General features: G+C 66.6%; 215 protein-coding genes and 6 pseudogenes (2 of these 221 cut by a window edge). 104 read left to right on the top strand and 117 right to left on the bottom strand.

What is annotated here, in order from left to right:
* The 5 genes from H0B43_RS22930 to H0B43_RS22910 form a co-directional block, all read left to right on the top strand.
* Positions 1-1,157: the 3' portion of a class I SAM-dependent methyltransferase gene (locus tag H0B43_RS22930; RefSeq protein WP_185725853.1), read on the top strand. It extends 232 nt beyond the left edge of the window; only the last 1,157 of its 1,389 coding nucleotides appear in the window; the start codon falls outside the window, past its left edge; the stop codon is at positions 1,155-1,157.
* Positions 1,154-2,458 carry a class I SAM-dependent methyltransferase gene (locus tag H0B43_RS22925; protein ID WP_185725854.1) on the top strand — a complete coding sequence of 435 codons (1,305 nt, stop codon included), beginning with the start codon at positions 1,154-1,156 and terminating at the stop codon, positions 2,456-2,458. The genes H0B43_RS22930 and H0B43_RS22925 overlap by 4 nt, the downstream gene beginning before the upstream one ends.
* Positions 2,455-3,255 carry a DUF1295 domain-containing protein gene (locus H0B43_RS22920; RefSeq protein WP_185725855.1) on the top strand — a complete coding sequence of 267 codons (801 nt, stop codon included), beginning with the start codon at positions 2,455-2,457 and terminating at the stop codon, positions 3,253-3,255. Before H0B43_RS22925 ends, H0B43_RS22920 begins: the two co-directional genes overlap by 4 nt.
* 98 nt (positions 3,256-3,353) lie before the next feature.
* On the top strand, positions 3,354-3,932 hold the full coding sequence (locus tag H0B43_RS22915; RefSeq protein ID WP_185725856.1) for a sigma-70 family RNA polymerase sigma factor: 579 nt from the start codon (positions 3,354-3,356) through the stop codon (positions 3,930-3,932).
* Positions 3,925-4,662, top strand: coding sequence for an anti-sigma factor (locus tag H0B43_RS22910; RefSeq protein WP_185725857.1), 738 nt, complete (start codon positions 3,925-3,927; stop codon positions 4,660-4,662). The genes H0B43_RS22915 and H0B43_RS22910 overlap by 8 nt, the downstream gene beginning before the upstream one ends.
* A gap of 59 nt (positions 4,663-4,721) precedes the next feature.
* On the opposite strand, the gene H0B43_RS22905 is transcribed toward H0B43_RS22910, so the two are convergent.
* The 14 genes and pseudogenes from H0B43_RS22905 to dctA all read right to left on the bottom strand — a co-directional run bounded on the left by H0B43_RS22905 (position 4,722) and on the right by dctA (position 21,600).
* The gene (locus tag H0B43_RS22905; RefSeq protein ID WP_185725858.1) at positions 4,722-6,905 is read right to left on the bottom strand and encodes a malate synthase G; all 2,184 of its coding nucleotides are present in this window, start codon (positions 6,903-6,905) and stop codon (positions 4,722-4,724) included.
* A 133-nt stretch (positions 6,906-7,038) separates the two neighbouring features.
* Positions 7,039-8,511 (bottom strand): pyruvate kinase, encoded by a 1,473-nt coding sequence (pyk, locus tag H0B43_RS22900; protein ID WP_185725859.1) that lies wholly within the window; start codon positions 8,509-8,511, stop codon positions 7,039-7,041.
* An 18-nt stretch (positions 8,512-8,529) separates the two neighbouring features.
* Positions 8,530-8,649 (bottom strand): annotated as a pseudogene (locus H0B43_RS43225) (2-oxo acid dehydrogenase); the annotation flags it as partial.
* 74 nt (positions 8,650-8,723) lie between these two features.
* Positions 8,724-9,449, bottom strand: coding sequence for an aspartate/glutamate racemase family protein (locus H0B43_RS22890; RefSeq protein ID WP_185725860.1), 726 nt, complete (start codon positions 9,447-9,449; stop codon positions 8,724-8,726).
* A 12-nt stretch (positions 9,450-9,461) separates the two neighbouring features.
* A complete protein-coding gene (locus tag H0B43_RS22885; RefSeq protein WP_185725861.1) occupies positions 9,462-10,982 on the bottom strand; it encodes an NCS1 family nucleobase:cation symporter-1 in 1,521 nt (506 codons plus the stop codon).
* 205 nt (positions 10,983-11,187) lie between these two features.
* Entirely contained in the window at positions 11,188-12,531 is a 1,344-nt protein-coding gene (gene allB, locus H0B43_RS22880; protein ID WP_185725862.1) for an allantoinase AllB, read from the bottom strand.
* Entirely contained in the window at positions 12,524-13,921 is a 1,398-nt protein-coding gene (locus H0B43_RS22875; RefSeq protein ID WP_185725863.1) for an NAD-dependent malic enzyme, read from the bottom strand. Before H0B43_RS22875 ends, allB begins: the two co-directional genes overlap by 8 nt.
* Positions 13,922-13,968: 47 nt before the next feature.
* Positions 13,969-15,072: an allantoicase gene (gene alc, locus H0B43_RS22870; RefSeq protein ID WP_185725864.1), complete on the bottom strand. Its 1,104-nt coding sequence runs from the start codon at positions 15,070-15,072 to the stop codon at positions 13,969-13,971.
* A 300-nt stretch (positions 15,073-15,372) separates the two neighbouring features.
* Positions 15,373-17,178 (bottom strand): glyoxylate carboligase, encoded by a 1,806-nt coding sequence (gcl, locus tag H0B43_RS22865; protein WP_185725865.1) that lies wholly within the window; start codon positions 17,176-17,178, stop codon positions 15,373-15,375.
* Between the two features lie 36 nt (positions 17,179-17,214).
* Positions 17,215-18,099: a 2-hydroxy-3-oxopropionate reductase gene (locus tag H0B43_RS22860; protein ID WP_185725866.1), complete on the bottom strand. Its 885-nt coding sequence runs from the start codon at positions 18,097-18,099 to the stop codon at positions 17,215-17,217.
* Between the two features lie 35 nt (positions 18,100-18,134).
* Positions 18,135-18,956, bottom strand: a complete 822-nt coding sequence (locus H0B43_RS22855) for a hydroxypyruvate isomerase family protein (protein ID WP_185725867.1) — start codon at positions 18,954-18,956, stop codon at positions 18,135-18,137.
* A gap of 26 nt (positions 18,957-18,982) precedes the next feature.
* Complete coding sequence (locus tag H0B43_RS22850) at positions 18,983-19,390, bottom strand: gamma-glutamylcyclotransferase (RefSeq protein ID WP_185725868.1); 408 nt, start codon at positions 19,388-19,390, stop codon at positions 18,983-18,985.
* Between the two features lies 1 nt (position 19,391).
* On the bottom strand, positions 19,392-20,174 hold the full coding sequence (locus H0B43_RS22845) for an MTAP family purine nucleoside phosphorylase (protein WP_185725869.1): 783 nt from the start codon (positions 20,172-20,174) through the stop codon (positions 19,392-19,394).
* Positions 20,167-21,600: a C4-dicarboxylate transporter DctA gene (gene dctA, locus H0B43_RS22840; RefSeq protein ID WP_185950101.1), complete on the bottom strand. Its 1,434-nt coding sequence runs from the start codon at positions 21,598-21,600 to the stop codon at positions 20,167-20,169. Before dctA ends, H0B43_RS22845 begins: the two co-directional genes overlap by 8 nt.
* Before the next feature lie 211 nt (positions 21,601-21,811).
* Here dctA and H0B43_RS22835 point away from each other — a divergent pair, with 211 nt between their 5' ends.
* Positions 21,812-22,594, top strand: coding sequence for an IclR family transcriptional regulator (locus tag H0B43_RS22835; RefSeq protein ID WP_185725870.1), 783 nt, complete (start codon positions 21,812-21,814; stop codon positions 22,592-22,594).
* A 12-nt stretch (positions 22,595-22,606) separates the two neighbouring features.
* Here H0B43_RS22835 and H0B43_RS22830 read toward each other — a convergent pair whose 3' ends face one another.
* Positions 22,607-24,214 carry a serine/threonine-protein kinase gene (locus H0B43_RS22830; protein WP_185729830.1) on the bottom strand — a complete coding sequence of 536 codons (1,608 nt, stop codon included), beginning with the start codon at positions 24,212-24,214 and terminating at the stop codon, positions 22,607-22,609.
* 154 nt (positions 24,215-24,368) lie between these two features.
* Here H0B43_RS22830 and H0B43_RS22825 point away from each other — a divergent pair, with 154 nt between their 5' ends.
* The 3 genes from H0B43_RS22825 (at position 24,369) to H0B43_RS22815 (ending at position 26,408) form a co-directional block, all read left to right on the top strand.
* The gene (locus tag H0B43_RS22825) at positions 24,369-24,584 is read left to right on the top strand and encodes a hypothetical protein (protein ID WP_185729831.1); all 216 of its coding nucleotides are present in this window, start codon (positions 24,369-24,371) and stop codon (positions 24,582-24,584) included.
* The gene (locus H0B43_RS22820) at positions 24,581-25,072 is read left to right on the top strand and encodes a Clp protease N-terminal domain-containing protein (protein WP_185725871.1); all 492 of its coding nucleotides are present in this window, start codon (positions 24,581-24,583) and stop codon (positions 25,070-25,072) included. The genes H0B43_RS22825 and H0B43_RS22820 overlap by 4 nt, the downstream gene beginning before the upstream one ends.
* A 100-nt stretch (positions 25,073-25,172) precedes the next feature.
* Positions 25,173-26,408, top strand: coding sequence for a LuxR C-terminal-related transcriptional regulator (locus H0B43_RS22815; protein ID WP_185729832.1), 1,236 nt, complete (start codon positions 25,173-25,175; stop codon positions 26,406-26,408).
* Positions 26,409-26,456: 48 nt separating this feature from the next.
* Here H0B43_RS22815 and fdhD read toward each other — a convergent pair whose 3' ends face one another.
* Genes fdhD through H0B43_RS22795 form a run of 4 tightly spaced genes read right to left on the bottom strand, consistent with a single transcriptional unit; the run spans position 26,457 to position 31,307 of the window.
* Positions 26,457-27,278 (bottom strand): formate dehydrogenase accessory sulfurtransferase FdhD, encoded by an 822-nt coding sequence (fdhD, locus tag H0B43_RS22810; RefSeq protein ID WP_185725872.1) that lies wholly within the window; start codon positions 27,276-27,278, stop codon positions 26,457-26,459.
* 3 nt (positions 27,279-27,281) lie between these two features.
* On the bottom strand, positions 27,282-29,588 hold the full coding sequence (locus H0B43_RS22805; RefSeq protein WP_185725873.1) for an FdhF/YdeP family oxidoreductase: 2,307 nt from the start codon (positions 29,586-29,588) through the stop codon (positions 27,282-27,284).
* A 4-nt stretch (positions 29,589-29,592) separates the two neighbouring features.
* The gene (locus tag H0B43_RS22800; RefSeq protein WP_185725874.1) at positions 29,593-30,225 is read right to left on the bottom strand and encodes an MBL fold metallo-hydrolase; all 633 of its coding nucleotides are present in this window, start codon (positions 30,223-30,225) and stop codon (positions 29,593-29,595) included.
* Positions 30,222-31,307, bottom strand: coding sequence for an S-(hydroxymethyl)mycothiol dehydrogenase (locus H0B43_RS22795; RefSeq protein ID WP_185725875.1), 1,086 nt, complete (start codon positions 31,305-31,307; stop codon positions 30,222-30,224). Before H0B43_RS22795 ends, H0B43_RS22800 begins: the two co-directional genes overlap by 4 nt.
* A gap of 292 nt (positions 31,308-31,599) precedes the next feature.
* Here H0B43_RS22795 and H0B43_RS22790 point away from each other — a divergent pair, with 292 nt between their 5' ends.
* From H0B43_RS22790 to H0B43_RS22770, 5 genes are all read left to right on the top strand, one after another.
* On the top strand, positions 31,600-33,096 hold the full coding sequence (locus H0B43_RS22790; protein WP_185725876.1) for an aromatic amino acid ammonia-lyase: 1,497 nt from the start codon (positions 31,600-31,602) through the stop codon (positions 33,094-33,096).
* A gap of 64 nt (positions 33,097-33,160) precedes the next feature.
* Positions 33,161-34,306, top strand: a complete 1,146-nt coding sequence (locus H0B43_RS22785) for an ABC transporter ATP-binding protein (protein WP_185725877.1) — start codon at positions 33,161-33,163, stop codon at positions 34,304-34,306.
* Positions 34,303-34,953, top strand: a complete 651-nt coding sequence (locus H0B43_RS22780) for an ABC transporter permease (protein WP_185725878.1) — start codon at positions 34,303-34,305, stop codon at positions 34,951-34,953. The genes H0B43_RS22785 and H0B43_RS22780 overlap by 4 nt, the downstream gene beginning before the upstream one ends.
* Positions 34,950-35,702: an ABC transporter permease gene (locus H0B43_RS22775; protein WP_185725879.1), complete on the top strand. Its 753-nt coding sequence runs from the start codon at positions 34,950-34,952 to the stop codon at positions 35,700-35,702. Before H0B43_RS22780 ends, H0B43_RS22775 begins: the two co-directional genes overlap by 4 nt.
* Before the next feature lie 11 nt (positions 35,703-35,713).
* Positions 35,714-36,622 (top strand): ABC transporter substrate-binding protein, encoded by a 909-nt coding sequence (locus H0B43_RS22770; protein WP_185725880.1) that lies wholly within the window; start codon positions 35,714-35,716, stop codon positions 36,620-36,622.
* A gap of 31 nt (positions 36,623-36,653) precedes the next feature.
* Here H0B43_RS22770 and H0B43_RS22765 read toward each other — a convergent pair whose 3' ends face one another.
* Entirely contained in the window at positions 36,654-37,793 is a 1,140-nt protein-coding gene (locus H0B43_RS22765) for a serine hydrolase domain-containing protein (protein WP_185725881.1), read from the bottom strand.
* A gap of 201 nt (positions 37,794-37,994) precedes the next feature.
* Between H0B43_RS22765 and H0B43_RS22760 the strand changes: the two genes are divergently transcribed.
* A complete protein-coding gene (locus tag H0B43_RS22760; RefSeq protein ID WP_185725882.1) occupies positions 37,995-40,349 on the top strand; it encodes an arylsulfatase in 2,355 nt (784 codons plus the stop codon).
* A gap of 8 nt (positions 40,350-40,357) precedes the next feature.
* Here the strand turns inward: H0B43_RS22760 and H0B43_RS22755 are convergent, their stop codons facing one another.
* From H0B43_RS22755 to H0B43_RS22735, 5 genes are all read right to left on the bottom strand, one after another.
* Positions 40,358-42,115, bottom strand: coding sequence for a CocE/NonD family hydrolase (locus H0B43_RS22755; protein WP_185725883.1), 1,758 nt, complete (start codon positions 42,113-42,115; stop codon positions 40,358-40,360).
* A 99-nt stretch (positions 42,116-42,214) separates the two neighbouring features.
* Entirely contained in the window at positions 42,215-42,709 is a 495-nt protein-coding gene (locus tag H0B43_RS22750) for a hypothetical protein (protein WP_185725884.1), read from the bottom strand.
* A 5-nt stretch (positions 42,710-42,714) separates the two neighbouring features.
* Complete coding sequence (locus H0B43_RS22745; protein ID WP_185725885.1) at positions 42,715-44,661, bottom strand: primary-amine oxidase; 1,947 nt, start codon at positions 44,659-44,661, stop codon at positions 42,715-42,717.
* Positions 44,658-46,148, bottom strand: a complete 1,491-nt coding sequence (locus H0B43_RS22740) for an APC family permease (protein WP_185725886.1) — start codon at positions 46,146-46,148, stop codon at positions 44,658-44,660. Before H0B43_RS22740 ends, H0B43_RS22745 begins: the two co-directional genes overlap by 4 nt.
* 49 nt (positions 46,149-46,197) lie before the next feature.
* Complete coding sequence (locus tag H0B43_RS22735; protein ID WP_185950077.1) at positions 46,198-47,703, bottom strand: aldehyde dehydrogenase family protein; 1,506 nt, start codon at positions 47,701-47,703, stop codon at positions 46,198-46,200.
* A 424-nt stretch (positions 47,704-48,127) separates the two neighbouring features.
* Between H0B43_RS22735 and H0B43_RS22730 the strand changes: the two genes are divergently transcribed.
* From H0B43_RS22730 to H0B43_RS22715, 4 genes are all read left to right on the top strand, one after another.
* Positions 48,128-49,582 carry an APC family permease gene (locus tag H0B43_RS22730; protein WP_185725887.1) on the top strand — a complete coding sequence of 485 codons (1,455 nt, stop codon included), beginning with the start codon at positions 48,128-48,130 and terminating at the stop codon, positions 49,580-49,582.
* Positions 49,579-50,334: an IclR family transcriptional regulator C-terminal domain-containing protein gene (locus H0B43_RS22725; protein ID WP_185725888.1), complete on the top strand. Its 756-nt coding sequence runs from the start codon at positions 49,579-49,581 to the stop codon at positions 50,332-50,334. Before H0B43_RS22730 ends, H0B43_RS22725 begins: the two co-directional genes overlap by 4 nt.
* Before the next feature lie 181 nt (positions 50,335-50,515).
* Positions 50,516-50,791, top strand: coding sequence for a helix-turn-helix transcriptional regulator (locus H0B43_RS22720; protein WP_312033667.1), 276 nt, complete (start codon positions 50,516-50,518; stop codon positions 50,789-50,791).
* 84 nt (positions 50,792-50,875) lie between these two features.
* On the top strand, positions 50,876-51,109 hold the full coding sequence (locus tag H0B43_RS22715; protein ID WP_185725890.1) for a hypothetical protein: 234 nt from the start codon (positions 50,876-50,878) through the stop codon (positions 51,107-51,109).
* On the opposite strand, the gene H0B43_RS22710 is transcribed toward H0B43_RS22715, so the two are convergent.
* The 8 genes from H0B43_RS22710 to H0B43_RS22675 form a co-directional block, all read right to left on the bottom strand.
* Positions 51,106-51,705 (bottom strand): hypothetical protein, encoded by a 600-nt coding sequence (locus H0B43_RS22710; protein WP_185725891.1) that lies wholly within the window; start codon positions 51,703-51,705, stop codon positions 51,106-51,108. The genes H0B43_RS22715 and H0B43_RS22710 overlap by 4 nt on opposite strands.
* Positions 51,702-52,364 (bottom strand): TetR/AcrR family transcriptional regulator, encoded by a 663-nt coding sequence (locus H0B43_RS22705; RefSeq protein WP_185725892.1) that lies wholly within the window; start codon positions 52,362-52,364, stop codon positions 51,702-51,704. Before H0B43_RS22705 ends, H0B43_RS22710 begins: the two co-directional genes overlap by 4 nt.
* 88 nt (positions 52,365-52,452) lie before the next feature.
* Positions 52,453-53,595 (bottom strand): acyl-CoA dehydrogenase family protein, encoded by a 1,143-nt coding sequence (locus H0B43_RS22700; RefSeq protein WP_185725893.1) that lies wholly within the window; start codon positions 53,593-53,595, stop codon positions 52,453-52,455.
* A gap of 12 nt (positions 53,596-53,607) precedes the next feature.
* Positions 53,608-54,801 (bottom strand): acyl-CoA dehydrogenase family protein, encoded by a 1,194-nt coding sequence (locus H0B43_RS22695; RefSeq protein ID WP_185725894.1) that lies wholly within the window; start codon positions 54,799-54,801, stop codon positions 53,608-53,610.
* An 11-nt stretch (positions 54,802-54,812) separates the two neighbouring features.
* Positions 54,813-56,492, bottom strand: a complete 1,680-nt coding sequence (locus tag H0B43_RS22690; protein ID WP_185725895.1) for a class I adenylate-forming enzyme family protein — start codon at positions 56,490-56,492, stop codon at positions 54,813-54,815.
* Between the two features lie 25 nt (positions 56,493-56,517).
* Positions 56,518-57,252: an SDR family NAD(P)-dependent oxidoreductase gene (locus tag H0B43_RS22685; RefSeq protein ID WP_185725896.1), complete on the bottom strand. Its 735-nt coding sequence runs from the start codon at positions 57,250-57,252 to the stop codon at positions 56,518-56,520.
* A gap of 28 nt (positions 57,253-57,280) precedes the next feature.
* The gene (locus tag H0B43_RS22680; RefSeq protein ID WP_185725897.1) at positions 57,281-58,075 is read right to left on the bottom strand and encodes an enoyl-CoA hydratase-related protein; all 795 of its coding nucleotides are present in this window, start codon (positions 58,073-58,075) and stop codon (positions 57,281-57,283) included.
* 122 nt (positions 58,076-58,197) lie between these two features.
* Positions 58,198-59,349, bottom strand: a complete 1,152-nt coding sequence (locus H0B43_RS22675; protein ID WP_185725898.1) for an acyl-CoA dehydrogenase family protein — start codon at positions 59,347-59,349, stop codon at positions 58,198-58,200.
* A gap of 151 nt (positions 59,350-59,500) precedes the next feature.
* On the opposite strand from H0B43_RS22675, the gene H0B43_RS22670 reads away from it, so the two are divergent.
* Together H0B43_RS22670 and H0B43_RS22665 are read left to right on the top strand one after the other, a co-directional pair.
* Positions 59,501-60,451, top strand: coding sequence for a hypothetical protein (locus H0B43_RS22670; protein WP_185725899.1), 951 nt, complete (start codon positions 59,501-59,503; stop codon positions 60,449-60,451).
* A 126-nt stretch (positions 60,452-60,577) separates the two neighbouring features.
* Positions 60,578-61,189, top strand: coding sequence for a TetR/AcrR family transcriptional regulator (locus H0B43_RS22665; RefSeq protein WP_005250938.1), 612 nt, complete (start codon positions 60,578-60,580; stop codon positions 61,187-61,189).
* A gap of 14 nt (positions 61,190-61,203) precedes the next feature.
* Here the strand turns inward: H0B43_RS22665 and H0B43_RS22660 are convergent, their stop codons facing one another.
* On the bottom strand, positions 61,204-61,470 hold the full coding sequence (locus tag H0B43_RS22660) for a hypothetical protein (RefSeq protein ID WP_185730160.1): 267 nt from the start codon (positions 61,468-61,470) through the stop codon (positions 61,204-61,206).
* Between the two features lie 551 nt (positions 61,471-62,021).
* The gene (locus H0B43_RS22655; protein ID WP_185725900.1) at positions 62,022-63,083 is read right to left on the bottom strand and encodes a LacI family DNA-binding transcriptional regulator; all 1,062 of its coding nucleotides are present in this window, start codon (positions 63,081-63,083) and stop codon (positions 62,022-62,024) included.
* 174 nt (positions 63,084-63,257) lie between these two features.
* Between H0B43_RS22655 and H0B43_RS22650 the strand changes: the two genes are divergently transcribed.
* From H0B43_RS22650 to H0B43_RS22640, 3 genes are all read left to right on the top strand, one after another.
* Positions 63,258-64,196 carry a dihydrodipicolinate synthase family protein gene (locus H0B43_RS22650; protein ID WP_185725901.1) on the top strand — a complete coding sequence of 313 codons (939 nt, stop codon included), beginning with the start codon at positions 63,258-63,260 and terminating at the stop codon, positions 64,194-64,196.
* Between the two features lie 381 nt (positions 64,197-64,577).
* Positions 64,578-65,753: an Nramp family divalent metal transporter gene (locus H0B43_RS22645; RefSeq protein WP_312034003.1), complete on the top strand. Its 1,176-nt coding sequence runs from the start codon at positions 64,578-64,580 to the stop codon at positions 65,751-65,753.
* A 70-nt stretch (positions 65,754-65,823) separates the two neighbouring features.
* Entirely contained in the window at positions 65,824-66,147 is a 324-nt protein-coding gene (locus H0B43_RS22640) for a YciI family protein (RefSeq protein WP_185725903.1), read from the top strand.
* Positions 66,148-66,154: 7 nt separating this feature from the next.
* On the opposite strand, the gene H0B43_RS22635 is transcribed toward H0B43_RS22640, so the two are convergent.
* The 10 genes from H0B43_RS22635 to H0B43_RS22590 all read right to left on the bottom strand — a co-directional run bounded on the left by H0B43_RS22635 (position 66,155) and on the right by H0B43_RS22590 (position 74,610).
* Positions 66,155-67,297: an RNA polymerase sigma factor gene (locus H0B43_RS22635; protein ID WP_185725904.1), complete on the bottom strand. Its 1,143-nt coding sequence runs from the start codon at positions 67,295-67,297 to the stop codon at positions 66,155-66,157.
* Positions 67,298-67,302: 5 nt separating this feature from the next.
* Positions 67,303-67,740, bottom strand: a complete 438-nt coding sequence (locus tag H0B43_RS22630) for a YciI family protein (RefSeq protein ID WP_185729833.1) — start codon at positions 67,738-67,740, stop codon at positions 67,303-67,305.
* A gap of 138 nt (positions 67,741-67,878) precedes the next feature.
* Positions 67,879-68,454 (bottom strand): dihydrofolate reductase family protein, encoded by a 576-nt coding sequence (locus tag H0B43_RS22625; RefSeq protein ID WP_185725905.1) that lies wholly within the window; start codon positions 68,452-68,454, stop codon positions 67,879-67,881.
* 122 nt (positions 68,455-68,576) lie between these two features.
* A complete protein-coding gene (locus tag H0B43_RS22620) occupies positions 68,577-69,749 on the bottom strand; it encodes a cation:proton antiporter (RefSeq protein ID WP_185725906.1) in 1,173 nt (390 codons plus the stop codon).
* 9 nt (positions 69,750-69,758) lie between these two features.
* A complete protein-coding gene (locus H0B43_RS22615) occupies positions 69,759-70,145 on the bottom strand; it encodes a hypothetical protein (protein ID WP_185725907.1) in 387 nt (128 codons plus the stop codon).
* A 74-nt stretch (positions 70,146-70,219) separates the two neighbouring features.
* Positions 70,220-70,669 carry an SRPBCC domain-containing protein gene (locus H0B43_RS41750; protein ID WP_312033668.1) on the bottom strand — a complete coding sequence of 150 codons (450 nt, stop codon included), beginning with the start codon at positions 70,667-70,669 and terminating at the stop codon, positions 70,220-70,222.
* 101 nt (positions 70,670-70,770) lie between these two features.
* Positions 70,771-71,400, bottom strand: a complete 630-nt coding sequence (locus H0B43_RS41745) for a hypothetical protein (protein ID WP_185725909.1) — start codon at positions 71,398-71,400, stop codon at positions 70,771-70,773.
* A 65-nt stretch (positions 71,401-71,465) separates the two neighbouring features.
* A complete protein-coding gene (locus tag H0B43_RS22600) occupies positions 71,466-72,989 on the bottom strand; it encodes a carboxylesterase/lipase family protein (RefSeq protein WP_185725910.1) in 1,524 nt (507 codons plus the stop codon).
* Positions 72,990-73,026: 37 nt separating this feature from the next.
* Entirely contained in the window at positions 73,027-73,959 is a 933-nt protein-coding gene (locus H0B43_RS22595) for an alpha/beta hydrolase (protein ID WP_185725911.1), read from the bottom strand.
* Between the two features lie 54 nt (positions 73,960-74,013).
* A complete protein-coding gene (locus tag H0B43_RS22590) occupies positions 74,014-74,610 on the bottom strand; it encodes a TetR/AcrR family transcriptional regulator (RefSeq protein WP_252189723.1) in 597 nt (198 codons plus the stop codon).
* 123 nt (positions 74,611-74,733) lie between these two features.
* Between H0B43_RS22590 and H0B43_RS22585 the strand changes: the two genes are divergently transcribed.
* The 5 genes from H0B43_RS22585 to H0B43_RS22565 are packed head-to-tail and all read left to right on the top strand — an operon-like array spanning position 74,734 to position 80,409.
* Positions 74,734-75,609 carry a CoA transferase gene (locus H0B43_RS22585; RefSeq protein WP_185725913.1) on the top strand — a complete coding sequence of 292 codons (876 nt, stop codon included), beginning with the start codon at positions 74,734-74,736 and terminating at the stop codon, positions 75,607-75,609.
* The gene (locus H0B43_RS22580) at positions 75,606-76,781 is read left to right on the top strand and encodes a thiolase family protein (protein WP_185725914.1); all 1,176 of its coding nucleotides are present in this window, start codon (positions 75,606-75,608) and stop codon (positions 76,779-76,781) included. Before H0B43_RS22585 ends, H0B43_RS22580 begins: the two co-directional genes overlap by 4 nt.
* Positions 76,782-76,793: 12 nt before the next feature.
* Positions 76,794-78,461: a long-chain-fatty-acid--CoA ligase gene (locus H0B43_RS22575; RefSeq protein ID WP_185725915.1), complete on the top strand. Its 1,668-nt coding sequence runs from the start codon at positions 76,794-76,796 to the stop codon at positions 78,459-78,461.
* Entirely contained in the window at positions 78,458-79,240 is a 783-nt protein-coding gene (locus H0B43_RS22570; RefSeq protein WP_185725916.1) for an enoyl-CoA hydratase/isomerase family protein, read from the top strand. The genes H0B43_RS22575 and H0B43_RS22570 overlap by 4 nt, the downstream gene beginning before the upstream one ends.
* Before the next feature lie 8 nt (positions 79,241-79,248).
* Positions 79,249-80,409: an acyl-CoA dehydrogenase family protein gene (locus H0B43_RS22565; protein WP_185725917.1), complete on the top strand. Its 1,161-nt coding sequence runs from the start codon at positions 79,249-79,251 to the stop codon at positions 80,407-80,409.
* Positions 80,410-80,422: 13 nt separating this feature from the next.
* Here the strand turns inward: H0B43_RS22565 and H0B43_RS22560 are convergent, their stop codons facing one another.
* The gene (locus tag H0B43_RS22560) at positions 80,423-81,268 is read right to left on the bottom strand and encodes an oxygenase MpaB family protein (RefSeq protein ID WP_185725918.1); all 846 of its coding nucleotides are present in this window, start codon (positions 81,266-81,268) and stop codon (positions 80,423-80,425) included.
* A 128-nt stretch (positions 81,269-81,396) separates the two neighbouring features.
* On the opposite strand from H0B43_RS22560, the gene H0B43_RS22555 reads away from it, so the two are divergent.
* Entirely contained in the window at positions 81,397-82,047 is a 651-nt protein-coding gene (locus H0B43_RS22555) for a TetR/AcrR family transcriptional regulator (protein ID WP_185725919.1), read from the top strand.
* On the opposite strand, the gene H0B43_RS22550 is transcribed toward H0B43_RS22555, so the two are convergent.
* A complete protein-coding gene (locus H0B43_RS22550) occupies positions 82,044-82,502 on the bottom strand; it encodes a DUF6069 family protein (protein ID WP_185725920.1) in 459 nt (152 codons plus the stop codon). The genes H0B43_RS22555 and H0B43_RS22550 overlap by 4 nt on opposite strands.
* A gap of 182 nt (positions 82,503-82,684) precedes the next feature.
* Between H0B43_RS22550 and H0B43_RS22545 the strand changes: the two genes are divergently transcribed.
* From H0B43_RS22545 to H0B43_RS22530, 4 genes are all read left to right on the top strand, one after another.
* On the top strand, positions 82,685-83,224 hold the full coding sequence (locus H0B43_RS22545) for a nitroreductase family deazaflavin-dependent oxidoreductase (RefSeq protein WP_185729834.1): 540 nt from the start codon (positions 82,685-82,687) through the stop codon (positions 83,222-83,224).
* 105 nt (positions 83,225-83,329) lie between these two features.
* Positions 83,330-83,956, top strand: a complete 627-nt coding sequence (locus tag H0B43_RS22540) for a TetR/AcrR family transcriptional regulator (RefSeq protein ID WP_185725921.1) — start codon at positions 83,330-83,332, stop codon at positions 83,954-83,956.
* A gap of 33 nt (positions 83,957-83,989) precedes the next feature.
* Positions 83,990-85,699 (top strand): AMP-binding protein, encoded by a 1,710-nt coding sequence (locus H0B43_RS22535; protein ID WP_185725922.1) that lies wholly within the window; start codon positions 83,990-83,992, stop codon positions 85,697-85,699.
* On the top strand, positions 85,696-88,917 hold the full coding sequence (locus tag H0B43_RS22530; RefSeq protein ID WP_185725923.1) for a carboxyl transferase domain-containing protein: 3,222 nt from the start codon (positions 85,696-85,698) through the stop codon (positions 88,915-88,917). The genes H0B43_RS22535 and H0B43_RS22530 overlap by 4 nt, the downstream gene beginning before the upstream one ends.
* Before the next feature lie 30 nt (positions 88,918-88,947).
* Here H0B43_RS22530 and H0B43_RS22525 read toward each other — a convergent pair whose 3' ends face one another.
* From H0B43_RS22525 to H0B43_RS22510, 4 genes are all read right to left on the bottom strand, one after another.
* The gene (locus H0B43_RS22525) at positions 88,948-89,940 is read right to left on the bottom strand and encodes an MDR family oxidoreductase (protein ID WP_185725924.1); all 993 of its coding nucleotides are present in this window, start codon (positions 89,938-89,940) and stop codon (positions 88,948-88,950) included.
* 175 nt (positions 89,941-90,115) lie between these two features.
* The gene (locus H0B43_RS22520; protein WP_185725925.1) at positions 90,116-90,415 is read right to left on the bottom strand and encodes a hypothetical protein; all 300 of its coding nucleotides are present in this window, start codon (positions 90,413-90,415) and stop codon (positions 90,116-90,118) included.
* Positions 90,416-90,593: 178 nt separating this feature from the next.
* Complete coding sequence (locus H0B43_RS22515; protein WP_185725926.1) at positions 90,594-91,010, bottom strand: hypothetical protein; 417 nt, start codon at positions 91,008-91,010, stop codon at positions 90,594-90,596.
* Positions 91,011-91,104: 94 nt separating this feature from the next.
* Positions 91,105-92,382 carry a sodium:proton antiporter gene (locus H0B43_RS22510; RefSeq protein ID WP_185725927.1) on the bottom strand — a complete coding sequence of 426 codons (1,278 nt, stop codon included), beginning with the start codon at positions 92,380-92,382 and terminating at the stop codon, positions 91,105-91,107.
* Between the two features lie 771 nt (positions 92,383-93,153).
* Between H0B43_RS22510 and H0B43_RS22505 the strand changes: the two genes are divergently transcribed.
* The gene (locus tag H0B43_RS22505) at positions 93,154-93,411 is read left to right on the top strand and encodes a three-helix bundle dimerization domain-containing protein (RefSeq protein WP_213016517.1); all 258 of its coding nucleotides are present in this window, start codon (positions 93,154-93,156) and stop codon (positions 93,409-93,411) included.
* Positions 93,412-93,467: 56 nt separating this feature from the next.
* On the opposite strand, the gene H0B43_RS22500 is transcribed toward H0B43_RS22505, so the two are convergent.
* The 6 genes and pseudogenes from H0B43_RS22500 to H0B43_RS22480 all read right to left on the bottom strand — a co-directional run bounded on the left by H0B43_RS22500 (position 93,468) and on the right by H0B43_RS22480 (position 101,273).
* Positions 93,468-94,532, bottom strand: a complete 1,065-nt coding sequence (locus tag H0B43_RS22500) for a cation diffusion facilitator family transporter (protein ID WP_312033669.1) — start codon at positions 94,530-94,532, stop codon at positions 93,468-93,470.
* 105 nt (positions 94,533-94,637) lie between these two features.
* Positions 94,638-94,736, bottom strand: a pseudogene (locus H0B43_RS43220) (three-helix bundle dimerization domain-containing protein); the annotation flags it as partial.
* An 81-nt stretch (positions 94,737-94,817) separates the two neighbouring features.
* Positions 94,818-96,284, bottom strand: a complete 1,467-nt coding sequence (locus H0B43_RS22495) for a CYTH and CHAD domain-containing protein (protein ID WP_185729835.1) — start codon at positions 96,282-96,284, stop codon at positions 94,818-94,820.
* A gap of 163 nt (positions 96,285-96,447) precedes the next feature.
* Positions 96,448-96,657: a hypothetical protein gene (locus H0B43_RS22490; RefSeq protein ID WP_252189724.1), complete on the bottom strand. Its 210-nt coding sequence runs from the start codon at positions 96,655-96,657 to the stop codon at positions 96,448-96,450.
* Between the two features lie 191 nt (positions 96,658-96,848).
* Positions 96,849-100,707: pseudogene (locus H0B43_RS22485) on the bottom strand (Pls/PosA family non-ribosomal peptide synthetase).
* Positions 100,708-100,808: 101 nt separating this feature from the next.
* A complete protein-coding gene (locus tag H0B43_RS22480; RefSeq protein ID WP_185725931.1) occupies positions 100,809-101,273 on the bottom strand; it encodes a MarR family winged helix-turn-helix transcriptional regulator in 465 nt (154 codons plus the stop codon).
* A 194-nt stretch (positions 101,274-101,467) separates the two neighbouring features.
* On the opposite strand from H0B43_RS22480, the pseudogene H0B43_RS22475 reads away from it, so the two are divergent.
* Positions 101,468-101,656: pseudogene (locus tag H0B43_RS22475) on the top strand (MspA family porin); the annotation flags it as partial.
* Between the two features lie 258 nt (positions 101,657-101,914).
* Positions 101,915-102,574: a GNAT family N-acetyltransferase gene (locus H0B43_RS22470; protein ID WP_312033670.1), complete on the top strand. Its 660-nt coding sequence runs from the start codon at positions 101,915-101,917 to the stop codon at positions 102,572-102,574.
* A gap of 51 nt (positions 102,575-102,625) precedes the next feature.
* On the opposite strand, the gene H0B43_RS22465 is transcribed toward H0B43_RS22470, so the two are convergent.
* Positions 102,626-103,648 carry a LacI family DNA-binding transcriptional regulator gene (locus H0B43_RS22465; protein WP_185729837.1) on the bottom strand — a complete coding sequence of 341 codons (1,023 nt, stop codon included), beginning with the start codon at positions 103,646-103,648 and terminating at the stop codon, positions 102,626-102,628.
* A 356-nt stretch (positions 103,649-104,004) separates the two neighbouring features.
* Between H0B43_RS22465 and H0B43_RS22460 the strand changes: the two genes are divergently transcribed.
* Both H0B43_RS22460 and H0B43_RS22455 read left to right on the top strand, forming a co-directional pair.
* The gene (locus H0B43_RS22460; protein WP_185725932.1) at positions 104,005-104,154 is read left to right on the top strand and encodes a hypothetical protein; all 150 of its coding nucleotides are present in this window, start codon (positions 104,005-104,007) and stop codon (positions 104,152-104,154) included.
* 263 nt (positions 104,155-104,417) lie between these two features.
* The gene (locus H0B43_RS22455) at positions 104,418-105,521 is read left to right on the top strand and encodes a nitric oxide synthase oxygenase (protein WP_252190053.1); all 1,104 of its coding nucleotides are present in this window, start codon (positions 104,418-104,420) and stop codon (positions 105,519-105,521) included.
* On the opposite strand, the gene H0B43_RS22450 is transcribed toward H0B43_RS22455, so the two are convergent.
* On the bottom strand, positions 105,509-105,979 hold the full coding sequence (locus H0B43_RS22450) for a group II truncated hemoglobin (RefSeq protein ID WP_185725934.1): 471 nt from the start codon (positions 105,977-105,979) through the stop codon (positions 105,509-105,511). The two genes, H0B43_RS22455 and H0B43_RS22450, sit on opposite strands and share 13 nt — an antisense overlap.
* Before the next feature lie 70 nt (positions 105,980-106,049).
* On the opposite strand from H0B43_RS22450, the gene H0B43_RS22445 reads away from it, so the two are divergent.
* Positions 106,050-106,628, top strand: coding sequence for a TetR/AcrR family transcriptional regulator (locus H0B43_RS22445; RefSeq protein ID WP_185725935.1), 579 nt, complete (start codon positions 106,050-106,052; stop codon positions 106,626-106,628).
* Between the two features lie 7 nt (positions 106,629-106,635).
* Here H0B43_RS22445 and H0B43_RS22440 read toward each other — a convergent pair whose 3' ends face one another.
* On the bottom strand, positions 106,636-108,060 hold the full coding sequence (locus H0B43_RS22440; RefSeq protein WP_185725936.1) for an MFS transporter: 1,425 nt from the start codon (positions 108,058-108,060) through the stop codon (positions 106,636-106,638).
* Positions 108,057-108,512, bottom strand: coding sequence for a MarR family winged helix-turn-helix transcriptional regulator (locus H0B43_RS22435; protein WP_185725937.1), 456 nt, complete (start codon positions 108,510-108,512; stop codon positions 108,057-108,059). Before H0B43_RS22435 ends, H0B43_RS22440 begins: the two co-directional genes overlap by 4 nt.
* Before the next feature lie 256 nt (positions 108,513-108,768).
* On the opposite strand from H0B43_RS22435, the gene H0B43_RS22430 reads away from it, so the two are divergent.
* From H0B43_RS22430 to H0B43_RS41735, 5 genes and pseudogenes are all read left to right on the top strand, one after another.
* Entirely contained in the window at positions 108,769-109,968 is a 1,200-nt protein-coding gene (locus H0B43_RS22430) for an Ig-like domain-containing protein (RefSeq protein WP_185725938.1), read from the top strand.
* A 9-nt stretch (positions 109,969-109,977) separates the two neighbouring features.
* Positions 109,978-111,387 (top strand): FAD-binding oxidoreductase, encoded by a 1,410-nt coding sequence (locus H0B43_RS22425; protein WP_185725939.1) that lies wholly within the window; start codon positions 109,978-109,980, stop codon positions 111,385-111,387.
* A gap of 153 nt (positions 111,388-111,540) precedes the next feature.
* Entirely contained in the window at positions 111,541-112,089 is a 549-nt protein-coding gene (locus H0B43_RS22420; protein ID WP_185725940.1) for a MarR family winged helix-turn-helix transcriptional regulator, read from the top strand.
* Between the two features lie 71 nt (positions 112,090-112,160).
* Positions 112,161-112,871 (top strand): annotated as a pseudogene (locus H0B43_RS41740) (ATP-binding protein); the annotation flags it as partial.
* A gap of 258 nt (positions 112,872-113,129) precedes the next feature.
* A complete protein-coding gene (locus tag H0B43_RS41735; RefSeq protein ID WP_252190054.1) occupies positions 113,130-114,440 on the top strand; it encodes a LuxR C-terminal-related transcriptional regulator in 1,311 nt (436 codons plus the stop codon).
* A gap of 11 nt (positions 114,441-114,451) precedes the next feature.
* Here H0B43_RS41735 and H0B43_RS22410 read toward each other — a convergent pair whose 3' ends face one another.
* Together H0B43_RS22410 and H0B43_RS22405 are read right to left on the bottom strand one after the other, a co-directional pair.
* Positions 114,452-114,709 carry a hypothetical protein gene (locus tag H0B43_RS22410; RefSeq protein ID WP_185725942.1) on the bottom strand — a complete coding sequence of 86 codons (258 nt, stop codon included), beginning with the start codon at positions 114,707-114,709 and terminating at the stop codon, positions 114,452-114,454.
* A gap of 130 nt (positions 114,710-114,839) precedes the next feature.
* Positions 114,840-115,595 (bottom strand): GntR family transcriptional regulator, encoded by a 756-nt coding sequence (locus H0B43_RS22405; RefSeq protein WP_185725943.1) that lies wholly within the window; start codon positions 115,593-115,595, stop codon positions 114,840-114,842.
* Positions 115,596-115,760: 165 nt separating this feature from the next.
* On the opposite strand from H0B43_RS22405, the gene H0B43_RS22400 reads away from it, so the two are divergent.
* Genes H0B43_RS22400 through H0B43_RS22385 form a run of 4 tightly spaced genes read left to right on the top strand, consistent with a single transcriptional unit; the run spans position 115,761 to position 118,949 of the window.
* Complete coding sequence (locus H0B43_RS22400) at positions 115,761-116,648, top strand: phosphate/phosphite/phosphonate ABC transporter substrate-binding protein (protein ID WP_185725944.1); 888 nt, start codon at positions 115,761-115,763, stop codon at positions 116,646-116,648.
* Positions 116,645-117,433 (top strand): phosphonate ABC transporter ATP-binding protein, encoded by a 789-nt coding sequence (gene phnC / locus H0B43_RS22395; RefSeq protein ID WP_185725945.1) that lies wholly within the window; start codon positions 116,645-116,647, stop codon positions 117,431-117,433. Before H0B43_RS22400 ends, phnC begins: the two co-directional genes overlap by 4 nt.
* Complete coding sequence (phnE, locus tag H0B43_RS22390; protein WP_185725946.1) at positions 117,433-118,242, top strand: phosphonate ABC transporter, permease protein PhnE; 810 nt, start codon at positions 117,433-117,435, stop codon at positions 118,240-118,242. The genes phnC and phnE overlap by 1 nt, the downstream gene beginning before the upstream one ends.
* Positions 118,239-118,949 carry a tyrosine-protein phosphatase gene (locus tag H0B43_RS22385; RefSeq protein ID WP_185725947.1) on the top strand — a complete coding sequence of 237 codons (711 nt, stop codon included), beginning with the start codon at positions 118,239-118,241 and terminating at the stop codon, positions 118,947-118,949. Before phnE ends, H0B43_RS22385 begins: the two co-directional genes overlap by 4 nt.
* A gap of 63 nt (positions 118,950-119,012) precedes the next feature.
* Here H0B43_RS22385 and H0B43_RS22380 read toward each other — a convergent pair whose 3' ends face one another.
* The 3 genes from H0B43_RS22380 to H0B43_RS22370 all read right to left on the bottom strand — a co-directional run bounded on the left by H0B43_RS22380 (position 119,013) and on the right by H0B43_RS22370 (position 123,192).
* Positions 119,013-120,752, bottom strand: coding sequence for a PEP-utilizing enzyme (locus H0B43_RS22380; protein ID WP_185725948.1), 1,740 nt, complete (start codon positions 120,750-120,752; stop codon positions 119,013-119,015).
* A gap of 74 nt (positions 120,753-120,826) precedes the next feature.
* The gene (locus tag H0B43_RS22375) at positions 120,827-121,930 is read right to left on the bottom strand and encodes a hypothetical protein (protein ID WP_185725949.1); all 1,104 of its coding nucleotides are present in this window, start codon (positions 121,928-121,930) and stop codon (positions 120,827-120,829) included.
* Positions 121,924-123,192, bottom strand: a complete 1,269-nt coding sequence (locus H0B43_RS22370; RefSeq protein WP_312033671.1) for a phosphotransferase family protein — start codon at positions 123,190-123,192, stop codon at positions 121,924-121,926. The genes H0B43_RS22375 and H0B43_RS22370 overlap by 7 nt, the downstream gene beginning before the upstream one ends.
* 87 nt (positions 123,193-123,279) lie before the next feature.
* Between H0B43_RS22370 and H0B43_RS22365 the strand changes: the two genes are divergently transcribed.
* Positions 123,280-124,416 (top strand): hypothetical protein, encoded by a 1,137-nt coding sequence (locus H0B43_RS22365; RefSeq protein WP_185725950.1) that lies wholly within the window; start codon positions 123,280-123,282, stop codon positions 124,414-124,416.
* A 57-nt stretch (positions 124,417-124,473) separates the two neighbouring features.
* Here H0B43_RS22365 and H0B43_RS22360 read toward each other — a convergent pair whose 3' ends face one another.
* The 3 genes from H0B43_RS22360 to H0B43_RS22350 all read right to left on the bottom strand — a co-directional run bounded on the left by H0B43_RS22360 (position 124,474) and on the right by H0B43_RS22350 (position 127,426).
* The gene (locus tag H0B43_RS22360; protein ID WP_252189725.1) at positions 124,474-125,409 is read right to left on the bottom strand and encodes an SDR family NAD(P)-dependent oxidoreductase; all 936 of its coding nucleotides are present in this window, start codon (positions 125,407-125,409) and stop codon (positions 124,474-124,476) included.
* Between the two features lie 95 nt (positions 125,410-125,504).
* Positions 125,505-125,945, bottom strand: a complete 441-nt coding sequence (locus tag H0B43_RS22355; RefSeq protein ID WP_185725951.1) for a limonene-1,2-epoxide hydrolase family protein — start codon at positions 125,943-125,945, stop codon at positions 125,505-125,507.
* Between the two features lie 122 nt (positions 125,946-126,067).
* Positions 126,068-127,426 (bottom strand): NAD(P)/FAD-dependent oxidoreductase, encoded by a 1,359-nt coding sequence (locus H0B43_RS22350; protein WP_185725952.1) that lies wholly within the window; start codon positions 127,424-127,426, stop codon positions 126,068-126,070.
* Positions 127,427-127,523: 97 nt separating this feature from the next.
* Here H0B43_RS22350 and H0B43_RS22345 point away from each other — a divergent pair, with 97 nt between their 5' ends.
* From H0B43_RS22345 to H0B43_RS22325, 5 genes are all read left to right on the top strand, one after another.
* Positions 127,524-127,955, top strand: a complete 432-nt coding sequence (locus H0B43_RS22345) for a limonene-1,2-epoxide hydrolase family protein (RefSeq protein WP_185725953.1) — start codon at positions 127,524-127,526, stop codon at positions 127,953-127,955.
* Positions 127,956-127,979: 24 nt separating this feature from the next.
* On the top strand, positions 127,980-128,444 hold the full coding sequence (locus tag H0B43_RS22340; protein WP_185725954.1) for a nuclear transport factor 2 family protein: 465 nt from the start codon (positions 127,980-127,982) through the stop codon (positions 128,442-128,444).
* The gene (locus H0B43_RS22335; protein ID WP_185725955.1) at positions 128,441-129,337 is read left to right on the top strand and encodes a TIGR03619 family F420-dependent LLM class oxidoreductase; all 897 of its coding nucleotides are present in this window, start codon (positions 128,441-128,443) and stop codon (positions 129,335-129,337) included. The genes H0B43_RS22340 and H0B43_RS22335 overlap by 4 nt, the downstream gene beginning before the upstream one ends.
* Positions 129,338-129,342: 5 nt before the next feature.
* A complete protein-coding gene (locus tag H0B43_RS22330; protein ID WP_185725956.1) occupies positions 129,343-130,296 on the top strand; it encodes a PDR/VanB family oxidoreductase in 954 nt (317 codons plus the stop codon).
* A gap of 88 nt (positions 130,297-130,384) precedes the next feature.
* Complete coding sequence (locus tag H0B43_RS22325) at positions 130,385-131,692, top strand: cytochrome P450 (RefSeq protein ID WP_312033672.1); 1,308 nt, start codon at positions 130,385-130,387, stop codon at positions 131,690-131,692.
* Between the two features lie 178 nt (positions 131,693-131,870).
* On the opposite strand, the gene H0B43_RS22320 is transcribed toward H0B43_RS22325, so the two are convergent.
* Positions 131,871-133,397, bottom strand: coding sequence for a PEP-utilizing enzyme (locus H0B43_RS22320; protein WP_252189726.1), 1,527 nt, complete (start codon positions 133,395-133,397; stop codon positions 131,871-131,873).
* Between the two features lie 537 nt (positions 133,398-133,934).
* Here H0B43_RS22320 and H0B43_RS22315 point away from each other — a divergent pair.
* The gene (locus H0B43_RS22315) at positions 133,935-134,951 is read left to right on the top strand and encodes a hypothetical protein (protein ID WP_252189727.1); all 1,017 of its coding nucleotides are present in this window, start codon (positions 133,935-133,937) and stop codon (positions 134,949-134,951) included.
* Between the two features lie 151 nt (positions 134,952-135,102).
* Positions 135,103-136,167, top strand: coding sequence for an IS630 family transposase (locus H0B43_RS22310; RefSeq protein ID WP_185725958.1), 1,065 nt, complete (start codon positions 135,103-135,105; stop codon positions 136,165-136,167).
* Here H0B43_RS22310 and H0B43_RS22305 read toward each other — a convergent pair.
* The 4 genes from H0B43_RS22305 to H0B43_RS22290 form a co-directional block, all read right to left on the bottom strand.
* Positions 136,164-136,532: a hypothetical protein gene (locus H0B43_RS22305; protein ID WP_185725959.1), complete on the bottom strand. Its 369-nt coding sequence runs from the start codon at positions 136,530-136,532 to the stop codon at positions 136,164-136,166. The two genes, H0B43_RS22310 and H0B43_RS22305, sit on opposite strands and share 4 nt — an antisense overlap.
* Positions 136,533-136,754: 222 nt before the next feature.
* Positions 136,755-138,218, bottom strand: coding sequence for a pyruvate, phosphate dikinase (locus H0B43_RS22300; protein ID WP_185725960.1), 1,464 nt, complete (start codon positions 138,216-138,218; stop codon positions 136,755-136,757).
* A 46-nt stretch (positions 138,219-138,264) separates the two neighbouring features.
* A complete protein-coding gene (locus H0B43_RS22295; RefSeq protein ID WP_185725961.1) occupies positions 138,265-138,909 on the bottom strand; it encodes a hypothetical protein in 645 nt (214 codons plus the stop codon).
* 106 nt (positions 138,910-139,015) lie between these two features.
* Positions 139,016-140,134 (bottom strand): Gfo/Idh/MocA family protein, encoded by a 1,119-nt coding sequence (locus H0B43_RS22290; protein WP_185725962.1) that lies wholly within the window; start codon positions 140,132-140,134, stop codon positions 139,016-139,018.
* 235 nt (positions 140,135-140,369) lie between these two features.
* Between H0B43_RS22290 and H0B43_RS22285 the strand changes: the two genes are divergently transcribed.
* Entirely contained in the window at positions 140,370-140,954 is a 585-nt protein-coding gene (locus H0B43_RS22285; RefSeq protein WP_252189728.1) for a nuclear transport factor 2 family protein, read from the top strand.
* Positions 140,955-141,036: 82 nt separating this feature from the next.
* On the top strand, positions 141,037-141,759 hold the full coding sequence (locus tag H0B43_RS22280) for a histidine phosphatase family protein (protein ID WP_185725963.1): 723 nt from the start codon (positions 141,037-141,039) through the stop codon (positions 141,757-141,759).
* Positions 141,760-141,786: 27 nt separating this feature from the next.
* Here H0B43_RS22280 and H0B43_RS22275 read toward each other — a convergent pair whose 3' ends face one another.
* The 5 genes from H0B43_RS22275 to H0B43_RS22255 form a co-directional block, all read right to left on the bottom strand.
* Positions 141,787-142,338 (bottom strand): MarR family transcriptional regulator, encoded by a 552-nt coding sequence (locus tag H0B43_RS22275; RefSeq protein ID WP_185725964.1) that lies wholly within the window; start codon positions 142,336-142,338, stop codon positions 141,787-141,789.
* Positions 142,339-142,386: 48 nt separating this feature from the next.
* Positions 142,387-143,364 (bottom strand): nitronate monooxygenase family protein, encoded by a 978-nt coding sequence (locus H0B43_RS22270; protein ID WP_185725965.1) that lies wholly within the window; start codon positions 143,362-143,364, stop codon positions 142,387-142,389.
* A 43-nt stretch (positions 143,365-143,407) separates the two neighbouring features.
* On the bottom strand, positions 143,408-144,277 hold the full coding sequence (locus tag H0B43_RS22265; protein WP_185725966.1) for a MaoC/PaaZ C-terminal domain-containing protein: 870 nt from the start codon (positions 144,275-144,277) through the stop codon (positions 143,408-143,410).
* Positions 144,278-144,320: 43 nt separating this feature from the next.
* Complete coding sequence (locus tag H0B43_RS22260; protein WP_185725967.1) at positions 144,321-145,505, bottom strand: CaiB/BaiF CoA-transferase family protein; 1,185 nt, start codon at positions 145,503-145,505, stop codon at positions 144,321-144,323.
* Between the two features lie 89 nt (positions 145,506-145,594).
* The gene (locus H0B43_RS22255) at positions 145,595-146,824 is read right to left on the bottom strand and encodes an acetyl-CoA C-acetyltransferase (protein WP_185725968.1); all 1,230 of its coding nucleotides are present in this window, start codon (positions 146,822-146,824) and stop codon (positions 145,595-145,597) included.
* Between the two features lie 153 nt (positions 146,825-146,977).
* Between H0B43_RS22255 and H0B43_RS22250 the strand changes: the two genes are divergently transcribed.
* From H0B43_RS22250 to H0B43_RS22225, 6 genes are all read left to right on the top strand, one after another.
* Positions 146,978-147,379, top strand: a complete 402-nt coding sequence (locus H0B43_RS22250; protein WP_185725969.1) for a Zn-ribbon domain-containing OB-fold protein — start codon at positions 146,978-146,980, stop codon at positions 147,377-147,379.
* Complete coding sequence (locus H0B43_RS22245; RefSeq protein ID WP_185725970.1) at positions 147,376-148,581, top strand: thiolase family protein; 1,206 nt, start codon at positions 147,376-147,378, stop codon at positions 148,579-148,581. Before H0B43_RS22250 ends, H0B43_RS22245 begins: the two co-directional genes overlap by 4 nt.
* Positions 148,581-149,738: an acyl-CoA dehydrogenase family protein gene (locus tag H0B43_RS22240; protein ID WP_185725971.1), complete on the top strand. Its 1,158-nt coding sequence runs from the start codon at positions 148,581-148,583 to the stop codon at positions 149,736-149,738. The genes H0B43_RS22245 and H0B43_RS22240 overlap by 1 nt, the downstream gene beginning before the upstream one ends.
* Positions 149,735-150,745 carry an acyl-CoA dehydrogenase family protein gene (locus H0B43_RS22235; protein WP_252189729.1) on the top strand — a complete coding sequence of 337 codons (1,011 nt, stop codon included), beginning with the start codon at positions 149,735-149,737 and terminating at the stop codon, positions 150,743-150,745. Before H0B43_RS22240 ends, H0B43_RS22235 begins: the two co-directional genes overlap by 4 nt.
* Complete coding sequence (locus H0B43_RS22230; RefSeq protein ID WP_185725972.1) at positions 150,742-151,593, top strand: acyl-CoA thioesterase II; 852 nt, start codon at positions 150,742-150,744, stop codon at positions 151,591-151,593. The genes H0B43_RS22235 and H0B43_RS22230 overlap by 4 nt, the downstream gene beginning before the upstream one ends.
* A gap of 61 nt (positions 151,594-151,654) precedes the next feature.
* Positions 151,655-152,176, top strand: coding sequence for a histidine phosphatase family protein (locus H0B43_RS22225; RefSeq protein WP_397517452.1), 522 nt, complete (start codon positions 151,655-151,657; stop codon positions 152,174-152,176).
* 45 nt (positions 152,177-152,221) lie between these two features.
* On the opposite strand, the gene H0B43_RS22220 is transcribed toward H0B43_RS22225, so the two are convergent.
* Positions 152,222-153,388: an RNA-guided endonuclease TnpB family protein gene (locus tag H0B43_RS22220; protein ID WP_185950076.1), complete on the bottom strand. Its 1,167-nt coding sequence runs from the start codon at positions 153,386-153,388 to the stop codon at positions 152,222-152,224.
* A gap of 162 nt (positions 153,389-153,550) precedes the next feature.
* Complete coding sequence (locus tag H0B43_RS22215) at positions 153,551-154,630, bottom strand: porin PorA family protein (protein ID WP_185725974.1); 1,080 nt, start codon at positions 154,628-154,630, stop codon at positions 153,551-153,553.
* 233 nt (positions 154,631-154,863) lie between these two features.
* On the opposite strand from H0B43_RS22215, the gene H0B43_RS22210 reads away from it, so the two are divergent.
* Positions 154,864-155,946, top strand: coding sequence for an SMP-30/gluconolactonase/LRE family protein (locus tag H0B43_RS22210; RefSeq protein ID WP_185725975.1), 1,083 nt, complete (start codon positions 154,864-154,866; stop codon positions 155,944-155,946).
* A 92-nt stretch (positions 155,947-156,038) separates the two neighbouring features.
* On the opposite strand, the gene H0B43_RS41730 is transcribed toward H0B43_RS22210, so the two are convergent.
* The 3 genes and pseudogenes from H0B43_RS41730 to H0B43_RS22200 form a co-directional block, all read right to left on the bottom strand.
* On the bottom strand, positions 156,039-156,506 hold the full coding sequence (locus tag H0B43_RS41730) for a MurR/RpiR family transcriptional regulator (protein WP_252189730.1): 468 nt from the start codon (positions 156,504-156,506) through the stop codon (positions 156,039-156,041).
* Between the two features lie 93 nt (positions 156,507-156,599).
* Positions 156,600-156,929, bottom strand: a pseudogene (locus H0B43_RS43215) (MurR/RpiR family transcriptional regulator); the annotation flags it as partial.
* On the bottom strand, positions 156,847-157,587 hold the full coding sequence (locus tag H0B43_RS22200) for an SDR family NAD(P)-dependent oxidoreductase (RefSeq protein ID WP_312033673.1): 741 nt from the start codon (positions 157,585-157,587) through the stop codon (positions 156,847-156,849). The pseudogene H0B43_RS43215 and the gene H0B43_RS22200, both read right to left, overlap by 83 nt.
* A gap of 209 nt (positions 157,588-157,796) precedes the next feature.
* Here H0B43_RS22200 and H0B43_RS22195 point away from each other — a divergent pair, with 209 nt between their 5' ends.
* The 4 genes from H0B43_RS22195 (at position 157,797) to H0B43_RS22180 (ending at position 161,250) form a co-directional block, all read left to right on the top strand.
* Positions 157,797-158,357: a nuclear transport factor 2 family protein gene (locus H0B43_RS22195; RefSeq protein WP_252189731.1), complete on the top strand. Its 561-nt coding sequence runs from the start codon at positions 157,797-157,799 to the stop codon at positions 158,355-158,357.
* 189 nt (positions 158,358-158,546) lie between these two features.
* Entirely contained in the window at positions 158,547-159,716 is a 1,170-nt protein-coding gene (locus tag H0B43_RS22190; RefSeq protein ID WP_185725979.1) for a hypothetical protein, read from the top strand.
* On the top strand, positions 159,716-160,789 hold the full coding sequence (locus tag H0B43_RS22185; protein ID WP_185725980.1) for a phosphotransferase: 1,074 nt from the start codon (positions 159,716-159,718) through the stop codon (positions 160,787-160,789). Before H0B43_RS22190 ends, H0B43_RS22185 begins: the two co-directional genes overlap by 1 nt.
* The gene (locus tag H0B43_RS22180; protein ID WP_185725981.1) at positions 160,786-161,250 is read left to right on the top strand and encodes a hypothetical protein; all 465 of its coding nucleotides are present in this window, start codon (positions 160,786-160,788) and stop codon (positions 161,248-161,250) included. The genes H0B43_RS22185 and H0B43_RS22180 overlap by 4 nt, the downstream gene beginning before the upstream one ends.
* 9 nt (positions 161,251-161,259) lie before the next feature.
* Here H0B43_RS22180 and H0B43_RS22175 read toward each other — a convergent pair whose 3' ends face one another.
* From H0B43_RS22175 to H0B43_RS22135, 9 genes are all read right to left on the bottom strand, one after another.
* A complete protein-coding gene (locus H0B43_RS22175; RefSeq protein ID WP_185725982.1) occupies positions 161,260-162,021 on the bottom strand; it encodes a tyrosine-protein phosphatase in 762 nt (253 codons plus the stop codon).
* A 31-nt stretch (positions 162,022-162,052) separates the two neighbouring features.
* The gene (locus H0B43_RS22170) at positions 162,053-162,817 is read right to left on the bottom strand and encodes an enoyl-CoA hydratase/isomerase family protein (protein WP_185725983.1); all 765 of its coding nucleotides are present in this window, start codon (positions 162,815-162,817) and stop codon (positions 162,053-162,055) included.
* A complete protein-coding gene (locus H0B43_RS22165) occupies positions 162,810-163,967 on the bottom strand; it encodes an acyl-CoA dehydrogenase family protein (RefSeq protein ID WP_185725984.1) in 1,158 nt (385 codons plus the stop codon). Before H0B43_RS22165 ends, H0B43_RS22170 begins: the two co-directional genes overlap by 8 nt.
* Positions 163,960-165,216, bottom strand: coding sequence for a MaoC family dehydratase N-terminal domain-containing protein (locus H0B43_RS22160; protein ID WP_312037625.1), 1,257 nt, complete (start codon positions 165,214-165,216; stop codon positions 163,960-163,962). The genes H0B43_RS22165 and H0B43_RS22160 overlap by 8 nt, the downstream gene beginning before the upstream one ends.
* Complete coding sequence (locus tag H0B43_RS22155) at positions 165,183-166,100, bottom strand: SDR family oxidoreductase (RefSeq protein WP_185725986.1); 918 nt, start codon at positions 166,098-166,100, stop codon at positions 165,183-165,185. The genes H0B43_RS22160 and H0B43_RS22155 overlap by 34 nt, the downstream gene beginning before the upstream one ends.
* Before the next feature lie 66 nt (positions 166,101-166,166).
* Positions 166,167-167,435, bottom strand: a complete 1,269-nt coding sequence (locus H0B43_RS22150; RefSeq protein ID WP_213016060.1) for an acyl-CoA dehydrogenase family protein — start codon at positions 167,433-167,435, stop codon at positions 166,167-166,169.
* 5 nt (positions 167,436-167,440) lie between these two features.
* Entirely contained in the window at positions 167,441-168,433 is a 993-nt protein-coding gene (locus H0B43_RS22145; protein ID WP_185725988.1) for an alpha-ketoacid dehydrogenase subunit beta, read from the bottom strand.
* Positions 168,430-169,461, bottom strand: a complete 1,032-nt coding sequence (locus tag H0B43_RS22140) for a thiamine pyrophosphate-dependent dehydrogenase E1 component subunit alpha (RefSeq protein WP_213015218.1) — start codon at positions 169,459-169,461, stop codon at positions 168,430-168,432. The genes H0B43_RS22145 and H0B43_RS22140 overlap by 4 nt, the downstream gene beginning before the upstream one ends.
* Positions 169,462-169,490: 29 nt before the next feature.
* Positions 169,491-170,852: an SRPBCC family protein gene (locus H0B43_RS22135; protein ID WP_213015217.1), complete on the bottom strand. Its 1,362-nt coding sequence runs from the start codon at positions 170,850-170,852 to the stop codon at positions 169,491-169,493.
* 512 nt (positions 170,853-171,364) lie between these two features.
* Here H0B43_RS22135 and H0B43_RS22130 point away from each other — a divergent pair.
* Positions 171,365-171,919 (top strand): MarR family winged helix-turn-helix transcriptional regulator, encoded by a 555-nt coding sequence (locus tag H0B43_RS22130; protein ID WP_185725991.1) that lies wholly within the window; start codon positions 171,365-171,367, stop codon positions 171,917-171,919.
* An 86-nt stretch (positions 171,920-172,005) separates the two neighbouring features.
* Here H0B43_RS22130 and H0B43_RS22125 read toward each other — a convergent pair whose 3' ends face one another.
* Positions 172,006-173,553 carry an AMP-binding protein gene (locus H0B43_RS22125; RefSeq protein ID WP_185725992.1) on the bottom strand — a complete coding sequence of 516 codons (1,548 nt, stop codon included), beginning with the start codon at positions 173,551-173,553 and terminating at the stop codon, positions 172,006-172,008.
* Between the two features lie 246 nt (positions 173,554-173,799).
* Here H0B43_RS22125 and H0B43_RS22120 point away from each other — a divergent pair, with 246 nt between their 5' ends.
* Genes H0B43_RS22120 through H0B43_RS22095 form a run of 6 tightly spaced genes read left to right on the top strand, consistent with a single transcriptional unit; the run spans position 173,800 to position 180,557 of the window.
* Positions 173,800-174,573, top strand: a complete 774-nt coding sequence (locus H0B43_RS22120) for an enoyl-CoA hydratase/isomerase family protein (protein ID WP_312033674.1) — start codon at positions 173,800-173,802, stop codon at positions 174,571-174,573.
* Positions 174,558-176,207 carry a class I adenylate-forming enzyme family protein gene (locus H0B43_RS22115; protein ID WP_252189733.1) on the top strand — a complete coding sequence of 550 codons (1,650 nt, stop codon included), beginning with the start codon at positions 174,558-174,560 and terminating at the stop codon, positions 176,205-176,207. The genes H0B43_RS22120 and H0B43_RS22115 overlap by 16 nt, the downstream gene beginning before the upstream one ends.
* A 6-nt stretch (positions 176,208-176,213) precedes the next feature.
* Positions 176,214-177,359 carry a hypothetical protein gene (locus H0B43_RS22110; protein ID WP_185725994.1) on the top strand — a complete coding sequence of 382 codons (1,146 nt, stop codon included), beginning with the start codon at positions 176,214-176,216 and terminating at the stop codon, positions 177,357-177,359.
* The gene (locus tag H0B43_RS22105; protein ID WP_213015216.1) at positions 177,352-178,398 is read left to right on the top strand and encodes a phosphotransferase family protein; all 1,047 of its coding nucleotides are present in this window, start codon (positions 177,352-177,354) and stop codon (positions 178,396-178,398) included. Before H0B43_RS22110 ends, H0B43_RS22105 begins: the two co-directional genes overlap by 8 nt.
* Positions 178,399-178,863 (top strand): hypothetical protein, encoded by a 465-nt coding sequence (locus H0B43_RS22100; RefSeq protein ID WP_252189734.1) that lies wholly within the window; start codon positions 178,399-178,401, stop codon positions 178,861-178,863.
* Positions 178,863-180,557 (top strand): long-chain fatty acid--CoA ligase, encoded by a 1,695-nt coding sequence (locus tag H0B43_RS22095; RefSeq protein WP_185725995.1) that lies wholly within the window; start codon positions 178,863-178,865, stop codon positions 180,555-180,557. Before H0B43_RS22100 ends, H0B43_RS22095 begins: the two co-directional genes overlap by 1 nt.
* Before the next feature lie 172 nt (positions 180,558-180,729).
* Here H0B43_RS22095 and H0B43_RS22090 read toward each other — a convergent pair whose 3' ends face one another.
* The 3 genes from H0B43_RS22090 to H0B43_RS22080 are packed head-to-tail and all read right to left on the bottom strand — an operon-like array spanning position 180,730 to position 183,175.
* Positions 180,730-181,122 (bottom strand): nuclear transport factor 2 family protein, encoded by a 393-nt coding sequence (locus H0B43_RS22090; protein ID WP_185725996.1) that lies wholly within the window; start codon positions 181,120-181,122, stop codon positions 180,730-180,732.
* Positions 181,119-182,555, bottom strand: coding sequence for an FAD-dependent oxidoreductase (locus tag H0B43_RS22085; RefSeq protein WP_185725997.1), 1,437 nt, complete (start codon positions 182,553-182,555; stop codon positions 181,119-181,121). Before H0B43_RS22085 ends, H0B43_RS22090 begins: the two co-directional genes overlap by 4 nt.
* Before the next feature lie 11 nt (positions 182,556-182,566).
* Positions 182,567-183,175 (bottom strand): histidine phosphatase family protein, encoded by a 609-nt coding sequence (locus H0B43_RS22080; protein WP_185725998.1) that lies wholly within the window; start codon positions 183,173-183,175, stop codon positions 182,567-182,569.
* Between the two features lie 233 nt (positions 183,176-183,408).
* Between H0B43_RS22080 and H0B43_RS41725 the strand changes: the two genes are divergently transcribed.
* Positions 183,409-183,912, top strand: coding sequence for a hypothetical protein (locus H0B43_RS41725; RefSeq protein ID WP_252189735.1), 504 nt, complete (start codon positions 183,409-183,411; stop codon positions 183,910-183,912).
* 225 nt (positions 183,913-184,137) lie between these two features.
* On the top strand, positions 184,138-184,515 hold the full coding sequence (locus H0B43_RS41720; RefSeq protein ID WP_252189736.1) for a hypothetical protein: 378 nt from the start codon (positions 184,138-184,140) through the stop codon (positions 184,513-184,515).
* A 159-nt stretch (positions 184,516-184,674) separates the two neighbouring features.
* On the opposite strand, the gene H0B43_RS41715 is transcribed toward H0B43_RS41720, so the two are convergent.
* On the bottom strand, positions 184,675-185,010 hold the full coding sequence (locus tag H0B43_RS41715; RefSeq protein WP_252190299.1) for a hypothetical protein: 336 nt from the start codon (positions 185,008-185,010) through the stop codon (positions 184,675-184,677).
* Between H0B43_RS41715 and H0B43_RS41710 the strand changes: the two genes are divergently transcribed.
* Together H0B43_RS41710 and H0B43_RS22070 are read left to right on the top strand one after the other, a co-directional pair.
* Positions 184,903-185,139 (top strand): PEP-utilizing enzyme, encoded by a 237-nt coding sequence (locus H0B43_RS41710; RefSeq protein WP_312037647.1) that lies wholly within the window; start codon positions 184,903-184,905, stop codon positions 185,137-185,139. The two genes, H0B43_RS41715 and H0B43_RS41710, sit on opposite strands and share 108 nt — an antisense overlap.
* A 404-nt stretch (positions 185,140-185,543) precedes the next feature.
* Complete coding sequence (locus tag H0B43_RS22070; protein WP_185725999.1) at positions 185,544-185,993, top strand: nuclear transport factor 2 family protein; 450 nt, start codon at positions 185,544-185,546, stop codon at positions 185,991-185,993.
* 70 nt (positions 185,994-186,063) lie between these two features.
* Here the strand turns inward: H0B43_RS22070 and H0B43_RS22065 are convergent, their stop codons facing one another.
* The 3 genes from H0B43_RS22065 to H0B43_RS22055 are packed head-to-tail and all read right to left on the bottom strand — an operon-like array spanning position 186,064 to position 189,044.
* Entirely contained in the window at positions 186,064-187,149 is a 1,086-nt protein-coding gene (locus H0B43_RS22065) for an ABC transporter ATP-binding protein (protein ID WP_185726000.1), read from the bottom strand.
* 51 nt (positions 187,150-187,200) lie between these two features.
* Positions 187,201-188,079, bottom strand: a complete 879-nt coding sequence (locus H0B43_RS22060) for a carbohydrate ABC transporter permease (protein ID WP_185726001.1) — start codon at positions 188,077-188,079, stop codon at positions 187,201-187,203.
* On the bottom strand, positions 188,079-189,044 hold the full coding sequence (locus H0B43_RS22055; protein WP_185726002.1) for a carbohydrate ABC transporter permease: 966 nt from the start codon (positions 189,042-189,044) through the stop codon (positions 188,079-188,081). Before H0B43_RS22055 ends, H0B43_RS22060 begins: the two co-directional genes overlap by 1 nt.
* Positions 189,045-189,151: 107 nt before the next feature.
* On the opposite strand from H0B43_RS22055, the gene H0B43_RS41705 reads away from it, so the two are divergent.
* Together H0B43_RS41705 and H0B43_RS41700 are read left to right on the top strand one after the other, a co-directional pair.
* Positions 189,152-189,967: a transposase gene (locus tag H0B43_RS41705; protein WP_312033675.1), complete on the top strand. Its 816-nt coding sequence runs from the start codon at positions 189,152-189,154 to the stop codon at positions 189,965-189,967.
* Positions 189,968-189,991: 24 nt separating this feature from the next.
* Positions 189,992-190,309: a transposase gene (locus H0B43_RS41700; protein WP_312033676.1), complete on the top strand. Its 318-nt coding sequence runs from the start codon at positions 189,992-189,994 to the stop codon at positions 190,307-190,309.
* A 34-nt stretch (positions 190,310-190,343) separates the two neighbouring features.
* Here the strand turns inward: H0B43_RS41700 and H0B43_RS22045 are convergent, their stop codons facing one another.
* Complete coding sequence (locus tag H0B43_RS22045; protein WP_185729847.1) at positions 190,344-191,669, bottom strand: sugar ABC transporter substrate-binding protein; 1,326 nt, start codon at positions 191,667-191,669, stop codon at positions 190,344-190,346.
* 52 nt (positions 191,670-191,721) lie between these two features.
* Positions 191,722-192,744 (bottom strand): sugar-binding transcriptional regulator, encoded by a 1,023-nt coding sequence (locus tag H0B43_RS22040; protein ID WP_185726003.1) that lies wholly within the window; start codon positions 192,742-192,744, stop codon positions 191,722-191,724.
* Between the two features lie 151 nt (positions 192,745-192,895).
* Between H0B43_RS22040 and H0B43_RS22035 the strand changes: the two genes are divergently transcribed.
* Genes H0B43_RS22035 through H0B43_RS22020 form a run of 4 tightly spaced genes read left to right on the top strand, consistent with a single transcriptional unit; the run spans position 192,896 to position 197,691 of the window.
* Entirely contained in the window at positions 192,896-193,900 is a 1,005-nt protein-coding gene (locus H0B43_RS22035; protein WP_185729848.1) for an NAD(P)-dependent alcohol dehydrogenase, read from the top strand.
* Positions 193,901-193,910: 10 nt separating this feature from the next.
* On the top strand, positions 193,911-195,392 hold the full coding sequence (locus H0B43_RS22030; protein ID WP_185726004.1) for a mannitol dehydrogenase family protein: 1,482 nt from the start codon (positions 193,911-193,913) through the stop codon (positions 195,390-195,392).
* Positions 195,389-196,312 (top strand): carbohydrate kinase, encoded by a 924-nt coding sequence (locus H0B43_RS22025; RefSeq protein ID WP_185726005.1) that lies wholly within the window; start codon positions 195,389-195,391, stop codon positions 196,310-196,312. The genes H0B43_RS22030 and H0B43_RS22025 overlap by 4 nt, the downstream gene beginning before the upstream one ends.
* A complete protein-coding gene (locus tag H0B43_RS22020; protein ID WP_185726006.1) occupies positions 196,309-197,691 on the top strand; it encodes an FGGY-family carbohydrate kinase in 1,383 nt (460 codons plus the stop codon). Before H0B43_RS22025 ends, H0B43_RS22020 begins: the two co-directional genes overlap by 4 nt.
* A gap of 53 nt (positions 197,692-197,744) precedes the next feature.
* Here H0B43_RS22020 and H0B43_RS22015 read toward each other — a convergent pair whose 3' ends face one another.
* Positions 197,745-198,749 (bottom strand): NADP-dependent oxidoreductase, encoded by a 1,005-nt coding sequence (locus tag H0B43_RS22015; RefSeq protein WP_185726007.1) that lies wholly within the window; start codon positions 198,747-198,749, stop codon positions 197,745-197,747.
* Positions 198,750-198,774: 25 nt separating this feature from the next.
* Positions 198,775-199,161, bottom strand: a complete 387-nt coding sequence (locus H0B43_RS22010; protein WP_185726008.1) for a DUF1304 domain-containing protein — start codon at positions 199,159-199,161, stop codon at positions 198,775-198,777.
* An 80-nt stretch (positions 199,162-199,241) separates the two neighbouring features.
* Between H0B43_RS22010 and H0B43_RS22005 the strand changes: the two genes are divergently transcribed.
* On the top strand, positions 199,242-199,835 hold the full coding sequence (locus tag H0B43_RS22005; protein WP_185726009.1) for a TetR/AcrR family transcriptional regulator: 594 nt from the start codon (positions 199,242-199,244) through the stop codon (positions 199,833-199,835).
* Between the two features lie 37 nt (positions 199,836-199,872).
* Here the strand turns inward: H0B43_RS22005 and H0B43_RS22000 are convergent, their stop codons facing one another.
* The 6 genes from H0B43_RS22000 to H0B43_RS21975 all read right to left on the bottom strand — a co-directional run bounded on the left by H0B43_RS22000 (position 199,873) and on the right by H0B43_RS21975 (position 206,740).
* Complete coding sequence (locus H0B43_RS22000) at positions 199,873-201,102, bottom strand: allantoate amidohydrolase (protein WP_185726010.1); 1,230 nt, start codon at positions 201,100-201,102, stop codon at positions 199,873-199,875.
* Positions 201,103-201,205: 103 nt separating this feature from the next.
* Positions 201,206-202,522, bottom strand: coding sequence for an FMN-binding glutamate synthase family protein (locus H0B43_RS21995; RefSeq protein ID WP_185726011.1), 1,317 nt, complete (start codon positions 202,520-202,522; stop codon positions 201,206-201,208).
* Positions 202,523-202,532: 10 nt separating this feature from the next.
* On the bottom strand, positions 202,533-203,231 hold the full coding sequence (locus tag H0B43_RS21990; RefSeq protein WP_185726012.1) for a protein glxC: 699 nt from the start codon (positions 203,229-203,231) through the stop codon (positions 202,533-202,535).
* Positions 203,219-204,115: a glutamine amidotransferase family protein gene (locus tag H0B43_RS21985; protein WP_185726013.1), complete on the bottom strand. Its 897-nt coding sequence runs from the start codon at positions 204,113-204,115 to the stop codon at positions 203,219-203,221. Before H0B43_RS21985 ends, H0B43_RS21990 begins: the two co-directional genes overlap by 13 nt.
* Positions 204,116-204,139: 24 nt before the next feature.
* A complete protein-coding gene (gene glnT / locus H0B43_RS21980) occupies positions 204,140-205,501 on the bottom strand; it encodes a type III glutamate--ammonia ligase (RefSeq protein ID WP_185726014.1) in 1,362 nt (453 codons plus the stop codon).
* A 45-nt stretch (positions 205,502-205,546) separates the two neighbouring features.
* A complete protein-coding gene (locus tag H0B43_RS21975) occupies positions 205,547-206,740 on the bottom strand; it encodes an FAD-binding oxidoreductase (RefSeq protein ID WP_185726015.1) in 1,194 nt (397 codons plus the stop codon).
* A 315-nt stretch (positions 206,741-207,055) separates the two neighbouring features.
* Between H0B43_RS21975 and H0B43_RS21970 the strand changes: the two genes are divergently transcribed.
* The 8 genes from H0B43_RS21970 to H0B43_RS21935 all read left to right on the top strand — a co-directional run bounded on the left by H0B43_RS21970 (position 207,056) and on the right by H0B43_RS21935 (position 214,255).
* Complete coding sequence (locus H0B43_RS21970; protein WP_185726016.1) at positions 207,056-207,439, top strand: ethanolamine utilization protein; 384 nt, start codon at positions 207,056-207,058, stop codon at positions 207,437-207,439.
* An 18-nt stretch (positions 207,440-207,457) separates the two neighbouring features.
* Positions 207,458-207,976 (top strand): dimethylamine monooxygenase subunit DmmA family protein, encoded by a 519-nt coding sequence (locus H0B43_RS21965; protein WP_252189737.1) that lies wholly within the window; start codon positions 207,458-207,460, stop codon positions 207,974-207,976.
* Positions 207,973-208,950 carry a PDR/VanB family oxidoreductase gene (locus H0B43_RS21960; RefSeq protein ID WP_185726018.1) on the top strand — a complete coding sequence of 326 codons (978 nt, stop codon included), beginning with the start codon at positions 207,973-207,975 and terminating at the stop codon, positions 208,948-208,950. The genes H0B43_RS21965 and H0B43_RS21960 overlap by 4 nt, the downstream gene beginning before the upstream one ends.
* On the top strand, positions 208,947-209,945 hold the full coding sequence (locus tag H0B43_RS21955) for a DUF3445 domain-containing protein (protein ID WP_185726019.1): 999 nt from the start codon (positions 208,947-208,949) through the stop codon (positions 209,943-209,945). Before H0B43_RS21960 ends, H0B43_RS21955 begins: the two co-directional genes overlap by 4 nt.
* Entirely contained in the window at positions 209,942-210,517 is a 576-nt protein-coding gene (locus H0B43_RS21950; protein WP_185726020.1) for a TetR family transcriptional regulator, read from the top strand. Before H0B43_RS21955 ends, H0B43_RS21950 begins: the two co-directional genes overlap by 4 nt.
* A 533-nt stretch (positions 210,518-211,050) precedes the next feature.
* The gene (locus H0B43_RS21945) at positions 211,051-212,424 is read left to right on the top strand and encodes a flavin monoamine oxidase family protein (RefSeq protein ID WP_397517547.1); all 1,374 of its coding nucleotides are present in this window, start codon (positions 211,051-211,053) and stop codon (positions 212,422-212,424) included.
* A gap of 35 nt (positions 212,425-212,459) precedes the next feature.
* Complete coding sequence (locus H0B43_RS21940; protein ID WP_185726022.1) at positions 212,460-212,768, top strand: hypothetical protein; 309 nt, start codon at positions 212,460-212,462, stop codon at positions 212,766-212,768.
* A gap of 23 nt (positions 212,769-212,791) precedes the next feature.
* Positions 212,792-214,255, top strand: coding sequence for an APC family permease (locus tag H0B43_RS21935; RefSeq protein WP_185726023.1), 1,464 nt, complete (start codon positions 212,792-212,794; stop codon positions 214,253-214,255).
* Here H0B43_RS21935 and H0B43_RS21930 read toward each other — a convergent pair.
* Both H0B43_RS21930 and H0B43_RS21925 read right to left on the bottom strand, forming a co-directional pair.
* The gene (locus tag H0B43_RS21930) at positions 214,214-214,795 is read right to left on the bottom strand and encodes a TetR/AcrR family transcriptional regulator (RefSeq protein WP_185729849.1); all 582 of its coding nucleotides are present in this window, start codon (positions 214,793-214,795) and stop codon (positions 214,214-214,216) included. The two genes, H0B43_RS21935 and H0B43_RS21930, sit on opposite strands and share 42 nt — an antisense overlap.
* A gap of 75 nt (positions 214,796-214,870) precedes the next feature.
* Positions 214,871-215,422: a HutD family protein gene (locus H0B43_RS21925; RefSeq protein ID WP_185726024.1), complete on the bottom strand. Its 552-nt coding sequence runs from the start codon at positions 215,420-215,422 to the stop codon at positions 214,871-214,873.
* A gap of 201 nt (positions 215,423-215,623) precedes the next feature.
* Between H0B43_RS21925 and H0B43_RS21920 the strand changes: the two genes are divergently transcribed.
* Complete coding sequence (locus H0B43_RS21920) at positions 215,624-216,979, top strand: ammonium transporter (protein WP_185726025.1); 1,356 nt, start codon at positions 215,624-215,626, stop codon at positions 216,977-216,979.
* Between the two features lie 55 nt (positions 216,980-217,034).
* On the opposite strand, the gene H0B43_RS21915 is transcribed toward H0B43_RS21920, so the two are convergent.
* Positions 217,035-217,622 carry a transcriptional regulator gene (locus tag H0B43_RS21915; protein ID WP_185726026.1) on the bottom strand — a complete coding sequence of 196 codons (588 nt, stop codon included), beginning with the start codon at positions 217,620-217,622 and terminating at the stop codon, positions 217,035-217,037.
* Positions 217,623-217,704: 82 nt separating this feature from the next.
* On the bottom strand, positions 217,705-218,370 hold the full coding sequence (locus tag H0B43_RS21910) for an XRE family transcriptional regulator (RefSeq protein ID WP_073362007.1): 666 nt from the start codon (positions 218,368-218,370) through the stop codon (positions 217,705-217,707).
* A gap of 170 nt (positions 218,371-218,540) precedes the next feature.
* On the opposite strand from H0B43_RS21910, the gene styD reads away from it, so the two are divergent.
* The 7 genes from styD (at position 218,541) to H0B43_RS21875 (ending at position 226,890) form a co-directional block, all read left to right on the top strand.
* Complete coding sequence (styD, locus tag H0B43_RS21905; RefSeq protein ID WP_185726027.1) at positions 218,541-220,028, top strand: phenylacetaldehyde dehydrogenase StyD; 1,488 nt, start codon at positions 218,541-218,543, stop codon at positions 220,026-220,028.
* 93 nt (positions 220,029-220,121) lie between these two features.
* Positions 220,122-220,442 carry a multidrug efflux SMR transporter gene (locus H0B43_RS21900; protein ID WP_185726028.1) on the top strand — a complete coding sequence of 107 codons (321 nt, stop codon included), beginning with the start codon at positions 220,122-220,124 and terminating at the stop codon, positions 220,440-220,442.
* A gap of 52 nt (positions 220,443-220,494) precedes the next feature.
* Positions 220,495-221,064 carry a TetR/AcrR family transcriptional regulator gene (locus tag H0B43_RS21895; RefSeq protein ID WP_185729850.1) on the top strand — a complete coding sequence of 190 codons (570 nt, stop codon included), beginning with the start codon at positions 220,495-220,497 and terminating at the stop codon, positions 221,062-221,064.
* 169 nt (positions 221,065-221,233) lie between these two features.
* Positions 221,234-223,192: a primary-amine oxidase gene (locus H0B43_RS21890; protein ID WP_185726029.1), complete on the top strand. Its 1,959-nt coding sequence runs from the start codon at positions 221,234-221,236 to the stop codon at positions 223,190-223,192.
* Positions 223,185-224,621: an APC family permease gene (locus H0B43_RS21885; RefSeq protein ID WP_185726030.1), complete on the top strand. Its 1,437-nt coding sequence runs from the start codon at positions 223,185-223,187 to the stop codon at positions 224,619-224,621. Before H0B43_RS21890 ends, H0B43_RS21885 begins: the two co-directional genes overlap by 8 nt.
* 8 nt (positions 224,622-224,629) lie before the next feature.
* Complete coding sequence (locus tag H0B43_RS21880; protein WP_185726031.1) at positions 224,630-225,148, top strand: DUF5134 domain-containing protein; 519 nt, start codon at positions 224,630-224,632, stop codon at positions 225,146-225,148.
* Between the two features lie 32 nt (positions 225,149-225,180).
* Positions 225,181-226,890 (top strand): amidohydrolase, encoded by a 1,710-nt coding sequence (locus H0B43_RS21875; protein ID WP_185726032.1) that lies wholly within the window; start codon positions 225,181-225,183, stop codon positions 226,888-226,890.
* An 89-nt stretch (positions 226,891-226,979) separates the two neighbouring features.
* Here H0B43_RS21875 and H0B43_RS21870 read toward each other — a convergent pair whose 3' ends face one another.
* Both H0B43_RS21870 and H0B43_RS21865 read right to left on the bottom strand, forming a co-directional pair.
* A complete protein-coding gene (locus tag H0B43_RS21870; RefSeq protein WP_185726033.1) occupies positions 226,980-227,249 on the bottom strand; it encodes a hypothetical protein in 270 nt (89 codons plus the stop codon).
* A 100-nt stretch (positions 227,250-227,349) separates the two neighbouring features.
* On the bottom strand, positions 227,350-228,258 hold the 3' portion of the coding sequence (locus H0B43_RS21865) for a PAS domain-containing sensor histidine kinase (RefSeq protein WP_185726034.1). The gene runs 597 nt beyond the window's last position; only the last 909 of its 1,506 coding nucleotides appear in the window; its start codon lies off the right edge, out of view — the gene reads right to left on this strand; its stop codon occupies positions 227,350-227,352.

Genomic DNA, 228,258 nt, shown 5'->3' with positions numbered 1-228,258 from the left:
CACACCGGGATCAGGAGATACTGCCGCGCATGATCATCCGCAATCCCGACGCGTTCGCCCGGCGGGTCGGGACGGGCGGGCTCATCGGGTTCGGCGAGTCGTACATGGCCGGCGACTGGACGTCGCCGGATCTGGCCGCGGTGCTGAGCGTGTTCGCCTCGCGGATGGCGACTCTGATCCCCCGGCCGCTGCAGCGGTTGCGGGCACTGTACGTGGCGAAACACCCGGCACAGGAACGGAACACCGAGAAGAACACCCGCTCCAACATCTCCCGGCACTACGACCTGTCCAACGAGATGTTCGAGACGTTCCTCGACGAGACGCTGACGTACTCGAGCGCAGTGTTCTCCTCGACACCGACCCGCGTGGGGCAGGTTCGGGACGTGACGGTCCTGCGGGCACCCGTCCCGCAGGTCACCCCGACCTGGTCGGACTTCGCGGAGGCGCAGCACCGCAAGATCGATCGGCTGCTCGACGAGGCCGGCGTCCGGGCGGGCACCAGGCTGCTCGAGGTCGGGACCGGATGGGGCGAACTGTGCATCCGGGCGGCGGAACGCGGCGCCGTGGTCCGCTCGGTGACGTTGTCGAGCGAACAGCAGAGCCTGGCCCGGCGGCGGGTCGCGGAGGCCGGGCACTCGGACTCCGTGCAGATCGATCTGCTCGACTACCGCAACGTGGACGGCGAGTACGACGCGATCGTCTCGGTCGAGATGATCGAAGCCGTCGGGCACCAGTACTGGGCCACCTACTTCCGGGTGCTCGACACGCTCCTCGCACCGGGCGGAAAGATTGCGCTGCAGGCGATCACCATGCCGCACGATCGGATGCTGCAGACCCGCAACACCTACACCTGGGTGCACAAGTACATCTTCCCGGGCGGATTCCTGCCGTCGACCGAGGCCATCGAGTCGATCACCGCCGAGCACACGTCGCTGCGGGTGCGGGAGCGGCTGAGCATGGGGCAGCACTACGCGGAGACGCTCCGGCTGTGGAAGGAGCGGTTCGCCGCGCACAGTACGCAGGCGGAGGCACTCGGATTCGACGAGACGTTCCGTCGCATGTGGCACTTCTACCTCTGCTACTCGGAGGCCGGCTTCCGGTCGGGGTACATCGACGTCCAACAGCTCGTCCTCGACAAGTCGGGAGCCCGACCGTGACCGTTGCCGCCGAACTCGACAAGGCGTTGCGTCCGCTCGTCCGCGGCGAACTGCCGGTGCATCTGACCGCATGGGACGGCAGCACCGCCGGACCGTCGACGGCGCCCCGGGTGGTGCTCCGAAGTCCCGACGCGCTGCGCCGATTGCTGTGGAGCCCGGGTGAACTCGGGGCCGCGCAGGCCTACGTGACGGGTGAGATCGACGTCGAGGGCGACCTCGGCGAGGCCCTGGCACACGTATGGGCGGTGGCGCGCGAACGCGGACTCACCGGAGTCCGGCCGAGCCCCGCGATGATCGCGAAGGTGCTGCGGGTCGCCGCGAAGCTGGGCGTGGTGGGCGGGCCGCTGCCCGCACCCGCCACGCAGGCGAACATCCGCGGCCGGTTGCACAGCCTGCTGCGTGACCGCGCCGCGATCAGCCATCACTACGATCTCTCCAACGATTTCTACGCGCTGGTCCTGGACCCGCAGATGGCCTACTCGTGCGCGTATTTCACCCGGAATGCGCCGGGGGCGCCGGAGGATTCGGACTACGGACTCGAGGACGCCCAGCGGGACAAGCTCGACCTGGTGTGCCGCAAGATCGGACTCGAACCCGGCTTGCGACTGCTCGACGTCGGCTGCGGCTGGGGATCGCTGAGTCTGCACGCGGCAGCCGAATACGGCGCACATGTCGTCGGCGTCACCATCTCCCGTGAGCAGAAGGCGTTCATCGACGCGCGGATCGCCGAGCGCGGGTTGCAGGACCGCGTCGAGATCCGTCTGCAGGATTACCGTGAGGTCCCCGACGGCCCGTTCGACGCCGTCGCCTCCCTCGAAATGGGTGAGCACGTGGGCGAGAAGAACTACGCCCGGTACGCGCAGGCCCTCTACGACAACGCGAAGCCCGGTGCGCGGGTGCTGATTCAGCAGATGTCGCGCACCGGACGCCATCCCGGCGGCGGCCCGTTCATCGAGTCGTTCATCGCTCCCGACATGACCATGCGTCCCGTCGGCGAGAGCGTCGCGTACCTCGAACGAGCCGGGCTCGAGGTACGCGACGTGCATGGGCTTCGCGAACACTACGTCTGGACCGTCGACGCGTGGCGGGAGAAGTTCGAGTCCCGCTGGGACGACGTGGTCGCGATGGTCGGGCTGGAGACGGCCCGGGTGTGGCGGCTGTACCTCGTCGGCGGCGGAATGAGTTTCGCGCAGGGCCGCATGGGAGTCGATCAGATCCTGTCCGTGAAGCCCACTGCGGCGGGACAGTCCCTGATGCCCGCCGTTCGGGTCGGCTCCGCACGATCCGGCGTGCCCCGATGAACGGCTTCGACTGGTCGCACTTCGGCGCCGTCACCGCGGCGAGCGTTCTGGTGCTGGCCGTCGTCCAGGCCGCGACGTTCCTCGTCGGCCGGCGGATCGGTCGCTACAACGTCGTCGACGTCACCTGGGGTCTCGGCTTCGTCCTGGTGGCGCTCGTCGCCGCCCTGATCGGCGACGGCGACGCTTTCCGCCGCTGGCTGATGGTTTTGCTGGTCGCGGTGTGGGGCCTGCGGCTGACCTGGCACATGTACGCCAAATCCGCCGGGAAGGGCGAAGACCCGCGCTACGAGGAGATGCTGGAGAGAGCCGGCGGGAACTCGCCCGGGGTCGTGATCCGGAAGATCTTCCTCACGCAGGGGCTCGCGCAGTGGTTCGTCTCGCTGCCGCTGCAGGTGTCTGCCGTCCTCGGTCCCGCATCCGGTTTCGCCATGGTCGTCGCGGTGCTCGGTGTCGTCCTGTGGGTGGTGGGTGTGGTGTTCGAGGCCGTCGGCGACCACCAGCTGAAGCAGTTCAAGGCGGACCCTGCCAACAAGGGCGAGATCATGGACGTCGGCCTGTGGGCGTGGACGCGGCACCCGAACTATTTCGGTGATTCCTGCGTGTGGTGGGGGTTGTGGCTGATCTCCGCGAGCGTGTGGCCCGGGCCCGTCACCGTGCTCTCTCCCATTGTCATGACCTACTTCCTGGTGTTCGCGACCGGGGCGAGGCTGCTCGAGAAGTCGATGTCGCAGCGTCCCGGCTACCCCGACTACCAGCAGCGAACCAGTTACTTCCTGCCCTTGCCGCCGAAGCGGTGAGCGCCGTGCCGGCGTCGCTCGCACCGCCTCGGGTCCGGTCCTCGTCACACCGTCCACGACCTGCTATTAGGCTGTGGGTCGATGAACGGAATGGGCCGATGACCGGCGTCGACAGGGACACGGAGAACGTGACGCTGACGGCGTTGCTGGCGCGGATCGCGAACGGCGAGCGAGATGCCTTCAGCGACTTCTACGAACGCACCAGCACGCGGGTGTACGGCATGGTGCTGCGGGTCCTGCGCGATCCCGGATACAGCGAGGAAACCACCCAAGAGGTGTACCTGCAGGTCTGGAACAACGCCGCGAAGTTCGATCCCAAGCAGGGGTCGCCGTTGTCGTGGCTGATCACCCTGGCGCACCGCCGCGCCGTCGACCGGGTGCGGTCCGAGCAGTCGGGCTCCGAACGCGAAGCCGCCTACGGCGCCTCGAGTTGGTACGGACCGTTCGACGCCGTGTCGGAGGAAGTCACCCGTCGAGGCGATACCAGCGACGTCGTCGACTGCCTCGGCACGCTCACCGAAGTCCAGCAGAGAACGGTGGTCCTCGCCTATTACGGAGGGCTGACGTACCGCGAGGTGTCGGAGCGGCTGTCCGTGGCGCTTCCCACAGTGAAATCACGAATTCGAGACGGATTGATCCGGCTCAAGCAATGTCTGGGGGTGCAGTTCGATGGATGAGTCCCAGCCCGACATCCTCGACCTCGCTCAGGTGTACGCACTCGACGCCGTCGACGATCAGCAGCGCCTCGACATCGACGCCGCCGTGCGCCAGGCACCACCCCACATGCGCCGCGAATTCGACATCGCGGTACGCGGCGTGCACGAGACGATGGCCGCCCAGTCTGCGTCCACCGCGGTCGATCCGCCCGCGCACCTGCTCGGGCGGATCCTGGACGCCCTGCCCGAGACCACTGCTGCGCCCGCACCGGTATCGCTGGACGCGGCCCGGGCGCGTAAGCGCAAGCGCCTCCTGACCGCCCTGGGTGCGGCGGCCGCGGTGGTCGTCCTCGCCGTCGGCGGCATCACCGTCGCCCAGCAACTGCAGAGCGAGGAGGGCCAGCCCGTGCCGGCGCAGATCCTCGCGGCCGACGACGTCCGCACAGCGGTCGCACCGATCGCCGGTGGCGGTTCGGCCACCGTAGTGTTCTCCAAGGAAGTCGACGCCGGCGTGCTGGTGATGAACGACGTCCCGCCGCCGGCGCCGGGTTCGGCGTACCAAATATGGCTGCTCGGACCGACACACGAGCCGGTATCCGCGGGAGTCATGGAAGCCGACGACGTCGCGCCGTCGACGACGGCGGTCGTGAACGACATCGACCAGTCGACCGCGCTCGGGTTCAGCGTGGAGCCGCCCGGCGGTTCCACCCAGCCCACCGGCGACATCTTCGCGACGGTCAACCTCACCTGATACGTGAGTGGCGAAGCGTCCCGGGGGGACACTTCGCCACTCACATCGGGAACTACCTGTCAGGCGTTGGCGGCTTTGTATTCGCGGCGGCGGCGGTGCAGGATCGGTTCGGTGTAGCCCGACGGTTGGTTGGTGCCGTCGAGGATGAGTTCCTTGGCGGCCTGGAAGGCGATGTTGGTGTCGAAGTCCGGGGCCAGCGGCCGGTAGGTCGGGTCGTCCTGGTTCTGCCGGTCCACGATCGGGGCCATCCGTTGCAGTGAGGCCACGACCTGCTCGGCGGTGACCACACCGTGCCGGATCCAGTTGGCGAGCAGCTGGGAGGAGATGCGGAGGGTGGCGCGGTCCTCCATCAGGGCGACGTCGTGGATGTCGGGGACCTTGGAGCAGCCGACGCCGGCGTCGATCCAGCGGACCACGTAGCCGAGGATGGACTGGCAGTTGTTGTCGAGTTCCTCCTGCTTCTCGGTCTCGGTCCAGTCGGTGTCCGGGGCCAGCGGGATGGTCAGGATCTGGTCGAGGGTGGCCCGCCGGGTGCCCTCGAGCCGGTCTTGGACGGCGAACACGTCGACCTGGTGGTAGTGGGTGGCGTGCAGGGTGGCCCCGGTCGGGGACGGCACCCAGGCGGTGTTCGCGCCGGCCTTGGGGTGGCCGATCTTCTGCTCGAGCATCTCGGCCATCAGTTCGGTCATCGCCCACATGCCCTTGCCGATCTGCGCCTTGCCCTGCAGGCCGCAGGCCAGGCCGACGTCGACGTTCCAGTCCTCGTAGGCGGTGATCCAGGTCTGCTGTTTCATCTCGGCCTTGCGGATCATCGGCCCGGCCTCCATCGAGGTGTGGATCTCGTCGCCGGTGCGGTCGAGGAACCCGGTGTTGATGAACACCACCCGCTCGGCGGCCTCCTTGATGCAGGCGGCGAGGTTGACGGTGGTGCGCCGTTCCTCGTCCATGATGCCGACCTTGAGGGTGTTGGCGGGCAGCCCGAGGACCTGCTCGACGCGGCCGAACAGTTCGGTGGTGAACGCGACCTCGTCGGGGCCGTGCTGTTTGGGTTTGACGATGTAGATCGACCCGGTGCGGGAGTTGTCCCACGGCCCCGTCGCCTCGGACTTGCCGAGTCCGTGGATCGCGCACAGGGAGGTGAGCAGGGCGTCGAGGATGCCCTCGGGGACCTCGGTGCCGTCCGCGTGCAGGATCGCCGGGGTGCTCATCAGATGCCCGACGTTGCGGACGAACAGCAGCGACCGCCCGTGCAGGGTCAGCTCGGACCCGTCCGGGGCGGTGTAGGTGCGGTCCGGGTTGAGGCGGCGGGTGAACGCCTTCCCACCCTTGGTCAGCTCCTCGGTCAGATCCCCGCGGTTGAGACCGAGCCAGTTGCGGTAGCCGACCACCTTGTCGTCGGCGTCGACGGCGGCGACGGAGTCCTCGAAGTCCATGATGGTGGTGACCGCGGACTCGAGCACCACATCCTTGACCCCGGCCGCATCCGTGGATCCGATCGGGGAGGTGGGGTCGATCACGATTTCCGCGTGCAACCCGTGATTGCGCAACAACACACTGGTGGGGGCGGTGGGGTCGCCGAGGTAGCCGACGAACTTGCCCGGCTCCGCCAGCCCGGTGACCGTGCCGTCGGCCAGCTCCACCGCCAGGGTGGTGCCGTCGACGGTGTAGCGGACGGCGTCGGCGTGCGACCCGGCGGTCAGGGGGGCGGCGGTGTCGAGGAACCGCCGGGCCCAGGCGATGACCCGGTCGCCGCGGACCTTGTTGTACGAGCTGCCCGGCTCCGCGCCACCGTCCTCGGGGATGGCGTTGGTGCCGTACAGGGCGTCGTACAGCGACCCCCAGCGGGCGTTGGAGGCGTTGAGGGCGAAGCGGGCGTTGAGGACCGGGACCACCAGCTGCGGGCCGGCGGTGGAAGTGATCTCCGTGTCCACGTTCGCCGTGGACACCGTGAACGGGGCCGGTTCGGGCACCAGGTACCCGATCTCGGTCAGAAACGCCCGGTACTCGGCCGGGTCGATCGGCTGCCCGGCCCGGTCGCGGTGCCAGGTGTCGATCCGCGCCTGCAGGTCGTCGCGGGTGGCGAGCAGCGCCCGGTTCCTCGGCGCCAGGTCGTCGAACACCTTCACCGCACCCGACCAGAACCCGTCGACGTCGATCCCGGTCCCCGGCAACGCCTCCTCGTTCACGAAGTCGTAGAGCACCTTCGCGACCTGCAGACCGCCGACCTCAACACGCTCAGTCATGAATGACTCACCTTCCGCACTTGGCAAAACTTCCACGATGCGAAAACGCAGTTTCGTATCTTGACATAGAGAAAACCGTGTCTCTCGCGTTCTGTCAATAGCGGACGGTCGTACTGTTGCGCGTCACCACCGATCAGTGGTCTTCCTCGCCGATTCGGTGCACGTGAATCAGGTTGGTCGATCCGATCGTGCCCGGCGGTGATCCCGCCACGATGACGACCAGGTCGCCCCGCTGGTACCGGCCCAGGCCGAGCAGCGCGTGGTCGACCTGGTGGATCATCTGGTCGGTCGATTCGACAGGTTCGACCAGGAACGTCTCCGTCCCCCAGGTCAGTGCGAGTTGGGCACGCACCTCCGGGCGCGGGGTGAACGCCAGCAACGGCAGCGGGGTGTGCAGCCGTGCGAGCCGGCGCACCGTGTCCCCGGACTGAGTGAACGCGACGAGTGCCGCGGCACCCAGTCGCTCCCCGATGTCGCGGGCCGCGTAGGACAGGACTCCGCCCTTCGTGCGGGGCACATGTCCCAGTGGCGGAACGTGCGTGGATTTCTCCTCCACCGCACCGATGATGCGGGCCATGGTGCGGACCGTCTCCATCACGTGTTTGCCGACGGACGTCTCGCCCGACAGCATGACGGCGTCGGCGCCGTCGAGGACGGCGTTGGCCACATCGGACGCCTCCGCGCGGGTGGGCCGCGAATTCTCGATCATCGATTCGAGCATCTGCGTCGCGACGATCACCGGTTTCGCGTTCTCGCGGGCGACCTGGATGGCCCGTTTCTGGGCGAGCGGCACCTGTTCGAGGGGAAGTTCGACGCCCAGATCGCCGCGGGCGACCATCACCGCGTCGAACGCGCGCACGATCGCCTCGAGGTTGTCGACGGCCTCCGGTTTCTCGAGTTTCGCGATCACCGGGATCCTGCGGCCGACGCGGTCCATCACGGCATGGACGAGGTCGATGTCGGCCGCGGATCGCACGAACGACAGCGCGATCAGGTCGACGCCGAGGCGCAGGGCGAATTCGAGGTCGGCGATGTCCTTGTCCGACAGGGCCGGAACCGAGACGTTCATCCCGGGCAGCGACACACCCTTGTTGTTGCTGACCGGTCCTCCCTCGGTGACCCGGCACACCACGTCGTTGCCGTCGACCTCGGTGACGATCAGCCCGAGCTTGCCGTCGTCGACGAGCAACCGGTCGCCCGGCCTGGCGTCTTCGGCCAACTGCTTGTAGGTGGTGGACACCCGGTCGGAGGTGCCCTCGCAGTCGTCGACGGTGATCCGCACGATGTCGCCGTCGGCCCAGACGGTGCCGCCTTCGGCGAAGCGCCCCAATCTGATCTTCGGCCCCTGTAGGTCGGCGAGGATGCCCACCGCCCGTCCGGTGTGTTCGGAGGCGCCCCGCACCCGGAGGTAGTTCGCCTCGTGGTCGGAATGGTCGCCGTGGCTGAAGTTGAGCCGGGCGATGTCCATTCCGCTGTCGACGAGTTCGCGGATGCGGTCGCCGCTCGCCGTCGCGGGCCCGAGGGTGCAGACGATCTTCGTGCGTCTCGCCGACGCGGGCGCCTGCGGAACGGGATCGGCAAATGTTTCGGACACTGTTGCAGTCATGAGTTTTTCAGTTCTCCTCTAGGCGCTTCCGGTGTCCGTGTAGGACACGGCGGCGGCGCGGACGTCGTCGATGCGGTACCGGTTGGCGGCGTCGACGCTGAAGTACCGGCGGGCGGCGGGGCGGGTGTCGGAGAATCCGAGGGATACTCCATCGCTGCGAGCGCGGGGTCGGGAGCCGTGGGATCCGCCCGGGGTGGAGGCGGTGGAAATGACTACGGCTTCGCCAGCGGCCATCCGGTGATCCGCTTGGGTCGCGGGGGCGCGTACGTTCGCACCTTCGAAGTCGAGAGCCCCAACCCTACAAGAGATTCCGCCAATTTCACAGCCGCACTGACGCCGTCGACCACCGGAACGCCGGTGCGGTCCCGGATTCGGTCGTCGAGGCCCGCCATTCCGCCGCAGCCGAGGCAGATCACCTCCGCCTTGTCTTCGCGCACAGCGGCTTCGGCCTCGTCGACGATCGCCTCGATCGCGGCCTCGGGATCGGATTCCAGCGCGAGCACGGGCAGGCCGCTCGCGCGGACACTCGCACACTTGGTGTCGAGGCCCGCGAGCCGGAGCCGGTCTTCGATGAGCGGGACGGTGCGGTCGAGGGTGGTGACCACGGAGTACTTGTGTCCCAGCATCATTGCGATGCTCGCCGACGCCTCGGTGATGTCGACGACGGGGACCTCGAGCAGTTCCTGCAGGCCTTCCCGGCCGTGTTCGCCGTAGCCGGCCTGGATCACGGCGTCGTAGGGTTTCGGGTACGACCGCACCCGGTCCATCACCGCGATCGCGGCGAGGTAGCTCTCGAAATTCCCTTCGACCGATTCCGCACCGATCTCCGGTGTGAGCCCGACGATCTCGGTGCCTTGTGCGGCAACGGCCTCGGCCTGCTTGGCGATGGCGTCCGTGATGGAGGTGGTGGTGTTGACGTTGACGACGAGAATGCGCATCGAAATCTCCTGTCAGTGGTCGCCGTGGCCGCTGTCCACGGCGATCGACTCGCCGGACACGTCCACGTACTGCCGGGTGCGGTCGCCGACGACCGCGTAGATGGCTGCCGCCAGGCCCGCTCCGATGAACCAGGAGAAGGGGGCGATGAGATGGAAGGCGGGGACGATCGCGAACAGGGTGCCGACGAAGGCGGCGGGAACGAGAGCATAGATCGCCCGCAGGTTGAACCCCTTGTGGTAGTAGTAGGTTCCGGTCGGGCTGTCCGAGTAGAGCGCGGGTACGTCGACCTTGGTGCGGCGGATGAACCAGTAGTCGACGAAGATGATGCCGAACAGCGGGCCGAGGACGGCGCCGAGGCCACCGAGGAAGTAGTTGATCACCACCGGGCTGTCGTACAGATTCCAGGGCAGCAGGACCACGCCGATGCAGGCGCTGATGATGCCGGCCTTGCGGAAGCCGATCTTCTCGGGAGCGAGGTTCGACAGGACGTAGGACGGTGCGACGAAGTTCGCCATCACGTTGACGGCCATCGTGACGATGACGAGGGCGAGGCAGGCCAGCGACAGGAACAGGGTGCTGGGGATCGCCGCGACGATGTCGGTGGGGCTGTCGATGATCGTCCCGTCGATCCGGAACTGGGCGCCGCACAGGATGAATGCGATAACGACGAACGCGAGAACGTTGACGAACAGGCCCCAGAAGTTGCCGCGCACGACGGCCGACTTCGACGGGGAGCGCCGCGAGAAGTCGCAGAAGTTGAGGATCAGGGTGCCGTAGATCGACATCCACAGGGCCGCGCCCGCGAACACCTGCCGCCACATCTCGCCGCCGGAGGCCGGCTGATCGGACGCCCAGGCGATGGAGAAGTTGGTGCGGAACAGCATCCACAGGGCGAGGGAGCCGACCGTGACGAGGATCAGCGGCCCTGCGAGGCTCTCGAAGCGACGCACCGCCTCCATCCCGTAGATGAGGACGACGATCTGGATCGCCCAGATTCCGATGAAGCAGATCCATCCGAGGCTGGACAGTCCGAGGATCGAATTCTGGTCGAAGCGGTCGAGCGAGGGCGCGACGGCAACGAGGAAGATCCGGAAGACGATCGACGCCAGGTAGGTCTGAATTCCGAACCAGACGATCGCGATGACCGCGCGAACGATCGCGGGGATCTGGGCGCCGCGGATGCCGAAACTGATCCGGCTCATCACAGGGAACGGCACGCCCGTCTTCTGCCCCATGAATCCTGCGTACGTCATCGCGGCACAGACGATGACCGCGCCGATCATGAGCGACAGGATCATGTGGCCGCCGCCGAGCCCGAGCGCGAACAGGCCGATCGCGAACGAGTAGTTGGCGATGTTGTGGACGTCGTTGGTCCACAGCGTGAAGATGCTGTACGAACCCCAGCGACGGCCTGCGGCCTTCGTCGGTGCCAGGTCCGCGTTGTAGAGTTTCGGACTCGTCGTCGTGAGACGACCGGCGGGGGCAGAGTGGTCGACGGTGGTGTGCCGCGAGACTGTGTCGTCTATGAGCATGTGCCTGTCCTTGCGTGGCGACGAACGAACTTCCGTATCACGGAAAGCTTGTTCCATTGGTCTCCTCAAGTGTGAGCCAGGCAACAGTGGCGGTCAATGATTTCCGCAGGATATATCTTGCCGTCACGCCGCCCGAGATACGACAAACCCGCTGTCGCACTGAATCTTTCGAATCCAGCGCGGCAGCGGGCAGGTCGGCGCAGCGTCAGGCCAGTCCGCGACTGAGCAGCCTACCGCGGGGCGCCTCGTCGAGGTCGATCCGCTTGCCGGCCAGCCAGGTACTGCGCACCACGCCGGCGAGAGCCCGCCGGTCGTAGGCGGAGACGGGATTCTTGTGTTGCAGGGCGGCCACGTCGACGACGAACGCTTCCTCCGGCGCGAAGACCGCGAAATCCGCTGCATACCCCAGCGCGATGTGGCCCTTCGTGTTGAGCCCGACCTGCTCGGCGGGGTTCTCCGCCATCCAGCGGACCACGTCGTTCAGGCTGTGCCCGCGCCGTTTGGCCTCCGACCACACCGCGGACAGTGACACCTGCAGCGAGGCGATGCCGCCCCACGCGACACCGAAGTCGCCGATGTCGAACCGCTTGAGGTCGACCGTGCACGGAGAATGGTCGGTGACGACGCAGTCGATCACACCGTCGGCCAGACCCTGCCACAACAGCTCTCGGTTCCCGGCCTCACGGATCGGCGGGCAGCACTTGAATTGTGTTGCTCCCGAGGGTATTTCTTCCGAAACGAACGAGAGATAGTGTGGACACGTCTCCACCGTGAGCTTCACGCCGTCCTTGCGGGCGGACGCGATCATCGGCAACGCATCCGAGCTCGACAGGTGCAGGATGTGCACCCGGCACCCGGTCCACCGGGCCAGCTCGATGACCTCGGCGATGGCGAGATTCTCGGCGCCCCGCGGCCGCGAGTCGAGGAAGTCGGCATATTTCTCGCCGCCCGGTGACGTCGCGCGGTCGATCGCGTGCGCGTCCTCCGCGTGCACGATCATCATCGCGCCGAAACTCGCGATCTCCTTCAACGCCAGTTCGAGCTCGGCCGGATCCAGCGGCGGGAACTCGTCGACGCCGGAGTGCAGCAGGAAGCATTTGAACCCGAACACCCCTGCGTCGTGCAGGGCCCGCAGGTCCGGCACGTTCCCGGGCACGGCGCCGCCCCAGAATCCGACGTCGACGTACGCCTGATCGGATGCGACCCGGCGTTTGACGTCGAGCGCCGCGGCGTCGACGGTCGGCGGGATGCTGTTGAGCGGCATGTCGACGATCGTGGTCACGCCGCCGGCCGCGGCCGCCCGGGTGGCGCTCGCGAACCCCTCCCATTCGGTGCGGCCCGGCTCGTTGACGTGCACGTGCGTGTCGACGAGACCGGGGATCAGCACCTCGTCGTCGCCCAGTTCGACGACGACCTCGGCGTCGAGCGGGGCACCGAACGGTTCGATGACCACGATCCGGCCGTCCCGCACACCCACGCAGCGGGCGACCTCCCCCGCCGCGGTGATCACCCGCGGGGCCCGGAACAGCAGATCGAGTGGGTCAGTCATCGTCGTCACGACCTGTGCCTGCGACGCCGCGCACCGCTGCCGCCACGGCAGGCGCGACCGCTGCGTCGAACACGCTCGGCACGATGTACGTGGCGTTGAGCTCCGACGGAGACACCGAATCGGAGATCGCCCGGGCTGCGGCGATGAGCATGTCGTCGGTGATCTCGACGGCGTGCGCGTCGAGCAGACCCCTGAACACGCCCGGGAACGCGAGGACGTTGTTGATCTGATTGGGGAAGTCGGACCGGCCGGTCGCGACGACGGCGGCGTGCCGCCCGGCGGCGATCGGATCGACCTCGGGCACCGGGTTGGCCAGTGCGAAGACGATCGACCTCTCCGCCATCGTCTCGATGTCGTCGCCCGTCAGGATGTCCGGCGCCGAGACACCGATGAACACGTCGGCGCCGGCCAGGGCGTCCCGCAGCGATCCGGACCGCGAATCCGGGTTGGTGTTGTTCGCGATCCACGAGCGGAACGAGTCGGACGTGTCGTCGGGCGAGAGGATTCCGTTCCGTCCGCACGCCACGATGTTCGCCGCACCCTGCGCGACCAGCAGACCGATGATGGCGTGCCCGGCGGCGCCGACACCGGAGACCACGATCTTCACCGTGTCGAGGGTCTTCTCGACCACGCGCAGGGCGTTGGTCAGCGCGGCGAGGACCACGATGGCCGTGCCGTGCTGATCGTCGTGGAACACCGGGATGTCGAGCATGCCGCGGAGCCGGGCCTCGATCTCGAAGCACCGCGGGGCGGAGATGTCCTCGAGGTTGATTCCCCCGTACACCGGTGCGAGGGCCCGGACGATCTCGACGATCGCGTCCGTGTCCTGGGTATCCAGACAGACCGGCCAGGCGTCGACGTCCGCGAACTGCTTGAACAGCGCCGCCTTGCCCTCCATCACGGGAATCGACGCGGCGGCACCGATGTTGCCAAGCCCCAGCACGGCCGAACCATCGGTGACGACGGCGACGGTGTTGCGTTTGATCGTCAGTCGCCGGACGTCCTCGGGGTTCTCGGCGATCGCGGTGCACACCCGGGCGACGCCGGGCGTGTACGCGCGGGACAGGTCGTCGCGATGCTTGAGCGGAACCTTCGGCACCACTTCGAGTTTCCCGCCGAGATGAAGCAGGAACGTGCGGTCGCTGACCTTGCCCACCACCACCCCGGGCACGTCGGCGATCGCGGACGCGATCTGTTCGGCGTGCTCGACGTCGGACGCGTCGCACGTCACGTCGATGACCATGTGGTCGGGGTGGCTCTCGACCACGTCCAGCGCGGTCATGGCCCCCTTCACGGAGGCCACCGCCCCAGCGAGTGTCGAGGTGGTGCCCGCGCCGACCGGGGCCGTGACGCGAACGGTGATGGAGTAACCGGGACTGGGATTGGGCATTACGTGTTTCCTCGGGGTGGTCGAAGGGATGAAGAGGCGTGTCTCCGTCAGCGGGGCGCCTGGTCGGCGACGAGCGCCTGATGGGTCTGCGGGAGGGCGTCCCACCAGGTGCGGCGCGTCTCCGACAGCGCTGTCGCGTCGAGATCGCCGAACAGCCGCAGCCGGGACAGGCCGCCGTCGGGGTAGACGTCGAGCCGCAGGTGGGTGGCCGCCGTGCCGTCCAGGACGAACCGGTGCCGCGTGTCGGGTTGCACGGCGGTGCGCGGCAGAAGTTCGGTCCACGCGCCCTCGTCGGCGATGTCGGCGGTGCGCGGCAGAAGTTCGGTCCACGCGCCCTCGTCGGCGATGTCGGCGGTGCGCGCGTCGGCGGTGCTCAGCCGCACCCAGCCGGGCGCGTTCCCCACGTAGTAGCTGGTGTCGATCTCGACGTGCCGTGGCCGGCCGGCCGCGGCGAGCGAGAACACGGCGAAGTCGTTGCCGCCGCCGCGACGCCGGGAGTTTTCCCAGCCCTCCCCCATGTTCCGGGCCCGGCCGGGAAGGATGATGTTCGCGGGTGAGGCGTAGAACGCGTCGGAGCAGCCGACGAGGCGGCCACCGTTCTCGGCGGCCAGCAGGTCGACCGTCCCGTCCAGGAACCGGGGGTCGGGGACCACCTCACCGTGCACGCGCAACCGCGCGACACCGCCGTCGGGGTAGATCGAGAGCCGCACGTGGGTCCACCGGTGCCGGTCGGCGACGGCGTAGGTGTTCTCGGCGTGCCCCTCGGCGGGGGACTTCTCCACGATGGTCTGCCAATCCGCCTTCATGACCTCCTCGATGGACGGGTAGCCCTCGATGGAGGCCGCCTCGATGGAGACGAAAGGCGGGTAGTTGCCCTTGAAATGTGCGGTGTCCACCACGATCCCGTGGATGATGCCGGCGGCGCCGAGCCGGACGATCGCGTAGTCGTGGCCGTCGTCCCGGCGGCGGCGGGTCTCCCAGCCGTCGTAGACCTTGCCCTTGTGCCCGAAATCGGACGGGTCGAAGAACGGGGCCTCCGCCTTGATGAGGTTCTCCCGCTGGGCGAACAGTTCGTCGTTGGCCGCGGATACGCTCCCGCCCAGGGCTCGCGAGGCGAGGTCGGGCAGGGCGGTGAAATCGGCAGAAGTCATGATTCTCCTCGTGTGCTGAGTGTTGCCAGTTCGTCAGCTGATCCGGTTCCAGATCCGCGAGCGCGTACGCCGCGGAGATACCGGCGCTGTGTAGTTGGATGTCGCTGAGCCGGTTTCGGCCGCAGACGGCCAGGACGGGGATGCCCGCGGCGCGTGCCTCGGTCGCGACGACGCCCCACCCGCGGCTCCTCCCCCGCGACCCGGCTGTCGTCGCGGCCGCACGCGGCGCGCACGACTGCGCCCAGGCGAGCGATCCCTTGAACTTGTCGGGTGCGACCAGTACACGTGTCGCGGTGTCCCCTAGTCCAACAGCATGAGTGCGGTGGGGGCGTGCTCGCCGATCTCCGCCAGGTCCTCGAACTCGGCGACGTTGTCGAGTTCGGTGCCCATCGCGATGTTGGTGACCCGCTCGAGGAAGACCTCGACCACCACCGGGACCTTGTGCTCACCGGCGAGCTCACGGGCCTTCTCCAGGGCGCCGGCGATGTCGCCCGGCTCGGTGACCCGCAGCGCCTTGCAGCCCAGGCCCTCGGCCACCTTCACATGGTCGACGCCGTACCCCTTCGGCACCGCGGGCAGCGTCTCGTGCTCGCTGCGTTCCTGGGAGTTGATGTTGTCGAAGCCCAGTTGGACGCAGAAGTCCATGTCGAACGCGCGCTGCGCCTGACGGATCAGACCCAGGTACGAGTTGTTCACCACCACGTGGATGTACGGCAGGTTGAACTGCGCGCCCACCGCCAGTTCCTCGATCATGAACTGGAAGTCGTAGTCGCCCGACAGCGCCACCACCGGTGTCTCCGGTTCCGCGGCAACCACTCCGAGAGCGGCGGGAATGGTCCAGCCGAGGGGTCCCGCCTGCCCGCAGTTGATCCAGTTGCGGTCCTTGTACACGTGCAGGAACTGGCCGCCGGCGATCTGGGACAGCCCGATCGTGCTCACGTACCGGGTGTCGCGCCCGAAGACCCGGTTCATCTCCTCGTACACGCGCTGCGGTTTGACGGGCACGTCGTCGAAGTGGGTCTTGCGCTGCATGGTGCGCTTGCGGGTGACGCAGTCCCCGACCCAGGCGCTGCGGTCCGCGAGCGTCCCGGCGGCCTTGCGCTCCTTCGCGACGGCGACGAACAGCTCGAGCGCAGCCTTGGCGTCGGAGACGATCCCGTAGTCCGGCGCGAACACGCGGCCGATCTGGGTGGGCTCGATGTCGACGTGAACGAACTTGCGGCCCTTCCGGTAGGTGTCGAGGCCGCCGGTGTGCCGGTTGGCCCAGCGGTTGCCGATGCCGAGGACGAAATCCGACGCCAGCATGGTGGCGTTGCCGTACCGGTGCGCGGTCTGCAATCCGACCATCCCGGCAGCGAGACGGTGGTCGTCCGGGATGGTGCCCCAGCCCATCAGCGTCGGCACCACCGGGACGTCCAGCAGTTCGGCCAGTTCGACGAGCAGGTCCGCGGCATCCGCGTTGACGATGCCGCCGCCCGCGACGATCAGCGGACGTTCGGCGGCGCCCAGCATGTCGAGGGCCTTCTCCGCCTGCGCGCGCGACGCGGCCGGCTTGTACACGGGCAGCGACTGGTAGGTGTCCGGGTCGAATTCTATTTCCGCCAATTGCACGTCGATCGGTAGGTCGATGAGCACCGGGCCCGGCCTGCCGGACCGCATCAGGTGAAATGCCTGCGCGAACGCTCCCGGAACCTGTGCAGGCTCGAGCACCGTCATCGCCATCTTCGTGACCGGGCCTGCGATCGAGGCGATGTCGACTGCCTGGAAGTCTTCCTTGTGCAGGCGCGCCACGGGTGCCTGGCCGGTGATCGCGAGGATCGGGATCGAGTCCGCCATGGCCGAATACAGACCGGTGATCATGTCGGTTCCGGCCGGGCCGGAGGTTCCGATGCAGACGCCGATGTTGCCGGCCTTGGCGCGGGTGAATCCCTCCGCCATGTGCGAAGCACCCTCGACGTGGCGGGCGAGGACGTGCTTGATCCCTCCGTGATCACGCATGGCCGAGTAGAACGGGTTGATCGCCGCACCGGGGAGGCCGAACGCCTGGGTGGCGCCTTCGAGTTCCAGAATCTTGACCGCTGCGTCAGCGGCGCGCATACGAGGCATATCACTTCTCCATCGAGGATTACGAGTTGAAACGGGTCACCGGGCGGGGCGGCCGGACAGCCGCTCCACTCCACGCAGCAATCCCGAATGGTCCAGGCCGCCATCACCGTTCGCACGGGCGGAGGCCATCAGCTGGGCGACGACTGCGCCGAGGGGGGTCACCACGCCGGCCTCGCGGGCCGCGCTGGTCACGATGCCGAGGTCCTTGTGGTGCAGTTCGATGCGGAACCCGGGTTCGAACGACCGGTCCAGCATCTTCTGTGCCTTCTGGTTCAGGACGGCCGAACCGGCCAGCCCGCCGCCGAGCACCTCCACCGCGGCCGCGGTGTCGACACCGTAGGCCTCGAGGAAGATGATCGCCTCGGCGAGGAGCTGGATGTTGCCGGCGACGATCAACTGGTTGGCGGCCTTCACCGTCTGCCCGGAGCCGTTCGGGCCCACGTGGACCACGGTCTTCCCGACGGTGTCGAGGATCGGCCTGGCCGCCTCGAAATCTTCCGGCGCGCCGCCGACCATGATCGACAGTGCGGCGTTGACCGCACCGGCCTCGCCTCCCGACACCGGGGCGTCGATCAGCCGGAAGCCGCGCTCGGTGGCCTGCGCGGCGAGTGCCGTGGTGACGTCGGGCCGGATGCTGGAGAAGTCGATGATCAGGGCGCCGGCCGGGGCGTGCTCGAAGACTCCGTCCTCACCGGCGAGCACTGCCTGGACGTCGGGCGAGTCGGGAACCATGACGGCCACGACGTCGGCGCCGGCGACTGCCTTGGCGATGGAGTCGGCCGCGGTGCCGCCGGCCTCGACGAGCGCGGCGGTGCGCTCGGGCGAGCGGTTGTACCCGACCACCTGGTGGCCGGCCTTGGCGAGATGAACGGCCATGGGGCTGCCCATGATTCCGAGTCCGATGAATGCGATAGTGCTCACGAGTGTCCTCGATTCCGTCGAAGTGGTGGTGGGTGTCAGCGGGCGCCGCGGGACGCGCGGTGTTCGCGGGGCAGCCAGTCGAAGGTGTCAGGCCGCGTCGCCTTGTATTCGAGCCCGACGTATCCGCGGTAGCCGTGTCCCGCGAGCCGCTGCAGGTGGCCGTCGATGTCGAGCGTCCCGGTGCCGGGTTCGCCGCGGCCCGGTGCATCGGCGATCTGAACGTGCCCGATCCGGTCCGCGTACGCATCGAGGGCGGCGCCGACGTCGTCGCCGTTGACCTCGAGGTGGTAGAGGTCGGCGAGGAGTCGGAGTGCATCGACACCGTGCTCGCCCGTCACCCGGTCGATCGCCGCGATGGCCTGGGCCGCGGTCTTCAGCGGGTACGCCGGTGCGCCACTGACCGGTTCGACGAGCACGACGGCGCCGATGCGATCCGCCGCCTTGCCTGCCTGTGCGAGGTTCTCGGTGGCCACCTCGTCCTGCGCCTTCGGATCCGCGCCGTCGATGCGATTACCATACAGGGCGTTGAATGCTTTGGTGCCCAGCCGTTCTCCGATTCCGACGGTGACGTCGATGTTGTCGCGGAATGCCGAGACCTGCGCCGGGTCGGACAGCAGTCCGCGATCCCCCGCCGGCATGTCCCCTGCAGCGAAGTTCAACCCGGTGAGTTGCACTCCGGCGTTCTCGATCGCCGCCACGAACGCGTCGACGTCGCTGTCCGGCGGTACGGCGGTCTCGAACGGCCACCAGAATTCGACGGCGTCGAATCCGGCGTCCCGGGCAACCTGGGGACGCTGCAGCAGCGGCACGTCGGTGAGCAGGATCGAGCAGTTCAGGGTGTAGGCAAAGGTATCCATCGGATGTTCTTTCGCTCGCGAGATGTTCAGGAGACTGTGGTGTTGTCGGGGTCGGGCAGACCCCGGTAGCGGCGCCAGCCGCCGTAATCGGTGATCTCGGTGAGTTCACCGGCCTTGCTCTCGAGCAGACCCGGTCGCAGCCCTACCGCCAGAACCGAACGGCCGTCGGCCAGTTCGATGACGGTGAGCTCGAGCTCCTCGGGCTCCTCGGGAAGGAAGTCGGTGCGAATGTCGCCGATCGGGACGTCGTAGAGTTCCCCCTCGATCGCGGCGCCGCCCTTCGCCGCCAGCAGCAGGGCGGGGAATTCGTCACGTACGGAGAAGAATCGGTAGTTCGGTGCGGTCCGAACCGTGCCGAGGAACGTGTGCGCGGAGACGTTGTGATGGAGGTTTCCACCTCGCATCGCTCCACCGTTGCAGAACAATTCAGCCATGTCAGCTCCTTCTTCCGTGGGCGGTGGCCGCCGTGTCCGGCGTGCCTGCCAGTTCGATCGCCACCTGCAGCAGCGCTTCGCGTAGTCGTTTGGTGTCGGCATCGAGCCCCTCCCGCACCAGGTCCTGGGTGACAGGCCACGGGGTGTCGCTGATGACGTCGTGGTCGGTGACCAGGGCGATGCACGTGTAGGACATGCCGAGCTCCCGGGCCAGCGCGGCTTCGGGGTACGGGGTCATGCTGATCAGGTCCCAGCCCTGCGCTGCGTACCAACGCGATTCGGCGCGGGTCGAGAAGCGCGGGCCGCGGATCGCGACCATCACACCGCCGTCGTTGACCACCCATCCGTTTCGGCGGAGCGTCGACACCACCGCCCGGCGGCCGTGCGCACAGAACGGGTCCGCGAACGAGATGTGCACGTCGTCGTCGTGGAAGGTGTCGTCGGTGCGGCCCGTGCGGTCGACCAGCTGGTCGGGCACGACGACCGATCCGACGCCGATCGCCGGTCGCAGGGAGCCGGAAGGGGTGGGAGCGAGAATCGTCCGCACGCCCAGGCTGTGCAGCGCCCAGATGTTGGCGCGGGCGTTGATCCGGTGCGGTGGGATGTTGCGGTGGCGCCCGGTACGGGTCAGGTAGGCGAGCCGGCGGCCGCCCGAGAACCCGAGGACGATGCTGTCCGACGTCGGTCCGTACGGGGTGTCGACGTCGACTTGCTCGGCCTCGTCGAGGAGTCCGTGGTAACCCCAGGTGCCGAGCAACCCCACGGTGGGATGGGTGTCAGGCATGGTGCTTCACCGTTCCTTCCGCCGCTGCGTCGGTGGTCAGCATTTCGGGCCTCTCGATCACCGGCTGGGCCGGTGCGTCGGCGAGGTGTTCGTGCCCCGGGTGCGGATGGACGGTGACGTCGTCCGGGTCGTCGGGCGTGATCTTCCCGTCGAGAACAGCCCGCATCTTGTCCTTGTCGAGCAGTCCTTCCCAGTTCGCGACGACGAAGGTGGCCATGCAGTTGCCGAGCAGGTTCGTGAACACCCGCATCGAATCCATGAGCCGGTCGGCGCCGAGCAACAGCGCAACGGCAGCGACCGGGAATGCACCGATCGCGGCGGCGGTCGCGGACAGCGCGACGAAGGCGGAGCCCGGCACACCCGCCATTCCCTTGGAGCTGAGGATCAGGATGCCCATGATCGCGATCTGCTCGCCGAAGCTGAGATCGACGCCGACGGCCTGCGCGAGGAACATCATCGCCAGCGACAGGTAGATCGCGGCGCCGTCGAGGTTGAACGAGTAGCCGGTTGGGATCACCAGACCGACGACGGCGCGGTCGCAGCCCGCGTTGTCCAGCTTCTTGATGATGCGGGGCATGACGGCCTCGGAGGATCCGGTGCCCAGCGCGAGCATGAACTCCTCGCGGCAGTACTTGATGAACTTCCACGCATTCACACCGGTGATCAGCTTGACGACGATCGACAGCATGACGATGAAGACGAGGGCTGCTCCATAGCACGCGAGGATGAGTATTCCGAAGGATTTGAGGGAGCCGGCACCGTAGTTGCCGACGGTGAACGCCATCGCGCCGAACGCCCCGAGAGGGGCCAGGTACATGATGTAGCCGACGATCCGGAAGATGACGTGCAGCGCCTGGTCGATCACGTCCATCAGGACCGGCGGAGCCGACTCGCTGAACGACGCCAGCGCGACTCCGAACAGGATCGAGAACAGCAGCACCTGGAGCAGGTTGTTCTGCGCGAACGCATCGAACACGCTGGTCGGGATGATGTGCATGACGAACTCGACACCGCCGGGCAGGTGTCCGCCCTGTGTCTTCTCGTCGAGGGCGGTGGTGTCCAGCGTTGCCGGGTCGATGTTGAGACCGCTTCCCGGGTGGACGAGATTGCCGACCAGCAGGCCGAGGCCGAGCGCACAGGTCGTGGCGGCGGTGAACCAGAGCAGCGCCTTGCCGCCGATCTTGCCGAGCGCCTTCATGCTGCCGACCTTGGCGATGCCGGTGACGATGACCAGGAAGATCAGTGGGGCGACCACCATTTTGATCAGCTTGATGAAGCCTTCGCCCAGCGGCGCCAGGTGATGGGAAAACTCGGGGAACAGGACGCCGGTGGCGATGCCCAGGGCAATGCCGATGAGCACCTGGACGAAAAGCGATCTGTACCAACGCTGCCTGGGGGGTTTGGCAGCGATTTCGACTTCAGACACGGGGCCCTCCCTTAGGGCTTGGCGTTTTCCATGATGCGGAAGTTGTATTTCGTATCTCGATATAGTGAACGCCGTCACATCCCGTTTTGTCAACCGATGCGGCGGCGGAATCGACGCGATCCACCTCAACCGCGCTATCGTCATCCGGACGGGTTTTTCCGCTTCATGGAAGGTCCCGACGCTCGCGACATCACGACCGGGGAGGCACGACATGGAGCCCACGACGACGAACACGCAGACACCCGCCGGCGGGGTGCAGTCGGTGGAACGCGCCTTCGAACTGCTGGAACTCATGGCGAGCGCAGGCGGGTCGATCGGCGTCAGCGAACTCGCCGAGTTGGCCGGTCTGCCCCTGCCTACGATTCACCGGCTCATCCGCACCCTCATGAACCGCGGATACGTCCGGCAGCTCCCCACCCGGCGGTACGCGCTCGGTCCCAAATTGATCAGGCTCGGCGAGAGCGCCACCCAGCTGATCGGCGAGTGGTCACGTCCCCACCTGTCCGAACTGGTGAAGGGCACCGGCGAGACCGCGAACATGGCCGTGCTCGACGGGACGATGGCGGTCTACGTCGCACAGGTGCCATCGCAGCACTCCATGCGGATGTTCACCGAGGTCGGCCGGCGCGTCTACACCCATTGCACCGGCGTCGGAAAGGCTCTGCTGCTCCAACTGTCCGACGACGCCGTCCGATCCCTCGTGGGCCGCACCGGAATGGCGTCCTATACGGAGAACTCCCTCACCGATCCCGATTCGCTCATCGCCGATCTCGAACTGAGCCGGCAACGCGGCTACGCCATCGACGAGGGCGAGCAGGAGATCGGCGTCCGCTGCTTCTCGGTGCCCGTCCCCAACGCGCCCACACCCACCGCCATTTCGATCTCCGGGCCCGCGGCGCGTGTCACCCTCGAGTCCGCTGACCACATCGTCCCGATGCTGAAACGCGTCGCCAAGGAGCTGGGCACCGAGTTCGACAAGAACGCCGCCCTCTGATCCGAGCCTGACTCAGCGGTACGCGGATTCCAGCATCGGCTCGGTGGCGATGACCTTTCCGTCGCCGCCGACGATGGTGAGCGCGGTCGGGGTGACGCGATATTGGGTGCCGTTGCCGGTGTTGGTGGCGACGAACCCGGACCCGTCCGGGGTGGGGTCGTCGACGGAGATGGCGGCGCCGTCGCTGATGCGCACGCCCTGGTAGTAATAGCGTCCGACGCCGGTCTGACAGACGACGACCAGCGATTTCGCGGTGCGCCCGATGAACGCGGCCGGGTTGGTGTAATTGCACCGCGCGTCCGAGGGCGGCAGGAAGCCCTGCTCGTCGGTGCCCGACACCTGCCCGACCAACGGCGGCGGCGCCGCCGTCGTCCGCGGGGTGGTCGTCCTCGGGGTGGTCGTCCTCGTCGGGGGCGCGACCGCCGGCGGCGGTACGGGTGCCGGGGACTCGATCGACGTCCGCACGGCGGGTGGCTGCACCACGGTGCTCGCCGCGGTCGTCGACGGGTCGTCCGACCTGTTGCGGTCCAGGACCAGCCAGCCCACCACGCCTCCGAGCGCGAGGATCGCCACCACCAATAGGGTCACCATCACCGGAACGGCCGCGGACCGGGACTTCTGCGGAGGCGGACCGGCTGCGTAATAGTTCGAACGCGGCGGTGGTGGGTTGTGCGGTGGCGGCGCGAGCGGGCCTCGTGGAACGCTCGTCGGCGGGTACTCCGGTGGTCGGCCCACACTGTCGATCCGGGTCGGCGCGGGTCCGGCCGCGACCGTCGTCCGGGCGGGCGGTGTTCCCGACAGGGCGGCCCGGGCGGCGGAGGCGAGTGCGCCCGCGGTTCGGTACCGCGCGTCACGGCCCTTGGCCAGTCCGGTCGCGACGACGCCGTCGAACGCGGCGGGGATGTCGGGGCGGATCGCGCTCGGACGCGGAACGGGTGCCGCCAGGTGCGCCCGGATCGCGCTGCTGATGCTGTTCGACGGGAACGGGATCGCCCCGGTCAGGCATTCGTGCAGCACGCACGCCAGCGAGTAGACGTCGGCCCGGCCGTCTACCGGGGCGTTGTCGAATCGCTCCGGCGCCATGTAGGCGTAGGAGCCGACCGCGCTGCCGAGGGTGGTGAGCCGCAGGTCCGAACTCGAGTGGGCGATTCCGAAGTCCACGAGGTACGCGAAATCGTTGGCCGTGACCAGGATGTTCTCGGGCTTCACGTCCCGATGGACCAAACCGTCCGCGTGCGCGGCGTCGAGGGCCGACGCGATCTGCTCCACGATCACGACCGCGCGCGCCGGATCCATCGGGCCCTCGGCACGCAGCAGCGAGCGCAGATCGCGGCCGGGGACGAGGCGCATGTCGATGTAGAGGACGCCGTCGATGTCGCCCCAGTCGTGGATCGGGATGACGTGCGGTTCCTGCAATCTCGCGGCGGCGTGCGATTCTCGACGGAATCGCTGCTGGTACGTATCGTCCTTCGCCAGTTCCACGTCGAGGAGTTTCAGGGCTACAGTGCGTCCCTTGACCGTGTCGAATGCCTCGTAGACCTCGCCCATCCCGCCGCGCCCCAACAGTGCGCGCAGTTGGTACTGCCCGAACTGCGTGCCGACCCGCGACCCTGCCGCCATCTTCTCGTTCCCCTCGACGGCCGCGTTCGCGGCACACAGACCTCCCGACCTGGCCTGATTCTTCCCCATCGCAGGGGGATCCGACACCGTGGAGGGTGCGCCTCGCCATCAACAAAGGTTGACGGACCCCGCCCGTCAACATAAGTTGATGGCTGTGAGTGACGATCCCACCCCGGCCACCGCGTTCGCCGCCGTCGTCGCGCTGCGACGCCAGGCCGATCAACTCGAGCGCGACGCCGTCACCCACGCGCTCGCCGCCGGCTGGACGTGGGCGGACATCGGTCAGGCGCTCGGCGTCTCGGGTCAGGCGGCACACAAACGCCTCGGCCCGAAGCGATCGGGCGGTACGAAGACGAGAGGCGCACGATGAGTGTCACCCGGGCATGGCGCGACATGCGCACGATGAAGACTTTGTTCGCCGAAACCGAGGCGGAGGCCGACCGACTGGGCGACCGCGAACCCGGCCTCGAACACCTCCTCCTCGGGTCGTTCGCACTGCCCGACGGCACGGCCGGACGAGTGTTCGAGCAACTCGGCTCGAGCCGGGACGGCTTGCGCGAGGCCATTGTTCGCGTGCACGGAGACGCGCTCACCGCGGTGGGCATGGGCGACTCCGGCGCGGCGACCAGCGCACTGAGCCGCCCCCGCACGGGCCCACTGCGGCTGACCGAACCGGCCCAGAGCGCGTTCCGCAATGCGGTGGCACTCGCCAGATCGGAACGGCGACCGATCGCCGGAGCCGACGTCGTCGCAGCGGTCGCCACCATCACCCACGGCACCGCGGCACGGGCGCTGGAATCACTCGGACTCACGCGATCCGCCGTCGTCGAGGCGGCGCGGGCGGCGTCGGCGGACTGAGCGGACGGCCCCGCCCCGGAACGACCCGACGCGCGGATAGGCTCGTCATGTGGTTCTCGCAAGCTCTACTTCGGTGTCACCGGCTGACGTGCTCGGTTCCATGCGGGATGTCATCGACGGTCCGCTGCCCGACATCGCGGTGCGCTTCTCCAAGTTCCTCGCCGACATCTGGCCGCACACCGCGCTGGTGATCTTCACCCGGGAGTGCACAGGCCGTCCCCGCAAGGTCAGCGGAGACCCGGCGGTCGTCGAGCGCGTCACCATCGCCGAACTGGACACGCTGCGCACCCGGATGTCGGAGGGGACCCCCTTCGACGATCAGGCGGTGATCGCCGGCTCGAAGCGGAAGGTGTGGGCACTGCTGGACGCGACCGGCACCCTGCTCCTCGCGCTCCCGAAGCCTCGTCAGCGCATTCGGGAGGTCCCGCTGGTGGCGGGCGCGTTCGGTGTCGTGGCCGTATCGATCCGGCATCAGGTGGCGCAGGCGAGCCCGGCGTACCTGGCGGAATCGCGGGCGGCGTCGAGTGAGCGGGCCCGGACCATCGTGGAATTGACGGACCTCCACGCGGCGACGCTCGAATCGATCCTGTCGACGCTCCGGTCCAACGACCTCGACGACCGGCGGTCGCGGATCACCGCGAGCGAGACGGCGTCCGCAGCGCTGGTGACCCTGCGCTCCGCGGGCGAGTCCGATCGCATCCTCACCGAGGAGGCCGTCACCACCGCATTCGCCCGGCTGCAGGGCGAACTCCGGCCGCTGCTCCAGCACCGTCCCGTCCGGGTCGACTACGTCGATCCGCCGGTCGACGGTCGCGCGCTGCCCGGCGAGGTGGCGCACGCCGCGCGGGCCGTCGTGCGCAGCGCCGTCCTCGCGTTCGCCGCGCAGACCGCCCTCGAGCGGATCCGCATCGCCTGGGATTGCGACGGGGCGAATCTCCTCGTCGAAGTCCGCGACGACGGCGACGGCGGCCTCGACACCGACGCCCTCGTGCGGCAACTCTCCGGCCGGGTGCACACGCTCGGTGGCCGCATCGACGTCGAGTCCGTAGACGGGTGGGGGTCCCGGGTCGCGGTCGCGATCCCCCTCGACCTGCCGGCCGCGCGACCCGACGAGCAGCAACTCGGCGACCTCAACCCCCGCGAGCTGGAGGTGCTGGGACATCTGGCAACGGGCAAGCGGAACAAGGCGATCGCCGACAGCCTCGGCATCAGCGAGAGCACCGTCAAGTTCCACGTCGCGGGTGTGCTGAAGAAGCTCGGTGTGGCGTCCCGCGGCGAAGCGGGGGCGATCGCACTCGAGGCGGGCATCCGCGCGGACGCCACCGGAAGGCACTGACCCCCAGGTGAGTGGCAAAGTGTGCGGGAGCACGCTTTGCCACTCACGTCAGGTGATGCGGTCGGGGTGGGTGTAGAGGTTCATGGTGGTGCCGCGGAGGAATCCGATGAGGGTCAGTCCGGTGTCGTGGGCGAGGTCGATCGCCAGCGACGACGGCGCGGACACCGCGGCAAGGATCGGGATGCCGGCCATCACCGCCTTCTGCGCCAACTCGAACGACGCCCTGCCGCTGACGAGCAGGACGGTCCCGCGCAGCGGGATGCGATCCTGCTCGGTGGCCCACCCGATCAGCTTGTCGACCGCATTGTGCCGGCCGACGTCCTCTTTGATGGTGAGCAACTCCCCGGTGCGAGTGAACAGGCCGGCGGCGTGCAGTCCGCCGGTCGTGTCGAACACCTTCTGCGCCGCCCGCAACCGGTCCGGTAACTCCGCGATCGTCGCGGCCGGCACCCGCACCGTGTCGGCGGCCGGCGAATACTGGGTGCGTTGCCGGATCGCATCCAACGACGCCTTCCCACACACCCCGCACGAGGACGTGGTGTAGAAATTGCGTTGAATACCGGTGTCGGGCAGGAACACCCCCGGCGCCAGATCCACATCCAGGACGTTGTAGGTGTTCACCCCGTGCTCGTCGACGCTGTTGCAGTACCGGATCGACGCGATGTCGCCGCGGTCGGCGATGATGCCCTCGGTCAGCAAAAACCCCTGCGCCAACTCCACATCCGAGCCCGGGGTCCGCATCGTCACCGCCAACGGCGTGCCGTTCACCCGGATCTCCAGGGGTTCCTCCACCACCACGGTGTCCGGCCGGGTGGAGTGCCTCGTGTCGGTGATCCGGGTGACCGGGGTCCGGGTCGTCACCCGCCCCACCGGTCAGCCCCGCTTCTCGAGGCGGATGCGGACCGCCTTCGACACCGGGGTGTTCGACTTCTTCGCGACGTGGTCGAGCGGGATCAGCGGGTTCGTCTCCGGATAGTAGGCGGCCACATTCCCGACCGGGGTCGGATACGGCACCAACCGGAAATCCTCCGCGCGGCGCTCCTCCACGCTGCCGTCGGCGGTCTCCCATTCGGAGATCAGGTCCACCCGGTCCCCCGCCGCGTACCCGAACGACTCCAGGTCCTCGGCACTGATGAACAGGACCCGGCGGCCGCCCTTGACGCCGCGGTAGCGGTCGTCGAGACCGTAGATGGTGGTGTTGTACTGATCGTGCGACCGCATGGTCTGCAGGATCAGTTTCCCGTCCGGGACCGGCAGCCAGGACAGGTCGTTGACGGTGAAATTGGCCTTCCCGGTGTTCGTCACGAACCGGCGCTCGTCCCGCGGGGGGTGCGGCAACCCGAACCCGTCCGGCTGACGCACCTTGGTGTTGAAGTCCTCGAACCCGGGGATCACCCGGGCGATGGAGTCCCGGATCCGGTCGTAATCGACCGAGAACTGCGCCCACGGCACCGGGTGGTCCGGCCCGAACAACGCCTGCGCGATGCCGCAGACGATCGCGACCTCACTGCGCAACTGGTCACTGGCCGGGGGCAGGCTGCCCCGGGACAGGTGCACCATCGACATCGAATCCTCCACCGACACCTGCTGCTTTTTCCCGTTCTGCAGGTCCTTGTCGGTGCGGCCGAGCGACGGCAGGATCAGTGCGGTCTGCCCGGTCACCAGGTGGGAGCGGTTCAGTTTCGTCGACACCTGCACCGTCAGCGCACAGTTGCGCAGGGCGGTTTCGGTGGTGTCGGTGTCGGGGGTGGCGGAGACGAAGTTGCCGCCCATCCCCAGAAACACCGACGCCTTTCCGTCGCGCATCGCCCGGATGGAATCGACGGCGTCGAATCCGTGCTTACGCGGGGACCGGATGCCGAACTCGGTGTCCAATGCGGTCAGGAACGCTTCGGGCATTTTCTCCCAGATGCCCATCGTCCGGTCGCCCTGCACGTTGGAATGCCCGCGGACCGGGCACACCCCGGCCCCGGGTTTGCCGATCATCCCCTGCAGCAGCAGCAGGTTCACCGCGTCCTGGATGGTCGCGACGCCGTGGGTCTGCTGGGTCAGCCCCATCGCCCAGCAGATGATGGTCTTCTTCGAGGCGATCAACGCGGCGGCGGTGTCCCGGATCTGCTCGAGCGTCAACCCGGTGGCCGCCGCCACCGTGCCCAGATCGACCTGACGCAGATGCGCCGCGCACTCGGCGAATCCCGCGGTGTGCCGGTCGATGAACTCCCGGTCGAGCACGGTGCCCGGTGCCGCGTCTTCGACCTCGAGCAGCAACCGGCCCAGGCCCTGGAACAGGGCCTGGTCGCCGCCGATCCGGATCTGCAGGAACTCGTCCGCAATGGCCACGCCGTCGCCGACGACGCCGTGCACCTTTTGGGGGTCCTTGAACCGCAGCAGTCCGGCCTCGGGCAGCGGGTTGATCGCGATGACCTTCGCCCCGTTGGCTTTCGCCTTTTCCAGGGTGGAGAGCATGCGGGGGTGGTTGGTGCCCGGGTTCTGGCCGGCGATCAGGATCAGGTCGGCATTCTCGATGTCCGGGACGGAGACGGAACCCTTGCCGATGCCGATCGTTTCCGTCAACGCGGACCCGGAGGATTCGTGGCACATGTTGGAGCAGTCCGGCAGGTTGTTGGTCCCGAACGCCCGGATCATCAACTGGTACACGAACGCCGCCTCATTGCTGGTGCGGCCGGAGGTGTAGAACACCGCCTCGTCCGGCGACGCCAGACCACGCAGCTCCCCGGCGATCAACGCGAACGCCGCGTCCCACCCGATCGGTTCGTAATGGGTGGCGCCGGGCAGCAGCACCATCGGATGCGTCAGCCGGCCCTGCTGACCGAGCCAGAATTCGGTGCGCCGCAGCAACTCGGCCACCGAATGCTCGGCGAAGAACTCCGGGGTCACGGTGCGGGTGGTGGCCTCCTCCGCGACCGCCTTCGCCCCGTTCTCGCAGAACTCCGCATGCTTGCGGTGCCCGGGGGTTTCCGGCCACGCACACCCCGGGCAGTCGAACCCGTCCCGCTGATTCAGCTTCATCAACGTGCGGGCCGTGCGCACCGGACCCATCTGCTCGATCCCACGACGCAACGACACCAACACCGCAGGAACACCTGCCGCATAGGACTTCTCGTGCGTGACAACGACGTCTTCCTCGTCGAAGGTGTACCTGTCGGTGATGTCGGTCATGGAATCAGTTTCCTCGTGCAATCCATTCGGCGAGGTGCGGGGCCTCGGTGCCGATCGTGGTTCCGTCACCGTGACCGGTGTGGACGAGCGTCTCTTCGGGAAGGGCGAACAACCGGTCGCGGATCGACCCGATGATGGTCGGGAAGTCCGAGTACGAGCGACCGGTGGCCCCGGGACCGCCGGAGAACAGGGTGTCTCCGGAGAACAGCGCCCCGGCCTCGGGCAGGTAGAGGCACACCGACCCCGGCGAGTGACCCGGGGTGGAGATCACCTGGATCTCGGTGCCGGCGATGGCGATCCGCTGCTCGTCCTCGACGTTCCAGTACTTCGCCTCCGGATGCGTCATCTTCCACAGCACGTCGTCGCCGGGGTGCAGCAGCACCGGGGCGTGCAGTCGCTCGGCGAGTTCAGGTGCGACGGTGACGTGGTCGTTGTGACCGTGTGTGCAGATCACCGCGTTCACGTGCCGGTCCCCGACCGCGTCGATGATCGGCTCCGCATCGTGCGCGGCGTCCACGATGACGACGTCGGTGTCGTCACCGATCAGCCAGATGTTGTTGTCGACGTTCCACTCGCCACCGTCGAGGGCGAACGTGCCTTCGGTGACGACCCGGTCGATCCGGAACTGCCCGCTCACAGGACGACGACCGAACGCAGCACCTCACCGGCGTGCATCTTGTGGAAGGCCTCTTCGACCTCGTCGATCTTGATCCGCTCGGACACGAACTTCTCCAGGGGCAACCGGCCCTGCTGGTACAGGTCCACGAGCGTCGGGAAGTCGCGCTCGGGGAGGCAGTCGCCGTACCACGACGACTTCAACGATCCGCCGCGGGAGAAGAAGTCGATCAGCGGCATCTCGAGCTTCATGTCGGGGGTCGGGACACCGACCAGCACGACGGTGCCGGCGAGATCGCGGGCGTAGAACGCCTGCTTCCACGTCTCCGGGCGGCCGACCGCGTCGATCACGACGTCGGCACCGAATCCGCCGGTGAGCTCCTGCACGGCCTCGACCGCATCCACGTCGGCGCCGTTGACGGTATGCGTCGCACCGAGGTCCTTCGCCCACTCGAGCTTCTTCTCGTCCCGGTCGATCGCAATGATCTTCACGGCGCCGGCCAGGCGGGCGCCCATGATCGCGGCGTCGCCGACGCCACCGCAGCCGATGACGGCGACGGTGTCACCGCGACCGACGTTGCCGGTGTTCACGGCGGCACCGAGACCGGCCATCACGCCGCAGCCGAGCAGCCCGACCACGGCGGGGTCCGCGGACTGGTCGACCTTGGTGCACTGTCCGGCGTGGACGAGGGTCTTGTCGGCGAAGGCGCCGATGCCCAGTGCCGGGCTCAGCTCGGTGCCGTCCTCGAGCGTCATCTTCTGCTCGGCGTTGTGGGTGTCGAAGCAGTACTGCGGGCGTCCGCGCTTACAGGCCCGGCACTGCCCACAGACGGCACGCCAGTTGAGGACGACGAAGTCGCCGACGGCCACGGAGGTGACGCCCTCGCCGACGCTCTCGACCACTCCGGAGGCCTCGTGGCCCAGCAGGAACGGGAACTCGTCGTTGATCCCACCGTCGCGGTAGGTGAGGTCGGTGTGGCACACACCGCAGGCCGCGATGTCGACGACCACTTCGCCTGGACCGGGATCCGGAATGTTGATGGTCGCGATCTCGACGGGGGCACCCTTTGATCGGGCGATGACGCCTCGTACCTGCTGCGGCATGGGATTCATTCCTTACGGTCGATCAGTCGGAGCGGGATCGATGCATGGCTACCTATGCACCTCTCCCGAGACCCTACGTCCCGAACGGGCACCGGGGGACTGATCGAAGTGAGAGGCCGACCTAGCCGGAATGCCAGCCCGAACCGACGTGCCACCGACAGGTCGGGAGCCCGGTCACCCGGGCGAACCGACGGTTGACAGAGGGCGGTATATACAGGACTATACATTTCGAACGAGTGAGGCACGACACACCTCGTGAGTACCCGTACACCGCATCGATCACGGAGTTCCGATGACCCGGAAAGATCCCCGCTCGACCGAGGAACCGCAGCCGCCCGTTCCGGTGCTGCTCGACGGCGCCCAGCTGACCGTCGATCAGCTCACGACCCTCGCCCGGGAACCCGTCGCGGTCGAGCCTGCCCCCGCCACGCTCGAGCATGCACGCCGTTCCTGGGAGACCGCGGTGCGGATCGCCGCACGACAGCCCATCTACGGACGCACCACAGGAGTCGGGGGAAATCGGGACACGTCCGTCTCCGACGGCGTCGAACAGGACCTCCGGCTTCTCCGCAGCCACGCCACGGGGTCGGGTCCCTCGTTGCCGGATCACGTGGTCCGGGCCGCCATGATCATTCGCGTCAACCAGATCCTCAACGGCGGATCCGGTCTGCACCCCGACATCGTGACGGCGTTGATCGACGCCGTCGCTGCCGACGAACTGCCCATCGTGCACGCCCGCGGCGCGATCGGCACCGGAGACCTCAGCGCGTTCTCGGAGATCGCGCTCGGGCTGATGGGTGAGACACCGCTGCGGGACGGCCGGTCGGTGAGCCGATGGACGGCGCACCAGGGTGACGCCCTCCCCCTGATCTCGACCAACGCGATGACCGTCGCACTCGCGGCCACCGCCACCGACAGCGTGGCGAACTGGCTCGAGCACTCGCTGATCGTCGGCGTGCTGTCGCTGCTGGCGACGCGCAGTTCCGTCGAGCCGTTCGCAGCGCGGGTGCAGGCCGCCCGCAGGCACCTCGGCCAGGAAGAGGTGGCCGGCCGGGTCCGCGAGCTTCTCACCGGCCACCCCGTGACGGCCGCCCGGGTGCAGGATTCCTACGGGTTCCGCGCCCTCCCCCAGATCCTCGGAGCCACCTGGCAGGCGCTGCAACGGCTGCGGGCCACCCTCGCGATCGAAATGAATTCGTCCTCCGAGAACCCCCTCATCTCCGTCGAGGACGACGCCGTATTCCACAACGGGAACTTCCACGGGATGCCGATCGCCCTCGCCGTGGACGAGGCCAAACTCGCGCTGTCGAGCGCGGCACTGCTGTCGCAGTGCAGGCTGGCCAACCTGTCGGATCCGGCGGTCACCGGTCTGCGACCGTTCCTGGCCGACGGTCCGGCCGGCAGCAGCGGCACCATGCTGCTGGAATACACGACGTCCGCGGCGATCGCGGAGATCCGGATGGCCGCCGCACCGGGCTCCCTCGGGCACACGGTCATCTCCCGCGGCACCGAGGACCACGCGAGCTTCGCGTCCCAGGCCGCCACCCAGCTCACCGACATCCTCGCCCAGGCGCGGATCGTCCTCGCGTGCGAATTGATCTCGGCGGTGCGGGCCCTCGGCCAGCAACACCGCGACCTCGACACCGGCACCGAACTCGGCGCCTACCTGCACCGCGCGCGCACGTGCCTGGACCCCCGGACAACCGACCGTCCCCTGAGCGACGACCTGAAAGCAGCGGTGAAGTTTCTGGAAACGATGCCGAACCCGGAGAAAGACACAGCTCGGTAGAGCAGTCCCACGACACCGAACTTCCGGGTTCCCACCACCCGGACCACACGAAAGTAGCACGCGGATGATCACATTCGACAAAGTCACCAAGGCGTACCCGGACGGCACGACAGCGGTGAACGAGCTGGACCTCGAGTGCCCGAGCGGCAAGATCACGGCCCTCGTCGGTCCGTCGGGTTGCGGCAAGACGACGTCGCTTCGCATGATCAACAGGTTGATCGAACCCACCTCCGGCACCATCTCGCTCGACGGAGAATCCACCGCGGACATGGACCCGGCGCTGTTGCGGCGGCGGATCGGGTACGTCATCCAGCACGCCGGACTGTTCCCGCACCGCACCATCGTGGACAACGTCGCGACGATGCCGAAACTGCTGGGGAAGACGAAGAAGGAGGCCCGGAGCAGGGCGATGGAGCTGCTCGAAACGGTCGGTCTCGCCTCGCATTTCGCGGACCGGTATCCGTGGCAGCTCTCGGGCGGGCAGCAGCAGCGAGTGGGTGTGGCACGCGCCCTGGCCGCCGACCCGGCATTCATGTTGATGGACGAACCGTTCAGCGCCGTCGACCCGGTGGTCCGCAGCCAACTGCAGGACGAGTTCCTCCGACTGCAGAAGGAGATCGGCAAGACGATCATCATCGTCACGCACGACATCGACGAAGCCCTCAAGCTCGGCGACCAGGTGGTCGTGTTGCGGACCGGCGGAGTCCTGGCGCAGGCGGCGACCCCGCTGGAGTTGCTGACCGAGCCCGCCGACGAGTTCGTCGCCGACTTCGTCGGACGTGATCGCGGCTACCGTTCGCTGGGTTTCGCCACCCTCGACGGCCGCGTGGAGACCGTCACCGAACCCGTTGCCCGTCTCGGTGATTCGGCGGTCGACGCCCTCGCGCGGACGTTCGACGACTGGCTGCTCGTCGTCGACGCGGCGAACAAGCCGATCGGCTGGGTGCAGCCGGCGAAGGTCGTCGGCAGCATTCGCCCGGACGACGTGAATCTCAGCGGCACCGTCGCCGATGCACACGGGACGATGCGGGCACTGCTCGACGCCGCGCTGTCCGCACCCAGCAAGCGGGGTGTGGTCGTCGACGGCGACGGAGCGCTCGTCGGCACCGTGACGGCGCACGCGGCCGTGGCGGCGATCGAGTCGGCGGATCTCGCGGCCGGCGATCGCGGGGCCGGCCACCGATTCGGTTCGGAGGCGATGGCCCGATGAACCTCGAGTGGCTGGGCCGCCAGTCCGACCGCATCGCCGAACTCGTCGGCTGGCACATCCTGCTCTCGCTCGTGCCGCTCGTCGTCGGCGTGATCGTCGCGCTGCCCATCGGCTGGCTCGCGCATCGCAGTCGCCGGATCAACCCCTATGTGGTGGGGACCGCGGGTCTGCTCTACACGATCCCGTCGCTCGCCCTGTTCGTCCTGCTCCCGCCCGTCCTCGGAACGAAGATCCTCGATCCGATGAACATCGTCGTGGCCCTGACGATCTACACCGTCGCCCTCCTGGTGCGCGTCATCGCCGACGCCCTCGATTCGGTGCCCCAGGAGACCGTGCTCGCCGCGACTGCGATGGGCTACCGACCCTATCAAACGCTGCTGAAAGTGCAGCTCCCCGTGGGTGTTCCCGTCATCTGCGCGGGACTGCGGGTGGCTGTCGTGTCGAACGTCAGCCTGGTCTCGCTCGCCGCCCTGCTCGGCATCCCGCAGATCGGTTCCCTGTTCACCCAGGGCTTCCAGTTGCGCTTCTACACACCCATCATCGCCGGTATCGCACTCTGCCTGCTGCTGGCCCTGGTTCTCGACCTGCTCATCGTGCTCGCCAATCGGTTACTCACACCGTGGACCCCCAAGGTGGTCGCATCATGATCGACTTTCTGTTGGACGGTGCTCATTGGACAGGGCCCGAAGGCATTCCGGCCCTCCTGCTCCAGCACCTGCTGTACACGTTCCTCGCCCTGTTCGCCGCGGCCCTGATCGCCGTTCCGCTCGGCCTGTACATCGGGCACACCGGCCGCGGCGCCGTGGTCGTCGCCGGCCTGGCCAACTCGCTGCGCGCCCTGCCCACCATCGGCCTGCTGATCCTGCTGGTGCTCGTCATCGCACCGTCGTTCTCGACCAAGCTGGCCTACCTCGTTCCGAGCCTGATCGTGCTGGTGCTGTTGGCCATCCCGCCGATCCTCACCAACACGTACGCCGGCATCCGCGCGGTCGACCCGGCAGCCGTCGACGCCGCACGCGGAATGGGGTTCCGGTCGATGCGCATCCTCACCGAGGTGGAGATGCCGTGCGCGCTGCCGTTGATGCTGTCCGGCATCCGGAGTGCGGTGTTGCAGATCGTGTCGACGGCGACCGTTGCCGCGTACATCTCACTGGGCGGCCTGGGACGACTCCTCATCGACGGCAAGGCGCAGAGCGACTACGCGCAGATGGCGGCGGGGGCCGTCCTCGTGTCCCTCCTCGCCCTCGCATTCGATCTCGCGATCGGGTTCCTCACCGTGCGGGTGGTGTCACCCGGACTCACCCGGCGCGTGCGCAGCAACGGCACGCGATCCGCTTCCGAGAAGACCCCGGTCGCGGCCCGCGCGTCCTCCGTACCCGAACCCTCGCTGACCTGAAGGACATCACCATGAAGAAGGCATTGATCGTCGCGCTGGCAGGCGCCACCCTGGTGTCGTTGACGGCATGCGGGATCGGCAAGGACCCCCTGGCGGCCGACGGCGGCGGAAGCAGCGACGGCGCCATCGTCGTCGGCTCCGCGGACTTCCCCGAAAGCCAGCTGATCGCCACCATCTACGCGGAGGCGTTGCGTGCCAACGGCATCGACGTGACCGAGAAGCTGAACATCGGAAGCCGCGAGGTGTACGTTCCGGCCATCCGGGACGGCTCCATCGACCTGCTGCCCGAATACTCGGGTGCGCTGCTGCAGTATCTCGACAGCGCCACCACCGCGACCGCGTCGAACGAGGTGACCGAGGAGATCAAGGCCAAGCTCCCCGCCGGGCTCGTCGCACTGGAGCCCTCCCCCGCCGAGGACAAGGACGTTCTCGCGGTGCGGCAGGAGACCGCCGACGAATACTCACTGAAGACGATCGAGGACCTCGTCCCGCACGCCGGCGAACTGACCCTCGGCGGCCCACCCGAATGGAAGACCCGTGAGAACGGTGTCGCAGGCCTGAAGGACCGGTACGGTCTGACGTTCAAGGAGTTCCTGGCACTGGACGCCGGCGGTCCCCTCACACTCAACGCTCTGCTCAGCGGTCAGATCGAGGTCGCCGACGTGTTCAGCACCGACCCGGCGATGCGCTCGGAGAACCTCGTGGCCCTCGAGGACACCAAGCACCTGTTCCTGGCCGAGAACATCACGCCGATCATCAACGAGAACAAGGCCCGCGACGACGTCCGCGCCGTGCTCGCGGACGTGTCGGCAGCCCTGACGACCGACGATCTCATCGAGATGAACAAGCGGGTGGCCGACCTCGAGGACATGAGCGACATCGCCCGGGAATGGCTGCAGGACAAAGGCCTCGCGTCCTGAGCGTCCGGTCAGGTCAGTGTCCCGGGTCGCATCAGCTCAGCGCATCGAACGTCGCCGTCGCGTACTGGGCGGTGCGGTCGGAGCCGAGCAGTCCCGGTCCCATCTTGTTCATCACGTAGGTCATCGTCATCCGGCGTTCGGTGTCGACGACCACCTGCGAACCGCCCCAGCCACCCCAGAAGCAGATGCGCCCTTCGGGGACGAACGGCACCGACACGGGTGTCGGCAGTCCGTACCCGATGCCGAACCGGATCGGCTGCCCCAGCGCGAGATCCACGCCGTTCGACTGCTCCTCGAAGATCAGCGCGATGGTGTCCGGAGACAGCAGCCGGATTCCGTCGAGTTCGCCGCCGCAGGCCACCACCGACTGGATCCGGGCGAGTGACCGGGCGTTGCCCTGACCGCCGGCCGCACCGTTCTCCGCCGTGCGCCACTCGTCGGACCACGATGCGGTGGCGTCCGGTCCGGGCCCGGTGAACGTCTTGACGATGACGCTGGCGGGGTCGAGGGACGCCAGGTCGATCGGCAGCGGAGGCGGCGGGACCACGTTCGACACGCGGCCGAACTGCGACGGGTCCAGCCCGATGTGGAAGTCGGCGCCCAGCGGTCCGGCGATCTCCTCGGCCACGAAATGTCCGAGCGTGCGTCCGTCGACCCGTCGGACCACCTCGCCGATCAGGTGACCGTAGTTCAGTGCGTGATATCCCGACGCCGTTCCCGGTTCCCACCACGGCGCCTGCGCGGCGAGCCGCTTCGTCGACTCGGCGAGGTCGAAGGTGTCCTCGACGGTGATCGGCTGATCCCAACCCGACACACCCGAGGTGTGCGAGAGGAGATGCCGGACCTCGACGCGCTCCTTGCCCGCGGCCGCAAACTCGGGCCAGTACTTCGCGACGGGCGTGTACACGTCCAGCAGCCCGCGGTCGACGAGCATCAGCGCGGCCAGAGCGGTCACCGTCTTGGTGCACGACCACACGTTGGTGATGGTGTCGCGCTCCCAGGACTTGGTGTGTTCGGGATTCGACCATCCGCCCCACACGTCGACCACCGGTTGTCCGTCGAGGGTCACGACGATCGACGCGCCGAGCTCCTCACCGGAGTCGAGATTGTCCTTCAGTGCGTCCTGCAACGCCGCGAAGCGCGGATCGCACACTCCTCCGAGCTGGGTCACCTGCGGTTCCTCTCCACCAGCCGACGCAATTGATCTTGACATCGGATTCAGTTGAGGTTTCAGTGTGAGCCTGCACCGATGTGGTGTCAATCACTTCTCTCCCCCGGTTGGACGCTCCTCGGCTTCACCCGTGTCGGGTGAGGTTCCCGGCGGCGCGGTGGTCGACGCTGAAACCAGGACCACAGGTGAGGAGCCGAAACCATGGGAAAGCCATTTCGGGGTGTCGTCAACGTCGACGTTCGTGACTCGAGTCCGGACTGGTCGCCCTTCGAGCCACCGAAGGCACCCGCCGAGGCGCCCAACGTCGTCTATGTCGTCCTCGACGACGTCGGATTCTCCGCGATGCGCTGTTACGGCGGACCGATCGAAACGCCGAACATCGATCGGATCGCCGCCAACGGTGTCCGGTACACCCAGTGGCACACCACCGCGCTGTGCTCGCCCACGCGCTCGTGCCTGCTGACGGGACGCAACCACACGCGCAACAGCATGGCCTGCATCACCGAGGCCGCGATCGGATTCCCCAATGCGAGTGGCACCATCCCGCCGGAGAACGGCATGCTGTCGGAAATCCTCGCCGAGCAAGGCTGGAACACCTACATGGTGGGCAAATGGCACCTGTGCCCGACCGACGAGATGAACCTGGCCGCCACCCGCCGGAACTGGCCCAGCGGGCGCGGCTTCGAGCGGTGGTACGGATTCCTCGGCGCGGAGACCAACCAGTGGTATCCGGATCTGGTCTACGACAACCACCCGGTCGACCAGCCCCGGTCGCCGGAGGCGGGCTACCACCTCAGCGAGGACATCACCGACAAGGCACTGGAGTTCATCAAGGACGCCCGGGTGATCGCACCCGACAAGCCGTTCTTCCTCTACTACGCGCCCGGCGCGTGCCATGCGCCGCACCATGCCCCGAAGGAATGGATCGAGAAGTTCGCAGGCAAGTTCGACATGGGCTATGACGCGATACGCGAACAGACCCTCGCCCGCCAGAAGGAACTGGGCATCGTCGCCGCCGACACCGAACTTCCGCCGATCAACCCGATCGGCACCCCCGACACCCGGTCGGGACCCGACGGCGCACCGTTCCCCGAACTCGACTACACCCGGCCGTGGGACACGCTCGGCGACGACGAAAAGCGTCTCTTCGCGCGGATGGCCGAGGTGTACGCCGGGTTCCTGGCGCACGCCGACCATCAGATCGGGCGTCTGCTCGACTATCTCGAGCAGAACGATCAGATGGAGAACACGGTCATCGTGGTCGTCTCCGACAACGGTGCGAGCGGGGAGGGTGGCCCGAACGGCTCCGTCAACGAGATGAAGTTCGCCAACGGCGTCCCGGACGACCTCGCCGAGAACCTCGCAAAACTCGACGACCTCGGCGGGCCCAAAACGTACAACCACTACCCCAACGGCTGGGCGATGGCGTTCAACACCCCGTTCAAGATGTGGAAACGCTATGAGTTCAACGGCGGAACCGCCGACCCGTGCATCATCTCGTGGCCGGCGGGAACCACGGCTCGGAACGAGATCCGCGATCAGTACCACCACGCGATCGACCTCGTTCCGACGATCCTGGACATGCTCGGGGTCGACGCCCCCGAGACCATCAAGGGTCACGTCCAGACCCCGTTCGACGGCGTCAGCATGCGCAGCAGCATCGACGACAAGTCCGCGCCGTCGGAGCGGAAGTCGCAGTTCTATTCGATGCTCGGCTCGCGGTCGATCTGGCACGAGGGCTGGAAGGCCGTCACGACACATCCGACCATTGCGGGCTGGGGCCACTTCAACGACGACGAATGGGAGCTCTACCACACCGACGTCGACCGCGCCGAAGTGAACAACCTGGCAGCGGAGCATCCCGACAAGCTGCGGGAGATGGTGAACATCTGGTTCGCGGAAGCCGGTGCGAACGGCGCATTTCCACTGGACGATCGATCGGCCGTCGAGATCATGAGCACACCCCGCCCGCAGCTGACGGCCGCCCGGAACCGGTACGTCTACTACCCGGATGTCGCCGCCGTGTCCGAATGGCAATCGGTCAATACCCGCGGACGCTCGTTCGTGATCGGAGCGCTCGTCGACATCCCGGAGCCGGGAGCCGAGGGCGTGCTCTTCGCGATCGGTTCCCGTTTCGGAGGTCACGCGCTGTACGTGAAGGACAACCGTCTGCACTACGTCAACAACTTCGTGGGCAGCGAGGAACAGATGATCGTCGGCTCCGAGGACATCCCCACCGGTACCGACCTGATTCTGTCCGCCTCGTTCGACAAGGACGAGCAGAAGCCCGCGGCCACCGAGGGAATCCTGTCCCTGTTCCACGGGGACCGGAAGGTCGGCGAGGGCCGGATCAAAACCCAGATGGGCGCGTTCGCGATCGCCGGCGCGGGGCTGTACGTCGGCAGGCATCCGGGCGAGCCGATCACCGAGGACTACCCCGGCGAATCGCCGCACCGCTTCACCGGCGGCACGATCAACCGGGTCGCGGTCGACGTCAGCGGCGAACCGTACATCGATCTCGAGCGGGAGGCCGCCCTGATGCTCATGCGGGAGTAGGCGAGACCTCAGCCGGTGACCGGCAGCACCAGCACCTGGCCCGCGTCACCCGCGGCGACGGTGACCTGGTGCGCCACCAGCCCGCCCCGGTACCCCGGATCGCCGCCGGACACCACGAGCCGAACGCGGTGTCCCTCGTCGAAGCGATGGACGATGGCCGGCATCGTGACCTGCACGGGCTCACCGGGGGTCACGATGCGCGCCGGAGCGACCTGTCCGTTGATCAATGTGGCGGTGCCGTCCGGAGCCACGTCGTAGAGCTTGGCGAAGATCACGACCGCGTCGTCGACACCTGTGACCGCGGGTACGGCGTCGACGTGGACGTCGAGCGTCGGTGCGCCCACCACGTCCAGTGGCGCATCGAGGGATCCGGACGACCACTCGATCTGGGTTCCGGGGAGTTCCGGACGAGTGTCCGGCGCGTCCCGGTCGGCAGGAAGTCCGCCCGGCAGTGTGTTCAGCGTCCGGACGCCGGGAACGATGCCGTCGCGGCGATCGGTCAGCGCGCCGTCACCGGAGAGGTAGAGCGAATAGTCTTGCCCCACCGTGATATCGGAGGACTCGGCGTATGCGGGTGCGGCGTTGCCGGTGTAATCGACCCAGTTGCGGAAGTAGCTGAACACCGGCCCGGTGCCGACCCCGCTGTCCTTCAGGTAGTGATCGAACCAGTCGACCATCCGGCCCGTCTCGTACTGCGTGTCGGGGTTCGGAGCCTTCATGTCGATCTCCCCCGCGGCGGGAGTGAGATGGGAATGCCCCCAGCTGTGCCAGATCATCTTCACGTCGTTGCCCTGCGCCCGCAGCGTCTCGAACGTGGCCGTCGATTCGTTGAGGTCGAACAGAGTGTCCTGCTGCCCTTGCATGAGCAGGGCCGGAATCTTCACCCGGTCCGCGTACGACACCACCGACGATTGGCGCAGGAACTCGACGGATGCCGGGTCCGGATAGCCGAGCACCGCGGCCTGGGTCAGCGCGGGGCACGCGGCGTTCGCGAAGTTGGGGCATCCCAACGCCCGCGCGGGGTCCGACACATAGCCCTCGGTCCGGGGGTTGGTGGCGCCGACGGCGCCGAACGTCAGTGTCCACAGCACCTTCGACGCACCGGGCACCGACGTACTGACCCCGGCCGTCTGGGCGGTGCCGTTCGGCGCGAGCGAGTAGCTGAGGTCGTTCCAGGTGATCATCGGAATGATCGTGTCGATCCGTGGGTCTACCGAGGCCGCGGCGAACTGCACGGCGCCGCCGTAGGAGCCGCCGACCATCCCGACCCGCGGATCGTTCGCCTCGGGGCTGCCGTGGTGGGCGGTTGCATCCTGCACGACGTAGTCGAGACCCGGGACGGGAACGGTGTGCGCGGGATCGACGAAGGCCATCCCGTCGCGTCCGCCGAGAAAGCTCACCAGTTCGCTCGCCGTGCGTCCGTCGTAGTCGGGGTTGTCCAGGTGGATCTTGCAGCCCGAGCCGCCGAAGCCGAGACCGGAGTACGCGAGTACCGCGTAGCCGCGGGACGCGAGGAACGACGCGATCCCGGCCTGGTCGTTCTTGGACCCGCCGAAGCCGTTGGTCGTGAGGACCGCGGGTACCCGATTCGACGGGGACGCCGAGTCGGGTTTGTACACATCGCCGATCACGTCGCACGGTTCGTCGCGGTTCGCGCCGACGAGAACCTGGAAGTGGAGCGTGGTCTTGGAGAAGCCGGCCGGGTCGGCCGCAGCCGGCGTGGCCACCGCGATCGGCGTCAGTACCGCCGCCGCGGCTGTCACCATCGCCGCCAGTATCGATTCGCCTGCCCTGCGTTTCACAGTCCACCCACCGTCCGGCCGCACCACCCCGAGCACCACCGACGAGCCTAAACGCTCTGGACGCTAGCCCAACTCAAGCTGTCGGTGTGTCCCGGAACTCCCCCGCACGTGAGTGGGGGGTAGGTCGGACCGAGTGGTGTAGAACAGCACCGTCACGGCGATCACCGCTTCGATCGCGGCGGTGGCGAGTGCCGCCGACATGGCGGGTGCCATCGCGTGGGTCACCGGAGCCGACGCCGCCGCATGCATCGCGTGGCCGTGGTGGCCGCCGCCACCGGAACCGGGACTCATCACGGTGAGGTGCAGCGCGATCATCCCGACGTTCATCAACGCGACGAGTCCCCAGTCTCGCTGCGAACCGCGCATCCACAGGTGCCGCGCGCAGTACAGGCACCCGAAGATCATCGCGACGGTCACCACTCCGACCGTCGGCGACGACGTCGCATGCTCACCGAGCGTCGCGGCGTGGAGCCCGGCCGTGGCGACCGCGAGGGCCGCGGCCGCCCGCCGCCACCAGTGGCTGGTGCGGCGGGCGGCCGTGGAAATGACGGTGGTCACGACGTCTAGCCTTCGCAGCAGTGCTTCGCGGTGCTCGCCGGCAGGTCGAGCGCGGGATTGCGGTCGAAGAACCCGACGGGCTTGAGCTTGAACCCGGCGTAGTCGACGGGCATGACCGGCCAGTCCTCGGGCCGCGGGAAGTGCGTCAGCCCGAATGTGTGCCACAGCACCAGGTCTTCGCCTTCGATGTCCCGGTTGCCCGCCACGAACGTCGGCAGACCGGCCTGGCCCGGGTGCTGGTTGACGAAGTCGCCCGCGGGATAGCGCTCGGACTCGTCGTACTGCGTCACCCACAGGTGCTTCGTCGCGAACGCGGCGCGGGCGGCGATCGAACTCGACGGGTCGGCCAGCAGCACCGGCTGACCCTCGGGGTGCAGCGCGTACCCGACGTCCTGCCCGAGACGGTTCTGCTTGGTCGGATTGGTGATGTGCCAGACACGGGCCTTGAGGTTGTCGGCGGTGCGCTGCCCCTCGGATTCGGTGGTCAGCGTGGTCTTCTGGCAGCGGAAGGCGTTGCCCCACGGGTTCTCCGGGCCCATCGGGACGGGCACGGCATCCACTTCCTCGACGGTGTTCACGTTGCCGTCGACGGCCATGTCGAGGCGGGCCGAGAACAGGTGCTGATGGAAGGGGGCACCGAGCCCGGGCGCCATCTGGGTGGAGAACCCCTCCGGACCGCGGTAGGCGGAGGTGAAGACGATTCCGGTGGCCTTCGCCTCGAGTTCGATGGTGCCGTCGAGGTAGAGGTACCAGTAGAACCCGTAGTCGTAGTTGCCGATGGTGAGGAAGAACGAGATGACGAGGCGACGCGAGCGGCGGGTCTCGGTCATGCCGTTGAACATGTCGGTGTGCTTCCACAGCACGCCGTAGTCCTCCTCGTGGAGGCAGATCGCGTTCTTCATCACCCGCGGGTCGCCCGACTCGTCTGCGATGGTGACGTCGAAGTACTTGATCTCACCGAGGCAGTCGCAACCGAGTTCGAGGGAGTTGGTGTACCGGCCGAACAGGTACTCACCCTGGTCGAAGTAGTTCTGCCAGTACCGAACCGGCGACGGGTCGGCGTACGGGACCACCATCTCGGCGATCGACGCCCGGTAGATCACGGGGCGTTCCACTCCCCCGTCGTCGAACGAGAGCTGGTGCAGCGTCAGGCCTTCGCGCACATCGAACCCGAAGCGGAACTTCCAGTCGGCCCAGGTGATCTCGTTGCCGTCGACGGTGAAGCTGGCGCCCTCGGGCTGGGTGATCTCGATCGGTTTGAGGTCGGTGCGGGTGGGCGTCGCGTGGGGTTCGGCGTCCCATTCGCCGCGCTCGGCCGGCACCGGCAGGTCGATCTCGTCGACCACCCTGACGACGCGGCGCTCGGTGAGGTCGACGTAGGCCACGACTCCGTCGATGGGGTGCGCCCACGGCAGATCCGCCTTGTCCTCCTGATGGAACGCGAGCACCCGGACGATGCGGTGCCCGACCTCGTCCTCGTGACCGAACACCCCGGCCGACAGAGGAACCGCACGGACCTTCGACGGTTCGATGTCGCGCTTTGCCATCGCGGCCATCCAGTCGGAGCTGCCGAGCAGGAACGCCTCGATGTCCTCGAATTCCTCGTCGAGGATCGGCACGTGCCCGTCGGCGGCGGAATCGACCGTGGTGGAGCTGATCACACGATTCTCCGTCACCGACACGACGAGGTCGGTGCCGACGCCGGTGGAGCGATCCAGCAGCAGGATCCGGGCGCGTCGCTCGATGGCGTCGCCCGGGGTGAACGCGAGGACCGTCGACTTGTGCGGCTCGGCAAGTGCGACGAAGACGAAGCGCACGTTCTCGCCGATCAGGCCCTCGTCGGTGAGGAGCGCCTTCGCCGAACGGATTTCGTCGGCAGACAACGGCGCGAGCGGGTGATCCGGAGCGGCAGAACCGACGCGGGCCGGGGTCTCGGTGGTGGCGGTGCTCATCGTGCGATCTCCTTGTCGAGGACGGTGTGGTTCGGGTCGTGTTGCGGTAGAGCGGTGTCGTGTCGTGCGGCGTGGGGTCGGAGGACGGCGACGGCCGCACCTCCGGCGAAGGTCCCGACGAGCAGGACCCCGATGACGGCGGCGAGTGTGCTCGACCCGCCGACGAGAAGGGGAAGGTTGGCGACGGTCATGATCAGGAGCCCGGCCAGGCCGACGAGTCCGAGCAGTGGTGCGATCACGGTGTTCCACAGCCGCCGGTCCACCCGGGTCCGGCCGAAGTAGACGAGGACGGCCACGGACGTCAGGGTCATCAGTGCGACGATGCCGACCGAGGACACCCCGGCGAACCAGGCGAACACCTCGGTCACCGGGTCGAGTCCGGCGACGGCCGACGCGACGATCAGGACGAGAGCGGACACCGTCTGGACGACCGACGCGATGTACGGCGACGCGTGTTTGGTGTGCGAGCGGCCGCATCCCGCCGGCAGGGCCGCACTGTTCCCGAGGGAGAAGATGTACCGGGAGAGCACGTTGTGGAAGGACAGCAGGGCGGCGAACAGGCTGGTGATCAGGAAGATCTGGACGAGGTCGCCGGCGATCGCGCCGACGTAGCGGGTGGCGGTCTCGGTGATCATGCCTTCCGGGTTCTCCGTCGCGATCGCGACGGCGCCCTCGTCGCCCCACGCACTGACCATGGCCCAGCTCGACAGCGCGTAGAAGCCGCCGATGACGAGCAATGCCAGGTAGGTGGCCCTCGGGATGGTGCGGCCCGGGTCGCGGGCCTCGTCGCGGAAGACGGCGGTGGCCTCGAATCCGATGTATCCGGCGATGGCGAAGATCAGGGCGATGCCGGGCGCCCCCGAGAAGAACTCGCCGGGGTGGAACGCCGCCGTCGAGAATCCCTCGTCGCCGCCGCCCCGGACGATGACGGCGGCGTCGATGACGAGGACGATCCCGACCTCGCAGACCAGGAGGACGCCGAGCACCTTGCCGGACAGGTCGATGTGCCGGTATCCGAGGATCGCGACCACCGCCGTCACGGCCAGGGCCCACACGTACCAGGGAAGTTCGGGGCCGCCGTGAGCGGTGACGAAATCGTTGACGGCGGCCCCGATGTACCCGTATACCGCGCCCTGGACGGCGGTGTAGGACAGCAGCGCGAGGAAGGCGGAGCCCAATCCCGCGTGCCTGCCCAGCCCCCGGGTGATGTACGTGTAGAATGCGCCCGCCCCCGGAAGGTGCTTGGCCATCGCGGTGAATCCGACGGCGAAGAACAGCAACACCACCGTGCAGACGAGGTACGACGCGGGATAGGCGGCGCCGTTGCCGGCCGAGATCCCCAGGGGGACCGTTCCGGCGATCACCGTCAACGGGGCCGCCGCTGCGACGACCATGAACACGATGGCACCCGGACCGAGGGTGCCCGCCAGTCTGCGCGGCGCACCGTCACCGACTGCACTGCTGTGCGTGGGGGCATTGGTTGTCATGGCTTCCTTCGACTTTCACGGGGGGAGGATCTGCGGGGCGGCCGGGAATCTAGAGTGCGATGTTGACGGATTTGCTCTGGGTGTATTCGCCGATGGCGCCTTCACCGAGTTCACGGCCCCACCCGGACTGCTTGTAGCCGCCGAACGGAAGCGCGGTGTCGAATGCGTTGTGGCAGTTCACCCACACCGTGCCCGCCTTGATTTCGGACGCCACCTCGTGGGCGCGGGAGACGTCCCGGGTCCAGACGCTGGCGGCGAGACCGTAGGGGGTGTCGTTGGCCGCGGCGCGGACACCTTCGTCACGGTTGAACGGCACCGCGACGGCAACGGGACCGAAGATCTCCTCTTGATACACGCTGAAGTCGCGGTTCACGTCGACCAGCAGGGTCGGCTCGACGTAGAAGCCGGTGTCGCCGTGCCGCCCGCCGCCGGAGAGTGCGCGGGCACCGGCGGCGAGTCCGGCGTCGATGTAGCCGGTGACCTTGCCCAACTGCTCCTGCGAGATCAGCGGGCCGATGTCGTTGGTGGGGTCGAGGCCCGGTCCGATCTTCTGCGTCTTCGCGAAATCGGCTACCCCGGATGTGAATTCGTCGAAGATCCGATCCTCGACGAGCAGACGCGTTCCGGCCGTGCAGGCCTGGCCGTGGTTGAAGAGGAACCCGCTGGCGACGCCCGGGATCGCGGCCTCGAGGTCGGCGTCGGAGAAGATCACCTGCGGGCTCTTGCCGCCGAGTTCGAGGGATACCTTCTTCAGGTTTCCCGACGCGGCGTTCACGATCTTCTTTCCCACCTCGGTGGATCCGGTGAACGCCACCTTGTCGACGTCGTCGTGGCTCGACAGCGCCGCGCCGATGTCGCCGAAACCGGTGAGCACGTTGAACACGCCGTCGGGGACGCCGGCCTCGGCGATCACCTCGGCGAGGAGCAGCGCGGTGAGCGGGGTCTGCTCCGCGGGCTTGAGGATCATGGTGTTCGCGCAGGTCAGCGCCGGGGCGACCTTGAACGCGGCCATCACCAGCGGGAAGTTCCAGGGGATGATCTGCGCGCAGACGCCGACCGGTTCGCGGGTGGTGAACGCGTGGAATCGGGCCCCGGGCGCCCACGGCACGGACACGGGGATGGTGCGGCCCTCGATCTTGGTGGCCCACCCGGCGTAGTAGAAGAAGATCTCCGCCGCCCAGGTGACGTCGACGGCCTTCGCGACCGCCACGGACTTGCCGTTGTCGATCGATTCGAGCTGCGCGAACTGATCGGCCCGGGCGAGGATTCCCTCACCGATCTTCCAGAGGATCCGCTGACGTTCGGCCGGGGTGATCGAGCGCCACGGCCCCGACTCGAAGGCCCGCCGGGCCACGGCCACCGCGCGGTCCACGTCCTCGACGCCGGCGTGCGGGACCGTCGTGATCACCTGTCCGGTGGCGGGATCGACCGTCTCGAACGTCCGGCCCGACGCCGAGTCCACCCATTGACCGTCGACGAACATGCGCTTCGGCGACGACACGAAGTCGACGACTCGGGGGTCGAGGGCTGCTGGGGAGTGAACGACTGCAGTCATCATGTCCTCTTCGATGGGAGTGAATGAATCTGTGATTGAATCAGGCTTCTGCAGAACACTTTTGGCGACAATTTTCGCTTCGTCGTGCTGCGGCCCGAACCCACGATAAACCCCGGATGTGTCGCCGGTCACTACTAAATCCGGATGGGAATCCGCGGTTGCGCCATTCTCATTCGACATTTCCGGCCGCGGTGGCGTCGATTCTCATTCGACGTTTCCGGGTCGGCCCAGTTGATCTGCCCTGCGCGCCGAACCCGGGTGCGAGATGGGGAACGCATTCTCCGGCCATTCTCATTCGAGGTGATCGAAAATTAATTCCGATCGGCGCATCCGACTGGGCTCCTGCGCTAGCGTGCAACTCATGCGACCCCCGCGGTGATCGAGCGGGAGAGGCCGCCCGGAAAGTGTGGAGAGCAGGTGCGTGGTGTCCGGTACACCGAGAATCAGAAGCAGATCACCGGTCGCCGGTCTCGAGCGGGCGCGCCTGAGTTTCGTCCAGGTGCTCGGGCAGTCCGTCTCGGCGGTCGCACCGTCGGCGGTGATGGTGACGCTGCCGGCACTCGTCATCCCCGACGCGGGCCGGGCCACCATCGCAGTGTTCGTCGCCGCGGCGATTCTGATGACGGCGGTCGGCTACTGCGTCGGACAGTTCGCCACCCGGATGGTGGCGGTCAGCGGCCTCTACAGCTACATCGTGAAGGGACTCGGGCCGATGCCCGGTTTCGGCGGCGGATGGTCGTTGCTCATCGGCTACGCCGCCGCGGCCATGGCGAGCACACTCGGCGCCGCGAGTTACCTCGCCGCCCTCCTCGGCCGGGTCGGTCTCCCCACCGGGACGCCGCTCATCGCCGTCCTCGCGGCGATCGTCGGCCTGCTGGCGCTGCTGCTGATGGTGCGCGGCGTGAAGTTGTCGGCGCGGATCATGCTCGCCATCGAGGTGTTCGCAATCGTGGCCGCGTCCACCGCACTGGTGGTCGCGTTCGTCCAATCGGTGCGTGAGGGCGCGACGTCGTCGGCGGGCGGCGCGAAATCGGGTTCCGCGGTCGGGTTCGCGGTGCTGCTCGCGATCACGTCGTTCGTCGGTTTCGAGAGTGCGGGCACGGTGGCACGCGAGGCCCGCAACCCGTTCGTCGCGGTCCCGCGCGCCATCCGGTGGACCCCCATCGCCTTGGGGGTTCTGTACGTGTTCGCGGCCGCCCTGCAATTGCCGGAACCGGTGCGGCAGGGAGTCGATTCGCTGCCGATCGTCCTCACCCTGCCCGACACGTCCGGTGCGGGATCGTCGACGCTGTCGATCGTGATGGAACTCGGCATCACCGCCTCCTGGTTCGCGTGCGTCCTGGGTTCGACCACCGCGCTGTCGCGGACCCTGTTCGCGATGGGCCGCGAAGGGGTGGTGCCGAGCGTGTTCGGCCGGACGCACCGCAGGTTCCACACTCCGCACGTGGCGTTGGTGGCCGCGATGCCGGTGATCGTCGCCGTGCCCGTCCTCTACCTGATCGCCCGCGGTTCGAGCCGCGACGTCCTCATCGGACTGCTCGCCGTCTCCGCGCACGGCTACGTTCTCGCGTACGTCCTGCTGTGCGTCGCGACGCCGGCGTTTCTCCGGCGGATCGGCGAACTGACCCGGCTTCCGTCGGTCGTCGGCGTGCTGACGGCGACGGCGATGGTCGCGCTGGTCGGGTGGGCGGCGTTCTCGCGCACGTACGTCGCGGGCGCGGCCACCGCGGTCTATGTGCTGCTGATGTTGCTGGGCGCCGCGGTCTTCGCGATCCGCGCCCGACGATCCCCCGGAATCGGAGAACGGATGGGTGTGTACGACGAGGCGGTGGCCGAGGACGTGCTGGGCAGGTACCGGCCGTGGGAGGTGCGCCGGTGAGCCCCGACGACAGAGCCCTCTCGGGGCGGCAGCCGAAGGCCGTCACCAGCGCCCTGCGGGTGCTGGAGGAGGTGGCCCGCGCCGGTGTGGGTGTCACCGCGAAGGACATCGTGGCCCGCCTGTCGATGCCGTCCGCGACCACGTACCGGCTGCTCAACATCCTGGTGGGCGAGGGCTACGTGGTGCGGCTCCCCGACCTGTCCGGGTTCGCGCTGGGCCAGAAGATCGGGATCCTCGTCGACGCCGCGGTCGTGCCCACCGTGTGCGCCGCCGCGCGCGACGTCCTCGCCGAACTGCGACTGTCGGTGCGGTTCGGGGTCCATCTCTTCTACTACACCAACGTCGCGGTCCGCACCGCCGACGCCGACCCCGAATACCCTCCGCCGGAGGACGAGGCCTTCCTCAATCAGCACCTGTACGCCTGCGCCGTCGGCAAGCTCCTGCTCGCGGAGAAGTCGGAACTCGAATCCGTGATTCCGCGTTGGGAACCGAGGGCAGTGACGGCCCGCACGATCGTCGGCCGGGCCGAATTTCTCGCGCACCTGGACCAGATCCGCACTCAGGGTTTCGCGACCCAACTCGCGGAACTCCGGGACGGGTCGGCCTGCGTCGCCGTCCCCGTCCGATCCGGTACCGGGGCCCTCATCGGAACCCTGGCGCTGTCGGGACACGTCGATCACGAACATCTCATGCTGCGGCACGTGCCGTCGCTCCGCGAGCACGCGGAGCGGCTGGCGCCGTTCCTCGCGTAGTACATCGGGACACAGGTGGTTTCGGGTTACCGACGGTAACGGCTGATGCGGCGGGCAACCCATCCAGGCCGACGGCGGCGCCGAATATTCGATGGCAGGGTTGCGGACTCTGCACCACCGTCACGTGCCGAAAGACTGGAGTCTTCGATGTTCCTCCGACACTCGACCGGGAACTGACGCCGTGACGTCCCACCCCGAGCCGACCGACAGCCCCGACGAGGAGCAGCGGAGCCAACCGTCGCTCACCCCCCGAGAGCGCGAAGTTCTCCGGCTGTGGGTGCTCGGTGAATCGAAGCAGGCAACGGCGACCGACCTCGGCATCAGCCTCGGCACGATCAACACCCACCTGATCCGGATCCGGGCCAAGTACGCGCAGCTCGGCCGTCCGGTGGCCAACAAGACGGAACTGCTGATCCGCGCCCTCCAGGACGAAATCGTCACCCTCGAAGAGTTGTGAACGAGGAGCCCCGTCACTCGGCTGCCACCCGCCGATGTCGCTACGCTGGGCACAGGCCGATGCAGTAAACCTTGGGAGGAAGCGGTGGTAGCCGTACAGATACAGGTGGGTGATCTGGTGCAGGCATCCGGTCACGCCGGTCCGTGGCTGGTGGTCGAGATCAGCAAGGGCATGGCGTCGCTGCAGCATCCGGACGGACATCGACTCTCGGTCCGGACGACGACGCTGTCCGTGGTGCACAAGGCGACGAGTCCGGCGGGTGAGGTCCAGCCCCATCCCGACGAACAACCGGGAGACGCGCCCACGCTCTTCGACTAGTCGAGGATCGTGGTGACCACGGCCGTGGTGGCGGGTGTCCGCGGGGTCGAACCGAACCCGAATCGGACGGGCGGATCTATCGGCCGCAGGGCACCGAGGTCGTCGCCCTGCCAGGATGCGGACATACCGGACAGTCGCCGCTGATCGACGGCGCCGTAGAACTCGCGGCGACCGTTGCCTGCGGTGCCGCGGGTGCGCACACCCCGGAGCGCGACGCGGGCGATGGGGTCGCTGACCGCACAGAACCACGGAGCGCCCGCGACGGCCCGCGGCAGCAGATTCAGCAGACGCCCGAGCCCCGTGCGGGCGCCGACGTCGAACCGGACGTGCAGATCGCCGGCGTCGACCGTCCGACCGTCGCCGGACCGCACGTAGTGGACGGGCGTGATCACCGAGCGGTCGAAGGTGTACGTCGAGGTGACGAAATCGCGGACGGCGCCCGACGGCGCGAGGAGCACGCGGTGACCGTCGGCGAATTCGACCATCACGTCGGTGAACTCCCCGAGCGGCGACCGCGGCCAGTGACCGACGACGATGCGGACCCCGGACCCGGTGCCGATGCCCGTGATCTCCCCCTCGAAACGCCGGCGGGTCATCCGGTCAGGTGTCGGTACGCCGCGGCGCTCGGGTCGGCCAGCACGGTGCGGAGAACGAATCGTGTTTGCGCCGTGGCGTATTGGTCCACGGTGTAGCGGGACGCGAAGTGCCAGTGCTTGAGGGCCCACCCGTGCGCGAGCATCATCAGGTCGAACGTGGTGAGGTCGACGTCGAGGTCGCTCGCGACGCCCGACGCGATCGCCGCCTCGAGTGCGTCGTGGAGCGGTTTGGACGTCGCCACCTCGAGTTCCTTGATCTTCTCGCGCCCGTCCGGGTCGAGTGTCCGGCTCTCGCGGTAGGTCAGGACGACGGCATCCAGGTTCTCGTCGACGATCTCGACGTACCGCCGGAACCCGGCCACCAGTCGCTCGATGGGGTCGGTTCCCGCCGCGTCCATCGCCGGCTCGAGCTGGTCACGGAAGGCGTCGAGGATGTCGACGATCGTGGCGAGGAGGATCTCCTCCTTGCCGCCGAAGTACTTGTAGATCAGCCCGACGCTCACCTCGGCCTCGTCGGCGAGTGCCTGCATGGACATCTGGTGGAAACCCGTCCGCTGCATCACGGTGACGGCGGCGTCGAGCACCTGGCGTCGCCGCGAGCTGACGCGGACGGCGCGGACCGCTTCGTCGAGTGGAACGGCGGACGTGTCCTTCGCCATGACAGATGACCTTTCCTTGCCGGCAAATCTGCGGTGAATGGGTATTCACAGTAGCTCGGACCGCCCCGGGTCGGCAGTCCGGCCCGGATCAGATACCGAGATCCTTCGCGACGATCGTCTTCATGATCTCGGTGGTGCCGCCGTAGATGGTCTGGATCCGCGCGTCGACGAACGCGCGTGCCACCGCGTACTCACGCATGTACCCGTACCCGCCGTGCAGTTGCAGGCACCGGTCGGCGACGCGGACCTGCAGTTCGGTGGTCCACCACTTGAGTCGCGCGGCCCGGGCCGGGGTCAGCTCGCCGCGGACGTGCTGCCGGATGCAGTCGTCGAGGTACGTCCTGGCCAGGTCGAGTTCCGTGGCGAGTTCGGCGAGAACGAACTGGGTGTTCTGGAAACCGGCGATCGGCTGCCCGAAGGCGCTGCGCTCCTTCACGTACTCCAGCGTCGTCTCGAGCACACCCTCGGCGGCCGAGACGGCGCCGACGGACAGCGAGAGGCGTTCCTGCGGCAGATTGTGGACGAGCTGATAGAAGCCCCGGCCCTCCTCACCGAGGAGGTTCGCCACCGGCACGCGCATGTCGGTGAACGTCAGTTCGCTCGTGTCCTGGGCGTGTAGTCCGATCTTCTCCAGGTTGCGCCCGCGGGAGAAACCTGGCGTGTCCGATTCGACGACCAGCAGCGACAATCCCTTGTGCTTGTCGGCCGACGTGCGGACGGCGACGACGAAGAGCGTGCCGTTCTGACCGTTGGAGATGAACGTCTTGCTGCCGTTCACCACGTAGTGGTCGCCGTCGCGCACCCCGGTGGTGCGGATGCCGGTGAGGTCGCTGCCGGTGCCCGGCTCCGTCATCGCGATGCCGAGGATCGTCTCCCCGGTGACGGTCCCGGGAAGCCACCGCGCCTTCTGCTCGGGCGTCGTCATGTCCGTCAGGTACGGCAGCACCACGTCGTTCTGGAGTGAGAACGCGATGCCCGCGGCGGCGGCGCCCGCCCGGTTGACCTCGTCGATGACGATCGCGTTGTACCGGAAGTCCTCGACTCCGGGGCCGCCGTACTCTTCGGGAACCGAGAAGCCGAGCAGCCCCTGCTTCCCCGCTTCGGTGAACATCGCGGAGTCGAGACAGCTGTCGTTCTCCCACTGCTCGTGGTGCGGAACGATCCGCTCGCGCACGAAGCTGCGGACACTGTCCCGAAACTGATGGTGCTCGGACTCGTAGTCGATGGTCATGGTGTTCGTCTCCTATCCGCGGAACGCGTTCTCACCGGTGAAGGCCTGGCCGAGCACCAGCTGATGCATCTCGGGGGTCCCCTCGTAGGTGAGAACCGATTCGAGATTGACCATGTGGCGAATGACGGGGAACTCCAGTGAGATTCCGTTGCCGCCCAGGATCGTTCGTGCTGTGCGGCAGATCTCGATGGCCTCACGCGTGTTGTTCAGTTTGCCGAAGCTGACCTGATCCGGCCGCAGCCCGACCGTGTCCTTGAGCCGGCCCAGGTGCAGCGACAGCAGCTGCCCCTTGTGGAGTTCCACCGCCATGTCGGCCAACTTGGCCTGCGTGAGCTGGAATCCGCCGATGGGCCGCCCGAACTGGGCCCGGTCCTTCGAGTACTGCAGCGCCGCCTGCCACGCGGACCGCGCCGCCCCCATCGCGCCCCACACGATGCCGTACCGCGCCTCGGACAGACTGCTCAGTGGGGCACGCACACCGCGTGCGCCGGGAAGCATCGCCGATTCGGGCAGCCGCACGTTGTCGAGCACCAGTTCGCTGGTGACCGAGGCACGCAGCGACATCTTGTGCTTGATCAGGGGGGCGCTGAATCCGGGCGTATCGGTCGGGACGACGAATCCGCGGATCCCGTCGTCGGTGCCCGCCCACACCACGGCGACGTCGGCGATGCTGCCGTTGGTGATCCACATCTTACGGCCGTTGAGGATCCAGTCCGAGCCGTCCCGCTTGGCGCGGGTCGACATCGACGCGGGATCGGAACCCGCGTCCGGTTCGGTGAGTCCGAAACAGCCGATGATCTCACCCGCCGCCATGCCGGGCAGCCACTGGTTCTTCTGTTCCTCGGATCCGTTGTTCCAGATCGAGAACATCGCGAGGGAGCCCTGGACGGACACCAGGGAACGGATCCCGGAGTCGCAGGCCTCGAGTTCGAGGCACGCCAATCCGTAGTGGACGGCCGAGGAACCGCCGCACCCGTAGCCCTCGAGGTGCATGCCGAGGACACCGAGCTTCCCGAATTCCTTCGCCAGTTCCCGGGCCCCCGGCAGTTCCCCGGCCTCGAACCAGTCGGCGACGTGCGGGGTGACATATTCGGCGCAGAACTTCCGGACGGTGTCGCGCACGGCGAGTTCGTCGTCCGAGTACAGCGAATCGATGTCGAGCGGGTCGACCGCACTGAACGGCCGGGGTTGTGCGTGCGTGGTCATGACGATGTCCTTTACGAGCCGATGGTCTGGGATCCGCGGGCACGCGGGACGACGAAGGCCCCGCTCTCGAATTCCCTGCGCGCGGTGTCGGTGGCCTTGTAGTGCAGCTTCTTTCCCGTCGCCGACACCGGGAGCGATTCGACGAAGCGGTAGGCGCGGGGCCGCTTGAACTGCGACAGCATCGGGTGGCTGCGGCAGAAGTCGTCCAGTTCGTCCGCGGACGGCGCCGGTGCGGTGGTGACGACGTAGGCGACGACGACCTGACCCCACTTGTCGTCCGGAACACCGACCACCAGCGAATCGGTGACCGACGGGTGCCCGCCCAGTGCTTCTTCGATCTGCACCGGGTGAACGTTCTCGCCGCCGGACAGCAGCATGTCGTCCTTGCGGCCGACGATGGTGACGAACTCCTTCTCGTCCCAGGTGGCGAGGTCCCCGATGTGCAGCCAGCCGTCGCGGAACTTCTGCTTCTCCTGTTGCGGCGCATCGAAGTACGCGTTGGCGCCCTTCGGGGAGCGCACGATGACCTCCCCGATCTCGGAGCCGTCCTTGGCGACGGTCTCGTGGGCGGCAGCGAGGCGGTCGTCGAACAGTTTGACCACGGCGACGTCGTCGTCGATGCACGCCCGCCCCGCTGTTCCGGCGTACTCCGGCAGATCGGTGGGCCGCAGGAAGGTGTTCCAGAATCCTTCGGTGCTTCCGTAGCCGTTGAAGATGCGGGGATTGAGGACCCTCTGGAAGTGCAGTGCGGCCTCCCGCTCGAGGGGAGCGCCCATGGTGACGATGCCCTCGAGACTGGACAGGTCTCGGGGCTTCTCCTCCTGAGCGCGCGCGAGCATGGCCAGGTTGGTCGGCGCGCCGATCAGGAACGTCAGCCCGTGCTCCTCCACGTAGTCGAGGGTGGTCCGGGCGTCGAAGTTCCGCAGCGGAACCAGCGACGCCCCGAGGTAGAACGTCGGATTCGGTCCGGCGCAGTACAATCCGCCGCGGTGGAACCACGGGGTCATGTTCAGCGTCTTGTCTTCGGCGGACAGCGGGAAGTGCATGATCACGTCGTGCGCGCTGAAGATCTCGATCATGCTGTTGAGCGGAACACCCTTGGGCATGCCGGTGGTTCCCGACGTGAACAGCCGCGTCGTCTCGTCCCACACGGTGCGCGTCACCTTGGGCGGCGACGCCGACTCGGCCACGAGTTCGTCGAACCGGATCACCTCGAACCCGCTTCCCTGCACGGGTTCTCCCGGACCGACGGCGACGACGAGGGCGGGCTTGTGCGTCGACCGCGCCAACGCGTCCTGCACCATGGGCCCGATCTCCGTGTCGTAGACGAACACCGTGGGACGGTTGGCGTCGAGGATGAACGCCGTCTCTCCGGAGGCGAGCCGGAAGTTCATCGGGGATCCGACTGCGCCGCAGGCCTGCCCGGCCAGGTAGAGCTGGGCGAACTCGGGGCCGTTGAACAACTGGTAGGCCACCACGGCGCCCGGTGTGACGCCGGCGCGGGCGAGCCCGGTGGCGAGCCGGTCCACGCGATCGCCGAGTGCGGCATAGGTCCAGCTCTCGCCGGTCGACGGGGACTGCATCGCGAGTCGATCGGCATACCGGTGAGTGTTGCGCCGGAAGCCGTTCAGATAGGTGAAGTCGTGCTCGAAGTACTGACGATAGGCGTGGGCATCGTACGTGTACGTCATGATGAGTCTCCCGTCCCGATTCCGGTCAGCCGGCCATGGTGAGGCCACCGCTGACGCTGATCACCTGGCCCGTGATGAACGATGCGGATTCGGACGCGAAGAACAGGACCGGCGCCGCGACCTCCTCCGGCCGGGCCAGCCTGCGGAACGGAATAGCCTTGACCAGAGCCTCTTTGAGCTTCTCCGCCTGCGCCTGGAACAGCGGGGTGTCGGTGGGTCCGGGGCAGACACAGTTGACGTTGATCCGGTACCGGGCCATCTCGCGCGCCAGCGACTTCGACAGCGCGATCACACCGCCCTTCGCACCGGCGTAGATGCTCTCGCCCGCACTGCCGACACGGCCGGCGTCGCTCGCGAGGTTGACGACGCGGCCACCGGTACCCGCCTCCACCATGCCGGGGAGGAATGCACTGCACATGTGCACGGGTCCGAGGTAGTTGATCGCGACGACCTTCTCCGCGAATTCGGTGGTGGCGTTGAGGAACTGATCGGTGCGATCCCATCCCGCCGCGTTGACGAGGACGTTCGGGACCCCCACCTCGGCCGTCACCCGGTCGCGCAGGGCGTCGACCTGACCGCGGTCGGCGACGTCGACCGTCATCGGGAAGAGCCGGTCGGGCCGGTCGGCTGCGGTCTTCTCCGCGGCCTGGAGATCGAGATCGGCGACGACCACTCGGTCGCCCTGCTCGGCGAGCGCGAGCGCGATGGCCCGGCCGATGCCGGATCCTGCGCCGGTGACCACTGCGATGTTGTTGCTCATGGTGTTTCCTCTTCCCGTGCGTTCGGACTCAGGCGTTCACGTACTTGTTGAACTCGGGCTTGCGCTTCTCCGCGAACGCCGCCGCGCCCTCGAGGCCCTCGGGTGAGTGCGTGAACAGGTCGAGCGCGGACATCGCGAGATTGCTCAGTCCGGCCTGGTGATCGGTGTCGGCGTTGAACGACTGCTTCAGGAAGCGCAGCGCGGTGGGGCTCTTCTCCGCGATCTCGGCGGCGACGCCCTTCGCCTCGTCGAGCAGGCGGTCGGCGGGGACCACCCAGTTGACCAGGCCCCAGCGTTCGGCGGTGACGGCGTCGTACTGACGGCAGAGGTACCAGATCTCGCGGGCGCGCTTCTCGCCGACGACGCGCGCCAGGAACGCGGAGCCGAATCCGGCGTCGAAGGAGCCCACCCGGGGACCGGCCTGGCCGAACTTTGCCGTCTCGGACGCGATGGTGAGGTCGCAGAGAACGTGGAGCACGTGGCCGCCGCCGACGGCGATGCCGTTCACCGCCGCGATGACGGGCTTGGGGACGTCGCGGATCAGCTTGTGCAGGTTGCCGATCTCGAACATTCCGCTTTCGGTGGGCCCGTAGTCACCGGTCTCCGCGCGCTGCTTCACGTCGCCGCCGGTGCAGAAGGCCTTCTCCCCCGCCCCGGTGAGGATGATCGCTTGCACCGCGTCGTCGGCCCACGCCGAGCGGAAGGCCTTGATCAACTCCTCGACCGTCTTGCCGCGGAAGGCGTTGTAGCGCGCCGGGCGGTTGATCGTGACGACCGCTGCCGGGCCGTCGACCTCGTAGGTGATGTCTTCGTAAACGGTCACGGTGATTCCTTTCTCGAAAGCCGGAAATGAGAGTCAGTTCAAAATTTGTGAACTTCTATTCGGTAAGAATGAACGTACATTCATTCACTGCGGTGTGTCAAGGGTCACCCCGCCCGCGGCGGCTACAGGAAGGCGCTGATCCCGGTCTCGGCGCGGCCGATCAACAGCTTCTGGATCTGGCTCGTGCCCTCGTACAGCGTCATGACACGCGCGTCGCGCATGTACTTGGCAACGGGGTACTCGTCCACGTAGCCGTATCCGCCGAACAGCTGAATCGCATTGTTGGCCGCGCGGACCGCGGCCTCGCTGCAGAAGTACTTCGCCTTCGACGCGGCCGTGCCGAAGGGCTCACCGCGCTCGATCAGGTCGGCCGCCCGCCAGGTGAGGAGCCGGCCGGCGTCGGCGTCGACCGACATGTCGGCGATCATGTCCTGCACGAGCTGGAACGATGCGAGTGGACGGTCGAACTGCGTGCGTTCGCGGGCGTAGTCGACGGCCGCTTCGAGGCAGCCCTGGATGATCCCCACACATCCGGCACCCACCGAGACGCGACCCTTGTCCAGCGAGTGCATCGCGATCGAGAAGCCCTGACCCTCGGATCCGAGAAGACAACTCGCCGGCACGCGCACGTCGGTGAACGACAACTCGGCGGTCGCCTGACCGCGGAGCCCCAGCTTCCCGTGGATCTCCCGCGATTCGAAGCCGGGCGTATCCGTCGGCACCAGGAACGCCGAAACCCCCTTGGGCCCCGGACCTCCGGTGCGCGCGAACACCAGGCACACCTTCGCCCACGTGCCGTTGGTGATGAAGATCTTGGACCCGTTGATGACGTAGTCGTCGCCGCTGCGCACCGCCTTGGTCTTCAGGTTGCCGGGGTCGGACCCGTTGTCCGGTTCGGTGAGCCCGAAGCAGGCGAGCGCCTCCCCGGACGCGATACGCGGGAGCCATTCGTGTTTCTGGTCCTCGGTGCCGTGCGAGAGGATCACCTTGCCCACGAGACCCATCGATACCGACACGATGCCCCGGACGGCGGAGTCGGCCCGGCCGAGTTCCTCCATTCCGAGGCAGTACGTGATGTAGTCGCCGCCGAGTCCGCCGTACTCCTCGGGGATGGTCATTCCGAAGAACCCGATGTCGGCGAGCTTCGGGACGATCGCCGTGTCCACCGATTCGGCGCGGTCCCACTCGGCGCGATGCGGGACGACCTCCTTGTTCAGGAAGTCGCGGGCCAGCTGCCGGAACTCCTTCTGCTCCTCGGTCAGTGCCAGGTCCATGGTTGCTCCTCGATGCCGTGATGAATATTCAATCACCGTCCGTGAGCGATGGCTCACTAAGAGTGAAGCTATATTCACTCCTGTGCGGGCGTCAACCCCTCGATTCGCTCGGGCACTCGCCCGGCGCGTCGTCCCTGAGTACGCTCGACACATGCCGGTCACCTGGTCGGACGAGGTCGATGAGGTCCTCCGCGACGATCTGACCTGTGGGTTCGCGTACATCACGCCCGCAGGCGGCGCCGTGGTGACAGCGGTCGCCCCGCTCGGGCTGCGCGACCGCGAACGGGGAACGGTCGGCTTCACCACCTCGCTCGGCTTCGGCCACCAGCTCGAACGGATCAAGGACGAACCCCGGGTGGCGCTGGCCTATCACGCGCGCGAGCACGGCATCGGCGACGGCACCAACCGGCACTACGTGCTCGTACAGGGAGACGCGACGTTCGACCCCACCCCCGACCGGGAAGTCCTCGACGCCATCGGCGAGCGCTTGGTCCCGTACATGGGACAGCCGCGGCGGGGCCCATTCTGGGACCGCTGGCTCAGCGCCTACTACACCGACCGGGTACCGGTGACGGTCGCGGTGACACGGATCGTCGCCTGGCCCGATCTGCGCATGAAAGGCAGGCCCGAGGTCTTCGGCGCACCGCTCCCCAGCATCGAGGCGCCTCCCCAGGAGCCGCCGAAGAAGGGCACCGGCCCACGGGTGGATGCGACGAACGCCGGGGAGCGTGCCGGAAAGCTCCCGCATCGGCTGCTCGCCTACCGTCAGGCGGACGGCTATCCGGCGATCGCGCCGGTCGAGGTGAAGTCGGCGGGCAGCGACGGGGTGCGTCTGACCGTTCCCGTCGGAGTGCCCCAGGGCGGCCGCCGCGCCGGCCTGCTCGCCCATTCCTACCGCGCCAAGCTCATCGGACTCGAGTCGCGGCAGAACACCGGCTGGATCGAGGTCACGGGCACCGAGGCCCTGTACGCACCACACACCGAGTCCGGTTTCGCGGCGCCGCCGAACAAGACGATCATGCTTCTGGCCAACGGCTTCATGGCGAGGCGAGGGCTGGCGAAGGCCCGTAAAGAGGGCCGGACCCAGGCCCTGGGCGGTTGATCCGGACGACGCCCCCGGCGGCGTAGCCTTGTCGCGGTATTCTCACCTCAACCGAACCTTCGGTCGGCTTTCGTGGACGACGGCGCACCGATGCGGTGAAGTTCTGCACCTGGAAGGATTGCGCGCATGACTACGGCACGCCCCGCACGGAAGACCGGATCACCCGGACGTCCCGGATACGACCTCGACTCGCTGCTCGCGGTCGCCGTCAAGGTCTTCAACGACAAGGGCTACGACGGCACCAGCATGGAGGTGCTGGCCCAGCGCCTGGGGATCACGAAGTCGTCGATCTACCACCACGTGTCCGGGAAGTCGGAGCTGCTGGAACTGGCGCTGTCGCGCGCACTCAACGCCCTGTTCGCGGTCACCACCGAGGAGAAGGCGACGAGCGGGCGGTACATCGACCGTCTGGAATACCTCGTCCGTCGCAGTGTCGAGGTGCTCGCCGCCGAACTCCCCTACGTCACACTGCTGCTGCGCGTGCGAGGCAACACCGCCGTGGAGCGTCGAGCCCTCGCCCGCCGCCGCGAGTTCGACGCGTTCGTCAGCGACCTCGTGGTCGCGGCGGCGGAGGAGGGCGACCTGCGGCCCGGAATCGATCCCGCGCTCACCAGCCGACTCGTGTTCGGCACCGTCAACTCGCTGATCGAGTGGTATCGACCCCGCACCGGCGGGACGGTCGCCGACCTCGCGGACGCCGTCGTCGAGCTGACGTTCGACGGACTGCGCCGCACCTGACCGGTCAGTCCGACTCATCGGGGGCGCCGGTAGCGCTCGTAGAGCAGCATCGTCCCGTAAAGCTCACGGCCGCACAGATAGCCACCGAGCTCGCGTATCTGCGCGACGTGGAAACGACACTGCTCGTCTCCCAGGACCGTCCACCCGAACCCGCCCACACGATCGGTGATGAAGCCGTCCACCGAGCGGGTGAATGCGGGATCGCCGCTGTGCGTGAGCAGGTGCTCGAGGAGCCGGCCGGTCGAGCGTCGTGCGATCCTGGCGGGCAATGCCGTCCACAAGTTGGCTGACGGTGGCAATGACGTGTTGACGTCGTGGATCGGCGAGTCAGCATTCCCTCGGGCACGATCAGTCCGTGCCGGGTGCCCGAGAAGTACCCGCTCACAGTCTCGATGTGCGCCTGGTCGGGTTGGGCCAGTAAGCCTCGATCGCGCCGGCGGTGATGCGGTGGGTATGCGGACTCCAGCGGGCGCCGTCGGGCAGCGGTGTCCCACGTTCGGATGCCGACTCGGTGAAGGTCAACGTCCACCTGGTGTCATGACCGACGCCGGAGGGATACCGCAGCATTCGATCTCCCAGTTCTCGACGAACACGGAGATGATGTCAGCGCGTGTGGGAATGGAGTCGGTTCTGTGAACCTGTGCACGTCAGGCCCCGAGTACTCGGGAAACCGCGGCACGAGGGCAGCGGACTCGGGGTCGCCTCCGACCACTATCACCGACCAGCCGGTATACGGTCAAGGATGGGTCGGAGGCGACCGATGACGCGGCGATATCCGAAACCTGAACTATTCGGATACCGAACACTTCTCAGCGCCCGGGACGGCGTCCAGTCAGCGTGGAGAGTCCATTGAGGTCTTGTGCGGTCCTGACGAGCGTCTCGGGATCAGCGTGGGCAGGGCACGCCGGATCGGATCACCGGGCGGAGCGGAGGCGAACATCAAATCGAGTGCGGTGGCAGCGATCTGGTCGAACGGGGTCCTGACCGAGGTCAGCGGAACCGGCAGTCGCTGCGACAGCGGGATGTCGTTGTAGCCGACCAAGGCCAGATCCTCACCGACCGAGAGCGATCGCTGGTGCGCCGCGGCCATCACACCGAGCGCCAGGTTGTCATTCGCGGCGAAGACGGCCGACGGACGGGTCGAGGACGCGAGCAGGCGGCGTCCGGCCTCCTCCCCGCTTTCGATCCCGAAGCCCGACTCGAGGATCCAGCCAGGGTTCACGGTCAATCCCGCCTCACGGAGGGCCCTCGTGGCGCCGGCGAGACGGCCGGTGGCGGTGGAGGTGAACAACGGGCCGGACAGCACCGCAATGTCGGTGTGCCCGAGGTCGATCAGGTGCCGGGTGGCGAGGTAGCCGCCGGCTTCGTCGTCACCGACCGACGACGGGCTGATGCCGTCGGTGCGCAGAACAAGGGCGTGCGGCACACACTGATCCCGCAACTGACGTGGGAGGGGGTCCTCGCGTCGACTGGAGGCGATGACCAGACCGTCGACATTGCGGGCGAGGAGCGTGCGCGCGGCTTCGCCCTCGTCGGTGGGGTCGTCGCCGGTCGTCGCGACCACCGTGAAGTAACCGAGCCGGTGCGCGGCTCGGCCGATCGCCTCGAACATCAGGGCCATGACTGTGTCGCTGAGTCGCGGGACGAGGACACCGATGGTGGCGGTCTGCCCACGGCGGAGGCTCGAGGCGAAGGTGTTGCGCCGGTAGCCGAGCTGGTCGGCGACCGCCCGTACCCGCTCCGCGGTCGCCGACCGGGACGGCGGAACCCGGTCGTCGAGCACGCGGCTTACCGTCGAGGTGCTGACCCCGGCGGCCTCCGCGACCTCTCGGAGTGTGACCACCCGACTCTTGCTGTCCCGCAGTTGCTGCTGCGCGCTCGTGTTCGATTCCATCGTTTTCCTTCGCTACCGTCCCGGCGCCCCCGAAGACTCGCCGCGAGGCCCTGATCACACCCGATTTACCACGTGACGCTTGACACAGTGGTCGATTCTACTGCACGATGAAATCGTTCACGGGAACGTTCCCGGGAACGTTTGCAAAGTCTTCTTCGAGGGAAAGAGCACCCCATGAGCACACTCGACCTCCGCGGCCTCAACCCGGCGCCGGTCACCCCGTTCACCCGGGACGGTGCCGTCGACTACGACGCCATTCAGCGCCTCGGCTCGTGGCTCGGCAGTGTCGACGGCGTCAAGAGCCTGGTCGTGCTCGGACACGCGGGCGAGGGCACCTTCCTCACCCAGGACGAGCAGGCCCGCGTCATCGCCGCATTCAAGGACTCCGTCGACGGCCGGCTGCCGATCATCGCCGGCATCACCGGGGAAGGCACAGCCGTGTCGGTTGACGAAGCCCAGCGCGCCGTCGACGCCGGCGCCTCGGCCGGTCTGGTCTACCCGTCGCACGGATGGCTGCGGTTCGGCTACCAGGACGGCGCCCCGCAGGATCGCTACAAGGCCATTTACGAAGGCTCCGGCCTGCCGCTGATCCTGTTCCAGTACCCCGATGCCACCAAGGCCACGTACAACCTGGACACCCAGCTCGAGATCGCCGCCCAGCCCGGCGTGTTCGCCACCAAGAACGGTGTGCGGAACATGCGTCGCTGGGATCGTGAGATCCCGGTCCTGCGCCGCGAAAACCCCGACCTGCAGATCCTGAGCTGCCACGACGAATACCTGCTGCACACGATGTTTGACGTCGACGGTCTGCTGGTCGGCTACGGCGGACTCGCTCCCGAGCCGCTGGTCGAGCTCATCGCAGCGGGCAAGGCCAAGGACTACCCCGCAGCCCGCGCCATCCACGACCGCCTGCTGCCGGTAACGGCCAACGTCTACCACCGCGGCTCGCACATGGAGGGCACCGTCGCGCTCAAGGAAGGCCTGGTCGCCCGCGGAATCCTCGAGCACGCCACCGTCCGCCCGCCGCTGCTGCCGCTCGCCGAGGGCGCAGGCGCCGAGATCGCCGCCGCACTGCAGTCGGCCGGGCTGTCCTCGGTCACCGTCCCCGCCTGATCCAGCTCACCCCGGCTGGATCAGTACCGACGGATTCGACACACGAGTCCGCCGCACGCAGGGCTCCGGCCCTGCGCACCGGTTCCGCCGCCCGGCCCGGACACCTTCGAGGCCGGGCGGCACCACCCCCAGTAGTCCTGGGCCACTTCCGGCCCGCCGCGGCCGTGGCCGCCGTACTTCCCCCTTCGAGCCGGCGGCGCCGCATCATCTCGGCGCCCCTGTCCGCATCGGCGGCTCGAACACCAGAAAGTAGGCTCATCGATGAGTCAGCAATCGCGTACAGCAGCCGAATCGGCCGGAGGCGAATCAGTGGTCTCAGGCGCGCCCCGGCCACCGGCGGAACCACGCCGGTCGCAGCGAACCTGGATGCGCACCCTGGCGATGGCAGGACCGGCGTTCATCGCCGGTGCGTGGCAGTTCGGCCCCGGCAACCTCGCCAGCGCCGTCCAAGCCGGCAGCGAATACAGCTACGCCCTCATCTGGGTGATCGCCCTGTCGACCATCTTCATGCTGGTCTACGCCGACATGAGCGTGCGACTGGGCATCCGCACCCCGGTGTCGATGATCAGCTCGGTTAAAGACATCCTCGGCCGCCGCGTCGGAACCGCCGCCGGAATCGGCGTCTTCGTCATCACGTTGTGCTTCTCGGTCGGTAACGCCGTCGGCTCCGGCCTGGGCCTTTCCATGGTCTTCGGTGGCACCCCGCTCATATGGTCCGCGGTCTGCACCATCTTCGTCGGCCTGATCCTGCTGTTCCGCAACGTATACCGCACCGTCGAACGCATCCTTCTGGTGATCGTCGCGCTCCTCGCCGCCACCTTCATCTTCAGCGCCGTCATCGCCCAACCCGACTGGTTCCAGGCCGTGAACGGACTCGTCCCCTCCATCCCGCCCGGTGGACAACTACTCGTCGTCGCCCTCGTCGGCACGAACTTCTCCCTCAACGCCGCGTTCTTCACCTCCTACGGCACCCACGAACGCAACCGCACCGAGGCCGAATATCGGCAGACGACCATCGCCGACACCATCCCCGGGATCGTGGCACCGGGCATCATGACCTCACTGGTCATCATCGTCGCGGCCGCCGTTCTCGGCCGCGCCGACACCGAAGCCACCACCCTCGCCGGCCTCGCCAAGATCTTCGAACCCATCGCCGGACCCATCGGATCCACGATCTTCGCGCTCGGGTTGTCCGGCGCCGCATTCTCCGCGATGGTCGCCAACGCCACCGCCGGCGGCACCATGCTCTCCGACGGTCTCGGCAAAGGCGCCTCCCCGAGCACCCTGACCGCCAAGCGCACCAGCGCCGTCATCCTCGGCTTCGGCTTGGCGATCACCCTCCTGTTCACGAAATCCCCGGTCCAGCTGATCATCTTCGCTCAAGCCCTCACCGTGCTCATCGCCCCGTTCCTCGGGTTACTGCTCTTCGTGATGAGCAACAACACCGCACTGATGGGCAACCTGCGCAACACCTGGTGGAAGAACGTCATCGGTGTCCTCGGCTTCGTGTCCATCCTGTCCCTGTCCGGCCTGTTGATCTACGAACTGCTCGGCTGAGCAACCACGACGTTCCACACCGGGCACGATCGGACTCCTGAAATACCCTGTCCCCCCAGGAAGTGAGAACATGCCCTACTTCGTCGTCGATTACACCTACACCGCCGAGACCGCCGCCGGCCGCGACACTCACCGAGCCGCGCACCGGGCCTGGCTCGCCGACCTCGTCGACACCGGCACCGTCCTCACTTGCGGACCTTACGGCGACGACGCAGGCGCGTTCATCCTCGTCAACGCAGACACCACCGCAACGGTGCGAGCACTCTTCGCCGACGACCCTTTCGCCGTCCACGGACTCGTACCCGACCAACGAATTCTGAATTGGACACCCGTCCTCGGAAACCTTTCACGTCAGAACCATCAGCCGATGAGCCGATACGGGCACGACGGGTAACGGTTGACTACGTCCGGTGGGTGTTGAGCCGGGCGGCTTGGCGGGTGAGGTGGTCACGTTCGGGGAGGTTGGGTGCCTTGCGAGCCGCCTCGGTGTACAGCCTTGCCGCCGTTGCGAAGTCGCCGTCGCGTTCGTGGAGGTACGCCGCGACGGCGGCGTGGCGGGGCAGGGAGGGGTCGAGCCCCGCGAGTTCGGCGAGACCGGCCCGAGGACCGTCGGCCTCGCCGATCGCGACGGCGCGGTTGAGGCGGGCCACCGGGCTGTCGGTGAGACGCACCAACTCGTCGTACCACTCGACGATCTGCACCCAGTCGGTCTCCTCCGCCTTCTGGGCGTCGGCGTGGAGCGCGGCGATGGCCGCCTGGGCTTGGAACTCCCCCAGCCGGTCCCGGGCGAGGGTTGCCTGGAGCACGTCGATTCCCTCGGCGATCAGGCGGGTGTCCCACAGGCCGCGGTCCTGCTCGGCGAGTGGCACGAGCGTGCCGTCGGAGCCGGTCCGCGCGGGTCGCCGGGCGTGGTGGAGCAGCATCAGCGCGAGCAGACCGGCCACCTCCTCGTGCTCGGTCTTGGCCGCCAACTGGCGGGTGAGGCGGATCGCCTCGACGGCCAGATCGACGTCACCGGAGTAGCCCTCGTTGAAGACGAGGTAGAGCACGCGCAGCACGGTGGCGACGTCGCCGTGCTGGTCGAACCGGACGCTCGAGACGGTCCGCTTGGCCCGGCTGATCCGCTGCGCCATCGTCGCCTCCGGCACGAGGTAGGCCTGCGCGATCTGTCGCGTGGTCAGGCCGCCGACGGCGCGCAGTGTCAGCGCGACCGCCGAGGCCGGTGTCAGGGACGGGTGCGCGCACAGGAAGTACAGCTGGAGTGTGTCGTCCGCCGCCTCGCCCGGGCCGGGCAGGGGCTCTGCGTCGACGAGCACCTCGCGGTTTCGGCGGGAGGTATCGGCGCGGGTGGCGTCGAGGAACCTGCGCCAGGCCACCGTGACCAGCCAGCCCTTGGGGTCCCTCGGCGGGTCGTCCGGCCACACTCGCACCGCCTCGACCAGGGCGTCCTGAACGGCATCCTCGGCCGCCGCGAAATCGGCTCCGCGGCGGACGAGAATCCCGATCACGGTCGGGGTGAGGGACCGCAGCAGGACATCGTCCATGTCCGTCACTCCGTGACGGTCGCGGTATCGCTTCTGTGGTCGTCGTGGCACCGGTCTGCGGCCAGGAACGGGCGCACCTCCAGCCACTCGTGGATGGGTTTGCCGCCCGCCCCCGGCGCGGCCGAGAGGTCGCCGGCCAGTTCGAGCGCCCGCTCGTAACTGTCGACGTCGATCACCATCCAGCCGGCGATCAGGTCCTTGGTCTCCGCGAACGGACCGTCGGTGACCGGCGGGCGTCCCTCGCCGTCGGACCGGACGAACGTCCCCTCCGGGGAGAGTGCCTGTCCGTCGACGAACTCGCCGGTCCCCTCGAGCCGGGTGGCGAAGTCCTGCATGTACTGCACGTGCGCCGAGATCTCCTCCGGCGTCCACTGGTCCATCGGCACGTCGTTGACCGCCGCCGGAGCGCCGCGGTAGTGCTTGAGCAGCAAGTACTTGGCCATCGTGTTCTCCTCGGTGCTGGTGCGAACCATTGTGGTCGCATTCACCTCGGGGACGGAGCCGGACACGGGTTCTCGACATCGCCGCCGAAAATTTCCTCGGACCCGTGGTCTCGGCTCGTTCACTCGTCGAATTCTTGGTCAATGGAGGGTGGGCCGGTAGATCAGCTCCTGGATGTGGTGGTCGAGCGTCCGGGTCTCCACCAGTTCCAGGTCGAAGTCGGCCGCACCACGGAAGATCGGGTCCAGACCGGTCTGACCGGTGATGACCGGGAAGAGCGTCACCTGCACACGATCGACGAGGCCGGCGGCCATCAGCGCCCGGTTCATCGACAGGCTGCCGTGCGAGCGCAACGGCACCTCGGACTCCTCCTCGAGCCGGGCGACGACGTCGACGGCGTCACCGCTCACGACGGTCGCGTCGGGCCAGTCGAGGGGGCCTTCCAGCGTCGACGACACCACCGTCGCCGGCAGACTCCTCATCCGAGTGACCCATGGGTCCCGCACCTCGGACTCCTCGGTGCTCGCGGCCAGCATCTCCGCAAACAGCCGATATGTGTTGGCCCCGAACACCATCCGCTGGTCCGGGCCGTACAGGGCGAGGCGGTGGTCGAGCAACTCGGGGCCCTGCTTACCCCAGTAGCCGGTCCAGTTGGCACTGGCGGCGCCGTACCCGTCGAGGCTGGAAAAGACGTCGAAGGTGTAGGTCGCGGTCATGTCGCTCTCCTCGAGTGCAGTTTCGATCCGTACGAGTACAGACTGGGAACCGTTCCAAGACTCATCGCCGAGAGACGGCGGCCGGCCTCCCCTCGCTCCTGACCAGCGATCCGCCACGCTGATCACCGGTGATCCGGTCCGTCGACCGGTCCTGCAGCGGAGGGCGCGGCGAAGCCCTGGCGTGCCGCCATCGCGCCCGCGAATGTGGTGCTGCCGATGGTGACGAGGGCACCGAGGATCAGCGCCGAGGGCTCACCGGGCTGGAGGATGTGCGACTGCTCGCCGATGGTCGCCGCTGCCACCGGGACGCCCAGCTGAGCCGACGCCAATGCGGCGAGGGCCAGCGGCTGCCCGAGCAGGCGGATCGCGCAGTGAACGGCCACGGCGGCGAGTCCGAGCGCGACGCCGAGCAGGATCAGCGAAGGATGCGCACGGAGGTCACGCAGGTTCAGCGAGGCGCCCAGCCACACGAAGAACAGCGGACCGAGGAACCCTTCGGTAATCGAGAACAGCTGTTTGGCCAGGCGCCGCGGCTCCCCCACACCCGCGACGGCCAGCCCGAGCGCGAAACCGGCAAGCATGATCGACACATGAGTGTGCACGGCCAACGCCGCGAGCGCGAACAACACGCTGAGGTTGATCCGCAGCTCCAGCGCGAAGCGGCGGTCCTTCGATTCCTGGTGCAGACTGAGCAGCCAGCCGCGGCCGTCTGCATACTTCAGAAACGCGTAGAACAGTGCCGCCGACGCCGCCACCGCGACAGCACCTATCGCCGCGCGTGGGGCCTGGGCAGGGTTGATCACGAGCGGAAGAGCGATGATGCATGCGGTGTCCGCGACCGCGACCTGAGCCATCGTCTGGACCACGGGTGTGCCCTCGAGCCGCAACGAGTCGATCAGCGGTAGCACCAGCGCTGCCGACGACGACGCGATGAGCACCGCGTACAGCGCCGCATGGCCGGTGCCGAATGCCCGGGCGATCCCGAACCCGGTTGCAGCCGCGAGGACCCCGACGATTGCCGCCCGCGCGGCGCCCTTCGCGAGCGCCGGCCGGATGGTCGCATCGCGAACGGGCACATGGGTGCCGGCGACGAACATGATCAGCGCGAATCCGATATCCGCAAGAAAGGTGAAGGTGGGATCTTCCGGGTGGATCACGCGGATACCCGTCGTGCCCAGGAGGATCCCGACGAGCAACTCGCCGAGCATCACCGGCAGGTGCCACTCCCGCCGAAGCGCGAGCAAGGGACCGGCCAGGGCGGCTGCCGAGATCAGGGCGAGAGTCTCGAACGACATCCGTGGATCTCAGCTCGCCGGCGGCAAGCTCGTCAGCCGACACGGGATCTGTGTGTTCTCATCGGTGTGATAGCTCGCGCACACGCGGTGATAACCATCTGCCACTTCGAGTGCCGTGCCCGCCTCCAGATCGCCACGCACGAGCAGGATGGGCGAAAGAGGTGTGCCGTCTTCGATCTTCCGCAGGTCGGCGGCCACATGCGCGTTGTCCGGAGGCAGCAACCGCAGCCGCGACGCGCGCAGGATGTCCTTGGCCTTGTGCAGCGTGACCGGAGCCGTCCTCAATCCCGCGACGATACGTTCGACGGTATCCCGGGACGTGAGTAGATCCAGGTACGCTGCGGCGGCCGGGTAATCATGTTCCTCGGGCGCCTCGCGCCACCGCACTTTCGGCATGCGCATATTGTCCCCTCGCCGAGGCGTCGATCTCGGCGTTACGGCCTACGTCGATGGTTGCCCTTCCCATCAGATCAGGACGGCTGCTCGACGTACGCAGCCAGGTTGGCCAGCGAGGACGAGATCCCGGCCTCGTGCGCGGACTGCTCGATGCCCGGTGGCACGTTGCTCGCGCTCACAACGACCTCGGTGCCACTAGGGACCGGGGTGAGCTCCCATGTCATCGTCATCGTGCCGGCGAATGCGGCGTCGTCGGCCACGAACACGGCTCGTTGAACGACACGCTCGTCGGGCGTCAGTTCGGCGAACTCGCCCTCGACCACATCCTCGACATCGGAGGTCTTGCCTGGTGAGTCGGTCGGATCGAGGTAGGTCAGCACCATCCGGAAGCCGCCGCCCGGCCGTGGGTCGAAGCGTTCGAGCCGCCCCCTCATGCCATCCGGTGGCAACCATTGCTCGAGCGCCTCGGCGTCGACGAGCGCGGCGTAGACAGCGGCGGGCGGCGCGGCGATGGTCCTGCTCACGCGGTCGATCCGTTCCACTCCATGAGCGTAGCGACAACCACGAATGTCGTGGGTGATGCGCAGCGCGCCGCCTGCAATGGTCCAATCCGAGGAGGATTTGCCTACCGGTGTGCGGTTCCGGGCGTCGTCCTCCGAGCGTCGCCTTTCCGGACGGGTCGGCGTCCACGCCCGAGCACCCAGCCGGCGTAACCGATGAACACGACCCCGCCACCGGCACCGGCCGCCGCGCTGGGCGCCAAATCGGTGACAAGCCCGAGACCGGCGGCAGCAACCGCGGCAACCGCGACCACGACACCGGCAAGAGCAAGGGCCCGAGCGTGAAATACCTTGCCCAGCGGGACGAAGTGGACACCGACGACGAACAGCGTCCATGCCGCGTCGTAGGCCTGATGTCCGACCGCGGCGAGGAGCAGGTTGCCGCCCACGATCAGCGCGACCTCCACCGCCACCGTAACCCAGTAGCGGCGGCGGACCCGAGGGTCCGCCATCGCCGAGCCGGATGTCGTGAGCCCGCGCACCAGCAGCACCAGCAGCACGACCAGAAGGACAGCCGAGATCACCTGCCCGGCAACCAGATACGGGGTCCACGATGCCGGCGGGTCCTCCTGGGCCCAGCCGAACCAGGCGATCCCCGCGAACGCCAGCACCGCCGCGCCGATCACCTCGCCGCGATCCCAGAGCGGCGCCATCGGCGGCGAAGCGCCGGCTATTCCTGTCGAGGCGGAAGCCATGACCCTCCCAGCAGTGTGTGTCGCGGTGTCGCCGCCACCGTAACGTCACAGCTCCACGATCGGTCCTATATTCGTCGAGCGCCGGAAGGCGGATTCGGTTGCGAGGCGTCCGCGGAAGATCCGGTGTTCGCGAGGTTCTCCGCGCCGACGTCGATGGGGGCGGTGTCCTCACGAAGGTGCGGATCGGCATCGAACATCATGGCTTCTCTGGTGTCGCCGTAGCTGGGCCAGCCCGGAGTGCCGTGGGTTGCGAAGTCGATCCAGGATCTGTGCATCGCGTCGGCGAGGGCGTCTGGTGCAGCGTCGCCGATGAGGCCGCGGCAGGCGTCGGTGGTGTCGAAGACGAACGGGACGTCGAGACCGTGTGCGGCGCCGTGGTGGGGTGCTTGCCACGTGAATTCGTAGACGTAGCTGCGGCCCGGGTGGCGCAGCGCGGTGCGCCGGCTCGGCGATCGGAACAGCAGGTCCGTGTAGGCGGAGGTGAGGGCGTCCGCGGCGGTGACCGCCAGGTCGTGGAGGCCGTGACGGTCGAGGAGCGCCTCGGCGCCGGGATAGGTGGCGGCGAGCTCGGCGACGGCACGGTGAGCGTCGAATCCAGCGAACTCCTCGGCACCGAGACCGAGGTTCGCTTCCTCGCGTGTGGTGCCGATCAGCAGAGCGACGTCCTGGGAGAGCGTGCTCGGGACTCCGATCGGGGCGGGCAGGACGTCGTCGCCGGTGGTGGGGAGGAACAGCGCCCGGCGGTGCCCCTGGTCGACACCGTTGTCGTCGCGCAGGTCTGGGCGGGGCTCGGTTCTGAGCAGAGCTGCCTGGGCACGGAACACCGCGGATTCCGGCATCGTCTGAAACGCCTCTGCCGTGGCGGGAATCGCGAGCCGCAGGGCGAGTGCCTGCGTCAGCTTCTCGGTGAGCGCGAGCGGGCGGGCCATCTCGTCGTGTCCGCTCTGGACGATCGCTCGTCGGAACAGGCCGGAGGCTTTCGGGGAGTGCAGCAGGAACGCGACCGAGGTGCCACCGGCGGATTCTCCGAAGACGGTGACGTTGTCGGGGTCCCCGCCGAATCCCGCGATGTTGTCATGGATCCAGTGAAGTGCTGCGATCTGGTCGCGTAGCCCGATGTTCGTGCTTCCACCGGACAGGGCGAGAAAGCCCTCCGCGCCGAGTCGGTAGTTGAGGGTGACCAGAACGACGCCGTCGCGCGCGAACGCGGCTCCGTCGAAGGCAGGGGCACTACCCGAGCCGATCATGAACCCACCACCGTGGATGTAGACCATCACCGGCAGCCCACTGGTGCCGGGGTCGGGCGTCCAGACGTTGAGGTTGAGGTAGTGGCCGTCGCCGACGACCCATCCGAGCCCGGTCAGTGGCGCCAGATGCGTCTGGGCGGGGTGCAATCCCGGTTGCGGTGCGGTGGCACCGTACTCGGTGGCGTCCCGGATGCCTTCCCACCGCTCGGCGGGGTGCGGGGGTGCGAAGCGGAGGTCACCCGCAGGAGCCGCGGCGTACGGCACTCCGAGGAAGCGGGCGCCCCCGTCGGTGCGGGCACCCGAGATTTTCCCGGCGCCGGTACTGACGGTGAGAACGGTCATGAGTAGTTAGCCTCTCGCGGGCCGGGGTTCGGTGGAGTCACGCCTGTTCTCGCGGAGCACGCGGGCCCGGACGGCCGTTCAGCCACGCCTCGATGTCGTCGAGCGCCGCCCGTGCCATCGAGGTCGGGTGGGCGGTGAATCCGTGGGGCGAATCCGGGTAGATGCGGAGATCGACGTCGACGCCGGATGCCGACAGCCGTGCGGCCATGGCGAGGTTGTCCTGCAGCAGGATGTCGGCGTCTCCGACAACCATCAGGACCGGAGGCAGGTCGGCGAGGTCGGCATAGACCGGGGAGAGATCAGGATGAGTGCGGTCTGACGCCGTGCCCGCGTAAGCCTCGAGAAAGTACTCGTCGGCGATCAGGCGTCCGGCCGGTGTCCGAGCACTGAGGTCGTACGTTCCGAACTGCAGCACAGCGGAATCGACGGCGAAGATCCCCTGAGTGCGCAGCCGCAGAAGCGTGGTCATGGCGAGCGTGGCGCCGGCCGAGAAGCCGGCAATGGACAGCTTCGGCGTCCCGAACCGGTCCTCGGCGTGCTCGGCGAGCCAGAGCGCCGCGGTTTCGCAGTCGTCGGGTGCGGCCGGCCACGGGTGTTCGGGGGCGAGCCGGTAGTCCACACTCACGACTGCAACGCCGAGTGCGTCCGCGAGTCGGCGGTTGCGGACGTCGCTGCCGGCGGCCGATCCCATGTAGAAACCGCCGCCGTGGATCTCCATGACGACACCCGTCGCCGCTCTGCCCGTGGGCGTGTGAATTCGCAGCGGGACTCGACGACCCTCGATGACGACGACCTCTTCGACAGCCGGCGGTTGCGACTGGGCGGGGCCGACGGCGTCGGCTCGGACAGCGCGCAATTCCTCCCAGCCGCCTGGACCCCGACCGGCCACGCGCTGGGCGTAGAACGCGCGGGACTCGTCGACGAGAGGCAGTAGACGCGGGTCGATCAGGTCGGTCAGTCCGAATTTCATCGAGACTCACAGTACGGGCCGGCCCGGAGCGAGGAACTGCCCCGCCGTCGCCGATCAGGACCGGTGCCGGTCGCCTTCCCGGATGCCGACGGCGAGCACGGGCTTGTCTTTGTCCTCGGCGTCCGGCCCGTTGAAGTGTTCCCACATCGCATCGACCATCGGCTGCAGGAACAGCTGCCCCACCTGCCGGACCATCAGCTCGATGACCTGACTGGATTCCTGCCGGCCCTTGGACGCGACACCTGCGTCGCGCAATGCCGCGATCTCATGGTGAGTGAGGGTGGTGAGTTTCTCGAGCAGCGGGCTTCGGTGGCCACCGGGTTCGAGGAGTGCCCGGCGCATGTAATTCACGACCTCGGGGTGCGTCGCGAGCATCTCGCTCACTGCCGCATCGCGGGCCACCGCGATCGCCTGGGGCGTGCCCTGGTGGGGAACCTGCGCGATCGCTTGCGCGAAGTAGTCGACGACGAGGTCGTCGACGGCGTCGCGAATGCCGTCCTTCGTCCCGAAGTGGTGGACCAGGAGGCCGACGGTGACGCCCGCCGCCTTCGCGATTGCCCGCATCGACGTGCCGTCTTCACCGTGGGCTGCGTAGAGGTCGAGTGCGGTGTTGCGAATGCGCGCCTTACCGGTCAGATCGTTCGGATTCATCGGCGGTGTGTGTCCTGGCTCCATCTGTTTCCTCGTCTCTCGCGGAATCATATCCATCCAACCCTTGCTATACGACCATACAATCCGCTATACAGTCGTATAGCAATTTTCGAAAGGGATCGAATGACTCGCCCCCTCGACGGCATCCACGTCGTCTCCCTCGCCATCAACCTCCCCGGCCCCCTGGCCGCCGCACGCCTCCATCACCAGGGGGCGCGCGTCACCAAGGTCGAATCCCCCAGCGGAGATCCGCTGGAAGCGGTCGCTCCCGCGTGGTATTCGCACCTCACCGCCGACCAGGAGGTCACCGTGCTGGATCTGAAGGATCCGGCCGGCCGGTCCCGGCTCGACGTCCTGCTGGACGCGGCGGATTTCCTGATCACCGCGATGCGTCCGTCCGCGCTGCATCGCCTGGGTCTCGCCGAGGTCACCACCACGTTCCCGCGGCTCGGGCACATCGAGATCGTCGGTTACGACGGAGCGCAGGAGGAGTCGCCCGGCCACGACCTGAACTACCAGGCCGTGCACGGAACCCTGACGCCTCCGGCGATGCCGACCGTCCCGGTCGCCGACATGCTGGGCGCCGAACGGGTGGTGACCGCGGCGGCGCTGGCCCTGCTCGACCGCGCACGAACCGGCTCCGCAGGGCACCGCCGTGTGGTCCTCGACGATGCCGCCGCCGACGCGGGCGCCGCCGTGCGGCACGGGCTCATGGGACCGGGTGCCCCGCTCGGCGGCGCCGTCGCCACCTATGGGATCTACGCCTCCGCCGACGGCTACGTCGCCCTCGGGGCACTCGAACCGCACTTCGCCGCACGTGTGAAGGAAAGCCTGGATATCGAACCGACGCACGAGCACCTCTCGCGCGTCTTCGCCGAGCGCCCCACCTCGCACTGGGAAGCCCTCGCAGAAGAGGCCGATATTCCCCTCAACGCGGTCCTGGCCCCGAAACCCCTTGTCGGGGCCGGCCCCAACACATCTCGAGAGAGGCAATCATGACCGGTCGTGAAGCAGTCATCGTCGGTGCGGTGCGCACCCCCGTCGGGAAACGCGGCGGCGTCCTCAGCGCATGGCACCCGGCCGACCTACTCGGCCACACGCTGCGTCACCTCGTCGATCGCACCGGCATCGATCCGATGTTGATCGACGACGTCATCGCCGGATGCGTGCTGCAGCACGATCAGCAGTCGTCGAACATCGGACGCCACGCCGTGCTGTCCGCCGGCCTCCCCGAGTCGGTACCCGCGGTCACTGTCGACCGGCAGTGCGGCTCCGGTCAGCAGGCCGTCACCTTCGCGGCCCAAGGCGTCGTCGCCGGCACCTACGATCTGGCCATCGCGTGCGGAGTCGAATCGATGTCGCAGGTCAGTATGCCGCCGGCGTTCCAGCCGGGTGCCCCGCTGGGCCCCCAGTACGGGCCCCTCGAACTCGCCCGCTACGACGGCGGACTCATGGCCCAGGGACCGTCGTCCGAGCTGATGAACGAGAAGTTCGGCCTCAGCCGCGAAGCACTCGACGCGTACGGCATCCGCAGCCACGAGCGCGCCCTGGCCGCCACCCGCGACGGCCGGTTCCACGACCAACTGGTCCCGATCACGGCCGATCCACACTCCCCCTCGGGCGAGACGATCACGACGGACGAGGGCATCCGCGAGCATCTCGACCCGGCGAAGATCGCCTCGCTGAAGGCGGCGTTCGCGGCCGACGGTTGCACCACAGCCGCGAATTCTTCGCAGCTCAGCGACGGCGCCGCGGCACTGCTCATCGCCGACCGCGACTTCGCCGAGCAACACGGTCTGATCCCGCGGGCCCGGTTCCGGGCGCTGTCCGTCGCGGCGGCCGACCCGATCATCCAGTTCACCGCGGTGCTCGACGCGACCCGTAAGGCACTGCAGCGCACCGGCTTGTCCGTCGACGATGTCGACCGCTTCGAGGTCAACGAGGCGTTCGCCGGCGTGCCGCTGATGTTCGCACAGGAATTCGGCATCGCCGACAGCAAGCTCAATGTCAACGGCGGATCCATCGCCATCGGGCACCCGCTCGGGTCCACCGGGGCCCGGATGCTCACCGACCTGCTGTGCGAGCTCGAACGTTCCGACACCCGCGTGGGGTTGCAGACCATCTGCGAGGCCCACGGCACCGCCAACACCACCATCATCGAACGACTCTGAAAGGCAGCCATCGTGACCACCGAGATCGTTCAGGGCCTGCCGTCCACTCACGGCGATCATTACCAGCTCAACACCACCACTCTGATCAGGCACTCCGCCCGCACCTACCCCGAGCAGGAGATTGTCTACCGCACCGCCGACGGCGGCTGGGACCGCTACACCTACGCCGACGCGTACGTGCGGATCATCCGCAGCGCCAACGCCTTGCGCTCGATCGGTATCGGGCCGGCCGATGTGGTCGGCATCCTCGACTGGAACAGCAAGCGCCACTTCGAGCTGTACTGGGCCATTCCCGGTCTCGCCGCGGCGATGTTGCAGATGAACCTGCGACTGGCCCCCGAGGACCTCGGTTACGTCACCGGTCACAGCGACGCCTCCGTGGTGCTGGTCGACGAATCGTTGCTGCCCGTCGCCGAGGCCCTGGCACCGCACGCGCCGGGTGTGAAGACGTGGATCGTGATGACCGACAAACCGCTGTCGGAGATCGTCACCACACTGCGCGGCGTCGTGCACTGGGAGGACCTCCTGGCGACGGCCGACGCGACGATCGACTGGCCGGTGATCGACGAAACATCGACGTACAGTGCGTGTTACACGACTGGCACCACTGGGCGCCCGAAGGGAATCTACTACTCGCACCGCGGCATCTATCTGCACACCCTCGCCCAGGCCGCCGGGCTGGGGATGCGCAGCGACGACGCCGTCATGCTCATTACCCCCATGTTCCACGGGCAGAGCTGGGGTCTGCCCCAGGCCGCGGTCTACAGCGCCGCGAAGGTCATCCTGCCCGGCCGCTACGTCGCGCAGGACACGTCGGTACTGGTGGACGCCATGATCACCGAGCAGGTCACCGTCGCCAACGGGGCGCCCGCGATCTTCCAGCCGATGATGGACTACATCAAGACGCTGGACGTCGCCCCCGACTTCTCCCGGGCCCGCCTCCTGTCCGGCGCGACCGAACCGGCACTGTCGCTGATGCGCGACTTCTACGAGATCACCGGCGGCGACATCATCCACGCCTACGGCGCCACCGAAACCACCCCGCTCGTCGCGATCAACGGACCACTCAAGCCCTCGCTGCGCGGCAGAATCACCGACGAGCAGAAGTGGGACCTCAAACGCCCGCAGGGGATGCCGGTCAACGGCATCGACATTCGCATCGTCGACGCCGAGGGCAACGACCTGCCGCACGACGGCACGAGCCAGGGCGAAGTCCTGCTGCGGGGCCCGTGGATCATCGAGCGCTACCACAAGCTCGACGACGACGTCGACAAGTTCTCCGGCGGCTACTGGCGCAGCGGCGATGTCGGTCGCATCGATACCAACGGGTACCTCAAGCTCACCGACCGACTCAAGGACGTCGTCAAGAGCGGCGGGGAATGGATCTCCTCGATCGACATGGAAAACGCGCTCGTCGGGCACCCGAAGATCAAGGAGGCCGCCGTCGTCGGGGTACCCCACCCGAAATGGCAGGAACGCCCCCTTGCGCTCGTTGTCACCGTCGACGGAACCGAACTCGACCTCACCGAAATCCACGGCGTGCTCGACGGCACGTTCGCCAAGTGGCAGTTCCCCGACACGGTGCTCTTCGTCGACGCCCTGCCGCGCACCAGCGTCGGCAAGCTCGACAAGAAGGTCCTGCGATCCCGGCACGCCGACCTCTACACGGAGAAACGATGAATCCCCCAGTCCTGCAGACATCCCGCCAGGGTGCAGTGGCGGTCCTCGAATTGTGCCGGCCGGCCGCGAAGAACAGCCTGAACGAGGAACTCCTCACTGCGCTGAACATCGAACTCGCACAGCTGCGCGGCGACGACACCGTGCGCGCCGTCGTCCTCACCGGCGCCGAGGGAGTGTTCTGCGCCGGCGCCGACATCACGGCCTTCGGCGCGCTGCGTGCACAGCCCCTACTGGGTGCCCGGCCGGCACTGGGCGGCACCCTCTGGGCAGATCTGGGCACCTACCCCAAGCCCGTTCTCGCGGCCGTGGAGGGTCTGGCGCTCGGCGGTGGTTGCGAACTCGCGTTGGCATGCGACATCGTGATCGCCGGAGAATCCGCGAGATTCGGAGTCCCTGAGGTGAAACTCGGGGTGATCCCCGGCGGTGGCGGCACCCAACGACTCATCCGCGCAGTCGGCAAGTCCACGGCCCTGGCGATGCTGCTGACCGGCGATGTCGTGTCCGCCCAGCGGGCCTCTGTCGCGGGCATCGTCGCCGACGTCGTCCCCGACGGTGATGCACTCGCCCACGCGGTCGCCATGGCCGAGCGCATCGCGAACAATTCTCCGCTCGCCGTGGCGCTGGCCAAGGACGCCGCACTGCGTGTGTTCGAAACGACCCTGTCGCAGGGTCTCGACCACGAGAAACGCAACTTCGACGTGTCCATCCGATCCGCCGACAGTCACGAGGGCCAGGCGGCATTCCTCGCCAAACGTGCGCCCGAATTCACCGGAAAGTAGACCCGATCATGAGCGAACTGTTTCCCGATTACCGCTCCCCTTGGGAGACCGACGACCAGGCGCTTCTGCGCAAGCACGCCGCCGAGTTCTTCCACCGGGAGGCCACACCCCACCAGGAGAGGTGGGCCGAGCAACACCACGTCGACCGCGAATTCTGGACCAAGGCGGGCAGCGCGGGCCTGCTGTGCCTCGGCCTGCCCGAAGAATACGGCGGCGGCGGAGGCAATTTCGGCCACGAAGCCGTCGTTCAGCAGGAACTCGTCCTCGCCCACGACACCGCGTTCGGTTTCAACGTGCACTCCACGATCGTCGCTCACTACATCTCGGCCTACGCCACCGAAGAGCAGAAGAAGCGATGGATCCCGAAGATGGCGAGCGGTGAAATGGTCGTCGGCATCGCCATGACCGAACCCGGCACCGGCTCCGACCTGCAGGCTGTGCGCACCACCGCCGTCCGGGACGGTGACCACTACGTCGTCAACGGCTCGAAGACGTTCATCTCCAACGCAACCCACTGCGACCTGCTCGTGATCGTCGCCAAGACCGATCCCTCCCTCGGCGCCAAGGGCATCTCCCTGATCGCCACCGAAACCCGAGGGCTCGACGGCTTCGAGCGCGGCCGGGTGCTGCACAAGATCGGCCAGCACGGGCAGGACACCCGCGAACTGTCCTTCACCGACATGCGGGTTCCGGCGGAGAATCTCCTCGGCGGGGTGGAGGGCCACGGCTTCTATCAGCTGATGGACCAACTGGCCCGCGAGCGCCTCATCATCGGCATCGCGGGTGTCGCGATGGCCGAGGCGGCAGTCATCGAAACGATCAAGTTCGCCAAACAGCGGCAGGTGTTCGGCAAACCGGTCCTCGACTTCCAGAACACGCAGTTCGTTCTCGCCGAATGCAAGACCGACGTGCTCGCCGGCAAGACGCTGATGGACCACTGCATCCAGCAGTATCTCGACGGCAAGCTCGACGCGGCCACCGCGTCGATGGCGAAACTGTGGGGAACCGACAAGCAGGTGGAGATCATCGACCGCTGCCTGCAGATCTTCGGTGGCTACGGCTACATGATGGAATACCCCATCGCCCAGATGTACGCGGCGGCGCGGGTGCAGAAGATCTACGGCGGCACCAACGAGATCATGAAAGTGCTCATCGGGCGCTCGCTGTAACCGCGGCGAAGCCCTACAGCGTTCCTTCGCAGGCTTTTCGGGCGATCGGCGTGAGCCGCCACCGCTCGGGAAGCAGCCGGAAGCCGATCCTCACGACCGCACCGAATCGGCGGAGCCTGCGCTCGTCGGCCGCGGACCACTCCCAGCCGAGCGTGTCGCGGGCGGCGGGCGGCAGCGTTCCGCGGGCGATCCACACGAGCAGCCGCCCGAGCCCGGGGCCGACGACCCGCCACACCACCGCGGGAATGCGGTCGTCGGGTGACGGCGTCGGCAGCCCGCGCAGCAACCGCGACCGGCGCACCGTCTCGGTCTTCTCGAGGACGGTGCCGACCATGCCGTTCCAGTAGTCGACGAAATCGGCGTACGTCTCGGGCAGGTTGCCGGCCGACACCCCGTAGAGCGCGTACCACTGCTTCGACTCCTGATACAGCTGCTCCTTCTCGGCCGGGCTCAGCGGTTCACCGAAGTACTCGGCGACCACGTACTGGGTGGCCAGGAACGTGGCGTGTGCCCAGAAGTACGGGCCCGGGTTCAGCGCGTGGTACCGGCGGCCTTCGTCCGTGGTGCCCTTGATGTCCTTGTGCATGTCCCGGATCATCTGGGCCTCGGCGCCGGTCGGGTCGTAGAGCGCCCGGATGATGGGCCCCGCAGAACGAGCCAGCCGGGCGACCTCGTTGTCGAAGACGGCCGAGTGCTGCACGAGGGCGGTGTCGATGACGGGATGCATCACCTGCAGCGTGCCCGACCACGAGATGAGCAGCGCGGTGCGCCAGTCGCCGAAGCGGTGCCACGTCAGCGAGTCCGGCCCGAGTGGCGGCAGAGCCGAACGGCGTTGGGACGGAATCTCGGTGGTGGTCATGGCGATCTCCTGATGCGGTTCGATCGGGAACGTGTTGCATTCAGAATGACTGTTGACATCGCCTGATGTCAACAGTGGGACCGAGACGGCTCCCCGAGCTGTGCTGGATTCAGTGCGACGATGGTCGGATGACCGACAGCGAGAAGACTCGTGGTGCGCCCCGCACCTGGCGTGGCCGGCAACCGGACGACCGCCGCGCGGCGAGGCGTGCGGCACTGATCGAGGCCGGCCTGCAGATCATGGGGACCGAGGGGACGGCAGCGACGACGATGCGGGCGACCTGCCGTCAGGCAGGCCTCACCGAGCGCTACTTCTACGAGAGTTTCGACAACCGGGAGGCGCTGCTCGTCGCACTCCTCGACCACGTCGTCCTGGGTGCGCGGGACACCCTGCTCGGCGCGCTGGACACGGCGCCGGCAGATCCCGGCGAACTCGTCCGTCACGTCGTGAAAGCGTTCACCGGCTACATCGCGCAGGACCGGCGGCGTGGACGCATCATGTTCGTCGAATCGCAGTCCGTGCCGGAACTGGCTCAGCGCGGCGAACAGCTGGTATCCGAATTCACCACCCCGATGTCCGCGGCATTGAAAATGCTGGGCGCCGACGACGCACCCCGCGACGCCGTCAACACCCAGCTCAATGCGATCGCCCTGTTCGGGGCCATCGCCTTTCTCTATCAGCGTTGGCTCACCGGCAGCCCGAAGATCTCACAGAAGCGGATCGTCGAGCACATCGCACTCACCATCGAGGCCCATGCGCCGGTGAACAGCACTCCTTAGGCGCGGATCAGCGGCCGCCGCATCGCTTCGAGGCCGACGACGATCACCACGGCGATCACCACGTGCATGGCAGCCAGGGCAATGGTGCTGGCGGCGTCGAAGTCCGCTTGCACGGTGAGCGCGATCGTCGCCAGCGGCAGCAGCGCGCCGATCACTTCGGCAGGCCGGATGACGGCCACCCATTTGAGTGAGATGAGCGCGGCCAGTGTCATCCCGATCAACGTCGGAACCACCGTCAGGATGACGACGCCTCCGGGGGCGACACTGCTGGTCGTGCCGGCATCCGTCATCTCGAACGACCCGCCGGCGGCGAGCCCGAGCAGCCAGATGACCAGATTCGGGACGAGCGCCCCGATGACGGTCGCGGCGATCGCCCAGGGCCGGCTCAGTTCGAGTGTCGCCGGGTTGAAGCGGGAGGTCGTGGTTGCAGAGGTCGTGATTTCGGTGCTGGACATGTTCGTTGCTCCCTGTCTAGTGGACTTCGCAGTGCTACTGACCGATCCTGCAACCTCAACCATTATTTGGGTCAAGGCGTGAAATCGAGGTCTTTTCGGCGAGACCTGAACAGGTAGACCCGAGGGGAGCAGAAAACTCATCGCAGTCGGCCCCGATCGGTGACTGAGGAAAGATGACCACCATGAACGCTGCGCCCATGACACCTCCCCGATCGCGGCGGCTCCGCAACCCCCTCCGTCTTCTCGCGCGCTGGCTCGGCACCCGCGAATGGGTGATGCGGATGGCGCCGCTCATCATCTGGCTGGAATCGCACCTGCGATCGTGGACCGGGAACCGGGTCAGCCTCATCGGCATCGCCGGCCTGCAGTCCGTGCAGGTGACGGTCCCGGGCCGCAAGAGCGGCACCCCGCGGACGACGGCCCTGCTGTGCATCCCGTACGGCGACGGATACATCGTGACCGGTTCCAACTGGGGGCGCCCCGAGCACCCGGCCTGGTCGGCGAATCTGCGCGCCATAGACGAGGCCCTCGTCAAGACAGGGGCCCACGAGTCCCGGATGAGCGTCCGGATGGTCACCGGGGAGGAGCGCGACGACCTCTGGAAGTTCGTTGTCGACTACTGGCCCGGGTACGTCATGGAGCACCGACGGTCCGGCGGACGCGAATTCCGGCTCTTCGTGCTCGCGCCCATCCGATCGGCCACCGCTACCCGCGACTCCTGAACACCGGCTAGCGCTCGACGGCCGCTTCCGCCACCGCGCGCTCCCGCTTCGCGTCGGGCAGGCGAACACCACTCATTGACATTGACGTCAATATCAACACATACTGTGATCGTGACCACAAGCGAGGCGCAGGAACGGGCGCGGTCGGCGCGCAAGAGCAACGACGGCCCCCGCCGCCGCGAACTGCTCCGCGCCGCGAGTACCTGTTTCGCCGAACTCGGATACGACCGGACGACGGTCGAGGTGATCACCACCGAGGCCGAGGTGTCGCGGGCGACGTTCTACGCCTACTTCTCGTCGAAGGAGGAGGTGTTCCATGCCGTCGCCGCCGACGTCTGCGAGGAATTCCTCGCGTCCCAGCACGTGGAGGGACCGGCGAGCGAAGACCTGCGAGAGGTGCTGCGCACCACCACGAAAGCGTTCGTCGAGGCGGTGTACGCCAACGGGCGCGTCCTCGAATTGATCCGGCACCGTGCCCGGCTCGACCCCGAGGTCGGCCGAAGCTGGACCACCGTGCAGACCCGGCTCACCCGCCGCTACACCCGGTTCATCGAGCGCATCAACGACACCTGCGACGTCACGCCGTGCGCGCCGCCGGCCCGGATCGCGCAGACCCTCGCCGACGCCCAACTCGCGGGCGCGGCCCGGCTGGTCGACGCGACCGCCCGGGAACAGCGCCGCTACACCGCCGACCTCATGGCTATCTCCGAAAGACTCATCGGCTTCGCCTAGCAAGGACAATCCGCACAGAATCGGGAGTTCGGTATGCCCATTTCGCCTTCGAGCGTGCCCACGGTACTGGACTCGGCCCTCGCCGAGATACGACGACTGCAGGACGCCGCATGGCCACCGCAGGTCCCGCGGACCGTCGAGTACCCGATCGAAGGCCGCACCGTCGTCGACTATCTGCGGCACTGGGCGACGGAACGACCGTGCACGGTCGCGATCGACTTCTACGGCCGCGACATCACCTACGCCGAACTCGACGAGTTGTCGGATCGCTTCGCCGGCTGGCTCGGGCAGCGGGGCGCGACGGCCGGCGACCGCATCGGCGTGCACCTGGCGAACTGTCCGCAGTTCCACATCGCCATGCTGGGGATCCTCAAGATCGGCGCGGTGCACGTCCCGATCAACCCGTTGTTCCGGGAGCACGAACTCGTGTACGAACTCGGCGACGCCGGCGTCGAGATCCTATTGACCCAGGACTCCTTCGCGGCCATGGTCGACTCCGTGCGCGACCAGACAGCGTTGCGGCACGTCGCGGTCACCGCCCTGTCGGACCTGCTGCCGGCCGACCCCAGCGTCCCGCCGCCGTTTCCCCTCGCGGCCATGACCACCGACTGGGCACAGATCATGGATTCTCCTCGTGCCGAGCCGATTCCGATGGATCCCGACGCGCTGGCGGCGTTGAACTACACCGGCGGCACCACCGGGATGCCGAAGGGCTGCGCACACACGCAGGCGCACATGGTCTACACCGCCGCCACCGCGACACTGGCCGGCGGCCGCCAGGTGGGCGAGGCTCCCCCGGTCGTCCTCGGGTTCCTGCCCATCTTCTGGATCGCCGGCGAGGACTTCGGCATCCTGTACCCGCTGATCAACGGCGGCACCGTCGTACTCCTCACCCGCTGGGACCCGGAGGCCGCGGCGGCGCTCGTCGAAAGTCGTGGTGTGACATCGATGGTGGGGACGGTCGACAACTATGTGGAACTGATGGATCTGCCCGGTTTCACCCGCCGCGACTTCTCCACCCTCGACAACGCGATGGCCGTGTCGTTCGTGCTCAAACTCGACCCGGCGATTCGCCGCCGCTGGCGCGACGCCACCGGACACGTACTGCGCGAGGCCAGCTACGGGATGACAGAGACGCACACCGCCGACACCATCACGCTCGGTTTCCAGAACGACGACGAAGACCTGCTCAGCGAACCCGTGTTCTGCGGACTTCCGGTTCCGGGGACCGACGTACTGATCGTCGACGAGGCCGGGGCGCCCGTGCCGGTGGGGCAACCCGGGCAGATCATCGTCCGCAGTCCGTCGCTGCTCACCGGCTACTACGGCAAGCCCGACGCCACCGCCGACGCACTCCGCGACGGCTGGCTCCAGACCGGCGACGTCGGCAAGCTCAACAGCAAAGGCGCACTGCACTATCTGGCCCGCAACAAGGAGATGATCAAGACCAACGGGATGAGCGTGTTCCCGTCCGAGGTCGAGGCGCTGCTCCTGCTGCATCCCGACATTTCGGCGGCGGCGGTGGTCCCGAAGCCCGATCCGGACAGGGGCCAGGTGCCGTTCGCCTTCGTCCAACTCCTGCCCGACCGTCAGGTGTCGGGCGACGAACTGCGGAATTGGGCGGCCCAGAACATGGCCACCTACAAGGTTCCCACCGTCGAGGTGCTCGACGCCCTACCCATGACGGCGACGGGGAAGGTCCGCAAGGCCGACCTGTTCGCCCTGGCCGAGGAGTACAAGTGACCCTGCTGGTCGCCAATCGCGGCGAGATCGCGCTCCGCATCATCCGCACCGCCGAGGAGATGTCGGTCGACACCATCGCCGTCTATGCGGAGGACGACGCGGACAGTCCGCACGTGCGCGCGGCGACCGAGGCGGTCGCGCTCATCGGTTCGGGCCCGTCCGCATACCTGGATCCTCGCGCCATGCTCGCCGCGGCCGCCGAATTCGGGGCCACCGCGGTGCATCCCGGATACGGATTCCTCAGCGAGAACGCCGATTTCGCCCGAGCGTGTGCGGAGGCCGGGCTGGCCTTCGTGGGTCCGAGCCCCGAGGTGCTCGACATCTTCGGCGACAAGTCGTCGGCCCGCGAGGCCGCCGTCGCCGCAAAGGTGCCGGTGCTCGCGGCCACGAACGGACCCACCGACGTCGACGGTGTCCGCGCGTTCTTCGCGGACCACCCGGCCGGCATCATGATCAAGGCCCTCGCGGGCGGCGGCGGCCGCGGCATCCGAGCCGTCCGCAGCGCGGATCAGGTGGACGAGGCATACCGGCTGTGCGCGTCCGAGGCCACGCTCGGGTTCGGCAACCCGGCGCTGTTCGCCGAGGAACTCCTCGACGGTGCCCGCCACATCGAGGTGCAGGTGGTGGCGGCGCCGCAGTCGGGCACGACGCGGGCCCTGGCCGTCGGCGACCGCGACTGCAGCGTGCAGCGCCGCCACCAGAAACTGGTCGAGATCGCACCCGCGCAGCGGCTCGACCCCGGCCTGCGCAGCGAACTGCACGAGGCCGCCGCCCGACTGTGCGCCGGTGTCGGATATCGGGGGCTCGCCACCGTCGAATTCCTGGTCTCCGCCGACGGTTTCGTCTTTCTGGAGGTGAATCCGCGAATTCAGGTGGAACACACGGTCACCGAGGAGGTGACGGGAGTGGACCTCGTCGCCGTACAGATCGGCATCGCCCGGGGAGCGGACTTCGACGACCTGTCGCTGCCGGACGGGGTGGGCGCCACCGGACTCGAGACGTCCGGCACTCCCGCTGCCGCCCGCGGGATCGCCATCCAGGCCAGGGTCAACATGGAGACGATGCGCCCCGACGGTCAGGCAGTCCCGGCCGCGGGCACCCTGTCCGTGTTCTCCCCGCCGACGGGTCCGGGGGTGCGGGTGGACACCTACGGCCGGCCGGGGCTGTCGCCGAGCCCGCGGTACGACTCGCTGCTCGCGAAGGTGATCGTCCATTCGCGCGGCGCATCGTTCCCGGCCGCCGCGCGTAAGGCGGAGGCGGCGCTCGCCGAGTTCGTCGTCGAGGGCGTCCCCACCAACATCGGTTTCCTGCGGGCGATTCTGACCGATCCCGGCTTCGCCGACGGCGTCGTCGGCACCGACTATCTCGCCGAGCGGATGGGCTCGCTCGTCGACGCTGTGCACGCGCACCAGCCGGCGGAGGTGGCGTCGGAGGCACTCGAGTTGCGGGCCGGCGAGGACGTGCTGCGCGCGCATCTGGCGGGGACCGTGGTCGAGACGGCCACCGAGGGCACCGGTGTGGAGTCCGGTGCTCAGCTCGTGGTGCTCGAGGCCATGAAAATGCAGCACGTGATCGCGGCCCCGGCGGGCGCGGTGGTCGAGCGGAATCTGGTGTCGCCCGGGCAGACAGTCAACGCCGGCGATCCGCTGGTCGTGATTCGCCGCTCCGGGTCGGAGGCCGGCGACGTCGCCGACAGCGCGATCGATCTGGATCGTGAGCGCGCGGATCTGGCAGAGATCCGGCAGCGGCACGAGGTCACCCTCGACGCCGCCCGGCCCGCCGCGATCGCGAAGCGGGCGACGCTCGGCCGGCGAAGCGCGCGCGCGAACATCGAGGATCTGGTCGACCCCGGCAGCTTCGTCGAGTACGGACCCCTCGTTCTCGCCGCGCAGCGCAGTCGCCGCTCCGAGCAGGACCTGATCGAGAACACCCCGGCCGACGGTCTCGTCGCCGGCCTCGCCGCAATCAACGGCGACGTGTTCGGCCCGCAGGATTCCCAGGCCGTGGTGCTGTCGTACGACTACACGGTGCTCGCCGGAACCCAGGGCATGCGCAACCACGCCAAGACGGACCGGGTGATCGAACTCGCCGGCCGCAAACAGGTTCCGGTCGTCCTGTTCGCCGAGGGCGGCGGCGGACGCCCCGGCGACACCGACGCCGGTCCCGCTGCAGGCCTGGACCTGAACACCTTCCGGTCGCTGGCGGCGCTCAACGGCAAGGTCCCGCTGGTGTCAATCGTCTCGGGCCGCTGCTTCGCCGGCAACGCCGCCCTGGCCGGGGTCTGCGACGTCCTCATCGCCACCCCCGACGCGAACATCGGCATGGGCGGTCCGGCGATGGTGGAGGGCGGCGGGTTGGGCGTGTACCGGCCGGAGGACATCGGTCCGGTCGACGTGCAGCGGCGCAACGGCGTGATCGATCTGCTCGCCCGCGACGAGGCGCATGCCGTCGAACTGGCGAAGACATACCTGTCGTACTTCCAAGGGGTGCTCCCCGACTGGGAAGCCCCCGACGAACGGCTGGCCCGGCACGTCGTCCCGGAGAACCGGTTGCGCGCCTACGACGTTCGCAGTGCGGTGGAGTCCATCGCCGACGTCGGCTCGGTCCTCGAACTACGCCGCGACCACGGCGTCGGCATCGTCACCGCGCTGATCCGGGTCGAGGGGGCGCCGTACGGTCTCGTCGCGAACAGCAGCCACCACCTCGGCGGCGCGATCGACGCGGTCGCGGCCGACAAGATGGCGCACTTCCTGGAGCTGTGCGAATCGTTCGGCCTGCCGGTGGTCTCGCTGTGCGACACACCGGGATTCATGGTCGGTCCCGACTCGGAGAAGGAGGCCACGGTCCGCCGGTTCGGCAGGTTGTTCGTCGCGGGCGCACGGATGACGGTGCCCTACGGAACCGTCATCCTGCGCAAGGGGTACGGCCTCGGTGCGATGGCCATGGCGGGTGGGTCCTTCCACGCCTCCGAGTTCACGGTCGCGTGGCCGACCGGGGAGATCGGGGCCATGGGACTCGAAGGCGCGGTGCGCCTCGGGTTCCGGAAGGAACTCGAGGCGGTCGACGACCCGGTCGAACGCGATGCGGCGTTCGCCGAGCTCGTCGACGCCGCCTACCAGCACGGGAAGGCGCTCAACGCGGCGACGATCTTCGAACTCGACGACGTGATCGATCCTGCGGATACCCGTGCCTGGGTTGTGCGCCTTCGCCGCCCGTGAGTACTTGTAACCGCGGGAGGTTACAAGCACTCACGGGCGCGGCAGCGCACAGACCGCACGGCCCGAGTAGGTCCCGGCCCGCACCTGGTCGATCACGGACACGACGTCGGTGATCGGAACCTCGTGGGTGATCGACTCGAGGCGGGTGGGCGCGAGGTCGGACGCGAGCCGGCCCCACAGGCGGCGCCGCTGCGCAATGGGGTACTGGACGGAGTCGATCCCGAGCAGGCTGACCCCGCGCAGGATGAACGGCAGGACCGTGGTCTCCAACTTCGGCCCGCCGGTCAGTCCGCTCGCCGCCACGGCACCGCCGTATTCGATGGTGCTCAGCACGTGCGCGAGGGTGGCGCCGCCGACGCAGTCCACCGCGGCGGCCCACTGCGCTTTGCCGAGCGGCCGCGGTTTCGTGTCGGGCTCGGGGAGGCGTCCGATGACCGTGCTCGCGCCCAGCTGGGTGAGCAGGTCCGCCTTTTCCGGCTTTCCGCTGGACGCGACCACCTCGAACCCGGCCGCGGACAGCAGGTCGACGGCGACGGTGCCGACCCCGCCGCTCGCACCGGTCACGAGCACCGGACCGTCGCCCGGCGCGACTCCGCGGGACAGCAGCGCCTCCACGCTCATCGCGGCCGTGAAACCGGCGGTCCCGATCGCGGCGGCGGTGCGGGTGGACATGCCGTCGAGTTTCACCACCCAGTCGGCCGGGACGCGGGCGAACTGCGCGTACCCGCCGTGGCGGGCGGTTCCGATGTCGTAACCGTGGGCGACGACCGCGTCGCCGACCGCGAATTCCGGCGACTGCGACTCGACGACGGTGCCCGCGACGTCGATCCCGGGGACGATGGGGTACTCGCGCACCACCCCGCCCTTCGGCGTGAGCGCGAGCGCGTCCTTGTAGTTCACGCTCGAGTACTCGACCTGGATCGTGACCTCACCCTGAGGCAGGAACGATTCGTCGACCGTCTCCTGAGAGAGGCCGATGGCTCCCTCGCTCTCACGTGCGATCCAGGCGGTGAAGTTTTTCATCAGCGTGCTCTCCTGACCTCGGGGTGGGGCAATTCACTCACGGTACAGAAGCGACCCTCGGGCGCCTGAGCGAGCCGAGCCGCGACGATTTACATGCAACTCTGAGTACACCTGCTGGTACTCGTCGCCACACCAAGCCACTCCGGACGCGGACGACCGTCCGATCAAGCCGGCCCTACTCGCGTGCGTTTCTCGTCCGCGCGTCCGCCAGCGCGATCATGACCCGCTCGGTCATCTCCGGCCACGGCGGCCGCCGCAGAACCGCGACGGTGCCGATCACCGCCGCCGCGAACCCTGTACACACCCCGATCAGCGCATGCCGACTGGTATCGATCGCCGGCGTCCACGTCGCACACTCGGTAGTGACGGTGAAAATGCCGACCGCACACTCCGGACGACGGCCCCAGCCACTCCGCGACACAGTGATGATCACCGTGCCGTTACCCGCCTCGTACGGCTCGCCGAAGACCAGCAATGGAATCCTCCTCGTGGAAGCGCCTGGCCCGCCATCGCAGCAGTCACGTCAGCACGACCGTCAACGTGACCAACGGCAAGACCGTCGCGCAGAAAACACCGTGATCGACCAGATCCTGATCGGTATGAACAGCACCCAGAGCCAGAGGGGCTGGCAGGTGAAACCCGCCGACCGGCTGTCAGGGCGCCGACGAAGCCGACCGCTTCGCCGACGCGCGGCGCGTCACCACCTTCGCCTCGGGAGCGGGCGCGATCGCCTTGGCCTCGGAAGCAGTCGCCGACGCGTCGTTCTCGGTGCCGGATGTCCCGGGCTTCGGCGTACCCGGCTTCAGCTGGTCGAGTACCAGCGCTGTTCCACCGACAGCGGCCACGACCGGCCACTGCACCACACCGCTCAACGCGACCGCGCCCATGGTCATCACCGCTGCGGGTGTCGAGTGACTTCCGCGGCGGGCTCCCTCCTGAGCCCCCACCGCCGCGCCTTTCACGCTGCCGAGCAGACCGCCGACCGCAGCCCCGCCGATCGCGCCGAGGGTCGCGGTCGCGGCCCCACCCGCCCCAGCCGCCACCCGTGCCGTACCGCTGACCAGATTCATCACTCTTTCGCCCCGCTCCACAGTTGCCGGAGATCGACGATGCGCCGATCCTGTCCGACCCGGGAGTACCCACAGACCGCCAGCCTGAACAGGATCAGGGTCTTTCGTCGCGAGAATCAACCTCGCGCGGTCCCCCCTCGGACGCTTCGAGGTGAAGGGACTCCGGCCGGGGATGCCCCCGGAACCACGCCGCGTAACGATCGGCGAGCGGCGCGGCGGTCAGTCCGTGAGCGAGAACCGAGGCCCCGATGGTGACCAGCGCGGTCGTCAGCAGCACGTCTTCGTGCGGGAGTTCGCCGGATTCCTCGACGATCAGGACCACGAACACGATGGTCGCGAGGCCGCGGGGTCCGAACCAGCCGAGAAATGCAACCGTCGGCCACCGTGCGTGCAGACCGATGAGGGACAACGCCACCGGCACCATCCGCACGACGGTCAGACTGAGCGCCGCGTAGACGAGCACCCGCCATGACAGATGGCCGAGTGCGGGACCGAGCAGCACGGCGCCGAAGACGATGAACGTCACCGCGTTGAAGAGATCACCGGACTCCTCGATCAGGTGCGAGATCTCACCCTCTGCCCGCCGGCGAATGGCGCCGAACGCGAGGCCACCGACGAATGCCGCGATGAAACCCGACCCGCCGAGCGGAACGGCGGCGGTGTACGCGAGCACGGCGGCGGCGACCGGAACGATCTGCACCCACAGCGGGTCGACCGCACCGCGCCGGCCGGCGACGACCACGATCACCGCCGCGACCGACCCGGCTCCCACCCCGGCAAGGATCCCGTAGCCGATCTGCTCGGCGACCAGGCGCGCGGCGGCGCCACCACCGATCGCCCCCGATTCGGCGCCCGCGATCGCGAGGACGACGAGGAACAATGGCACGCAGATGCCGTCGTTGAGCCCGCTCTCGACATTGAGGCCCTGCCGCACCCGCGTCGGTAGAGCGGGCAGCGTCACGACCGCCTGCCCGAGCGCCGCATCCGTCGGAGCCAGGATCACCGCGAGCAGCAACGCCTCCGGCCACCCGAAGTCGCCGAACAGCAGCACCGCGGTACCGAAGCCCGCAGCTATGGTCAGCGGCAAGCCGAACCCGAGAAGTCGGGCGGGAACCGCGATCTCGGGACGAAGCGCGGACAGGTCGACGCTCGACGCATCGGCGAAGAGCACCAGCGCGAGCGTCACCTCGGCGAGCAGTTTGATCGTCTCGCTCGTCACGTCCACGTCGATCAGGCCCAGCCCCTCCGCTCCCAGCGCGAGCCCGCCGACCGTGAAGACGATCGGCGCGGTGAGTGGGGTGCCCGCGACCTTCCGGGAGATCCCGGCGAAGGCGAGCAGCATCGCTGCGATCGCCGGTAACGCCCAGGTCATCGCGTCCTCGACCCGGCGCGACCGGACGAATCCCGCACGCCCCGTAGTGCTTCTACAAGCTCGTGACGAACCCGGTCCGGGATCGAGCGGCGAATATCTCGGTCGACGACACCGGTGAACGGCTCGGTCATCATCTCGGCTCCTCACGGGCGTCCCGGTATCCAGCCAAGCACGACGAACCCGCGGTCACAATCATGACGCGCGGAGTGACGGCGCTCGACCACCCGGCTGGTCACCGATGCCCGAGCGCACACAGTGAAGGTCTTGACCGCACGGCACCGGAGCCGGTGGTGACCTTGTGCCCTACTCGGGAGGTCGACGCGGTTGGAACAGTGGAAGTGCCGGAAGGGTGCGCCTCCGTAGCCGACCTGCCTGGCCAATCGCCCATGACCGGGAGGTGACGCGTGAAGCGACCTCGAGCTCGTTGTGTGACCGCACCCCGCCACGTGGTTCCCACCCCGCGAGTGCTGAGTACTCCGGAGATCCTGAGCCGGATCACGGCGATGTTCGCCGATCCCGGGGATGGCAGTCGGGGGACGGATGCACCCCCGAACCCGTCTCCCGGTTGACAGGAGCCCGGCCCCAGCTGTCACCCCGCAATACCGGGTCGACGGCACGACTGGGAAACCCTGGGGCGTAACGGATTCGGAGTAATGCTGATGGCCTCACCGGATCCTCGGGATTGGAACCCTTCGTCGACCACCACACCGACATTCCGCCGGACCCGGGAAAGGGCTTCCGCGCCGCAGCCCACGAGACGACAATCCGTGTGTGGACGTCACCGAAGAGCAGCACCTCGATGCGGTGCGCGCACATCTGAGTCAGCGCTATCAGGTACTCGACGAGCATCGTGTCGGCGAGGCGATCGACACCGCGCACCATCGGTTCGACGGATGTGCGATCCGTGACTTCGTGCCGCTGCTCGTCGAACGCGCCGCGATCCGCGCGCTCGAGGAGTCTTTGGCCATCACGCCGTCGGACGCGTCCCCTCCCGGTCTCGGAGATCCCGGCTGCACACACCGATCCTGAATACGGCGAGGTCCCGCCGCCAGTAATGCCGGGCTTGCCCGGCGTGGGGCGGTCACTTACGGATCGACACTGTCGGTCGGGGTCGCCCGTGAGCGCTCAGCAGCATTTCCGGGCTCTTCCCCGGAGCGCCGTTCGCGAGCGTCGACCAGGCCGGAGAGATCCTCCTCGTCGGGATCTGCGACCGTCAGTACGGCATCGACAACATGCGGATTTTTTTCCAGTTCACCTTCGAGTTTGCGAAGTGTGCGGGCCACCCGCGATTCCGCGGCGTCGCCCACCAGGTCGACGCTCGCGACGAGAAAGAGCTGCCTCGGCCCGGCGTACTCGAGTCGCACGAAACGCACCGTCGCCACCTCCGGAAACTCCTCGATACGGGCAATAACCGCCTCCCGCAGCGCCCCCGACGCCGGCACCCCTGTCAAGAATCGACGGTTGCGGTCGATGAGCAGCACCGCGACCGCACCGAGCAGCACCCCCACCAGAATCGAACCGAGCGCATCCCAGGCCGCAGTGCCGGTGAGCTGGTGAAGTCCGACCCCCGCGGCGGCGATGACGATACCGAGGATCGCAGCGCTGTCCTCGGCGAAGACCGCCCGCAACATCGGATCGGACGTCTCGAGGGCGTAATCGAGCACGTCGCGGTCCGAGTCCTCGGCCTCACCGCGCAGCTGTCGGATCGCCCGCAGCAGGGAGGTTCCTTCCAGAACGAATGCGACAGCCAGCACAAGGTAGGCAACCAGGTAATCGGCGCCGGCGGTGGGCGCGTGAAGCAGCTCCGACACGCCGTGCCACACCGACACCGACCCACCGGCAACGAAAAGGCCGACGGCCGCCAGCAAAGACCAGACGTACGCCTCACGCCCGTATCCGAGTGGACGATCGGCATCGGCGACTCGGGCGCTTCGACGATTCGCGATGAGAAGGAAGACCTGATTGCCGGTATCGGCCCAGGAATGAGCGGCCTCCGCCACCATGGATGCGGAACCGGTCAATACCGCTGCCACCGACTTCGCAATCGCCACCCCGAGATTGGCGCCGAACGCGATGATCACCGTACGCGTGCTATCGCCGCCGACGTTCTCGTCGGCGCTCCGGTATCCGAGATCAGATGCCCGCGTCACCTCACCAGTCTCACATCGGAACCCTGCTTGTGGTGCCATTGACAGGACTTGGAACGATGCCGTTCGGAGATCGCATCGAAACCCGGCCACAACTCGAACCCGCCGACCGCCGAAGCGGCGATGCGCCGTATCGATCGCGTCGTCGATCAGATCCGGATCCAGATCGGGGAACCGTTGGCCGAGGCGCCGGCGGACGGCGACGATGTGCTGTTACTCAGCGGTGGTCGTATCCGCACATTCAGTCGACCGACCAGAGCGGGGCTTGCCCCGCGACGCGTTGCGGTATCAGGTCGACAGGTGGGAGGCCCGGATGCGCGCGTTCTCCGCGGCTTGTTGTTCGAGGCCGTAGAGCAGGCCGAAGGTGAAACCGTTCTCCCCCGGCGTGCTACCGGCGCGGGCACCGAGAGTGCGGAGGATCCCCGCGGCGACGACACTGTCCTGGTGCTCGCCGAGCACTTCCTGCAGTTTCTTGTACTTCTTCACTCTCTTCTTCGACTTCTTCTTCCCCAGGACCGGGGCGCCGAGTTCGGCCGCATAGCGGGCACGTTTGCAGGCCTTGCGGGCACGGTGCAGCGCCTCGTCCTCGGTACCCACCGCGGCGACCGCCGCCACCGCCACCCGCTTGTCCGCCTTCTTTCCCGCCCGGCGCACTCCCCGCTTGACGGCCTTCGGTTCCTCCGCCGCCTCGGTCAGCGGCGGATCGGACCGCCACGAGGTCAGGACGGTCAGCAACGTCCGGTACCGGTCCCCGCTCAGTGCCTCCATCACCGCGCCGCGATGGTGGAGTTGCTCGGACAGCAGATCGTTCTCGATCCGGGCGGCCACCGGTCCCAGCACCAACTCCGTCGGCAGGCCGGCGACCGCGGTCGCGAACCTCTCCCGTTGCACCTGCCGGTCCCGCACCTCACCGAGCAGTCCTGCATACCAAGACAATTCGGTGTCCATCCAGTCCCGTGACGCGGAATCGAACAACGGTCCGTAGACGCGCAGGATACTGCGCAGCCGCCGGATACCGACACGGGTGGGATGGACCGGATCGTGTCCACGCCGTAACGCCACGTCGCCGCCGACGATCGCCTGGATCTGCGCATCGACATACGCGAGAACCACCGCCCGCGCGGTCCCGTCCTCGCCCGCGGTGAGCACTTGGTCGGAGTCGGCCGACAGCGCCCGCGCGAGTTTCGACGCCCGCCCCGAGGGGTGCGCGTCGCCACGGGTGAGGCGTTTGCCGATCCGCTTCAGCAGTTTCTCGTCGCCGCCCTCACCGAGTTCGACCTCGACCTCGCGCCATTCGCTGGCCCGGGCACTCTCCCCCACCGCCGTCGCCCGAACCCGGTCGTCGTCCACCTCGGCGAGTAGGGTGTTCTGCTTGTCGTAGAGGCGATGCGCGCTCCGCACGGTCGAGATCATCGCCACCGGGTGCAGGGGTTTGCCGAGCGACACCCCCGCGACCAGATCCGCCAACTCCGCCGGGACGCTGTCCCCGTCATCGAGGGGAAGCCTGATCTCGGTGCGAGCCTTGTCCGCGGGCACCTTCAGATGCCAACCCGCGTCGACACCTCCCGTCCGCCGGCGCAGCGTCACGTGGTGGCGGAACAGGTCGTTGTCGGCGGTGTCGTAATAGACGCTGTCCAGGTCGACCGTGGCCCGCTCGATGCGGCCGTCGGCGGGCAGCGCTTCCGCGAGATCCGGAACGGCGAAATCGGGATCGACCTCGTACTTGTCTTCCCTCTCACGCTGCTCCTCGAGCATTGTTGCCATGACACCTCACCACATTCCGACGTTCCATGCCGACGGTCGAAATCGATCCGACGAACGTCGAGTACCCCTACCGCGCCGAAGTGAACAATTCGGACGCGGCGGGCCTGCGGCGGCCGAGCGCCGCCGAAGATCGGTACATCAGAGCGGTGCGCCGTCACCACTCGTCGTCGAGATCTTCGCTGTCGCGAAAGATCAGGTTGCCGTCGTCGAGGGCGATCGCCCACCGCCGCGTCAGCGCCCAATCGCGTCCGAAGGACTCTGGGCTGAGGCCGCCCGATTCGGCGAAGTCCTCGATGATCACCCCGGATGCGAGGGGCCAGCGGTCGGCCGGGAGTTGTGCGTCGAGGGAATGCGGGGTTCTCACCCGTGTTCCGACCGCAAACCGTCGTCGTCGCCCGCTCTTCGGGTCAGGGTTCATCGACATGGGTCTCCCCGTTCCGCTCAGTGATGTCGCAGGAGGTCAACACCTTCCGATTTCGCAGCCTCCGACGGGGCAGAGCATACGGCCTGATCCGTGCTGACGCGCGAGTAAGGAATGAGGCGCGGGGCGCTGGGCTATCGCCCGTTTCCCGGTTCGGGTGCGATGGGGTTGCCCTGCCAGCGGGTCGAGTCGGGAACACGGTCGCCGCGCATCACCAGAGACGCCGGTCCGACGGTGGCGTTCGGCCCGATGGCCGAGGCCGGCAACGCCACGCTGTGCGGACCGAGGGTGGCTCCGGCGCCGAGGGTGACGGTGTCCATGCTCATGATGCGGTCGTGGAACAGGTGGGTCTGCACGACGCAGCCGCGGCTGACGGCCGCCCCGTCGCCGAGGGAGACCAGGTCTGCCTCGGGCAGCCAGTACGTTTCGCACCAGACACCACGTCCGATGGAGGCGCCCATTGCGCGCAGCCACAGGTTCAATACGGCGGTGCCCGTCGCGGCGCGGGCGAACCAGGGTGCGGCGACCGTCTCGACGAAGGCGTCGGACACCTCGTTGCGCCAGACGAACGAACTCCACAGCGGGTGTTCGACGACGCCGATGCGGCCGATGACGATCCATTTGGCGGCCGCCGCAATGCCACCTGCGACGGCACCGGCCACGAGGAGGACGAGCCCGGACAGCACTGCCGCCCACACGAATCCGATGCCGCCCGCGAGCGCCTCGAGGGCGGCGAGCACCCCGAGCCCGATCCCGAACGTGATGATCATCGGGATCAACCTGCACGTTTCGATCAGGGCCCGGGCGACCCGCAGTCGGGTCGGGGGATCGAAGGTCCGCGAAGACGCGGCCTCGGTCGCCGAACGCCGCAGCCGGACCGGGGGGCTGCCGAGCCAGGACGAACCGGATTTGCCCTTCCTGTCCGGGGTGGCCGAGAGCACCGCGACCAGACCGTTCTTCGGCACGGTCCGTCCGGGTCCGGTCATGCCGGAGTTGCCGAGGAATGCGCGTTTGCCGACCTTGGCGGGCTCGATGCGCAGCCATCCGCCGCCGAGTTCGTAGCCGCCGACCATGGTGTCGTCGGCGAGGAACGCGCCGTCCGCGACGGTGGTGAACTTCGGAAGAACCAGGGCCGTCGAGATTTCGGTGTTCTTGCCGACCTTGGCGCCGAGCAGCCGCAACCAGAGCGGGGTCAGCAGGCTGGCGTACAGAGGGAACAGGAAGGTGCGGGCGGAGTCCATCAGCCGTTCGGTGGACCATGCCTGCCACCCGATCCGGCTGCGCACCGGGTGATAGCCCTCGCGCAGGCCGAGCCCGAGCAACCGCACCGACACCACGGTCATGCCCGCGAACAGGGCGAGGGTGAGGAGGGTCGCGGCCGGGAGCATCGGCAGTGCCCGAGTCACGGCCGCGCCGAGGTCGTCGGCGTCGCGGATCCACCATCCGAGCAGGACGAGACCGCCGGCCAGCGCGAGCAGGGGCATCCCCGCAACGGCGAGAGACGTCAGGCCGTAGACGGGGACCCACCGTGAGGAACGCGGCGGCCGGCTCTCCGGCCAGGGGCGCACCGCCTTGCCGACCTTTACCGCGGGCGAGCCCGCCCACCGCTGACCTGCCGTGACCTTCCCGGTGACCGCGGACCCCGGTGCCACCTCCGCGTGCGCCCCGATGCGGGTGCCGGGAAACAGGGTCGAGCGGGCGCCGACCGAGGCCCCGGCTCCGATGCGGATCGATCCGACGTGGACGACGTCGCCGTCGATCCAGTATCCGGACAGATCCGTCTCGGGTTCGATCGAGCAGCCCTCGCCGAGTTCGAGCAACCCGGTGACCGGGGGCAGGGTGTGCAGGTCCACCCGGGGCCCGATGTTCGCGCCGAGCGCCCGCGCGAAGTACACCATCCAGGTGGCGCCGGACAGGTTCGCCGCCCCACTCGCCTCGACCAGTCGCTCGGCCACCCAGATCCGCAGATGTTCGGACCCGCCGCGGCGGTAGCTGCCCGGTTCGATCTTCCGGAGAAGCAGTCGGGAACCGGTCGCGGCGACCGCCATCCTGCCGACCGGGGTGATGAAGACGAGGAACATCGCAAGTACCGGCCACCACGACAGCGCCGGCGCCCACGGTGCCGGTGAAGCCCAGGCCAGGACGTTGTTCGCCACTGCCAGCCAGGTAATCCACTGCAGGCCGGTCAGGGTGGTCAGCGGGACGGTTGCCGCGATCTGTGCCCATTGGGATGCCCGCGGCGTCGGAGAGACGGTGCGTGCCTCGACGGCCGCGGTGGGTGCGAGTTCGTCGAGGAACTGGGCCAGTGAGCCGAGACGGGGGTGGTCGTAGAGTTGCGCGACGGTCACCTCGGGGAAGCGTTCACGCAGAGCGCTGACCAGCTGGGCGGCGCTCAACGAGCCGCCGCCGATGGCGAAGAAGTCGTCGTCCGCGCCGGCGACCTCGGCGCCGAGGATCCGTGTCCAGAGGCCGGCGATCCACGCCGTGGTTCCGTCCAGATGCTGCGCCTGCGCGTTGGGAACCCGCGCCCCGGGCAGTGGCCACGGTAACGCACCTCGATCCACCTTTCCCGAGGTGCGGGTGGGTAGTTCGTCTACCCTTGCCAGTCGGGGGACGAGGGCAGCCGGAAGCTGCTGCGCCAGGTGCGCGCGGGCACGGGTGAGGTCGAAACCGTCCGGTGCGGCGAGGTATCCGATGAGCACCCCGGTGCCGGCTTCGGAAGTGCGCACCGCGGCGGCGGCAGCGGTAACTCCCGGTAACGCTTGGAGGGCCGCGTCGATCTCACCGAGTTCGATGCGTCGCCCGCCGAGTTTGATCTGGTCGTCGGCGCGACCCTGGAACACCAACCCTTCGCTGTCGAGTCGCACCAGGTCGCCGCTGCGGTAGGCGCGGTCCCAGCCGAGCGAGGGCATCGGCGCGTACTTTTCGGCGTCCTTGGCCGGGTCCAGATAGCGGGCCAGTCCGACGCCGCCGATCACGAGTTCCCCGACCTCGCCGTCGGCTACCCGGCGGCCACCCTCGTCGACGACGGCGAGATCCCATCCGTCGAGTGGGAGCCCGATCCGGACCGGACCGCTCCCGGACATCCGTGCGGCGCAGGCAACCACGGTGGCCTCGGTGGGACCGTAGGTGTTCCACACCTCACGCCCGTCAACCGCGAGCCGCCGAGCAAGCTCGGGCGGGCAGGCCTCGCCGCCGAAGATCAGGAGCCGGACGGAGTCGAGCGCCTCCGCGGGCCACAGCGCGGCGAGCGTCGGGACCGTGGAGACGACGGTGATCGACCGTGCGATCAGCCAGGGTCCGAGATCCATCCCGGTGCGCACCAGCGAACGGGGCGCCGGGACGAGGCAGGCGCCGTGCCGCCACGCCAACCACATCTCCCTCGCACGAGGCGTCGAACGCCACCGACAGTCCGGCCAGTACCCGATCGCCGGGACCGAGTGGGGCGTCGCGCACGAACAGTCTCGCCTCGGCGTCGACGAACGCGGCGGCATTTCGGTGCGTGACCGCCACCCCTTTAGGGGTTCCGGTGGACCCGGAGGTGAAGATGATCCACGCATCGTCCGACGGCTCCGGGGCCCGGACGGCGACATGACTCCCCGCGGCGTCGATTCCGTCGGCGGTGACGACCGCCTTGACCGCGGACTCGCCGAATACCAGCTCGGCCCGCTCGGGCGGGTCGTCCGCGTCGACCGGGACGTATGCGGCGCCGGCGGCGAGGACGGACAGGATCGCGAGATACAGCTCCCGGGAACCCGACGGCATTCGGATACCGACCCGATCGCCGGGTCCGACACCACGGGCAGCCAGCTCGCGAGCATCGGCGGCGATCCGGTCGACCAGTTCGGCGTAGCTCAGAGCCACCTCGCCGTCGTCGATCGCGGGAGCGTCGGGGTGACGCTCGGCGGTGTCGGTGAGGATGTCGATCAGGGTCCGCGGGGCGGGAGCGAGATCACCGGCGGTGAACGGGTCGAGATGCGTGGGGGCAGTCAATGTGCAAACTCCTTGTGGCACAGCACGGCCCGCACGGGTGTGAATCCGCGAGCGGGTGGGACAGCGGCGCAATGGACACCATGAGAACAGGGCTGACCCGGCTAGGTGGGTGGGTCGGCGTACTTCTTGGGTAGGCCCAGCGCCTTCAGAACGAGGCGCTGCAAGCTGCGGCGTTCCTTTGCCGAGAGGTTGCCGTACAGCTGATCGGATGCCTTGTCGACCAACTCGTCGCTACGCTCGCGGACCTGCCGGCCTGCCGGCGTCAATGACAGCACGTGCTTGCGCCTGTCCTTGGCATTCTTGGTGCGGGCCACGAACCCGCGTTCCTCGAGGTCGTCGAGCAGTCGGACCATGTCGCTGCGATCGAGGCCCAGAACATCGGCGAGCTGCTTCTGGGACAGCTCCCCCGGCTCCTCGAGACAGCTGAGGATCCAGTGCGTCCGAAGGTTCAGACCCTCGGCCGCCAACACGGCCCCGAGGTCCTCTCGGCCCACCCGATACAGCTGCGCGACCACGAAGGTGGGGCTTCGTAGCAAACGCTCCGGAGGTGTCGTGGATGCGGGCATGAACCCCACGATATCAGTAGTGGGTATTTGAGATGATAGAGATTCCCCACTAACCACGCATTTGCCTTGCAGGTCAGACCGATGGGAGGTCTCGAAAAACGACCACACCCTCTCGGATCACGACGGCGCCCTGGAGACAACCACCCCTTACCCGCATCGCGGCGATTGCAGGTATCGCCGCACTTCGAGGGCACGGCATCACCACCGTCCCACTGCTCGAGAGACAGGAATTCGACGGACCCGAGGCGCTGGTTCGCATGCAGGGCGTGCACGGGTCCATCTCCGGAGCGATCGGACCGGTCACCATCCGGCCGTACGCGATGGCCGTGACGGAAAACGGTGACACCGTCATGCCCTACGGTGTGCCGCAGAAGCTCAACTGAGCAAGGACCCGAACAGGTCTCGGTTGAAACATCGCCGGAGGAACAGGCTGATGAGGGGGTTTCCGAACCCGGTGGGCCGCCCGCGGCGTGTGAACTCACCGGGCAGGCAAGCGGTCACCGGCGAGGAACGGATGCGACGATGTACGTGGCCTCGACGCCTCTCGTCGACATTTCGAAGCTGAGTTCGGCCCTGGAACCCGGTCACCTGAAAGGGGCAGTGCAATAGACCTCCGCGACGCCACGGCGCTCGACGACCCGGTGGGCGAATCACTGCGATCCCGGCACGCACACCTCGCACGCCGACACGGCCGGGCCGTCACCTACCTGCCGGAAGTGGCGACGTTCTCCGCGGTCGCCGACTCCGAACGGCAGGCGTGGGACGACCTCGCTCGGTTGCTCGGGCCGAGCGAGTTCGCCGACATGTTCAGCAGTGACGCGACGCCGCCGGCGGACTGGGAGCCGGTGTTCACCCTGGAAGGTCGCCAGATGATCTGGGCCGGTGACGGGCCGGACGATCGTGATCGGGCCGGATCGGATGTGGTCGAACTCGGCGCGGAAACTGTGTCCGAGATGCGCGCCCTGGTCGCGTCGACTCGGCCCGGACCGTTCTGGCCGCGTACCCATGAGCTCGGCGGCTATCTCGGTATCCGCGAGCACAGCACGCTGGTGGCAATGGCGGGCGAACGGCTCCGGCCGCCGGGATGGACCGAGATCAGCGCCGTGTGCACCGCGCCCGAGGCACGCGGGCGCGGTCATGCCGGCCGTCTGGTCCTCACGCTCGTCGCGCAGATCGTCGCTCGCGGCGAACGTCCCTTTCTACATGTGGCCGAGACGAACACCGGCGCGATCGCGCTCTACGAGCGGCTCGGCTTCCGCACACGCAAACACGTCACCTTCCGCGGATTCCGCACGCCCTGATCACCACCGGCGTACCACCGTGTACGGGGCGACGTGGCACTCCCCCGCAGCTCAGCGAGAGAAAACGCGTCGCCGCATCGAGCGCTCACGCTGAACGGACCGGGCGGGTCCGGTGCTCCCCCGCACGATCAACCGCGGTTCGACGATGACCTCGGCAGCAACCGCGTCGTCGTCCTCGAGGCGCTTCACCGCGAAGGTGACCGCGTTCTCGGCGAGCTGATCGACGTCCTGCCGGACCGTGGTCAGATCGATGCGCGACAGATGCGCGATCTCGCTGTCGTCATACCCCACGACCGACACGTCCCGAGGGACATCGACGCCCGCTCGGTCCAGCGAGTCCATCAGCCCCAGCGCACACCGATCGTTGCCTGCCAGTACCGCGGTGGGCAGCGCGCCCTCCTCGAGCATCAGCCGTCCCGCCGCCACTCCCGCAGCCTCGTCGTGAGAGCCGGGGATCACGCGGATGAACTCGTCCAGGCCGTGATCGCGCATCGCCGCGACGTAGGCGTCGCGTCGAGCGTCCGCACCCGGTGCCGAACCTCCACCGATGTGATGGATGGCGCGGTGCCCGAGGTCGGCGAGGTGGTCGACCGACTGCCGGATTCCGCTGTCGTCCGCGCTGCGCACCGCGTCGAACGCACTCGGTGGCATCGGTTTTCCCACTACGACCACGACTGCGCGATCTTCCAGCTCTTCCAGGTACCCCCGGCCCGAGTTCGGGCCGAGGAGAATCAGGCCCTCACAGCGGTGACTGAGCATGGACTCGATCGCCTCGAACTCGTCGCGCCCCGGCGCGCTCACCGACAACAACACGTCGTACCCGGCCGCTTTCGCGACCGGGTAGATCCGCGTGACCAGGTCGGCCTGGAACGGCTGCTGGACGTCGAGCAGCACCCCCAGCGTTCGGCTCCGGCCGCGGGCCAGCAGTCGAGCCGCGCTGTCGGGCTTGTATCCGAGTTCCGCGGCGACTTCCAGCACACGCAGGCGCGTCTGCTCCCCAGCCCCGGGCTTGCCGCGCAGCACGAACGAGACCAGCGTGCGGGAAACTCCGGCACGGGCAGCAACGTCGTCCATGGTGGGTTTGCGTGCGCGCGCCGTACCCGTTGCACGGGTGGAACCAGCACTGTTCACGGCAACCCCTTCCACTGTTCAGCGGCATGCTGCCACCCCACCCGCGACCCCTGGTGCACCGACCGTATCGACGTGACTGTGACAACAGCGGTCGATCCGCGTCGTCGTACTAGTTAAGCGCTTAAGTAGCGTTCTGCCACGTCGAATCCAGCTCGTACAGCCGAGGTCGACGGCTGTCGCTGTCGGACGGAGTGGCACGAGACCGAACGTGTGGTGTACAACATAGTCGGCCACAATGTGAACCAGATCACAAGCGTGACCGTGCGGCACACATACCAACATCGACGAAAGCAGGACGCGTGGCGACAACCTCGATCACCCCGACGACCCTCACCGGAACGCAGACGTCCCGGCGCGGCGGCACCATGAGCACCGCGGAGATCAAGTCGAGGATCGAGGCGATGTTCGCCGACGACCGCAGGCCCACCCGCCGCACCGCTGCCGGCTGACAGCAGAACCGAACTGACGCTCAGCCGTCTTCGGACTCGCGCCACCTCCTGAATACCCCCGAACCGACCGTGCGACGCGTCGGCGCAGGCCCGTGACCGACTCGGTGCGAGGCCGGTGAGTGACCGCTGCCATACTGTCGCGCACGAGATCAATGATCGTCGGGAGGTCACGGGTGGGCAGCACAGAGGCGGTTCCGGACGCGCCGGATGTCGAGGCCGAATGGAACGACTTCGACTCCGCGGAGGCCGGGCACGCGGCCCGGATGGAGGAGTGTTCCGACTTCTTCCGTCAGCCCGAACTCGCGCATCTCCCCGATTCCCGGTTGGACGAGGCGCTTCGGTCACTGGCCGCGACGGGACGCTACGAGCAGACCCGGGAAGAGATCGAGATCGGCGCCCAGTTGGCCTGGCGTAACCACGCCCGATGTGTGGGGCGCAAGCATTGGCGCACTCTCAAACTCCTCGACGCCCGGCACGCCACGACGGCCGACGAGATCGCGGAGGCGTGCTGGGAGCATCTGCGGGTCGCGACCAACGGCGGCGCGCTGCGGTCGGTCATCACCGTCGGTCCGCTGCCGCTCCCCGACGGTCGCGAGTACAAGATCCTCAGCCCGCAGCTCATCCGATACGCGGGATACCGCCATGCGGACGGGACCGTGACCGGCGATCCGGCGCACCTGGGCATCACCGAGACCGTCACGAGGATGGGGTGGCGCGGCGCGGGAACGCGATTCGACGTGCTGCCCCTGCTGATCAGCACTCCGGACGAGCCGCTGCGCTGGTACGACGTTCCCCCGGACCTGGTTCTCGAGGTCGAGATCGAGCACCCCGACCACCGCTGGTTCGCCGACCTCGGTCTCCGGTGGCATGCCGTCCCCGCAGTGTCGAACATGAGCTTCTCGGTCGGCGGTCTCATCTACCCGCTCGCCCCGTTCAGCGGGTGGTACGTGAGCACGGAGGTCGGGGCCCGCAACTTCAGCGACGAAGACCGGTACGACATGTTGCCCGCCATCGCCGAAAAGCTGTGTCTCGACACGTCATCGGAGCGGACACTGTGGCGCGACCGCGCCCTCGTCGAACTGAACCGGGCCGTGATCCACAGTTACCGGCAGGCGGGTGTGCACATGGTCGATCATCACACCGTCGCGAAGCAGTTCATCAGCCACGTCGAGCGCGAAGAGTCGCTCGGCCGGACGTGCCCGACGGATTGGTCGTGGATCAATCCGCCGATGTCGGCGGCGCTCACGCCCACCTTCCACCGGCTCTACGACGCGCCCGACATGGACATCCGGCCGAACTTTCTCGCGGCCCCTGCGGCGTCGGGATGCCCGATCTCCGGTGCGGGACATTCCGCTCAGCCGCGATAGGGCGGGGCGACGCCCCACCCCCATCGTGGGACGGGAGCGTGCTCGACGACCTCGGCGCCGGGACTCGAATTCTGGAGGGCCAGTCTGGTCCCCCATTCGACGTAGGCCATGAAGGCGGAACGGAACTCGGGATCGGACGGCAGGTCGGCGTCGTCGGCGGCGAGGCTCATCGTCGCCGCGAAACGGTGCCGCTGCTCCGGGCTGATGCCGAGTCCGATGTGGTGCCGCAACATTCGTTCATAGCCACCGAGTAGATCGGTGTAGCCGGGCGGGCCACCGAACACCTCGCACCACCACAGGGTCACGTTGCGGCGATGCTCCTCGTGCACTCCGCCGGGGAACATCGGCGACAATAGGTCGTCGCGCTCCACCCGGTCGTAGAAGGCGTCGATCAGCCGCCGGAACGACTGCTCACCGCCCGCCCACTCGTACAGGGACGGTGTGTCCTGATCACTCATGTGAGCTCCCGATGTCCGTCGTCTCTCCATTACAATACACATCAGTATTGGATTGAAAAGAGGATCGAGCATGAGTGTGGCCGGGCGCAGTCGCGACACCGATATCGACACCAGGGTGCTGAAAGTGGCGAGCCGGCAACTGTCCCGGGCCGGATACGACGCGATGTCGCTCGCCGCGATCGCCGCGGAGGCCGGCACCACCCGTCAGGCGCTGTACCGGCGGTGGGCGACGAAGGCGGATTTGGCCGCGGCAGTCGTCGCGCTGTTGGCCGACGAAGCCGCGGACCCGTCGTCGACGGACCCGTTCGGTGATCTGGTGCGCGAGCTGACCGACTTCCAGCGCGGGGTGTCGCGCAACGGCCGGCTGTCGCTGGTCGGGACGATGCTGCAGGACACGACGGATGACGATGTCCGCGCGCAGTACCGTGCGCGGGTGGTGGCGCCGCGCCGCCGCCGCATCCGCGCGATCCTGGATCGTGCCGCGGCGCTGAACCTGATCGACGCCGACGCCGATCTCGATGTCGCCGTCACCATGACCACCGGCAGTTGGTACGGCCGGGCCCTCGCCGGCGACCGTCCCCCGGCCGATTGGCCGGCCCGGACCGCGGCGCTGATCTGGCGGGCCGTCGGGGGAACTGCCCCCTCGTGAGTGCCGGCTACGCCGCGGGCACGGCCGGGGCGCGGCGGTCGCCCATGTTCCGCGACGTCAGCACACCGACGAGCAGGAGAACACCCGCGACGGCGATGAACCAGCCCGTGCGGTGCAGGCCGTCGTCGCCGATGACGTGACCGGCGGTGGTCTGCAGCACGACGGCAGACAGGTTCGCGCCGACGTACTGCACGGTGCGGTACATCCCGATCGCCGTGCCCACTTCCTCGACGGACGTGACGGAGCTGATCAGATTCTGATTGCCGATGTTGTTGAATCCATTGGGGATTCCGAGTACGGCGGCCACCAGGAGCAGGACGACGATCGGGGCGGTGCTGCTTTCCACCGAGGCCAGGAGCAACCCGCCCACCAGTAGTGCGCACGTGCCGACGGTGAGCGTCCGACGCACCCCGTGCCGCCGGTACGTCCGCGACGCGAGCAGCGTGGAGCCGATACCGACGGCGGCGACGGGCAGCATCGTCAGCCCCGCCTCGGTGGCGCTCATCCCCCGGGAATACTGCAACCACTGTGGGATTCCGAAGAAGACGCAGTAGAACGCCGTGTAGGTGAGGAGGGTGCGGGCGAGGGTGGCGCTGAGCGCACGGTTTCGCGCCAGCGCTCGGACGTCGATGAACGGTTCGTCCGCCCGCCGTTCCCACTGGACGAACAGGGCCAGCACCACCGCCCAGACCGGGAGGAGCCACCACACCGGGGCCGTAGTGAGCGAGAGCAGGAACAGCATCGTCGACGAGATGAGCGCGAGGAACAGCAGGACGCCTACTACGTCGAGCGAGTGCACCAGTTGCCGCCGGCTGACCGACATGCCGCCGACGAAGCCGACGTTCGCGAACTTCGTGACCGCCACGGCACTGAACGCGGCGATCGGAAGGTTGATCCACATGATCGACTGCCAGCCGAACGCACCAACCAGCAGTCCGCCGAGTGTCGGGCCGAGTGCCACGACCGCCTGGCTGCAGATCGCGAGGGTCGTGATCGCGGTGCGCGGCTGCGCGCCGTGGCGTTCCGCGTAGCCGCGAATCATCGTCATCGCATTGGGATACTGCGTGGCGGTTCCGATTCCGACCAGAACTCGCGAGAAGATCAGCCAGCCGACGGTGGGTGCCAGCAGGCCGGCGACAGAGCCCAGCGCCACGAGGGCGAGGCCCCCGAGATACACCTTCCGGGCACCGAGCAGGGCACCGAGTTTCCCTGCCATCGGGGCGGTGACGGCCGTCGCGATGTAGAGCGCCGAGATCACCCAGGTGATCCCGGACGAGGAGCCGAACTGGGCGGCGATACCGACGATCGCCACCGCGATCATCGACGAGTTCAGGGGTTGGAGGATGCTTCCGGTCGCGACTGATCCGCTGACCCGGAACGGTACGGATCGAGCCTGCTGCGCGACCCCGGTGTCCGCGACGGTCGCGCTCACGAGTGCATCAGTGACTCCCGCTGCGGCGCCGGCTCGGGGGTCGCGGCGAGTCGGCGGAGTAGCCGTCCGGCGATGAAGAGCAGGTCGCGCTCGGCGTCGGTGCATTCGGCGGCAAGCGCGGCCGTCAGCCACTCGCTCCGCCGTGACCGGTCGTCCACGAGGGTCTGCAACCCCAGCGCGGTGATCGCGACGATGCTCGCTCGCGCATCCTGGGGGTCCACCGTCCGCGAGACCATTCCGGACTCCTCGAGTATCGCGACGGTCCGCGCGATCGACTGCGGCGCCACCTGCTCGAAGCCTGCGAGAGCCCGTGCACTCATCGGACCTTCCCGGTCGAGATGGGCGAGGGCCTGGAGCTGCGAGGGCGTGAGCAGGTGCCCGGCGCGCTGAGTCCGGATGCGCCGCGTGAACAGATTGACGTCCTCACGGAGCTGTTCGACCTTCTCGTCCATGGTGGCCTCCCTCTCACAGTCGTTTCATTAGCCAGTCTAGCTGTTTTATTTCCATCTCACAATGAGGCCACATCAGCGTAAACAGGAAATTCGCCCGGAGATATTCATCAGCAGTGCTGTCTAATGTGTCGGAGCGAGGTTCAGGGCGTTCGAATTCCTCCAGGTACGGCGGGCGCGCCGGGCGTCCCACAGGAAACTCGGAGGCGATCGCTGGCACTATTGAGGACGGCGAACGCTGATCGAGATCGGAAAGAAGGTGGTCGTGACTCTCCGCACGCGCACAACCGGCATCATCGCGGTCGTGGCCATGACGTTCCTGGCCACGGCATGCACCATCGGCGATACCGGCACGTCCTCAGAATCCGCGACCACCACCCAGACCGCGCCTGCATCGATCGCCGTTCCCGCGGCCGAGGGTGCGCCGATCAACCCGACCACCCCGATCGTGGTGACCGCGACGGGCGGCAAGCTCACCACCGTGACCGTCACGAATCCCGCGGAAGCCGGCGCACCGGTCGCAGGAGCACTCGCCCCCGACAGCATGAGCTGGACCACCAGCGTGCCGCTCGGCTACGGGTCCACGTACACAGTCGTCGCCGACGCGGTCAACCCGGACGGTGCGCCCGTCGAGAAGACCTTCTCCGTGACGACGATGACGCCCGGTGCCACGGCGTACGCGAACGTCGTCCCAGCACCCGATGTCGTCGCCGATACCGGCATCGGCGTCGGCCAGCCGATGGTGTTCCAGTTCACGGAACCGGTCGTGAACAAGGCCGAGGTGCAGCAGCGACTGCACGTGACGACGACGCCGCCGCAGCCGGGGGCCTGGTACTGGACCGACGACCAGAACGCGCACTACCGAGCCGCGAACTATTGGGCGCCGGGAACCAGGATCCACGTCGAGGCCGACGTGTACGGCGTCGACCTCGGTGACGGCGTCTTCGGTGCGGAGGACAATTCGGCCGACTACACCGTGCACGACGCGTGGGTGGCCAAGGCTGACGGGGCGAGCGAGGTGCTCACCGTGTTCCACAACGGTGTGCAGGAAACCTCCATGCCGATGAGTCTGGGCTCGCCCGATCACCCGTCGCACGAGGGTCCGCACGTGATCTCCGACAGGCAGCAGAGCATCATCATGGACTCGTGCACCTACGGGGTTTGCGCCGGCGACCCGGACTACTACCGCGAGAAGGTCGACCTGAACCTCCGCATCTCGAACGACGGAGAGTTCGTCCACTCGGCTCCGTGGTCGGTGGGCGATCAGGGCAGCAGCAACGTCTCCCACGGTTGCGTGAACCTGGCCCCCGCCAACGCCCAGTGGATGTTCGACCACTTCGGGATCGGCGACGTCGTCGAGATCACCAACTCCGGCGGCCCGCTGCTTCCGGTGTGGGACACGTACGGGGACTGGGAGGTCCCGTGGGATCAGTGGCAGGCAGGTAACGCAACGGCGTAGGAGGCGCTCGTGAGTTCACCATCCGCGGGATGTGTCGAACAGTTGAAGGCGGTTCTGCCGCACCGGGTGCACCTACCGGAGACGGACGACTATCACGCTGCCCTGGGCCGGGTGTTCTTTCCCGAAGCCTCGAGACGCCGTCCGTCCTGCGTCGTCGAACCGGTGTCGGTGGACGAGGTCTCGACCGTCATGAGAGTGGCACACCGGACGGGTGGCACCGTCACCGTCCGCGGCGGCGGCCTGAGTTCCAACTGCGTCGCCGACGACGCCGTCATGCTCGACCTGTCGGCGGCTCTGAACACGGCTCGCCCCGAGGGTGATCGGGTGGTCGTGGCCGGCGGCGCCACCGTGGGAACCATGCTGGACGCCCTCGCCCCCACCGGCCGGGTGGTGCCGGTCGGGATCGTCGGACACGCCGGTTTCGGACTCGTCACCCGCGGCGGCGTCGGGTACCTCACGCGCAGTCTCGGGTTGACACTCGATCAGCTGGTCGAGGTCGAACTCGTCCTGCCCTCCGGGGAGGTCGTCCACCTGTCCGATGCGAGCACCGGCGACGAGGCCGATCTGTGGTGGGCGGTCCGGGGCTGCGCGCCGTGCTTCGGCGTCGTCACGTCGGCGGTGCTGCGCACGCATCCGCAGGGCCCGGTGTGGGTGGATCGGATGGTGCTCGGAATCGACTCGCTCGCCACCTATTTCCGTGTCGCACCGACGCTTCCGCGGAACACCACGATGGGCGCGGTGCTCGGCTACAGCGCACTCTCCGCCGACGAACCCATCCTCTTCGTCTACACCGCGTGCGCGAGCAGCGACGCCGCCGACATCGACCGGGCCCGCGCCGCCGCCGATGCGGTCGCCGGCGGGTCGGGCAACGTCCTGTACCGGTCCGAGACGTCGGGCACCTACCTCGGTGGGCTGCCCGAATTCGCACCACCCGGACTCGACGGCGAAGAACCCGAGCCGATCCGGCTACCCGAGCCGGGCGAACCGCGGGGATCCTTCTTCGGGAAGGCCGTCTTCACGGGCGCCACCCTCGACTCCCACCTCGCGGAGGCCCTCGCCACCCAGATCCGCGGGGCCCCGACGCGGGAATGTCGTATCGACTTCCAGCACACCGGCGGTGCACTCGCCGACGTGGGCGACGAGGACACCGCCTTCTGGGGCCGGAGCGGCGAGTGGAACATCCCGCTGAACGCGATCTGGTCCGACCCGTACTACGGTGCCGCCTGCCTGTCATGGGCGGGCGGCACCCTCGACGCGCTCGCTCCCCACACCACCGGCGTCTACAGCGTCGAGGTGCGGCCCGGCTTCCCCGAAACCGGCGCCGAAATCAACGCGGCCTACGGCGGAAACCTCCGCCGACTGCGGGAATTACGGCAGCGACACGACCCGATGGGCGTCCTCACGCACTATCCGCTGTAGGTTCGGTGCCGGCGTCGACAGGGGGCCTGCGGCTCCGACGTCCTGGTTTCTCTTGCCGTTGCGCTGCTCTCGGCGAGAGCCTCACCCAGATAGACTCGGTCAACGGGCGCAGGGGTGCGTTCGGCAGCGCAAGAATTACAAGGAGGAATCGCCGTGCCACCACGGAAGAACGCCGCGACAGCCACGAACAAGAAGGCTGTGAAGCGGAGCGATCCAGTGGACTGGGCGAGCTACTTCTGGGAGAAGAACGACCTCGGCGCGGACCGCGAAGCCTTCCTCGCCATGAGTTCGATGCTCCGGTTCCATCGGATCGTGACCGACGCGCTCGAAGTCGAACTGAAGAGCCACGGGCTCAATCTGACGGACTACCTGCTGCTGATGACGCTCGAGCTGAGCGAAAACGGCACCCGGCTGCTGTCGAGGCTGGCCAAGAGTTTGCTCGTGCACGCCACGACGATCACCCTTTCGACCGACCGTCTGGAAAACAAGGGTCTCGTATCGCGGGACGCGCACCCGACGGACCGGCGCGCAACGTACGCGACGATCACCGACGAAGGACGCGAGTTCATCCTGGCGGTGACCAACACCCTGAAGGAGATCAACTTCGGTCTGGTGGGCAGTACGCCTGTGCAGCAGCGCAAGCTCCTGGCCGCGCTCACGGCACTGCGCTCCGCTGCGGGCGACGTCGACCCGGCAGACTGAGCGGGCATGATCGCACTTCACCTCGGTGAGTCGGCCTGGTACTCCACCGGCCGAGGTGAGATCTTTACCGGATGAGTGTGCGTGCGGTCGGCAACCTGCCGGTGGAGATGACCAGTTTCGTCGGCCGGCGAGAGGATCTCACGCAAGCGAAGAATCTTCTCGCCTCCACGCGGCTGCTGACCCTGACCGGCATGGGTGGAGTCGGAAAGACGCGATTCGCCGTCAGGCTCGCCGGCGAAATCCGGCGCAACTTCACCGATGGTGCCTGGCTGGTCGAACTGGCGGATCTCCGGCAGGGCGGCTTGCTGGCCCCGACGATCAGCAGCGTCCTGGGCATTCGGGACGAGTCGAAAGACCCTGTCGGCTTCTTGACCGAGCACCTCCGGGATCGGCGGCTCCTCCTGGTTCTCGATAATTGCGAACACCTCACCGACGCGTGCGCAGAGTTGATCTCCGGGCTCCTTCGCTCTGCACCGACCCTCAAGATTCTTGCCACGAGCAGACACATCCTGGGGGTCGAGGGCGAGCAAGTCTTTCCCGTGCCACCTCTCGCGCACGAGTCCGCAACCGGCCTCAGTGAAGCGATGTTGCTGTTCGAGGAGCGAGCATCGGCAGCGGACCCACGGTTCCGCATCACCGACGACAATCGCGAAGCCGTCGCAACAATCTCCCGAGCGTTGGAAGGCCTTCCCCTGGCTGTCGAACTGGCTGCAGCAAACGTCCGCACGTTCAGCCCGGTGGAGATTGCAGAGCGACTCCAGGACAGCGAGGTCCTGACGGCCACCGAACAGACGCGCCCCTCACGCCATCGCACGTTGGACGCCGCCGTGGACTGGAGCTACCGCCTGTGCACTCCACATGAACGGCATGTGTGGGAGCAACTCGCAGTCTTCTCCGGAGGATTTACGGTCGAGACTGCGGTCGGGGTGTGCGTACCCTCCGAACCCGGATCCAGTGTCCTCGGTGCATTGATAGGGCTCGTCGACAAATCGATCATCGTCCGCATCAACGGCCCTCACGGAACACAGGGCCGGTATCGAATGCTCGAGCCGGTGCGTCAATACGCCATGGAGAGGTTGGCGTCGTCCCCGGACGCGTCAGCTGTACGCCATCGTCACCGGGATTACTTCTTCCGTCTCGCCCAGCGTGGGATTTCCGACTATTGCAGCATCAGGGACGTCGAGTGGTACGCGACGACACAAACAGAACAAGCCAATATCCGCGAAGCGCTCGCCTTCAGTTTGTCCGACCCCGGCGAGCCGCTGGTCGCGCTTGCGATGGCGACGGCTCTGCGTCCCTTCTGGGAGCAATCCGGATCCGTTCTCGAGGGATATCAGTGGCTTCGTCGCATCCTCGATCGAGTCACCGACCCGTCGCCCGAGCGGGCAACGGGTCTCGTCGCCGCGAGCATCCTCGCGTTCCTCGTCGAGCAGACGGAAGACGCCCGCACACTGCTTCGCGAATACCGTGAACTGGTCACACAACCGCCGTCACACGAGTTGGCCGTGACCGCCCTGTTTGCGTCGGCTCTGGAAGCGTCCGCGGCCGATGACATTCAGAAGGCTTTCGAAGAGGCAGAGAGGGCTGTGGAGCTTGGAATCGACCGGGAGAATCCAGGTCTCGTAGCCGAAGCGATGGCCCTTTCCGCCCTCTACGCATTCATCACGGAGCATGAGGACGCGGAACACATCGCGGGGCGCTTCGTGCACTTCACGGAGCGCCACGAGGCACACCTGCTCAAAGCCATCGCCCTGTATCCGCTCGGAGCAGTGCGGTGGCGGAAGGGAGACGTTGCCTCCGCCACAGCACTCATGTCCGAGGCGATACGCCTGTATCAGATGTTCGAGCATCCGGGCATGGTCGCAGTCTGCATCGAGGGGCTCGCGTGGTCGGCTGCCGCGAGCCAACCTGATCGCGCCGCCGTGCTCTTGGGCGCGGCAAAATCGATCTGGCAGTACAGCCAGATGAGACTGGCGCAGGCCGCCGTGCAGCAAGTCACGAGCATTGTCGAACGGGAACTCCGTCAGGAACTCGGGAACCTCACCTTCGAGCAGATGTATGCCAAGGGTGAGGAGCTTTCCTTCGACGAATCAGTGGCACTTGCCCTCGGTTCGGAGACGGATCGAAAACCGAAGGGTAAAGGATCTGCTACTCGCGCCGGCCTGACCCGCCGTGAGCAGCAGATCGCCGCCCTGGTCGCCGACGGTCTCACGAACAGAGAGATCGCCACCAAGCTCGTGATCTCCCAGCGGACCGTCGACGCCCACGTCGAGCACATCCTCACCAAGCTGGGTTTCCGCTCACGAACCCAGATCGTGCGATGGTTGGATACAGCCGAGCAACCCGACTGATCGCCCTCGGCTCAGCTTGTCGCGGTGATGTAGGAGAGCGCTTCGATGCCGGCCGGGGTGATCTTGACGTGTCCGCCGCTTCGCGAGTGCGCCCCGCACGCGATGAGGCCCAACTTCTCCAGTCGCCCGAGCGCCTGGCGGTCGCATGCAGGTTCACCGGCGCGGCCGATCGATGTCGCCGTCGGCCCGGATTCGTCCCACCGGTGCGAGTACGCCACCAATTCACTCACTGCCACCTGCTCGAGTACGCCCAACTCCGCTGTGTTCATTCTCTGACCTCCTTGTCTTCTCCAGCTTGGAGGACCACACGGTGGGAGACCATTCGTCGAACTACCTACGTAGGTACCTATGTCGTACGTCACACCGGGAACGCATCGGGTGATCATCGAGCGTGGCGACTCAGTCCGCCTCCAGATAGTTCGCGACGAATCGCACGCGGTCGCTGCGGCACGACCGGTTGATGTAAATGGTGGGAGCGCCGTCCTCGTCGACGTTCAGCCCGTCGCGCAGCAGCACCGGTGCTCCCGCGGGCACACCGAGCATCTCCGCCACGCGCGGCGAGGCCGCGGCCGCGGCGAACGACCGCCATGCCGCCTTCAAGCGCACGCCGTAGACGTCGCGCCACACGGTGTACAGCGGCACCCCGTCCTGCAGGTGCCGATCGATGCCGGCGAACCGGTGGTCGTCCATCCACACCGAGTTCGCAAACCAGGGTTCACCGTCGACCGCGAGCACGGAATCGATGCGACGCAGTCGTCGACCTGGCAAGTACTCCTCCGCCTGCGGTGCACTACCGCCGAGCACGATCGCACTGCTGACGGGCGTCTCGCTCAACGTGCGGCCGACGGATGCGAATGCCCCGCTGAGACCATCGGGTCCGTTGATGTAGCTGGCGGCGAGTTCGATGGGGAAGTGTCGGGGCGGCGGGGCCACGAACGTGCCCGAACCCTGCCGGGCGACGAGCCGGCCCGCCCGGGTCAATTCACCGATGGCTTGGCGGACCGTCAGCCGGTTCACCTTGAGTTCGGCGGCCAGGTCGGTCTCGGGCGGTAGGCGGTCGCCGGGTCGGAGGGCACCGCTGTCGAGTCGCTGCAGGAGGACGTCCTGCACCTGTCGGTAGAGCGGTATGCGACCCGCGGACCTTGTGCTCGGCATGCGACAAGTCTAGAGGACTTTCGGAGTTGACCGCCGTGCCAGTTGAGCGCATCAGACCTGTTCGACGGGCATTCACTTGCGCGACACGTTCGAGCGTGGTTTACGCTACTTGTCTAGATGAATATTCGGGCATCACTTCGGACACATCTCGGAAAGGCCCCGCCCGTGAGCATCCACCCGACCCTGCGCCGCACTTTGGCCGCCACCGCCTGCGCGGTCACCCTGTGCGGTGCCGCCGCCTGCGGCGACTCCTCCGACCAGAACGGCGCGCCCGACGTTCTGCGGGTGGGACTGCCACCGGCGGAGGCCAATGCAGACCTGCAAGCGAAGTTCGCGCCGGTCACCTCTTTGATCGCGGACGGGACGGGCAAGTCGGTGGAGGTGAAGCCGACGAGCGACTACCTGTCGATCGTGGAGGCCATGCGGTCGGGCCTCATCGACGTCGCCGCGTTCAGCCCCTTCCCGACCCCTCTTGCCGAGGCCGTCGCCGGTGTCGAGCCACTCGTCGTGGCCAAGGGCGCCGCCTACAGTTCGGTGTTCGTGTGCCGCACCGACACCGGCATCGACTCGATCGACGACCTCCGTGGCCGCAAGGTCGCATTCGTCGACGCCGGCTCCACCAGTGGCAATTACATTCCCAAGCTTCTGCTGAAGCGTGCGGGCATCGACCCGGACACCGACATCGAGGGCACCTACGCGGGCGGCCACGACACCGCCGAACTCGCGGTGAAGCAAGGCTCCGTCGACTGCGCCGCGGACGCACGCTCCTCCTACCAAACGATGGTCGACAAGGGTGTAATCGACAGCGGTGCGCAGAAGATCGTCGCCGAGTCCGAACCCATCCCCGTTTCCCTGGTGATCATCGCCCGCAAGGGCCTCGACCCCGCACTCGAGCAGGGCATCGTCGACGCGTTCGTAAGCAGCGACAACACCGCCGCGCTCGGTGTCGTGGGGGCGACCAGCTTCGAGCAGGCCAGCGAGGACGACTTCGCCATTTTCCGGGACGCCGCAGCAGAACTCGGCGTGAACCTCGAGGAGCTGTCGCGGAAATGACGTCCACCCAGAACGGCATGCCCCGCGTGGAGGCCGACGCGGTGAGCTACAAGTATCCGGACGGTACGGCGGCGCTGCGCGAGGTGTCGGTGCGGGTGGCGCCCGGCGAGATCGTCGCGGTGCTCGGCCGAAGTGGCGCCGGAAAATCCACGCTCATGCGATGCCTCGCGGGCCTCGCGGAACCGACATCGGGGTGCGTGCTGCACGACGGGAGCGATCGCGGCGGATTGCGCGGCCGCGCCAGGCGGCGTGCGCAGGCCCGGGTGGGGTTGGTGTTCCAGGAGTTCCAGCTCGTCGAGCGGGCGACGGTGCTCTCGAACGCGCTCATCGGCAGGCTCGCCTACCAGCCGCTGCTACCCAGCCTCGTGCACTTCGTCCGGCGCCGCGATCGGGAGATCGCCGTCGACGCCGTCCGCCGCCTCGGGCTCGAGGACCAGTTGCGCAAGCGTGCCGACGCCCTGTCCGGTGGGCAACGTCAACGCGTGGCCATCGCCCGAGCGCTCGTGCAGCAACCCGACATGCTCCTCGCCGACGAACCCGTCGCCAATCTCGATCCGGTCGTCGCCCGCGGCGTCGTCGACGACATCGTACGGCTCGCTCGCGTCGAAGGGCTCACGGCGGTGTTGAATCTGCACGACGTGGAACTGGCCCGACAGGTCGCGGACCGGCTGGTGGGTTTGCGCGCGGGAGAACTCGTCTTCGATCTCCCCACCGCGTCCGTCACGGACGCAGACCTCGAACTGCTGTACGCCGATCCGGCGCGTGCGCTGGCGGGAGTGCAGTGATGAAGACGGACCTCCCCTCGGCCCCGACGACGGCCGAACTCGCCACGCTGCGACGCCCGTCCTGGCAGACCGGCGTCGGTCTACTCGCCGCCGCCGCGATCATTCTCTGGTCGGCGCAGGCCACCGAGTTCTCCGTCGCCGCACTGCTCGACGGGATCCCGAACATCACCGACTTCATCGGCCGCATGTTCCCCCCGGACCTTTCCATCCTCCCCACCGCGATCTCGTTGATGGGCGAGACCCTCGCGATCGCGGTCATCGGCACCGCGATCGGCGTGGTCCTCGCGCTGCCGTGGGCGCTGCTCGGCGCGCGTTCGGTCTTCGAGCAGGCGTGGTTGCACCACGCCGCCCGAACATCGATCAACGTCACCAGGGCCATCCCGGAACTGATGTGGGCGTTGCTGTTCGTCTCCGCGGTCGGGTTGGGTCCGCTCGCCGGCACCCTCGCCATCGTCGTCGGATCGGCGGCAGGCATGGCCCGCCTGTTCGCCGACATCTTCGAGACGATGGACATGCGGGCGTGGGAAGCGGCCGCCGCGGCAGGTGCCACCCGATCGCAGCGCATCAGCTGGGTCCTGCTGCCGCAGAGTGTGCCGACCGTCGCCAGTTACACCCTCCTCGTCCTCGACGGAAACGTGCGCGCCGCATCGCTACTCGGCATCGTCGGCGCCGGTGGCATCGGCATGGAACTCACCCAGCAACTCCGGCTCTTCGAGTACGGAAATGTCCTCACGATCGTCCTGGTCGTGCTGGTGGTCGTGGTGACCCTCGACCGCGTCGCCTCCTATCTCAGAAAGAAGCTCCTATGACAGTGACCGACATCGACGTTCTTCCCAACCTCCGCGACCTTGGAGGGCTCCCGACCACCGACGGCCGGCGAACGCGAACCGGAGTGCTGTACCGCAGTGCACTCCCCGCGCCCGGCGACGCCCGTCCCACGGCCGTCGCCGAATGGCCTGCCCGCACCGTGATCGACCTCCGCAGCCCGCGCGAGTTCGCTACCCGCGCACACCCACTGCAGTCCGACGACACCACCGTGCACCAGGTCTCTCTGCTGACCGATGCCGAAGTCACCGCACCCAGCCAGGGCACGCGCCTCGCCGACGTCTACCAGGGCATTCTCACCAACGCGGGCAACAAGCTCGTAGACCTCCTGCAGATCGCCGCGACCACCCCCGGACCGATACTGCTGCACTGCGCGGCGGGGAAGGATCGCACCGGCGTCGCCGTCGCACTCCTGCTGCGCATCTCCGGCGTCGACCCCGCTGACATCCTCGCCGACTACGTGTCGACCAACGAGCACATGCCTGCCGTCCTGGCGCGCATCACCCGGTTTGCTCCCGAACTCGGCCGCACGCATCCCCACGACCGCGACCTGCGGGGGGCCGTCCCCGACGCCCTCGAAGGCGTTCTGTCACAGTGGGACTCACACTCCGGCGGAGTCCATGGATGGATGCGGTCGCGCGGCGCCACCGACGAGTCGATTCAGCTCTGGAAAGAGCGATTCACCGAATGACGGTGTTCGGCCGGGCGGACGAGAGTTCCTCGTCCGCCCGCCATCACACCGCTCCCCCCTCGGTCAGTGGACCGTGACCGTGCCGGCCCCACCGTCCACCGTCAACATCATGCCGTCCTCGATTCGCTTGGTCGCCTGCCGAACGCCGAGCACACAGGGAATGCCGAGTTCACGACTGACAATGGCCGCGTGACTCATGGAGGAGCCCACATTCACGACAACTGCGGCAGCCGATGTGAAGATCGGCGTCCAGCCCGGATCGGTGAGCGGCGCAACGAGGATCTCGCCCGGTTCCAGATCAGGGGCGTCTTCGGGATCGGTGATGACGCGAGCGACACCGGTCGCGACACCCGTACAGGCCGGCAGCCCCGTCAACACGTCCCCCGACACGGCGGTCTCCGCACCCGGGTCCGATTTCTTCGGCCACTCGGTGACCGGCGGGATCTTTCCGGCCTCGACGATGAACGGCGGCTCGAGTTCGGAGAGCTGATCGAACCACGCCCACCGTTCGACGATGAGGCTGTGGAAGGATCGCGGATCAGCGACCAACTCGTCCAGTTCGTCCTCGCGCACCATGACGATGTCGTCGGGACGGTCGAAGATTCCCAAATCGGCGTACCGTCGCCCGAGTTCGGCCATGGGCAGCCTGGCTTCGTGCAGAACCCTGATCGTATTGGTCTTACTTTGTTCGCGTGCCGGTGAGTACACGGATACCGACTGAAGCGCGGCCTCGAGCTTTGCCAGTTGTTCGGGCTGGTCGGCGAGTGTGTCGCGCATCTGGGCAACACAGAGCTCTCGCTCCTCCCGCAGCCTCTTGCTCTGCTCGACCGGGTTCTTGTCCTCGTCCTGAAGGCGCATCCGGTCGATCATGCCCAGCGGAATGGACGGGAATGCTTCCCAGGTTCGCGCATTGGCCTCCCATTCCTGCGTGGAACGGGAACCGAACTCATAGAGGAACTCGTCAAACGCGGCAACGAAATCGGTGATCTCGGGAACGGCTGAGGCTCGGAGACGCTCGTCGAGCGAGACCACTCCCTGTTCGAAGAGGGCGGTGAGGTCCGGACTCTGCCTGACCGTCCGGCCGAGTGTCCACATCGCGTGATTCGGAGCGGCCGAGGCGATGTTGCCAAGACCCGCGGTGAGACGGACAGCCAGCCCCGGGTCGGCGAACGGGGCCACTGCGTCTTCCAATGCCCCGGTGACGATGGAACCCTCGTAGACCATGCGCAGGTGGGTGCGCGTGAACATCGGATAGTACTCGCGCATCACCATGCGTTGGTACGCGACGAGGTCGGCCTCGCTCATCGACGAGTAGTCGGGACGGGCGCTGCGCAGCTTCTCCGCTGTCTTCCGATGTTCCTCGATATCGGGCCGACCGGTTTCACTCATGACGCGCTGGACCGTCGCCAGAATCCGGTCGGTGTACTCAGGCCTCTGGTCGTCGGGATGCGGCACGTAGGCGGGTGCTTCGCGGTCTCCGAGGTAAGTGCGGTCCATCAGATCAGGTGTGGCTCCAGGCATCCGGGCGCCGAACGTCCGCATGTTCGACAGATTCAGGTACACGTACCCATGTACCAGCCCTTGGATGTCGATCACGCCGTCGCGGAACTCATCGGTGTCGAATGCACCGAACTCCGCGAGTGCCTGCTGCCACTCACGCTCAGAAGGCGGACCACCGATCATGCTCCAGAAGAGCGGTGTTGCAACGGTAGAAGAAACTTCACCGACGTTTCCGCGGGTGTAGACCGGCCACCGCGTGCTCAACTCGTTGTCAACTACCCAGGGACGTGTGATGTCGCCCATGATTCTCCTTCCGGCGACTCCGAGTGGCGTCGCTCACACAAGATAGTAGTCCACTCGACTATCGGAACCTAGACTTATTTTGCCGAGTTCTGGCGCTGCATGTTCCCGCTGCGCCACATGATCGGCAAGTGCGCGAACCCGGCTTCACCGTCCACGGTGACCGCCGCCAAATTCTCCCGATGACCCGGTTCGACCGGCAGTCCATCGCAGTACACCTCACCCGAGTCCGCGAGGTCGAAGACGTCGTACTCGACTACATCACCACGACGGGCACCGAAGCCGAGTCCGTCGCTGAATCCCCGGTTGTAGCCACCACCGCGACTCGCCCATGCCTTGTCCGGGTGCGGAGTCGCCTCGATGACGAGCTCGGCTCCGTCCTCCAGCGTGATCTGCAGCCGGGCCTTGCGCCAACCGCCGGGCGATCTCTCGACATCGTGACCGATTGCCGTAACGCTCAGCGAAGAACCGTCATTCGCGTACACCTGCCCATCGATGTAGGGCGGTCTACCGTCGGCATACTTGCGAAGCTGGACGAGTCCGCACCGGGTGGGGGTCGAGAAGTTGCACCAGATCGTCAGACTGCTGACACGCCGCGACAGTGGTGGCGGCTCCAGGCCGCCGACGTCGACACGGACACCCCAGGAGTGGTCGCGATCCCCCCACCAGTCATTGACGTCGAATCGTCGCCCCTCGACCTCAACCCACCCATTCCAGGATCCGACCTGGTCGTATCGAGTTTGCTCCTGAATCAGTCGGTGCCCGGCCATTTCACGATGCTTGACCTCCAGGTGGGCAGGACGCTCGGTGACGAATGCGAGTTCCGCCCGAACACGATGCGACGGTTCGTCCACCGTGAACCTGATCAGTCGGAACGGATCCTCGACATCGATCGCGAAGCCACCGACCTGAGCCCTGTTAACGGCGGCGGCATCGGCGAGCACATCGATCTCGGTCGACACCCGCAGGTTGTGCTGACGCGACCCGACGAGCACGTTGAGGAAGGCGTCGCGCGTCGCCATGTTGGGGTACCTGCCAGTTCCGGCGAAGAAGGCAACCGTTCCATCGGGGGCGAGACCCGAGAACCAATAGCGATCGAAGAAGCGATGATCCGGCGTCGCCACCACGGCGAACGGGTCCGAAGTCTGGTGAAACAAGCTCTCGTCGAGGCGCGTCAACATGGGCGTGCCCCCGTGACCGCGTGCGCCGAAGACACCGAACGCACCGCGCTCGTGAGGAAACCTGGCGCGAGAAGAAGACCGGAGATTCCGTAGAGGACCTGGTCGGGGCTCCGCAGGAAGAGGCTGCGCATCCGATAGGCGGACACCGCACGCCAGAAGTCCTGCCAGACGATGTACCAGACCAAGGCGTCGTCCGATGGTTCCCGGCCGCCCGCTGCAACGTACTCGCGCATGAATGCGTTCCACGACTCGTCGTCGAGGGTGGGCCTGAGGTAGGCGAGATCTTCCACGGCAAGTCCCGCGTGACTACGTTCCCAGTCCAGGATGCCCGAGAGCTCGTCACCCTCGATCAGGAAGTTGTGGGGCCCGAAGTCGCCGTGCACCAGCACCGGCGGATCGGCCGACTCGGGGATCGCGGACTCGAGCCAGTCCAGCACCAGATGGAATGCCGGCGCCCAGGCATCGTCGCCGTCCGCCCACAGACCGTCGAGTACCGCTCTTCGCTCGGCGAGCGCCTCCCGCCGGTCCTCAGCGGAGATCAACGGGGGCAATGGATTCGCATCGAACGCCTCCAGCTCGACCTGATGCTGCTGCGCGGCCGCTCGCGCCACCGTCGCGAGCAAAGCCGAGGAAGGAGGGGCAAGCCAGCCGTTCGGGTCGCCGGCGGGGGTACCGGACAGTGCCGAGGTTGCGATCGCCGGTGTTCCGAGAGCCTCGCTGTCATACCACCACGGCTCCGGCACAGGGCAGCCACTGCGGAACGCCGACGACAGGACGTCGTATTCGGCACGAAGGCCATCTGCCCGTCGCCCCGGCGCCACCTTGCGGACGACGAATCGTTCGCCGGAGCCGTCGGAGTAGGTAGCTCGCGCCATCAGCATTTCCTTCGAGAAGCCGCCGGACAGCCGCCGGACATCCTCCACGGACACCACGATGCGTCCCGCTTTCTGCTGACGGCGCAGAGCCGCAACGAGATCCGCGGCAGTGACAGTCAATTCTGTGGACGTGCCGTAGTCGATCGGGACGACTGCGCCGCCGAGTTCTTCACCTACGGCCGGGAGTTCGACCGCGAGGAGTTCTTCGATGCCCTGGGGGGCAGGCGTTGCCGCGCGCCTGCAGGCGAGGTCGTCGTCGAGTTCTGCTCGTCGTAGCAATGCGCGCCCCACCGTCAGCAGGTCGAACACCCTGCTCGGATCGGAGTCGACGAGAGCCAACTCGGCTTGAAGGACGCGGGCTACCTTGGACGTTACCGAATGTCGCACTCTCGCACGGTAGCATCGTCAACGACAAACATCTAGAGTTAGACTATCGGTAATTCGAATATCTAACCCGGATCCCAGAGGTGACCAGTGATCGACGAACGCACTCTCCATCCCGCGGACGAGACCTTGCTCCACCAGGCGCCATGGCCTTTCCTGTACACCGCGACCAGCGACCACCGATTCTTCGACCGGTACTGGTTCGCGGGCGTCAACCCCTCCGGGGAGTTCGGATTCGTCGCCGGACTGGCCATGTACAAGAACATGGGAGTGTGCGACGGCTTCCTCTGCATTCTCGAAGGCGATCGACAGCACAACGCGCGGTTCTCCCGGGCACTCGGTGACGATGTCGTCACTACGGGCGTAGGCGGTTTGACCGTGGACGTTGTGGAGCCATTTCGACAACTCCACGTTCGACTGGCCGACTCCGACACCCCGCTCACTGCAGACCTCACGTTCACCAGCGCGCACGAGCCGGCTTGCGAGGCACACTATGTCGACTCACGCGGCGGACGTGTCGGACAGGAAATCACTCGGTACCACCAGCCCGGCCGCTGGACGGGGTCGATACAGTACCCCGGCGAAACGGTAGACGTCGACACCTGGTGGGGTACGCGTGACCACTCGTGGGGTGTGCGGCCCGGCGTGGGAGGGTTCGACCGGTCGGTCGCAGATCCGCAATCGGCGAAGTCCGCCTCGCCGACATCGCCCGCCTCGTCGATGCTGCACATCGCGCTGGTCGTCGAGCACGACGACTTCTGGGTATCGCTTCAACAGCGCGAGGACGGTGAAGGGCGGATCACGTTCAGCGACGTCGTTGCCATGACCCGGGACGGGGTTCGTCTTCCAGTGGGCATTGCGGCCTTCGACGTGGACTTTCACCCGGGAACCCGACTGTACGACGAGGTGACGCTACGACTGGTTGTCGGCGACGGGACGGAGTTGCTGGTCAGCGCTACGCCGTTGATCCATGCGTGGGCGTACGCGGGGACCGGGTACGACGGCGGATACCGGGACGGGCGCGGCCTCGGCGCGTGGCGAGGTGCGGTCGCCGAATACGACGTCTACGTGCATGCGGATCGGGAGCAGGTGCTGCTCGACGGTCAGCCGACCCCGACCGGACATCGCGAGCAGCTCGCCCGGATGACGGTGAACGGTGTCAAGTCGACGGGCTACTGTGCCGTGATGACGCGTGGGACGCTCCCTCGGCGCGGCCTGTACGCGTAAGCTCCCTGGTTGCCGGCGCCCTGGCGGCACCGGCAACCCCCTCGTGGCGGAGCGGAATCAGTCTCCGCCGCGTGATGCGCCCGCGTGTTCGTCGAGCATCTCCGGCCGCGGTGTCTGCCACGGCATGAGCGAGCGACTTCCGACGCCGCCGTCCACCGGGAGAACTACCCCGTTGACGTAGCGGCCGGCAGCGGAGCTGAGATACAGCACCGCATGCGCAATATCCTCGGGCGCACCCGCTTTCGGAAGTGCGGGTCCACGCCAGGCATCCGGATCCTCCTCGACCGGATCGGCGGCGGCACGCAGGCCCCCGCCGTGATCCACCGCGATCCGGCCGACGCGAATTGCATTGCAGCGTATGTCGAGATGCCCATAGCTACCCGCGATCGCACGCGTCATCGACTCGATTGCCCCCTTGCCGGTGGCATAGGAATCAAAGCCCGGCATCGCCTGTGCTGCGGCCATCGAAGAGATCATGACGATGCTGCCGGCGCGGGCACCGAGCATGTCGGTCAGCGCTTCGCGCGTCGGCAGGTAACTCGACGTGACCGTTCTTTCCATCAAGGCCGCAAACGCAGTCGGCCGTACCGCACCCAGCGGACCATCGACATCGCGCGAGTGCAACAGGTCGGTTGGGCCGGCGTTGTTGACGAGGACGCTCACCGGTCCGTAGCGAGACCTGACATCGGCGAACAGATCGGAAACCGAATTCTCGTCACTTACGTCAGCGGGGGTGAAGTGCACGTCGCCCACCGCCCTCAGCTGCTCGACCGCGTGGCGCCCACGCTCAGCATTGCGGCCGCAGACGACCACCCTGGCCCCGGCGCTCAGTAGCACCCTGGCCGTTTCGAAACCGATCCCCGCAGTGCCACCGGTTACGACTGCGACCTCACCGTCGAGCCGAAACGGATCCATTGTCATGAAGTCGCCAGCCTGCATTTGTTCCGGCCGACGCCGGTGTCGACCGAGGCCGGCCGTGGCGTGCGAATCCATCGCGATCTCATGTGAGTTCCTCCTCGACCGAACGTGCAATCTGTGAGCTACCGATGCCGGTGTAGGCCCGCCCCGACCCCGCACCGGCAGGCAGATCAGGCCGTGGCGGCTCCGTGACCCATCGCTTGAGCCAGCGACTGCAGCTGGGTCGCGGTGCCGAGACTGTCCAGGTAGTCGGTGTAGCGATGAATCTTGCCGTCCCGGACCTCCAGAACACCCGCAACACGGAAGTCCATGATCTTCGATCCGTCGCTCCGGTACATCGTGTCGACGCGCTCGGTGAAGACCAGGTCCCCCGCCGAACCGATGTTGATCACATTGATGTCGCAGTACGCCATCCCCGTCTGCTCGGCGAGCGTGTCGAGGTACTTCAGGGAGTCCTCGAGGTTGGGGTGGTGGTCGAACCCCACGCTCTCCCATTCGACATCTTCGGCGAGACTTTCACGATAGGTCTTCTTGAACGACTCCAGGTCAGGTCCCATCCCCGTGAAGAAGTCGAGAACGAATTGTTCCTTGTCGTTGCTGGGTGACACCATGTCAGTCCTCCAACTATCGTGTAATAGATATTCCATGGAAAGACTATCAGGCGAGTGACGTGGGTAACAGATCGAATTTCAGACTCGGCCGCCAAACATGTTGCGCGACAGACACCAGGCGGTCAACCGATGATGCCGGGAATGACCAGTGGGTTGTTGTGGACGACTTCGCGGCGACCAGCCTGCCAGGTCCGTAGCGCTTCAGCGATCGAGGGCTTGTGCAGATCGGCACGATCGAAGTGATGGGCATACCGCTTGACAGCAAGGGCCACCTCCGGATCCTCGGTCGCGACCTGCGACAGCAGGGCACCCGCATTCATGTCGTCCGGGGTCGGCCTCGGCACGCCGACGAGTTCGGCACCCTCGTACGCTCCGTCGGTGGAGACCGCCATGGCGAAGACGGTGTCGATGACGTCCTTCATCGCCGCCTGCGCCCGATGCGACAGGCCGGAGGCCGACGAGTTCGCCGACACGCTGCGCGACAGAGCAACTGCCTCACATGCGGCTACCGACATGCCCTGGCCGTACAGCGGGTTGAACGCCATCACGGCGTCGCCGATCAGCAGGTACCCGTCCGGCGACCGCCGGAGGTCCTCCCACATCCTGCGCCGGCTACCGCGGACTCGATACGTCACGATGTCGGTGAGAAACTCCGCCTTCCGAGCTATCCCCCCCACTATCGGACTCGGAGCGGCGTCGAGGTGTGCCATGAAGCCATCGAGGTCTCGTGGTGGATCCTGATTCATCATTCCGAGGCCGGCGATCAGATAGATCCCGTTGTCGGCGGGTACCACGGCCGCACCACGACAGTTCCCGGGGTGCGGATGCGCCAGCACCCCCACCACCCCGTCGTCGAAGGCATCATCCGGCAGGCGCACCTCGACGGTGGCATAGCCAATGCGCGAACGCATTTCCTTCTCTTCCGGGGCTTCGTATCCGAAATCGGCGAGCCAGTCGATCGACTTCGATACCCGCCCGGTGGCATCGATGACGAGATCACCTTCTGCGGTCGTGCCATCGAGCAGCCGAAATCCGACTACTCGCGTCCGGTCAGCGGTCATCGACAGCCCCGTCGCCGCCGACTTGTGCACAGTGACATTCAGGAGAGACAGAACCCTCGCGCGCACCACGTGCTCGAGGACCGGCCGACGCATCATCACCGTCCGGGTGCCACTGCGCACTCGTCCGGCCCAGCCGAATCGACCGAAGACCGCAAGATCCGCCGGGGAGTCGACCATGCGGGCGCCTGCGGCCTCGAAATCATCCACAATGCCGGGCAGCAGTTCCGACATCGCGTCTTGACCCGCACCCAGCAGGGCGTGGACCTGCCTTCCCTGCGGCACCCCGCGTCGGTGCACTGGTTCGGCAGGGAAATCGTCCTTTTCGACGATCGTGACCCGCTGCGCGTGGGGGCTGACGGCCGCGGCGGACAGCAGGCCCGCGATGCCTCCCCCAGCAATGACAACCGAATCCAGACTCACTGTGCCTCCCGCGCGACCGACGATAGTTACATTGACGATCAATAGTTTGTCATGCGAGTATCTGGTGTGACAAGGACCATAAAGCAAGGAGGATCGAGTGATCATCCACCCGGGCGCAGAACCGCAAAACGATGCCGAGAAGGCCGTCGTCGGCTTCCTCGATGACTGGGGGCCGGGCGGGTGGCCTCACATGCGTGATTGCTACGACCGATGGATGACCGATGAAGTCTCGTGGGAGAACACCGGGTCACCCGCCACCAAGGGCAAGCAGGCTGCCATGGACTTCCTGACAACCCTGCACGACACCCTCGACATGGAGTACTGCACCGCCGAACTCCTCAACATCGCATCCCGGGGCAACACCGTGCTGACGGAGCGGATCGACCGCGTGCACACCGCCGACGGCGGCGTGGCGATCGAAATCCCGATCATGGGCACGTTCGTGGTCGCGGACGGAAAGATCGCTCGCTACGCCGACTACAACGCGGACTCCCCCATCCGCGAGCGATTCCCGCTGCACCACCACTGAACACCGTCGCACAGGAGCGGAACAATGACCGTTGACCCCCTCGAGCAGGCCGTTCGCCGGCTCGTAGCCATCGAAGACATCCGCCGACTCAAGGCCCGATACTTCCGCTGCGTCGATTTTCGACTCTGGGACGAGTTCGCCGACCTGTTCACCGAGGACCTACAGGTCGATTTCGCGGAGTCGACGTCCTCACCCCGAGGAAAGCAAGAGTTTCTCGCCAGCGTTGCCCGGCACTTCGAAACGGGATACTCGGTGCATCACGGACACGTTCCCGAGATCGACGTCACCGACGACTCGACGGCCACTGCCATCTGGCCGATGTACGACCGAGTCGAATCTCCCACCGACAGCGGATATGTGTCCCACGAAGGGTGGGGGCACTACACCGAGACCTACCGCCGGTGCGACGACGGGCGCTGGCGCATCTGCCGCAGCCGATTGACTCGGATCGAGCGCCACGAACTCCCGAAGCAGGAAGTCCCCTCGTGACGACAATCGGCCTCACCCTGCCTCAACTCGGACCGGTCGTGTCGGCATCGCTGGTTCGCGACTTCGTGCAACAAGCCGATGAGATGGGCTTCGACAGTCTCTGGGTACAGGATCACTTCCTGTACGCGCTGGATCAGTCGGGCGACTACGGCGGTAGCGCCGCCAATCAACCCGATGTCTATCGCTCGGTGTGGGCTCCCACCGAGATGCTCGCCGCCGTCGCCACCTGGACGGAACGGATGCAGTTGGGAAGCAGCATCCTCGTCGGCGGAAATCACTGGCCCGCACAGCTCGCCAACCGCTTGGCCACCATCGACCGAATCAGCAACGGTCGCCTGTCTGTCGTCGGCCTGAGCGTCGGGTGGTCCGAGGAGGAACACCGCGCGGTCGGGGTCGACCCTCGAACACGCGGCAAGCGCATGGACGACTTCGTTCCTGCACTTCGCGCATTCTGGGGTGACGACCCGGTGGAGTATCACGGCACCTTCTTCGACATCGGCCCGGCAATCATGCAGCCGAAGCCCACGCGGATTCCGCAATTCATGTCGGGTATGTACTCGGCGGCCGGCCTCGCTCGAACCGCGCGTGATTTCGATCTGTGGAATCCCGGTTCGATTCCGATCAGCAAGGTCGTAACCATCCTCGACGACATCAACAGTGTGCGCCCAGCCGGCAAGGCACCGGTGGGGGCGATCTATCGACTCGCCCAGCAGTCCACCGCGGGCAAGAGGATGTCCGTCGAGGAGATGACCACCCGAGTCGCGGAGTGTGCCGCCGCCGACCTCGACGGAGTCATCGTCGAGACAAATTTCTGTTCCGAAATCACCACATCAGCAGCCTGGCTCGACGTTCTCAGCAAGCTCGAGCCGCTTGTTGACGCAGCGAAGGGATGATCGCAATGATCACCACAATCGAACGCCTGACCCTCCGCGTGATCAGCGTGGCGGTCGCCGCCGACGACGTCATCGAAGTATCGTTCGCGCATCCGGACGGAGATCCCTTACCCGTCTGGGAGCCGGGAGCACACATCGAAGTGCATCTACCTTCCGGCCTGTCACGCCAGTATTCCCTCTGCGGCGACACGGATGACCGGTCGAAGTACACGATCGCCGTGCTGCGTGAGGAGAACGGCCGTGGCGGATCGAAGGAACTCCACGAGGGCGCCCAGACCGGCGTCGAGCTGAGCATCCGCCTCCCGAGAAACAACTTTCATCTGGTCGAGGCGGAGTCGTACGTCTTCATCGGCGGGGGGATCGGCATCACGCCGCTCATTCCCATGATCGAACAGGCCCGCAAAGCCGGCGCCACGTGGTCGCTCGTCTACGGTGGGCGCCGCGCGAGTTCGATGGCGTATCGCGACAACCTCATCTCTTTCGGAGACCAGGTAGACCTGTGGATCGAGGAAGAGCGCGGATACCCCGACCTGCCGGCCATTCTCGCTGATGCACCCGCTGGAACTGTTGTCTACACATGTGGCCCCAGCCCGATGATCGACGCCGTCGCGAAGGAGTACACCACCCACAACCATTTGGGCGACCTGCACTTCGAACGGTTCTCCTCGAGTGGCCCGGTCGACACCAGCGGAGACTCGTTCGAAGTGGAGTTACGCCGGACCGGGGTCACCTTCACCGTTCCGGAGGGTGTCAACATCCTCGACGAGGTACGCAACGTGCTCCCCGATCAACCCTTCTCGTGCGAGGAAGGCTACTGCGGGGAATGCGAGACCAAGGTACTCGAGGGTGAACCCGACCATCGCGACGACTACCTGACGCCCGACGAGCAGGAAGCCAGCGACGTGATGATGATTTGCGTGAGCCGCTGCAAGGGACGAAAGCTCGTCCTCGATCTCTGACGTGGGATGTCCGTGTGGTAGACAGGTCGGCACATCGTCAGATACTCTAATGATCAACATTCTATCAATCGTGCATGAGGAGTTTGCGGTGACAGAACGAGTGGAGACCCCAACCTGCCCAGTCGCCACACTTGACGACCTGCTGGCACTACGCCCCGACGTCGTACGGTGTCCTTACGGCGCGTACGCCGCGCAGCGGGACAGTGAACCGGTCACCCACAACGAGCAGCTCGGCGCCTGGGTCGTGACGCGACACGAGGATGTCCTGGATGTGCTGCGCGATGTCACCCGATTCTCGAATCGAATGGCCAGCGGTCCGAGCTCGGTGTCCAGCATCGCCCAGCAGATCCTGCACAACGACGACATTCCGGAGCGCACCCGTCAACAGGCGGCCCGTAGGATGGAACTCAGCAAATCACGTGTTCTGCTGTTTTCCGACCCGCCCCTGCACAAGCGTCAACGCTCACTGGTGAACGCCGCATTCACTCCTCGCCGGGTGGCGGAACTCGATGGTGCGGTGAAGGAGTTGACGAACAGCCTCGTCGACAACTTCGCCTCGGACGGGACCGACATCGTCGAAGCCTTCAGCATGCCGATTCCGATGACGGTGATTGCCACGCTCCTCGGTGTCCCGCCGTCACACATGAAGACCTTCAAGGATTGGTCGAACGCCTTTACACGTGGGGTTGGTGCACTCTCCCACGACGTTGATGCCATCATCGAGATCTTCGACCAGGTGGATGCCTTTTACGACTATTTCACCGCGGAACTCGACCGTCGACGCGAGCACCCGGTCGACGATCTCTTGAGCGACCTGCTCGCCGCACGACTCGACGGTGAAGCACCGCTGACTCTGCCCGAACTGCTCCAGATGCTGGTCCAGTTTCTGGTCGCCGGAAACGAGACGACCACGAACCTGCTGACCAGTGCCGTGTGGACCCTGGCCAAGGATCCCCATCTGCAGGACGTTCTGCGTGAGGATCCCTCCAAGATCACGAACTTCCTCGACGAGGTACTTCGTCTCGAACCGCCCGTCCAGGGCATCTGGAGGGTTGCGGTCGATGACGTAGAGGTCGGAGGCACACATATTCCCGCCGACAGCCTCATCTACCTCGTCACTGGCTCCGCGAACCGTGACCCCGCGGTCTACAGCGAGCCCGACGATCTCGACCTGGACCAGACGAGGGCACGGCACCTGACATTCGGGCGCGGCGAACATTCGTGCCTGGGCATGAATCTGGCCAAGATGGAATCCAAGGCCGCACTGGCCGTGCTACTGGAACGGTGCCACAACATCGCCCTGGCCGACCCCGACCAGGACGTGACCTTCCACCGCAGCTTCGTGTTACACGGCATCGAATCTCTGCCGGTCACCTTTACGCCCACCTCGGCCTGACGGATCGTCGCGCGGGTCTGCAACGACCCAAAAATGCGATAGTACGAACTCCATCGCGGAGTTCGTACTATCGCATTTTTGATGATCGACAGCAGTCCGCTCGGTCACGTGATCGAGCACGTGACCGAGCGGATCGGCTTTCACCGAGGAGCGTCAGGCGCCGGCGGTGGTCGTCTGTTCATGCCGGCGCGGCTTCGGGGCGGTTCGCCGTCGCGAGCACGCTCACCAGGTTGGCCGTCCCATCGACTCGAATCCGGTCACCGTCCCGGATCACTCGTGTTCCGTTCTCCGTTCCGATCACGAACGGAATTCCGAGTTCTCGTGCGACGACCGCACCGTGGCTTGCCGAACCACCGATATCGATCACGAGCGCGTCTGCCAGTGCCATCAGGGGAGCCCAACTGGGGTCGGTGAACCGACAGACCAAGACATCGCCCGCGTCCAGTTCGACCTCCTGGTCCGGGTCGACCACCACCCGCGCTCGGCCTTCCACGCATCCGCCGCCACTGGCGGCGCCGGACAGCTCGGTGAGAGTGGCACTGTCGATCTGGTCATCGGCTTCGAGAGGCTCCGGCATGCCCCGGAAGGCGACCGGAAGCACCATCGCTTTGTAGTCGGCCCGCGTGGCGCGTCGAACATCGACGATCTCTCGCGGATTCGGCAACCGTCCGGCGGCGAGTTCCTGGCATTCTTCAACCGTGAAGAAGAAGACGTCATCGATCTGGTCCAGTACGCCGCGCTCCACTTGCTGAGCGCCAAACGTCCGAGCGGCCGACCGGGCCGCGTCAATCGCCATGAGATACGCAGCCTTGCCGATCTGCAGGGTGCGGATGATGTTTCGCATCCGACGCAGCAACCAGCGCGTCGCCGGACGTCGTACCGACGGCGTGGCAGCAAGAAGGCGGCGTTCGGCCTCGGCCCCGGACGCCTGTGCGCGTGCAGCTCGCTCGGCAGGCCGCTCCGCACGCTGAGCGTAGGACGCCGCGAGTGCGCGGACCGGGCCGGGATTCTCGCGCCACACCGATGTGTACGGATTTCCCTCGTTCGGTCCGTGGTAGCCCCACGTCGAGAGAAACTCGGCCTCCGTGAGGTCGCCCTGGCCCAGCCGCCACAGATCGTCCGCCATCTTCGTCTCGTTGACGTCACCGACGCCCGACAGAAGTTGATCCGCAAGTGCGGCATCACCCGCCTTCGCAGCAGCCTGTGCCACCGCGCTCTGTGCACCCTGGAACATGAATCGCAGTACACAGTGGACCGAAAAGATGCGCTGGAACCGCTCGCGCGCGTTCACGAGGTCCTCGATCGGCTCGCACTTCGATTCCGCCGGAGAGAAGACTGCCGAGGTCCAATAGTCGTACATTTCGTCGTGCAAGGACCTCAACCGGGGGCCGGTTCGCAGCAGCGCATAGGGCGCCTTGAACATGAGTACGGGAACGCGCGCGTAGGTCGTGTTGAAGCGTGGCGCATCCGGTCGCACACTGCCCATCAGGTCGCGCTCGAAGTCGTCGGCGTCGACTCCCGGTAGTGCCGACATGATCTCCTTGATCGCGTCGACATTGAGTGCCTGCCTACCGAAGAAGCATGACAATCCGCGATCGTTCACGTCGGGAGAGACGACGACCTTCTTCTTCGGCAGCACACCGAAGGCGTACATCGAGTAGAGCCAGCCCAGCTCCGCCGATCGCTCCCAAATGCTCCAGCACATCGGTGACATCACCTCAGGGCATGCTTCGCCCAGATTGGTGCTGGTCCAATACCGATCAGGTTCGGATGTTCCGCGAATCGGGTCGGTGACGGTGGTGTACAAGAATTTCTCCTCATCGTGAGCGCAGTCTGGCGACCCTTACGTGGGCCGGAATGGTCGTCGACCCGGGGTCTTCCGGCACCGTGACGCTGCGCGATCTGCTACGCAAAGTGACGGACACCACAATTAAACTCTATCAATTGACTATGTGACAATAGACAGTCACGCAAAATTGGAGACCCCGAGCGAAGCGCCTCGCGAGTAGTCGGGCCGCCGGGATGGCCCTACCGCTACGAGACGGCGGCTGTGAAGCCTCCGGTATCGACGCATCCCGCTCCGCCCGACCATCGGATCTGCAACAGTCTATCTATAGACTTTAATGTGTTCTGTGTCATAGGGTTGGTCTTGCAACAACGACTCACCCAGCCGTTGCCACGCATCAGTTGCCACGTCAAGGCAGATGCCCACAGTTCGCTGTCGTCATAGAGAGGCGCAGACATGGTTTCCACGCCGTCCAAGGAGGGCTCCCAGCGAGTCGCTCCGCAGATCAACCCCGATCAATCCTCGCTGGAAGGCATCACGCCAAGAAGCAAAATCATCATTGCCGTTACGGTTGTGTTCGCAATCGCCGCGGCTCTCATCATCACCGCGCTCCGGCAGGGCCCTGTTCTCGGAAGCGCAGACTTCACGATGGATCCCGTCTTCAAGATCCCGGTTCCGCCGCAAGATACCCCGTACATGTCGATGAACAACATCATTGCGACGTCCTTCATGACCTTGGCTGGGCTCATCGGGGTCGGACTCGGCATCCGCGAACTCAGGAAGACCGGTTCCTTCCTGCCCTTGATGCTCGCGCTCAGTGGGGCGATGATCTGCATCCCCGAGGTCTTCTACGACGTCATCGGCGCGGTCTATTTCCCGTGGAGTGAGACGAACCATGCTTTCACCATCCTCGGCCGGGAGATGCCGTGGTGGATCGTTGCCGGCTGGTTCGGCTACGGCGCCTTCATGATCTTCATCTACAAACTTCTCGAGAGCAATCCGCGTACGAAGACAATCTGGTTGATGTGGGCGGGCGCAGCGGCGAGTTCGGTGATATTCGAAGAGATCTTGCTGAATATGGGGGTCTACCACTACTACGGGAATCAGCCGCTCATCATCCTCACGCAACTGCCGTGGTGGTGGATCCCGTGCAACTCGGTCGGTGTATTCCTGGCCGCCGCAATTGCCTACCGGTACCGCGAGCGCCTGCGTGGCTGGAAGTCGGTGTCGATGCTTTTGATCACTCCGCTGTCCGTGACCGCCGTATACGGTTTCATAGCAATGCCCTCCTGGATCGCAGTCAACGGCAACTATCCCTGGCTGCCGACACAGCTGCTCGGAATGTTGACCATCGCGTTGGGGGTTGCGGTGTTTGCGTTCATCCTCGAGACGGTGCTCGGTCGCCATCCGTTCCGACCCAATTACGTTCCTGCAACTGCTCCTTCACCACGGGAGAACAGCCAGCCGCGGTAGGCGGCTCCGCCGCCCGTGCGCCTTTCTGGTCGTTCCAGCTACCAGAAAGGCGCACGAGGCGCGAAGCGCCCTCGGGGACTGCACGCTACGTAGGTCCCTCTAGTGCGGCGTGGGGTAAGTAATTTGACGGTCTTGTTTGCGACAATAAGGCATGCGAGCTGCTCCTTTGATGTTGCGTGACGGAGATCGGGACGAGTTGACCGCGTTGGCACGGTCGAAGTCAGTGCGCGCGGATTTGGCGCAGCGGGCGCGGATGATGGTGCTGGCCGCCGACGGAGAGTCGAACGCACGGATCGCGCGGACAGTGGGGGTATCGCGACCGACGGTGATCTTGTGGCGCTCGCGTTACGAGCGATTCGGAATCGCGGGCCTCGAGGACGAACAGCGTTCCGGGCGTCCCCGAGAGATCGACCACGCCGCCATCGTGACGGCGACGCTGGCTCCGCCGCCAAAGAATCTCGGCGTGACACATTGGAGCAGCCGGTTGCTCGCCGACCGGTTGAAAATCAGTAACACCACGGTCGCGTCGGCGTGGCGCGAATACGGCGTCAAGCCTTGGCGCAGTGAGACGTTCAAATTCTCGACGGACCCAGAGTTGGTCGCCAAGGTCACCGACATCGTCGGGCTGTACTTGGACCCACCGGACAACGCGATCGTGCTCTGTGTGGACGAAAAGTCGCAGATCCAGGCCCTGGACCGGACCGCGCCGATGCTTCCGATGCGCGTCGGCTCGGTCGAGAAGCGCACCCACGACTATGTCCGGCACGGCACCTCGACCTTGTTCGCCGCCCTCGACATCGCCACCGGAAAGGTCACCGGCCTGTGCAAACCGCGGCACCGTCATCAGGAGTTCCTCGTCTTCCTCAAACACCTCGCCCGCGCCTACCCGGAACGGGAGTTGCATCTGGTCATGGACAACTACGCCACTCACAAGAAGGCCGAAGTCCGCACGTGGTTGGCCGAACATCCCCGTATCCATGTGCATTTCACACCCACCTCGGCATCGTGGATGAACCTGGTGGAGGTGTGGTTCGGGATCATCGAACGTCAAGCCATTCACCGCGGAACCTTCGGTTCCGTTAGGGATCTGACCACCAAGATCCGTGCCTTCATCAACGGATGGAACACCCGCTGTGCGCCGTTCGTCTGGACCAAGACCGCCGACCAAGTACTAACCAAAGCGAACCGTCAAGACACTTCAATCACGAGCCACTAGCGGTCGCAAAGACCGCCACCGGCAGATCTTAAGATCGCGCTGGTGCGGACGCGGTCGCCGATGATCTCATCGATCGCGGCCTCGATGGTGAGTTCCTGCTCAGCATCGGGGAAATGGTCGCAATCGATCGAAAGGTGCTCGACATTCATCGATGTCGACACCAGCCCACCCAGCAATCCCATGGCCTCCTCCAGAATCGCTGAGATGATCCCGAACGGTACGGGGCCGATGCATCGTAGATTCGTCGCTGCCGGTACGACCGACGCGCGCAGCGACAACCCCGGACCGGCGGTACACCGGAGGCCGAGCCCGATCGGGTTGTCGCTGCCACAACCGAAGCAACCGTCGCTGTGACCTGTGGTCACCTCAGATGCCTCTGCCATGGACGGCCGGGCAACTGCAACGGGGATGACAAAGATGAGTAGGACAATTCGCGCATCCTTTCGTATAGATGTGTGAAGGTTCGGCGGTCCGCCGAGGTAGCCCGAACGTCGCGTGAATCACGAATAGGGTGTGGCCCCTCAGCGAACTCGCTGAGGGGCCACACGCGGCACATCTCTCACCAATTACGTTGCGCTGAATGGTGACTAATGGGCAGCCGCGAGGATCTTGTTGAGCGGGTTGTCGCATCCCGTTGCACTTGTCGCGAGCCACTCGGTGACGACGCGGAGATCGGGGTGCGTGTCCTTCGAGGGAATCTCCACTTCGAGGACGCCGTCGAGAATTTCACCCGACGTGGCGTCGACGGTGACGTTCTTGCCGACCAGATCCATGAGCGAACCCTCGCCACAGCCGACGACGCATGCCCGGTTGAATTCGCGACTGACCACCGCCGCGTGGGAGGTGGCCCCTCCGATCTCGGTAATGATCGCCTTGGCGGCGAGAATTCCGTGGACGTCGTCCGGATCGGTCGTCGGGCGAGCGAGGATGACGTCGATGCCTTGTTCGGCCATCTCCTCCGCCTCGTCTGCCGTTCCGACCACCAGGCCGCTGACCACGCCGGGACACGCGACTTCTCCCCGCGCCAGTAGCTTGGCACCGATGCGTGCCGTCGGCGCGAGATGAGGGCGGAGGAACGCGCTCAACTGCTCGGGGCTGATCATCGACAGTGCGCCCTCTGGAGTGACGATGCCTTCCTTTTCGAACGTGACGGCATGGTGCACTGCGGCGCTCGCCGAGCGTTTCGCGGAACGAGTTTGGAGCAACCACAGATGCCCGGACTCAACGGTGAACTCGATATCCTGAACGTCACAGAATGTGCGTTCGAGAAGGGCCGCGGACTCCATCAGTTGCTTGTGGACCTCAGGCATGAACCCGGCGAGGTGGCCGAGAGTGAGCGGCGTGCAGCGTCCGGAGACGACATCCTCACCCTGCCCCTTGGGGAGCCATTCACCGAAAGGTGCGGACTGAGCAGTGACGGGGTCGCGGGTGAACAGCACACCCGTCCCTGAATGATCGTCCAGGTTTCCGAAGACCATGGCCTGCACGGTGACCGCGGTGCCCCCGTCGTCGGAGATGCCGTGGTGGCGGCGGTAGGCCACCGCGCGAGGCGAGTGCCAGGAGTTGAATACGGCCGCGACGGCGGCTTCGAGCTGTTCCCAGGGCTCCGGCGACGGGTCACTCCCGACAACCTTTCGGAACTGCTCCTTGAAGCGACGATGGGTGTCCGCCGCATATTCCGAGTCGGCGGTTTCGTCGCGAAGAGCCGCCTCGACGGCGTCGTTGATGCCGAGGTTCAGAACGGTGTCCATCATCCCCGGCATGCTGCGGGGCGCGCCGGATCGAACGGAGACGAGCAGCGGCTTCTGCGCAGCTCCGAACGTACGCCCGAGTGTGCTCTCGAGAGATTCGATTCCCCGTCTCAGTTCCGTCAGCACATCATCGGCGAGCTTCCGGTCGGAAGCGTAATACCGTGCGCATTCATCGGTTCCCAGAACAAACGCGGGGGGCACTGGGAGTCCGAGGTTGAGCATCGAATTGATGCTGAACGCTTTTCCTCCGATGAGCTCGCGCTCCGCATCCGGGCACTGCCCCAGGCGCAAGACCGTCATCTTTTGTCCTTCCTAACCAATTTCAGTCCATGAATGGTGACGGTGATCAGACCGCTCGGCCGGCTGCGGCCTCGGATGCGCGATCCCTGCCGAGCAGGCCGATCAGTTCTTCGTGCAGCTCGAACCACACGGTGTGGTAGCTGTCGGCAATCGGTCGCGCGATGAAGCTGTGGTCGCCGCCTCTGACTTTGTCGAGCGCGTAGTCGAATCGGGCCGTGTAATGAGCCAGGCGCTTGTTCAGCGCCGCAAGCTTTCCCAGCCACGGCAGGAAGGACTCGTGCAGTTCGGACAGCCGACGCACGATCTCCTCGTCGTATGCCGCATCTGCGTGATCGTTGGGCGTGTTCCCATCCTTCATCTGCCAGTCGGTGACGAGGGTCTTGAGGTCGTTGTTGTAGAAGTCGAACTCCTCGTACAGGCCTTCCAGGCCTGCGTGATCGACCGATGCGCGCTCAGCGGCGGTCAGTTCCGCAAGTCGCTCCTTTCCCGATGCCGAGAGCTTCACGAACTGACCAGTTCGAGTGCATCGTTCGGCGTCGACAGCGCTGTCGACGAGACGTTCGACCGTTGCGTTGTCGATCCCAGCAGCGGACGCGAGCGCATCCGATGTCGCGCGTCCCTTCAGGCGAAGGGTCTGCAGCAGGCTCAGTTCCTGCGAAGTGTCCTCGTGGCGCGAACTTCCGGTGCTCATCGATTCTGCCTTCGTGCTCGGTGTGCGTTCTTACTCGACAGATTAATTGTCGATCCTTAGAGTAAAACCGATCGTACAGCAGTGTGCAACAGATCACTACCACTCGTCATCGCGACCCGCACCGCCTCGAAGCGCTCGCACCGATACGCTCGAGCAGACGATGGCGATGCACGGCGTGTGCGAACGTGGGCGCGAATGTGGTTCCAGAAGCGAGGTCGTCCCGGATCTGCGCGTAGGCGTTCGCAACGTTGTAGGCCCGCGGAACCTCGGCGAACGCGTCCCGCGGTGCGAGTTCGTAGCGCCGCGGCGGCGACATCACTGCCATGTCGCTGCCGGCGCGGGAGCCGCGCAGCTCGATGTTCGCCAACTGGAGATGCCCGAAGTTTCCCGTCAGCACGAGGTCGCCGGCGGTGCCGTTGATCTCCCAGAGGAGGTTCGTGCCGGCGGACATTCCCCCTCGGAAGTGCACGGACGCGATCGCACCGCCTGCGAGAACGCCGCTCACCGCGATTTGGTCTTCGGCGGTCATCGGGATCTCCCTGTTCGACTCCCCGTCGAAGACCTGCCGTCGTCGTGTCGCCGTGGTGGCGGCGATGTCATCGAACTCTCCCAGCACCATGGTAAGAGCGTCGATGGTGTGACCGAACGGAATGGTCAGCATCGTCGCGCCGTTCGCACGGTCGAGGGTGTACGCGTTCCGAGCGTCTACGGTCGCCCCCCAGGTACCGCCCGATCCGATGAGGCTGGTCGACAGGACATCTCCGATGAAACCGTCGGCGATCAGATCGCGCATGTATCGGATGGTCGGAGCCGATCGCGCCTGTAGTCCGACGAATCCCGGCAGACCCCGCGTCTGCGCCGCCGCCGCGAGTTGCTCGGTCTCCTCGAGCCCGTTGCCGAGCGGCCATTCGCAGAGAACTGCCTTTCCGCAGTCGAGAGCCGTCATGACGAGCTCGCGGTGTTCGGGCACTTTGACCGTGATGACGATGAGGTCGATCTCATCCCTGCCTGCGAGTTCTCGCACGTTGTCGTATGCCAAGTCGACATCGAATTTGTCGCCCGCCGCCTTTGCCGTAGCTCTGCTGCTGGCGACCAATCCACGCAACTCGAAGCCGGCAAGCCTCGCCAGGGCGGGCACATGGGCACCGGCGGCCCAACCACCCGACGCGCTGAGCCCCACGATTCCGACGCCGACCGAACTGTAATCACTGATGGGGACCGTCATGTGCTACCACTCCTATTCGAGACCATCGCTGAGGGGCGCGCAATCGTCTCTGCCGATCGATCCTCGCCGCACAGGCCGAGAACTGTGGCGATCGAGCATCGACGCCCCACTTCCCCATACTATCTAGCTGTTGATTATTGATGACAAGAGTGATTTGCTGACATCGAGCGGCCGAGCACAGCCAGCCGACCGCGGCTACACGGGCACTACTTCGACCACCAGTTTGGAGACACCGTTGTCTGACATCACAGCAACAATGGAACTTCTCGCGGCGGAACGTGACATCGATCGGGCGTTGAAGTTGTACTGCCGCGGAATCGACCGGCGGGATGGCGAACTCGTGCGATCCGTCTATCACGACGACGCGATCGACGACCACGGCGGAGCGTTCCGGGGTGGACCGGATGCGTATGTGGAGTGGGTGATGGAGCACCTCCTTCATTTCGAGAGCACGATGCATACGCTGCAGAACACCCTGATCGACGTCAAGGGCGACATTGCGCGCGCCGAGAGCTACTGCGTGGCCCACCACGTGCGGCCCACCGACAGCGACGAGTTGATCATGGATGTCTTCGGGTGCCGTTACATCGACCGCTTCGAGAACCGGCCGGGGGCGGGGTGGAGGATTGTGCATCGCATCGTGGTCCGCGAATGGCGCCTCCGTCAGCCGATGCTCTCGGAGGCAGAGCAGCCACGTGGATTCGCGCGGTCACGCCGTGATCGCTCCGACCTCAGCTACCTGGGTCGTCTTCCCGCCCGGGACGACGATTCTGTCGTCGGAATGTTGTCACGATGGTGGCCGGCGTCCGATCTCGCATGAGTTCGTCGTCGCGTGACCATGCGGGTGCCGTGAAACCCGCAAGACAGCTCATCCTGAGCGCAACTCGAGGAGTAACTCGCCCATGAACGAGACAGCACGCTCTATCCTGGCACCCGATTCGGCGCCGTCGACGCGGGATCGGATCCACCGCGCACTGCTCATCGAGGGACCCCGCACAGAGGTTGTTCTCATTCGGCACGCTCAACAGGTGTCGCCCTCCAGGACTGAGCCTCGCTCAGCGCATTTGGATCCGCCGCTCTCCGATGTCGGCCTCGAGCAGGCCGACGCGGTAGCGGCGCACCTGGCGGGCGAACAGTTCTCTGCGATCTACTGTAGCGACCTGGAGCGTGCTCGCGAGACCGCCATGCGCGTCGCGCGAGCGCAACCGTCCTCGCTGGACCCTGTGGTGCTCGCCGGGTTACGCGAGATCGATGTCTTCGGTTTCGGCGACGATTCTCTCCCGGATCCCACCGCGGACGAGCTCACGGCCGCCGGCGACGAGTTCCTCCGGACCCGACGCTGGGAGGCATTTCCTCACAGCGAACGCAGCGACGACTTCCGGGCACGCGTGTATCGCGAGATCGAAAAACTGGCACTCAACCATGACGGCGAGCGATTCGCTGTCGTCGCTCATGGCGGCGTGATCAGCGCGTTCCTGGCTGCAGCATTCGAGATCCGGGAAGACATGTTCTTCTACGCAGCGCACACCTCGGTCACCCGCGCCTTTCATGGGGACGGACGGTGGGCCATGCACACTGTGAACGAGATCGACCATGTGTGCTCCCACAACCTCCTCAGCTACTGATTCGTGCGGCAGCAGCACCCACAGCTGTCAGTGAGACCGATCGAGATCGCCTGCCGTACGCCGCACAGGTGCCAGTAGCTCGACGAGCGTCCGGGCAGTCCCGGCATCGAGGCCGGGCATACCGAAACCACAGCCACCGAGCTTCTCGGTCGCCGAATCGACTACTGCACGCCCCTCTTCCGTAATGGTGACGCACCTGGCTCGGCGATCACGCGGGTGCGCGTGGCGGTACAGCAACCCTCGGACCTCCAGACGGTCCGTCGCGATCGTCACGGTCGTTGCGTGCACGAGCAGGTGCCACGCGACGCGGCTCAACAATCGGGTTCCGTCATCGCTCATCTGGAGTGTCTTGAGCATGAGGAAGTCGGTCAGATTCATCTCGAAGTGCTCTTTCAACTCACGTTCGAGAACCGAGGTCATGTGTTGCTGCAATCGCATGACGGACCGCATCGCCATGAACATGGTTGTGTTTCCGTCGTCGCGACGGTCTCTCGCGAAGGTCAACCAGTCGACGGACTCGGGTTGCGCCGGGACAGCAGACACCGCTTCCTTCATCGCAACCTCGAGTTTGTCGTCCACTATTGCCGCCTCCTGATGACGATCCGGTCCGGATCGCGCACGCAATTTCTACATCGCCATCGATTGGAGACGGTGCGCCAGCACCTCGGTGGCATCGGCGATGATCTGGTCGATTACCTCCGCGCAGGGCGCGACCTCGTGGATCAGCCCCTGGGCTTGCCCTGCCCACCACATACCGTCGTCGACGAGGCCGTGCTCGAGAACCTGGGTTCGACCCCGCTTACCCGAGGCGAGGTGTGCGACGTCCTCGAAAGTTGCGCCGGGCTTGCCCGATATCTCCACGATCTGTTCGGAGATCGCGTTGCGCGCGACGCGTGCGGTGTTCCTGAATTCTCGGAATACGACCACTGTCGATCGCTCGTCGTTGGCTACGATCTGCTGTTTCACATTCTCGTGCACAGGCGCCTCGTCGGTCGCGACGAACCGCGTGCCCATGTTGACAGCTGAAGCGCCCAGCGCGAGGGCCGCAACGAGCCCGGCACCGGTCGCGAACCCACCGCTGGCGATGATGGGAATGGACAGAGCGCGTGCTGCCGCCGGAATCAACACGAGCCCCGGAATATCGTCGTCGCCCGGATGGCCCGCGCACTCGAAACCGTCGATACTCACCGCGTCGACGCCGAGAGCCTGCGCTTTCACCGCGTGCCGCACCGCCACCGCCTTGTGGATGACCTTCACACCCGCGGCCTTGAACGCCGGAAGGTGCGGCGCGGGATTACTGCCGGCGGTCTCGACGATCTTGATTCCACTGTCGATGATGACGTCACGATAGTCGTCGTACGGAACCGGATCGATGGTCGGCAGAATCGTCAGATTGACCCCGAACGGGCGATCGGTCATCTCCTTGCAGCGCGCGATTTCCTTCGCCAGGTCCTCCGGCGTCGGCTGCGTCAACGCCGTGAGGAATCCGAGCGCGCCGGCATTCGCGACGGCCGAGATCAACTCGGCTCGACCTACTGCCGTCATCCCACCGCAGACGATCGGGTGCTCGATCCCGAAGGTGGTGGTGAAATCGGTGGTGAACATGCTTCCTCCTGGGATTGTCTCGGGCAACCGGGGTAACCGGTGGTCAGCCGACGTACTCGGCGCGGCCGTCGTCGAGGACCACGCGTGCGTTCGTTCCGTCGGGTGCAACTGCCTCGGTGCGAAACACCGCGACCCCCGGTTCAGTGGTCCACACCGACGTCGTCAACGTCTCACCGGGGAAGACGGGCGAGGTGAATCTCGCGGCGATCGCCGTGATGCTCTGCGCCTTTCCGTGACCCAGCTCGGCGACAAGCGCGCGCCCGGCGACACCGTACGTGCACAGTCCGTGCAGAATCGGGCGCGGAAAACCCGCCTTCTCCGTGGCGAACCAGGGGTCGCTGTGCAGGGGATTGCGGTCTCCGGAGAGCCGATAGAGCAAGGCCTGATCTTCGCGGGTCGGAAGGCTGATTTGTGCATCCGGCAGACGGTCGGGAATCACGACGGCATCAGCACGGGTCCCCGGCCGGCCGCCGAACCCACCGGCGCCACGGATGATCAGGGTGGTGCGGGTTTCCACGAGCGCCGAACCGGTCTCCGGGTCGGTTCCCCGGGCCAGCAGGACGATGACAGCGTTCTTCCCTTCCCCCTTGTCCTGGATGTCGGCCACCTCCGACACCACGTCGAGACTCCCCGCGGCAGGAAGTGGTGCGAACAACCGGATCTCCTGAGATCCGTGAAGGAGTTTTCCCCAGTTGATCTTTCCCACCTTCGACAATGCGCCGAATCCGGCGCACGCGATGACGGCGTAGGTGGGCAACACCTGCTGCTCCACACCGTTGCTGTTCTCGGTGGTGAACGACAGGTCCTGCGTTCCCGCCCCCACACCGAGCGCATAGAGAAGGGTGTCGCGGTCGGTCCACGAGATGCGTTTCGGTTCCGTCACTGCACCGATAGCTGCTGGGGTGATCGACATGAGTTGATTCCTGTCTGTGCCGTACGCCCGGGGGCGGAGAAGGTTACGAGGTCGTTGCAGGCTGATACGTGTTCCCGGCGATGCCGTCGGCGATCAATGCCTCTGCGCTCGCCAACCCCCAGTCGGTCAGTACCTCGAGAGTGTGCTCACCCAGCCTGGCCGGGGGACGTTGGACCGCGCTGGGAGTCCGATCGAAGCGCGGAGCGGGCGCCGGTTGCCGGACGCCTGCAATATCGACAAACGTCTGCCGATCGCGCAGCTGCGGGTGATCAGCGGCTTCACCGAGAGTCAGTACCGGAGCAACACACGCGTCGGTGTGCTCGAACACCGCAGACCATTCCGCGCGGGTCCTGCTCAGGAATCGATCGGCGATATGTTTGCGGAGTTCCGCCCACCCCTCCGCTTTCGGACGGCGGGTGAACTGCGCGGGGAGTTCGAGGAGGTCGACGAATTGTGCATAGAACTTCGATTCGAGGGCCCCCACCGTCATCCATCCACCGTCGGACGTCTCGTACACGTCGTACCAGGGGCGACCGGTGTCGAGAAGGTTCACACCGCGCTCGTCTTTCCAGCTTCCGGCGTGGAGCATGCCGTGCAGCATGGTCGTGAGTGATGCCGCGCCGTCGACGATCGCCGCGTCCACGACCTGCCCGCGCCCGGAGTGTCTCGACTCCCACAGTGCAGCGAGCACGCCCATGACGAGGTAGGTCGACCCAGCACCGAAATCTCCCAGCAGGTTGACCGGGACCGCGGGCGGTTCACCGGCACGGCCCACAGCGTGCAGGGCACCCGTCAGGGCTACATAGTTGATGTCGTGGCCGGCCATCTGCGCCCAGGGTCCCGACTGGCCCCACCCGGTCATCCTGCCGTAGACGATCCGCGGGTTTCGAGCAAGGCAATCCTCGGGCCCGACGCCGAGGCGTTCAGCGACGCCCGGCCGATAACCCTCGAGGACGATATCCGCCTGCTCGACCAGGTCCAGGAGCACCGCGACCGATTCCTCCCGACGCAGGTCGAGCACGACCGAACGGCGGCCCCGCTGGAGCACGTCGGTCGCCCCCAGGTTGCTGTCCGGTCCCGGACGATCCACCCGGACCACATCTGCACCCATGTCGGACAACAACATCGCCGCGAAGGGTCCCGGCCCGATCCCGCCGAGTTCCAGGACTTTCAGCCCTGTCAGCGGCCCGGTGGCGGACTGGTCCGACGTCTGCTCTTGCTGGGGCACTCGTGATCAACTCCGTCGAATCGGTGTGGCTGCATGATTAATACTTGCGTGTCAGATTATCTAAGAATAGAGCTTTAGGTCAACGGCGGTCAGATTCGCTCGATGATCGTGGCGGTTGCCATGCCACCCCCGGTGCACATGGTGACGAGGCCGGTGGCGAGGTCGCGGCGTTCCAACTCGTCGAGGACGGTCTGGAACAGCATCGGCCCGGTCCCTCCGATGGGGTGGCCCAGTGCGATGGCTCCGCCGTTGACGTTGACGCGACCCGGGTCGATCTTCAGGTCTCGCATCACCTTGAGTGGCACGGCTCCGAACGCTTCGTTGATCTCCCACAGATCGATGTCCTGCACGGACATGCCGGCCTGCTCGAGACAACGCTCGGACGCCGGGCCCGGGGCGGTCAACATGATGATCGGGTCGGCCGCGGCGACTGCCGCTGCCCGGATCGATGCCCGCGCCGTCAGACCATGAGCCCGCGCATAATCGGGAGCAGCGAGCAGGAGAACGCCGGCACCGTCGACGACACCCGACGAATTGCCAGCATGATGCACATGGTTGACCGCATCGATCTGCGGGTAGGCATTGACGGCCATCTGATCGAAGGAGATACCTTCCGGCTCACGCACCTTGGAACCGCTACGCGCGAACGAGGGCTCTAGCGCGGCCAGCGATTCTGCAGTGGTCTGCGGCCGCGGGTGCTCGTCGGTATCGAGGAGAATCGTCCCCGCGTCATCACGCACCGCAACGAGACTCCGTGCGAAGCGTCCGTCGGCGATTGCTTCGGCGGCCTTCTGCTGGCTCTGCAGCGCAAACTGGTCGACCTCCTCGCGCGTGAACCCCTCCACCGAGGCGATCAGGTCGGCGGAGATTCCCTGCGGGACCAGAGCATGTTGTGCGAGGATCGCGGCATTCCCCCCGTCCAGCCGGCCACTGGTGCGCCGAGGCTGGTACCGGGACATCGATTCGACGCCGCCTGCGACGACGAGCTTCTGCCAGCCGGCCGCGATTCCCGCGGCACCGAACATCACCGCCTGCTGTCCCGAACCGCAGAACCTGTTCAGCGTCACGCCGGGAACGGTCACCGGCCAGCCCGCCGCCAGCACGGCAAGACGCCCGATGTCGTCGCCGTGGTCGTCTCGTTGATCGCCGTTTCCGATGATGACGTCGTCGACCTCGGCCGCCGCAATACTGTTCCGCTCAGCCAACACCGCGAGGAGCTGGGCGAGCAACTCCTGCGGGTGGACACGGTGCAGTGCGCCGGTCGGCTTTCCCTTGCCACGCGGCGTTCTGACGCCGTCGACTATCCATGCCTGAGTCATCTTGTCGTGTCCTTGCTGCGAGAGACCTGTGATTCGGCAACCGGATTCCGAACACGGTTGCTTGCCGGGAAACTCTACTCATATACTATTTTCATGTCGAGCTTTGTGTAGTTGCTCGGCCCTCACCGCTATACGCAGATCGGACGGATCACCATGCCGGGACAGATTCCGGTCGTCGACTACCTGGTGCTCGGCGACCCACCCCACCTCCAAGCGCGGATGTGCGCGCAATGCGATGCGCTCTACTTCGACCGGCGCAATGCCTGCGCACACTGCGGTAGGCGAGACTTCACCTGGAAGGCTCTCGCCAGTACAGGACAGGTGCGCGGCTACACCCAGGTCCACCGGGCGGCTCCCTCCGTTCCGGTGCCCTACATCTCCGCGATCGTCGAACTCGATGGAGGTGGCGTCGTCAAGGCGAACCTTCTCGATGCCCAACTCGACGACATCACCCCGGGCCTGACCGTCACCATGACGACGTTCGTCGCCGGTGTCGACGACGACGGCACCGAGGCGATCGCCTTCGGATACAAGCCTGTGAAGGAGCAAGGATGAGTAGCGGCGACATCTGGATCATCGGCGCGTCCATGACGCCGTTCGGCCGCCACGACGACAAGGACCTCATCGACCTCGCCGCCGAGTCGGCGCTCGATGCCCTCGGCGACGCCGACGTCACAATCAACGACATCGACATTCTCACCATGGGCAACGTGTACGAGGCCAACTCGCACAACGGCCAGCGACTGCAGAAGCAGATCGGGCAGACGGGCATCCCCGTCTACAACGTCGTGAATGCCTGTGCGACCGGCGCCACGGCGCTGCGGGTCGCCCTCCTGTCGATCAAGGCAGGTGAGTCCGACATCGGCCTTGCCGTCGGCGTCGAGAAGATGGGCAAGGGCGGACTGATCGGCGGCGCAGCCAAGAAGCGCGACGCTCGGAAGGTCTACAATCCGAGCGGTCGGTACGGCTCCGTGCTCAAGACCGAGGGAATCCTCGGGACCGGAATCATGCCGGGCGTCTTCGCCCAGGCCGGGACCGAGTACGCCCTCGCTCACGGCGTCACCGCGACTCACTTCGCGAAGGTTGCCCAGAAGAACCATGCACATTCGGTGCTCAACCCCCTGGCGCACTACCGCAAGGAATTCAGCCTCGACGACATCCTGAACGCCGATGTCATCGCATTCCCCAACACACTGCCGATGTGCTGCCCCAATACCGACGGCGCCGCCAGCGTCGTCGTGGTCTCCGATGCGAAGTTGAAGACCATGGATCCAGATGTGCGTCGTCGCGCTGTCAAGATCTCCGCGTCTGTTCTGACTTCCGATCCCTGGGTGGAGGGCGGTCAGGTCCAGCCCGACGTAAGCACCCTCACCCGGAACGCGGCCGCCGCGGCCTACGAGCAGGCAGGTGTCGGCCCGGAGGATCTCGACCTGGTCGAACTGCACGACTGCTTCGCGACCGCCGAGCTGATTCACTACGACAACCTCGGGCTGTGCGAACCGGGCGGCGCCGGGGACTTCCTCGACTCCGGCGCGCCGTGGCGCGACGGGAAGACCCCCGTGAATGTGTCGGGCGGCTTGCTCTCGAAGGGCCATCCCCTGGGTGCCACGGGCATCGCGAACATCTACGAGGTGGCGACTCACCTGCGCGGCGAGGCGGGCGAACGCCAGATCGCGGGGGCAAAGATCGGACTCACACACGTGATCGGACTGGCGTCGGCATGCGCCGTTCACATCCTCGAGGCAGGGGTGAGCTGATGACCACGGTCCAGTCGGCTCTTCGCAGTGACATGTCGATCGACGAGCTTCGGACCGCTTTCCGCAGCTGGCTTACCGAGCGGGCCGACGCGCTCGAGCAGTTCCGCGAGCTTCCGACCGACGTCGACGGCATCTTCTCGACCCTGTCGAAGATGCAGCGTGAGCTCTACGAGGCCGGCTGGATCAGATTGGGCTGGCCCGTCGAACTCGGCGGCCTCGGCGGCGTGACCGCGTTACGCGCGGTCGTCAGCGAAGAACTCGCCGCCGCCGGCTACCCCCCACCATTCTCGTTCGCGACCCAGGAAGTCCTGGGACCCGCCATCGCGCGTTACGCCCGCACCGACCTCGCAAACGAGGTTCTTCCTCGACTACTCCGAGGCGACGAGAGCTGGTGCCAGGGTTTCTCCGAGCCCGGCGCCGGAAGCGATCTCGCCTCGCTGCGCACCAAGGCCGTCGACGCCGGCGACCACTGGGTGGTCAACGGCGAAAAGGTCTGGACCAGCTGGGCGCAATTCGCCGACCGCTGCATCGTCCTGACCCGAACCGGCGCCCCCGACTCCGCACATCGGGGCATCACGGCGCTGTTCGTCGACATGGACACTCCGGGCATCACCGTCAGCCCGCTCGTCGCCATCACGGGTGAGGCAGACTTCTCCAGCCTCCACTTCGACGACGTGAAGGTGCCGAAAACACGCACGCTCGGCGACGTCGACGGCGGCTGGGCAATCGCCATGTTCATCCTCAGTTGTGAACGAGGTGCTGCCGCATGGCAGCGGCAAGCGTGGATGCGGTGGCGACTGGACCGTCTGGTTGCGGACGCGCCGGGACTCACCGACGCCCGCGCCGGCGATGCGTTCGAACTGATCTCGGCGCTACGTCTTCTCTCGCGCCGCACTCTGCGCTCGCTGTCGGCCGGGAAGGATCTCGGTGTACTCCCCTCGTTCGACAAGTACCTGATGTCGACCGCCGAGAAGTTCCTCTTCGACTCCGCACTGGAAGCGATGCCGGAGACGGTCCTCTTCGACAACGATCGCGAGTCGAAGGACTGGCGAACCGACTATCTCTACTCACGCGCATCTTCGATCTACGGCGGCGCGAAAGAGATCCAGCGCAGCGTCATCGCCGAACGAATCCTCGGCCTTCCACGGGAGAAATGATGGACACAGACGAGAAAGATCTCTTTCGTACGAGCCTCGAGCAGGTGACCGCCGGAGCGGGCTCGGATGCTTGGCCCGACGCCGTCGCGGAGTTCGGCTGGCACGAGTTGCTCGACGAAGACGCCGAAACAGCCGTCAGCATCCTGTCGGACCTCCAGGGGCGCCTCCTTCCGCACGCCTCTTTCGTCGACGACGTGGCGCTCGCCGCTACGGGCCGGAGCGAATGGCAACGCGAGCCGAACGCACCAGTCACACGCATCGTCTTCCCCCCACTCGGATCGGCCCGTGTCGGCAGCATTGTCGAGGACTCTGCAACCCCCGGCTCCGACCGCTGCACCGTCGCTGTCTCCGGAATCGTCTCGCTGGACCCCCGTGCTACCGCGTCGCTCCTCGTTCCCGCACGCCTCGGGGAAGATCTGGTCGTTGTTCAGACTCCACTGGACGAACAGAACCTGACGCGCGAGCCCGCGGGAATCGAACCGGAATCGGGGTGGACGCGTGTCACGGGCACCGTCGAGGGAACGGTGCTGTCGACTGGTGGCGAGGCCGCGGACCTCTGGCGGCACATCCGAGCGGCGGCGAACCGCGCCCTGTCGTACGAGTTGAACGCGATCGGGCGCGAAATGCTCACCGCCACTGTCGACCACGTCACGTCGCGTAAGCAGTTCGGTCGTGAGCTCGGTAGCTTCCAGGCTGTGAAACATGCGCTCGCAGACACCCGGGTGTGGCAGGAATGCGCAGACCTTGCCGCAGATGCCACCTGGGAAAGCAGCGCGGTCGAGGCACCGATCCTGGCGAAATCCCTGTCAGGCAGATTCTTCCGCAGCGCCGCCGAAAACTGTCAGCAACTCCTCGGCGGCATGGGATTCACCTGGGAGCACAGCTTCCATCGGTATCTCCGACGCGGCTTGATACTGGAACAACTGCTGGGAACATCCGCCGGCCTGCGCACCGAACTCGGCGCGGGGGTCAAGAGCGGTGACATGCCGGTGCTTGCCTCGCTGTGACGTCGACCGTAGCCGAGGTTCTCGACCTTCTCTCGCTCGACGAGATCAGCCCACGGACCTTCCGGGGAGCACAACCTGTCGAGGACCGACAACGCGTCTTCGGCGGCCAGGTTGCCGCGCAGGCTCTGATGGCGGCCGGCCGGACTACACCGGGGCGACTGCCGCACAGCCTCCACGGCTACTTTCTCCGCCCTGGTGACCCGGCCGTTCCTCTCATCTACACCGTGGACTCCGTACGGGACGGCGGATCGTTCTCCACCCGGAATGTGACTGCCGCACAGGACGGGATCGTCATCTTCGAGGCGATGATCTCCTTCAGCGCGCGGATTTCCGGCATCGAATATCAACAGCAGATGCCCGCGGTTCCGCTGCCGGACAGTCTCATTCGAATCGAGGACCAGCTCGCTCCGTACGCCGACGAATACGACGGATGGTGGGTCCGCCGACGCCCGTTCGACATGCGCTACGTCAATGCACCGCCCCGCGTCGCGCTGGACCGTGACTTCGCGCCACCACCGCGGAGCCGGCTCTGGCTGCGACCCGACGGCGACATCCCGAACGACCCGATGCTCAGCAGCTGCCTGATCACGTTTGTCAGCGATCTGACGCTCCTCGACTCCGTGATGCTTCAGGCGCGAAAGACGTCGCGTGGCCCCGGTATCGTCGCCTCTCTCGACCACGCGATCTGGTTCCACCGGCCCGCGAACTTTGCGGACTGGCTGCTCTACGACCAGCACTCCCCGAACGGAACGGGAGGTCGCGGACTCGCATCGGGCCGCATCTACAACCGCTCGGGTGCGTTGGTGGCGAGCATCATGCAAGAGGGCTACCTCGGACGGGACACCTGACGCCACTCGGTCGACGAGCCCCGCTGGTCGACGTGCCCGCACAACCTCTGGAAGGACCTCCATGAATCGGCGATGTTCCATCCTCGCCACCGTAAGTACCGCCGTCGTCTCCTTGACTGCGTGCACCGGGACCCCGACCGCGTCGGCGCCGACCTCGGCGCAGCCCACGCGGGGGGACGCAGAGCCGATCACCATCACCCTGATGCGCCACGCCGAGTCCGCGGGCAATGCATCCGGGCTCATCGACACGTCCACACCCGGCCCGGACATCACGGACAAGGGCAGACAGGAGGCGCGCGCTGCGGCCGACAGGTTCGCCGGCCAGGACTTCGACGGCGTGTACGCCTCCACGATGGTCCGCACGCAGGAAACGGCCGAATTCATGGCCCGCGCTGTGGACGAGCCGGTCGAGGTGCTGCCCGGCTACGGGAAATCGAGGCGGGACAGTACGAAGGTCAACCGGAGGCCACGGCGCAGAGCACGTACCTGGCGGCGCCCATCAGCTGGCTCCAGGGGCAGCGTGACGAGCGTATCCCCGGCTCCATCGACGGCAACGAATTCGTTGACATCCTCTCGGCCGTGAACGACTGAGATTCCCCCTCGAGACTCGCGTCCCGAGGTTCCTGTTTCACCGACAGTTGCCACCCCACACCTTAGGTGCGGGCCGTCTCACACCATCTCCGCAGGCTGCCACCGTCAGTCCGACGGCCAAAATGTTCCTCGCCGCGTTCACATCCCGATCGTGGACGGCGCCGCACCCGCATGTCCACTCCCGCACATTCAACGGCATCGCCGAGACGATCACCCCACACACCGAGCAGGTCTGCGACGACGGATAGAACCGGTCGACCGCCACCACCCGCCGCCCGTACCAGTCGGCCTTGTACTCGAGCATCGACCGGAACTCGGACCAACCCGCATCCGAGATCGCCCGAGACAACTTTCGATTCCTGACCATGGTCCGCACACTCAGATCCTCGATGGCGATCACTTGATTTTCGCGCACCAGCCGAGTGGAAAGTTTGTGCAGATAATCGCGCCGCCGATCGGCGATCCGGCCATGAATCTTCGCGACCTTCAGTCGGGCCTTGGCCCGGTTACGGGATCCTTTCTGCTTCTTGGCCAGCACCCGCTGCGCCTTCGCCAACCGCGCACGGTCCCTGCGCTCATGACGCGGGTTGGTGATCTTCTCCCCCGTCGACAGCGTGTACAGGCTCGTGATCCCGGCATCGAGCCCGACCACCCGATCGACCGGTTCGAGTTCGGGAATCGTGTCCTCGACGAGAATCGAGATGTGGTACTGCCCGCGAGCGTTACGCGACACCGTCACCTGCGACGGCGTCGCCCCGTCCGGGAGCGGCCGCGACCACCGAATATCCAGCGGTTCGGACTGCTTGGCCAACCGGATCTGCCCGCCGCGGTAGGTGAAGCAGTTCGAGAAGTAGGTCGCCGAATCCTTCGACTGTCCCTTCCTCTTGAATTGTGGGTAGCGGGACTGCTTGCGCCAGAACCTGTCGTAGGCGCCCTGCAACTGCCGCAGCGACTCCTGCAACGGCCCCTTCGACGGCTCCGACAACCACGCGGTCTCCGCATCCCGCTTCCATCCGGTGAGCATCTTCGAGGTATCCGCATAGCTCACCCGCCGCCCCTCCTGCGACCAGGCCCGCGTACGCTCCGCCGACGCCCGGTTGTAGACATACCGGGTGCACCCGAACGTCCGAGCTAGCTGTTCCGCCTGCACCGCAGTCGGATAGAAACGGTACTTGAACGCCCGCCTCACCACTCTCCCCGCCATAACGCAGACACTAGCCCCACGGTCCGACAAGACCAGATCGGCTATCCCGGATCTGAAGGACCGGGTCTGCGCCGAAAGACTCACGGATCAATTCGAAGACACCTGAACGGGGTGGGCTCGCACTGCACTCGTGCGAGCCCACCCCGTTCCGTTCGTCGAGTATCAGACGTGCGCCGCTTCGGCCTTCCGCTCCGGTGCGACCGAGACGGGTTTACGCCACCGCGCCGCTGCGATCGCAACGAAGAGCAGCCCCACGACCACCAACCCGAGCGGCACCCACATACCCGCGATCGACAGCAGCATGCCGTTCTTCGACAGGTCCCCCGCAAGGCCGGTGATCTCGCTCGGCGCGGTGTGCAGCTTGACGGTCGAGAGCGGAAGCACGGGCACATCCTCACCGTTCACTGGGACGGTGACGTACATGCTCTGCGTCTGGTCGACATTCAGAGGTGCGCCGAATTGCTTGTCCACCGCCAGTTTTGCCACGTTGGTACTGCCGAACCCGAGATCCAGAACGTCGGGGAGCGTCGCGAGTTCGGCCTGCAGAGTCGCACGCGAAGCCTCGGGGACGATGCCCGCCTGCAGAAGGCCCGCTACGACGGCCTTGGGAAGCTGCGACGGGAAGTCCTTGAACTGCGCCAACACGGTCGGGCTCTCGATGGGACCGGACGCGTTGACCTCGTAGTTGTTCACCTCTCGCCCCTCGCGGGTTCCCGAATCGACATAAGTCGCTGCCTGCCCGGTCCGGGTCACTGCGTCGTACAGGGCATTGCCGTCCTCGGCGGGTCCCATCGGGAAGCTGAACGCGATTCCCTCGTGATCCTCGAACGTGGCCTTGTCCGCAGCGGGTATCAGCGTCTGCTTCTGCTCATCGGCGAGCGGTACGGGTGCGTAGTCCACACGGCTGACCGCGTAGCTGTGCACGTCCTTCTGCGTTGATCCGTCCGGCAGAGTGATTGCGGTGTTGCTGGTGACGATCGCGGTGTCACCATCAGTTGCGTCGACGGTCAGTGATCGGTCGGCCGTGATCGGCATCTCCGGCGTGATGAGGTTCGCAAGGTCGTTCGCCGCAAACGCCTGAGGGTTCAGAGCACTCATCGTTCCCTCGTACTTCTGGCCCTGACTCAGGTCGGCGGGAAGCTTCGTCAACGAGGGCAAAGCAACGAATCTGATCACACCGGCCGATACGATCAGCGCTAGTCCGACCACCAACAGCACTATCGATGACCTGCGAATTGACATGCAGAACTCCTCATTGTGGGTGTAACGAGCGATCGAGACCGCACCGCAGGCACCTGAGTGGAATCCGGCTCCGGGCGGGTCATGTTCGGCGCGGATGCGCTGCATCCGTCGGCCGCCGATCGACAGGCGTCCCATGTGACGCCAGTCACCACCATAGTCGCTACATCGACTATTTGTAAGTAGACTTCGACGCTGCACACACCCGCACCTCATCACCCAGAAGGGGATCGACAGTGTCATCACGCCACAACCCGTATTCGAGGACCCGCGCCTCGATCGCCGTCCTCGCCGCCACTGCAGCTGCATGGGCCCTCTCGATGACTGCTTCTGCCGCAGACCCATTGGGCGGATTCGCCGAGTACCCCGATCCACTGCGTGCACCGTGCGAAGGGATCTACCACGCCCCGAGCGGCCAGATCTACATCGAGGAAATCGTCAATCCAGGATCGAACGGAAACATCGGAAGTCTCGGCGTCCTCGATCCCGTGACCGGCGAGATCGCGCGCTATCCCCTTCCCGTTCCGGGAACGACCGCCGGCGGGGCTGCTTTCGGTCCGGACGGAAAGCTCTGGTTCACATATTTCGGCGCTTCCAGTGGTGTGGCGTTCCTCGATCCCGACACCAGACTGTTCAGGTCATTCCCCACCCCGAGCCCGAACTCGACTCCGACGGACATCTGGCCCGGGCCGGACAATGCCATGTACTTCACCGAATCGATCGCCCAGAATCTGGGACGAATCGACCTGACGACACACCAGATCACCGAGGTGCCGATCCCAGGCGGTGGGCTGAATGTTCCCACCACGATCATCATGCCGGGTGCCGGCACCAAGATGATGTTCTCCGCCGCTCTTGCCAACAGGATCGTCGAATACGACACCGCGACCGGAGAGTTTACGAACCATGACGTGCCGACACCCGGCGCGGTACCGCAGGGACTGACGCTTGGTGCCGATGGCGCCATCTGGTTCAGCGAGACGCTGGGTGCGAAGATCGGCCGGATCGACCCAGCGTCCGGCGACATCACCGAATACCCGATTGCAACCCCAGAGGTGCCCGTTCCCTCCATGGGCCCGCTCGTTCTGGGTTCGGACGGCAACCTGTGGTCCGCGAACGGCGGCTTCACCGGAGGAAGCACGATCGGACGCTTCGACACCACAACTCACCACATCGACTATTTTCCTCTTCCACGGCCGGCATCCGGACCGTGTGACATCGATTCGGTCGCTGCAGCAGCCGGAAAACTCGTCATCGGCCAGACGACAGGCGGCGCCGTTGCGGTCGCCGAGATCGAGGATTTGAACGCAATCAAATAGGCCGTCCACCGGAGAAGGCGCGCAACTCCGGAGGCGTCGCGAAGTCGCCGGGGCGTGGTGCTTGCTCCACCCCCGCCCCGGTGGCTGATTCGCTACCCGTCGAACGATTCGGTAGTCAGCGAGAAGGATGCGATCTGCAGACTCATCAGCGTTGCAAGCACACTCACCGGTTCGCCGCCGGGAACCACAATCCCGATATCCGACGATTCGATCAGCGCTGATTCCGCACGACACGACAACCCCACAACCGATGCCCTACCGGTGGCACGGGCGGCCTCCACCGCGTCGAGGGTACTGGGATTCTGTCCACTACAGCTCACGGCGAGGACGACGTTCGGGCGCAGGAGACGACTCGCCGTCAATTTCTGAACGAATGCATCTGCGGGCGCCTGAGTCCGTCGACCCGCCTGCACGAACAGTGCTGCGGACGCCATGGCCAAAGGTGCCGATCGACCGTTGCCGAGGACGAGGACCACGTCGGCTGCGGCGAGCAGTCGCACTGCCCGGTCGACTGCGACCGGATCCAACGCACCGAGCGTTTTCCGGAGTCCTTCCGACATGTCGGCAAAGGTGGAGCGCAAAACGTCGGCAGCAGATGCCGGACCAACCTGGCGGCGTGGCGGGGACTCGCGTGCCGAAGCGCCGAGTTCTTCCAAGAGCGCACCACGGAGATGCCGAAAACCGGCGTAGCCGAGACTTCGGCAGGCGCGAACAACGGTCGCGGACGACGTGCGTGACCGTGCGGCCAGATCCGCCACCGAGCCCCAGGCAACGTCCCCCGACCGCTCCAGACAGACTTCGGCTACTCGCCTCTCGCTGGGCGTCAAACTTGGTACCGCGGCCCGGATCGCCGTCGATGTGGCGCCGGACGCCGCGGTCCATGGTGTAGCTGGGTTTTCGTCAGCCACGCTGCGCGGCTTGGAGAAAGCGCACCGTCGCTTCCGACAGACCGCCGTCCACGTACAGCACCTGCCCCGTGACATAGCGTGCGTCGTTCGACGCGAAGAACGACACCACATCCGCGATGTCTTCGGGCGCGGCCCTGCGGCCCAGCGGGACCAGCGAGTTGAACCGCTCCTCGCGGGTGGGGTCAGCCATCGCGGCGGCCGTGCCTTCGGTGGCCACTCCGCCGGGAGCGACCGCGTTGAACCGGACACCGGACTGCGCAAACTCCACGGCACAGAGTTTCGTCAGCGACACCACTGCCGCCTTCGAGGGTGAGTACGCGCCGGTTCCCGGTGTCGGCACCTTCGCCGCCATCGAGGCGATGTTGACGACCGAACCGCCAGAGGCTGTCAACTGCGGAAGCAGTTGCTGGGTGAGCAACAGCGGCCCGACCACGTTGACGTCCATCACACGGCGGAACTGCATGACGTCGACGTCGGCCAACGATGCCGCTGGGAAGATCCCGGCATTGTTCACCAGCACCTCGAGGTCGTCCACGGATTGCGAGAGTTCGCGTACCGCATCCACGTCCGAGATATCGCAGACCACCGCCCGACCACCGTCTTCCTCTGCCGCCGCTTTCGCCTTCTCTGCGTCCAGATCGACGGCGACGACGGAGAATCCGTCCTTCGCCAGTCGTCGCGCGATCGCACGTCCGATGCCTTGTCCCGCGCCCGTGACCAACGCTGTACTCACTCGCCACACCTCTCCACAGAAAATACTCGGATCGCCGGGGCGCTCGCCCGCGACAACAGTCTATTATTAGATAATGCATTGCGCGACTATCACGCTTCTGTCAGTCTGACACTCCGTCACCCTCGAGGCAATGGCTGCGGGGACACGGCCGACGGCTTACAACATCGATGGGCGCCGGCAGACCCTACCTACACAAGCGAGGCCACCCCATGATCACCCCGTTGAGCCCAGAGGCCGCCAAGACGTGGCGGCTCCTCGCTGATCGTGCTGCAGCAGAGCAGAATCCCCGGCTTCGCGCGAACATGGAGGTCGTCGCGCGACATGTCGAGGCAGAAGTGCGCGGCGACATCCCCGCCTTGATGGCGACCCTTGTCGCAGAACCGCGATATCAGGTGTGGGGCGCCTCGACGAGCGCGGGACCGCAGGGCTACGCCGAAGTGGCGGAGTTCTATCGGGCCGCGGTCCGGATCGGCAAGAATCGACTCGAGTTCGAGATCGGTCGCGTCATGGTGGACCATGACACCGTCCTCACCGAAGGGGTCTTCCGCCACGCCTATTCCGGCGCCATGCTGACAGCCCGCGGCTACGACGGGCTGCAGGACGAGTCGTCGGCATGGTTCCTGGTGGAGTATCAGGCGCTGATCGTCTGGCCGATCAGCGCGGAGGGATTGATTCTCGGGGAAGACATGTACGCAGGCGAAGCTCCTCGCATCGTGCGGCGACTCGACGCCGGCGAACTCGACCATCTCGGCCCCGTCGACCGCACCTGAGCATCGTCGTCCACCGAGCCGGCACACTGGTGACCGAGCTCACACTAAGATACGATAGTCGATGATTAGATATTTATGTGAGCAAGTGTTTGGGTCGCGTAGCCCGCGAAACGGAACCACCGGCGGCGCAACGTCCGCGTCGGCGCTGCACATGGCGGTGAAGTCCACCAGTCGCCCGAAAGGAACTCCATGCTGAGCCCGTACGACGAGCTTCCCGTCCATCAAACTTCCTACCCCCTGTCGGTCGTGACGAACACCGACCCCGGGTTCGACGACGGCTACTTCTTCAGTGTCTTCTCCGCAGACCACCGGACCGTCTGCTTCCAGGGGCTGCGGATCAACCCCAACACCGACATCGTCGGTGGATACGTCGGCTTCATTCGCGACGGCGTCCAAAGGACGGTCCGGTTCAGCCGGACCTGGCGTGAACTGTGCGACACCGTCGTAGGTCCCTATCGCATCCAGGTCGTCGAGCCGTATCGCGACATCCGTCTCACGCTCGACGACAACCCTTCGGGTCTCCAATTCGACCTGAACTGGATGGGCTCCTCGCCTGCGTACGAGGAAGCCCACCACCTTGCAACGAATCGCGGTCGCCCGACCACCGACCAGACGAGGTACTCCCAGGCCGGAACAGCGCGGGGGTGGATCGACATCGACGGTGAGCGCATCGACGTCGACCCCACACAGTGGTACGGCAGCCGAGATCACTCGTGGGGGCTGTACCACGAGCGGCCGCCGCTCGCGCCTAACTCACGGTTCCTACCCCCGCGAGCAGCGGAAGGGTTACCTCGTGCCCTGCGATTCTGGACGCTGTTCGGTTCCGGTGAACTGTCGGGGTTCTATGCCATCCACGAATCCCCCGACGGCAAACAGGTACCGATGAACGACACATTCGGTACCCCCTTCGAAGGCAGGCTCCATCTGGGCTGGGACACGGAAACCATCGACCTGGTGGGCGGGACGCACGAGCTCGAACTCGTGCCGGGCACACGCTTGCTGCGCGCGGCGACCGTCACCCTCCTCGATGCCGATGGGGGGAAGTGGGTGCAGCACGTCGAACCGGTCGCGCCGCCGTGGGTCACCGCCACCATCGGTTACCAGGCCGGGAGCTGGAAGGACGGCGGTTCGATGCGGACCTATCACGGACCGGGTGTAAGCATCGAATGGGACGAGTTCGATTTCGCCGAGCAACCGTTCGACCACACGATGTACGACGGCACGGTGCACCGCAATCTGCACGGCAAGGAGTATCTCTCCCGGGTCACCACATTGGCACCCGACGGCCGACGCTGGGACGGCGCCGGCCATACCGAACTCTTCCTCGACGGCCCCTTCTCTCCCTACGGTCTGCAGTGATGGCAGTACTCGGAGACGTCGCGTTCGTCGAGCGGTGGTTCCGCGAGCGGCTCGGCCACATCGACCCGCACGCTACCGACGTTCGGATCGCCGCAGCCGAGCGTCTCTCGCGAGGAGTTTCGCGGGAGACGTGGTCTGTGACCGCGACCGTCCAGGTCCACGGGACGTGGTCGCCGCAGCAATTCGTCGTCCGCCGCGACCACGCCAGTGGGAGCATCATTCCGACCTCGCTGCAGACCGAGTACGACGTCTATCGGCTCCTGCGCGACTCCGCGATTCCCACCTCGAAGGCCCTGTGGTTCGAGGCCGACGCCGACTGGTGCCCCGACTCGCGGCCCGCATACGTTCGCACCCATGTCGCCGGCGACTGGAAGCTTCCCTTCATCAGCAGCACCGACGAAGCGCACGACGAGATGCGCATTGCAGCGTCGAAGGAACACCTCGACAAGCTCGCACTGGTGCACACCGCGGACTGGAAAGGCCTCGGGTTCGCCGACATCTTCGCGGTACCGGATTCCCCGGCGGACTGCGCCGCCAATCTGATTCGCGCGAATGTGGCACAGCTCGAACGGTTTCAGTTCGAACCGAGTCCGATACTCCGCGAGGGTGTGTCGCGCCTACTGCAATCGGCTCCCCGGGACTGCCCGCAGATCACGCTGTGCAAGGGGACCAACGGACACGGCGAGGAAGTCTGGTCCGGTGGGCGCATCGTTGCGATGTCCGACTGGGAGCTCGCCGCACTCGGTGATCCGGCCTACGACTTCGCACAAATTCAGGAAATGATTCCCGAAATCGAGCGCGGCGGACGGCGCCTCTGGGGTCTTCCCGAGGCGCTCTCCTACTACTACGACCACACCGGCATCGAGGTCACGGTCGAGCGGATCGACTACTACCGAGCGCTCTACGGCCTGTTGCAATTCCTGTACACCCATCACGCGGCGGCGCAGGTTCGCCATCAGGACCATCCATCATTGCGGTTCGTGTGGAACGCCGCCGAAATCGGATTCCACAGCGAGGTGCGACTGGCGGGCCTCTTCGGCGCCGCACCCGGAGAAGTGAGGTCCTCACAATGATCTATCCCACGACAAATGTCGTTCTCACGTCGATCATCGATGCGGTCGAGACCGACATCGCTCCCCACGTCCAGGACGACCACGCAGCGAGTTTGTGTAAGACCGTCGCGCAGATGCTGCGCTCGGTCCGGGCACGCACGGCGGACGAAATCTCGGCGCTGCATGCCGGCAACGATGAACTACGCGACATCCTCACGACGGCCCTCCAGTGTGCGGACCACCCCACCGAGGTCCGCGCATCCATCGTCGCGGCTATAGACGACGCACCGGCGCCGCGGTACCCGGACCTGGCAGAACTTCACTGTGACGCGATTCGCCTCCGTGCTGCGCTGGTCTCGATCATCGACGCGACACCCGATGAATCGCACCCCAGTCGGCAAGCCGCACGGGAGTACATGCGTCACCAGCTCGAGCGCGAACAACGCTGGCAGCAGGACGCCTTCACCGGCCCGCGGCGGTAGACGCAGAGGTCAGCCGCCTACCGTCAGTAACCGGCGGAGGCGGCCGGCCTCGGCGCGCTGGTCGATCGAGTCGACGTAGCGCTCGAAGGACCCGTACTGCCGACGGAAGGCATCGAGGAACCCGAGCATCACCTCCGGCGGTGTATAGACCATCGAGGCCTCATCCTTGACGATGGTGGCCATCGCTACCGGATCGTGTGCGCGCATCCATGCGAGACTGCGCGCCATGCCCGCGGCACTGAGCGCGTAGTCCTCGGCGATCTGCTGGTCGGGAACCCCGAGAATCCCCAAGAGGACCGCGACGACGATAGCTGTCCGGTCCCGTCCGGACGTGCAGTGAACTACAGCGGGTAACGCACTGTCGTCCGCGAGTGTGGACAGCACGTTCGCGATCGCGTCTCGGCCCTCCGCCAGCATCTGATGGTAGGCGTCGATCATCGGCGCGGGCGTGCACCAATCCTCGGACTGAGACTTTGTCGGCAGCGATTCCCACGCCACAAGTGGTGTCGCATGCGTGGCGGGCGGTTGGTCGTACCACGCACAGAGCCCGTGCTGCTCGACCTCTTTCGGTGTCCGCAGATCGATGACGGTTCTCAGCCCGATGCGGGCGAGGACGCGCTGATCACTTCGATCGAGCCGCCCGAGCGCGTCCGACCTGAACAGCATTCGCCTACGGATCGAGGTCCCCGACCAGGCGGGAAGACCACCGAGATCTCGAAAGTTGAAGCATCCATTCAGCTGAATTGCCCTGGGGCTTGTGGCACCCGACATGGTCGCTACGGCTCCTGGTTCTGGTCCGGGATCACGGATTCCGGAAATTGGGGATTTGCTTCTTCATCCGCGCGCGGCCGGCCACCCTGGCCTCGGCACCCTTGAAGCTGACCGACTGTCCGAGAGCCTCCCGCTCGATCGCCTGCTGAAAAGAAGACTCCGTGGACACGTTGACGAGGCTCTTCATCATCGCCAACGCCGACGTCGGCCCATCCGCCAGAGTCTGGGCCCACTCCGCGACGAACCGGTCGAGTTCGCCGGCGGGAACCGCACGATTGGCGATCCCCATCTCCGCGGCCTCCGTGCCGGTCAGTTGCCGGCCGAAGAACAGGATCTCTTTCGTCTTCGCGACGCCGATGAGTCGAGGGAGGGACCAGGATGCGCCGCCGTCGACCGAAATGCCCAAGTTGGCGAACGTCTCTCCGAATACGGCATCGTCGGCAGCGACCACGAGGTCGCAGCACAGCGCGAAGTTGCACCCGAACCCGACGGCGGGCCCCGCGACCTTCGCGATGGTGGGCCGTGGCAGGTCGTGAAGAAGCGTGCACAACTGGCCCACTCGGCGCATGAACGTCAACTCGTCCGGTTCCAATGGGGCGCCGAGATCCATACCCGAGCAGAATGCGCCGCCCGCTCCGGTGATCACGACAGCACGGTCGTCGGGAGTGCGGGCGATCTCCTCCAATGCAGAGATCGCCGCCTCCACAAGTTCACCGGTCAGCGCGTTCTTGCGTTGCGGCCGGTTGAGCGTGACCGTCACGACACCGTCCGAGCGGGTGGTCAGGACCTCAGACACGCCTTTCCCCCAGCCCGGACAGCTGCGCCACGCGTTCGCGGTGCTCGCTGGCGGTTCCGAGGTACAGTTCGCCGAATTTCGCTCGGCGATAGTACAGATGCGCGTCGTGCTCCCAGGTGAACCCGATCCCGCCGAAAACATGCAGTGTTTCCTCGGCGATGTGCATGAAGGCGTCGGCGCACACCGATTTGGAAACGCTCGCGGCGATCGCCAGTGCGGTCGCGGTCCCCGAATCGGGGTTACGCAGCCACTTCTCCGCCGCCGCCGCCGCGGCGTCAGCGGCCGACCGCGCCATTTCCAGGTCGAGCAGCACGTCCACGAGAGTGTGCTTGATCGCCTGGAAGCTGCCGATCTTGCGGTCGAACTGCACCCTCTGCTTCGCGTAGGCGACAGCCTGGTCGAGGCACCGCTGTCCCGCTCCCACCAACTCGGCCGATAGCAGCGTGACGGCCAGATCGAGACCACTGGCCACGGCCGCCGACGCGGCCTCCCCCGTCGCCAGCAGCGTTGCCGGGGTGGCCGCGAATTCGACGGTACCGAGTGGGCGGACGAGGTCGAGGGAGTCCAGCATCCGAGTCTGGAGTCCCGCTGCGTCGGCTTCCACGGCAAACAGTCCCGTGCCGTGGGGAGTGGACGCGGTGACGAGCACGATGTCGGCGGCGGCGGCATCGACGACGAAGCCCTTCGCCCCGCTGACATGCCATAGTCCGTCGGTCTCGGTGGCAGCGGTCGACGCCGGAGGAAGAAACCAGCCGGTCTCGACTTCGTGGAACGCCGCCGTCGCGACAACCGCGCCCTCCGCGATCTTCTGCAGCAGGCGCCGGGCCTCGGGTGCGTCACCGCACCCCAGGAGAATCGCCGACGCCAGACCCACGGTCGAGAAGAGCGGTACCGGCGACAGTGCGCGTCCGGTCTCTTCGAACACTGCGGCAGCATCGGCCACCTGTGCGCCGGCGCCCCCGAGGTCCTCGGCGACGAGCAGTCCGGCGACACCCACCTCCTCCGCGAGTGTCCGCCACAAGCTCAGGTCGCACTCGTCACTGGTGTCGACCGTGGACTCCAGCCACGCACGAACGTCACCGTGCCGTGTGATGACGCTCCGGACTGCCGATCGCAGTTGCTCACGCTCCTCGACCATGACGTCAGACATGGGAGCGGATGCTTTCGGCTGCGCGGGCACGGATCGCCACGGGCGACTGCGGCGCCCCACAGCTTGGCAATGCCACGACGGCCGTTCCGGGCATCACGTTGTCGCCGCGTTGGTTTCGCGCGTACGTTTCGAGCTCCACGACGTGCTCGCCGTCCTCGTCGACCCGCTTGCCGGTCACGGTTCCGCCGAGCTCGATGACGTCTCCGAGATACACGAACCCCCGGTATTCCGCTGTCACGTGCTTGACCCAGGCGTTGTCCCCGCACCAGTGGGTCAACGCGAGGATCTGCCAGCACTGGCGCTGGAATCCGACGTCGTACTGGTAGGCGACGCCCATCGCGTTCGCCGCCGCCTGGTTGTAGTGCACCGAATAGATCGGCTCACGCGCTTTGGTGACGGGGTCACGGAACGCCCACGCGGGGTGGGCGGCATAGTCGAGCGCGGCGGACGCGTTCGCCTTGAGCCGGGGAATGGGGGCACCACCGCCGGCCACGAAGGCCACCTCGTCGGTCAGCCCGATCGGGCCCTTCGTCAGGGTCGAGGCTGCATCGCCGACGGCAACGTCTTCCCACCACAGGGGAGTCTCGCCGCGCGGCTTCTCGGCCAAAACCTTCCGCTCGACGTCCTCGATCTCCTCGACGGTCCACCGATGCGGAACCTGGATCTCCCGCTTCTTGCTCTTGCTCTTCGCGGCACCGCGCTCGTAGTTGACGACCTGCCAACGGATTTCGGCGATATCCTGCCCCAACTGGTTCACGTAGGTGTTGGTGAACGTGTCGGTGACCATCTTGCCGGCGAAATTGCTGGGCCGAGGGCCGGTGAATCCGTCGTAGCGGCATGCCGAGGTGATCTTGTCGTTCCAGTAGATCGGCGCGAGGAGATCCATCTGGGTTGCACAGTGGAATGCGCCGAGTCCGGGCCAACCGAACTGGATTCCGGAGAAGCAGCCGATCGAGAACGAGGGCGGCGCGACGGGGGCGGCGTAGTCGGAACGCCTGCCGTGGTCGGCGTCGGTCCACAGCGGGTTGATGTCACCGATTCCGCCCGCGAACTTGGCCACCGCGATCCTGGTGGCTTCTTCGTTGTTGACCGAGTGATCGATCCGCAACTGCGCGCCGATCTTCGACTCCATCGAGGCGATCATCGCGTCGTCGATGACCGCTTCGGGCATCCGAGCCTCGTCCGTTTCCGGTGCGGACTGGATGGCGTCGGCGGTCACTTCTTGCCTGCGTTCGGGTTCGCGGTCCACTTCTGGCCTGCCGGGATACCGGCGTCCTGGACTGCCTTCGCCAGATCGGACACTGTCCAGCGTCCCTCGGTCTGCAGCTTCCACTCGGGATCTTTCTCCCACGGCTTGATCCGCTGCACCCGACTGCCACCGACGAGGAACACCTCTCCGGTGAGTTCGGATTCGGGCGAGGCCAGGAAGACGACGAACGGGGACACGTTAGCCGGGTCCCACCGATCGAACTTGCCTTCGTCGGACGACAGGGCGTCGCCGAAAGCGCTGACGGTCAGGCGCGTACGCGCCTGCGGGAGAATGGCATTGACTCGCACGCCGTATCGTTCGAGTTCCTTCGCGCTGACCTGCGTCAGTGATGCGATCGCCGCCTTGGCCGCGGCGTAGTTCGCCTGGCCGGGGTTGCCGAAGACTCCAGATTCGCTCGAGGTGTTCACGACCGAGGCGTTGACCGGCCGCCCCGCCTTGCTCTCCTCGCGCCAGTATCGCGCCGCCGCACGCGTGACCAGGAAGGTCCCCCGCATGTTGACGCGGACCACGAGGTCCCAATCCTCGTCCTCGATATTGACGAGAACGCGGTCGCGCAGAATGCCTGCGTTGTTGATGACGACGTCGAGACGTCCGAACGTGTCGAGGGCGGTGTCGACGATGCGCTGGGCGCCGGCCGAATCCGCGACATCGTCACCGTTCGCCACGGCCTCTCCACCGTTCGCGCGGATCTCGGCGGCGACATCCTCGGCGGGACTCGACGCGGCACCGGTGCCGTCCTGACCACCACCGAGGTCGTTGACGACGACCTTGGCGCCCTCCGCTGCCAGCAGCAGAGCGTGTTCACGGCCGATTCCCCGGCCTGCGCCTGTCACGATTGCGACAGCGTTATCCAAGCTTCCCATGCGAAACTCCTACTCAGGTGTTGGACGCTGCAGTCCGCCAGAGCGAACCACGCGTCGATCGGGCTCTCAGCCCTTGGTCGATGTGCGAGAAGATGAGATGACCGGGTCCTTCGGCAACCCCAGGACTCTCTCGGAAATGATGTTGCGCTGGATCTCGTCGGTCCCGCCTCCGAGCCGGAATCCCGGTACCCCGAGCACGAACTCGGACCAGGAGTAGGTACCCCACTCCCCGGTGTCCGCGAGCAACTTGGGACCCAGCGTCTGACTCACCAGGTGTGAAAGGGCGGCCAGGTTTCGAGTCAGCGCCAACTTCGACAGCGACATCTCCGGTCCGGGTAGGTGGCCCGCTTTGGCAGCTGCCTCGGCGCGCGCTCGCATCGCCTTCGCTGCGGCAACGCCCGCATACACCTTGGCAAATTCCTGGCGAATCGACGGATCCAACTGCGCGCCCAAGTGGACGAGCATCCCCGCCAGCCGATTCATGTCGAACAGGCCGCTTCCGCCACCTGCCGATCCGCCGATCGCACCACGTTCGTGCATGAGCGTCGCGAGTGCGACCTGCCAGCCTCCGTCGACTTCACCGAGCCGGTATTCGTCCTCGACGCGAACATCCTCGAGGAAAACCTCGTTGAAGTCGGCGCCGCCGGTCATCTGCCGGAGGGGACGCACCTCGACGCCGGGTGCATGCATGTCGATCACGAATGCGGTGAGGTTCTTGTGGCGGGGAGAGGCAGACGTCCGCGCGAGAAGAAGTCCCACGTCGGAGTAGTGCGCACCGGAGGTCCACACCTTCTGTCCGCTGATCACCCAGTGGTCCTCGACGCGGGTCGCCTTGGTCTTGACGGCGGCTAGGTCCGAACCCGCGGCAGGTTCGCTGAACAGCTGGCATCCCACGAGGTCGCCACGGTAGAGCGCCTTGAGCCACCGCTTCTTCGCGATGTCGGATCCGAACTGGTCGAGGGTCGGCCCCACCATTCCGAGACTGACTCCGAGCGGCGAACGCGACGGGGTCTCGTAGTTTCGCTCGATTTGAAGGTAGGCCTTCTCGTATTTCGAAGGCAGTCCGCGGCCACCCCATTCGCGGGGACCCCGGATCCATCCGAAGCCGGCGTCGAATACCGTCCGCCGCCAATCGCATGCGACCTTCGCGTCCTCCGCGGTGGCACCGCGGAAGAGGCTGAAAGTGTCGTCGCCCTCCCCCCACGATTCTGCGGTTCGCGGTCGCCGCGGCTCCGCGGTGCGGTCGAGAAACTCCTTCGCTGCCGCACGGAACTCGACGAGGGTGGGGATCCCGGTGTCGGCGTCCGCGGGGCCGTTCGGCTCGATCGTCTGCATCGCGCTCACATCAATTCCTCGACGCTGTGGACGATCTTGGCCACCGTCGGGTAGCCGGAGAGCGCGGACGAGAAGGGTACGGGAGAGTAGTCGCTACCGACCCGTTGCACCGGCGCGATCAGTTCGTTGAAGAGTTCCTCGTGGATGTGGGAGCTGATTTCGGCGCCCGGCCCACAGAACTGGGTGGCCTCGTGGACGATGACCGCACGTCGCGTCCGTTCCACCGAAGAAAGGACGGTGTCGAAGTCGAGGGGGACGAGGGTGCGGAGGTCGATCACCTCCGCCTCGATTCCCTTCGCGGCCAGTTCCTCCGCTGCCTGCTCGACGACGGGAACCTGGGGGCCGTACGTAATGAGTGTCACGTCTCGCCCGGGACGCAGTACGTTCGCCTGTCCCAGTGGGATGCTGTAGTGCCCCGTCGGCACTTCTTCCTTCTTGCTGTAGGCAAGCGAGATGTGCTCGATGTACAGGCAGGGATCCTCCGACTCGAGACAGGCGGCGAGTAGGCCTTTCGCGTCGGCGGGCGACGACGGCATCACCACGTTGATACCGGGTGTGTGCATGAACCACGCCTCGAGCGATTGGGCGTGCTGAGCACCGAATCGGCTGCTGCCCACAACGGTCCGGACGGTGATCGGTGTGGGGGTGGCGCCGCCGGTCATGTACCGGAACTTCGCGGCATGGTTGACCACTTGGTCCATGCACACCGCGATGAAGTCGAAGAACATGATCTCAGCGACGGCCCGGTAACCGCCGAGTGCGAGTCCGACCGCGGTTCCCACGATCGCCTGCTCCGCGATGGGGGTCGATCGCACCCGTTCGACGCCGTACTTCGTCGAGAGCCCCTTGCTGACCTTGAACACTCCGCCGGTGGGTTCGGCGATGTCCTCGCCGAGAAGGATGATCTTGTCGTCGGCGGCCATCGCCACGTCGAGGGCGGAGTTCATCGCCGCCGCCGACGTCACGGCGGTATCTGTGCTGCGTTCGGTGGTAGTCACTTCACACTCCGTACCCAGGTGTCGTTTGCGAATACATCGGAGAACAGCTCGTCCTCGTGGGGCAGCGGGCTGTTCTCCGCGAACTGGAACGCGTCGAGGACGTAGGCTTCCGCCTCGCGGTCCAGGGCCTCGATTCGCTCGGAGGTCGTGAGCCCTCGGTCGATCAGCAGGGTTCGGAAGGTCGGCGCGGGATCGCGCTGCATGGCAGCCTCCAGTTCGTCACGAGGAACGTACGAGAAGTCGGCCGTACCACTGTGACCTGTCAGTCGGTAGGTCACGCACTCGAGGAAGGTAGGGCCCTCGTTGCGTCGGGCTCGTTCCACTGCGGTCTCGATGACGTGCAGTGTCGCGAGTGCGTCGAATCCGTCGACCCGTTCGGCGTGCATCGAATACGCCGATGCACGTTTCGCCAGCTCGACGGACGGCGCATACTCGGCGATCGGGGTGTGCTCGCCCCATTGGTTGTTCTGGCAGATGAACACGATCGGGAGCTTCCACAGCGCGGCGAAGTTCATGGCCTCGTGGTAGGCGCCGATGGACGTGGCGGCATCGCCGAATGTGACGACGGTGGCCGCGCCACCTCCGTCGAGCTGGTTCGCGAGGGCCAGACCTACTGCGATCGGTAGTCCGGAACCGACGATGCCTGTGGTCGCCATGAAGCCGACCGCCGTGTCGTGGAGGTGCATCGGCCCTCCCTTGCCCTTCGACGTGCCGTCGATCCGGCCGTACAGCTCAGCCATGATCGACCGCAACGTGACGCCCTTGGCGAGTGCGTCACCGAGATTTCGGTACGTCGATACCATGCGGTCCTGGGGAGTGAGCACTGCTCCGAGCGCCGCGCACACCGCCTCCATACCCCGCACGGGGTAAAAGGCTGCCTGAAGCCTGCCCGCCTTCGCCTCCTGCGTCGAACGATTGTCGGCCAGGGTCGTGGTGACCATCAACCGATACATCTGTTCGAGCACATCGGTGCCCGGGATCGATCCAGCGTCTGTGGTCGTCGTGTGCGACAGCGTCTGTTCTGACATGTCGACCTCTCCGTCGTATGTGATCACGCCTACCTACCGATTCGCTTGCGATACAGGTCGTAGAAGTGTCGGATCTTGGTTTCCTGATACGCGCCGAACGTCACTCCCGGTTTGTTCTCCACGAGAGTGTGCAGGCCCTTCTGGACCCATCCGACGTTGTATTCGTCCTGGAAGAAGACCCTCGCCAGCGTCCCCAACTCGTCTGCGTCGACGAAGGTCTCGTCCAATCCCATCCGGCGGACCTTGGCCGGCGCCGGACGCTCTCCCTGGAATGGCGACAGAACCAGGCACTCCATGATGCAGGTCTCGGGGTCGTCACCATTGGGTTTGAAGCGGTAGCACGTCCGGTTGTACGCACCCCACGGATGGAAGTTCGGGAACACCGTGTAGAAGAACGTATCGACGCATTCGGTGTCCGACAGCCTCTGCGCCTGGTCGCCGAGCATGTCACCCATGGCCTTGCGGGTGGCGTCGGCGATGACGGTGCGGGCGCGGACGTCATCAGGGAGGGTCTTGATCGGTGCGTCCTCGAGGCCGAGGCCCATCATCGAGTCGAAGATTTCCTGCTCCGTTGGTTGCACGGTGAGGTGCGGACTCGGCGTGCCTCGGGGCGTGATCGCGCGACTGACGTTGTCCCAGTAGTCGTATTGGGAGTTCGCGTCGCCGATGCCCTGCAGCAGCTGCGGGTGGGTGGTGACGACGTGAAACGACTCCATGAAAGCTTCCTGCGCCACCTTCCAGTTGCACGGGAGAACCTTCTCCACGTGCGCCTGCGTGTAACGATTCTCGAAGTCCCAGCGCTCGAACTGCGCCGGTAGCTCACCGAGGTAGTCCAGAAGCGGTTCGGCGTCCGGATCCATGTTGATGAATACGAATCCGCCCCACGTGTCCACCCGGACCTCGGGGAGCCCGAATTTCTCCGGCTCGATCTGCGGAAAGTCCCACTGCGCGGGGACGTGCGCGAGCGAGCCGTCCAGTGCCCAGCAGAACCCGTGGAACTGGCAGCGGAGTTCGCGGACGGTGCCGGGCTCCTCGCGAAGTTGCCGTCCCCGATGGAGGCAGGCGTTGTAGTATCCCTTGATCTCGTGGGGACCGGTGCGCACCAGAAGAATCGAGATGCCTGCAATATCGTAGATCTCGGTGTCTCCGACGTGAGGAATGAGCTCCTCACGGCAGGCGAACTGCCACGTCTTGCGCCAGATCTTCTCCTTCTCCAGTTCGTGAATCTCCGGTGAGAAGTAGAAGTACGCTGGAATGTCCGCGGTCCCCAGATCGTGCGGGGACTCCATCTTCAGGAAGCCGGGAACACACTGGGTGTCCGCGGCGAGGAGGTCGTGGTAGCTCACGCCGGGCGAGCGGTCTGTGCGGGTGCGCGGTTCGAGATCGGTCATTGTCTGGATCACACCTTTTCTGCAGGCGGGGTCGGGGTGGATGCATGGCTTCTCCCGAAACCCGAAGCGTGTCGGGACACCACTGCCTTCTCATGTGTGCCGACCCATCGGCACATCTCCGGATCCGCGGTTCGGATCTCGCCGGAGATCCAGACGCCGTAGCGGTCGAAAACACCTGTCTTACCGCCCTTGTCCACCTCGACTCGTGCGTCGGGCAGTGCGGAGTAAACGTGACCGTTGAGCGGGTGCCGAAGCTTGAAAACCATGGTTACACCACCTTGCGGAAGATCAGCGGAAGGGCCTTCAATCCATGAGTACGACTTACGGCCCGAGATTACTCTAACGATAGAACATTGACAAGAAGAGTGTTTTGGCGGAGCGCTGCGTACATCCTGGCGCCGTTTTCCGCCACCCGGGCCACAACTGTTACCCTAGATACTCTAGGGCTCGATCTTCATTGATTTGAGCATTGGTGCGTGCCCTGGGACAGATGCGACGAATGGAGTACGACGGTGGCACAGAAAGTTGCGAGGAAGAGTGCACGCAATGCCGAACTGACGGAAGCCGAGAAGCTCGATCCCATGCAGTGGATCAAGTTCTACTGGCAGCAGCAGGTCGACGACGACCCGTATCCGTTCTTGGCGATGAGTTCAGTCCTACGCCTCCACCAGCTCATGACGTCGGTACTGGAGCAAGAGCTGAAGAAGGGTTTCGAGATGAGCCTGACGGACTACCTCATGCTCAAGACCCTCCAGCTCAGCGACACCGGCACCCGCCTACTCAGTCGGGTGGCGTGGCACCTCTTGGTTCACGCGACGACCGTGACGATTGCGACGGACCGCCTGGAGGCCCGCGGGCTCCTGACCCGGCAGCCGCACCCCAAGGACCGCCGCGCCACCCTCGTCACCATCACGAGCGAGGGCCGCGCACTGGTGGACGAGGCCACCGCTGCGCTGGGCAAGGCGGATTTCGGTCTTCCCGGACTCACTCCAGACCAGGCGGAGGCACTGGTGGGGATCGTGGCTCCGATCCGGAAGGCCGCCGGAGACCTCGACCGCGCCCACTGACCCAGAGTTTCTTCGGAGCGGACGCGGGGCCGACCCGCTCCGGCCGAGCCCTGGCGGCTCGAGCGGACCCGGCCGGCCCGAGGATGTCAGCGCCTGGCGGGTGCGGATTCGTTGTCTCGGTCCCAGTACGGTGCGCGTAGCGCACGCTTGTTGATCTTTCCCACCGCGCTGCGGTGCAGCGTCTCGACGAACTCGACGGATCGAGGACATTTGTAGTGGGAGAGCCGCTCGCGGCAGTAGGCGAGGATGTCGGTCTCGGTGACGGAGGGATCGCGTCGTACGACGAGCGCGAGAAGTTGCTCCCCCATCTGCTCGTCCGGGATTCCGATGCACGCTACTTCGACGACCCCGGGTTGTGTTGCCAGCACTTGCTCGGATTCCGCGGGATAGATGTTCACACCACCCGAGACCACCATGTCCGAGAAGCGGTCCGTGATGTAGACGTACCCGTCCGCGTCCTGATGGCCGATCTCTCCCAGCGTGAACAGACCCGGCTCGAGATGCGCGTCCGCATTCGATGCGTTGTGGTAGACGACCCCGCGACCTGTGGCATCGCGAAAGTACAGCCGGCCGGTAACCCCTGCGGGCACCGGCTTTCCGTCGGCGTCGACGACAACCGCTTCGAACGGTGAGACGGGCCTTCCGACGGACCCCCGGTGCTCCAGCCATTCGCCGGCACTGATGCGGCACACGGTTCCGACCTCGCTGGCGCCGTAGCTTTCCCACACGACCGGCCCCCACCAGTCGATGATCGCCGCCTTGACGTCGGTAGGGCATTTCGCCCCGACCTGCTGGACGAAGCGCAGTGAATCCAGGTCGTATTTGCTCCGCACGTCCTCCGGAAGCGCGAGAATTCGCTGGAAGTGCGTCGGCACCATGATCGAGGAACCGATCCGGTCCCTCTCGATCGCCTCGAGCACGCTCTCCGGGTCGAATTTGGGCAGTACCGTCACCGGCACGCCGGCAAGGAACAATCTGGTCCCGACCAAAGGGCCGCTGTGATAGAGCGGACCGACAACCAGGTGGCGCCCCTGCTCGACCAGTGAGTTCTTGCGGAGACGGTCGAGGTGTTCGGTGATATCGGCACCACCGGCGAAGGCCGTCGGCGGCAGTTCGGTCCCCTTGGGCCGGCCGGTCGTGCCCGAGGTGTATACGAGGGACGGCAGGGGCGCCAGGTCGGTCCTGGGCTGGACGTCCGATGCGGCGTCGAGCCAGTCGTCCCATCGATGGACGCCTGGGTCGGCCGATTCCCCGACGTCGCCCCACACGATGATGGTCGATACTCCGGATACCGCGGCTGCGGCACGACCACGATCGAGTGTGCTCGCGTCGACGAATGCAACAGAGGCACCCGAGTCCTCGAAGATGTAGGCCGCTTCGTCGGCGGTCAGATGGAAATTGACCGGCACGGCCGAGGCGCCGGCGAGGGTAATTCCTCCGTACGCGAGGACCGCTTCGGTGGAATTCCCGCCGAAGACCGCCACCCGCCGCAGCGTGCCGAGATCGAGTGCGTTCAGACCGTTCGCGATCCGTCGCAGAACCGCACCGGCCTCCTCCCACGTCACCTCGGTGCCCTCGCAGCGCAGAGCCGCCTGTGCCCCACCATCCTCCGCATCGCGCGAAGCAATCGTCATCAGCGCACTCCTTTTGCAAACCGTTGGGAACGGCGCCACGCCGGGAACAGACACCGGCGCGGGGCCAGCACTTACTCTAATAAACAACTATCGAGGAAGCAACGTAGTAGGCTACGATCAAGTCGCACCGAGTCCGAGTGCACACGACACGTCATCGACGTCACGGCTCGCGCACTTCCCGCGTGAGAGGTCCCGATGGCCGAATCCTCGTCGAGTCGAAAGGCTGAAATGACGGACTACAAAACTGTGAAACTGTCGAGAGACGGTCACGTGGGCGAACTGCAACTGTGCCGTCCCGACGTACTCAATCGCTTCGACGGCGCCCTGCTCGACGAACTGGGCGAGGCGCTGAGCGAACTCGGCCGGGATCGCGACGTTCGCGCCGTAGTTCTCACGTCGACCGGACGACACTTCTCCGCCGGGGGCGACACCGAGGCGATGCTCGCCGCCAACGACGATCTGCGGGTTCTGATGGAGCAGGTCGACGACGGCCGCCAACTCTTCCGGACTTTCGCCGACTTCCCGAAGCCGCTGGTCGTCGCCCTGCACGGGCACGTGTTCGGTGTGGCGACCAGCTTGGTCCTGACCGCCGACGCCATCGTCTCCACCCCGTCGGTGCAGCTGTCGGATCCCCACGTCCACCTCGGGCTCGTACCGGGAGACGGGGGCTGCGTGACCTGGCCGGCCAACCTGCCCATGGTCCGCGCGAAGCGGCATCTGCTCTGGGGCGAACCGCTCCTCGCCGAGGACGCGTACAAGCTGGGCATGGTCACCGAACTCGTCGACGATCCCGAGGAGGTGGCCCCGCTGGCGCGATCGCTCGCCGCAAAGGTCGCCGAACTTCCCCCGGCTGCAGTTCAACTCACGAAACGGGCTCTCAACAAGGGTATGCACGCGCGCATCGACGAGGTCTTCGACACCGCCTTCTACCTCGAAGCCATCAGCGCGTCCACCGAGGATCTACGTGAAGCAGTGAGCGCCTTCAAGGAAAAGAGGCCAGGATCATGGCAGGGACGATGACGGGAATCGACAGCGCGGAGCGCACGTCGCTCGAGGAGGTGTGGGGCACCGAAGTGCGCCCCTCCGAGTATGCGGGCCACCCCGGACTGCTCTACGAGCCGCATCCGCGGTCCTTCGCCGAACTTCTACTCAGCACAGAGCGGTGGAACGACCGGACGTATCTGGTGCAGGGCGAACGCCGCATCACCTTCGAACGGTTCTCTCGATCGATACCGCTCGCCTGTAAGTACTTCCACAATCGCGGAATCCGCGAAGGCGATCGCGTCATGCTGCTCGCCTACAACAGCCCTGACTGGGTCCTCGCATTGTGGTCGCTGTGGATGATCGGCGCGGTTCCGGTGCTCGGCAACCGGTGGTGGAGCCCCCATGAGATCGAGAACGCCGTCGACGTCGCGGCCCCGAGGTGTGTCGTCACCGACATGCCACGGTTGCCGGACTCGGTCACCATTCCTACGGTGTCCGTGGACGATCTGCGCCGATTCTTCGACACCGACCTTCCGGAACCGGCCGCCCGTCCTCGGGACGATTCGGCGCCGCGGGGAGACGAGGATGCAGCGGCTCTCATCCTCTTCACGTCCGGCAGTTCGGGTATGCCCAAGGCCGTCGAACTGTCACTGCGCTCCGTCGTCGCCAATCAGCACAACCTGCTGCTGCGCTCGCGGCGACTGCCCCAGCAGGTTTCCATCGACGCACCGCAGGCATCCACTCTGGTCTGCACTCCCCTGTTTCACATCGGCGGGATATCCAACCTCGTCACACAGTTGATCAACGGCGGAAAGATCGTCCTCAACGAGGGCAAATTCGACCCACAGCAGGTGCTCACACTGATCGAACAGGAGCAGGTCCAGAGCTGGGGCGGTGTTCCCACGATGGCGAGCCGCGTCCTCGAGCACCCCGACTTCGACTCGTTCGATCTGTCGAGCTTGCGGTCCTGGCCGCTCGGCGGCGCCCCGGTCACCCCCGGACTCCTCGAGCGGATGCAGCGAAAGCTCCCCCAGCTTCGCGAGCGCGGGCTCGGAAACACCTGGGGCATGACCGAATCGGGCGGATTCCTCACCGTCGCAGGGAACCGCGATCTCGAACGGTACCCCGGAACCGTAGGTCGCCCCTATTCCGTTGTGGAACTGCAGATTCTCGGGCCCGACGAGCGGGGAATCGGCGAGATTCTCGTCCGCTCGCCCACGGTGATGCTCGGTTACATCGGGATCGACGACGACACAGTCGACTCCGAGGGCTGGCTCCATACCGGCGATCTCGGGCACATCAACGAGAAGGGCTACCTCTTCCTCGACGGCCGCAGCAAGGACATCGTCATCCGCGGCGGCGAGAACATCGCCTGCGCCCATGTCGAGGCCGCACTCGCCGCCCACCCCGATGTCACCGAAGTCGCGGCGATCGGTCTCCCGCACGCCGATCTCGGAGAAGAGCTGGCCGCCGTTGTCGTCTTCCGGGCGGGTAGTACCCCGCCCACCCCCGGCGAACTGCGCGAATTCCTCACGGGCACCCTGGCGTACTTCGCGATTCCGACGAGGTGGCAGTTCCGAGACGCACCCCTTCCCACGCTGGCCGGCGAGAAAGTCGACAAGAAGACCCTCGTCGCCCAGTTCCCGACCGACAACGACGAGCGAGGCTGAATTACCGTGGTCCGTCTGACACCGCCCGACGAATACTTCAACCATCAGGTCTCCTACCCCCATGCGATGGTGGGCTCCAGCGACCCGAGCTGGCGCGAACGGTACTGGATCAGCATCCAGGATGTCGAGAACAAGGAGGTCGTTCTCAGCATCGGAATCGGGCAGTACCCGAACCAGGATGTCCAAGAGGCATTCGTGGCGCTGTCCTGCAAGGGCAAGCAGCACAATCTCCGGCTTTCGAGGGCGCTTGCACCCGACAGTCACATCATGAAGGTGGGTCCGCTGACCATCGAGGTAGTCGAGCCGCTCGCGGAGTTGCGCCTCACGCTGGAGCCGAATCCGTCCGGCATCGAGTTCGACATCACGTGGTCCGGACGTATGGAACCCACGCTCGAGGGGCGGCATTTTCAGGTCAGTCGATCGAAGGTCACGTACGATGCGGTCCGCTATGTGCAGGTGGGGCGTGCCGCCGGCACCCTGACCGCACCGGACTACGCGGCCACCCTGACACCGGAAACGTGGTGGGGTGAGCGCGATCATTCGTGGGGAACTCGGCCGCTTCCCCGTGCGCAGGGTGCGCCTCCCGGGGAACGCCCCGAGTGGAAGATGCTGATGTTCTGCCCACTCCAGCTACCCGACTTCGGTCTCCACTTCTACTACTACGAGGCGGAACCGGGACGGCCCGTTCACCTTTCGGCCGCATTCTCCAAGCCGATCGGCGCGCCGGAAGGCGAGCCGGAGGTCTTGATCGTCGGTGTCGACCACGATCTGCAATGGGTGGACGGGGCACCGGCTGCCACCCTCGCCGGCGGTCGCATCACCCTCACACTGGACAGCGGTGAGAAGCTCGACTTCGATCTGACGGCACATCCCGGCCGGGCACATCTGCGCGGCGGCGGCTATGAAGGCTGGAACGGTTGGTACCAGGGCCACTGGAAGGGTGAGAACAGCCTCGAACACGACGTCTGGGACCTGAACGACAGAGACAATTTCTACCGCTACGCGAAGGCGGGCAGCGACCATCTCGTGGAGGTCCGGCACAACGGCCAGGTCGGATACGGGGTCATGGAGTACATGGTGCTCCCCGGCTATGCGCGCTATCCGGAGGCCATCCCCCCGAAGCCCGAGAATGCGAAGGCACGCGATGAGTAGCGCAGTGTCCAGCCGGGAGCTGACGACAACCGAGCTGACCGAGGCGTTGCGCGCGTTCCTCGGCCGGAATCTTCCTCCCGGTGCGGATCCCGAGATCGAAGCACTGTACCGGGCCGGGACCGGCAGCTCACGCGAAAACTGGCCGTTCGATGCGACGTGGCTCGAATCCGGTGAAAGATCAACGCACCGGCTCTTGATGCGGCGTGATCCGCAGAGCGCGGTAGTCGACACGGCCAGAAGCGCGGAGTTCCACCTCCTCGAAGCCCTGGAAGCGACGTCGATTCCGGCACCGCGGGTTCGCTGGCTCGACGACGAGGGCGTCGACCTGGCGCGACCGACCATGATCGGCGACCGCTACGACGGCAGCGCACACCGCGGAGTCCTGCGTGACAAGAACCCCCTGCGACTGTCGTCCGAGCAGCGGCTCGCGCTCGCCCACGACATGTGCGACGTGCTGGGGCGACTCCACTCGGTCGATATCGACGCGCTGGGGTTGCGGGACATCCTGGACGTACCGGATTGCTCCCCGGCGGAGCACGAAGTCGAACGATGGATCGGTGAACTCACCGGCAACGAACTCGAACCGCAGCCGGGTCTGCGCCTGTGTGCCGAATGGCTGAGGGACCACATTCCCGCGTCGCCGGACCGGCTCGTTCTCGTACACGGCGACTTCCGGCCGGCGAACGTTCTGGTGGACGACGGCAAGTTCGGAGTTCTCCTCGACTGGGAGCTCGCCCGTCTCGGTGATCCCTTGGACGATCTCGGGTGGTACACGACGCCGTTGTACCGAGGCGAGCACTTCGTGCCCGGGCAGTGGACCCAGGAGGACTTCCTCGCTCGATATGCCGCTGCCACCGGTCGCGACGTCGCACCGGGGGCCCTCACGTTCTGGCAGGTGCTGTCCACGTTCCGACTCGCGGTCATAGCCCTCAACGGAGTCCGCAATTTCTGCGAGCTGGGATCGGACCGACCGTCGGCACCCGTCGATTCACTGATTGCGAAAGTCGTCGACCAGGTACTCGCCGCGGAGAAAGGCTGAATGATGCGCCCCGCACCACAGGAGATCATTTCCGGGATCTCACGGATCCTGAAGGACACGATCGAACCCCAGCTGACCGACGAGCACGCGCTCAATCGACTTCGCGAAATCAGATCGGTTCTTGCACAGGTCGATTGGAACGACGCGTCGATCAAGCTGGGTCGAGACACCGACGCAGTGGCTGCGTTGCTCCACGACTGGAGCGCGTGGGCCGATGCCGACGAGACACGCTCGGCCGCCTTCGCCCCGCAGCGGACGCAGATCGCCGAGCTCCTCGCGTCGTCGGATGAAACGTTGCGCTACGAGGACTTCGCCGAACTCGAGGCCCGGCACGCACAGTACGAACGAGTGGTGGTCGACGTGTCGAGTGCCACGTCGCAGTGGTCCCGCGACGTTAACCACACGGACGCGGCCGCGCCCATCCTGCAGCGCCTGCGCGAGCACTACTCCAGTCAGCGCGGCTGATGTCGCCGATCGATGTAAGTCAGCCCCAGCACGCGGTGCAGGACGCCGCCACTCTCGCCGAGGTGTTCCGCCACACCGTGGAGACGTGCTCGCAGGACGTCGCGTTGAAGTGCGCCGCCAGCGGGCGGTCCTTGACGTGGGCGGAGTACGGGCACGAGGCCGCCGCCCTCGCTGATGGATTCACGTCGATGGGTATGCGCGCCGGCGATCACGTCGTACTGATGCTGAGCAACCGGGCCGACTTCTACCTGGTCGACACGGCGCTGATGCTGATACGGGGCATCCCGGTGTCGGTATACAACTCCCCATCGATCGAGCGGCTCAGCTATATCTGGAGGCATTGCAGTCCAGTAGCGGTCATCGTCGAGGACGACGTACAGCTCGAACGTGCGCGGGCGGCCGCAGCGGAAAGTGGTCACCACCCGCGTCTGGTCGCGGTCGAGGAGGTACCGCCCGGCGACGACCTCGTCATGCTCGCCGACCTGGCGGCGACGTCCCCCACCGACCTCGCCGAATTGGCCGGGCACGCTCGCCCGGGCGACACCGCCACCATGCTCTATACCTCCGGTACGACCGGCGACCCGAAGGGCGTACCGCTGACGCACCGGAGTCTGCTGTTCGCCGCCCGCACGCTGACCGAGCGGATGGGCATCAGCCTGCGCGGCCGCCGCCAGCTCTCGTACCTGCCGATGGCGCATATCGGAGAGCGACTGGCTACGCACTACGTGCACATGCTCGAAGGGAGCGAGGTCACGTGCTGTGCACGACTCGAATCCTTCCCCGATGTGCTGGCAGAAACCCAGCCCCACATGCTGTTCGGCGCACCGCGGATGTGGGAGAAGCTGTACACCCGGGTTCAGGACCTTGCGGTAACTGGGCCCGATGAATCCCTGCACCGTCACCTGGAAACGATCGGCCTCGGGCACATCGACATCGCGATCGTGGGTTCGGCGCCACTCCCACGACACATCCAGGAGTTCTGGCATTCCGCCGGGATACCCCTGGCCGATTGCTACGGTCAGAGCGAAACATGCGGCGTCGGTACGTGGGATCCGCACGACCTCGTCCTCGGGACCTGCGGCAAGCCCTTCGACGGCGTGGAGGTCGCGATCTCCGATCTCGGCGAGATCCTGGTTCGGAGCGACGCCGTGTTCTCCGGCTACTACCGCGATTCGGCCCGGACCCGGATGGTCCTCGACTCCGATGGCTGGTTTCACACGAGCGACCTGGGATCACTCGACCCGAACGACAATCTCACGGTGCGGGGCCGCGTGGACGATCTGCTGGTGCCGACGTCCGGCCACAATGTCAGTCCCGCTCCGATCGAGGCCCGGTTGCTGCAGATCCCGCTGGTGAGCCACGCCGTGCTCTGCGGCAGCGGCAAACCCTTCATCACCGCTCTGCTCGTCCTCGATTCGGAGGCCGTCGCGAAGTGGGCGGCCGACCGGGGGTGGGCGGAGCGCTCTCCGGCGACCCTGGCGACGGATCCGGAATTGCGATCGGCTGTCAGCCGTCACATCGACGACATCAACACCAGTCTTCCCGGGGCGGAGAGGATCAAGTCCTTCGCGTTACTTCCCGGCGGGGAGACCGAATGGACGCCTGATACTCCTCTGATGACCGCGACCGGAAAGATCCGTCGCGCCCAAGTCCTGCAGCGGTATGCCGAGATCATCGAATCGATGTATCCATAGCGGTATTGCGCAGCTTCTCCCCTACGGCATTCCGCGCGTAGGGGAGAAGCTTTGCGCCACCCGGCCAATGGTCGAAACCGGGCCCCACCCAGAGGGTGGGTATCGTGGAGGATCGCCCCACGACTTCTCAGGAGCGGCGTCGACGGCTTCCGCCCGCCGGCGCCGCTATCTTCTAGCCGACGAGTTCAGCCGCCGCTTCGCGGCGTGCCCGCCACACCGACATGTCGCAGTAGTCGCGAACCACGGCGATGGAACCGTCGACGTCCAACTCGACGACACCGACACACTCGATGGGCACCTCACGTCCCGAGAACCAGAACCGGTCCACTCGCTCGAGCCACACGCGGCGACCATCGACGGTGGCAGTCACGATGTCCCACTGCACCTTGTCGGAGGCACCGAGGATCTTCATGAAGGTATCCGCGATGGCCGCACGACCGCGCGCGGGTTCCTGGGGAACCGCGAAATAGTATTCGCCGTCCCGCGTAAAGCACTCGGCGGCAGCGGTGGCATCTCGTTGATGCACTGCGTCGAGGAAGGCCTGCACCGCAATCGGCAGTGTCATGATGCGGCTACCGACCGGGCCGCGTGCGCGGCCTCTTCGCCGGCGATTCGGCCGAAACCGCACGCATTCGCCAGCGAATTGCCACTGCCCATATATGTTTCGCCGAGAATTCCGCCCGTGCATTCACCGGCCGCAAACACCCCGTCGATGACGGCACCATCGTGTCGCAGTACCCGAGCCTTCTCATCGATCCGGAGGCCGCACGACGTCACGTTGACGGTAGCCGGACGCACCTCGACGGCGTAGAAGGGCGGCGTACTCAGTGACAGCAGGAACTTTCCTGCCTTGCCGAAGTCGGTGTCCTCCCCGTGCGCGGCAAGGGTGTTGTACCGCTGCACTTCGCCTTCGAGGGTTTCGGCGGGCACCCCGATTGCCTCCGCGAGGGCGGGCAGGTCGCGAGCCGACTTCGCCTTACCTGTTGCGACGTTCTCGTCGACAAGGTCTGCCGTGTAGTTCTTGGGACGGAACGGCGGGTGGTTCGGCCACACCTGCTTGTAACAATCCCGGTACCGGTCCGCCGACTCTGCCGGCGGGCGCAGGGCTGCGTCGTCGAAAACGACGAACGCGCGGTTGCCCCTCGCACGAACCAACGTATCGAGAATTCCGTACGGCGCGGTCTCGTCGCAGAACCGGCGGCCCGACGGATCCAGAAGGACCGTCCATCCGGGCAGAAATGCCTCGTTGAGCTTGGCGAAGTGGGGGTCGAGTGTGCGGAGCCCCCGGTCGAATCCGGTGAGCTGGGCGCCGAGTTGGTCGGCGAAGTCGATCGCATCACCACGTGACCCGTCGGCACCGATGTACCACGTCCAGTCGGCCGTCCAGGACGACGGAAAATACTTCTGCAGCAATTCCGGGTTGGCACCGAAACCGCCCGTCGCGATGACGACGGCGTCCGCGGTGATCGTCTCACCTTCGGCGATCACTCCGGTCACCGTGTCGCCGTCCGTGAGCAGTTGGTCGACCCGGTGCCCCAGCGCGATATCGACTCCCGCGCCCCGGCATGCCGCTGCTAGTGCATTGACGAGCGATTGCCCTCCTCCGTCGACGCAGTGCGAACGCGGTTTGCGTTCGTCGCCGCCGAAGATCAGGCGATCGAAGAACGTCACACCCCTCTCTGCCAACCAGTCGATCGTCTCGCCGCTCCGCGCGGTCAGTCGCTTGACCGGGCCTGCTGCCACATCCCAGTGGTTGAGTGACATGTACTCCTTGAACAGATCCGACGGGTCGTCGTCGATGCCCGCCTTCTGTTGGAGTTGACTGCCACTTCCCATGACGACGCCGCCAGCCAGCCGTGACGAGCCGCCGACGACCCCTGTCGCCTCGCTGATCAACACCCGTGTGCATCCCTGCTCGACCGCTGAAAGCGCTGCGGCGAGACCCGCCGCGCCGGCGCCGATGACGACGACGTCGAAATCCGATTCGGACACTGTCATGCTCCTTGCGCTCAAACTGCACGTATACCGAGGTCGAGACCCCGCAGGTGCGGGGTTTCGTTCAAACTGACGAGGGTGCGACGAGTACGGCCGGCTCGAATGCGGGCGAACCCGGTGTATCCCGGTTCGTGGATCGTCAGTCTGCTTGCTCCGATGAGCCCGCCGACGAAGGCGTTTGCGACGCCGCCGTGCGACACGACGAGAACCTGCTCGCCTGGGTGGGCCTCGATGATCCGATCGAACTCCGCGGTGACCCGTTTCCTGAAGCTGGGGACATCGGTTCCCCAGGCGGTGAGATCGTCGCGGAGAAACGCCTCGTAGCGGGGGTCGTTGTTGACACGAAGATCCTCGAAATGCAGATACTCGGTGGCGTCGCGATCGAACTCGGCGAGATCCGACCTCACAACCGGCGTCAGGCCCGCCGCCCTTCCGATGACGGCCGCCGTTTCGGCCGCACGGATGAGCGGGGACGTATAGATCGCGGCGACATCTTCTGTGGCGAGATAGTCGGCGACTCGGGTGGCCTGCTCACGCCCTCGATCGCTCAGACCCGGGTTCGCCCGCGCCGGCCCCTCCGCGTTCCGATCCGGTTCGGCGTGGCGGACGAGTACCAACTCCACCGCATTCTCCCTCTCAACGTTGTGTAGACGTGTGACCGCACTCTTGCCCAGCAACTTCAGAGTAGCGATTATCCATCCATAGATGTTCTATCATTAGAGTAATGGATGCACTCTGGGGTGTCCACCGCCCCATGGTTGTGTTCTCAATAGTCTATTGGCAGATTATCTTTGTGACGTGGTCCATACCCGGAAGCGCGGCGTGGACGTCACTTCCCTTACGCAACAGGAGCATCATGAGCACCCTCGACGGGCAGTGGTTGGCCGATACACCTCCGAGCAAGCGGTTCCCGATCTATACGAGGTCCAACATCTCCGAGGTATTCCCGGACGTGGTCACACCGCTGGCCGCCACCGGCGAGGTGTGGCGCGGCGCCGAACACGGATGGCGCAACGGGCTTATTCGCTTCGGAGCGTTCGACAAGGACGAGTTCGACAGCGAGCACGACGAGATGATCGGCATCTTCGGCGGCTACGGCTACCTCAACGTGTCGGTTTCCCGGGTCATGGGCGTCCGCATGCCCGGCAGCAACCCCGACCTCGTCGACCAGTCCTACTTCGGCAGCCAGCCCGGCGTCCCGCCGTACGATCCGCGTCCCGAGGACGTCAATACGGAGCTGACCGCACGGATGGGCGAGGTCATCACGTGGGCGATGACAGCCGACGGACTTCCCGAACTCGAGGAGTACCGCACCCGTGCCGCCGACCTGCGCCGCGATCGACCCGACCTCGGCGATTGACCAACGAACAGCTTGCCGAGCGCGCGCTGGGCATTCAGGAATCCCTGTTCCTGCCGTGGGTGAGCGATCACTTCTTCCTCATCTACGTCGCGTCCATCCCGGTGGGCGGGCTCGCGGCGCTGACCGCCGAATTGGGCGTACCGGAGCTACTGACACCCCTGATCAGTGGATTCGGTGACGTCGACTCCGCTGCACCCTCGATCGCAATGTGGGACCTAGGTCGAGTTGCGCGCGCGTCCGACTCAGTGCGAGCCCTCTTCGTCGGCGGCGTCAAAGGGCTGGACAGCCGCCTCCGACCCCGAGGTAGAAACCTTCGTCAAGCAGTTCGACGAGTTCCTCTACGAGTTCGGGTCGCGTGGGGTCAACGAGTGGGAGATGAACACCCCCACGTGGCAGACGCACCCGGACATTGCCCTGGGGGCGATCGACCGAATGCGAATCGCCGACGAGAGTAAAGCACCACGAGCGAACCTCGCTCGCATGGCCGAAGACCGCAGGAAAGCCATCGACACGGTCCAGAGCAAGATCGCCCGCAACGATGCGGCGACGGCCGCAGTTTCAGGCCCTGTTGCATACCGCCGAGATTTTCCTTCCCGCGCGTGAACGGAGCAAGACCTCCCTGGTGAGCATGATCGGCGAGGTGAAGGTGCCTTTCCGCGAACTCGGACTGCGCCTCGCGAAGGATGGGCACCTCGACCGCCCCGAAGACTTCGCACTCGTCACCCGGCAAGAATTCGAAGACTTCGTCGCGAACCCGGGGTCCTACACACAGACCATCCGAGACCGTCGAGCACGGATGGACGCGATGACCGCGCTGGTTCCCCCGTTCATCGTCATCGGGGAACCGCCGCCACCAGTACGTGGGAACGGCGCGATTCGCAGGGGCAGACAGTTGCCACCGATGGCACCGTGCTGCAGGGCGTCGCTGCCTGCGCAGGCACAGCAACCGGACCGGCCCGCGTCATCCATGATCCGAGCCAGGCCGATGAGCTGGAACCGGGCGAGATCCTCGTCGCCCCCGGCACCGATCCGTCGTGGACCCCGCTGTTCGTTTCGTCGGCAGCAGTCGTCGTGGATGTCGGCGCGCCGATGAGTCACGCAGCTATCGTCAGTCGGGAACTAGGGATTCCGTGCCTCGTGTCCTGCACTGACGCCACCTGGCGAATCACCAACGGAACGATCATCACGGTAGACGGTGCGGCAGGGACCGTGACGATCGGACACTGACCGGCCGTGGCAGAACCGGCGGTCCGTGCAGCAGGCATTGCCGATGATGCACGGACCACTTCGGCTCGAGATCAGTACATTCCGAGGCAGACGGTCATGGTTCGGCGAGCCCAGTCACGCTCGGCGCACTGGTCGGAACAGTACAGACTGCCGATTCGTCTCGAACAGAACAAGTCTCGACCACAGTAGCCGCAGAACAGTCTGCGAACAGCGCGCCTCGCACGTACCGTGAACAGAAAATCCGCGACGAGGCGACGAACTCCGACACAAAACGTGAGGCGCATCCCGACTCTCCCGTGGCGACAACAACCGAACATAGCTCTGATGTTTCATCTTCCGATACTCGAATGCAAGAGTACTTTGATGAACAATCGGTGCCCGCATCCAGAGAAGAGGACATACTCGTGACCGAGGAATTGACGATGTTAGAGCGTCTCACCGCTATCGAGGACATCAAACAATTGAAAGCCCGCTACTTCAGGTTGCTGGATCAGCACAAGTGGGACGACTTCGCCGAACTGTTCAGCAGCACATTGGTCGTCGAAATCGCAGAGTCGACCAGTGGCCCCAAGGACCGCGACTCGTTCGTCGCATCGGTCCGAGCACATCTCGACAATGCGGTGACCGTGCACCAGGGCCACACACCAGAGATCACGATCATCGATGCCGATCGCGCGTCGGGGATCTGGGCGATGTTCGATCTCGTCGAACCACCAGCAGGCAGCAAATTTCCGATGCTGACCGGGTACGGTCACTATCTCGAAGACTATGTCCGGGTGAACGGAGAGTGGCGGATATCCCGCCTGGAACTCACCCGGATCAAGCGCACTACCGCGCCAGGGTCGTCCTCGTAGAAGCGCCACTCCCCGGGAGCAAATTCAGCATCGGCGCGGACATGCCCTCGGAACAGCCCGCGCCCATGCTCTAATCGCCGATCCGCATCCCCGTTTCCGGATGGAACAGGTGCACCGCCCCGTCGCGCTTGCGCAGTGACACGGTGTCGGCGAGTCTCGCCGGGGTGCGGGTCAGCGACCGGGCGACGAGTTGGGTGCCGTCACCGGCGATGTGGGTGTGCACGTAGGATTCGCTGCCGAGTTCCTCGACCAGGTCGACGATCACCTCGATGCCGCCCTCCCCTGTCGACAACTCCAGTTGCTCGGGGCGCACGCCGACCGTCACGGTCTGCAGACCGGCGGAGCTCAGCGCCGACAGCTGGCCGCGTTCGAGTGGGAGCGTCGAGTTCCCGAGGCGCACGCCGTCGCTGACGATCGGCATGGTCAGCAGATTCATCGCGGGCGAACCGATGAACCCGGCCACGAACGCGTTGGTCGGCTTGTCGTACAGCTCGGTGGGTGCCGAGAACTGCTGCAGCTTCCCGTGCTTGAGGACGGCCACCCGGTCGCCCATGGTCATGGCCTCGACCTGGTCGTGGGTGACGTAGACGGTGGTGGTACCGAGTCGGCGCTGCAGCGCCGCGATCTGGGTGCGGGTCTGGACGCGCAGTTTCGCGTCGAGGTTCGACAGCGGCTCGTCCATGCAGAACACCTGCGGCTCGCGCACGATCGCGCGGCCCATCGCGACGCGCTGACGCTGACCGCCGGACAGCTTGCCGGGTTTGCGGTCGAGGTAGTCGGTGAGGTCGAGCAGCTTTGCCGCCTCGGCGACCTTCCGTTTACGTTCCTCCACACCGACTCCCCGCATCTTCAGCGCGAATCCCATGTTCTCGCCCACCGTCTTGTTGGGGTAGAGGGCGTAGTTCTGGAACACCATCGCGATGTCGCGGTCCTTCGACGGCACTCCCACCATGTCCTTGCCGTTGATGGTGATGGTGCCCTCGTCGATGTCCTCGAGGCCGGCGAGCATCCGCAGGGCGGTGCTCTTGCCGGAACCGGAGGGGCCGACGAGGACGATGAACTCGCCGTCCTCGATCTGCAGGTCGAGCGAATCGACCGCCAGCGTATCGGCGTTCTCGTAGATGCAGGATGCGCCCTTGTACGCGATGTCAGCCATGATTGCTCCTCTGATGGGTGCCGAAGTCGGGGGAAGTGATTGCCGGGGTGATCATTTGATCGCGCCGAAGGACAGGCCGCGGACGAGTTTGTTCTGCGCGACCCAACCGGCCAGGATGACCGGGAGCGCCGCCAGCGTGGCGGCGGCGGAAAGCCGGGCCCAGTACAGACCCTCACCGGTGATGAAGCCGACGAGGAACACCGGAACCGTCTGCGCCTGCACGGCGGTGAGGTTGACCGCGAAGAAGAATTCGTTCCACGAGAAGATCACGCAGATCAGCGCGGTGGCCGCGATGCCGGGTGAGACGAGCGGGAGAATCACCTCACGCACCGACGTCCACAGGCTCGCGCCGTCCATACTCGCGGCCTCGAGCAGTTCACCCGGCACCTCGAGGAAGAACGAGCGCATCATCCACACCGCGATGGGGACGTTCATCGCCGTGTACAGGATGACCAGCGCCCAGATGTTGTCGAGCAGACCGATGTCGTTGACGATCACGTACAGCGGGATGATCGCGGCCACGATCGGGAGCATCTTGGTGCTGATGAAGAAGAACAGGGCGTCCTTCGTCTTCCGTACCGGACGCAGCGACAGCGCGAACGCCGCCGGCACACCGAGCACCAACACGAGGATGGTCGACATGGCGGTCGCGAACGCCGAATTCAGCAGCGCCGTGCCGACTCCGCTGTCGAGAACGGCCTTGAACTGGTCGAGCGTCGGGGTGAAGAACAGCTTCGGCGGACTCGTGTAGGCGTCGCCCTCCTGCTTGAACGCGGTGAGCACCATCCAGGCCACCGGGAAGAAGAACCCGAGCGCCACGATCCAGGCCACCACACTCCACGGGCTGAACTTGCGGTGCTTGCGTGCCCGCTTCGTCTCCGGGACGGCGGGGGTGGACTCCACCGGGGCCGCCGCAGTGTCGGTAGTCATCACGCTGCCTCCTCGTTACCGGTAAAGCTCTTGAAGATCAGGCGCAACGCCAGGGTAGCGACGATCATCGTCGCGATCACGACGATGACGCCCATCGCGGCGGCCTGCCCGATGTCGAAACCGAGGAATGCGCGCTGGTAGATGTAGAAGGGAAGGTTCGCACTGGCGGTGCCGGGCCCACCCTGGGTCATCATGTAGATGGCGTCGAACGTGTTGATCAGGTAGATCGCGCCCAGCACCGCACCGAGTTCGATGAACCGGCGCAGATGCGGGAGCGTCAGTTCCCGGAACATCGCGAACGGCTTGGCGCCGTCCACCCGCGCCGCCTCGAGGATGTCGCGCGGCATCGACTGCAGGCCGGCCAGGATCAGCAGCATCATGAACGGCGTCCACTGCCACACCAGGTTCACCATGACCGCGGGGAGCGGAAACTTGCTGACCCAGTCGACCTGTCCCACCCCGAACGGGGAGAGCACGAAGTTGACGATGCCGAACACCGGGTCGAACATCGTCGTCTTCCACAGCAGCGCACCGGCGACGGGCGTCACGAGGAACGGGGTGATGAGGAGGGTGCGGACGATGCCGCGGCCCAGGAAGGCGCGGTCGAGCAACAGCGCGAGCAGCAGACCCAGCACCACCGAGATCAGCACGGTTCCGACGATCAGGATCACCGTGTTGACCGCGACCTCACGGAACTGGCTGTCCTTGAACACGTCCACGTAGTTCTGCAGGCCGACGAAGGCCTGCGAACCCGGCCGCACCAGGTTCCAGGACTGCGTCGAGTAGTACAGCGTGAACAGGAACGGGATCTGGGTCACCACGATCATGAAGATCAGCGCGGGCAGCAACGGCCCCCGTCGACGCCATCCCTCGGCCCGGGAAACGCTGTCGTCCTTGGCCTCCCGCAGTTGCCGCACCCGGTCGGCAGTGCCGTCCGCGGTGGGTTTCTCGGCGATGGTTGTCATCGGGACTCACGGGCGGATACCCAATCCTCCGAGGCAGGAAGGCCGCTCGTGCACATGCGGGGTGTGCGGCGTAGGTACATGTCGGTGCTCCTGATTACTGTTGTGCTGTGGAAGAAATCGTGCGATACAGCTACCGGCTCCGGCCCGGCGCGCAGGCACAGCGTGCGCTCGAGTCCGAGTGGCACCGGTGCCGGTACTTGTGGAACGAGGCGGTGCAGCAACAGAAATCCGGCCGCAGGCCAACGTTCGCCAGGCTCGGAAAGCTGCTTACCGATGCCCGCAGCCGCAATGGATGGTTGTGTGAGGGCGCGCAAGTCCCTCAACAGCAGACGCTGCGGACATACGCGCAATCGCTGGAGCATTCGTTCACGGTGAAGGGTCGCGGGCGACCGACGTTCAAGGCGCGCCGAAACTCGCTCCCAACACTCGAGTACACGTCCCGAGGATTCACACTTCGTGACGGTCGACTGTGCCTGGCCAAGGGTATCGTTGTACCGATTGTCTGGTCTCGGGAACTGCCTTCCGAGCCTACAAGCGTCCGCGTGCACCGAAATTCGCTCGGTCATTGGTACGCCTCGTTCGTAGTGCGGCGCGACACCACCCCCGTCCCCGCCATTGTTGAGGATAGTGGCATCGGAATCGACTGGGGTGTATCCGTTACCGCCACGACCACGAACTCGGCGTTCGACTTGCCATATCTCGGACATCGCAAGCGTTGTTCCGCAGAGCTTGGCAGGGCCCAGCGGACGATGGCGCGGCGCCACAGCGGCACGCGTGGTCCTCAGTCCAACGGGTACCAACGCGCCCGCAGGAAAGCCGCCAAGTTGCAGAAGAAGGCCGCCAGGCAAGCTCGGCACGATTCGAGGGTTTGGGCCAAGGGAGTCGTCGACAGCCATCACCTGATCGCCGTCGAGGACTTCTGACCCAAATTTTTTACAAGGTCCAACGTGGCCCGTAAGGCCGCGGATGCGGCGATCGGTGCCGCGAAGCGGGAACTGATCGAACGTGCTGTGCGGACCGGCCGGAGTGTGGTGTTGGTACAGCCCGCGTACACGACGATGACGTGTTCGAGTTGTTTCGCGAGAGCCAAGCAACGACTCGGGCTCGCGGAACGAGTCTTTTTGTGCCAGCAGTGTGGATTCAGCGACTGCCGGGACAGGAACGCTGCCAGGGTGATTCTGGCTGTGGCAGAGCGGGGCCACACTCGTGTTGACGACGTCAGACATGTGCATTCCTCCTTCGGGTCGGATGTGTGTGCTCTCTGAGCGTGAAATCCCATGCCGTCAGGCAAGGGAACCGCTAACGTTCCTCCCGGTAGGTCGCGCCGACCACCTCTGCGTATTGCTGTGCCTGGGCGAGCGCCTCGGGCACGGTCTGCTGTCCGGCGATCGCCGCGCTGATCTGCTGGCTGACGCGGGTTCCGAGGTCCTGGAACTCCGGGATCGCCAGGAACTGCACGCCGGTGTACGGAACCGGTTGCACGGTGGGTGCATCCGGGGTCGCGTTCTCGATCGCCTCGAGCGTGAGCGGTCCGTAGGCGGCCGAGGCTTCCTTGTACTCGGGAATCTCGTACGTCGACAACCGGCTTCCCGGAGGCACCCGCTCCCAGCCCAGGTCCTCGCCGACCGTGCGTATGTATTGCTTGTCGGTCATCCACGAGATGAACTTCCACGCCGCATCGGGATTCTCGCTGCTCTCGGGGATTCCCAGCGACCAGCTGTACAGCCAGCCGGAGTTGTCCTTCACCTCGATCGGGGCGGGCGCGTAGCCGATCTTGCCGACCACGGCGCTCGACGTCGGATCCTCCAGCGTGGACACGGCGGACGTCGAGTCGTACCACATGGCGACATGGCCCTGCGACAACTGTGTGGCGCATTCACCGAATCCGCTCGTCGCGGCGCCGGGCTCACCGTGCTCGCGCACGAGGTCGACGTAGAACTGCACGGCCCGTTCGACCTCGGGACTGGTGAGCTGGGCGTTCCAGTTCTCGTCGTACCACCGGCCGCCGAACGTGTTGATGACGGTGTCCAGCGGGGCGAGCAGCTCACCCCAGCCCGGCTTGCCGCGCAGGCAGATTCCCGCCATGTCGTCGCTGTCGAGCTGCTTCGCAGCGGCGGCGACCTCGGCCCAGGTCGGCTTCTCCGACAGGGTGATTCCGGCCTGCTCGAACAGGTCCTTGCGGTACATCAGGAACGAAGACTCACCGTAGAACGGCACCGAGTACATGTTCCCCTCGTACGACAGGGACTCCCGCAGGCTCGGAATGAAGTCGGCCTCGTCGTACCCCTCGGTGGCCTGCGCGTACTGCGACAGATTCTTCAGCCAGCCGTACTTGGCCCACTGCGGGGTCTCGTAGTTGCTGATCATCACGACGTCGAATTCGCCGCCGCCCGTCGCGGTCGACGCGGTGATCTTCGCGCGAGCCTCGTTCTCGGACAACGTGACGAACTTCAGGTCGATGTCCGGGTTCTCCTCCTCGAACTGCGAGGCGAGCTTGCGGGCGTCCTGCATCTGCGAATTGGAGACCATCGCGATGGTGATGGTCTGATCCGACGCTCCCAGCGATCCGGCGCCCGCGCATCCGCTGAGCGTGAGGCACAGCGCTCCCGCGCCTGCCACCAGCATCGTTGCCGGTTTTCTGTGTTTCTTCACCGATCTTCACCTCTCTTGCGTGGTGCTACTGATCGAGCAGCCAACGCGCGCATTCGATGTCGCAGACCAGCATCTTGGCCAGTCCGCCGTGGAGGGCACCCAGTGCCGCGTGGTGTTTGGCGACGCCACCCGTGACGAGGATCGATCCCTCGCACGCGCGGATGTCGTCGAGCGGAACGGACATGGCCCGTTCATCGAGCGGGCCGGCGACCTCGGTGCCGTCGAGCCGATAGAAGCGGCCACCGACCTCGCCAACCGCGCCGAGGCCGGTGAGCACGGACAGCATGTCCGTGTCGATGAAGCTGCCCTCGAACAGGGTGGTCGACGTGGAGACGGCGCCCGTGCCGAACATCATCATCTCCGCGGTGCGGCCGGCCTCGAGGGCCTTCGAGATGACCGAGTCGCCCCGCATGGATACCACGGTCGACGCGTCGGCGTACAGCGGAACGGGGAGACGAACAGTGTTGGCCTGCAGTTGTTCTGCGCATCTCCCGAGGACGTACTCGGTTCCGGTCTGGTAGTTGATGGCACTCACCGAGCCGTCGAGTTGCACGACGGACGCGCACGTGGCTGCCCCGGACGGCAACCCCTGCGCGACGGCGACCGTTTCGGGCCCCCATGTGAAGCCGAGGGTGTCGCCCTCACGGATCCGGCGGACCAGCAGGGACGCGGCGGCACGTCCGACCCCGGCGAAGCTGTTGTGGTCGTCGATCGATCCCGCGGCGTCGACGGAGTCGGCGACCACCACCGCCTCGACGAGTCCGTACTTCTCCTCGAGCGCACGCTCCTCGTCCGAGCGCAGCGCGTCGCGCAAATGCGCGGGGGCCTGCACCTCGATGCGCACCAGGCCCTGGGCGCGGGCGCGGGCCACCAGCCTGCCCGCCGTCGGGCGGGAGACACCGAGGCGCGTGGCGACCTCGGCCTGAGTCATTCCGTCCAGGTAATACAGCGTTGCCGCGCGCAACGCCAGGCGCAGATCCTCCGTGGTGGACGGCGGTGGCGCCGCGATGAGGGACGGCGTCGGGGCCGTCGGATTGGGGGACGTCACTGGTTCTCCTCGCCATGATCCCGAGCCCGTCGAGCGTGTCTTCCGGAGCCTCGGGAAACCGTGAGCAAATGATCACTATGCGTTCATCTGCTCAATACGCTAGCATCGAAGTGTGACCCACACAACACTCCCGTCGGATATCCCCAGGACGATGCGCGCCAGCGTGCTCGTCGAACCGGGCGCGATCGAGATCCGGGAACGCCCCGTGCCCACCCCCGGGCCCGGGGACGTTCTGATCCGGGTGGCGTCGGTGGGCGTCTGCGGATCGGACACGCACTACTACCGCGAGGGCCGGATCGGGGACTTCGTGGTCGATCAGCCGATCGTGCTGGGCCACGAGGCGTCGGGCACCGTCGTCGGCGTCGGCCCCGGAATCGATGCGCAGCGGATCGGGCAGCGCGTCTCCATCGAACCGCAGCGGCCCGACCCGGACTCCGACGAATCGCGTCGCGGCCTCTACAACCTGTGCCCGCACATGCAGTTCTATGCCACCCCGCCGATCGACGGGGCGCTCGCCGAGTACGTGACCATCGGCTCGGCGTTCGCCCACCCGATTCCGGACGAGATGTCCGAGGACGCGGCCGCGCTGTGCGAACCGCTGTCCGTCGCGATAGCCACCACCCGCAAGGCCGGCGTGACGGCCGGTTCCCGCGTCCTGATCGCCGGCGCGGGACCGATCGGGATCGCGACGGTGCAGACCGCGCTCGCGTTCGGTGCCACCGAGGTCTTCGTTTCGGATCTCGATCCGCGGCGGCGCGACGTCGCAACGAAATTCGGGGCCACCGCGGTGCTCGACCCGCGTGAGCAGGACGTCGCGGGACTTCACGTGGACGCGTTCGTCGACGCGTCCGGCGCTCCCGCCGCCGTCCTGGCCGGGATCCGGGCCGTCCGGCCCGCGGGATCCGTGGTGCTCGTGGGCATGGGCGCCGCCGAGATGACCCTGCCCGTCCAGACCATCCAGAACCGAGAGTTGTTGCTGACCGGGGTGTTCCGCTACGCCAACACCTGGCCGACGGCCATCGCGCTCGCACGGTCGGGGCGGGTCGACCTCGATGCGATGGTCACCGGAAGATTTCCGCTCTCCGAGGCGGAGCACGCACTGAACGCAGACCGGACGCCGGGCAGCCTCAAGGCCGTCGTGCGCGTCCAGGAATGAGGAAAGACCGATGCAACTGAGCGCGCACGCACTGCAGCAGTTGGACGACACCGTGCAGGTGCCGAATTACGATCGACGCGACATCACCGTCGGGGTAGTGCATTTCGGTGTAGGCGGCTTCCACCGCGCGCATCAGGCGATGTACGTCGACCGGCTGCTGCGACGCGGGGAGGCCCGAGAATGGGGGATCTGCGGTGTCGGGGTGCTGCCCGGGGACCGGCGCATGAAGGACGTCCTGGACGCGCAGGACGGCTTGTATACCCTTGCGCTGCGGCATTCCGACGGCACCTGGGACGTCAGCGTCATCGGGTCGATCGTCGACTATCTCTTCGCCCCCGACGACCCCGAAGCGGTCATCGAGAAGATCGCCGCGGAGACCACGAAGATCGTCTCGCTGACGATCACTGAGGGCGGCTACAACTTCACCCACGACACGGGCGAGTTCGACGCCGAGAACCCGGACGTCGTGCACGATCTCGCCGACGGCGCCGCTCCGCGGACCACGTTCGGACTCGTCGTCGAGGCACTGGCCCGGCGCCGGGCACGCGGGTTGCCGTCGCCGACCGTCATGTCCTGCGACAACATTCAGGGCAACGGCGACGTGGCGCGACGGATGTTCCTGGCGTACGCGGAGTTGAAGGACCCGGACCTCGCCGAGTGGATGCGCGCCGAGACGTCGTTCCCCAACTCGATGGTCGACCGCATCACTCCCGTCACCACACCCGAGGTGACGGACGCGCTGTCGTCGCGGTTCGGCATCGACGACCGGTGGCCGGTCGCCGCCGAACCGTTCACCTCGTGGGTGCTCGAGGATGCCTTCCCGCTCGGCCGTCCGGCGTTCGAGGAGGTGGGCGTGCAGGTGGTCGACGACGTCGCACCGTACGAGCTGATGAAACTGCGCCTGCTCAACGCGAGCCACCAGGGCCTCTGCTACTTCGGCTACCTGTCGGGATACCGTCTCGTGCACGACGTCGCGCAGGACCCACTGTTCGCCGACTTCCTGCTGGCGTATATGGACGACGAGGCCACCCCCACGTTGCGGCCGGTGCCGGGCGTCGACCTCGACGACTACAAGCGCACCCTCATCGAACGCTTCTCCAACCCCGAGATCCGCGATACCGTCGCCCGCCTGTGCGCCGAATCGTCCGACCGCATCCCGAAATGGCTGCTGCCGGTGATCCGCGAGAACCTGATCGCCGACCGGCCCATCCGGCTGTCGGCCGCGATCGTGGCCAGCTGGGCCCGGTATGCCGAGGGAGTCGACGAGGACGGCGAGCCCATCGACGTCGTCGACCAGTTGAAGGATTCGCTCGTGCCGATCGCACGCAGCCAGCACGAGAACCGCACCGCGTTCATCGAGAACCGATCGGTCTTCGGTGATCTGGCCGAGAACCCCCGCTTCGTCACCGCGTATCTCTGGGCGCTCGACTCGCTGCACGGCGTCGGCGCACGGAAGACACTCGAGGCTCTGCGTGAGAAGGTGCAGTCATGAGTCTGGTCATCGGTGAAGCCCTCATCGACATCGTCACGGCAAGCGCCGGCGCCACCACCGAATACGTCGGCGGCAGTCCCCTCAACGTCGCGGTCGGTCTCGGCCGCCTCGGCCGCCCGGTCGAGTTCGTCACCCGGATCGGCGACGACACGCGGGGCTGGTCGATCGTCCGGCACCTCGAGGAGTCGGGAGTGAGCCTCGCACCCGGCAGCGTCACCGCCGAGCGGACGGCGACGGCGCACGCCACCCTCGATTCCGCGGGCGCGGCCACCTACGAGTTCGACATCGAATGGGATCTCCCCTCCCCCAGCGGCGCGTCGGCCCCGACGCTGGTCCACACCGGTTCCATTGCCGCCGTGATGGAACCGGGATGCGACGTGGTCGCCGACATGCTCGATCGCCGCCGATCCTCCGCGACCCTCAGCTACGACCCCAACGTACGACCCGTCCTGATCACCGACAGGGAACGAGCCCTGCGGCGGATCGAACACCTGGTGACGATGTCGGACATCGTCAAGGTCAGCGACGAGGACCTCCGCTGGTACGACGGCGACCGGGATCCCGTCGACATCGCCCGCGACTGGCTGTCCCGCGGACCGGCGATGGTCGCGGTGACGCGGGGCGCCGAGGGCGCGTTCGCGGTCTGCGCTGCCGGACTCGTCGAGGTCGCGGCCCGGCCGGTCGAGGTGGTCGACACCGTCGGCGCGGGTGACGCATTCATGGCCGGACTCCTCGACGGGTTCTGGGCGCACGGGTTCCTCGGCGCCGAGAGCCGGGCGGCGCTGCACGCGATCGAACCGGACGAGTTACGCAACGTACTCGACAACGCCGTGCTCACGTCGGGACTCACGGTCGCGCGGGCCGGCGCCGACCTCCCCACCCGCGACACACTCGACCGCGCCGCCGGGGTCCGGCAATGACTCTCGTCGCCGGAATCGACTCGTCTACCCAGGCGTGCAAGGTGATCGTCTGTGACGCCGACACCGGTGAACTCGTCCGCGAGGGCCGGGCGTCGCACCCGGACGGCACCGAAGTCGACCCGCAGGCGTGGGCAACCGCACTCGACGGCGCCATCGCCGCGGCCGGCGGCCTCGACGACGTCGCGGCGGTGTCGGTGGGGGCGCAGCAGCACGGCATGGTCTGCCTCGACGACACCGGCACCGTGGTGCGTCCCGCCTTGCTGTGGAACGACACTCGCTCCGCCGAGGCCGCCGCGCAGTTGGTGGACGACCTCGGCGGGCCGGACGCGTGGGCGGACGCCGTGGGTGTGGTACCCCTGGCCGCGATCACCGTCAGCAAGCTGCGCTGGCTGGCCGATGCCGAACCGGCGAACGCCGACCGGACCTCCGCGGTGTGCCTGCCCCACGACTGGCTCGGCCGGCAGCTCACCGGCAGAACCGATCTCGACGCACTGGCCACCGACCGCGGCGACGCCAGCGGCACCGGATACTATTCCGCCGCAACCGATTCCTACCGTCCCGACCTGCTGTCGCTGGCGTTGCGCGGGCGCACCCCCACCGTGCCGCGGGTCGCCGCACCGGCCGAGCGGATCGGCGAAACCGAGTGGGGTGCAGTCGTCGGTCCCGGCACCGGCGACAATGCTGCTGCCGCACTGGCACTCGACGCGCGGGAAGGCGACGTCGTCGTCTCCGTGGGAACCTCGGGGGTGGTGTCCGCGGTGTCCGTGACACCCGCGAACGACCCGGGCGGATTCGTCGCCGGTTTCGCCGACGCCACCGGCCGCCAACTGCCCCTCGTGTGCACGCTCAACGCGGCCCGGGTACTCGACGCGACCGCCTCCCTGCTGGGCGTCGATCACGACGAGTTGTCGAGGCTGGCGCTGTCCGCACCGTCCGGCAGCGACGGCCTGGTGATGGTGCCGTATCTGGAGGGCGAGCGCACCCCGAACCGCCCGAACGCCACCGGCACCATCGCCGGACTGCGGCTGGCCAATTCGACCCCCGCCCACCTCGCCCGGGCTGCGGTCGAGGGACTGCTGTGCGGCCTGGCCGACGGCATCGACCACCTCACCGCCCAGGGCGTGTCGGTGCGGCGCATCCTCCTCGTCGGCGGCGGCGCCCGCTCCCGGGCACTGTGCGAACTCGCGCCGGCAATCTTCGGCGCCCCGGTCCTCGTGCCGCAACCGGCGGAGTACGTCGCGATCGGCGCCTGCAGGCAGGCAGCCTGGACCCTGGCCGGAACCCCCGAACCGCCCCGGTGGAGTCAGACGTCCACCCGGCGTTTCGAGGCCGATCCCGCACCCGGCGTCCGGGAGCGGTATGCGTCCGTGAGGCGCTGACGCGCCTGTGCGCCTTTCTGGTTGCTCCAGCTACCAAAAAGGCGCACGGGTGGTTACACCTTCACCAGCATCTTCCCGACGTTCGCACCCCGCATGAGCTGCAGAAACGCGTCGACCGAGTTTTCGATGCCGTCGACAACGGTCTCGTCGTGCACCACGTCGCCGGATGCGAGCCACGGTCCCATCTTGGCGGCGAATTCGGGAAACAGGTGTGTGTAGTTGCCGAGGGTGAAGCCCTGAAGGGTGAGCCCGCGGCTGATGATGTTCACCATGTTGTCCGGGCCCGGCGTGCGCTCGGTGGCGTTGTACGCGGAGATCGCGCCGCACAGTGCGGCCCGCCCGCCGGGACGCATGACGTCGAGAGCCGCCTCGAGGTGGTCGCCGCCGACGTTCTCGAAGTAGACGTCGATGCCGTCACCGGCGATCTCGCGCAACTGCTCGCGCACGGGTGCCTGCTTGTAGTCGAACGCGGCGCTGTACCCGTACTTCTCGGTGAGCAGCGCGACCTTTTCCGCGGACCCGGCGGAGCCGATGACGCGGGAGGCGCCCTCGAGTCGTGCGATCTGCCCAGCGGCGGTCCCCACCGCGCCCGCGGCTCCGGAGATGAAGACCGAGTCACCGGGCTTCAGGTGGGCGATGTGCACGAGGCCGACGTAGGCGGTGAGTCCGGTCAGGCCGAGAATCCCCAGGTAGGCCGAGATCGGCACTCCCGGAATCTCGTCGACCACGCGGAACGCCGAGGCGTCGCCCTGCGCGACGTCGCGCCACCCGAGGTCGTGAACGACGACCGAGCCGACCGGGTGGGTGGCTGCGGTGGATTCGACGACCCGGCCGACTGCACCACCGGTCATGGTCTCGCCCAGCGCGAACGGCGGGATGTACGACTTCACGTCGTTCATCCGACCGCGCATGTAGGGGTCGACGGACGTGAACTCGTTGGCCACGCGCACCTGATCGGGCCCGAGGTCGGGCAATTCGACGGTGACGGTGCGGAAATCGTCCTGGGTGGGCCAGCCCACCGGGCGGGTGATCAGCTGGATCTGGGTGCTGGAGGTCACGGTGTTCCTTTCGTTGCTTCTGCGGTCACAGCGCCAGTCCGAGCGCGAGGAGGACGATGGCGAGCAGCGGCAGCATTCCCTGGGTGATCGCCGCCCGGGCCTTGTCGGGCGAGGACAGCAGCAGGACGAGCGCGGCAAGCAGCATGGACCCCGCGCCGGCGAAGATCAGTGCCGCACCGACGGCGGTCGCGCCGATGATCACGGCCACGATGCCGACCGCCGTCACGATCGCCAGGAAGAGGTTGTAGAAGCCCTGGTTGAAGGCAAGTTCCTTGGTGGCGCCGGCCTCTTCGACGCTGGTCCCGAACGTCGCGCGAGTGCGCGGAGCGGTCCAGAGGACGGACTCGAGCACGAAGATGTAGACGTGGAGCGCACTGGCGAGTGCGGCAAGAACAAGACCTGCGGCAACCATACGAAACTCCTCCTCGTTCTGAACTGACCATTTCAATATATACTGAAATGGTCGTTTCACAACCATGAGTGAGGACCGTCATGCCGCGCACGCAGGATTTCGACACGGCCGAGGTGATCGGCCACGCCCGCGACCTGTTCTGGGACAAGGGCTTCGAAGCCACGTCGATACCCGAACTCGAACGCGTCACGGGATTGAATCGGTCGAGTCTGTACCACGCGTTCACCAGCAAACGCGGACTGTTCGACGCCGCCGTGCACGACTACCTCGACCGCGTGGTGCGCCCCCGCCTCCGCGTCCTGACCGACGAACCCACCCGTCCCGACGCGGCCGAGCGCTATTACCGCGGCCTCGCCGCCGCCCTCGCCGCCCTCCCCGACGACGCCCCCGGCCGCGGCTGCCTCCTCCTCAACAGCGCCGCCGGCTTCGCGGCACACGACGACACGCAACGGTCCGTCGTCGACGCGTACCAAAGTGAACTGTCCGCGGCACTCGCCCATGCACTCCGGGCCCAGGACCCGGACGCCTCCGCCGCCACCCTCCAGCACCGAACCCGGCTCCTGACATCCTTGTCCGTCAGCGCGCTCCTGCTGTCGCGGGTCAACCGCGACGAGGCCGTCGCCGTCGCGAACACAGCCATCGAGCAACTGCAGGAATGGCGGCGCTCCCCCTGACGTGAGCGGCAAACGTGTGCCCGGGACACATTGCCACTCACATGGCGGTGACCCAGTCGGCCATGACGTCGGCCAACGCTTCGGCGCCGCGGTTGCAGTCGTCCGCTTCGGCAAACTCGTCGGGCGAGTGGGACACACCGGTGGGGTTGCGGACGAACATCATCGCGGTGGGGACTTTCGCCGACAGGATGCCGGCGTCGTGTCCGGCGGCGGTGGGGAGGACGGGGATGTCCCCGAGGTGGGCGAGGGAGCGGCGCAACCGTTCCCGGGCGGAGTGCGGGAACTCGACGATCGGCGTCACCGATTCGGCGTCGACCTCGAGACCGACGCCGTCGGCCGCCGCGTAGGCCTGCGCCTCCGCGGTGATCTGCTGCACCAGCCTGGTCAGCGTGTCCTCGTCGGCGGCGCGAGCGTCGAGCCAGGCGCGCACCTCCGACGGAATCGCGTTGGCGCCGTTCGGAAGTACCCGAACCTTGCCGAACGTCGCGACCGCCTCGTGGAGCGTCGCCGCGGTTCGGGCGGTGTGCACGGACGACGCGAACGCGAGCATCGGGTCGCGACGATCGACGAGCCGGGTCGCGCCGGCATGGTTCGCCTCCCCGGAGAACACGAACTGCCACCGGCCGTGCGGCCAGATCGAGGAGGCGACAGCGATGGGACTGTCGATCAGGTCGAGGGCCCGCCCCTGCTCGACGTGCAGTTCGACGTACACCCCGACGCGATCGACGAGGTCGGGGTCCTCGCCGAGATGGTGCGGGTCGCGGCCGGCGCCGATCAGGGCCTCGCCCAGGCTGATGCCGTCGTTGTCCCGCAGCGCGAGTGCCCGTGCGGGTGTCACCGCACCGGTGGACAGTTGCGAGCCGACGCAGGCGACGCCGAACCGGGCGCCCTCCTCGTCGGAGAACGCGGCGACCGCCACCGGTCGCGTCGGCACGATCCCCCGCTCGCGGACCAGGTCGATGGCGGCGAACGCGGACACCACCCCGAGGGGTCCGTCGTAGGCGCCGCCGTCGGGTACCGAATCGAGGTGCGATCCGGTGACGAACGCGTCGCGGGGATCACCCGACCACCCCTCGGGCATCCACCACGCCCACAGGTTGCCGTTGCGGTCTTCCTCGACGCTCATCCCCCGCTGCCGGGCGCAGTCGCCGAACCATTCGCGCAGTGTCAGGTCGGCGTCGTTCCACGCGAATCGGCGGTATCCCCGTGTCGACTTGTGCTGTCCCACATCGAGGATGCTGGCCCACAGCGAATCGAAGGATGTCATGTTCTCGGTCCTCTATTCATAGTTCGGGCTGACAGGCGCTTCGCGCCCGTGCGCCTTTCTGGTTGTTCCAGCTACCAAAAAGGCGCACGGGCGGCGGAGCCGCCTACAGGGCGCCCGGAATCCAGGTGGTGCCGGCGAGGGGCACACGGGCCATGGCGGACGCCTCGACGGTGAGGGCGACGAGGTCCTCGGGTTCGAGGTTGCGCAGGTGCGACTTACCGCAGGCGCGGGCGAGGGTCTGCGCCTCCATGGTGAGCACCCGCAGGTAGTTGGCGAGGCGGCGGCCGGCCTCGACGGGGTCGAGGTTCTTCGACAGCTCCGGGTCCTGCGTGGTGATGCCGGCGGGGTCCTTGCCGGCCTGGAAGTCGTCGTAGAACCCGGCCGCGGAGCCGAGTGCCTCGTACTGCTTCGCGTAGCGGGGACTGTTGTCGCCCAACGCGATCAGGGCGGCGGTGCCGATCGCGACGGCATCCGCCCCGAGGGCCATTGCCTTGGCGACGTCCGCGCCGCTGCGGATGCCGCCCGACACGATGAGCTGCACCTTCCTGTGCACGCCCAGTTCCTGCAGCGCCTGGACCGCCTGCGGGATCGCGGCGAGGGTGGGGATGCCGACGTGCTCGATGAACACGTCCTGGGTGGCGGCGGTACCACCCTGCATTCCGTCGACCACCACGACGTCGGCACCTGCCTTCACGGCGAGCTTGACGTCATAGTAGGTACGGGTGGCGCCGACCTTGATGTAGATCGGCTTCTCCCAGTTGGTGATCTCGCGCAGTTCGATGATCTTGATGGCGAGGTCGTCGGGTCCGGTCCAGTCGGGGTGCCTGCACGCGGACCGCTGGTCGACGCCCATGGGCAGGGTGCGCATCCCGGCGACGCGTTCGGTGATCTTCTGTCCGAGCAGCATTCCGCCGCCGCCGGGCTTGGCGCCCTGGCCGAGGACGATCTCGATGGCGTCGGCCTTGCGCAGATCGTCCGGGTTCATCCCGTACCGCGACGGAAGGTATTGGTAGACCAGGTTCTTCGACTGCCCACGCTCCTCCGGGGTCATGCCGCCGTCACCGGTGGTGGTGGACGTACCGACCTCGCTGGCGCCGCGGCCGAGGGCCTCCTTCGCCTGCCCGGACAGCGCCCCGAAACTCATGCCTGCGATGGTGATCGGGATGTCGAGGTGCAGCGGGAACTTCGCGTTGCGGTCACCGAGCACGACGTCGGTGTCGCACCTCTCGCGATAGCCCTCGAGCGGGTACCGCGACATCGACGCCCCGAGGAACAGCAGGTCGTCGAAGTGGGGCAGCTTCCGCTTGGCACCCCACCCGCGGATGTCGTAGATGCCGGTCTCGGCGGCCCGCTGGATCTCGGAGATGACGCCGCGGTCGAACGTCGCCGATTCGCGCAGGGCCGGGTTCGGGGTGTTCATGATGGTTCTCCTAGTACGCGCTGGCGTTGTCGACGTGGAAGTTGTAGAGCTGGCGGGCGGAGCCGTAGCGGGTGAACTCGGACGGGTCGGCGTCGAAACCGGCGGCGTCGAGCAGTTCCCGCAGTTCGGTCAGGTGCTCCTCACGCATGTCCTTCTTGATGCAGTCGGCGCCGAGGGACGCGACGGTGCCGCGGACGTAGATCCGGGCCTCGTACAGCGAGTCGCCGAGCGCCTCGCCGGCGTCGCCGAGGACGACGAGTCGGCCGGCCTGACCCATGAACGCGGACATGTGCCCGATGTTGCCGCCGACGACGATGTCGACGCCCTTCATCGAGATCCCGCACCGGGCGGCGGCGTTGCCGTCGATGACGAGGAGTCCGCCGTGGGCGGTGGCACCCGCGGACTGGGACGCATCGCCCTTGACGTGCACCGTGCCCGACATCATGTTCTCGGCGACACCGACGCCGGCGTTGCCGGTGACGGTCACCGTGGCCTGCTGGTTCATGCCGGCGCAGTAGTAGCCGACGTGCCCCGCGATGGTGACGTCGATGTCCGAATCGAGGCCGCAGGCGAGCGCGTGCGCCCCCTGGGGTCCGGTGACCGTGACCGCCTTCGGCGCCTCGGGCGAGGAGAGACGCTCGTTGACGGCCCGGGTGCTCGACGTCGCGAAATCGAGGACGGTTGCTTCTGTGGTGGCTACCGGTGCCATACGTACACCTCTTCCGGTTCGGGCTCGAAGATTCGGGCGTTGTCGACGCCGGGCAGGTTCGCCAGGGCGCGGTATTCGGAGGCCATCGCGACCCACTGGTCGGTCTCGGCGATGACGGCGGGCTTGCAGGAGATGGCGTCCCGGACCACGGCGAACGAGTCGGCGGTCGACACGAGGAGGGTGTAGAAGCCGTCGAACGTCTCGTTGAGCATCAGCAGCGCCTTTTCCAGGTCGACGCCCTCGGCGAGCTGTTTGGCGACGAAACGTGCCCCGACCTCGGTGTCGTTGGCGCTGTCGAACACGACGCCGTCGCGTTCGAGCTGATGCTTGATGGTCATGTGGTTCGAGAACGACCCGTTGTGCACCAGGCACTCGTCGGGACCGACGGAGAACGGGTGCGACCCCTCGGCGGTCACGGCGGACTCGGTGGCCATCCGGGTGTGGGCGACACCCTGCCAGCCGCTCGCCGACGGAAGACCGAACCGGTGCGCCAGGTCGATGGGGTTTCCGACGCCCTTGAGGACGGTCAAGTCGTCGCCGAATCCGATGACCCGTGCCGACGGCACCACGCTGCGGACGGCCGCTGCGAGATCCTCCGCACCGACGACGCCGTGCAGGACCGTCGTCGGAGACAGGTCGATGCCGGTGACGGTGGTATCGAGCGACGCGGACAGCGTCGCGGCGAGTTCCGCTGCGGGGATGGGGCAGTCGAGCAGCGAGACCGTGGACTCGCCGACCGGGGACCACGTCGTGTCACCGTAGATTGCCATGCCTGCGGAATCGGGTCCGCGGTCGCACATCTGCCCGAGCATGTCGGTGAGCAGGGCGCCGAGTTGTGGGTAGAGGGACGGCTCACGCAGGTGAAGTCCGACGATTCCACACATGGATGTCTCCTTTCGGGAGGTCTGTCAGAACGCTGTCAGGTAGTGGTCGAGCTCCCAGGAGGAGACGGTGTTGTGCCAGGCGAAGAACTCCTCGCGCTTGAGTTTCGCGAAGTACTCGGCGACGCCGGGGCCGGCGACGTCGAGGGCGCCCGTCACGATGGGATCGGATTCCAGTGCATCCATCGCGTGTAGCAGCGTCATCGGCAGCATGTCGCTGGGACTGTCGCCGGACCCGGGGGTGCCGGGGTCCAGATTCCGGGCGATGCCGTCCAGTCCGGCGGCGACGGCGGTGGCCGCGGCGAGGTACGGGTTGGCTGAACCGTCCCCGCCGCGCAGTTCCACCCGGTTCTTGTCCGGCACCCGCAGATAGTGGGTGCGGTCGTTGCCACCGTAGGTGGCGTATCGCGGCGACCAGGTGGCACCACTGCTCGTCGAAGTGGCACCGGTTCGCTTGTAGGAGTTGACGGTCGGGGCGATGACGCCCTGCAACGCGCAGGCGTGCTCGAGAATTCCCGCGATGAACGCGTACGCGGTCGGCGACAGCCCCAGCCCCTTGGGGTCGTCACCGTCCGGGAACACCGAACCGTCCTCGTTCCACAACGACAGGTGCAGATGCATGCCCGACCCGGTGCGGTCGGAGAAGGGCTTGGGCATGAACGTGGCCTTCATCCCGCGCTTCTCGGCGATCACCGACAACAGGTACCGGGCCGTGATCACCCGGTCGGCGGTGGTCATCGCGTCGGCGTAGTCGAAGTTCTGCTCGAACTGCCCGTTGCCGTCCTCGTGGTCGTTGGCGTAGTTGCCCCACCCGAGCGCGTTCATCGCCGCGGACACCTCGGTCAGGTGGTCGTACATCCGGGTGACGTCGCGGGCGTCGTAACACGGCTGCCGGCTGACGTCGGCGGTGTCGGCGGTGGTGAGTTGCCCGTCTCCGGTGCGGTGGACGAGGAAGTATTCGATCTCCGCGCCGACGTTGACGGACAGTCCGAGATCGGACGCCTTCTTCAGCGTCTCCTTCAGGATCACCCGCGGCGCATACGGCCAGGGCTTGCCCTCCACGTGCGGATCGCAGTGCACGATCGCGAGCCCGGGCTTCACGAACGGGATCGGGGTGAACGACGAGACATCGGGCACGGCAACGAGATCGGAGTCCTTGGGCTCCTGACCCATGTGTCCCGCCGCGTAGCCGGCGAAGCCGACGCCGTCGTTCTGCAGCTGCTCGACGGCCTCGATCGGGACGAGTTTCGCGCACGGCTTGCCCGACAACGTGACGAACAGGGCGAGGATGAAGGTGGTTCCGGTGGCCCGGGCCACCTCGGACAAGGTTTGCGGCGGGGATGTCACGATGTTCTGCGCGGTGAACGCGTCAGCTGTGTCGACAGCCATGGTGAGCTCCTGAACTGGTGGTCTACGGGTGAGGTGGGGTGTGGGTCAGCGCATTTCGCCGGCACCCTCGTAGGGGTGCAGGCTGAAGAGGAGGTCGCCCTCCTCGAAGCGCGAGTAGCGGAAGTCCGACGGCTCCACATTCGGGAGGGTGGTCGTGCCGTCGTCCAGCAGCATGTCGGCGACCAGACGCCCGACTGCCGGGGAGATCTTGAACCCGTGACCGGAGAACCCGGTGGCCAGGAACAGACCGTCCACCGGGGCCGGTCCGATGATCGGGTTGTAGTCGGGAGTGACGTCGTACGCGCCGACGTAGCTCGAGGTGATCCGCGGGTCGGGCATGTCGGGCAGGCGGTTGCCGAGCTTGCCGATGTTCTTCTCGATGGTGCTGTCGTCCGCGCGGTTGCTGTACTTGTCGGGGTCGATGTATTCGGGGGCGGCGTGGTCGCTGTTGCCGACGAGCAGTTCGCCGTTGGGTTCGCGGCAGATGTACTGCAGTCCGGCGAGGTCCGACAGCACCGGCACCTCCGGGGTGGGAACTCCCTGGTCGATCAGGACGAGTTGCGCCCGTTGCGCTTTCACCGGGATGTCGACACCGACACCGGCACCGAGTTCGGGCGCCCAGGGTCCGGTCGCGAGGATCACGTGCTCGGCGTGCACCTCGTCGCCGTTCTCCAGGGTCAGCCCATAGACGCGGCCGTCCGCGCTCTGCAGCAGCGACGTCACCGGCGTGCTCTGGCGGATCTTCACGCCCAGCTTGCGGGCGGACGCACCGAACGCCATGCCGGCCATGTACGCCTCGCCGCGGCCTCCGAGCGGCTCGTACGCGAAGGCGGCGAAGTCGTCGAGGTGCAGACCCGGCCACAGTTCGGCCATCTTGTCGTGGCCGATGTAGTCGACGTCGATGCCGAGGCCTTGCATCATCGCGACGTTCGCCTTCAGCGGGTCGATGTTGTTCTCACCGACCCCGACGACGTACCCGCACTGGCGGAACGCCATGTCGTCGCCGAAGATCTGGGCGGCGCGGGTGAAGATGTCGACGCCGTACCACGACATCGCCGCCAGCGACGGAGTGCCGTAGTGGCACCGGACCACGCCGCTGGACTTGCCGGTCATGCCCGAGCACAAGGTGCCACGCTCGAGGACCAGGACGTCGGTCTCTCCGCGGTCCGCGAGCGACCACGCGATGGCGAGACCTTCGAGTCCCCCACCGACGATCACGAACTTTGCTGTCTGTGTCACGTTGCTTCCTTCATTCGGGCGCTGGCGGCTTGCATAGCGGTTCGTTTCACCTCATGAATCGCTGTTGTTCACTATGAAACAGTTCTTCTATGTCCAACGCGTTACGGCAATGTTGTTGATGGATCACCAATTCACGATGGACAGTGGTCTTTTCGCCCTTGATTGGCACACTGATCTGCGCATTTACCGGATCGACCGATTGATTTACGCCGCGGAAATATGGGTTGTGGTTTCCTGTTGCTACCTCATGTTTCACAACACGGGGCCCACTCATTCGCACTCCGACGCTCATCACCGCGTCTCCAGGGAGAACCCATGACCACGACCGACAAGCCCACCGTCGCCGCGTTCCGCGTCACCGCCGGATTCCACGAGAACCTGCCGCAGATGCCGGTCTCGGAGTACCCGGGCACCGAGGGATACATCGACGACGTCTACTCCAACCCCGACGGATCGGAGATGTCAGCCGGTTACTTCGAACTCCGTCGCACGGACGCCCCGCTCGACTACTACTACGCATACGACGAGATGAAGGTCGTCCTCGAGGGCGAGTTCACCCTGGAAAACCTCGACACCGGCCAGGTCGAGGTTGCGAGGGCGAAGGACGCGATCTTCTTCCCCAAGGGGTCGCGTATCCGCTTCACCACCCCCGACCGCGCACTGGCCTACTTCGTCGGCCACCGCTCCTTCGCGCCCTGATCTGCGATGGCGGTCTCGATGCGGTCGACGAGCGTCCCCCGGTGGCGATCCGATTATCAGGCCGTCGACGACCTGGCGGCCGGCACTCGCGTTACCCGCTACGCGCTCGTCTCGGACAGCTCGGTCAGCGCCCAGGCGCTGCGCGAGCTGACCGAACTGGTCGCCCCCGTACCGACTCTCACGTCGACCGTCGAAAACGTGGAAGGGTCCGGACTCGACGACCTGTTGTGCGAGGCGCGCATCGGATGGCGATTCGTCGTCGCTGGTTCCGAGCGGACGGTGGCGGCAGTGCGCTCCCGCCTGATCTCCGGGGGCGCGCTGCCCGCGGAGATCGCCGCCGTGATCGGTGCCCCCGACACCCCGGTGCGCGACGTGTTCTGCGGGCACTGCCACACGACGTCGCCGAACGTCCCGGTGGCCGTCGGCGGGACGACGCCGTGTGCGGGGTGTTCCGAGGAGCTCACCGTCTACTACCACTTCTCCCGACGCCACAGCGCGTACCTGGGATACCGAGCCGACGCGGAGGAACTTCCATGACCCTGACGCTCGAAACGGTTGCGGGCGAGAGCGTTAGCAGTGGCCTGGTCCTCACGGTTCGTGAGGCGCGGACGCTGTGCGCGGGCATCCGCCACGTCGTCCTCGCGGACCCGGCCGGCCGCGCGCTGCCGTCGTTCACCCCGGGCAGTCACGTCGCTGTCGACTGGGCCGAGGGCAGACGCAATTCCTACTCGCTGACGGGGCCGTCGATCGAGCCGGACCACTATGCGATCTCGGTCCGGCTCGACGAGAACGGGCACGGCGGTTCACGCTGGATCCACAACCTCCAGCCGGGGCAGACCGTCCGCGTCAGCCGCCCGCGCAGCGCGTTCGCGCCGGTGCTCAACGCCCGGCACCACCTGTTGGTCGCGGGCGGAATCGGTGTCACCCCGATCCTGTCGCACGTCCGGGCCGCCCTCGAATGGGGCCGCTCGTTCGAGGTGTTCTATTCCTTCCGCGACCGGCAGGGGGCGCACGTCGACGAACTGGCGGCGCTGTGCGGCGACCGCCTCGTCACCGTCTCGACGCCCGACGCACTGCGCGAGACCCTGGTTCCCACACTGGCGGACCAACCACTCGGCACCCACGTCTACACCTGCGGTCCGGCGCCGATGATCGCCGCGGTGGCGGACTGGGCCCGCGACTGCGGCTGGCCCCCGGGCCGGGTGCACTCGGAGGCGTTCGGGTCGGGTCCGCTCCCCGACGGCGCCCCGTTCGCCGCCACGCTCGGGCGCACCGGCATGATCGTCCCGGTCCCGTCGGGAACCAGTCTGCTCGAGGCATTGCTGGACAAGGGAATCAACGTTCCGAACCTGTGCCGCCAGGGGGTGTGCGGCGAATGCCGGCTGTCGGTGCGCGGTGGCCGGATCGAACACCGCGACATGTTCCTCACCGAAGACGAGAAGGCGTCCGGAGACTCGATCATGCCGTGCGTCTCGCGGGCCGTCGGAGACCGATTGGAGCTGGACCTGTGACATCGACCGACTCACGCGCCGACCACATCGCGCGCTTCCCGTTCCCCTTCTCTAGAGACCAGTACCGCTACAGCACCAACGTCGAACCGGCCGGGAACCCCACCGACACCCTCGCCGGCAGTTGGGGCGCCACCCGCATCGCCATCGACTCCCACTACCAACGCGAGCTGGCCGAGCGCGAACGGATCCTGGCCGGCGACCCGTCGCGACACCAATGCCTGCCCCACATGGTTCCCGCCGCATGGGACGCGATGCTCACACTGATGCGCACCCTCGCCGCCGAATACCCCGGAACCATGACCCTCGAACACCGCGGCGACACCTGGTTCTGGAAGAACGACCTACTCGGAATCGAGCACAGCTTCACGTTCGGCGACCCCGCCACGTTGCCGGCGCCGCCGCTGGTCTACATCTGCAGCCAGATCCAGGAAGACGTCGTACTGCTCGATCAGCGCGAGGGCGAACTGTGGGGCGACGCCGGGCTGGTGACGTTCGCAGCCGACTGGTCCTTCGGGTTCGACGTGGGCATGACCTTCCTCGAGATCCACGGCCCCGTCCCGCGCATCCACAGCGAGAAGATCATCACGCGCGCACACAATTTCCTGATGCGCCTCGAACCCGGCCAGAGTTACCGGCGCACCAACTGGACGCTGACCGTCGACGGCAAACTCGACACCTCGACCGAAACCTATCCCCGGTGGGGGAAGGACCGGCGCACCCTCGCCGAGGGCCCCCTCGACGACGTCGGGGACCGGCTGTTCCTGAGAACCGAAGTCCAGCATCTGATCCGGCTCGCCCACACCGGCTCCGTCATGTTCCTGATCCGGTCGTACCTGCTGTCGTTCCGGGATGTCGCGTCCGTTCCGGAGTGGGGTGAGCGGCTGTACAAGGTCCTCGAGGACCTGCCCGTGGACATGGCCGAATACAAGGGCATCAGCCGCACCCGGGAGCCCGGGATGCGATGGCTCGCCGCCCACGGGAACGTCGAGCCGTGACGCTCGCCGACAGGCGGCCGCGGCGTGCGGCGCCCCCGACCGATCAGGGCCTCGACCTCGTCCGCGCAACGGTCGCCGTGATCGCCCGCGACGGGTTGCGCGGTCTGACGGTCCGGGCCGTCGCCCGCGAGGCCGGCGTCTCAGAGGAGGCCGTGCTGTGCAGCGTCGGGTCGGCGGACGCCCTCCTCGACGCCGCGCTCCGCTACGCACTGGACAAGAGCGCCGGCGTCTTCGCCGACCTCGCCGCCGGGTCCTCACTCGACAACTTCGTCGAGCACCTCACCGACCTCGTCGCCCGCGACCCGGACCTCCAGGTGTTCCAGTACGAACTGATGCTCGAATCCCGGCGAACCCCGCGCCTCGACCCGCACGTGAAACTGTTGTACGCCACGTACATCGAGGCGACGTCCCAGGCCCTGACCCGGCTGGGCATCACCGCCGACGACGACCTGACCCTGCTGGTCTACTCCGCGATCGAGGGTTTCATCATGCACCAACTCATCGCCAAGGACCGTCCCGCGACAGAGCGCGCCATCGAGCGCCTGCGCCGGATCCTGTCGACTGCGAGGTAATTCCGCCCACGTGAGCGGCAATGTGTGTCCCGGGACGCATTGCCACTCACTTGCGTTCGAGGGTCCGGTAACCAGCAGCTGGCCGGACTGAACCGGCGCCCGCAGCACCCCTGATCAAACCGGCAACCCGCACTCGAGACGACACACTACAAACCGCGGAAGAACAGGGCGGGGTGATGCACCGTGCATCACCCGACGCGGCACCAGGTAAGCGTGGCTGTCGGTGCCCACGACACGATCCTCACATCGCCGCCGACCCTCAGGTGAGTGGCAATGTGCGCCCCCGCACGCATTGCCACTCACATGGGGGTCGTGGGAGCGCTTGCCTTCCGTCGTGCGACGAACCCAGTCCGGGCAACAATGTTATCCAGATGGTCAAGTTCACCGAGACCGAGCATGTCGATACCGCATTTCTGACCAGCAGGTTCTCACAATAAGAATTCATGTCCACTGCGAGTGGACACTCTGGGGTCTATGCAAACCGAATCACACCCATTACTGTGCATCCGTACAGGTGACGTGGAGCACAGCCTATCGGAGACATTCCGAGCCACGGTTGCCTTCGGCCTGCCCGACATCTCCCGAAAATCGAAAGGGCGAAAGCCATGACACAGCACGACACCGACGTCATCGTCGTCGGCGGAGGGTTCGCGGGCGTCACCGCGGCGCGAGAACTCACCCAGCAGGGCGCCGCGGTGATCCTCCTCGAGGCGCGCGATCGTCTCGGCGGGCGAACGTGGACACGCGAGAGTGCCCTGGGAAAGTCCCTGGATTTCGGCGGCACGTGGGTGCACTGGACGCAGCCGCACGTCTGGGCGGAGGTCGGCCGGTACGACCTGCCCCTGATCAGCAGTCCCGTCGCCGAACAAGCGCTGTGGAAGGTCGGCGACGAGATCCGTCACGGGTCACCCGACGTCATGTTCGACCTCCTCGACACAGGGATGACGACGGTGCTCGACGGATCAGCGCAGTTGCTGCCCAACCCTTTCCACTTCCGGCCGGTGAGCGACGAACTGAAAGCGCTCGACCACATCACGGTTGCGGAGAAGATCGCAGAGCTGAATCTGGACGACGAACAACATGCCCTGGTCGAGGGCATGTGGGCGCTGAACTTCAGCGGCAGGCCAGAGGTATCCGCCTACACGCAGGGCCTGAGGTGGTGTGCGCTGACGGGCGGCAACTGGCATCTCCTGTTCGAAGCCTGCGCCACCTTCAAGCTGGCCGGCGGCACCAAAGCCCTGCTCGACGCCATCGCCGCTCAGTCCACCGCAGACGTCCGCCTCGGCGCACGCGTGCAGCGAATCGAGCAGGATGCGGACGGCGCCACCGTCACCCTCACCGACGGCCGGACATTCACCGCCCGGGAGGTGGTCGTCACCCTGCCGCTGAACGTCCTGAACACGATCGACTTCGCACCCGCGCTTCCCGCCGACATCCGCTCGGTCGCCGACGAGGGTCAGGCGTCGACCGGCTGCAAGGTGTGGGTGCGCGTCCGGGGCGACGTCGGCAAGGTCGCCGGTCTGGGTCCCAGCACGTGCGCGCTGAACTTCTTCCAGTACGAGTACGACATCGACGGGGACAGCCTCGTCGTCGCCTTCGGCTGCGACGCGACGCGCATCGACGTCACGGACCGCGGCGCCGTCGAAATCGCTTTGCGCGAATGGATTCCCGAAATCGAGGTGGTCGCGGTCGACGGCCACGACTGGGTTACCGACGACCTGTCGCAGCAGACCTGGGCCATGCTGCGGCCCAACCAACTCGTCGCGGTGCAGAACGCGGCGTCGGAACCGCACGGGCGGGTCCGCCTCGCCGGCAGCGACTACGCCGAGGGATGGGCCGGGTTCATCGACGGCGCCATCGAGAGCGGCAAGACCGCCGCGGCCCGAATTCTGCAGTCGCTCCGCTGATCACCCACCCCACCGAAGACGAAGGAACCATCACCATGTCGTACTGCGCCGAACTCGTCACCTTCACCTTGACGTCGGATGCGGAGGAATACTGCCGCCTCCGCAAGGCCGCCATCACCGAAGTCAAGGCCGCCCACCCGAAATTGCTGGCCGTGCCGTTCTGCGCGCAGCGGTCGGACGGAACGTGGGTCGACCTGTGGATCTACGAAACCCGGGAAGCGGCGGACGCCGCGAATGCGGACGCCGCCAACCTCCCCGAGTTCCTGAAGATGTTCGCCCTCCTCGAGGACGTCGAGATCGAGGTCACCGAGTTCCCCGAGTCCGCCGTCAGCCCGATCGCCTGATCACCCGCCCGAGGAGAACAGTCATGAACGAGACAGCGTCGCCGGCGCCGGATCATCAACTACACAAAACTCTGCGGTGGTATCACGGGTTCATGCTCGCGCTGCCGATCGCCTCGGGGCTCTTCGTCTCGGTGGGGTACGTCATCGGATCGATCGGAGCAATCCCCGCGGCGGTGATCTGTGTGGTCCTGTCCGTCGTCGCACTTCTGCAGAACACCTTGTTCTCGGAGATGGCGGCAATGTTCCCGGACAAGGCCGGCGGCGTCGCGACCTTCGCGACCGAGGCCTGGAAACGGTACTTCGCCCCACTCGGACCCCTCGCCGCATTCGGCTACTGGTGCGGGTGGTCACTGGTGCTCTCCCTCGTCGGACTCACGATCGGGTCTCTCGTCCAGGCGCAGTGGTTCCCGGACGCCACCTGGACCCTGTTCTCGCTCGCCGGGGTCGATTTCGGCCTACCCCATGTCATCTCCGCGATCACGATCGTGCTGTGCACGGCACTCAACGTCGCCGGAATCACGGTCGCGGTGAAGTTCAACCAGGTGATCGGTGCCGCGTTCATCGTCGTGCTCGCCGCGCTCGCGGTCGGCCCGTTCGTTTCCGGCGAATGGCACTCCGTCAACCTCACGTCCCATGTGGACGGCGGCTGGAAGACGTTCGTGGTGTGGTTGTACGTGTCGGCGTGGGCGATCTACGGCAGCGAACTGTGCGCCGTCTTCGCGCCCGAATACAAGGACACCAGCCGTGACACCTCTCGCGCCCTCACGTCGATCGCACTGTTCATGGTCGGCGTCTACACCGTCGTCCCGATCGCGACCACGGGCCAGCTCGGCGAGGGCGTCATCGCCGAGAACCCGATCACGTACGGTGTCGCCAGCATCGGGCAAATCTCCGGTGGCCTGTCCGGGATCATCACCGCCGTCCTCTGCGGCGCACTGTTCCTCAGCATGATCTCCTCGTCCGCGGACGCCGGTCGCGCCCTTTTCGGCATCGCCGCCGAGGGCATGTCCGTGACCCAACTCGATCAGCTCAACCGCAACGGTGTCCCCAGCCGCGCACTGTGGATCACCATGACCGTCAACCTGCTGATCCTGGTCTTCATCGGCAACCCCGTCGCCATTCTCATCGCCAGCAATCTCGGGTACATCCTGGCGATCACCCTCGCCGTGATCGGGTTTCTGCTCCTCCGCAAGGACCGCCCGCACTGGCCGCGTCCCATCCGGCTCTCGAAGGGCTGGATCCCGGTTGCTGCAGTGGTCGCGGTACTCAACACCTTCATGCTCGTCGTCGGAGTCCTCAACCCCGGCCTCAGCCATGCCGGTGGGCCGAAGGAAGTTCTGCTGGGTATCGCACTCCTGCTGGTCGGCGTCGCACTCTTCCTCTACCGCAGAAAGATTCAGGACCGGGCACCGCTGACGTGGCGGGACACCTCCGGGAATGAGACGTCAGCGCGCCGATGCGAGGAACTGCCGCAGTTTCGCGAGTGAGGCCTCGGTCCGCGCCGAGTTCCCCATAGCCAATTGCTGAAACACCAACCCGTCGAGGGCGGCGAACACCAGGTGGGTCAAGGCATCATCCCTCGTGATTCCGACCCGCTCGAGAGCGTCCGCGGTGGCGTCGCGATAGGCCGCGTAGAGATTCTCCACGAGCGGCGCGAGTTCCGGGTTGCGCCGGGACTCCAGGATCAGCTCGTATTGGAAGGCCTGCAGATCGGGTTCACGCGAGACCAGTTCCGCGAGGTGACTGACGAAGTCGTCCAGGCTGGATCCCTCGGTCACGTCGGTGAGCACTTCTGCGCTCGAATCGAGCGTGTACCGCAACGCCTCTTCGATGAGGGCGTCTCGACTGCCGAAATGATGGGCGACGAGACCGTGCGCGACACCTGCTTCGCGGGCGACGGCGCGATAGGTGAAATTGCGGAGACCGCCCCGTGCGACCAGCGTGATCGTGGCGTCGATCAGGGCCTGTCGTTTGCTGCCGTGCGCCGGGGCAGGTCGGGTGACGGTGTCGGGGTCCACGCACACCATCTTCGCATCGCCGCGGTCCGCCGACCACGACACCCGCAGGTGAGTGGCAATGTGTGCCCCGGCACGCGCTGCCACTCACGTGCGGTCGAGGATCTCGGTGACCACGACAGCCGCCGGTCCCGACAGGTGCACCGACCCCCGCTCGACGAGGAGGCAGTCGCCGGGACCGACGGGCCCGAGGTCCGTCGCCAGTCGTCCGTGCAGGACCAGGACCAGGACTGCCACCCGATCGCCGGCGGCCACCTCATGAGCGATCCCGATCTCGACGACGTCCACCGAGGCGGCGGTCGTGGACCGGTCGATCATGACGTTGAACGCCTCGGTTGCCCCGGATGCGGCACAGACGGGACCGTTCTCACCCGCGAACGGCGTCGGGCTGAGGCGGGGAATCACGGTCGGCGCGCCGCCGAAGTCGAGCATGACCGGGTGGTCGCCGATCACCGTGAAGATGCGGTCCACCCCGGGGAACGAGGAGAAGGCCGACCTCCCGTCGAGTGTCGCGACACTGACCCGCCACCGGGTGGCGGCACCGGTTGCGATCTCCGCGGTCGTCCCCGCACCGTTGGCCCACCGGGTGGTGTGGCGATCTGCACGACGGATGATGCGGGCCTCACGCACTGTGTACACACATTCTCCTCAGCGAAATCGTTCACTGTCACGATACGTTGTCCATTCTGGACGAGCCCAGTCGCGGGCTCGGATCCGTAACGCATTCGTCACGCAGCGCACTATTCTCGAAATCTCCCCTTTGGTTCACTGTGGATAGACATTGATTCCCAACGGCGGACACTGCGAGTGCCCCGCCATCCTCGATCAAGGTGGACGACAATGAACGAAGCAGTCGCTGCGGCCGATACCGCCTGGATTCTGGCGGCCTTCACGGCAGTAAGCCTCATGGTGCCGGGCCTGGCCATGTTCTACGGCGGGATGGTCAGCGTGCGCAACACGCTCAACATGGCCATGATGACGTTCGGCGCGTTCGCCGTCGTCGGGGTGTTGTGGATCGTGTTCGGCTACTCGGCCGTGCTCGGCAATTCACTCGGCGGCCTCGGCATCCTGGGTGACCCGCTCGAGTTCTTCGGCTCCAGCTCGGTGCTGGAGGCCCCGGCCGAACCCGGACTGCCGCCCGCGCTGGTCTCCGGATTCCAGCTGTTGTTCGCCGGCATCACCGTGGCACTCATCTCGGGCGCGCTGGCCGACCGGATGAAGTTCGGTGCATGGATGCTGTTCGCCGGACTGTGGGCGACGTTCGTCTACTTCCCCGTCGCCCACTGGGTGTTCGCATTCGACTCCGAGGACGGCTCGGTGATCGGCGGATGGATCGCCAACACCCTCGGTGCCATCGACTTCGCCGGCGGCACGGCAGTGCACATCAATGCCGGCGTCGCCGCCCTCGCTGTCGTCCTGGTTCTCGGCGCCCGCAAGACCTTCCCCGTCGCGCCGCGCCCGCACAGCCTCCCCCTGACGATGCTCGGCGCCGGCATCCTGCTCTTCGGCTGGTTCGGGTTCAACGGTGGTTCGGCGCTGTCCGCCGGCAACAGTGCGTCCGTCGTCATCCTCAACACCGTCGCCGCGGCGTGCGCCGGCATCTGCGCGTGGCTGGTGGTCGAGAAACTGCGTGAAGGTCATGCCACGTCGTTGGGCGCCGCGTCGGGTCTCATCGCGGCGCTGGTCGCCATCACACCCGCCTGCGGTGCCGTCTCACCCCTCGGCGCCCTGGCCGTCGGCGCCGCCGCGGGCGCGGTCTGCTGCTTCGCGGTCTCCTGGAAGTACCGGCTCGGCTACGACGACGCGCTCGACGTCGTCGGCGTGCACCTGGTCGGCGGCATCCTCGGCACCGTACTGATCGGATTCCTCGCAGATCCGGCCGCTCCCAACGGCGCCGCGGGGCTCCTCTACGGCGGCGGATTCGACGTCCTGTGGCGCCAATGCGTCGCCGTGGCAGCCGTTCTCGCGTACTGCTTCGTCGTCACCCTGGTCATCGTTCTCGCGCTGAAGAAGTTCATGGGCATCCGGGCCGACCAGGAAAGCGAATACGACGGCCTCGACGTGTCCGTCCACGGCGAGACGGCGTACGTGCTCGACGCCGTCGGACTCACCGGCGCATCCAAGCACGGAGCCGATGCGGTGCTCGGCGCAGAAGCCATCGCGGCCGGAGCGGCGGGAGACCCCGCGAAGGCCTGAGCGCCAACTGACATCGACACCCCGCCCGCGGACTCCGTGGGCGGGGTGTCGCCGACTAGGTCAGGCTCTGAGCCAGGCTACGTAGTCTGTCGCTGTAGTTGTTCGGCTGGGCGGACAGGAACTGACTCAGCACGATTCGGTCGAATTCCGCCATCGCGGCCGAATCGGCAGTGATCGCTGTATGATTCGCGACTTCGTGTTCGAGCAGTTCCACCGCCTCACGCCACCCGCACACAGCGGGGCTTGCGAGTTCCATCTGCGGCGCGAATTGGAGGGGTTGATCGAGTGGACTCCCGAGAATTTCCTGCACGTGCTCCTCGAGGGTTCGGCGCGCCAGTCGGATGATCAGCTGCGACTGCCCTTCGTGCCACTCCATGGTCGCGGGGCGTCCCGGCGACAGTATCGACGCGACCGTCATGGTCGAGTCGAACTCTTCTGCGCCAGACGTAATTCGGGCCGTTCCCGACAGCGGGATCTGAACGACGTAGAAGTCGCCGAGATCATCCGCATTCATCCGCGCATCGGTGCCGTAATCGAAATAGTAGAGACCGATCGCGCCCGCGGTGGCCAGGTGGACCGGCTCGGCGGGATCGAAGGGCAGCGCCGCTTTTCCGCCGGACGCTATCTGAACTGTCGCCAACATTGCTACCACGACCTTTCGAACCACCCGCCACTCTACGCCCGGCACACGGCATGGAGGAAGGACGAAATCGCGGTCGGCAGGGTCAGTCCTCGTGGTGGTCCGGGTACGCCGTGACGGCGAGGAACCGGATGGGCAACCGCACGAGGTCGTTGGGACCGTGCAGACCTTCGCCGTCGAGGAGCAGTGAATCACCCGGCCGCAGCGTGTACTCGGCCTCGCCGTGCCCATAGACCATGACGCCCTCGAGCATGTAGAGCAGTTCGGTGCCGGCGTGCTGGAACAGCGGAAACGTCTCACTGGAGTCGGTGAGCGTGACCAGCACGGGTTCGAGTCGCTTGTGCTGCCCGCGCAGTGCGCCGAGGAGTTCGTAGTGATGCCCCACCCGGGTGCCGCGCCCGACGATGACCGCACCGTGGCCCGCCTCCACGTACACGGCGTCGCGCGCGGTGTCGGCGCCCCGGAACAGGGAGGTCACGGGCACGTCGAGGCCTGCCGCGAGCCGCGCCAGCGTCGACAGGCTGCACGAGGTCTGCGAGTTCTCGATCTTCGACAGCATGGCCTTCGAGATACCGACCTTGGCCGCCATGTCGCCCACGGAGAGTCCACTGGCCTTGCGGAGCGACCGGACCTGCCGGGCGATGACCTTCTCGAGATCGGGGCCGGTCGGCGTATCGGACGGCACCTCCCGCTCGACGGGCGCGGGGTCTCCCGTGTCGCGGTGGATCCCGGTCTCAGGTCGAGTCGTCACTTCGGCATCGTAACAGCGCTGTTTACTGTCAGGAAACTGCGACTCCGAGGTTCAGGCGGCGAATCAGTGCGCATACGAGCAACAAGCGTGCGCGCTCGTGCAAGACGACGCCGCAACCCCGCGCGCATCCTTGTGACAGCCATCACAACATCACCGGGAGAGTTGACGCCATGACCGCAGTACACGAGAACGTCAGTGCCACAGGACTTCCTGATGGAGCCGCGACGGAGCTGTTCATCGGCGGGCAGTGGCGCCCGGCGTCGGACGGCGGGACGTTCACGGATCTGAGCCCGGCCACCGGCCGGCCCCTCGCCCAGATTGCCTCGGGCACCGCCCAGGACATCGACGACGCCGTCGCCGCGGCGCGGGCGCAGCTGAACGGTGAATGGGGCTCGCTGCCCGGCGCCGCCCGCGGACGCATCCTGAACAAGATCGCCGACCTCATCGAACGCGACGGAGCGCTCCTGGCCCGGCTCGAGGCCCTCGACGTCGGCAAGCCCGTCGGCCAGCCCACCATGCTCGACATCCCGATGGCCGCGGGCACGTTCCGCCACTTCGCCGGCTGGGCCGACAAGATCACCGGGCAGACCATCCCGACCGCCGGCTACTTCGGCCGGCCCACCCACTCGTACACCGTCCGCGAACCGGTTGGCGTGATCGGCGCGATCGTCCCGTGGAACACCCCGCTGATGATCTCGGCGTGGAAGATCGCCCCCGCCCTGGCCGCCGGGAACACCCTGGTGGTGAAGCCGCCGGAGGACGCACCGCTGTCGATCCTGCACCTCGCGACGCTCCTGGAAGAGGCCGGACTGCCCGCAGGCACCGTCAACATCGTGCCCGGACTCGGCGAGGTCGCGGGCGACGCGCTCGCCGGCCACCCCGACATCGACAAGATCAGCTTCACCGGCAGCCCCCGCGTCGGCCGGATCATCGCCAAGCGCGCCGCCGACACGTTCAAGCGCACCACCCTCGAACTCGGCGGCAAGTCCCCGCAGATCATCCTCCCCGACGCCGACCTCGACGCCGCCATCAACGGCACCGCGATGGGACTGTTCTTCAACCAGGGCGAGGTCTGCGCCGCAGGCACCCGCATCCTGGTGCACCGGTCGCTGTACTCGCAGGTCGTCGAAGGTCTCGCCGCCGCCGCGGCCGCCCAGGTCCTCGGCGACCCGCTCGACCCGGCCACCACCATGGGCGCCCTGGTCAACGCGAAGCAGCGCGACACCGTCCTCGGCTACATCGAGGCCGGACGCAGCGAGGGCGCACGCGTCGCCGCCGGCGGCGGCCGCCCCGACCGGGACGGGTTCTTCGTCCAGCCGACCATCTTCGCCGACGCCACCAACGACATGAAGATCGCGCGGGAAGAGATCTTCGGCCCCGTCGGCACCGTCATCGCGTTCGACACCACCGACGAGGCGATCGCGATCGCCAATGCCACCGACTACGGCCTGGCCGCCACCATCTGGACGCGCGACGTCTCGCACGCCCACACCCTCGCCGGCAAGGTCCGCGCGGGCGCCGTCGGGGTGAACGGGTGGGCTCCGATCGACCCCGCCCTGCCCTGGGGCGGCATGAAGACCAGCGGCACCGGACGCGAACTCGGCTGGGCCGGAATCGAAGCCAACACCGAGGAGAAGGTCGTCACCATCATCCTCTGATCCCAGTCCGACAAAACCAGATCGGAACGCCGAGAACGTCCGCGACGTCATCATGTATTCGTAGATGACGGCGCGGCATGGTTCCCTGTCACCATGCCGTACGTGTTCCTGCTTGCCGCGATCGCCGCCGAGGTCATCGGAACGAGTCTGCTGAAGTCCACCGAGGGCTTCAGCAGGCTCTGGCCGACGATCGGGTGCCTCACCGGGTACGTCCTGGCGTTCGTGTTCCTGTCGCAGGCGGTCAAGACGGTGCCGGTCGGCATCGCCTACGCCCTGTGGTCGGGTCTCGGGACGGCGGCGATCGTCGCGATCGGGGCCGCGTTCCTCGGTGAGCCGCTGACCGCGACGAAGGTGTTCGGACTCGGTCTCGTCGTCTCGGGCGTGGTCGTTCTCAATCTCGACGGAGCGCATTGATACCGTGGTCGCATGACCGCTGGTGGGGCAGGTACGCGTCGTGCCTAAGCTCGTGGATCACGAGGAGCGTCGGCGAAGCATCACCGCCGCCGCCTGGCGGCTGATCGCCGCCCGCGGGATCGAAGCCGCGAACATGCGCGACATCGCCACCGAGGCCGGGTACACCAACGGCGCGCTGAGCCACTACTTCGCCGGCAAGGACGAGATTCTCCGCACGTCGTACGAACACATCTCCGAGGCCACCGATCGCCGGATTACCGAGGCGCTCGGCAACGCGACCGGCCTCGACGCCCTGCGCATCCTGTGCCGCGAGGTGATGCCGATCAACGAGGAGCAACTCCTCGAAGCCCGGATCGCCGCATCGTTGTGGCCGCGGGCGATGTACGACGAGCAGATGGCCGCGACCAACCGCCGGACGATGGACAGCTGGCGCGAGCAGATGGCCGTCTTCCTGGAGCAGGCTCGCGCGGAGGGCACCGTCGGCGACATCGACGTCACCATCGTGGTGGAGCAACTCCTGAACATGATGATGGGGATGCAGATTCTCGGTGTGCTGACACCGGGCGAGACGTCGGCGGCACGTCAGCTCGAAATGCTCGAGCAGTTTCTCGCCGCTCTCTGATTCACCGGCTCCGCGAAAATCGTTGTCCCGGATTCTGATAGAACGCGGTCTCTGACCGAACGGTCAGTTTGTCCGGCTTCGAAACTCACTGTTTACACGAGTGCACCTCGGCTGTAACGTACGTCACTAAGCTTTTTATTCAACACCCGTAGAACCAAAGGATCGCGACATGCCCACCCTTTCCCCCGCGCGTATCGACCACCCGCTGTCGCTGCCGACCGTCGAAGAAATCGCATCCCTCCGCGAGATCCTCGAGGCTGCCGACGCGCTGACCGAGCAGACGCGATTCGTCTACGTCGGTCTCGAGGAACCGGACAAGTCGACGCTGTACACGGCCGAGGCGCCCGAGACCGATCGCCGGTTCCGCGTTCTACTGCACGACATCTCGTCGCCCAACGCGGTGGACGTCGTCGTGTCCGTAACCCAGCGTGCGGTGATCAGCTCCGTGACCCTCGACGCCACCCGCGACGGTCAGATGCCGGTCCTGGACGAGGAGTTCGAACTCGTCGAGCAGGTGCTGTCCGGCGACGAACGCTGGCTCGCCGCGCTCGCCGCCCGCGGACTCGACGTCGCCGACGTCCGGGTCGCCCCGCTCTCGGCCGGCGTCTTCGACTACGACGGCGAAGAGGGCAAGCGGATCCTCCGCGGGCTCGCGTTCCGCCAGGACCATCCCAAGGATCACGCCTGGGCCCACCCGATCGACGGTCTCGTCGGATTCGTCGACGTCATGAACCGGACCGTCACCGACGTCCTCGACCTGGGCGCCGTCCCGATCCCCGAGGAGTCGGGCAACTTCGACGACCTCGCCGTCACCGGCCCCCTGCGCACCACCCAGAAGCCCATCGAGATCACCCAGCCCGAGGGCCCCAGCTTCGCCATCGACGGCAACCGCGTCGACTGGGAGAAGTGGTCGTTCCGCGTCGGCTTCGACGCCCGCGAGGGTCTCGTCCTCCATCAGCTCGGATTCGCCGACGGCGACCGGGTCCGCCCCATCATCCACCGCGCGTCCATCGCCGAGATGGTGGTGCCCTACGGCGATCCCTCCCCGGTGCGGTCGTGGCAGAACTACTTCGACACCGGCGAGTACATGGTGGGCCGCTACGCCAATGCCCTCGAACTCGGCTGCGACTGCGTCGGCGACATCACCTACTTCGACGCCGTCATCGCCGACGAGTTCGGCAGCCCCAAGACGCTGAAGAACGCGGTATGCATGCACGAGGAGGACTTCGGCGTGCTGTGGAAGCACACCGACCTGTGGGCCGGCTCCGCCGAGACCCGCCGCCAGCGCCGCCTCGTCATCTCCTTCTTCACCACGATCGGCAACTACGACTACGGCTTCTTCTGGTACCTGTACCTCGACGGCACCATCGAGTTCGAGGTGAAGGCCACCGGCATCGTGTTCACGTCGGGTCACCCGGGCGGCGACTACCCGTACGCCTCGGAGATCGCCCCCGGCCTCGGCGCCCCGTACCACCAGCACCTGTTCAGCGCCCGCCTCGACATGATGATCGACGGCGACCGCAACTCGGTGGAGGAGGTGCAGACCAAGCGGGTGAAGATGGGGCCCGGCAACCTGCACGGCAATGCCTTCACCCTCGAGCGCACCCCCCTGACGACGGAATCGGAGGCGCAGCGTCTCGCGGACAACAGCGTCGGACGTGTGTGGCACATCAGCAACCCGAACCGGCTGAACCGGCTGGGCAAGCCGGTGGCGTACGCACTGCACCCGGAGGGGCAGCCGATCCTGCTGGCCGACGACGACTCGTCGATCGCGGCGCGGGCGACGTTCGCCACCAAGCACCTGTGGGTGACGCAGTTCGACGCCGCAGAACGATACGCGGCAGGCGATTTCGTGAACCAGCACGCCGGCGGCGCCGGCCTGCCGAGCTTCGTCGCCGGCGACCGCGATCTCGAGAACGAAGACGTCGTCGTGTGGCACACGTTCGGGCTCACGCACTTCCCGCGCCCGGAGGACTGGCCGATCATGCCCGTCGACTACACCGGATTCACGTTGAAGCCCAACGGCTTCTTCGACCGCAACCCCGCCCTCGACGTCCCCCGCACCGCATCGAAGCATTGCTCCACCGGGGGCAGCAGCTGCCACTCCGACGGGGGAACCCATGTCTGACACCACCACCGGCGGGGCCGGTAAGTTACGTGGATCCATCGGCGTCGTCGGGATCGTGTTCCTCGTCATCGCCGCCGCCGCACCGCTGACCGCGATCGGCGGCGCCCTGCCCGTCATGATCGCGATCGGCAACGGCGCAGGCGCCCCCACCGCCTATCTCATCGCCGCGCTGGTCCTGCTCGTCTTCAGCGTCGGATACGCGGCGATGAGCAGCCACATGGTCGACACGGGCGCCTTCTACGCCTACGTCGCCAAGGGCCTCGGCGAATCCTGCGGGCTCGGCGCCGCCGGCCTCGCACTCCTGACGTACACCGCGATCCAGGCCGCCGTCTACGGATTGGCCGCCTCGACCATTCAGGGACTGGTCGTCCAGTACGGCGGACCCGACCTGCCGTGGTGGTTCTGGGCACTGGTGCTCATCGCGCTCGTGGCCGTGCTCGGCTATCGCAGCATCGACCTCGGCGCGAAGGTCCTCGGGGTTCTCCTCGTGCTCGAGATCGGCATCATTCTTGCGCTGTCGTTCGGCGTGCTCGCGAAGGGCGGCGCCGCCGGCATCGACTTCGCGTCGTTCACCCCGACGTCGTTCTTCAGCGGATCCCCAGGCGTCGCACTGATGTTCGCGATCGCGTCGTTCATCGGATTCGAGGCGACCGCGATCTACGGTGAGGAGGCCCGCAACCCCCGGCGCACGATCCCGATCGCGACGTACGCCGCCGTCATCGTCATCGGACTCGTCTACGCCCTCGCCAGCTGGGCCGTCGTCCTCGCGTTCGGCAGCGACAACGTGGCCGCAGCCGCAGCCGAGGACCCCGCCGGGCTGACGTTCGCGGCGGCCGCGCACTTCCTCGGCGGTCCCGCCGCCGACGTCATGGCCATCATGCTCGTCACGAGCCTGTTCGCCGCGCTGCTGGCCTTCCACAACGCCATCTCCCGGTACGTGTTCGCCCTGGCCCGCAAGGGCGCGGCGCCGCGGGCCCTGTCCCGCACCCACACCAAACACGGTTCCCCACACATCGGCTCGATCGCCCAGACGATCTCCGCGGTGGTGGTCGTGGGGGTGTTCGCAGTAGTCGGCGCGGATCCGGTGCTGGAACTGTTCACCTGGATGGCGGGTCTGGCCACCGTGAGCATCCTGGTGCTGATGGTGCTCACCAGCGTCGCGATCATCGTCTTCTTCGCCCGCACCCGGCTCGATACCCGGCTCTGGCACACCCGCATCGCCCCGGTACTCGGTTGCGTGGGCCTGGTGGCCGTCACCGGGTTGGTGCTCGACAACTTCACCACGCTGATCGGCGGGTCGGAACTGCTCGCGAACATCCTGCTGGTCGTGATCGCCCTGTTCTTCGTGGCCGGACTGGTCGTCGCCCGCTTCACTCGGCAGAGCCGGGCGGACGTCGAGCAGCATCGCGAACTCACCCCCACGATCTGAGCCCGAGAATGTTCGAGATCCCGGCCGTGCACGCGGCGATGGTCGTCGGAGCCGTCGGGGCCGTCATGCCGATGTGGCGGTCCCACGGCACGGACTGCAGGGTCCGGATCGCGCACGGCGCGATGGCGGCGTCCATGGTGACCATGATGATTCCCGGTGTGCCCGACTGGATTCATCTCCTGGAGGGCGCAGTCCTCGTCGCCCTCGCCCTGTTCGTCACCGGTGAGACGATGCACCGCCGGACCGCCATTCCCTGCGCGGTGGATCTCACGGCCATGGGAGTGCTGCTGCTGCTCGCCCCGACGGCGCCGATGCCGGCACCCTCGGCGTCGGTGCCCCAGGGCCACCATCACGGCGGCGCCGAACTGTCGACAGGCTGGCTGCCCGTCGCCATCCTCGTCTGCTGGGCCCTGATCGCACTACACCTCTTTCGCTCCACCCCGCCCCGCGAACGCCGCTCCGGCGTCACCACCGCGGCAGCGGGATCCGCACTGATGATCCTGGGAATGGCACCGATGGCCGTCTGATCCCACTCCCCGACCGCAACCTGGAGGAACCGATGAGTTACGCCGATACCGTCTACATCCACGGCAAGGTCTTCACCGTCGACGACGACTTCACGATCGCCACCGCACTGGCGGTGTGTGACGGACTGGTCCAGGCGGTGGGCAGTGACGCCGAGATCGAAACCCTGATCGGACCGGACACCGTGGTCACGGACCTCGGCGGGAAGACCGTCCTCCCGGGAATCAACGATTCGCATCTGCACGCCATCGCGTTCGGACTCGACACGCCGCCGCTGTCGCTCGACGTCTCGTTCCCGACGGTCCGGTCGATCGCCGACGTCCGCGAACTCGTGCGGGAGGCCGCTGCGGCCGCCCCGGACGGTCAGTGGATCATCGGGACCGGCTGGGACGACGGTTATCTCGACGAATGCCGCGGCGACACCGGGCGGACACCGAACCGCGGGGACCTCGACGACGTGTCGCCGAACAACCCCGTGTTTCTGCAGGACTTCTCCCGGCACACGTCCTGGGTGAACAGCGCGGCGCTCGCGCTCGCCGGCGTCGACGAGACGACCCCGCTGCCGCCGGGCAGTCTCATGCCCGTCGGCGAGGACGGCCTGCTGACCGGGATCGTCATGGAGGGTGCGCAGGCCCTCGTGCAGCGTGTGCTTCCCGCCCTCACCCGGGAGCGCCGCGAGGAGGCACTGCGTTCGGCGATCTCGATCCTGCAGAGCGAGGGCATCACCAGTTTCACCGACCCCGCGATCGGGCCCGGCGGCGAGGCCCTCGCGGGCGGTGCGATGGGCGCGGAAGGACTCGAGGTGTATGCCGACCTCGCCCGGCGCGGGGAACTCGGCGCCCGCGTCAACCTGCTCCTGCTGCCCACCGGAATGTCCGGGTCGGCCGAGGATTTCGGCCGGAACCTCGCCGAGATCGACGTTCCGGAAACCACCGATCCGCGGATGTTCCGGATACTTGGGGTGAAGGTGTTCGCCGACGGGATCCCGCCCAGCAAGACCGCCTGGATGCACGAGGAATATGTAGGCGGCGGCTGCGGCTCCCTCTGCGTCGGCGGCGACACCGACGAGCGCCAGGTGTACGAGGTGACCGAGATGATCCGTATCGGCCACGAAGCCGGATACCAGATCGGTGTGCACGTCACCGGTGATCGTGCCATCGACACCGTCGCCGACGCGATCATCGCCGCCCAGAACGCGCACCCCCGCGCGGATGCCCGGCACTACCTCATCCACGGCGACTTCATCAGCGAGGCGACCCTGAAGCGCCTGGCCGAGAACGGTATCGGCGTCAACATGAACCCGACGATCAAGTGGACGATCGCCGACCTCGAGGTCGGAGTGGTCGGCACCGAACGTGCCGCCTACGAATGGCCGTACCGCAGCGCCGTCGAATCCGGAGTGCACCTGATGAGCAGTTCCGACGCACCCGTCACTTCGCCCGACTGGCGCCAGGGCATTTCGACGATGATCCTGCGCGAGAGCAAGGCCAGCGGCGCGGTGAGCGGCCCCGACCAGCGCATCGGGCTCGCGGACGCCGTCCGCACCTACACCGCCAACGCGGCCTGGCAGGACTTCGCCGAAGACTGGAAGGGATCACTCGAGCCCGGCAAGGTGGCCGACCTGTGCATCCTCGACGGCGACCTCGAGACGATCGACCCGCACGACATCCCGGGAATGCAGGTGGTCACCACGGTGCTGGGCGGGAAGGTCGTGTTCCAGCGCGTTCTCGAGAGCGCCCGGTAGCTCCCCTCGGCATTGTCCGAAGAGCCGGTCCACCGTATGTCGGCGGACCGGCTCTTCGGCTTTCTACTCGAATTGCCTGTGTGTAAGGGTCATTGAGCCCATGCCGCCTCGGCGATCCAATATTCACTGCCGTCGGCGCTGATTCCGCGTTGCCAGTCGGTGGTCCGCCGCAGGTTCGGCTCGACACGCGCGGTGGCGGCGTCGGCGCCGTCCGGTCCATCGTCCCGCACCTGCCAGTGGACCCAGTTCACCTCGTTTCCGTCCTCGTCGTGGACGAAGAGGTCGACGTGGTGCCACCCGTAACGGTGGGTGTCGGCGTAACAGGTCAGAAATGTCCGATGGTGATGCGAGTAGTCCACGAGATACCTCCGGGGCCGCGGCGATCTTTCGTACCACGCTAGAACCGGGTGGTGCCCGGTGGAAGGCGAGAAACCTTTACCCGCACGGCCACCGGGCCGCTCACCGGTTCGGGTCGATCGGCAACGTGAACGTGAAGACGGCCCCGTGCGGGTCGTTCTCCCGCGCGTCGAGCGTGCCGCCCTGACGGGTGATGATGCGATGGCTCAGCGCCAGCCCGATGCCGTGGCCCGTGGACTTCGAGGTGAACGCGCCGTCGAAGATTCGCCCGTCCGGGATGTGCGAGAGGCCCTTGCCGTGGTCCTCGACGCTGACGACGCCCGCCGACTCGGTGGCCTCGGTGCGGACGGTCACGACACGCTCGGCCGGCGGCCATTCGGCCATCTCGTCGATCGCGTTGAAACACAGGTTCAGGATGACCTGCCCGGTGAGCACGCGCTCGCACACGACGGACACGTCCGTGTTCGCACGGAGGTACTCGACGCGAACGCCCTTCTGCCGCGCGCGAATGTCGATGAAATAGGCGCATTCGTCGACGATGTCGTTGACGTCGACGGTCTGCTGCGACTCCTCGAGTTGCGTCACGTATTCGCGGAGGCTCCGCACGATCTGGTTTGCCCGGTCGAGTTGCTTGCGCGCCTCCCGCAGCCCCCAGCTCACCTCGTCGTGTCGGGCCTCGCCGTCGCCGAGCCGGCTCTGCGTTCCTGCGACGAAATTGGTGGCGGCCGCGAGCGGCTGCGCCAGTTCGTGCGCGATCGCCATCGCCATGTCGCCCATCGCGTTGTAGCGGGCGAGGTAATTGAGGTACTGCGAATCCCGTTCGTGCTCCTGTTCGGTGTGCACGTGTTCGGTCACGTCGTGAAAGAGCAGCAGGTGGCCACTCAGGTCGTTCTCGATGGCAATGTGCTGGCAGCTGCCCGCATGCCAGCGGAGCTGCTCGGACGGCAGTTCGACCTCGTAGCGCAGACCCTGCGATCCGCCCTCGACGGTCGTCAGCTCCAGAGCCCGTCG

It is taken from the genome of Rhodococcus sp. 4CII, assembly GCF_014256275.1.
Lineage (GTDB): Bacteria > Actinomycetota > Actinomycetes > Mycobacteriales > Mycobacteriaceae > Rhodococcus_F > Rhodococcus_F wratislaviensis_A.
This window is presented reverse-complemented; position numbering and strand designations above follow the sequence as displayed.

What these genes read in the sequence shown, in the direction of transcription:
- H0B43_RS22920 (WP_185725855.1), top strand. Translation starts at nt 2,455, where the DNA reads ATGAACGGCTTCGACTGGTCGCACTTCGGCGCCGTCACCGCGGCGAGC.
- H0B43_RS22915 (WP_185725856.1), top strand. Translation starts at nt 3,354, where the DNA reads ATGACCGGCGTCGACAGGGACACGGAGAACGTGACGCTGACGGCGTTG.
- H0B43_RS22910 (WP_185725857.1), top strand. Translation starts at nt 3,925, where the DNA reads ATGGATGAGTCCCAGCCCGACATCCTCGACCTCGCTCAGGTGTACGCA.
- H0B43_RS22905 (WP_185725858.1), bottom strand. Translation starts at nt 6,905, where the DNA reads ATGACTGAGCGTGTTGAGGTCGGCGGTCTGCAGGTCGCGAAGGTGCTC.
- pyk (WP_185725859.1), bottom strand. Translation starts at nt 8,511, where the DNA reads ATGACTGCAACAGTGTCCGAAACATTTGCCGATCCCGTTCCGCAGGCG.
- H0B43_RS22890 (WP_185725860.1), bottom strand. Translation starts at nt 9,449, where the DNA reads ATGCGCATTCTCGTCGTCAACGTCAACACCACCACCTCCATCACGGAC.
- H0B43_RS22885 (WP_185725861.1), bottom strand. Translation starts at nt 10,982, where the DNA reads ATGCTCATAGACGACACAGTCTCGCGGCACACCACCGTCGACCACTCT.
- allB (WP_185725862.1), bottom strand. Translation starts at nt 12,531, where the DNA reads ATGACTGACCCACTCGATCTGCTGTTCCGGGCCCCGCGGGTGATCACC.
- H0B43_RS22875 (WP_185725863.1), bottom strand. Translation starts at nt 13,921, where the DNA reads ATGCCCAATCCCAGTCCCGGTTACTCCATCACCGTTCGCGTCACGGCC.
- alc (WP_185725864.1), bottom strand. Translation starts at nt 15,072, where the DNA reads ATGACTTCTGCCGATTTCACCGCCCTGCCCGACCTCGCCTCGCGAGCC.
- gcl (WP_185725865.1), bottom strand. Translation starts at nt 17,178, where the DNA reads ATGCCTCGTATGCGCGCCGCTGACGCAGCGGTCAAGATTCTGGAACTC.
- H0B43_RS22855 (WP_185725867.1), bottom strand. Translation starts at nt 18,956, where the DNA reads ATGGATACCTTTGCCTACACCCTGAACTGCTCGATCCTGCTCACCGAC.
- H0B43_RS22850 (WP_185725868.1), bottom strand. Translation starts at nt 19,390, where the DNA reads ATGGCTGAATTGTTCTGCAACGGTGGAGCGATGCGAGGTGGAAACCTC.
- H0B43_RS22845 (WP_185725869.1), bottom strand. Translation starts at nt 20,174, where the DNA reads ATGCCTGACACCCATCCCACCGTGGGGTTGCTCGGCACCTGGGGTTAC.
- H0B43_RS22835 (WP_185725870.1), top strand. Translation starts at nt 21,812, where the DNA reads ATGGAGCCCACGACGACGAACACGCAGACACCCGCCGGCGGGGTGCAG.
- H0B43_RS22830 (WP_185729830.1), bottom strand. Translation starts at nt 24,214, where the DNA reads ATGGCGGCAGGGTCGCGGGTCGGCACGCAGTTCGGGCAGTACCAACTG.
- H0B43_RS22820 (WP_185725871.1), top strand. Translation starts at nt 24,581, where the DNA reads ATGAGTGTCACCCGGGCATGGCGCGACATGCGCACGATGAAGACTTTG.
- H0B43_RS22815 (WP_185729832.1), top strand. Translation starts at nt 25,173, where the DNA reads ATGCGGGATGTCATCGACGGTCCGCTGCCCGACATCGCGGTGCGCTTC.
- H0B43_RS22805 (WP_185725873.1), bottom strand. Translation starts at nt 29,588, where the DNA reads ATGACCGACATCACCGACAGGTACACCTTCGACGAGGAAGACGTCGTT.
- H0B43_RS22795 (WP_185725875.1), bottom strand. Translation starts at nt 31,307, where the DNA reads ATGCCGCAGCAGGTACGAGGCGTCATCGCCCGATCAAAGGGTGCCCCC.
- H0B43_RS22790 (WP_185725876.1), top strand. Translation starts at nt 31,600, where the DNA reads ATGACCCGGAAAGATCCCCGCTCGACCGAGGAACCGCAGCCGCCCGTT.
- H0B43_RS22785 (WP_185725877.1), top strand. Translation starts at nt 33,161, where the DNA reads ATGATCACATTCGACAAAGTCACCAAGGCGTACCCGGACGGCACGACA.
- H0B43_RS22780 (WP_185725878.1), top strand. Translation starts at nt 34,303, where the DNA reads ATGAACCTCGAGTGGCTGGGCCGCCAGTCCGACCGCATCGCCGAACTC.
- H0B43_RS22775 (WP_185725879.1), top strand. Translation starts at nt 34,950, where the DNA reads ATGATCGACTTTCTGTTGGACGGTGCTCATTGGACAGGGCCCGAAGGC.
- H0B43_RS22770 (WP_185725880.1), top strand. Translation starts at nt 35,714, where the DNA reads ATGAAGAAGGCATTGATCGTCGCGCTGGCAGGCGCCACCCTGGTGTCG.
- H0B43_RS22760 (WP_185725882.1), top strand. Translation starts at nt 37,995, where the DNA reads ATGGGAAAGCCATTTCGGGGTGTCGTCAACGTCGACGTTCGTGACTCG.
- H0B43_RS22755 (WP_185725883.1), bottom strand. Translation starts at nt 42,115, where the DNA reads ATGGTGACAGCCGCGGCGGCGGTACTGACGCCGATCGCGGTGGCCACG.
- H0B43_RS22745 (WP_185725885.1), bottom strand. Translation starts at nt 44,661, where the DNA reads ATGAGCACCGCCACCACCGAGACCCCGGCCCGCGTCGGTTCTGCCGCT.
- H0B43_RS22740 (WP_185725886.1), bottom strand. Translation starts at nt 46,148, where the DNA reads ATGACAACCAATGCCCCCACGCACAGCAGTGCAGTCGGTGACGGTGCG.
- H0B43_RS22735 (WP_185950077.1), bottom strand. Translation starts at nt 47,703, where the DNA reads ATGACTGCAGTCGTTCACTCCCCAGCAGCCCTCGACCCCCGAGTCGTC.
- H0B43_RS22710 (WP_185725891.1), bottom strand. Translation starts at nt 51,705, where the DNA reads ATGACCCGCCGGCGTTTCGAGGGGGAGATCACGGGCATCGGCACCGGG.
- H0B43_RS22705 (WP_185725892.1), bottom strand. Translation starts at nt 52,364, where the DNA reads ATGGCGAAGGACACGTCCGCCGTTCCACTCGACGAAGCGGTCCGCGCC.
- H0B43_RS22700 (WP_185725893.1), bottom strand. Translation starts at nt 53,595, where the DNA reads ATGACCATCGACTACGAGTCCGAGCACCATCAGTTTCGGGACAGTGTC.
- H0B43_RS22695 (WP_185725894.1), bottom strand. Translation starts at nt 54,801, where the DNA reads ATGACCACGCACGCACAACCCCGGCCGTTCAGTGCGGTCGACCCGCTC.
- H0B43_RS22690 (WP_185725895.1), bottom strand. Translation starts at nt 56,492, where the DNA reads ATGACGTACACGTACGATGCCCACGCCTATCGTCAGTACTTCGAGCAC.
- H0B43_RS22685 (WP_185725896.1), bottom strand. Translation starts at nt 57,252, where the DNA reads ATGAGCAACAACATCGCAGTGGTCACCGGCGCAGGATCCGGCATCGGC.
- H0B43_RS22675 (WP_185725898.1), bottom strand. Translation starts at nt 59,349, where the DNA reads ATGGACCTGGCACTGACCGAGGAGCAGAAGGAGTTCCGGCAGCTGGCC.
- H0B43_RS22670 (WP_185725899.1), top strand. Translation starts at nt 59,501, where the DNA reads ATGCCGGTCACCTGGTCGGACGAGGTCGATGAGGTCCTCCGCGACGAT.
- H0B43_RS22665 (WP_005250938.1), top strand. Translation starts at nt 60,578, where the DNA reads ATGACTACGGCACGCCCCGCACGGAAGACCGGATCACCCGGACGTCCC.
- H0B43_RS22655 (WP_185725900.1), bottom strand. Translation starts at nt 63,083, where the DNA reads ATGGAATCGAACACGAGCGCGCAGCAGCAACTGCGGGACAGCAAGAGT.
- H0B43_RS22650 (WP_185725901.1), top strand. Translation starts at nt 63,258, where the DNA reads ATGAGCACACTCGACCTCCGCGGCCTCAACCCGGCGCCGGTCACCCCG.
- H0B43_RS22645 (WP_312034003.1), top strand. Translation starts at nt 64,578, where the DNA reads ATGGCAGGACCGGCGTTCATCGCCGGTGCGTGGCAGTTCGGCCCCGGC.
- H0B43_RS22640 (WP_185725903.1), top strand. Translation starts at nt 65,824, where the DNA reads ATGCCCTACTTCGTCGTCGATTACACCTACACCGCCGAGACCGCCGCC.
- H0B43_RS22635 (WP_185725904.1), bottom strand. Translation starts at nt 67,297, where the DNA reads ATGGACGATGTCCTGCTGCGGTCCCTCACCCCGACCGTGATCGGGATT.
- H0B43_RS22630 (WP_185729833.1), bottom strand. Translation starts at nt 67,740, where the DNA reads ATGGCCAAGTACTTGCTGCTCAAGCACTACCGCGGCGCTCCGGCGGCG.
- H0B43_RS22625 (WP_185725905.1), bottom strand. Translation starts at nt 68,454, where the DNA reads ATGACCGCGACCTACACCTTCGACGTCTTTTCCAGCCTCGACGGGTAC.
- H0B43_RS22620 (WP_185725906.1), bottom strand. Translation starts at nt 69,749, where the DNA reads ATGTCGTTCGAGACTCTCGCCCTGATCTCGGCAGCCGCCCTGGCCGGT.
- H0B43_RS22615 (WP_185725907.1), bottom strand. Translation starts at nt 70,145, where the DNA reads ATGCCGAAAGTGCGGTGGCGCGAGGCGCCCGAGGAACATGATTACCCG.
- H0B43_RS41745 (WP_185725909.1), bottom strand. Translation starts at nt 71,400, where the DNA reads ATGGCTTCCGCCTCGACAGGAATAGCCGGCGCTTCGCCGCCGATGGCG.
- H0B43_RS22600 (WP_185725910.1), bottom strand. Translation starts at nt 72,989, where the DNA reads ATGACCGTTCTCACCGTCAGTACCGGCGCCGGGAAAATCTCGGGTGCC.
- H0B43_RS22595 (WP_185725911.1), bottom strand. Translation starts at nt 73,959, where the DNA reads ATGAAATTCGGACTGACCGACCTGATCGACCCGCGTCTACTGCCTCTC.
- H0B43_RS22590 (WP_252189723.1), bottom strand. Translation starts at nt 74,610, where the DNA reads ATGAATCCGAACGATCTGACCGGTAAGGCGCGCATTCGCAACACCGCA.
- H0B43_RS22585 (WP_185725913.1), top strand. Translation starts at nt 74,734, where the DNA reads ATGACTCGCCCCCTCGACGGCATCCACGTCGTCTCCCTCGCCATCAAC.
- H0B43_RS22580 (WP_185725914.1), top strand. Translation starts at nt 75,606, where the DNA reads ATGACCGGTCGTGAAGCAGTCATCGTCGGTGCGGTGCGCACCCCCGTC.
- H0B43_RS22570 (WP_185725916.1), top strand. Translation starts at nt 78,458, where the DNA reads ATGAATCCCCCAGTCCTGCAGACATCCCGCCAGGGTGCAGTGGCGGTC.
- H0B43_RS22565 (WP_185725917.1), top strand. Translation starts at nt 79,249, where the DNA reads ATGAGCGAACTGTTTCCCGATTACCGCTCCCCTTGGGAGACCGACGAC.
- H0B43_RS22560 (WP_185725918.1), bottom strand. Translation starts at nt 81,268, where the DNA reads ATGACCACCACCGAGATTCCGTCCCAACGCCGTTCGGCTCTGCCGCCA.
- H0B43_RS22555 (WP_185725919.1), top strand. Translation starts at nt 81,397, where the DNA reads ATGACCGACAGCGAGAAGACTCGTGGTGCGCCCCGCACCTGGCGTGGC.
- H0B43_RS22550 (WP_185725920.1), bottom strand. Translation starts at nt 82,502, where the DNA reads ATGTCCAGCACCGAAATCACGACCTCTGCAACCACGACCTCCCGCTTC.
- H0B43_RS22545 (WP_185729834.1), top strand. Translation starts at nt 82,685, where the DNA reads ATGAACGCTGCGCCCATGACACCTCCCCGATCGCGGCGGCTCCGCAAC.
- H0B43_RS22535 (WP_185725922.1), top strand. Translation starts at nt 83,990, where the DNA reads ATGCCCATTTCGCCTTCGAGCGTGCCCACGGTACTGGACTCGGCCCTC.
- H0B43_RS22525 (WP_185725924.1), bottom strand. Translation starts at nt 89,940, where the DNA reads ATGAAAAACTTCACCGCCTGGATCGCACGTGAGAGCGAGGGAGCCATC.
- H0B43_RS22515 (WP_185725926.1), bottom strand. Translation starts at nt 91,010, where the DNA reads ATGAATCTGGTCAGCGGTACGGCACGGGTGGCGGCTGGGGCGGGTGGG.
- H0B43_RS22510 (WP_185725927.1), bottom strand. Translation starts at nt 92,382, where the DNA reads ATGACCTGGGCGTTACCGGCGATCGCAGCGATGCTGCTCGCCTTCGCC.
- H0B43_RS22495 (WP_185729835.1), bottom strand. Translation starts at nt 96,284, where the DNA reads ATGCTCGAGGAGCAGCGTGAGAGGGAAGACAAGTACGAGGTCGATCCC.
- H0B43_RS22480 (WP_185725931.1), bottom strand. Translation starts at nt 101,273, where the DNA reads ATGCCCGCATCCACGACACCTCCGGAGCGTTTGCTACGAAGCCCCACC.
- H0B43_RS22465 (WP_185729837.1), bottom strand. Translation starts at nt 103,648, where the DNA reads ATGGACGACGTTGCTGCCCGTGCCGGAGTTTCCCGCACGCTGGTCTCG.
- H0B43_RS22455 (WP_252190053.1), top strand. Translation starts at nt 104,418, where the DNA reads ATGGAGGAGTGTTCCGACTTCTTCCGTCAGCCCGAACTCGCGCATCTC.
- H0B43_RS22450 (WP_185725934.1), bottom strand. Translation starts at nt 105,979, where the DNA reads ATGAGTGATCAGGACACACCGTCCCTGTACGAGTGGGCGGGCGGTGAG.
- H0B43_RS22445 (WP_185725935.1), top strand. Translation starts at nt 106,050, where the DNA reads ATGAGTGTGGCCGGGCGCAGTCGCGACACCGATATCGACACCAGGGTG.
- H0B43_RS22435 (WP_185725937.1), bottom strand. Translation starts at nt 108,512, where the DNA reads ATGGACGAGAAGGTCGAACAGCTCCGTGAGGACGTCAATCTGTTCACG.
- H0B43_RS41735 (WP_252190054.1), top strand. Translation starts at nt 113,130, where the DNA reads ATGCTCGAGCCGGTGCGTCAATACGCCATGGAGAGGTTGGCGTCGTCC.
- H0B43_RS22410 (WP_185725942.1), bottom strand. Translation starts at nt 114,709, where the DNA reads ATGAACACAGCGGAGTTGGGCGTACTCGAGCAGGTGGCAGTGAGTGAA.
- H0B43_RS22405 (WP_185725943.1), bottom strand. Translation starts at nt 115,595, where the DNA reads ATGCCGAGCACAAGGTCCGCGGGTCGCATACCGCTCTACCGACAGGTG.
- phnC (WP_185725945.1), top strand. Translation starts at nt 116,645, where the DNA reads ATGACGTCCACCCAGAACGGCATGCCCCGCGTGGAGGCCGACGCGGTG.
- phnE (WP_185725946.1), top strand. Translation starts at nt 117,433, where the DNA reads ATGAAGACGGACCTCCCCTCGGCCCCGACGACGGCCGAACTCGCCACG.
- H0B43_RS22385 (WP_185725947.1), top strand. Translation starts at nt 118,239, where the DNA reads ATGACAGTGACCGACATCGACGTTCTTCCCAACCTCCGCGACCTTGGA.
- H0B43_RS22380 (WP_185725948.1), bottom strand. Translation starts at nt 120,752, where the DNA reads ATGGGCGACATCACACGTCCCTGGGTAGTTGACAACGAGTTGAGCACG.
- H0B43_RS22375 (WP_185725949.1), bottom strand. Translation starts at nt 121,930, where the DNA reads ATGTTGACGCGCCTCGACGAGAGCTTGTTTCACCAGACTTCGGACCCG.
- H0B43_RS22360 (WP_252189725.1), bottom strand. Translation starts at nt 125,409, where the DNA reads ATGGATTCGCACGCCACGGCCGGCCTCGGTCGACACCGGCGTCGGCCG.
- H0B43_RS22355 (WP_185725951.1), bottom strand. Translation starts at nt 125,945, where the DNA reads ATGGTGTCACCCAGCAACGACAAGGAACAATTCGTTCTCGACTTCTTC.
- H0B43_RS22340 (WP_185725954.1), top strand. Translation starts at nt 127,980, where the DNA reads ATGACCGTTGACCCCCTCGAGCAGGCCGTTCGCCGGCTCGTAGCCATC.
- H0B43_RS22330 (WP_185725956.1), top strand. Translation starts at nt 129,343, where the DNA reads ATGATCACCACAATCGAACGCCTGACCCTCCGCGTGATCAGCGTGGCG.
- H0B43_RS22320 (WP_252189726.1), bottom strand. Translation starts at nt 133,397, where the DNA reads ATGTGCTGGAGCATTTGGGAGCGATCGGCGGAGCTGGGCTGGCTCTAC.
- H0B43_RS22315 (WP_252189727.1), top strand. Translation starts at nt 133,935, where the DNA reads ATGGTTTCCACGCCGTCCAAGGAGGGCTCCCAGCGAGTCGCTCCGCAG.
- H0B43_RS22310 (WP_185725958.1), top strand. Translation starts at nt 135,103, where the DNA reads ATGCGAGCTGCTCCTTTGATGTTGCGTGACGGAGATCGGGACGAGTTG.
- H0B43_RS22300 (WP_185725960.1), bottom strand. Translation starts at nt 138,218, where the DNA reads ATGACGGTCTTGCGCCTGGGGCAGTGCCCGGATGCGGAGCGCGAGCTC.
- H0B43_RS22295 (WP_185725961.1), bottom strand. Translation starts at nt 138,909, where the DNA reads ATGAGCACCGGAAGTTCGCGCCACGAGGACACTTCGCAGGAACTGAGC.
- H0B43_RS22290 (WP_185725962.1), bottom strand. Translation starts at nt 140,134, where the DNA reads ATGACGGTCCCCATCAGTGATTACAGTTCGGTCGGCGTCGGAATCGTG.
- H0B43_RS22280 (WP_185725963.1), top strand. Translation starts at nt 141,037, where the DNA reads ATGAACGAGACAGCACGCTCTATCCTGGCACCCGATTCGGCGCCGTCG.
- H0B43_RS22270 (WP_185725965.1), bottom strand. Translation starts at nt 143,364, where the DNA reads ATGTTCACCACCGATTTCACCACCACCTTCGGGATCGAGCACCCGATC.
- H0B43_RS22265 (WP_185725966.1), bottom strand. Translation starts at nt 144,277, where the DNA reads ATGTCGATCACCCCAGCAGCTATCGGTGCAGTGACGGAACCGAAACGC.
- H0B43_RS22255 (WP_185725968.1), bottom strand. Translation starts at nt 146,824, where the DNA reads ATGACTCAGGCATGGATAGTCGACGGCGTCAGAACGCCGCGTGGCAAG.
- H0B43_RS22250 (WP_185725969.1), top strand. Translation starts at nt 146,978, where the DNA reads ATGCCGGGACAGATTCCGGTCGTCGACTACCTGGTGCTCGGCGACCCA.
- H0B43_RS22245 (WP_185725970.1), top strand. Translation starts at nt 147,376, where the DNA reads ATGAGTAGCGGCGACATCTGGATCATCGGCGCGTCCATGACGCCGTTC.
- H0B43_RS22240 (WP_185725971.1), top strand. Translation starts at nt 148,581, where the DNA reads ATGACCACGGTCCAGTCGGCTCTTCGCAGTGACATGTCGATCGACGAG.
- H0B43_RS22235 (WP_252189729.1), top strand. Translation starts at nt 149,735, where the DNA reads ATGATGGACACAGACGAGAAAGATCTCTTTCGTACGAGCCTCGAGCAG.
- H0B43_RS22225 (WP_397517452.1), top strand. Translation starts at nt 151,655, where the DNA reads ATGAATCGGCGATGTTCCATCCTCGCCACCGTAAGTACCGCCGTCGTC.
- H0B43_RS22220 (WP_185950076.1), bottom strand. Translation starts at nt 153,388, where the DNA reads ATGGCGGGGAGAGTGGTGAGGCGGGCGTTCAAGTACCGTTTCTATCCG.
- H0B43_RS22215 (WP_185725974.1), bottom strand. Translation starts at nt 154,630, where the DNA reads ATGTCAATTCGCAGGTCATCGATAGTGCTGTTGGTGGTCGGACTAGCG.
- H0B43_RS41730 (WP_252189730.1), bottom strand. Translation starts at nt 156,506, where the DNA reads ATGTCGGAAGGACTCCGGAAAACGCTCGGTGCGTTGGATCCGGTCGCA.
- H0B43_RS22195 (WP_252189731.1), top strand. Translation starts at nt 157,797, where the DNA reads ATGATCACCCCGTTGAGCCCAGAGGCCGCCAAGACGTGGCGGCTCCTC.
- H0B43_RS22190 (WP_185725979.1), top strand. Translation starts at nt 158,547, where the DNA reads ATGCTGAGCCCGTACGACGAGCTTCCCGTCCATCAAACTTCCTACCCC.
- H0B43_RS22185 (WP_185725980.1), top strand. Translation starts at nt 159,716, where the DNA reads ATGGCAGTACTCGGAGACGTCGCGTTCGTCGAGCGGTGGTTCCGCGAG.
- H0B43_RS22180 (WP_185725981.1), top strand. Translation starts at nt 160,786, where the DNA reads ATGATCTATCCCACGACAAATGTCGTTCTCACGTCGATCATCGATGCG.
- H0B43_RS22175 (WP_185725982.1), bottom strand. Translation starts at nt 162,021, where the DNA reads ATGTCGGGTGCCACAAGCCCCAGGGCAATTCAGCTGAATGGATGCTTC.
- H0B43_RS22165 (WP_185725984.1), bottom strand. Translation starts at nt 163,967, where the DNA reads ATGTCTGACGTCATGGTCGAGGAGCGTGAGCAACTGCGATCGGCAGTC.
- H0B43_RS22155 (WP_185725986.1), bottom strand. Translation starts at nt 166,100, where the DNA reads ATGGGAAGCTTGGATAACGCTGTCGCAATCGTGACAGGCGCAGGCCGG.
- H0B43_RS22150 (WP_213016060.1), bottom strand. Translation starts at nt 167,435, where the DNA reads ATGCAGACGATCGAGCCGAACGGCCCCGCGGACGCCGACACCGGGATC.
- H0B43_RS22140 (WP_213015218.1), bottom strand. Translation starts at nt 169,461, where the DNA reads ATGTCAGAACAGACGCTGTCGCACACGACGACCACAGACGCTGGATCG.
- H0B43_RS22135 (WP_213015217.1), bottom strand. Translation starts at nt 170,852, where the DNA reads ATGACCGATCTCGAACCGCGCACCCGCACAGACCGCTCGCCCGGCGTG.
- H0B43_RS22125 (WP_185725992.1), bottom strand. Translation starts at nt 173,553, where the DNA reads ATGACGATTGCTTCGCGCGATGCGGAGGATGGTGGGGCACAGGCGGCT.
- H0B43_RS22115 (WP_252189733.1), top strand. Translation starts at nt 174,558, where the DNA reads ATGGCAGGGACGATGACGGGAATCGACAGCGCGGAGCGCACGTCGCTC.
- H0B43_RS22105 (WP_213015216.1), top strand. Translation starts at nt 177,352, where the DNA reads ATGAGTAGCGCAGTGTCCAGCCGGGAGCTGACGACAACCGAGCTGACC.
- H0B43_RS22100 (WP_252189734.1), top strand. Translation starts at nt 178,399, where the DNA reads ATGATGCGCCCCGCACCACAGGAGATCATTTCCGGGATCTCACGGATC.
- H0B43_RS22095 (WP_185725995.1), top strand. Translation starts at nt 178,863, where the DNA reads ATGTCGCCGATCGATGTAAGTCAGCCCCAGCACGCGGTGCAGGACGCC.
- H0B43_RS22090 (WP_185725996.1), bottom strand. Translation starts at nt 181,122, where the DNA reads ATGACACTGCCGATTGCGGTGCAGGCCTTCCTCGACGCAGTGCATCAA.
- H0B43_RS22085 (WP_185725997.1), bottom strand. Translation starts at nt 182,555, where the DNA reads ATGACAGTGTCCGAATCGGATTTCGACGTCGTCGTCATCGGCGCCGGC.
- H0B43_RS41725 (WP_252189735.1), top strand. Translation starts at nt 183,409, where the DNA reads ATGAGCACCCTCGACGGGCAGTGGTTGGCCGATACACCTCCGAGCAAG.
- H0B43_RS22065 (WP_185726000.1), bottom strand. Translation starts at nt 187,149, where the DNA reads ATGGCTGACATCGCGTACAAGGGCGCATCCTGCATCTACGAGAACGCC.
- H0B43_RS22060 (WP_185726001.1), bottom strand. Translation starts at nt 188,079, where the DNA reads ATGACTACCGACACTGCGGCGGCCCCGGTGGAGTCCACCCCCGCCGTC.
- H0B43_RS22055 (WP_185726002.1), bottom strand. Translation starts at nt 189,044, where the DNA reads ATGACAACCATCGCCGAGAAACCCACCGCGGACGGCACTGCCGACCGG.
- H0B43_RS22045 (WP_185729847.1), bottom strand. Translation starts at nt 191,669, where the DNA reads ATGCTGGTGGCAGGCGCGGGAGCGCTGTGCCTCACGCTCAGCGGATGC.
- H0B43_RS22035 (WP_185729848.1), top strand. Translation starts at nt 192,896, where the DNA reads ATGCGCGCCAGCGTGCTCGTCGAACCGGGCGCGATCGAGATCCGGGAA.
- H0B43_RS22030 (WP_185726004.1), top strand. Translation starts at nt 193,911, where the DNA reads ATGCAACTGAGCGCGCACGCACTGCAGCAGTTGGACGACACCGTGCAG.
- H0B43_RS22025 (WP_185726005.1), top strand. Translation starts at nt 195,389, where the DNA reads ATGAGTCTGGTCATCGGTGAAGCCCTCATCGACATCGTCACGGCAAGC.
- H0B43_RS22020 (WP_185726006.1), top strand. Translation starts at nt 196,309, where the DNA reads ATGACTCTCGTCGCCGGAATCGACTCGTCTACCCAGGCGTGCAAGGTG.
- H0B43_RS22010 (WP_185726008.1), bottom strand. Translation starts at nt 199,161, where the DNA reads ATGGTTGCCGCAGGTCTTGTTCTTGCCGCACTCGCCAGTGCGCTCCAC.
- H0B43_RS22005 (WP_185726009.1), top strand. Translation starts at nt 199,242, where the DNA reads ATGCCGCGCACGCAGGATTTCGACACGGCCGAGGTGATCGGCCACGCC.
- H0B43_RS22000 (WP_185726010.1), bottom strand. Translation starts at nt 201,102, where the DNA reads ATGACATCCTTCGATTCGCTGTGGGCCAGCATCCTCGATGTGGGACAG.
- H0B43_RS21995 (WP_185726011.1), bottom strand. Translation starts at nt 202,522, where the DNA reads ATGAACACCCCGAACCCGGCCCTGCGCGAATCGGCGACGTTCGACCGC.
- H0B43_RS21990 (WP_185726012.1), bottom strand. Translation starts at nt 203,231, where the DNA reads ATGGCACCGGTAGCCACCACAGAAGCAACCGTCCTCGATTTCGCGACG.
- H0B43_RS21985 (WP_185726013.1), bottom strand. Translation starts at nt 204,115, where the DNA reads ATGTGTGGAATCGTCGGACTTCACCTGCGTGAGCCGTCCCTCTACCCA.
- glnT (WP_185726014.1), bottom strand. Translation starts at nt 205,501, where the DNA reads ATGGCTGTCGACACAGCTGACGCGTTCACCGCGCAGAACATCGTGACA.
- H0B43_RS21970 (WP_185726016.1), top strand. Translation starts at nt 207,056, where the DNA reads ATGACCACGACCGACAAGCCCACCGTCGCCGCGTTCCGCGTCACCGCC.
- H0B43_RS21965 (WP_252189737.1), top strand. Translation starts at nt 207,458, where the DNA reads ATGCGGTCGACGAGCGTCCCCCGGTGGCGATCCGATTATCAGGCCGTC.
- H0B43_RS21960 (WP_185726018.1), top strand. Translation starts at nt 207,973, where the DNA reads ATGACCCTGACGCTCGAAACGGTTGCGGGCGAGAGCGTTAGCAGTGGC.
- H0B43_RS21940 (WP_185726022.1), top strand. Translation starts at nt 212,460, where the DNA reads ATGTCGTACTGCGCCGAACTCGTCACCTTCACCTTGACGTCGGATGCG.
- H0B43_RS21935 (WP_185726023.1), top strand. Translation starts at nt 212,792, where the DNA reads ATGAACGAGACAGCGTCGCCGGCGCCGGATCATCAACTACACAAAACT.
- H0B43_RS21930 (WP_185729849.1), bottom strand. Translation starts at nt 214,795, where the DNA reads ATGGTGTGCGTGGACCCCGACACCGTCACCCGACCTGCCCCGGCGCAC.
- H0B43_RS21920 (WP_185726025.1), top strand. Translation starts at nt 215,624, where the DNA reads ATGAACGAAGCAGTCGCTGCGGCCGATACCGCCTGGATTCTGGCGGCC.
- H0B43_RS21915 (WP_185726026.1), bottom strand. Translation starts at nt 217,622, where the DNA reads ATGTTGGCGACAGTTCAGATAGCGTCCGGCGGAAAAGCGGCGCTGCCC.
- styD (WP_185726027.1), top strand. Translation starts at nt 218,541, where the DNA reads ATGACCGCAGTACACGAGAACGTCAGTGCCACAGGACTTCCTGATGGA.
- H0B43_RS21900 (WP_185726028.1), top strand. Translation starts at nt 220,122, where the DNA reads ATGCCGTACGTGTTCCTGCTTGCCGCGATCGCCGCCGAGGTCATCGGA.
- H0B43_RS21890 (WP_185726029.1), top strand. Translation starts at nt 221,234, where the DNA reads ATGCCCACCCTTTCCCCCGCGCGTATCGACCACCCGCTGTCGCTGCCG.
- H0B43_RS21885 (WP_185726030.1), top strand. Translation starts at nt 223,185, where the DNA reads ATGTCTGACACCACCACCGGCGGGGCCGGTAAGTTACGTGGATCCATC.
- H0B43_RS21880 (WP_185726031.1), top strand. Translation starts at nt 224,630, where the DNA reads ATGTTCGAGATCCCGGCCGTGCACGCGGCGATGGTCGTCGGAGCCGTC.
- H0B43_RS21875 (WP_185726032.1), top strand. Translation starts at nt 225,181, where the DNA reads ATGAGTTACGCCGATACCGTCTACATCCACGGCAAGGTCTTCACCGTC.